A 230,686-nucleotide genomic window follows, 5' to 3' on the forward strand; every position below is an offset into this window, starting at 1 on the left:
AGGAGGTGCCGGCGTGCGGCGGCGTGGTGGGTGCTCATCGCTTCCGTCCCGCCCCCTGGTCCGGGTCTGCCACCAGGCCGAGCCGTGCTCCCGGTTGGGCGGCCAGGCCTGCGGAGACCGCGGCCGCGGCGGAGCGCACCATCGGCCCGTACAGGCGCGCGGCCGCCTCGTCGAGGGTGAAGGCGAGTCCGGTGAGGACGAGCACGCCCACCGGACGCCCCGCGGCATCGCGGACCGGGGCGGCGAGCGCGCGGCGGTCCCGCCAGGCGTCGGCGCTGTCGAAGGCGTAGCCGTCGCGGGCGGCAACGGTCAGCGCGGTGCGCGTCGCCTCATCGGCGGGGGCCCCGTCCGAGCCGGTCAGCAGGGTCTCGGCGTCCTCTGCGGGCAGGGCCGCCAGCAGGGCGAGTCCGGCGGCGCCCGCGGTGACGGACTCGCGCGTTCCGGGCCGCAGGTCGAGGGCGGGCCCCTGGGCGGGTGCGTGCACGCGCAGGTGGACCAGGGCCCTGTCGTCGCGCACCGCGTAGGAGGCGAACAGGCCGGTGCGGATGCGGAGTTCCTCCAGGACCGGGCCTGCCCGGCGGGTGGCCGCGTCGTCGGCGAGGACGCCCGCCGCGAGTCCGAGGAGACGCGGCCCGGGGCGGTAGCTGCCGCCCTCGGCCGGTTCGGCGTAGCCACTGGCCGCGAGAGCGCGCAGCAGGCGGTGCACGGTGGGTTTGGCGAGGCCCGTATGGCGGGCGAGGTCCGCGAGGCGGTGTGGCGCTCCTGTTTCCGCGAGGGCGGAGAGCACTTCCATGGCCTTGTCCACCGGGCCTGGCGCGGGTGGAAGGGCTGTCACGGCCGCCTCGTCGAGAGCGGTGGCGGACGTCTGCTGCTGCGAACGACTGTTGACCGGTTTCCCCATGGGGATTACCTTACCCGCACTGCATTCCATTCACCGGAACGGGTGTGTTGTTCAATGGAACGAATACGTGGAGGGCAAAGCGGCCCCCGCACCGGCTGCTCCCGCCGCTCGGTGCTGCGGGCCGGCGCTCTGGCCGCGCCCGCCCTGGCCGCCCCCGCCCTGCTGACCGGGTGCGGGTCGCCGCCCGCGGACGCCGCCGGCAACGTCCTGCGGGTGTCCCAGACCGGGGACCCCAAGACGATGGACCCGCACAAGCAGGGCGACATGACGTCGATGAACGCCCTGATCAACATCTTCGACACGCTCACCTCCCTGGGCCGCGACAACACCCTGCGGCCGCGGCTGGCGCTCTCCTGGAAAGCCGTCGGGGCCAAGGTCTGGCGGTTCGAGCTGCGGCGCGGCGTCACGTTCCACAACGGCGAGCCCTGCGACGCGCAAGCGGTCCGGTTCAGCATCAAGCGGCTGCTCGACCCCGCGACCAAGTCACCGATCGTGGAACTGCGTTACGTCGAGGACGTCACCGTCGTCGACCGGTACACGGTGGACCTGCACACCTCGGTGCACGACCCGATCCTGCCCGCGAAGCTCTCCCTGTTCGGCGGTGTCGTGGTTCCCCCGCGCTACCTGGACAAGGTCGGGGACGAGGGCTTCGCCGCACATCCCGTGGGCACCGGTCCCTTCGCGTTCCGCCGCTGGCAGCGCGACCACGAACTGCGGCTGCGCGCCTACGCGGGCCACTGGCAGGGCCGCCCGCACCTCGACGAGCTGGTCTTCGTCCCCGCCCCCAACTCCTCTTCCGCGCTGGCCGCCCTGCAGAGCGGCGGCGTGGACATCGTGGCGGGCATGACCCCGGACGCCGCCCAGCAGCTGGCCGGATATCCGGGGGTGCGGATCGACCACCACACCGGCGTCCGCACCTCCTACCTGTCACTCGACACCCTGTCGGACGGGCCGCTGCGCGACCGCCGGGTCCGGCAGGCGATCAACCACGCCGTCGACGTACCGCTGCTCATCAAGGCGGTGCTCGGCGGCAACGCCACCGAGGTCCCCGCGATGATCCCGCGCGGGGCGTTCGGCTTCGACGAGACCGTGAAGCCCTACCTCCGCTCGGCCGCCAAGGCCCGCGCACTGCTCGCCGAGGCCGGGCACCCCGACGGGATCAGCACCTCGCTCACCGCCTCCAACCTCGACGCGAACGTCGCAGAGGCGATCTCCGGGCTGCTCGCCCACGCCGGGGTGCGCGCCAAGGTGGATCTGCTCGACCCGGGCACCTACGCCCAGCGGCTGACCTCGGACAACCACGGCGCACTCGGCCCCATGTACCTGGCCGCGTCGACCGTATGGACCCTGGACGGCGAGAGCATGCTCCAGTCCAACGTACGCAGCGACCGGCGCCAGAGCCGCTGGCACGACAAGCGCGCCGACAAGCTCGTGGACACCGAGGAACTGTCCGTGGATCCCGCCGTGCGGCGCCGCGCCTTCTCCGGTCTCCAGCAACTGATCAAGGACGAGGCGCCCTTCGTGCCCCTTTACCAGATCGACAACATCTACGTGCACAACACCCGGCCCAGCTGGACGCCCGGCGCCGCCGGGATCCTCGACATGGCGAGCGCGAAGGTGGCCGTGTGATGAGCGAGTCCCTGACCCTGCCCGCCAAGTCCGCCGGTCCGGCCGGGACTCCGGGCAGCCGCGTCGTGGCCGTGCTGCGCCCGGCCGCCGCCCGCCTGGGCACCGCGGTCCTGGTGCTGCTGTGCACCGCGACCGTCGTCTTCTTCCTGGTGCGGCTGTCCGGCGACCCGGTGAAGGTGATGCTGCCGCCGGACGCCAGCGCCCAGCAGGAGAGCGTGCTGCGGCACAGCCTGGGCCTGGACAAGTCGCTGTTCAGCCAGTACCTCGACTACCTGTGGGGGCTGCCGCGCTTCGACTTCGGCAACTCCCTCTTCTACAGCCAGCCGGTGCGCCAGGTACTGGCCGACCGCATCCCGGCCACCCTGCTGCTCGCGGCGGGCGCCTTCGTCGTGACGCTGCTGATCGCGCTGCCCGCCGGGACGATCGCGGCGATGCGCCGGGGCAAGCCGGCCGACCGGGGCGTCATCACGGCCGTGCTCGTCGGCCAGTCCACCCCGCCCTTCTGGATCGGCATCCTGCTGATCCTGGTGTTCGCCGTCGGCCTGCACGCGCTGCCCGCCTCCGGGTACGGCACGTTCGCCCACCTCGTCCTGCCGTCGGTCACGCTCTCCGTCTACTCGGTCGCCGTCGTCGCCCGGCTGCTGCGCTCGTCCCTGATCGACGTGCTGGGCTCCGACCACATCCGTACGGCCCGCGCCCGAGGCCTCGGGCCGGTGCGCACCGTGCTGCGGCACGGGATGCGCAACGCGTCGCTGCCGGTGGTGACCGTCGTCGGCCTGGAGGTCGGCAGCCTGCTCGGCGGCGCGATCCTCACCGAGCAGGTCTTCTCCTGGCCCGGTGTCGGCCAGCTGACCGTGCAGGCGATCGCCAACCGCGACTTCCCCCTGGTCCAGGGCACGGTGCTGCTCTTGGCCGCCACGTTCGTCGTGGTCAACCTGCTCGTGGACCTGTCCTACGGCCTCCTCGACCCGAGGGTGAGGAACTCCCGATGACCACCACCGCCCCCGCTCCCACCACCGACATCGCCCCGGCCGCCGCGAAGCAGCCGTCCGTATGGCGCTCGCTGCTGCGTAACCGGCTCGCCGCGGTCGCGCTCGTCCTGCTCGCGGTGATCATCGTGTGCGCGCTGTTCGCACCGCTGATCGCGCCCGCCGACCCGAACGCCCAGAACCTCCTCGGCCGCCTCCAGCCGCCCGCCTGGCAGTCCGGCGGCAGCGGTGCCCATCTGCTCGGCACCGACCAGCTCGGCCGCGACCTGCTCTCCCGCGTCGTGTACGGGACCCGTGTCTCGCTGCTCGTCGGCGCCGGCGCCGCCCTGCTCGCGGGCGTCATCGGCACGGCCGCGGGTCTCGCCACCGGCTACCTCGGCGGCTGGACGGACCGCGTCGTGATGCGCGTCGCCGATGTCCAGCTCGCCTTCCCGGCGATCCTGCTGGCGCTCGCCGTCGTCGGTTTCGTCGGCTCCGGCCTGGGTTACGTGATCCTCGTCCTCGGCATCACCGGCTGGGTCTCGTACGCCCGCGTGGTGCGCTCGGAGGTGCTGTCACTGCGCACCCGCGACTTCATCACCGAGGCCCGCGCCATCGGCGTCGACGACCTGACGATCATGCGGCGGCACCTGCTCCCCAACGTCATGGCGCCTCTCGCCACCATCGGGACCCTGCACATCGCGGCCGCGATCGTCGCGGAGGCCTCGCTCAGCTATCTGGGCCTCGGTGTGCCGAAGGAGACGGTGACCTGGGGCGGCATGCTCGCCGACGGACAGCTGTACCTCGGCACGTCCTGGTGGATCGCCGTGTTCCCCGGTGTGGCACTGATGCTCACCTCCCTGGCCATCAACATCCTGGGCGACGCGCTGCGCGACGTCGCGGACCCGAAGGCGTACCGCCGATGACCCACTCCCCCGATGTCCCGGACACCGCACCCGTCCTCGAATTCCAGGACCTGCGCGTCGACTTCGAACTCGCCTCCTCCACCGTGCACGCGGTGCGCGGGGTGAACCTGTCCGTCGCCGCCGGTGAGACCCTCGCCGTCGTCGGTGAGTCCGGCAGCGGAAAATCCGCCACCGCGCTGTCCGCGATGCGCCTCAACCCCGAACCTCCGTGCGTCTACGCGGGCGGCCGGGTGCTCCTCGACGGACGGGACGTACTGGCCCTGCCCGAGCGGGAGTTGCGCAAGGTGCGCGGCGCCGGGATCTCCATGGTGTTCCAGGACCCGATGACCAGCCTCGACCCGCTGCAACGGGTCGGCGCCCAGGTCGCGGAGGCGCTGCGGCTGCACGGCGACCACAGCCGCGCACAGGCGCGCCTGGCGGCGCTGACCGCCCTCGACGAGGTGGGCATCCCCGACCCGGAGCACCGCTACCGGCAGTATCCGCACGAACTCTCCGGCGGGCTGCGCCAGCGCGTCATGATCGCCTCCGCGCTCGTGGCCCGGCCGCGCGTCCTGATCGCGGACGAGCCGACGACGGCGCTCGACGTGACCGTGCAGCGGCAGATCCTCGAACTGCTCGTCACGCTGCAACGGCGGCACGGCATGGCCGTCCTGCTCATCACCCACGACCTGGGGGTGGTCGCGGAGACCGCCGACCGCGTGGCGGTCATGCGGCACGGGGAGGTCGTCGAGACCGGGGACGTGGACCAGGTCTTCGCCCGCCCCGCCGCGCAGTACACCCGCGACCTGCTGGCCGCCACCCCCCGACTGGAGCCCGCCCCATGACCACCAGCGACCTTCTGGAAATCAGCGGACTGCGCAAGGAGTTCCCCGGCCGGCCGCCGAGCGTCGCCGTCGACGACGTCTCCCTCACGGTCCGCGAGGGCGAGACGTTCGCCCTGGTCGGGGAGTCCGGCTGCGGCAAGACGACGCTGACCCGGCTGCTGCTGCGTCTGCTGGAGCCCACCGCGGGCAGCGTGCGGTTCGACGGTACGGAGCTGCTGTCGCTGACCGGCGCCGAACTGCGGCCGCTGCGACGGCAGATGCAGGTCGTCCTGCAGGATCCGTACTCCAGCATGAACCCGCGCATGCGCATCGCGGACATCGTCGGGGAACCGCTCGTCACCCACGAGGAGTGGGCGCGCGGGCGGCGCGGCAGGGCGGCGGTGCGCGAGCGGACCGGCGAACTCCTGGACTCCGTCGGCCTGGACGCGGGCATCCTGGACCGCTATCCGCACGAGTTCTCCGGCGGGCAGCGCCAGCGCATCTCCATCGCCCGCGCCCTCGCCCTGGAGCCGCGCCTGGTCGTCCTGGACGAGCCGACGAGCGCGCTCGACGTGTCCGTGCAGGCCCGCGTCCTGGACCTGCTCGCGGAGCTCCAGCAGCGCCTGGGTCTCACGTACTTCTTCATCTCGCACAACCTGGCCGTCGTCGGGCAGATCGCGGACCGGGTCGCCGTGATGCGCCGGGGCCGCATCGTGGAGAGCGGCGAGGCCCGGCAGGTCTTCACAGAGCCGCAGGACGCGTACACCCGACGGCTCCTGGACGCCGTACCGGTCCCCGACCCCTCGCGGGGCCGCCGAGTCCGGGCGGCGCAGGACGACGCTGCGCAGGACGACGCGGCATGACCCCGCGACCGCCCGGGGCGCTAGCTTCCGGACAGGACCAGACCCGCCGCACCGAGCAGCGCGCCGGTGTCGGCCGGCTCGCCGAGCACCACGGTGGGGGCCTCGCCGCCGCCGAGCTCATCGGCGCGCAGCAGGGTCTCGACCAGTTCACGGAACGGCTCACCGCCGTCGAGCGCCTCGCCGTGCAGCACGAACAGTCCGCAGGCGAAGAGCTGCTGGACGGTGGCGAGGCCGAGCACCAGGTTCTCCGCGTACCGCACGACGAGGTCGCGGGCCGCCGGGTCGGTCGAGGCGAGCAGCGTGCCCGGCGAGACGCCTCTGGGGTCCATGCCGAGCGCGGCGGCGCGCTCGCGCAGCCAGCGGGTCGTCGCCACGGTCTTCCAGCAGCCACGCCGGCCGCAGGTACAGACGTCGCCGCTGGCGGTGACCGTCATATGGGCGCCGCTGCGGCCGCCGACCGGGGCGAGCACCTGACCGTCGTAGAGGATGCCGACGCCGAGCACCTCACCGGTCGCGACGGAAGCGAAGGAGCGCCGGCCGCGTCCCGCGCCGAACCACCGGTCCCCCAGGACCTGGACGCGGGCCCGGTGCTCGACCCGGACGGGCGCACCGGCCAGCTCCGTCAGCCGCTCCGCGACCGGGTAGCCGCGCAGCGCGGGCGCGTCGTTGACCTCGACGATCCGGCCGGCCGCCGGGTCGACCACCCCGGCGGCGGCCACGCCGACGCCCAGCGGGGCGTGGCCGGCGAACACCGCGGCCGCCTCCCGCAGCGCCTCGTCGACCACGCGCGGGTCGTCGCTGCCCGCGTCGAAGCGGGCCTGCGCGCGTTCCCGTACGGCTCCGGTGCGCTCCAGCAGCGCGGACCGCACCAGACCGGGCAGCACCTCGACGGCGCCCAGCACACCGACGTCCCGCCCGGCCGGCTCGTCCGGCCGCGGATCGGGTACCAACCGCAAAGGAATACGTTCATGCGCCATGCGCCGACTCTGTCATGCCACCGATCCGGGGAGACAGCGGCATGACCCACCGGAATCTGACCGAGAGCACCTGGCGCGAGACCCGCGCCGCGGCGGCCGACTCGATCGCGATCCTGCCGATCGGCTCGCAGGAGCAGCACGCCGAGCACCTGCCGATGGGCACGGACACGATGCTCGCGGACGCGGTGGTCTCCCGCGCCCTGGCCGTCCTGGCGGAGCGGTCCGCCGCCGGCGTCGACGTGCCCGGCCTGGTCCGGCTGCCGACACTGCCGTACGGGCACAGCCCGCACCATCTGTTCGCCGCGGCACTGACCCTGTCGGCCCCGGTGCTCGGCACCGTCCTGGACGAACTGCTGGACTCGCTGGCCGCCTGCGGCTACCGCCGGGTCCTCGTCGTCAACGGCCACGGCGGCAACGACGAGATCATGCGCCTCGCGGTCAAGCGGTTCGCGCTGCGCGCCGAGGTGACCGCGGCGGCCTGCTCGTACTGGACGCTCACCGACACCGGGGAGCCCGGGGAGGGCCCCGAGGAGGACGGGGACAGCGGGCTGATCCCCGGGCACGCCGGCTGGTTCGAGACCTCGCTGATGCTGGCCGCCCGGCCCGAGCTGGTACGGACGGAGCGGGCCGGGCGCGAGCCCGTCGACCCGCCGCCGCTGTTCGACAAGCCGCCCTACCCCGGTCTGACCGTGGAGCGGCACGGCGAGTGGGAGCGGGTGGGCGGCTCCACCGACGACGCGTCCGGCGCCGACGCCGGGAGCGGGGCGCGCCTGCTGGAGCGCCGCGCCCTCGGTCTGGCGCGCGCGGTACTCGCCTTCGACGCCGCCACCCGCCCCACCGCGTGACCCGCCCACGAGCTGCCCCCACCGAGAGGAACCCGCACTCCATGAAGATCACCGAGGTCGACGTCCAGGTCGTCAACCTGCCCCTGGTCAACCCGTTCACCAGCTCGTTCGAGACCAAGACCGGGGAGACGCGCACCGTGGTGCGCATCAGGACCGACTCCGGCGTCGAGGGGTGGGGCGAGACGATGTGGGGCCGGCCGGTCGCCGCGATCGTCCGCGACCTCGCGGCGGACCTGATCGGGACGAGCCCGTTCGCCCTGGAGTCCTTCCACCGCCGCCACCACATGGTGCCGTTCTTCTACGGCTACCTCGGCTACGCGGCGCTCGCCGCGATCGACGTCGCCTGCTGGGACGCCATGGGCAAGGCCACCGGCCAGTCGGTGACCGACCTGCTGGGCGGCCGGGTCCGCGACGAGGTGCCGCTGACCGCGCTGATCACCCGCGCCGACGCGCCGGGCGCCCGCCCCGCGGACCTGCCGGGCGCGCTGGCCGACCACACCGTGCGGGTGGTCGCGGAGGGCGGCTTCACGGCCGTGAAGCTCAAGGGCACCAAGGACGTGGAGGGCGACGTCGCCATCCTGCGCGCGGTGCGCGAGGCGCTGCCGGGCGTGAACCTGCGCGTCGACCCGAACGCGGCCTGGTCGGTGCCGGACTCGATCCGGGCCGGCATCGCCCTGGAGGAGCTGGACCTGGAGTACCTGGAGGACCCGTGCGTCGGGATCGAGGGCATGAGCCAGGTCCGGCAGAAGGTCCGCATCCCGCTGTGCACCAACATGTGCGTGGTGCGCTTCGAGGACTTCGCACCGGCCATGCGGCTGAACGCCGTCGACGTGATCCACGGTGACGTGTACAAGTGGGGCGGCATAGCCCCGACGAAGGCGCTGGCCGCGCACTGCGAGACGTTCGGGCTCGGCATGAACCTGCACAGCGGTGGCGAGCTCGGCATCGCGACGGCCGCGCACCTCGCGGTGGTGGCCTCCACTCCGGTGCTGTCGCGCGCCATCGACTCCATGTACTACCTGCACGCGGACGACATCATCGAGCCGCTCACGCTGGAGAACGGCCGGCTGCGGGTGCCGGACGGCCCCGGCCTGGGCGTCACGGTCGACGAGGACAAGCTGCGCCACTACGCGGACGTCAACGCGCGCGAGGGGGACCTGACCCGATGAGCACCGCTCCCCGGCCCGCCGGGGCCCCCGTCAAGCGCGCCGTGCACAGCGACCGCACGCCGCCGCCGGCCGGCGGCTACAGCAAGGCGATCGCCGCCGGACCGTACCTGTTCACCTCGGGCCTGGGCCCGCAGGACCCGGACACCGGGGCGGTGGCCGACACCGTCCAGGAGCAGACCCACCAGGTCCTGGCGAACCTCCGCGCCCTGCTCCGGGCGGACGGCCTCGACCTGGACGACGTGGTGAAGTCGACGGTCCACCTCCAGCACCTGCACCGGGACTTCGCGGCGTACGACGCGGTCTACCGGGAGCACTTCAGCGATCCGCGCCCGGTGCGCACCACCGTCGGCTCCGACCTGATGAACATCCTCGTGGAGATCGACGTGGTGGCGCTGCGGCGCGACCCGGCCGCCTGACCGGCCGCGGAGGAGGCAAAGGAGGGAGCGGGGCCGTCCACGGCGGCGGCCCCGCTCCCTCCCTTTCCTTGAGTGGTTCATGACCATCTCGGCGCCGAACTCCCTTAGGCGGGCGGCCGACTCGCTAATCCCGATTCGACCAAGCCCTATTCACGTCCTCGGGAACCCCCCACTGGAAAACCCCCTCTGTTAACGAAGGCTTTAACAATGTTCTGGCAGGTCAGGAGGGCAGAATCCGCGTAAAACGGATAACCGCAAGATGGGGACTCCCCAATCGGCACATCGTGGGCTTAACTTAGGTGGCATGACCTCCCCTCGCTCCACCTACGGTGGTGGCTACTACGCCGCGCCGTCGTTCCCCGACACTCCGATCTACGACTCCCTGGTCGCGGAGCGGGGCACCCCTCAGATCGCCCCGATCCGAGTGCCTGCCGCCTATGACACCGGCAGCAGCTATCTGCCGGCACTCCCGTCGGCCCTGCCCGCCCTTCCGGCGGCGCCTTCCCAGCCGGCTCCGTCGTACGGCTACCCGCAGCCGGCCGCGCAGCAGGGCTACGCGCCGATGCAGCCGGCCCATCTGCAGCACGCCCCGGCGCCGTACATCCCGCAGCAGCCGGCCGCGAGCCGGGGCGGCTACCAGTCGCCGCCGCAACAGCAGCAGCCGCCGCGGCCCGCGCCGGGTACCGGCTACGAGTCGATGCGTCCGGCGTCACCGCGTCCGGTTCCCGCGCAGTCGCCGTACGAGGACCCGTACAACCGCCCGTACCAGGGCCGGGGGTACTAGGACCTGAGGTACCAGGACCTGGGGACGTCCAGGGCGTCCTGAAGGGGGTAACGCCGCACAGGCGGCGTGCTGTCGGCGGTGGCTGGCAGAATGGGCGCATGCGCCCTGCCGTACCCCGTGCCGTCCACAGCCGCCCGTTCGGAGTGCCGACGGCACCGGCGGCCGGCGAGAGTGCAGTCGAGCCATGGGGACTCGACGGCGGCTCTCGCCGGATGCCCGTGACGAACCGTCCCCCATTGACGGGAACTCCCGGAGCGGGCCGGTGCGTTGGGCGGGGTGAGGTTGCTCTCTCCTGGTCGCTCCGGCGCGCGGGCCGCACCGTATCGGGTTAAGACGGATACGGAAGGGGGTGCAGGACTGTGCGGGCACTTTCGGGAGTCTGGCGTTGGCGGCACAACCCTCTGCGCCGTGCCACGGACCGGCACGAGGCGTGGGTGGCCCTGGTCGCGTTCGTGCTGCTGGTGCTGGCGGCGCCGGCGTCCGGCTGGTTCTTCGGTTCGCGCGTCGACGCCGCGTTGCAGCAATCCGTACGGGCCCAGCAGGCGCGGACCCATCTCACCACCGCCGTCGTGGTGCGCCGCTCCACGGCTTCACGGCACTTCGTCGCCGACCCGGAGATCTCCACCGACCGCGCGGCCATGACCACGGTGCTGGCCCGCTGGCGCGCACCGGACGGCACGGCCCGCAGCGCCACGGTGACGACCTCCTCGCGCAACACCGCCCCGGGGGCCCGGGTCAGAGTCTGGACCGACCCCGAGGGGCATCCCGCGCTGCGCCCCATGGACGCGCCGACGGCGCACACCCATGCCGTGCTCGCCGGGCTCGGCGCCGCGATGCTCACCGCCCTGCTGACCGAGGCCGGACGCCGGCTGGTCGTCTGGCGCATGGTCCGGCAACGGTACGAGCGGCTCGACCGGGCCTGGGCCAAGGCCGGTCCCGACTGGGGCAGGACCGGTACCGGCAGCTGAGCCGGGTCCGTCCCGCCCGGGAGGCTTTGCCCGTCACCGCACCGCGAGGCTGCCCATCAGGTCAACTCCCGCCCTCCGCGCGCGCTACGGTGGACCGGCCCGCCTCTCACTTCGGCAGGGCGGACTCTGGGTGGTCACTGCCGCGAGGCCGGTGACCAGGTCATCACACACGCACGAGGCGGGGGCACGTCAGCGCCATGGCACAGGGCACGGTCCAGGTGACGCACACCGGCACATCGCGGTGGCGGCGCCGCACTGGCGAATACGCCTCCCTCACCGCGGCGCTGGAAGCCGCGGCGGACGGTGATGTGCTCACCGTCGCGCCGGGCACCTACCGGGAGAACCTCGTCATCGCCCGCGCGGTGACGCTGCGCGGGCCGGAGGGCTCCCTCGGGTCCGTCCGGATCGCCCCCGTGGACGGCGTACCGCTGACGCTGCGCGCCTCCGCCGTCGTCCAGGATCTCCATGTCGAGGGCCAGGACTCGGCGGCCCCCGCCCTGTTGATCGAGGAAGGCGCCCCGGAACTCGCGGACCTGCGGATCGTGACCCGATCCGCCGCCGGCCTGGAGGTGCGCGGCGCGGCCCGGCCCACCGTGCGCCGCTGCACCGTCGACAATCCGGCCGGCGTCGGCATCGCCGTACTCGACGGCGCGGGCGGCGTGTTCGAGGAGTGCGAGATCGTCTCGGCCGGTCAGTCCGGTGTCTCGGTGCGCGACGGCGCACATCCCCGGCTGGAGCGCTGCCGCATCCACCACTCCTCGGGGGCGGGGCTGTCCGTCACGGGTGAGGGCAGCGGTCTTGAGGCGGTCGGCTGCGAGATCTACGAGATCAAGGGCAGCGGAATCCAGGTGGCCGCCCGCGCCTCGGCCCACCTCACCGACTGCACCGTGCACCGCACCTCCGCGGACGGGGTCACCCTCGACACCGACGCGGTGCTCACGCTGGCCGACTGCGACATCCACGACATCCCGGAGAACGCGGTGGACCTGCGTTCGCGCTCGGTCCTCACCCTGACCCGCTCCACGGTGCGCCGGTTCGGCCGCAACGGGCTCTCCGTCTGGGACCCGGGCACCCGGGTCGACGCCAACCAGTGCGAGATCCACGACAGCACGGGCGACTACCCGGCGGTCTGGGTCAGCGACGGCGCGACGGTGATACTGGATTCCTGCCGCGTCCACGACGTGCCGGACGCCATCTTCGTGCTCGACCGGGGCTCGCGCGCCGACGTCGTGGACAGCGATCTCTCCCAGATCCGCAACACGGCGGTGTCGGTGAGCGACGGGGCGACGGCACAGCTCGACGACTGCCGGATCCGTGAGACGTCCACCGGCGCCTGGTTCCGCGACCACGGGAGCGGCGGCACCCTGAACAACTGCACCATCGATGCCGCCCAGACGGGCGTGATCGTCACCAAGGGCGCCGATCCGACGATCGAGCGCTGCACGGTCACCTCGCCCGCCGAGGCCGGCTTCTACGTGTCGGCCGAGGGCCGCGGCACCTTCCACGGCTGCCGGGTCACCGGCAGCGAGGGCTACGGCTTCCACGTGATGGACGGCTGCCGTACGACGCTGACCCGCTGCCGCACCGAGCGCTGCGCCCGTGGGGGTTACGAGTTCCCGGAGGGCGGCGCCCAGAGCGACGGGTCCGGCACCGGTCCGGTCGTGGAGGACTGCAGCAGCGACGAGAGCGCGCTGCGCACCGCCACTCCCCCGCCGCCGGCAGTCCTGACGGCGACCCAGACGACTCCCGGACTCCTCGGGGCGGTCCCCGCTCCGCGTGCGGCCGGGCCCGTCGCGGTGGAGCCGCCGGCCGAGCCGGTGCGCACCTCCGCAGCGGTCCTGGGCGAGCTGGACACGCTGGTCGGGCTCGACAGCGTCAAGCGCGAGGTGCGGGCCCTCACCGACATGATCGAGGTGGGGCGACGACGCCAGGAGGCCGGTCTGAAGGCCGCCTCGGTCCGCCGCCACCTGGTCTTCACCGGCTCCCCCGGCACCGGCAAGACGACGGTGGCCCGGCTGTACGGCGAGATCCTGGCCGCCCTCGGCGTGCTGGAGCGGGGCCATCTGGTCGAGGTGTCCCGGGTCGATCTGGTCGGCGAGCACATCGGCTCGACCGCCATCCGGACCCAGGAGGCGTTCGACCGGGCGCGCGGCGGGGTGCTGTTCGTCGACGAGGCCTATGCCCTGTCCCCCGAGGACTCCGGCCGGGACTTCGGCCGCGAGGCGATCGACACGCTCGTGAAGCTGATGGAGGACCACCGGGACGCGGTGGTCGTCATCGTCGCCGGGTACACCCACGAGATGGAGCGGTTCCTCACCGTCAACCCCGGTGTGGCGTCCCGTTTCTCACGGACGATCACCTTCAGCGACTACGAGCCGCGGGAGCTGCTGCGGATCGTCGAGCAGCAGACGCAGGAGCAGGAGTACAGCCTGGCCTCCGGGACCGACGAGGCGCTGCTGAAGTACTTCACCGAGCTCCCCAAGGGCCCCGCGTTCGGCAACGGCCGCACGGCCCGCCAGACCTTCGAATCGATGGTCGAGCGGCATGCGGGCCGGGTCGCCCAGCTCGCGGAGACGAGCACGGACGACCTCACCCTGCTGTACCCGGAGGACCTCCCGGAACTTCCCTGAGCTCCTGGCGGGGCTCGTCGGCCTGCTGGGGCAGGAGCGGGGTCAGCCGTTCCAGGAGCGCGGCCCGTTCCTGGGCGAAGACCGGGTCGGCCTGGTAGTCGGAGTGGCCCAGCACCGGCTCGGGCAGCGGGTGCTCCGGGGTGCGCCCGTAGACCAGCGGGTCCTTCAGCGGGCCCCGGTCCACCTCGGGCCCGGACTCCTGGCCGAGCCGGATCTCGCCGCCGATCGGGTCGGTGGCCCGCCACAGGTTGCGCCAGCAGTGCACGGAGCGGTGCAGCCCGTGCAGTTGGACGGGGCCGAAGTAGGCCGGGAACCAGCGTCCGTAGAGCCGCTCGATCGGTGAGCCGTAGGTCAGCAGGGCGACCCTGCGCCGGGTCCCGGCGGGCAGCTGCCAGACCGCGGACGCGGCCAGGACGCTGCCCTGGGAGTGGCCGGAGATGACGAGCCGGCCGCGGGTCCGTGCCGTCCAGCCGGACATGCGTGAGGCCAGGTCGGGGACGGCGCGCTCCGCGTAGCAGGGCGGTGCGAAGGGGTGGGCGGCGCGCGGCCAGAACGTACCGACGTCCCAGAGGATGCCGATGGTGCGCCGGGCGGAGGCGTCCCGGTAGGCGCGCCGGCCGCAGGCGACGAAGACCAGGAAGCCGAAGCCGATCATCCAGGAGCCGGTCGACTGGGCCGCCTCGGCCACCGATTCGACGAAGGGGCTGCTGCCGTCCATCGCGAGTCCTGGCACCTGCCCGCTCGCCCAGGCCCCGCCGACCGCCCCGGCGCCGAGCAGCAGGGTGGCGCCGGAGACCAGGCCGACGATGCCGGGCGCGGAGTCGGTGAGCGCGGCCGTGGCGCGGGTCCGGGCGATCTGCTTGGTACGGGCGGGGTCGGGCCGCCGCTCCTCGTACTCCGCATCGACCAGGGGCTCAAGGCGGCGGGCCGCGAGGTAGGTCCGTACGCCGAGGGCGACGCCGGGAAGCAGGAGCAGCACCAGCAGCACGGGGATGACGGAGGCCTGCCAGCTGAGCAGGACCGGCGGCCCCTCTATGACGGCGCTGCGGCCCATGCCGGGGCTGCCGGGCCCGTCGAGCCAGTCGGCCACCCGCTGGGCCACCCCGCCGGTCATCACGCCGCCGAGCGCGCAGGCGAGCATCGCGACCGAGGGGCCGCCGAGTCCGCGCATCACGGTGCGCGGCTCGGGACTGCGCCGGTACAGGCGCCACGCCACCGCGGCCAGGGCGACGACGAAGGCGCCCTGGGCGAGGGTGACGACGCGGAAGGTGATGTCGCCGGGGAGGGTGCCCGCGGAGGCCCAGCCGGGGCGGGACCAGGCGGCGTGCACAGAGGCGAGGACGAGCAGGGTCAGCGCGGCCCCCGGCAGGTAGGTGATGACGGCGCGGTCGAGCCGGTTGTCGAGGCGCCGCTCGCTGCGGCCTCGCCGGCAGACGACCCAGAGCACCACGAGCATCCCGAGGACGAGCAGCGCCTCGATGACCCGGCCGTACACGGCGGGGACCGAACTCCCGGCGGCCCGGTCGTGCCGGGCCGCGGCGCCCGCGACGGAGGCGGTGACGGTCAGGAACCCGGCGGCGGTGTGGGCGGCGCGCAGCCGGGCGACGAGCCGGCGCCCGAACCAGAATCCGGGGCGCCCGAGCGCGGGCCGCAGGGGCTCGGCGGGGGCGGTCCCGGCGCTGTCGTCGTCGTCGGGGACGGTGCCGGTCAGCGGGCGCTGGGACTCGTAGGCGCTCCAGGTGCGGTTGGACAGGTACCAGAGCAGTCCCACCAGCGCGGTGGGCACCAGGGCCGCGAGGGCGAGCCGGCGGCCGGGCTGGGACCACCAGCCGCCCTGGGCGGCGGACAGGAATCCGAGCCACGAGCGCTGGTCGGAGCAGGCGGCCACGCCGGCGCACTGCCAGGCGGTCAGGTCGAGCGCGACCTCGCAGGCCGCGGCGGTCAGCAGGACGGTGAGGCTCAGCGCCACCAGCCGGACCAGCGCCCCGTAGAGCCGGACGGTGCGGGGGCGGCCGGTGGCGGCCGGGCGCATCCAGTGGGCGAGGTTGATCACCATGAACGGGAGCAGCAGGAGCCACAGCGCACGGGAGCCGTTGCCGGAGGTGAGGTTGGACCAGCAGTAGGCCTCGGGGATGGGCCGGTCCCGGTACCGCTCGGGGTGCTGCTCCGCGTCGATGTCGCCGGAACGCCGGTAGATGGCGGCGGTCGCGTCGCCCGTGACGCGGACCGTGCGCGGGTCGACGAGCATCTCCTGGGGCGTGGTTCCGCCCACACCGTGGACCAGCAGTTCCAGCGCTGGCCCGGTGCTCTGGGTGGCCTGGGTGGGAGGTGGCACTGGGTGACTCGCTCTCGGAGGGGAAAGGCGGCTGATGGCGGGTCACCAGAGTCGCGGCCGGGCGGCGGTGTCCGTGCCGCTCTCACGAAATCTCCCCAGTGCGGCGGCCCGCGACACCGCGTGGCAGGATGAGCCCCGTCCGAACGGACTCCTGCACGACCACAGGGAAGGACCGGACCCGGCGTTGAGCGAGAATCAGAATCTGCTCGCGGAGCAGCGGCGCGCGCTGATCCTCGACGAGGTGCGCAGGCGCGGCGGGGTCAGGGTCAATGAGCTGACCCGCAAACTGAGCGTCTCCGACATGACCGTCCGCCGGGATCTGGACGCGCTGGCCCGCCAGGGTGTCATCGAGAAGGTGCACGGCGGCGCCGTACCGGTGGTCGAGGCGAGTACGCACGAGCCCGGCTTCGAGGCGAAGTCGACGCTGGAGCTGACCGCCAAGGAGGACATCGCGCGGGCTGCCGCCGCGATGGCCGTGCCCGGCAGTGCGATCGCGCTGTCCGGCGGCACCACGACCTACGCGCTCGCCCAGCACCTGCTGGACGTACCGGACCTGACGGTGGTGACCAACTCGGTGCGGGTCGCCGATGTGTTCCACGCGGCGCAGCGTCCCGGGTCGCCGGGTGCCCGGCCGGGTGCCGCGACCGTGGTGCTCACGGGCGGGGTGCGGACGCCGTCCGACTCGCTGGTCGGCCCGGTCGCCGATCAGGCGATCGTCTCGCTCCACTTCGATGTGCTCTTCCTCGGTGTGCACGGCATCTCGGTCGAGGCCGGCCTGTCCACGCCGAATCTGGCCGAGGCGGAGACGAACCGCCGTTTCGTCCAGTCGGCGCGGCGCGTGGTGGTGGTCGCGGACCACACCAAGTGGGGCACGGTGGGGCTGAGTTCGTTCGCCACGCTGGAGCAGGTGAACACGTTCGTGACGGACGCCGGCCTGGCGGACGAGGCCCGCGAGGAGATCGAGGAGCACCTGCCCGGTCTGGTGGTCGCGGGCCGGGACGCCGAGGGCGGCCCCGCCCGGGGCTGAGGCGGGTTTCGCCCCGGCCTGCGGTGCCCCCGGATTCCGCTCAGCTCGCGGCAGGGTCAGCACGGCCTAGGATCGTGTGGTGGCCGTCTTCCGGATCGAGCGCTTCACCCCGTTGCCCGCAGCCGAGTCCTGGCGCCGGGTGACGGACTGGGAACGGCACGCCGCGCAGGTCCCGCTGACCACGATCACGGTGCCCGCCGGGACGCCGACCCGGACCGGGACGGTCTTCGTGGCACGCACCGGGATCGGTCCGCTGGCGTTCGACGATCCGATGGAAGTGGTCCGGTGGTCACCGCCGTCCGGCAGCCGGGCGGGGATGTGCCGTCTGGAGAAGCGTGGCCGGGTGGTACTGGGCCGGGCGTCGATCGATGTGTACCCCACTCATGCCGGCTCCCACGTGGTGTGGGTGGAGGAGCTGAGTGTGCGGCTGCTGCCGAGGTGGGGTGATCCGCTGATCTCCGGGGCGGGGCGGCGGATCTTCGGCCGGGTGCTCGACTCGATGCTCGACCGGCCGGCGCGGGGCTATCAGTGACCGGTGGCCGGATCCGTACGGTGCTGACGGGTGCCCTGAGCAGGTGATGTGACCGTCACACGATCGAGTCGTTTGTCGGTGTGACGGTTTCCGCCTACGGCTCAGGAAGCATCGAATTCATGCCGATCCACCAACCGCAGCAGCGGTCCTCCGGCAGCAGCGAACGCCCCGGCGTCCCGCAGGCCGAGGCCGCGCTCGTGGAGCACTACCCGCGTCTCGTCCGGCTCGCCTATCTGGTGCTGCCGCCCGCCCTCGGCCGGCACCGCAGGGTGCTGGCCGCCCACGCCTCTGTGCAGCGTGCGCTGCCCGGGGCGGGTACGGCGCCGGAGGCTCCGGCGCCCGCCCGGGTTCCGGAGCAGACCCGAGGCGCCTCCCCCGGGCCCGCTCCGGACGACGGGGTGACCTCCGCCTACGCCTGGATGCGGTTACGTGTCCTGCGCACCGCGCTGGCCCACGAGCGGCGGCCCCGCTGGTGGCCGGGGCGGCTGCCGGCACCGACCGCGCTGCGCCCCTCGCTCCCGGCCGTCTGGGGCCTGCGGCTCTTCCCGCGGGCCGGCGGAGCGGCCGAACTGGCGCTTGACCAGGAGCTGTCGACGGTGTCGGCGGCCGTCAGGGCGGCGTTCGCGCTGCGGCTGCTGGAGGAGCTCGACGAGCCGGAGGCGCAGTCCCTGCTCGCCCGAGCGGACGCGCGGGACCCGGCGAGCGCGGTACGGGCGGCCAGGCGGCTCGGGGCCGGCGACCGTGCGGGGGCCGGGGCGCTGCTGCGTTCCGGGGAGTTCGATCCGTGCGTGCTCCAGACGCGGCCGAGCGATCTGCTGCGGCGCCGGCACCGGATGCGGGTGGTGGCGGGCGTCGCCGCGCTGTGCGTGGTGGCGGGCGGCGTGGTCGCGCTGGCGGAGGAGGGTTCGGCGGTCCGCCTCCCCGACGCCGGGAGCACGCTCGCCCCCGACCTCGATCCGGCGGCGCTGCTGCGCACCGCCGCGCAGGAGTGGGCGGACACCTCCCGCGTCGACTTCACGGCGTGGCCGGCCCGCGGTGACCGCACCGACGACCGGGCGCTGCTCGGCCGGGCGCTGCGGACCTGGGGCCGGACCCCGAAGGCCACCGCGGTCTCGACCACCCCGGGGGCGCTCGCGGTGCCCCCCACCCAGCCGCCTCGGCTGCTGTACGCAGGTGAGGTGGACGGCGCCGCCGTGGTGCTGTTCCACGACGGCGGGGTACGGGTGGTGCGCTACGCGGAGCCGCTGTCCGGGACCGGGGCCCCGGCCCTGGACTTCGCCCGGACCGATGACGCCGATGTGACGACGGGAGCGGCCGTGGTCGTCAGCCGCAGCGGGGACCGTGCCCGCTTTCTGCTGGCGCCCTGGATCTCGGAGTCCACGACGCGTGATCTGCTGCGGCCGGACACCCCGGCGCGCGCGCTGAAGGCGGGGGCGGACGGAGTGACGGCCGCCGTTGCGCGTCCGTCGGCGGACGGCGGCTGCGACTCCTGGCCGGTGATGCAGTTGCGGTCCTCGGAGCGCATCGTGGAGAAGCACGCCTTCCTCGTCACCGACCTGGGCGACCTGACCCCGGTTCACCTCACCTTCACGCCGAAACCCGGCGGCGGCGCACCCGCGCGGCAGCCGAGGGAGGCGACGGGCAGCCCCGCGCTGCTGAGCTGGGCGCGTACCGCGTGCTCGCTGCGGGCGCTGGGCGGCACCGGCGTGCGGGCGGTCAACAACTGGGACTTCGCCGAGCAGCGCCTCCCGGAGGGCGGCGCCCCGGCCCAGTGGGTCTGCACCCGGGCCGACACCTGGCAGGGGCCCGGCCGCGTGCTGGTGCAGTTCCTGGGACCCGCCCCGTCGACGGCCGCCCCGGCGACCGTGGTGGGCGACCAGCGCGACACGGCGCTGTGCAGCCGGTTCGGCCAGCACGTCCTGGGCGGCACGCACTGGAAGGCGCCCTCGGGGCGGTGGTACGTGCTGGCCGCGGGAAGCCGTGCGGTCGACCGGATCCAGGCCACCGGGGCGGTCCGCGCATCGGCCTCCGGCACGACGCTCGCGGTGCGGGCGCCACGTGACGCCTCGGTGGAGCTGAAGGCCCGTCTCCGGGAGGGCGGTTCGCTCACGGCGGTGCGCTGACCGGGCGCCGCGTACGACCGGCCGGAGTCGGCTCAGGTATCGCAGACGACAACTGACAGCATGTCAGATATGGTGACGGCGGCCCGTTCGCCGCCGACCGCACGGGAGGTGCGTTCCATGGCACGCCGACTCCGCTCCGTGGACCTCGACTTCGTCGAGGCCGCACCGCTGAGACTGGTCTTCGCCGCCGAGGTGGCCGCGCCACCCGAGGCCGTCTATCGCGCCCTGGCCGATGACGTCGAGGGCTGGCCCGGCTGGTTCACCCAGCTGACGTCGGCGCGGCCGATCGACGCGGGCGCGGGGCGCGAGGTACGGCTCCGGGGCGGGATCAGGTTCCGGGAGACGATCGTCGCCGCCGAGCCCGGCAGCCGGTACGCCTACCGCATCGACGACTCCAACGCCCCCGGTCTGCAGGCCCTGGTGGAGGAGTGGCTGCTGACCCCGGCCGGTACCGGCACCCGGGTGCAGTGGACCTTCGCCGCCGACGGCTCTGCGCTGTTCCGGTTCACGATGCGGCGGGCGCGGCCTGCGGTGGGCAGGTCGTTCCGGGACGCCGTGCGCAACCTCGGCCGGCGGCTCTCCGGACCGGCCGGGGGCTGAGGAGCGCGGCGGCCCGGAGCACGCACGCGGCGCGAACGGCCTCTCGTGGATCAGGCCTTGCTCCCCTGCGGGCCGGGCCAGCTGCCGGTGTTCAGGAAGTGGTCGATGGTCCGGGTGTACGGCGCGATGTCCAGGCCCTGCGCGGCCAGCCAGGAGTCGGAGTAGTACTTGTCGAGGTAGCGGTCGCCGGGGTCGCAGATCAGGGTGACGATGCTGCCGGTGGCGCCCTGTGCCAGCATCTCCGCAACCAGCTTGAACGCGCTCCACAGCCCCGTTCCGGTGGAACCGCCGGCCTTGCGCCCGATGGACCGCTCCAGCGCACGCACGGCCGCGACCGTGGCCGCGTCCGGGACCTTCATCATCCGGTCGATGGCTCCCGGGACGAAGCTCGGCTCCATCCGGGGCCGGCCGATGCCCTCGATGCGCGATCCGCAGTCGCTGGTGGCCAGCGGGTCGTGACGGGTCCAGCCGTCGAAGAAACAGGAGTTCTCCGGGTCGGGCACACAGATCCGGGTGTCGTGCTGCATGTAGTGCACGTACCGCGCGATGGTCGCGGACGTGCCGCCGGTACCCGCCGTGGCGACGATCCAGGCGGGCTCCGGGTACCGCTCCAGCCGCAGCTGCTGGTAGATCGACTCCGCGATGTTGTTGTTGCCGCGCCAGTCCGTGGCCCGCTCGGCATAGGTGAACTGGTCCATGTAGTGGCCGCCGGACTCCGCCGCGAGCGTGGCGGACTCCTCGTACAGCCTGCGCGAGTCGTCCACGAAGTGGCAGCGGCCACCGTGGAATTCGATGAGCCGGCACTTCTCGGGGCTGGTGGTGCGGGGCATCACGGCGATGAACGGCACCCCGATCAGCTTGGCGAAGTACGCCTCCGAGACGGCGGTCGAACCGCTCGACGCCTCGATCACCGGCTTTCCGGGGCGGATCCAGCCGTTGCAGAGCCCGTAGAGGAAGAGCGAGCGCGCCAGCCGGTGCTTGAGACTGCCGGTGGGGTGCGTCGACTCGTCCTTGAGATAGAGGTCGATGCCCCAGCTCTCGGGCAGCGGGAAGCGCAGCAGATGTGTGTCGGCCGAGCGGTTGGCATCGGCCTGGACCTTGCGTACGGCTTCCTTGAGCCAGGCCCGGTACGCGAGGTCGGTGCGGTCGATGTCGGCGGTCGCCACCGCTTCGCCGTCGTGTCCGTGCTCACTTCTGTTCTCACTCGTGTTCATCAGTGCGCTCCTCGTGCGACCGGTCTCGGCGCGCCCCACGATATGCCCCCTACCTGCACAAACATTGACTTTGATACTCCATAGCCCCGCCTTGGTGTTGCGGACGGGGCGCCTGCGGAAGCCGCCGCGGCGCGAATGCGTCATTGCGCCCCACCCCGGTCTGGTGCAGCCGGTCCGGGTTGTGCACACTTTCATTCGGGGGCGTGACGAAGGGGGCGAAGGGGCCATGTCCGAAACGGAGTTCAGTGAGACAGGCGTACGGATCGACCGGTGGGCGCGCTCGCTCTCACGGGCTGGGCAGGTGACCGTCAAGGACGGCCGGCTGGCGCTGCTGACCAGCTACGGCCGGGAGATCGACAGCGCACCGGTGGGGACGGTGAGCACGGGCAGAGCGTGGTTCTCCGGCGCGGACGCGACGGTGGCACGGGTCAACGGGACGCGGTACCGGCTGACGATGCCGCGCCGCCCGGGAAAGCCCGACGAGGCCGGTCCCGCGCGCCGGTTCCTCGAAGCGCTGCGCGGGGCGGCCGCCGCGCGCGGCTGACGGAGCGGCGCGACGGGGACACCGCGAGTTGCGGAGCCGGAACCCCTGAGCGACATTGGAGTCACGTCACTCATGGTTTACCGGCGGTCACACTGTGATCCAGGCCGCCGGCCCGGAATCAGCGGTCAGCCATCCGCTGAATCCGTCCCTTCGTCTTCTTCCGGACCTATTTCGGGGAGTCGCAGCCGTGATCAGCGAGCCAAGCAGGCACTGCACGGTGGAGCTCCAGGCCCTGCCGTCGCGGATCGGTCAGGTCCGCAGAATCATCTCGGCGCAATTGCGCTACTGGCATCTCGATCCCTTGATCGACCAGGCAGCGCTGGGCGTCACGGAACTCCTGACCAATGTCCACCGGCATGCACAGCCGGACAAATCCTGCACCGTCGAGGTCGAGTTGCTGCTCGAACGGCTGACGGTGTCCGTCCACGACCACGACCCACGGCTGCCGACCGTGCGCGAGGCCGACGACTCCGCCACGTCGGGGCGCGGACTCGCACTGATCGCCGCGGTCAGCGAGAGCTGGGGTGTCCGCCCCCGGGGCGGAGCCGGAAAGATCGTCTGGTTCACCCTTCCGGCCCCTTCCCTGTTCGCCGTCCAGCCACCGCATTCGGTGTACGGGGCGACGACCGACGGACCGTTCGACCTGAGCGGGATCATGGCGCCGGAGGGTGTGCAGCCCTCGGTGGCACGGTCCGTGTCGGTCGGCTGACACGGCAGGAGCGGGACGCCTCCCGTGGCGTCCCGCTCCTGCCGTGGTGAGAGCGGATTCGACCCTCCCCCCACGTCAGGCCCAAGACTGTCCGGCAGTCGACCGGGGCAACAAGGTCCGCCCCCTCAGACGCTGCGGGCGGCAGCCCGCCGGTGGCGGTCATACCGCACTACCCCTGCCGCGGGTGCCGAACTGCTCGTCGAGGACGGAGAGGCGGCGCCAGTAGTCGTCCTCGTCGATCTCTCCGGCGGCGAAGCGGCGCCCGAGCATGTCGATCGGGGAGGGGCCGGAGGGGCCGGCCTGTCCGGCTCCGAACTGCCAGGGTCCGCGCCTGCCGCGCCGGACGGTGCGTCGTACGACCGTGACGACGCCGATGACGACGGCCGCCCAGATGAGCGGGAAGAGGAGGATCCACGGTCCGGGTCCCCCGTTGAAGGCCAGGGTGTTCATCTCGGTCAGCTCCTCGGTTCGGGGTTCGCGTTCTGCTGTCACCTCCGATCCTGGCTCCGGGGAGGGGCACGCGTCGTCGTACGGCCAGCGGCAGTACGCGTACCCCCTCGGGAGTAGACGGCGGGCGGGCGGCTGCTCCCGCCCGCTGCCGCGGCTTCCCGATCATCGGCCATGAATTCTGTACCTACTAGTATGTACAGTGTCTTCATGAGCACTCCGGACCGACTGATCGAAGCCACCCAGGAGCTCCTGTGGGAGCGCGGATATGTGGGCACGAGCCCCAAGGCCATCCAGCAGCGGGCGGACGCCGGCCAGGGCAGCATGTACCACCACTTCAGCGGAAAGCCCGAGCTGGCTCTCGCCGCCATCCGGCGTACGTCCGCCGAGATGCGCGAGACGGCCGGCCGCACCTTCGACTCGCCCGGCTCCGCGTACGAGCGCATCTCGCGCTACCTGCTGCGTGAGCGCGATGTGCTGCGGGGCTGCCCGGTGGGGCGGCTGACGATGGACCCGGACGTCATCGTGAGCGACGAACTGCGCTCCCCCGTCGACGAGACGATCGGGTGGCTGCGCGGCAGGCTGGCCGAGATCGTCCAGGAGGGCCTGGACCGGGGCGAGTTCACCCACGCCCTGGTGCCCGACGACATCGCGGCGACGATCGTCGCGACCGTGCAGGGCGGCTACGTACTGGCCCGCGCCTCCGGCTCGACGGACGCCTTCGACGCCGCCGTCCGGGGACTGCTCACACTGCTCGCCCCCGCTACGGCTGCCGGCTGACCTACCGTCACACGCGACCGACCGTACAAGGAGCACCCCGCACATGCGCATCACCAGAAACCGCCCGGACACGCAGGCCGGACCGCCCGGACACTTCACCGGCAGCGTCTGGCTCGACGAGCTCGCGGCGCCCGAACAGCCTTCCCGACTCAGGGCGTTCAGCGTGCACTTCGCCCCGGGCGGGCACACCGCCTGGCACACCCACCCGCACGGCCAGGTCCTCCATGTCACCGAGGGCGAGGGCCTGGTGCAGCGCCGGGGCGGTCCGGTGGAGCCGATCCGGGCGGGCGACACCGTGTGGATCGAGCCGGACGAATGGCACTGGCACGGCGCCGCACCCCGCACCTTCATGACCCATCTGGCCCTCGTCGAGGCGGCCGAGGACGGCTCAACCATCCACTGGCACCCCGACGCCGGCGTCGCCGAATACCCGGCGGCCTGAGGAGCAGACGATGCACGCCATGCAGTACGAGATCACGCTTCCCGCCGACTACGACATGGGCATCATCCGGGACCGGGTGGCGACCAAGGGCCACCTCCTGGACGACTTCCCCGGACTCGGCATCAAGGCCTACCTGATCCGGGAGCGTGGCGAGGACTCGCCGGTCAACCAGTACGCGCCGTTCTACCTGTGGTCGACGCCCGAGGGCATGAACTCCTTCCTCTGGGGCTCCGGATTCCAGGGCGTCGTGCGGGACTTCGGGCGTCCCGAGGTGCGGCACTGGACAGGGCTGTCGTTCGCGCAGGGCCCCTCGTCGGCCGCGCTCCCCCGCTCAGCCACCCGCCGCCGCGCTCCCGTTCCGGCGTCGGCCGCCCCGGCGGACGCCGTCGAAGCCGCGCTGGAGGAGAGCCGCCGGCTCGCGAAGGCGCCCGGCGCCGTCGTCACGGCGCTCGCCGTGGACCCCCGCCACTGGGAGCTGGTCCACTTCACCCTCTGGGACGGTCCCGCGCCCGAGGAGCCCGGCGAGCGCTTCGAGGTGCTCCACGTCAGCCGGCCGGAACGCGAGGAGCTCAGGGAGGGGCGCCAGTGGTAGCCACGGTCCGCACTGTTCTCGGGGACGTCCCCGCCGGGGAACTGGGCGTGTGCGACGCCCACGACCACCTCTTCCTGCGCAGCCCCCTGCTGCCGGGCCAGGAGCTGACGGACCAACGGGACGCCGCCCGACGACTGGGTTCCTTCGGGGAGTTGGGCGGACGCACGGTGGTGCAGTGGACGCCGCACGGGATGGGCCGCGGCGCCGGATCGCTGGCCGCGCTGTCCCGTTCGACGGGCGTGCACGTGGTGGCGGCCACCGGGCTGCACCAGGCGGCGCACTATCCGCCCGCGCGGCTCGACCGCATCCGGGACCGGCTCGCCCCGCTCTTCGTCGCGGAGCTCACGGAGGGCATCGGCTCCACCGGGGTACGGGCGGGGCTCATCAAGGTCGCCGGGGCGTTCCACGCGGTCGACGCGCACGCCCGGCTCACCATGACGGCGGCGGCCGAGGCGCATCACCGCACCGGCGCGCCGATCGCCGTCCATCTGGAGCTGGGCACCGCCGCGCTCGATGTGCTGGATCTGTTCTGCGGGGAGCTGGGCGTCGCGCCGCAGCGGGTGATCCTCGGCCATCCGGGCCGCTCACCGGACGGTGCCGTGCAGCGGGACGCGGCGCGGGCGGGGGCGTTCCTCGCGTTCGACGGTCCGTCCCGGGCGCACCACGCGACGGACTGGCGGCTGCCCTCGGAACTGGCGGCGCTGGCCGAGGCGGGGTTCGGCGGGCAGTTGCTGCTGGGCGGCGACACCACCGTGCCGGAGACGCCGGGCATGCCGTACCTGCTGCGCCGGCTGCGTCCGCGCCTGGAGGAGGCCCTGGGGGCGGAGCTCATGGAGGCGGCGCTGGTCGGCAACCCGGCACGGGCGTTCGCGTTCGGACCGGTCCGGGAGGCCTGAGGGTCGGCGGGGCGCGGCCTCTCAGTCCCGTCCGCTCAAGCGAGTGCGATCAGGGGGTCTTCTCCGCTCAGGCGAGTGCGACCAGAGGGTCGTCCAGCACCGGCTGCCAGGCCAGCTCCGCCGCGCCGACCAGGCTGTTGTGGTCAAGGGTGCAGGGCAGGATCGGGACACTGCCGCTGCGCCCCCACAGGCTGCGGTCGGCGACCACGGCCCGAAGCCGTTCCGGGTCGGCGTCGAGCAGCGCGCGGTGCAGTCCGCCGAGGATGATCCGGTCCGGGTTGAGGATGTTGACCAGACCGGCGAGACCGAGTCCCAGACGGTCGATCAGCTCCTCGGCGGCGACGCGCACCGCCACGTCGTCGTACTCGTTGCGCAGCAGGTCCCCGGACTGCTTGAGGAGCGACTCCTCGGGGCCGGGCCGCCGCCCGGCCGCGGTGAGGAAGGCGAGCGGGTCGGTCTCGACGTCGAGGCAGCCCCGGCCTCCGCAGTGGCAGGGCCTGCCCTCCGGGTTGACCGTGAGGTGGCCGACCTCCAGGGCCAGCCCGGAACTCCCGCTGTGCAGACGGCCGTCCAGGACGAGCGCGCCGCCGACGCCGCGGTGGCCGGTGGCCACGCAGAGCAGATGCTGGGCGCCTCGCCCGGCTCCGTGCCGGTGCTCGGCGAGCGCGGCGAGGTTGACGTCGTTGCCGGTGAACGCCGGTCCCGCGATGCCCGCCTCACGGACGCATGTGGCGAAGATCTCGCGGACCGGGGCGCCCGCCGGCCAGGCGATGTGGAGGGGGTTGAGGGCGGTGCCCTCCGGCTCGGCCACCGCGGACGGCACGGCGAGTCCGGCCCCCACGCACCGCAGCCCGCTGTCCCGCAGCAACCGGGCGCAGTCGTCGACGACTTCACCGATGACCTGCGCCGGGTCCGCGGTGATGGTGACGCAGCCGGGGGCGGTCGCGACGAGGCGGCCGCCCAGTCCGACCAGTGCGGCCCGGAAGCCGTCCGCGTGGACCTGGGCCGCGACGGCCACCGGCCCGGACTCCCGCACCGCCAGCCGGTGCGAGGGGCGCCCCTGCGAGCCCGCCGCGGAACCGGGGCTGGAGTCCACCCTGATCAGGCCGAGCGCCTCCAGCTCGGCGGCGACCGCGCCCGCCGTGGCGCGGGTGACACCGAGCTCCGAGGTGAGGACCGCACGGGTGGGCGCGCGTCCGGTATGGACCAGTTCCAGCGCGGGGCCGAGCGCGCTGCGGCCCCTCTCCAACTTCGTCCGGGTGTGGGTCACCTTGCCGTTCATGGGGGCGAGTCTCCCATGATCCGGAGGTGTTGCCGACGCCGCGGTGGCCGGGTTCACCCCTTGCGCGACGCCCGTCGGCAGCCACCTTGCGCCCGTTGTCCGCAGGCCTCTATGCTGACTTTGTGCCGCAACTAAACAAACTGCGGACGGCCCTGCCGGGGGGACCGGGCGGCAACCCCGCCCCACCCTCGTCCTCCCGTCTCCGTACCGCACTGACCGTGTTCTTCGCCCTCGACGGGTTCATCTTCGCCGGCTGGGTGGTCCGTATCCCGGCCATCAAGCACCAGACCGGCGCCTCGGCCGCCACCCTCGGCCTCGCGCTCCTCGGCGTGTCCGCCGGCGCCGTGATCACCATGATGCTCACCGGCAGGCTCTGCCACCGCTTCGGCAGCCATACGGTGACCGTGGTCTGCGGAGTCCTGCTCCCGCTCAGCATCGCGCTGCCCGCACAGACCCACTCGGCACTCTCACTCGGCCTGGTACTGCTGGTGTTCGGCGCCGCGTACGGCGGGATGAACGTGGCGATGAACAGCGCGGCGGTGGATCTCGTCAACGCGCTGCGGCGACCCGTGATGCCCAGCTTCCACGCCGCGTTCAGCCTCGGCGGCATGATCGGCGCCGGGCTCGGCGGACTGGTCGCGGGCGGCCTCTCCCCCTCCGCGCATCTCCTGATCCTGACCGGTTTCGGACTGCTCGTGACCGCCTTCGCGGGCCCCGTACTGCTCCGGCACACCGTCGCGAAGCCTCCGGCGGAGTCGGCCGCGAGCAGCGAGCGCCCCAAGCGCCTGGGCGGGCGGGCCCGCCGTGTGGTGCTCCTCTTCGGCATGATCGCGCTCTGCACGGCCTACGGCGAGGGCGCCCTGGCCGACTGGGGCGCGCTCCACCTGGAGCAGGACCTGCACGCCCATCCCGGGATCGCGGCGGCGGGCTACTCGCTGTTCGCCCTGGCCATGACGGCGGGCCGGCTCACCGGTACGGCGCTGCTCGAACGGCTCGGCCAGACCCGGACCCTGGTCGCGGGCGGCGGCACCGCCGCGGCGGGCATGCTGCTCGGCGCGCTCGCTCCGACCACCTGGCTCGCGCTGCTCGGGTTCGCGATCACCGGGCTCGGGCTGGCCAACATCTTCCCCGTCGCGGTCAGCAGGGCCGGTGAGCTGGCGGGTCCCGGCGGGGTGGCCGCGGCCTCGACGCTCGGTTACGGCGGAATGCTGCTCGGCCCGCCCGCGATCGGGTTCCTCACCGACTGGTTCTCGCTGCCCGCGGCCCTCACCACCGTGACCCTGCTGGCGGCCGCGGCGGCGGCGCTGGGGTACGCCGCCCGCAATGTGTCGCATACCGTCACGAGTGAGTAGCCGTACTCAGGCAGGAACGGTTCCCCGGACGCACGATGGAGAGGTCAGCCACCAAAGGGGAGCAACGATGAACAAGACGGTTACGACCACGCAGCACCTCCGCACAGTCGCGCGCCTGACCTTCGGCAACGCCGCGTCACTGATCTATCTGGGGGTGGTCGCGGCCACCGCCGTGTTCGTCACGGTGGACACGCTGTTCGTCGCCCACGAGGACGCCTCGTTCTCCGGAGTCTGGCTCTTCTTCCTGGCCGCCCCCACCGTGTTCCTCTTCCTCATCCTCGACAGCACGTTGTGGGGAGCGGATTCGGCCGGACCCGACTGGTACATGTACCTGGCCCTGATCGTGTCCGTGCTCGTGCAGTCGTTCGTCCTCGGCTGGTTCGTACGTCTGCTGCGCGGGGGCGCGGGGCGGACGCGCTCGCGCTCGGCCCACCCGCAGGGCGCCTGACCACTGGCACAATCCCTGCCATGGACATCGCGGACCACATCAACACCCTGGCCGAAGAAGGCCGGTTGCTGGCCGAGGCCGCCACGGAGGCCGGGACCGGGGCGCCCGTGCCGACCTGCCCGGACTGGCAGGTTCGGGATCTGCTGCGGCACACCGCGATGGTGCACGCCTGGGCGACCGCCTTCGTGACCGAGGGGCACACCACGTACGTCCGCGGCCCCGCCGAACCGGACCTGGACGGCCCCGAGCTGCTCGACCGGTTCCGCGAGGGGCACCGCCGACTGCTGGACGCCCTGGAGGGCGCGTCGCCGGACCTGCGGTGCTGGACCTTCTTCGCCGCGCCTTCGCCGCTCACCTTCTGGGCGCGGCGGCAGGCGCACGAGACGGCCATCCACCGGGTCGACGCGGAGTCCGCACGGGGCGGCAAGCTGTCCCCGGTGGCAGCCGCGCACGCCGCGGACGGCGTCGATGAACTGCTCCGCGGCTTCCACGCCCGCCCGAAGACCCGGCTGCGCACCGAGTTGCCCCGCACACTGCGGGTCCGGTCCACCGACACCGGCGCGGTGTGGACCGTGGCGCTCTCGGCGGATCCGCCGCGAACCGTACGCGGGACCGGGGCACCGACGGACCACGCCGTGGACGGCGCTGCGGACTGCGAACTGAGCGGCACGGCCCGGGATCTGTATCTCTCGCTCTGGAACCGGCTGCCGCTCACCACCCTCACCGTGACCGGTGACCCCGCTCTCGCCCGGCTGTGGCAGGAGAATTCCGCGGTCAACTAGATCCCGGCGCCCGCCCCCGCCGCAGGAGCCCCGCTTCGCGCCGGAGGCGGGGTTGCCCGCCTGTCATCTCGGCTGTGAAACTCCGGACATGGGACACCGAAGCCAGGCCGACCGGGACGCCATGACCGTCGAGATCGGTTTCGCCGTACTGACCGGGGCCGTGCTGGCCGCCGTGGCGTTCGTCATGGTCTGCGTCCCCACCGCCTTCCTCGCACCGCACGACGGCCTGCGGTCCGTGCTGCTGATGGTCGCGGCAAGCGTGGCGGCACTCGTCTTCATGGGGCGGGTCATCGACGTGCTGTGGCGGTTCGGCCGCCGGGACTCCGCCGTGGAGCTGGGCTCCGCCCGACCGGCGAGTGGTGCGGCAGGTGGTACCGCACGCGGTCCGGCACATGGTCCCGCGGCGCCGGATCAGCCCAGCCAGCCGGGGCGTACGAGGCCCGACTCGTAGGCGAGCACCACCAGTTGGGCCCGGTCGCGGGCGCCGAGCTTCACCATGGTCCGGCTCACGTGGGTCTTGGCCGTGAGCGGGCTGACGACGAGCCTGCGGGCGATCTCCTCGTTGGAGAGCCCTATGCCGACCAGAGCCATCACCTCCCGTTCCCGTTCGGTCAGTTCGCTCAGGCCCGTAGCCGCCACGGGTTCCTTGGAACGGGCCGCGAACTCCGCGATCAGCCGGCGGGTGACGCCCGGGGACAGCAGCGCGTCACCGGCGACGACCGCCCGGACGGCCCGCAGCAGCTCTTCCGGCTCGGTGTCCTTCACCAGGAAACCGGATGCTCCGGAGCGGATCGCCTCGAAGACGTACTCGTCGAGCTCGAAGGTGGTGAGCATGACCACCTTCACCTCGTTCAGCGCGGGGTCCCCGGTGATGGCGCGGGTCGCGGCGAGGCCGTCGAGACGCGGCATCCGGATGTCCATCAGTACGGTGTCCGGCCGCAGTTCGCGCACCAGCAGGACGGCCTCCTCGCCGTCGGCCGCCTCGCCCGCCACCTCGATGTCCGGCTGGGCGTCCAGGAGGGCCCGGAATCCCGCCCGGACCAGCAGCTGGTCATCGGCGAGCAGTACGCGGATCACGGTGTCTCCTTTTCGTGCGGGGGTGCCCCGCCGGTCGTGCCGGGCGGCAGCGGAAGTTCGGCTCGCACCCGCCAGCCGCCGTCGGGCCGGGTCCCCGCCTCGATCGTGCCACCCAGCGCCGCGGCCCGCTCCCGCATGCCCGCCAGTCCGTTGCCGCTGCCCCCGGCGTCGCTGCCGGTGGCGGGTCCCCGGTCGTCGATCCGGAGCCGGATGCGGCCGTGCTCGTACCGGACCGCGACCTGTGCGGTACGCGAACCGGAGTGCCGCACCACATTCGTCAGCGCCTCCTGCACGATCCGGAACGCGGCCAGGTCCGCACCGGGCGGCACGGCGCCGCGTGCGCCGTCCGTCGTGACGGTGACGGTCAGGCCGGTGCTCGCGGCCTGCTCCACCAGCTCGGGCAGTCCGTCGAGTCCGGGGGCCGGTGCCCTCGGCGCGTCCCCAGGGGTGCGAAGCGTGTCGAGGACCTGTCTGACCTCACCGAGCGCCTCCTTGCTGGCGGCCTTGATGGTGGTGAGCGCCGTGCGGGCCTGCTCGGGGTCGGAGTCGAGCAGGGCGAGGCCGACCCCGGCCTGGACGTTGATGACGGAGATGCTGTGGGCGAGGACGTCGTGCAGTTCCCGGGCCATCCGCAGGCGCTCCTCGTCGGCCCGCCGCCTCTCCGCGGCGGCCCGTTCCATCCGCTGCGCCGCCCACTGCTCGCGGCGGACCCGGACGAACTCCGCGGCGGCGACGATCGCCACCACCCAGGCGGCGACCCCCACTTCCTGCCCCCAGGGCGGGGCCGAGTCGCCCGAGGGAGGCAGCCACCGGTAGAGCCAGTGGGCGACCAGCAGATGCCCCAGCCACACCATGCCGACGGCCGACCACGCGGCCCGGCGGTGCCCGGCGACGACGGCGCTGAAGCAGCCCACGGCGACGGCCAGGAAGACCGGCCCGTACGGATATCCGGCACCGAGATAGACCATCGCCGCGGCCGAACTCACGAAGACGGCCACGACGGGGTGACGGTGGCGCACCAGCAGCACGGCCACCGAGACGAGGAGCAGAAGCCGGGCGAAGAGGTCCAGCGGGGCCTTCTCGCCGAGCTGGCCGTGGGCCGCGATGTTCGACCCGACCATGACGACGACGCCGAGCAGCAGGGTCGACACCCACGGCAGACGAGCGGCGGACATTCCCGGTGCTCCGGTCAGCCAGCGCGGCGGCCCGCCATGGCTCCAGGGCGTGCCGGGCCCGTGGGGACCCCCCGTCCCGCCGCCCGTCCCGCCGTGCGCCCACGGCCGTCGCCGCGGCGGTCCGCCCCGGTCGCCCGGGGGACCGCCGCTTTCCTGTGAGCGCTGCTCTTCCATGCCGGTCACGCTAGACCGCGGACCACCCCACGGGCGTCCGCCAGGCGTGGCGATCACCCGTACTCCCTGTGGAGTACGGAGAACGGGGACGGCGGGGCGGGGCGGGACAGCTTAGCGGGGCCGGGACAGCCTCGCCGGGCGGCCGGGCGGGCGGGCGGCCGGGCGGGGCGAGGGCTCAGCGCTCAGCGCCGCGCCCGGCCGTTCCGCCGCACTGGGCCCGCCGTGTCCGCCGTGCCGCGCGCCGCCGTGCCCAGCAGGCCGACCGTGCGGCCCAGCTCCTCGACGGCCTGGCGGAAGAAGGCCGCCCTGGCCTCGACCACCCGGTCGAACTGGCCGAAGATCTCGAACGACACCAGTCCGAACAGCTGCGCCCAGGCGGCGACGATCGATGGGGCGACGGCGGGGGGCAGGACGGGGGCCAGGTCTGCGGCGAGCCGCTCGGCCTCGGGGCGCAGTTCCTCGGTGAGCGGCGGCAGCGCGAGCCCCACCTCTCGGTGGGCGTCCTCGACAACGGCGATGAGGACGAGGCCGACGCGCGACGCGGGCGCGATGGTGGCCTGCGGCGCCGTGTAGCCGGGCACCGGCGAACCGTAGATCAGGGCGTACTCGTGGGGGTGCGCCAGCGCCCAGTCGCGAACGGCACAGGCGACCGCGACCCAGCGGGCCAGATGCGCGGCGGGCGCGGAGCCGTCCGGGGCGGCGGCCCGGTGGGCGTTCTCCGCGACCTCGCCCACGGAGTCGTACGCATCGACGATCAGGGCCGTGAGCAGTTCGTCGCGGCTGGGGAAATAGCGGTAGAGGGCGGAGGAGACCATGCCGAGCTCCCGCGCCACCGCGCGCAGCGAGAGCTTGGCCGCTCCTTCGGCGGCGAGTTGCCTGCGCGCTTCGTCCTTGATGGCGGCGGTGACCTCGATACGGGCCCGTTCCCTGGCTCCCCTGATGGCGCTCATGGGCCGCATTCTGTCACGCGATCAGAGCGTCGACCAATAACGAGAGCGGCGCTCTTGCTTCGGAGCGCCACTCTCGTGCACACTGATCTCAAGCGAGAGCACCGCTCTCCGAACAGTGGGGGTCACCATGTCGCAGGCTTACTACCTTCAGGGAAGCCCGCTCACCGTCCGCCTGAACAGCTTCGTCGGCCGGCTCGCCCGGCACGGCGTCAGTCTGCTCGGTACCCAGGAGTTGTCGGTCCGCGGACGCAAGAGCGGCCGGATGCAGCGCATCCCCGTGAACCCTCACCACCACGAGGGCGCTCAGTACCTGGTCTCGGCACGCGGCCACTCGCAGTGGGTGCGCAACATGCGGGCCGCGGGCGGCGGCGAACTGCGCAAGGGCCGCGGCAGTCACGCCTTCACCGCCGTGGAGATCGCGGACGACGAGCAGAAGGTGATCGTCGTCCGCGCCTACCTGAAGCGCTGGGGCTGGGAGGTCAATCAGTACTTCCAGGGCATCACGGCGAAGTCGACGGATGCCGAGCTCCTCGCGGCCTGCCCCGACCACCCCGTCTTCCGGATCACCGTCGAGGACTGACCGGACGGCCAACCCCGACGGCGCTCCGCCCCCCGCACCGCGACGGCTACGTGCGGTCCATCGTCGACAGCGCCCGCTGCGCCAGCGGATGCGAACGGACCAGTTCGGCCAGCGAAGTCGTTCCCCGGGTGATCCCCGCGAACGCGTTCCACGCCGGACGGAATCCCGTCAGCACCGCGTGCAGCAGACCCGGGCGGCGCTCGAAGAGCTTCAGCATCCGCCGCCCCACGCTCATCTCGACACCCAGCCCGGCCTTGATGGCGAAGGCGTAGTTGAGCGCCTGGCGGCGGGCGTCCACCGCGTCGTGCGACTCCGCGACCCGGACCGCCCACTCCCCGGCGAGCCGTCCGGAACGCAGCGCGAACGAGATGCCCTCGCGGGTCCACGGCTCCAGCAGACCGGCCGCGTCACCGCATACGAGCACACGGCCGCGCGACAGCGGCGAGTCGTCGCTGCGGCAGCGCGTCAGATGGCCGGAGGAGATCTTCGGCTCGAAGCCGGCCAGGCCGAGCCGCGCGACGAAGTCCTCCAGGTACCGCTTCGTTCCGCCACCGTCGCCGCGCGCCGAGATCACACCGACCGTCAGGGTGTCGCCCTTGGGGAAGACCCAGCCGTAACTGCCGGGCATCGGGCCCCAGTCGATCAGGACCCGGCCGGCCCAGTCATCCGCGACCGTCTGCGGAACGGGGATCTCCGCCTCCAGGCCGAGGTCCACCTGATCCAGCTTCACCCCGACATGGGCCCCTATCCGCCCGGCACTGCCGTCCGCGCCCACCACCGCACGGGCCAGGACGGTCTCACCGCCGGACAGCACGACCGCGACCGTGCGCCGGTCGGGCACCGCGGCACCGTGCTGCTCCACCCGGGACACCGTCGCCCCGGTGCGTAGTTCGGCTCCGGCCTTCTGCGCCTCCTCGACCAGCCCCGCGTCGAACTCGGGGCGGTTGATCAGCCCGAAGAGCATGCGCTTGGAGCGGCGGGTCCGCGAGAGCCTGCCGTTCAGCGAGAACGTGACCGCGTGGATCCGGTCCCGCAACGGCAGTTCGAATCCGGGCGGCAGCGAATCACGCGAGTACCCGATGATTCCGCCGCCGCATGTTTTGTAACGGGGCAGTTCCGCCTTCTCCAGCAGCAGCACCCGACGGCCGGCTACCGCCGCCGCGTATGCCGCGGAGGCGCCCGCCGGTCCGGCGCCGACTACGACGACATCCCACACGGACGACTCTTCGTGCTCATGTCCGGCGTCTGCGTTCTCGCTGCTCACGATGTGCTTCTGCTCCCGATCCGACCAGTGGCCCAAGCTGCTCACGGCATCCTACGGCGCGTTCGGGCCAACCCCTGCTGTGGGAGGATCGACCGTGCCTCCGTCGTCACCACAACGCCGCGTTCGCGGCGTTCAAGTACACGGATTCGTACCTATAACGTCGCACCTGCTAGGAGCGTGCCCATGACCGCCCATCCGATTTCCGAAACCATCGCCTCACTGATGCCCCGCGCCAAGGCGGAGCTCACCGAGCTGGTGGCCTTCCAGTCGGTGGCGGATCCCGCTGTGTACCCCAGGAGTGAGTGCGACGCCGCGGCCGAGTGGGTCGCCGGGGCGCTGCGCGACGAGGATTTCCAGGACGTCGCCCTGCTCGACACCCCGGACGGCAGCAAGGCCGTCTACGGCTTCCTGCCCGGTCCGGCCGGAGCGCCCACGGTGCTGCTCTACGCGCACTACGACGTGCAGCCGCCGCTCGACGAGTCCGCCTGGCTCTCCCCGCCGTTCGAGCTGACCGAACGCGACGGCCGCTGGTTCGGCCGGGGCTCCGCCGACTGCAAGGGCGGCTTCGTCATGCACCTCCTCGCGCTGCGCGCCCTCAAGGCGAACGGCGGGGTGCCGGTCTCTGTGAAGGTGATAGCCGAGGGCTCCGAGGAGCAGGGCACCGGCGGCCTCGAGCAGTACGCGCAGGCCCATCCGGAACTGCTCGCCGCGGACACCGTGGTGATCGGCGACACCGGCAACTTCCGCGCCGGTCTGCCGACGGTCACCTCGACCCTGCGCGGGATGACGATGCTGCGGGTGAGTCTCGACACCCTCGAAGGGAACCTCCACTCCGGGCAGTTCGGCGGCGCCGCGCCCGACGCGCTGGCCGCGATGATCCAGCTGCTCGCGTCGCTGCGCGCAGCGGACGGCACGACGACCGTCGACGGCCTCACCACCGACACGAAGTGGGACGGCCTCCAGTACCCCGAGGCGGACTTCCGCAAGGACGCGAAGGTGCTGGACGGGGTGGAACTGATCAGCACGGGTACGGTCGCTGACCGGATCTGGGCACGGCCGGCCGTCACGGTGATCGGGATCGACTGCCCGCCCGTCGTCGGCGCGACGCCGTCGGTGCAGGCGAGCGCGCGGGCCCAGATCAGCCTCCGGGTGCCGCCGGGCGGCGACGCCGACGAGGCGACGAAGCTGCTCACCGCGCATCTCCTGTCGCGCGCCCCGTGGGGTGCCAGGGTGTCGGTCGAGCAGGTCGGCCAGGGGCAGCCCTTCCGCGCCGACGTCTCCAGCCCGGCGTACACGGCGATGGCGGACGCCATGCGGGTGGCGTATCCCGGCGAGGAGATGCAGTCCTCCGGCATGGGTGGCTCGATCCCGCTCTGCAACGCGCTCGCCGAGCTGTACCCGGAGGCGGAGATCCTGCTGATCGGGCTGAGCGAGCCCGAGGCGCAGATCCACGCGGTGAACGAGAGCGTGTCGCCCAAGGAGCTGGAACGGATGTCAGTGGCCGAGGCGCTGTTCCTGCGCAACTACGCCGCCTCCAAGAAGGCCTGAGCGCCCGGTCAGCGACCCGCCGGACTGCCGGACCGTGGCCCGCTCACCGCGTACCGGCCCCGCCGCCACGCGGTGGGCGATGCGCGCCCAGCTCGTGGATCCGTGCGGTGGACGTCCGCCGCACGGATCGCGTCGGGGCTCAGCCCACCGGGACTCCGGCCTCCAGGTTGAACACAGCCGACTTCTCGCGGGCACGCAGCGCCCAGCGCAGCCGTTCGTAGCGTGCGGGCGGCAGCATCGTGGCCGCCTCCGCCTCGGTGACGAACCGCCAGCCGCGCAGTTCGGAACCGGGCAGCACCAGCCGCTCGACGTCCCGGCCCGGCAGCAGGCCACCGTCGAAGAGCAGCCGCAGTCCGCCGTATCCGGGCGGCTCTGGCGCCTCCCAGTCGATGATCAGCAGTCTCGGTATTCGTTCGAGCTGTATCCCTATCTCCTCCGCGACCTCCCTGATCCCGGCACGGGCCGGTGCCTCGCCCGACTCGACGACGCCACCGGGGAACTCCCAGCCGGGCTTGTAGGTGGGGTCGACGAGCAGCACCCGGCCCTCCTCGTCGAAGAGCAGCACACCGGCCGCGACGGTCTCCGCGGTCGGATCGGGTGTCTGCACGATCCCGCAGGCCGGGGCCGCCCCGGTGTGCACGGCCTCGGCTATCCGTGCGGCCGTCTCCCGAGGGGTGAGGGCGCTGTTGTCGATGGTGTGGGCGTCCCCGGCGATCCAGTCGAGCGCCGACAGGTAGGGCCCGATGTGCTCGTACGCCCACTGCCGGACCTGGTCGCTGTGTTCGGGATCGTCGGCGGCTTCCACGCGGTCGGCGATCCGCTGTCGCAGGATCGTTTCCTCAGGTGAGAGCAGCACATGGCGCACCGCAATGCGCCGGGAGGCGAGCCCTCCGAAGATCTCGTCGCGATACTCCTGTCGCAGCAGCGTCATCGGCACCACCAGCACCCCACCGACCTCGGCGAGCAGGGCCGCCGCGGTGTCCACCACCAGACGCCGCCAGATCGGCAGGTCCTGGAAGTCGGTCACCTCGGCGAGCTTCTTCTGGGGCAGCAGACTGCGCAGCCCCGCACCGGTCAGTTCCGGGTCGTAGAAGGTGCTGTTCGGGATCAGATCGATCAGTTCGCGCGCGGCGCTGGTCTTCCCCGCGCTGAACGCACCGTTGATCCAGACGATCATTCGTACTCCAATACGGGAAGGCCGCCGAACAGGGACGGAGCAGCATCGTGCAAGTCACCTGGGAGCGGCATGGGAAAATTAGGCGTCCACAACCCCGCACCCACTACTTCTTTCTCCCATTCGCGCTGAAGATACTCCACGATCCGCTCCTCCATCGCGACCGTCACCTCGCTGTACACACCCTCCACACCCGGAAGCTCATGCCCCATTCGAGCCTCTACCGCCACGCGCGGACCACCGACGCCTCCCCGCTGCCGGACGGCACCGCGAGCACCTGCCGTCCGCGCGGCCGAGGCCGCTGCCGCAGGCCAATTCGCCGAGGTGGCCCGGCGGCAGGGCCGCAAAGGCACGATGACCTCACTCCTCCACCCCGCAACCGAACCAGACGCAGAAGACCTGACGAGGCACTACGAGTCTTCTGCCGGCGCCGGAAGACCGAGCGCACGGTCTCCCACGGAACGCCCCGCTCGGGAACGTCCAGCCAGGGTGAGCCGGTTCTCGCCAGCCACCAGATGGCGCCGCCTGCGGCGACGGTTCGGCCGCTAGCGGCCAATGCGCCGACGTGCTGCCGCCCCAACTGTGTAGCCGGCGCGCTCGGTGATTACTTCTCAGGGCAGCAGAGCAACCGGTGCACCGGAACGCCCCGCCCGTGGTGAGGACCTGCCGGCGGTGCTCGATACGCAGCGGGTCCTCAGCGATCAGGTAGTCGGCGAGCTCTTGGCCGGCGGCGCGGACGGTGTCGGCGTGGGGCGACGGGAGGGGCCTCCAGGGATGTGGTCTGCGGCCGAGGAGGTCCTGGGGTACGGGAAGCGGCGCCCACGGAGGCCGTGACGGGGACCGCCCGGACGTCGTTGGAGCGGGCAGCAGAACGAACGACAGGGGATGGACCGTGCTTCGCACCGTGCTTGAGCAGTTCCCCGCAGGGGGCCCGCGGGGCAGTTGGCCGGCTGAGGAGTTCGCGGCGGCGCGCCGCGGCGAGGGTGTCGCGGCGGAGGTCGTGATGGATCTGGAGCAGGACGCGTTCCTGGTGGTCGTGCCTCAGCAGCATCCGGACCGGGGCCGCTGAGCACCGGGACACCGCCCAGCCGTTATCCGGGCACCCGAAGCCTTCCGGTTGCCGGAGCGGCGGGACAGCGCGGCCGGGAACGCGCGGAACACGCCCCGCCCCTCAGGGCGTGTCGCCCCGCCAGTCCCACTTGTACGGCTCGTTCGGCCTCGGTCCGTACTCGGCTCTGCCGCCGGCCCCGTAGGAGCCGATCTCGGTGATCAGGGCGGAGCCGTCCGCGAGGGCGACCTCCGTCCAGCCGGTCACGTCCAGCAGTAGCCCGTCGAGCGGGCCGCCCACCAGCTCCCGGTAGACCCGCCCCGGCCGGGGCCCCGGGTCGGGGTCGTCGTGATCGGCGCCGTACACGCGCCGCCGCATGATCTCGTCCATACCAGCAGGATCGCACCGACCACTGACAACTTCCTCGGTCGGCGGGCCCGGATGACTCGATCGGGGGCTTGTCCGCCCGCCGGACAGTCCCCAGGGGGCAGCACCCACGGTGCCGGTCAAGGGCTTTGACGAGATACCAAACAAACGACATCGCCCCTCTTCCAACATAGTTCAACACGCTCTAACGTAATCGCTCGTATTGGCGTGCACATGCCGTCAGTGATTTGGCACGAGTCCGGAGGAACGTAACGATGCGTCATCTTCCAGCCCGTACAACCCGCACAGGCCCCCGCAGAGTCATCGGAGCGCTGACCGCAGGCCTCCTGTGCGCGGCGGGGATCGCCTTCCCCGCCGCCGCGGACTCCCCGGGACCCGCGCCCGCCCCGCCCTCCGCGGCGGGCGCGAAGGCGGACAACGGTCTTGCCCTCACACCGCCCATGGGGTTCAACAACTGGAACTCGACCCATTGCCGGGCCGAGTTCAACGAGTCGATGGTCAAGGGCATCGCGGACATCTTCGTCGAGAAGGGCCTCAAGGACGCCGGCTACCAGTACATCAATCTGGATGACTGCTGGGCCGTACCGCAGCGCAACGCGGACGGCAAACTGGAGGCCGATCCGGCGCGGTTCCCGAACGGCATCAAAGCCGTCGCGGACTACGTCCACTCAAAGGGCCTGAAGCTCGGCATCTACACCAGCGCGGGCACGAAGACCTGCGACAGTGTCGGACTTCCCGGCGCGCTCGGCCATGAGTACAGCGATGCGCAGCAGTTCGCGGACTGGGGCGTCGACTACCTCAAGTACGACAACTGCAACAACCAGGGCGTCGACGCGAAAGAACGCTATACGACGATGCGGGACGCGCTTGCCGCAACCGGCCGGCCCATCGTCTACAGCATCTGCGAATGGGGGGAGAACAAGCCCTGGGAATGGGCGGCGGATCTCGGCAACCTCTGGCGCACGACGGGCGACATCAACGACAGCTGGAGCAGCATGCTGTCGATCATGAAGCAGAACCTGCCGCTGGCCTCCGCAGCGGGACCGGGACACTGGAACGACCCCGACATGCTGGAGGTCGGGAACGGCGGGATGACGGACACCGAGTACCGCACCCACTTCTCCATGTGGTCGGTGATGGCCGCGCCGCTGCTCATCGGCTCCGATCTGCGCAAGGCGACGCCCGAGACGTTCGACATCCTCTCCAACCACGAGGTCATCGCGGTCGACCAGGACCCGCTGGGCAAGCAGGGGACCGTGCTCTCCTCCGACGAGGGGCGCTGGGTCGTCGCCAAGGAACTGCAGGACGGCAGCCGGGCGGTGGCGCTGTTCAACGAGACCGGGAGCGCACAGCGGATCTCGACGACGGCAGCGGCGGCGGGCTTGCCGCGAGCGGCCGCCTACACGATGCGCGACCTGTGGGAGCACACGGACTACAACACCGCGGGCGACATCTCGGCGACCGTCCCGGCGCACGGCACCGTACTGCTGCGCGTGACCGCCGGCAACGCGTGGGCCTCGCATCCCCCGGCCACCGAACTGGGTCTGAAGGGCAGCCCGCTGGTCGAGGCCGGACGTACGTCCGCGCTGACGACGACGGTCACCGACCTGGGCCGCACACCCGCGCTGAACGTCTCGGCGGCCCTCACCGGACCGTCGGGCTGGCAGGTCAGCGCGGGCTCGGCGACGACCGCCGCCGCGCTGCCCACCGGACGGGCGCTGACCACGCGCTGGCGGGTGACGCCCCCGGCCGGCACCGCGACCGGCAGCTACGACCTGACACTCACCGCGCAGTACCGCTCCCCCACCGGCAAACGGGTCCGGTCCTCGATGCCCTTCCAGGCCCATGTGGTGGTGCCGCCACCGGCCGGCGACGGCTACCTGAGCGATCTGCCGCAGCTGTCCGCCTCCAACGGCTACGGGCCGGTCGAGAAGGACACCAGCAACGGTGAGAGCGCTGCGGGCGACGGGAACCCGCTCACCATCGGCGGCGAGGTGTACGCGAAGGGACTGGGCGTGCACGCGGACAGCACCGTCGAGTTCTACGCGGGCGGCGCGTGCAGCGCCGTGACGGCCCGGGTCGGCGTGGACGACGAGAAGGGCGCCAAGGGGAGCGTGGCCTTCGCGATCTATGCGGACGGTACGAAGGCGGCCTCCACCGGGGTGCTGACCAACGCGATGCCGGCGCAGCCCGTCTCGGCGGACGTGGCCGGCGCGCAGGTCGTCCGTCTCGTCGTCACCGACGGCGGGGACGGCGACGACTCCGACCACGCGGACTGGGGGGATCTCCGGATCACCTGCTGACCGGGAAGCCGGGTGCCCTCCGCACGGAGGGCACCCGGCCCGTGAGGCCGTGCCGCGTGGTCCCGACCGGTCGGGACCACGCGGCACGGCCTCACGGGTCAGTACACCTGGACCGGAACCACGCCGTCCGTGCCCGTGCGGACCGCGTACGCCGCGGCGGCCGCGCCCACCAGTCCGGCGTCGTTGCCCATGACCGCGGGCGCCACGGCCAGCTGCTGGACGAACGAGAGCGTGGCGTAGCGGCGCAGGGCGCTGCGCAGCGGGGCGAACAGGATGTCGCCCGCACCGGCCACTCCCCCGCCGATCACCGCGATGTCGATCTCGACGAGGGTCGCCGTCGCGGCGATGCCCGCGGCCAGGGCCTGCGCGGCCCGCTCGAAGGAGGCCACCGCCAGCGGGTCCCCCGCCCTCGCCGCCACCGCGACCGCCGCGGCGGAGGTGTCGCCGTCCGGGCCGGGCAGCCAGCCGCTCTCCAGGGCCCTGCGGGCGATGTTGGGGCCGCTGGCGATGCGCTCGACGCAGCCGCGCGAACCGCACGGGCAGGGATCGCCGTCCAGGTCGACGCTGATGTGGCCGATGTGACCCGCGTTGCCGCTCGGGCCGGGGCGGAGGGTGCCGCCGAGGACGAGCCCGCCGCCGACGCCGGTAGAGACCACCATGCACAGCGCGTTGTCGTAGCCGCGGGCCGCGCCCAGCCAGTGCTCGGCCGCGGTCATCGCGACCCCGTCACCGACCAGCTCGACCGGCAGCCCGCCGGTCGCCCGGCTCACCCGCTCCACCAGCGGGAAGTCGCGCCAGCCTGGCACGTTGACCGGGCTGACCGTCCCGGCGGAGGCGTCCACGGGGCCCGCGCTGCCGATCCCGACGGCCGATGCCCGTCCCCACAGCGGGGAGCGGGTCAGCTCGGCGAGCACGTCGGCGACCGCGTCCATCACCTTGTCCCCGCTCTCGCGGGCGGGCGTCGCGCGCTGCGCGCGTACGAGGAGCTTGCCGTTGCCGTCGACCAACGCTCCGGCGATCTTGGTGCCGCCGATGTCCAGCGCGGCTACGAGGTCGGTATGCATCGGTGTGGGCTCCGGATGGTGAGGCAGTGGGACCTGCGGCTTCAGTGAATAGTCTGCATAGTCTCCATTCAGCTGACAACGTTGTCCAGGGCCTATGCTCAAGGCCACAGCCTCCGGCACCCCCACGCGGTACCCTCCGTGGCCCCGCCGGACCGCCCGCACCCGACGACAGGACAGCGCACCGTGGCCGAGACCACCCGTCACCCCGAGCCCCGCTACGGCAACCGGCCGACCATGAAGGACGTGGCCGCGCGCGCCGGAGTGGGACTCAAGACGGTCTCCCGGGTGGTCAACAGCGAGCCGGGCGTCACACCCGACACCGAGCGCCGGGTGCAGGAGGCCATCGACGCGCTGGGCTTCCGCCGCAACGACAGCGCGCGGGTGCTGCGCAAGGGCCGCACCGCTTCCATCGGCCTCGTCCTGGAGGACCTCGCGGACCCCTTCTACGGGCCGCTGAGCCGCGCCGTGGAGGAAGTGGCACGCGCGCACGGCGCCCTGCTCATCAACGGTTCGAGCGCCGAGGACCCGGAGCGTGAGCAGGAGCTCGTCCTCGCGCTGTGCGCGCGCCGGGTCGACGGGCTCATCGTGATTCCGGCCGGCGACGACCACCGCTACCTGGAGCAGGAGATAAAGGCAGGCATCGCGACCGTCTTCGTGGACCGTCCTGCCGGCCGGATCGATGCCGACATGGTGCTCTCCGACAGCTTCGGCGGCGCCCGCCAGGGCGTCGCCCACCTGATCGCGCACGGCCACCGCCGGATCGGCTTCATCGGCGACCAGCCCCGCATCCACACCGCCACCGAGCGGCTGCGCGGGTACCACACCGCCATGACGGACGCCGGGATAACCGTGCGGGACTCCTGGGTCTCCCTGGGCTCGACGGAACCCGAGCGGGTCCGCCTGGCGACCGAGACGATGCTGTCGGGGCCGGAGCCGGTCACCGCGCTCTTCTCGGGCAACAACCGCGTGACGGTGACCGTGGTGCGGGTCCTGGCCGACCGGGAGCACCCGGTCGCCCTGGTCGGTTTCGACGACATCGAGCTCGCGGACCTGCTCGGCATCACCGTCATCTCCCAGGACGCCGCGGCCGTCGGCCGTACCGCGGCCGAACACCTCTTCCGCCGCCTCGACGGCGCCGACCACGCCCCGGTGCGGGTGGAGCTGCCCACCAGGCTCGTCGCACGCGGTTCCGGCGAACTGCGGCCGTCCTGAGCGGCGGCCGCAGTTCGGCAGGCGGTAGCGGCTACGGCGCGGTGACCGTCAGCCCGCCGCGCCGCGGTGAGGCGAAGGCGTCCAGGTCCGCGCGGGTCAGCCCGGTCAGCCGGGCCACCTCTGCGGTGTCCAGCGCTCCGCAGTCGATGCCGCGCAGCAGGTAGCCGCTGAGCGCCTTGGCGGTGGCGGGTTCGTCCATCACGTCGCCGCCCGCCTTCGCCACGTACGCGGCGAGCCGGGCCGCGGCCTGCTCCAGTCCCTCGCGGTAGAAGGTGTAGACGGCCGCGTACCGGGTCGGCAGGTGGGCCGGGTGCATGTCCCAGCCCTGGTAGTAGGCGCGCGCCAGCGCGCGCCGGGTGAGCCCGTAGTGCAGCCGCCAGGCTTCGTGGACCTGCTCGCTCCGGCCGACGGGGAGGACGTTGGTCGAGCCGTCGGAGACCCGTACGCCGGTGCCGGCGGCGGCCACCTGCATGACGGCCTTCGCGTGGTCGGCCGCCGGGTGGTCGCTCGCCTGGTAGGCGGCGCTGACGCCGACGCAGGCGCTGTAGTCGAACGTGCCGTAGTGCAGACCGGTCGCGCGGCCCTGCGCCGCGTCGATCATCCGGGCGACCGCGGCGGTGCCGTCGGCGGCCAGGATCGACTGACTGGTCTCGATCTGGATCTCGAAGCCGATCCGTCCGGCGGGCAGGCCGTGCGCCTTCTCGAAGGCTTCGAGGAGGCGCACGAAGGCGGTGACCTGTTCCGGGTAGGTCACCTTCGGCAGGGTGAGCACCAGGCCGTCGGGAAGCCCGCCCGCCTGCATCAGGCCGGTGAGGAAGACGTCCGTGGTGCGGATGGCCCGGTCCCGTACGGCGGCTTCCATGCACTTCATCCGGATGCCCATGTACGGGGCGGCCGTGCCGTTCCCGTACGCGTCGGCCACCAGCCGGGCCGCGCGGGCCACGGCCTCGTCCTCCTCCGCGTCGGAGCGGGGCCCGTAGCCGTCCTCGAAGTCGATCCGCAGGTCCTCGACGGGCTCCCGCTCCAGCTTGGCGCGCACCCGGTCGTGGACGGCCCCGGCGAGCTCGTCCGGGATGCCGAGAACCGCGGCGAGGGAGGCCGCGTCGGGGGCGTGCTCGTCGAGCGCCTGCAGCGCCTGGTCGCCCCAGGAACGGATGGTGCCGGCGGTGAAGGTGTCCCCCGGTACGTAGACCGTGTGGACGGGCTGACGGGTCCCGGGGTCGCCGGGGTAGCGGCGGGCGAGTTCGGCGTCCACCTCCGTGAGGGAGGCGCTGATCCCGTCGCTGACCGCTCCGGCGAGACTCGTCGCCACCTTCTCCTGCTGACCCATTTCCGCACCCTCCACACTCTCGCTGTTTCCGCTTCCCGGAATCAACAATCCGTATAGTGAAGTTATAAGGCCGCCGTACCTGCGTCAATGGTGATCGGAAACGGTGCGGGGCCGCGCGGTGTGTTCACCGTGCGGCCCCGGGCCGTTGGACTGTGGTGCGGGTGAGGGGTCAGCCCTTGCGGGCGGTGACCTCGTCGGTCAGCTGCGGCACGACGTTGAAGAGGTCACCCACCACGCCGTAGTCGACGAGGTCGAAGATCGGCGCCTCCGCGTCCTTGTTGATCGCGACGATCGTCTTCGACGTCTGCATCCCGGCCCGGTGCTGGATCGCACCCGAGATACCCGACGCGATGTACAGCTGCGGCGAGACGGACTTACCGGTCTGGCCGACCTGGTTGGTGTGCGGGTACCAGCCCGCGTCCACCGCCGCCCGTGAGGCACCGACCGCCGCACCCAGCGAGTCCGCGAGCGCCTCGATCACCGCGAAGTTCTCCGCACCGTTGACACCCCGGCCACCCGAGACCACGATCGCGGCCTCCGTCAGCTCCGGACGCCCCGTCGACTCACGCGGGGTCCGGGAGACGACCTTCGTACCCGTGGCCTGCGCCGAGAACGACACCGTCAGGGCCTCGACGGCACCGGCCGCCGCAGCCGCCTCGACCGGGGCCGAGTTCGGCTTGACCGTGACAACCGGGACACCCCTGGAAACACGGGACCTGGTGGTGTACGAGGCGGCGAACGCGGCCTGCGTGGCAACCGGGCCCTGATCCCCGGCCTCCAGATCGACGGCGTCGGTGATGACGCCCGACCCGATCCGGACCGCGAGACGGGCCGCGATCTCCTTGGCCTCCGCCGAGGACGGCAGCAGCACCGCGGCCGGCGACACCGCGTCGAAGGCGGCCTGCAGCGCGTCCACCTTCGGCACGACCAGGTAGTCGGCGAACTCCGAGGCATCCGCCGTCAGCACCTTGACCGCACCGTGCTCGGCGAGCGTGGCGGCGGTGTCCGCGGCACCCCGGCCCAGGGCGACAGCGACGGGCTCACCGATACGCCGGGCGAGCGTCAGCAGCTCCAGCGTGGGCTTGCGGACGGCACCGTCCACATGGTCGACATAGACAAGAACTTCAGTCATGGGTCTTCAATCTCCTGCGTGTACGAGAGAGGCGGGGGAGGCGAGGGGGACAGCCGGAACTCAGATGAACTTCTGACCGGCCAGGAACTCCGCCAGCGCCTTGCCGCCCTCGCCCTCGTCCTTCACGATCGTGCCCGCGGTACGGGCCGGACGCGCATCCGCGGAATCGACCACGGTCCAGGAACCGCCCAGACCCACCTCACCGGCCTCGATCCCCAGATCATCCAGATCCAGCGACTCCACCGGCTTCTTCTTCGCCGCCATGATCCCCTTGAACGACGGATACCGGGCCTCGCCCGACTGGTCGGTCACCGACACCACCGCCGGCAACGACGCCTCCAACTGCTCAGAGGCCGTGTCACCGTCCCGACGACCCCGCACGACACCGCCCTCCACCGAAACCTCCGACAGCAGCGTCACCTGCGGCACCCCCAGCCGCTCCGCGAGCAGCGCCGGAACCACACCCATCGTGCCGTCCGTCGACGCCATCCCCGAGATCACCAGGTCGTAACCGGTCTTCTCGACCGCCTTCGCCAGCACCAACGACGTACCGATCACATCCGTGCCGTGCAGATCGTCGTCCTCGACGTGAACAGCCTTGTCCGCACCCATCGACAACGCCTTGCGCAACGCGTCCTTGGCATCCTCCGGACCCACCGTCAACACGGTGACCTCCGCGTCATCGGCCCCGGCCGCGATCTGCAACGCCTGCTCGACCGCGTACTCGTCCAGCTCCGACAACAGCCCGTCGACATCCTCACGATCCAACGTCAGGTCATCGGCGAAATGCCGGTCACCGGTCGCGTCGGGCACGTACTTCACACAGACAACGATCCTCAAGCTCACGCCGGCTCTCCTACTGCATCGTCATTTCCGGGCTGCCTTGTTGCACGCAGCATAGGCGCCTGATGGGGCGATTTCCGGTCGGTGCGACCGACGCTCCGACCGTAATATTACTCGCCAGTACACCCAGTACCTGCCCCATAGGCAAGCGCTCTGAACTGTGATCTGTCCAACGCCGCCCCGCCCCGTGCCACCAAGGCGTTCTCAGTCTCGCAGAGCGGTGAACCGGCCCTGGTGATAGACCAGCGGGCGCCCGGACCCGGCCGGGTCCCCGACCACCGCCTGGGCGATCACGATCCGGTGGTCCCCCGCAGGAATCCGCGCCACGACCCGGCAGACCAGCCATGCCAGCACGCCGTCCAGCAGCGGGACGCCTTCCGGGCCACTGCGCCAATAGGTGGCGGGGCCGAACCGGTCGGCACCGCTGCGCGCGAAGGTGGCGGCCAGTTCCTGCTGATGCTCGCCGAGTATGTGGACCCCTATGTGCTCCGCCTCCGCGACGACCGGCCAGCTGGAGGAGGACGTGCCCACGCCGAAGGAGATGAGCGGCGGCTCGGCGGCCACGGAGTTGAGGGAGGTCGCCGTGAAGCCGACCGGCCGGTCACCGGCGGCGGTGATCACGGCGACCCCGGCGGCGTGCTGCCGGAAGACGGAGCGCAGGAGGTCCGGGGATGCCGTCCGGGCGTTGCCGAGTCCGGGTGATGCCGTCATGGAGGTGTCGTCCTTCTGCGCGTCGGAGGTACGGGGCCGTGGATGCTCAGGCATCCGGACAGCGCGCGCTCGCGCAGCGGGCGAGATCGACGTGGACCCGGCCGTGGAGAAGGAGTACTGGCGGCATAGCGTCAGACTGACGATGACCGGTGGGTGCGGTCAAGACCGTCCCGCAAGGTGGGAGATGCGTCACGGTCCGTCATATCGCCCGCCCCAGCGCGGCCACGACATCGACGGTGCGCGGCTGTCCGGCGGCCCGTTCGACGATCCGGCCGGAGGCGTCGAGCACCAGAACGGTCGGGGTCGCACTGATGCCGAGCTCGCGCACCAGAGTGAGATGCGCCTCGGCGTCGATCTCCACGTGGGTGACGCCTTCGACCATGGCGGCCACCTCGGCGAGCGTGCGACGGGTGGCCCGGCAGGGCTGGCAGAAGGCGCTGGAGAACTGCACGAGGGTCGCCCGCTCCCCCAGTTCCACGCCGAGTTGGGCGATATCCAGTCTGTTCACCCGTACCTGCCCGTCCATCTTCGGCCTCCTGCCAGAGCTCTGCCCAAAGAGTCAGCACCCCCGGCCGCCTGGACATTCCCGGCCGTTCCACGTGACGAGAATCTCGCGCCCCGCGCCCGCCGAGACTGGCCACCGCGACGCGCATGGGGCACGATCGGCCCAATGCCGAAAACCTACGGCTGCGTAACTTCCGCCGGGAGAACCCTCCCCAGGCGCTGAAGAAGGGTTTCCCCCAGATGGCAGAACTCGTCTATCGGCCGGTCATCGGCGCCGCTCGTACGTTTTTCAAGGCGCTCGACCTGAAGATCGACACCCAGGGTTCGGAGCACATCCCGAAGACTGGTGGCGCGGTTCTGGTCAGCAACCACATCAGCTATCTGGACTTCATCTTCACGGGGCTCACGACGCTGCCGCAGAAGCGGCTCGTCCGCTTCATGGCGAAGGAATCGGTGTTCCGGCACAAGATCTCCGGACCACTGATGCGCGGCATGAAGCACATTCCCGTCGACCGCAAGCAGGGCGAGGACGCCTACGCGCACGCCCTCGCCTCACTGCGCTCCGGCGAGATCGTCGGTGTGTTCCCCGAGGCGACGATCTCGGAGTCCTTCACGCTGAAGAACTTCAAGTCGGGTGCCGCGAGGCTGGCCCAGGAAGCCGGGGTGCCGCTGATCCCGATGGCGCTGTGGGGAACGCAGCGGCTGTGGACCAAGGGCCGCCCGCGCAACTTCAGGCGCAGCCACATCCCCGTGACGCTCCGCGTCGGCGAGCCGATGGAGGCCCCCACCGACCAGTACGCGGGCGCGATCACCCGCCGGCTGCGGGAGCGCGTGCAGGAGCTGCTCGAAGCCGCCCAGCGCGCCTACCCGGTGCGCCCGAGGGACGCGAACGACACCTGGTGGGTGCCCGCGCATCTGGGCGGCACGGCCCCGACACCCGCCGAGGTCCGCGAGCGGGGCTGACGCGGGCCGGAGTGACGTTTCACCGGAGTGACGTTTCAGCTGTGGCCCTGAACCGGTATGCGCCCGACCGGGAATCAATAGATCTCCGGTCGGGCGCATAGTTATGCAGTGATTGCTAGGCCGCCATCTCTTCCTTCAGCGCGAGGACGAAGGCGTCGACATCGTCCTCCGTGGTGTCGAAGGCGCACATCCAGCGCACGTCCCCGGCCTTCTCGTCCCAGAAATAGAAGCGGAACCGCTTCTGCAGCCGCTCGCTCACCGCGTGCGGCAGCCGGGCGAAGACGGCGTTGGCCTGGACCGGGTAGAGGATCTCCACACCGCCCACCGCACGGACCCCCTCGGCCAGCCGCTGGGCCATCGCGTTGGCGTGCCGGGCATTGCGCAGCCAGAGGTCACCGGCGAGCAGCGCCTCCAGCTGCACCGAGACGAAGCGCATCTTGGAGGCGAGCTGCATCGAGAGCTTGCGCAGGTGCTTCATGGCGCGGACGGCGTCGGGGTTGAGGACCACGACCGCCTCACCGAAGATGGCGCCGTTCTTCGTGCCGCCAAAGGAGAGCACATCGACGCCGACGGCGTTGGTGAAGGTGCGCATCGGCACGTCCAGGGAGGCCGCGGCATTGGCTATCCGCGCCCCGTCGAGGTGGACCTTCATGCCGTGCTCGTGGGCGTGCTCGCAGATGGCGCGGATCTCACCGGGCGTGTAGACGGTGCCGAGCTCGGTGTTCTGGGTGATCGAGACGGCCTGCGGCATGGCGCGGTGCTCGTCGTCCCAGCCGTACGCCTGGCGGTCGATGAGCTCGGGCGTGAGCTTGCCGTCCTCGGTGGGCACCGTGAGCAGCTTGAGGCCGCCGACCCGTTCGGGCGCGCCGCCCTCGTCCACGTTGATGTGCGCGGACTCGGCGCAGATGACCGCACCCCAGCGGTCGGTCATCGCCTGGAGCGAGACCACGTTGGCGCCGGTGCCGTTGAACACCGGAAAGGCTTCGGCGGTGGGGCCGAAGTGGCTGTGCATGACGCGCTGGAGGTGACCGGTGTAGTCGTCCTCGCCGTAGGCGATCTGGTGGCCGCCGTTGGCGAGGGCGAGGGCCGCGAGGATCTCCGGATGGGTCCCCGCGTAGTTGTCACTGGCGAAGCCGCGTACCTGCGGGTCGTGATGACGACGCGCGTCGGTCCTTAGGGTTGCGGGGTCAGCCACAGGCGCTTTCCGTTCACTTCCGGGGCGGGCCGGTCCCAGACGCCGGCGATGGCATCGGCCAGGTCCTTGACGTCGGTGAAGCCCGCAAACTTCGCATTCGGGCGCTCGGCGCGCATGGCGTCGTGCACCAGTGCCTTCACGACCAGGATCGCAGCCGCGCTGTGCGTCCCGTCCTCGCCCCCCGCCTTGCGGAAGGCGTCCGCGAGCGCGAGGGTCCAGGCCTCGGCCGCGGCCTTCGACGCGGCGTACGCGGCGTTGCCCGCGGTGGGGTTGCTCGCGCCGGCCGCGCTGATCAGCAGGTAGCGGCCGCGGTCGCTGCGCTGGAGGCCCTCCTGGAACGCGAGCGAAGTGCTCTGGACGGTGCGGATCAGCAGTTTCTCCAGCAGCGTCCAGTCGGCCAGGTCGGTGTCGGCGAACGTCGAGCTGCCGCGCCAGCCGCCCACCAGGTGGACCAGGCCGTCGATCCTGCCGAACTCCTTCTCCGTCCGGTCCGCCCACTCCCGGGCCGCTCCCAGGTCGAGCAGATCCACGGTGTCGCCGGTGACTGTCGCGCCGCCGTGGGCGTAGCGGGCCGCGTCCACGGCCTCCGCGAGGCGGGTGGCGTTCGCGTCGGAGGCGACGACGACCGCTCCCGCCTCGGCGAGCCGGAGCAGCGTGGCCCGGCCGGCCGGACCCGCCGCTCCCGCCACGGCGACCACAGCCCCTTCGAGCGCACCGCTCCCGCTGCCCTTGCCGTTTCCGTTCATGGCCACCGCCTCCTCGCTCCGTGTGCTCACGCGGCCGCCTGCCCGGCGTCCGCGGCGGTGATGCCCTTGGTCGAGGCGATCACGTTCTTCAGCTTCTTGGAGAGCGCCTCATAGAACATGCTCAGGGGAAACTCGTCCGGAAGCACGTCGTCGACGAGTTTGCGGGGCGGCTGGGAGAGGTCCAGGGCGTCCGGACCCTTGGCCCAGCGGGAGCCGGGGTGCGGCGCCAGATAGCTCGCGACCAGGTCGTACGCGGCGAACCAGTGGACGAGCTTCGGGCGGTCGATGCCGTCTCGGTAGAGCTTCTCGATCTCGCCGCAGAGCTGGTTGGTGATCTGCGGAGCCAGCTCCCAGTCGATCTTCAGGGTGTTGTCGGTCCAGCGCACGACATCGTGCTTGTGGAGGTACGCGAAGAGGAGCTGGCCGCCGAGACCGTCGTAGTTGCGTACGCGCTCGCCGGTGACCGGGAAGCGGAACATCCGGTCGAACAGCACGGCGTACTGCACGTCGCGGCCCTGACCGAAGCCGTCGGCCTCCAGCTTCACGGCCTCCCGGAAGGCGGTGAGGTCGCAGCGCAGCTCTTCGAGGCCGTACATCCAGAACGGCTGGCGCTGCTTGATCATGAACGGGTCGAACGGCAGGTCACCGTGGCTGTGGGTGCGGTCGTGGACCATGTCCCAGAGGACGAAGGCCTGCTCGCAGCGCCGCTGGTCGCCCACCATCTCGCGGATGTCGTCGGGCAGCTCGACGCCGAGGAGCTCGACGGACGCCTCGGTGACCCGGCGGAAACGGGCGGCCTCACGGTCGCAGAAGATGCCGCCCCAGCTGAAGCGCTCGGGGGCCTCACGCACCGCGATCGTCTCCGGGAAGAGCACCGCGGAGTTGGTGTCGTAGCCGGAGGTGAAGTCCTCGAAGGTGATCCCGCAGAACAGCGGGTTGTCGTAGCGGGTCGCCTCCAGGTCCGCGAGCCACTCGGGCCAGACCATCCGGAGCACGACCGCTTCGAGGTTGCGGTCGGGGTTGCCGTTCTGCGTGTACATCGCGAAGACGACCAGGTGCTGCAGGCCGTCGGCGCGCTCCTTGGCAGGCTGGAAGGCGAGCAGCGAGTCGAGGAAGTCGGGGATGCCGAAGCCGTCGGACGCCCAGCGGCGCAGGTCCGCGACGAGGGCCCGTTGGTACGCGGCGTCGTGGGGAAGCAGCGGGGAGAGCTGTTCGACAGCGGCGGTCACCCGCTCCAGGGCCGCCCCGGCGGCGGCGGGGGAAGGCGCGTCCTCGGCCCCGAAGTCGATGGATCCGTCCTTCGACTGCCAGGGGCGGATCTCCTCCACGGCATTCTTGAGCGCAGGCCAGGCCGGGTGATCGATCACCCGCTGGGCAGCAGTTATGCCGTCGGCCGCTACGTCGTGCACAAGAATTTCCGTCATAACACTTCCTCCACGGGAGAACCTCGCGTCAAGTAACCGTATCCGTGTGCGGTTCCCCGAGACAAGTGGAACTCTGGAAATTATCCTGTCCGACCCCATGGTCACCGCGTTTTTTCCTGCCACATGGCAGTGCGGCGACCTCTTCGTTGCGCCGGTGGCCATGAGGGGCGGCCCGGCGGAGCCGGGGCTCCGTCGCCGTCGTGCGACTGCCCGGGCAACCCCGTGCGGGACACGCCCACGCATGAGTGACGCAGTTCGCGAAGCACGCGCCGCGGCCGATAGGACGGACGGCGTCAGCTCTTCCCGTGCCACTCCGGAGAACCACCGCGTGAGCATCCGTGCCGTCCTGATCGCCGCAGTCATCACCGGATTCCTGCTCGGTGCAGCCGAGGTCCAGGGGCACGGCGCCCCGCTCCCCCGCCCGGCCGCCCCGCTCGCCGCGACGGGGTACTGAGAGCCGGATCGGGGTCATGCCGCAGCACAGTGTGGGTAGTGGGTAGGAGCAGAACACGGGGAGACGCCGTCGAAATCGGAAGCGAGAGTGCCTTGTCTTTTCTCACCATCGGTCACCGCGGTGTGATGGGTGTCGAACCGGAGAACACCCTGCGTTCGTTCGTCCACGCCGAGCAGGCCGGGATGGACCTCATCGAACTGGATCTTCACCTGAGCAAGGACGGCGCTCTCGCCGTCATGCACGACGCCGACGTGGACCGTACGACCGACGGCAAGGGCCCGATCGCGGAGAAGACCCTGGCGGAGCTGCGCGAACTCGACGCCGGCCTGGGCGAACGGGTCCCGGTCTTCGAGGAGGTCCTCGACGCGGTGGGGTCCGCGATGCAGGCGGAGATCAAGGACGTGGCCGCCGCCCGCACCCTGGCCGAGGTGATGCGGCGGCGCGAACTCGTCGACCGGGTCGAGGTGATCTCGTTCCACGACGAGGCGATCGCCGAGATCGCGCAGTTGGTGCCGGGCGTGCGGACGGCACTCGTCGCCAGCCGCTGGGGCAAGGACCTGGTGGACCGCGCGAAGGCGGTGGGCGCCACCCGGCTGGTGCTCAACGTCCGGCGCATCACCCTGGAGCTGGTCGAGAAGGCGCACGCCGAGGGGCTGACCGTGGTCGGCTGGGTGGTCAACACCCAGGACCATCTGCGGCTCGCGCGCGGGCTCGGGCTCGACGGCGTAACGACCGACTTCCCGGAGATCCGCCGCGCGGGACGCTTCACCGCATAGCCGGTGGTCAGCCGGCCGGCAGCTCCTTCACCAGCAGTTCGAAGGCGAGATCGTCGCGCTGCGGGATGCCGAAGCGCTCATCGCCGTACGGGAAGGGGCTCATCTTTCCCGTACGGCGGTAGCCGCGGCGCTCGTACCAGGCGATCAGGTCCTCCCGGACCGATATCACGGTCATCTGCATCTCCCGCACCCCCCAGCTCTCCCGGACGGTGCGCTCGGCCTCGGCGATGATCACCTTGCCCAGGCCGCCGCCCTGGAGCGAGGGGCGGACCGCGAACATCCCGAAGTAGGCGGCCTCTCCCCGGTGCTCCAGCTGGCAGCAGGCGACCGGCGCGCCGTCGCGCTCCACCACGAGCAGCCTGCTGCGGGGGTCCTCCACCACCGCGCGGACCCCCTCCGGGTCGGTCCGCTGCCCCTTCAGGATGTCCGCCTCCGTGGTCCAGCCCGCACGGCTGGAGTCACCGCGGTAGGCGGCCTGTATGAGCTCCACGAGTGCGGGCACATCCGCGTCGGTCGCGTCGCGGAAGGTCAGCTCTCCCGAGTCCCGGGGCGGTGCGGTGTCCATGAGGGGTCTCTCCGATTCTCTGTGTGGCCGTGCCGCAGCAGCGTAGCTCTCCGGTACCGGCCTACGCTGCGGAGCATGGTTCATGTGCTGAGCAGCCGGATCCTGTTGCGTCCCACGGATCCCGAACGGTCACGTGTCTTCTACGGGGAGGCCCTCGGTCTGCCCGTCTACCGGGAGTTCGGTACCGGTCCCGAGCGGGGGACGGTCTACTTCCTGGGCGGCGGCTTCCTGGAGGTGTCCGGCCGAGGCGACACGCCACCGGCCCCCGGGCTGCTGCTGTGGCTCCAGGTGGCCGATGTGCGAGCGGCGTACGAGGAGCTGTCGGGCCGGGGTGTGGAGGTGTTGCGGGCGCCGAGGCGTGAGCCCTGGGGGCTCGACGAGATGTGGATCTCCGATCCGGACGGGGTCCGGATCGCCGTCGTCGAGGTGCCGGGGGACCATCCGCTGCGGTTCAGGCCCTGACGCCCGGGACCGCTCGCACCAGGCGCATCCGCAACACACCACCGCCGTGCGCTCCCCCAGTACCCCCGTGCGCCGCGTACAGGCGTCCGCCCCGGGGCATCGACTAGGCGACGGCGATGTCGTTCGCCCGGGGGAGGTCTGCTGTGCATGGACCGGCGATGTCCGGCTGGCTGCTGATGGCGTTGTGCGCGCTGACGGGCGGGTACTGCCTGCTGCGTACCCGCGCCGGTACCGGCGAGGAGCGCAGAACTGCGCGCGCGGAGGCGCTGATGGGCTTCGGCATGGCCGCGATGGCGGTGCCCGCCGCCGTCGTCGCCCCGCCCGCGTGGGCATGGGCCGTATACGCGGCTCTGTTCGGTGTCGCCGCCTTGCGCGCACTCTGGTTCTCCCGCCGCAGCGGTCACCATCTGCATCATCTGGTCGGTTCGTCGGCGATGGTCTACATGGCCGTCGCCATGGCGGGTCCGGGGGCGGCGGCCCATGGCGGTCACGGATCGCACACCATGGCCGCGGCCGGAGGCGTCCCGCTGATGACCGGGCTGCTTCTCGTCTACTACGCGGCCTACGTGCTGCGTGCGGGCGCCCGGCTGATCCCGGTGGCCGCGACGGCGACCGGTGGCGGGGTCGTGGCCGGTGGGACGGTGGCCGCAGGACCGGCACCGGGGGGCTGGGCGGGCGGGCCTGAGCTGGCCCTGGCCTGCCGTCTGACCATGGGGATATCCATGTTCGCGATGCTTCTCACCCTGTGAGACAGCGAGCCCGGCAAACCGTGGCGTACGTCACTTGCCGAGCGCAGCCATACCCGTGTGCGCCGTGCCCCTCATAGGGTGACGCCCATGTTGGTCTCCCTCGCGCTGCTGCTGCTCGGTGCACTGGCCGCCGTCGTGACCCCGCGGCTGATGGCGCGGGCCGAATGGCCGGAGCGCGAGCCCGTCGTGGCGCTGTGGGTGTGGCAGTGCGTGGTGGCCGGCGTGCTGCTCTCCTTCGCCCTGTCCATGACGTTCAGCGCCGCCGCGGCCTGGCAGGCGGTACGCGGCCATGTCTTCGCGCCCGCGCCGCACGCCGTGGTCGAGGCCTACGCCCTCGCGGCGTACGGGCCCTGGTCGGCCGTGATGGCCGTGCTGCTGGCACTGGGCGGGGTGTGGACGGCCGCGATGCTGACCCGCGAGATCCGCCGGGCGCGGCTGCGGCGCAGGCAGCGGCGCGCCGAACTCCTGGTGCGTTCCCCGCTGATGCCCGGCGAGGAGCCCGGCGCCGAACGGCTGGTGGTGCTGGAGGGGGAGCGCCCCGACGCCTGGTGGCTGCCCGGTGCGGCGCCCCAACTGGTCATCACCACCGCGGCACTGGGAAGGCTGAAGGGCCGTCAGCTCGATGCGGTGCTCGCCCATGAGCAGGGCCACGCGAAGGCGCGCCACGACTGGCTGCTGAACTGCTCCGGCGCGCTGGCGTCCGGTTTCCCGCAGGTGCCGGTGTTCGCGGCGTTCCGCGGTGAGATGCACCGGCTCGTCGAACTGGCCGCCGACGATGTGGCGTCCCGCCGCTTCGGCCGGCTGACGACCGCTCTGGCGCTGGTCGAACTCAACGAGGACCGGGGCGTGTTCGGACCGACCCCGACACCGGACGCGCAGGTGCCGCTCCGGGTCGACCGGCTGCTGGCACCCGCAGGGCGGCTCACCGCGGGCCGTCGGCTGCGGCTCACCGCGGCGGCCGCGCTCGTCCCGGCGATTCCCCTGTTGGTCGCACTCGTGCCGGCGATCAGCGCGCTGGGCTAGCGCACCACCCCGGCCCACGGGACACGCTCAAAGCCGGATCACGCCCTCCGGGCCAGGACACGCTCGGGCCGGGGTAACGCGAATGGCCCGGTACGCCTCACGTCGGAGAGGATCCCTCCATGCTCTCCTCCCCGCCGCTCTCCCGTCCGGACCGCATCCGCACCTCCCGGCAGGCCCTGCGGACCGGGACGGTCTGTGCGGCCCTCTCCCTGGCACTGCTGGTCCTGGTGGCCGCGCGGTGGTCCCCGCTGATGAGCCTGGACCGCACGGTCGTCGACGCTCTCCACCGGCGGGCGGTGACGGAGCCCGGCCTCGTCCACGTCAACCGGGTGTTGACGGACTGGCTGTGGGATCCCTGGACGATGCGCGCGCTGATCGCCGTCGCCGTGGTGGCCCTGTGGTGGCGCGGCGCCCGGTTGCTCGCGATCTGGGTTGCCGCGAGCAGCGTGCTCTCCAGCCTGGTCCAGCAGGGGATCAAGGCGGCTGTGGACCGGGAGCGGCCTCAGTGGCCCGACCCTGTGGACTCCGCCCACTACGCGGCGTTCCCCTCCGGACACGCGATGACCGCCATGGTGAGCTGCGGGCTGCTGCTGTGGCTGCTGCGCCGGCACGGCACCGGCCCACGGATGTGGCGGGCGGCCCTGGTGGCGGCGGGGGTCTCGGTGCTCGGGGTCGGTGTCACCCGGCTCTACCTGGGGGTGCACTGGCCCTCCGATGTGCTGGGCGGGTGGCTGCTGGGGGCCGCGCTGGTCGCGTTCGCGGTGGCCGGGTTCGAACGGTACGAGGCCCGTGAACAGTCTTCGGACGACGTCTGAACAGGCATCCTTGCGGCGTCGTCGGCGTATCGGCAAGGATCGGAGGCATGCCGATCAAGGGTGTGCTCTTCGATTTCTCCGGGACGCTGTTCCGGATCGAGTCCGTCCGGTCCTGGCTCGCCGCCGCGCTCGCCGAGCGGGAGGTGAGCGTGGACGAGGCCGCCTTCGAGCGGTACGTCCGGGAGCTGGAGGCCGCCGGCGCGCTGCCGGGCGGGCCCGCTCCGCAGCGGGTACCGGAAGACCTGGCGCAGCTCTGGGCCACCCGTGACGAGAGCGTGGACCGGCACCGGGCCGCCTACACCGGGCTGGCCCGCCAGGTCGCGCTGCCGGATCCCGGGCTGTACGACGCGCTGTACGAACGGCACCGGAGCCCGGAGGCCTGGTGCCCGTATCCGGACGCGGCCGAGGTGCTGGGCGCGCTGGCCGCGGGTGGCGTCCGGATCGGCGTGGTGAGCAACATCGGCTGGGACCTGCGGCCGGTCTTCCGGGCACACGGCCTGGACGCCTTCGTGGACGCGTATGTGCTGTCCTTCGAGCACGGCGTCCAGAAGCCGGACGCACAGCTCTTCCACACGGCCTGCACACTTCTCGGACAGCATCCGACGGATGTGGTGATGGTCGGTGACGACCGGCACGCGGACGCCGGGGCCGCCGCGGTGGGCTGCGAGGTGCGGTTCGTGGAGCACGCACCGCTGGCCGAGCGGCCGCACGGACTGCTGGAGCTGGGATTGGCGCCCGGGGTTGCCTGAGGAACATGTGAGAGATGTCCCTTGCGCCCAATGGGTCTGATAGTCACATCGGGGCCTTAGCCTGGTAGGTATGTCCCCGACTCCGTGCCCGTCCGGCTCAGTGCGTTCCGCCGCAGTGGTGAATGAAGACATTCGCCGGCTGTGGCAGCGCTCGGGCGGACGTCTGTCGCCGGAGGACGAGGAGGAGTACCAGCGGCTGCTGGTCGAGTGGGCCGCGGCCACGGGCGGCGGCAACCGGTCCGCGGCCTGAGCGCCGCCCGCCCGGCATCCCCGTCCATCCTCCGCGCGCCTCCCTGGTACGCCCCCTGCGCCGGGTTTCCGGTTCACGGTGCGGCGGCCTCCGGCGCGTCGCACCCTGGAGGCATGACACCTCCCCCGATCGTGATCTTCCGCCCGTCGCCCTCAGGCGGGCGACGCGTCACCGTGCAGCGCGACGGGCGGGTCCAGATACTCGGCCTCGCGCACTCCGACCACGATGTGATCGTGTTCCTGGAGGGCGCGGGGCTCGACGACCCCGAGCGGATTCTGGACAGCCCCGAGTGGGTCGAGTGGCGGGGCGGCCGGGCGCACCGGTACGAGGCGGCCTGAGAGAGCCGGTTCCGGCGGCCCCCCGCGTCGCGGGAACCGCCGGGTCCCGCCGGGTGAGGCACCCGGCGGGACCCTATGGCGGTGACGCGCGGGCCTGCCCGCCCCGACAGCGGACCGGCCACCGGCTCAGCGGTCGAAGTAGTCCGGCTGCGTCTGGACGTTGAGCTCGTCCGTCCGCACCCGCTTCGCCGGATCGGTACGCCGGTCGTCGATCCTCAGGACGTCGAAGCCCTTGTCGATGTCGTTGGAGTAGATGTAGCCGTTGTAGTAGTACGCCGACCACGGGCCGGCCGTGGTGACCTCGTCCAAGGTGACCGGACCGCGCTCGAAGTAGCCGATCTCCTTCGGCTTCGACGAGTCGGTGAAGTCCCAGATGGAGACTCCGCCCTGGTACCACGCCTGGACCATCAGGTCGCGGCCCTTGACCGGAATGATCGACCCGTTGTGTGCGACACAGACCTCGGTGTCTGCCTGCGGGCGGTCGATCTTGAAGTAGCTGCGGAAGACCAGCTTGCGGTGGTCGCCCTTGCCGACGATGTCGTAGATGCCGTCGGCGCCGCGCTTGGGGCCGATCTCCTTGTTGCAGGTGGCGGCGCCGCCGCCGCCGAGCTCATCGGTGAAGACGACCTTGTCCGCGCGCTGGTTGAACGTCGCCGAGTGCCAGAAGGCGAAGTTCACGTTGTCCTGCACCCGGTCGATGATCCGCGGGTTCTCCGGGTCCTTGATGGAGAACAGCAGTCCGTCGCCCATGCACGCGCCGGCGGCCAGGTCCTTGGAGGGCAGCACGGTGATGTCGTGACAGCCGGTGGTCTTGGACACACCCGGGTTGGCGGGCGCGCCCGGGTTCCCGCCGTCCGGGAAGAGCACCGGGAAGTTCACGATGCGGGACTTCTCCGGTGCCTGGCGCGGCACCTTGATGACGGAGATACCGTCGTGCGGCGGCTGGCAGTCGGGGAACGTCTCGCTCGGCGAGTACGAGGAGACGTACACGTATACGTTCTTGCGCTCGGGGACGATGGTGTGGGTGTGCGATCCGCAGGCGGTCTCGACGGCGGCGACGTACTTCGGATTGCGCTTGTCGCTGATGTCGAAGACCTTCATGCCCTCCCAGGAGGACTTCTCCGTGGCGGGCTGGGTCGTGCTCGCACACGAGTTGTCGCTGCGCGAGGAGTCCGTCGACAGGAACAGCAGGTTCCCGGAGACGGAGATGTCGTTCTGCGATCCTGGGCACAGGACCTGGGCGACCGTCCTCGGCGACTTCGGATTGCTGATGTCGAAGATCCTGAAGCCGTCGTAGTTCCCGGCGAAGGCGTACTTGCCCTGGAAGGCCAGGTCCGTGTTCAGCCCCTGGAGCGCGTCCTTCGGGACGTTGGCGAGATGGGTGATGTTGCGGCTGTGGATGATCTCGTCCACGCCGGGTATCTCACCGCTTCTGATCGCGGCGGTCGCCTCCGCCTCCTGACTCGTGGAGACCTCGGCCGGGGTCGCGGCCGAGTCTCCGGGGTCGGGGGTGGCGGCCGCGGGTCCGGCCATCAGCAGAGTGGCGAAGAGCCCGGCGGCGGCAGCCGCCACGCCCAGACGTCTGCGCCGCACCGGGGTGGTGTGCAACGGGGTCACTGCGTCCTCCCATGGATCCGAATGTGGTTGACCGGTTCACGGACTCCGGCAGTATCGTCCTTGCCATGGACATCCCAACAGATGGCAACAGGAACGTAATGAAAGTTTCTGAGCGCACCTGTGCGTTGACGTGCTAGTACAGAGCGCAACCAGCCATATATCAACGGAGGTCGCTTTGTTGATTCGTCGTCAGGTCCGGCGGCTCCGCGGACTCGCACTCGCCGTCACCGTGACCGCTGTCGCGCTCACCTCGGCCGGCTGCGACGGAGGAGGCGACAACGGCCCCAAGGACCGTGCGGCCGGAGGCGGTTCGGTTGTCGCACCCGGAAAGCCGGGTGAGCCCGCGCGTACGCTCTCCGCCTCCCAGGCCGCGAAGGCCGCCGCAGGCGTGGACACCCCCAACTCGGCGGACGTCCGCTACGTACGCATGATGATCGAGCACCATGCCCAGGCGCTGGTGCTGACCCGGCTGGCGCCCGCCCGCTCCGGCTCGGACGCCGTCAAGCGGGTCGCCGAACGCATCACCGCCGCCCAGCAGCCGGAGATCGGTGCGATGAAGGGCTGGCTCAGCCGCCACGGCCGGACGGAGGAGGCCGACGGCCACGACCACGGCGCCATGCCCGGCATGGCCACCGACGCCCAGCTGGATCAGCTCCGGGCCGCGAAGGGCAAGGCCTTCGACCAGCTGTTCCTCAAGCTCATGATCACCCACCACCAGGGTGCGGTCACCATGGCGACAGAGGCGCTCTCGGAGGGAAACAACATCCAGGTCGAGGAGATGGCCGACGACGTCGTCGCCCAGCAGACCACCGAGATCAGCCGGATGCGGGCCCTGTCCTCCTGACGGAACACGGAACACCCCGCGCGCCTCTCCCCCGCCGGGTCCGCCGGTGCGATGCTGGAGGCACCCTCCGGGAAGAGGTGCGCCGTGCAACGCGTCGCCGTCGTCGGCTCCGGCCCCAGCGGGATCTACGCCGCCCAGGCCCTGGTGACCCACCCGCTGCTGCCCGATGTGCGGGTGCACGTCCTGGATCGGCTGCCCTGCCCGTACGGCCTGGTGCGGTACGGCGTCGCCCCGGACCACGAGAAGATCAAGTCGCTCCAGCAGAGCCTGCGGGCCGTCCTGGAACACGACCGGGTCACGTTCGTCGGCAATGTCCCGGTGGGCGGGGACGGGGTGCCGCCCGGACGGCTCGGACAGCTGTACCAGGCGGTGGTCTACTGCGTCGGGGCGGCCACGGACCGCTCGCTGGGCATCCCCGGGGAGGAGCTGCCCGGCAGCCACTCCGCGACCGACTTCGTCTCCTGGTACAGCGCACACCCCGATGCCGCCGCCCGCCGTTTCGCGCTCCGGGCCCGTTCGGCCGTGGTGATCGGGGTCGGCAATGTCGCCGTCGACGTGGCGCGGATTCTCGCGCGGGGCGCGGAGGAGCTCCGGCCGACCGATGTGCCGGAGCACGCGCTCGGCGCCCTGGCCGGCAGCCGGGTCCGCGCGATCCACCTGACCGGCAGACGGGGCCCCTCCCAGGCCCGGTTCACCACCAAGGAGCTCCGGGAACTGGGCGGGCTCCCCGGGGCGCGGATCGCCGTGGACCCGGCGGAGCTCGTCCGGGACCCGGCGTACGCCGGTACGGCACCGGGCTCGCCGCCGCTCCCCGCGATGGTGCGCCGGAACCTCGACGTGCTGCGCGGCTGGGCCACGGACGCCCCGGCCGCCGGGCCGCCACCGCCCCGGACCATCGGGCTGCGGTTCTACCTCCGCCCCGTCGAGCTGCTCGAGCGCCGGGGGCGGGTGTCGGGCGTGCGGTTCGCCCGAACGGAACCGGACGGCGGCGGCGGTGTGCGCGACACCGGTACGTTCGAGGAGATCGAGGCCCAACTCGTACTGCGGGCGGTCGGCTACCGGGGGCTGCCGCTGCCCGGCCTGCCCTTCGACCCGGTGCGCGGGACGGTGCCCCACCTGGCCGGACGGGTGCTGCGGGACGGGGTCCCCTCGCCCGGGGAGTACGTCGCGGGGTGGATCAAGCGGGGCCCGACCGGGGTGATCGGGTCGAACCGTTCGTGCGCCAAGGAAACGGTCGCCTCGCTGGCCGAGGACGCCCCGCTGCTCGCCGGCCGCCGATGGGCCCCGGATCCGGTGGCCGCGTTGCGGGCGTACGGGCTGCGGCCGGTGGAGTGGGACGGCTGGCTGTCGATCGAGCGGGCAGAGGCGGCCCTGGGGCGGTCGCTCGGCCGGGGGCCGGTGAAGATCCCGGACTGGCCGGGACTGCTGGACGCAGCGCGGGGAGACGGCCCCGCGTAGGGGCGCGCACGGCGGTGGTGCGGGTCCTCAGCCCTCGCCGAGCCGCTCCGCCTGCCGGTGCGCCGCTTCCAGCACCCGGTCCAGCAGTCCGGGGAACAGCGCCTCCAGGTCCGCTCGGCGCAGCCCGTTCATCTTGGCGGTGCCCCGGTAGATCTGCTGGACGACGCCGCTCTCGCGCAGCACCCGGAAGTGGTGGGTAGTGGTCGACTTGGTCACCGGAAGGTCGAACCGGGAACAGGTGAGTTCCTCTTCGGCGGCGGCCAGTTCGCGCACCACGCACAGCCGCACCGGGTCCGAGAGCGCGTGCAGCACCGCCTCGATCCTGATGTCCTCACGCGCCGGGTGGGCCAGCGTGCGCGCGCCGACGGCCGGCCTTGTGGCACTGGCAGGGGTCACGGTGGCTCCACATCGTCGCTTCGTCCGGGGCTCCCATAATACGAGATCTGTCGTAGCTTGAGGCCGATCTCGCAAGGACGCGGGCAATGTGCCTTGCCGACGAGGGCGATGTGCCTTGACCTGGAGTGCGGTCCAGGTCCTAGCGTCGGGGGATGATCACGAAGCAGCTCAGGATCGGCACCGGATTCGGTGCCGACAGCACGGCCGACGACGTTCTCGCCGGGATCGATCTGACCGGCACGACTGCCCTGGTCACCGGCGGGTACTCCGGCCTCGGGCTGGAGACCACCCGCGCTCTCGCCCGCGCGGGAGCGCACGTCGTCGTCCCCGCCCGCCGGCTCGCGACCGCCGAACGCGCTCTGCGCGCCATCCCCGGCACGGAGGTGCACGCACTCGATCTGGCGGATCCGGAGAGTATCGGGGCCTTCGGTGAACGCTTCCTGGACACCGGCCGCTCCCTGGACATCCTCATCAACGGCGCGGGCGTGATGGCCTGCCCGGAAACACGTACCGGCCCCGGCTGGGAGGCGCACTTCGCGGTCAACCACCTCGGCCACTTCGCGCTCGTCCACCACCTCCGGCCGGCCCTGGCCGCGGCCTCCGGAGGGTCACGGGTGGTGTCCGTGGCCTCGTCCGGTCACTTCCTGTCCGGCATCCGCTGGGACGACATCCACTTCCGCACCGGGTACGACCGCTGGCTGGCCTACGCCCAGTCCAAGACGGCCAACGCCCTCTTCGCCCGGCACCTCGACAGCCTCGGCTCCGACCTGGGCCTGCGGGCCTTCTCCGTACACCCCGGCAGCATCCTCACCCCGTTGCAGCGTCACATCCCTCGCGAGGAGTGGCTCGCGCAGGGCTGGGTGACCCCGGACGGGAGGCCGGCCGCGGGCTTCAAGTCCCCGGAGCAGGGCGCGGCGACGGCTGTATGGGCGGCGACGTCACCGCTGCTGGAGGGCCACGGGGGCGTCTACTGCCAGGACTGCGACATCGCGGAACCGGCTGCCACAAATGACATGCTCGTCGGCGGGGTCAAGCCCTGGGCCACAGACCCCGAGGCGGCGTCCCGGCTCTGGGAACTCTCCGCCGGACTCACCGGGCTTGACGCGTTCTGACCGCGAGCGCGGGTGAGCCGTGGTCCGGTGACGGCGGGTCAGGGCAGGTAAGGCCAGACGCTGACGCGGTCCCGGCCGACGTGCACCTCGATCCATGACCCGTCGGCGCCGTCCGGGGGCCGCGGCCCCGCGAGGTCGAACAGGATGAGCGCGCCGCCCATGTCCAGGACGGCCACGCTGTCCTCGGTGAGGCTGAGCCGGCCACGGAAGACGACGCTGCCGGCGTCCTGCGACAGCTTGGGCGTGGGAGAGGCCGCAGGCCGCGTGTTGGCGGCCCAGGTGATGTCCTCTTCGACGGTCCACTCGACATGGTGTTCGGCGCCCGGCCCGTCCGGAGGGCCCTGCCAGTGCACCACGGCGGTTCCCACCGCGCAGTGGACCCGGACCACCGCGGGCGTCGAAGGGGACTGCCGCACCGTCTCTGTTCTGACCAACACGCGGCCATCCTCCCGGACGGCCTTCGCCTTGGGACGGCTCTGCCGATAAAGCCCTCGTTCGGGTCCGCGATGTGCGTGTGTGTCAGCCGCTCAGCAGCTCCGGGTCCTTGGCGAGCGAGGCGAGGCGACCTCCCGGGTCGGGGACCAGCCTGCGGGTCGACAGGTCGAGGATCCCCGCGACGCCGGTGATCTCCGCCGCCACCGAGCCGTCCTCCTTGAGGATCTGCTGCGCCATCGTGAAGGTCTTGCCCTTCCCGTAGTCGAACCGGCAGGACACCCGTACCCGCTCACCGCCGCGCAGTTCCTTGCGGAACTTCACCGTGACCTCCAGCGCCACCGGCCCCACGCCGTCGGCCAGCAGTTTCTCCTGGGGCAGCCCGGCGGCGCGCAGCAGCTCCCAGCGCGCGTGCTCGGCGTACTGGAGATAGACGGCCTGGTTCAGATGGCCCTGGGTGTCGAGTTCGTAGCCCCGCACCGTGACGTCAACAAAGAAGGTCATGGACGCCACAACGGCCCGGCGCATTCCGGCATTCCCGGGAGGGGCACCGTGGGGCCCCGCACAACGGGCGGTGCCGCAGCCCTTTACGCGCCTGTCATGCCCAGGTAACTTCCTGACCGCAAAAGATTGCAGCAAAATTCAGACAGCTCTTGCTGTCGGGATGCACTGCTCGCCAGGACCCCGAGGCGCGTCCGGGTTCTCCGGCGGGACCCGCAGGTGCTCGACGAGCACCCCGCTGTCGGCCGTGGCGGCCCCGGTGGCCGTCGCACTCCCCTGGAGAGACGAATGAAACGCTCCCCCCATCCACGGTTCAGACGCCTCCTGGCAGCGGCGGCGGCCGCGGCCGGGCTGCTGAGTCTGCTCACCGCCGTACCGGACCCGGCGGACACCTCGTCAGCCCTGCCCGTGGCGGCCGCCGAGAACACGGCGACGGTCTTCTACTACACCAAGACCCGTGACTGGTCCGCGTACAACCTTCACTACGCGCCCGACGGCGGCTCCTGGACGGCCGTGCCCGGCGTGCGCATGGAGGCCGCGTGCACGGACTGGGTCAAGAAGACCGTTCCGCTGGGCAGTTCGGCAGGGCTGGCCGCCACCTTCACCGACGGGTCGGGGGTCTGGGACAACAACTCCGGGAAGAACTACGCGCTGGGGACCGGCGCCATCACCGTCAAGGACGGAGTGGTGGCGCACAGCGACCCGTGTGCCGGAACCGGGACCGGCCCGGACCCTTCGCCTGGTACCGGGAACAACTCGACGGTGTACTACTCGACCACGACCGTCGGCTGGAGCACCACCAACCTGCACTACCGGCCCACCGGCGGCTCCTGGACCCCCGTGCCGGGTGTCGGCATGGAGCCGGCCTGTACCGGCTGGGTGAAGCGGTCGGTCGACCTCGGCACCGCGACGGAGATGCAGGCCGCGTTCAACAACGGCAACGGGGTCTGGGACAACAACAACGGCGGCGACTACCGCCTCCCCTCGGGCGTTTCCACGGTCAAGGACCGGAAGGTCACCAAGGACGCCCCGGACCCGTGCGCCGCCGAACCGGCGGACACCGAGGCACCCACCGTCCCGACCGCCGTGAAGGCCGACGCCGACGGGGTGTCGGTCGTCCTCACCTGGGAACCGTCCAGCGACAACCGGGGAGTGACGAAGTACCAGGTCACCCGCACGGGCGGCAGCAAGGGCACGAGGGTGAGCGACGTCGGCTCGACCGTCTTCTCCGACGCAGGCCTGGAGGAGAAGACGGCGTACAGCTACACCGTCAGGGCGGTCGACGCCGCGGGCAACACCTCGGCGGCCTCGACCGCCGCCAAGGCGACCACAGGGACCAGACCGGCGGCTCCGGCCCCCGGCAAGCCGCTGGGCACCGATCCGCGCAAGGACCCGATCTACTTCGTCCTCACCGCCCGCTTCGACGACGGGGACACGAGCAACAACAGAGGCGGCAGCCAGGACGTGAAGTCCGGCAACGCGGCCAACAACGACCCCATGTTCCGGGGTGACTTCAAGGGTCTGGTCAACAAGCTCGACTACGTCAAGGGGCTCGGGTTCTCCGCGATCTGGATCACTCCGGTGGTGCTGAACCGGTCCGACTACGACTACCACGGCTATCACGGCTACGACTTCTACAAGGTCGACGGCCGCCTCGAATCTGCGGGCGCCTCGTACCAGGACCTGATCAACGCCGCGCACGCCAAGGGCATGAAGATCTACCAGGACGTCGTCTACAACCACTCCTCGCGCTGGGGCGCCAAGGGCCTGTACACCCCGACCGTCTACGGCGTCCGCGACGACGAGTGGAGCTGGTACTACGACGAGAAGAGCGAGGGCTTCGAGTACGACGGAGTGAGCGTAGAGACGAAGTCCGGGAAGTCGTACTACAACGGCGATCTGTGGTCCACCGCGGAACCCTCGGGCAACACCTGCCTCAACTGGGGCAAGCCCACCGGATCCACCTCGGTCGAGGGCTACCGGATCTACAACTGCCAGTGGCCCAACCCGACTTCCGGCATGTTCCCGAAGACCTACTACCACAACTGCTGGCTGGGGAACTGGGAGGGCGAGGACTCGCGCTCCTGCTGGCTGCACGAGGACCTGGCCGACTTCAACACCGAGTCGGCCCCCGTCCAGAACTACCTGATCGGGGCGTACGACAAGTACATCGACATGGGCGTCGACGGATTCCGCATCGACACCGCCGTGCACATCCCGCGCACCACCTGGAACCGCCGTTTCCTGCCGGCGATCCAGGAGCGCGTCACCCAGCAGTTCGGCGCGGAGGCGGCGAAGAACTTCTTCGTGTTCGGTGAGGTGGGCGCGTTCGTCAACGACAAGTGGAACCGGGGCTCGGTCAACCACTCCGCACAGTTCTACACCTGGAAGGAGCGCAAGGAGTACGACGCCGACGACACCAAGGCCGCGCTGGAGATGTACGACTACGAGGAGAAGCTCGGCACCGGAGCGCAGCCGACGTCCAGCAACGCCTTCCTGGACGGGAACGCCTATCACGCGCCCGACCACAGCGAGTTCTCCGGCATGAACGTCATCGACATGCGGATGCACATGAACTTCGGTGACGCCAACAACGCGTACAACAACGGCAAGGACTCGGACGACAGTTACAACGACGCCACGTACAACGTCGTCTACGTGGACAGTCACGACTACGGCCCGAACAAGAGCAGTGAGCGCTATGCGGGCGGCACGGATGCCTGGGCCGAGAACATGGCTCTGATGTGGACGTTCCGCGGCATCCCGACCCTGTACTACGGGTCGGAGATCGAGTTCCAGGCCGGCAAGAAGATCGACTGCGGGCCCAGCTGTCCGCTGGCGACCACCGGCCGCGCCTATTACGGCGACCACCTCGCGGGCACGGTCGAGGCGTCGGACTTCGGCCAGGTGTCTTCTGCCACCGGCGAGGTCGCGAACACCCTGAGCAAGCCGCTGGTCAAGCACGTGCAGCGGCTCAACGAGATCCGCCGCGCGGTCCCTGCCCTGCAGATGGGCCAGTACTCCACCGAGGGCATCACCGGCGCGATGGCGTACAAGCGGCGCTACACGGATGCCGCGAGCGGAGTGGACAGCTTCGCGCTGGTGACGGTCACCGGCGCGGCCACGTACCGCGGGATCCCCAACGGCAGCTACAAGGACGCCGTCACCGGTGACACCCAGGTGGTGGCGGACGGCAGGCTGAGCGTGGCGGCCCCCGGCAAGGGCAACCTGCGGGTCTACGTCCTGGACCTCGGCGGCAGCAACGCCGCACCGGGGAAGGTCGGTTCGGCGGGTCCGTACCTGAAGTAGCGCGGCACGCCAGGAGGCCCGGCCCGCGGAGGGTGCGACATCCGCGGGCCGGGCCGATTCACGGGACCTAACCAGCGGCGAGGTGCGGGAACCTGAGCTCGGTCCAGCTGTGGAAGACCTCGTCCGGGCGCAGCACGGTGCCGGGGTGGTCCGGTCGGTTGGGTGAGTCGGGCAGGTGCTGGGTCTCCAGGCAGACGGCACTGTGGCGGTCGTGGCGGCCGCCGCCGAGGGCGTCGAGGGTGCCGTCGAGCTGGTTGGCGGTGTAGACCTGGATGCCGGGTTCGGTGGTCCACACCTCCATGATCCGTCCGCCCCCGGGGGCGGTGAGGCGGGCGGCGCGGTTAAGACCGGTGTTGCGGTCCCGGATGATCCAGCAGTGGTCGAAGCCGCCCGCTCTGCGCAGCTGTTCGTCGGGGAGCGCGATCCGGTCGCCGACGGTGCGCGGGGTGGTGAGGTCGAACGGGGTGGCGCGCACCGGCGCGGCCGGGCCCTCGGGGATGCCGTCCTCGTCGACGGGGAGGTAGCTGTCGGCGAACACCTGGAGGGTGTGGCCGAGGATGTCTCCCTTCGCGGCGAGGTCGAAGTAGGCGTGGTTGGTGAGGTTGACGACGGTGGGGCGGTCCGTTGTCGCGGTGTAGCCGAGGGTGAGGGTGCCCGCCCTGTTGAGGATGTAGGTGACGGTGACGTCCAGCGCGCCGGGAAATCCCATGTCGCCGTCGGGGCTGTGCAGGGTGAGCCGGAGCCTCGCGGCCACGTCGGTGGCCTCCCCGTCTGCCTGCCAGACGCGGGTGTGGAAGCCCTCTGGCCCGCCGTGCAGGGCGTGTCCCCGGTCGGTGGCGGGAATCTGGTGGGCCACCCCGTCGAGGGTGAAGCGGCCGTGCGCGATGCGGTTGGCGAAGCGGCCGATGAGGGCGCCGAAGAACGGGTTGCCGCCCGTGTAGTCGGCCAGGCCCGGCAGCGACCGGACGACCGACGCAGGGGCTCCCCCGGTGTCCGGCACGGTGAGACGGTGCAGGATGCCGCCGTAGGTGAGGATCTCGGCGCGGACTCCGCCGCCGGAGTCGAGCGTCCAGACATCGACGTCCGTGTTGCCATGGGCGCCGAACGGTTTGCGGTTCACGGTGGGGCGAGGCATCAGAGGTCCTTGCGAGGAGCGGACGGCCGGGACGGGTCCTACGATCCGGCCGGCCGGGGGACGGTGGACTCCCGGACGATGAGCCGGTAGCCGGGCCGGGGGCGCCGGGGGGCGGGCGAGGCGTCGCCGGCGAGCCGTTCCACGAGGCTGTCGACGGCGAGCCGGGCGATGGCCTCCTTGTCCGGGGCGACCGTGGTCAGCGTGGTGGCTCCGTAGAGGCTCTCCTCGATGTCGTCGAATCCGACGACGGCGACGTCCTCCGGGATGCGCAGACCGCGTTCGGAGAGGGTGCGCATCGCGCCGATGGCGATGAGGTCGTTGTACGCGAACACGGCGTCGGGCTGTTCCCCCCGGTCCAGGAGCGCGGCCATCCCGGTGGCGCCGTCCTCGCGGCCGTAGCCGTCGGTGACCACGACGAGTGACTCGTCGGGGGTGATGCCCGCCGCGGCGAGCTCCTCCCGCCAGCCGCGCAGCCGGAGGTGGGCCGGCTGCCGTTCGCGGCCGGTGCGTGAGCCGAGGAAGGCGATCCGCCGGTTGCCCTGGTCGATGAGGTGGCGTACGGCCTCGCGGGAGGCGGCCACGTTGTCGATGGCGATGTGGTCGTAGGGCGCCTCGTACTCGCGCTCGCCCAGCAGCACCAGCGGGGCGGTCTCGGCCCGCGCCATCAGGTCCTCGGTCTCCAGGTGGATGGGGCTGAGGATGAGGCCGTCGATCACATGGGACCGGAAGCCCTGGCTGACCAGGAGTTCCTTCTCCCTCAGCCCGCCGGTGTGGTCGACCAGCACGGTGTAGTCGTGCCGGGCGGCGGCGTCGACGACCTCTCCGGCCAGCTCCCCGAAGTAGGGGTTGCCGAACTCGGGGACGGCGAGCGCGATGATGCCCGTGCGGCCCTTGCGCAGGTGCCGTGCGGTGAGGTTCGGCCGGTAGCCGAGCTCGTCGATGGCCTGCTGCACCTTGGCGCGCATCTTCGGTGTGACGTGCTGGTAGTTGTTCACCACGTTCGACACGGTCTTGATGGATACGCCCGCCCGTTGCGCAACGTCCTTGAGGCTGACGCCCACGGCACTCCCTGGATCGACTTGACGCGCGTTGAAGCGCGGTGGCCCGGCTCCGCCGGTTCGGCTCGGCCTGTGCCGGGGCCCCGGGCCCCGGCACAGGTTCAAGTGGTTCTGCGGCTGCGCGCCAGATAGCGCTGGGCCACGACGACAACGATAAGGAACCCTCCGCTGACCACCGACTGGTACGAGGAGTTCAGCGAGCCGATCTGGTTGATCAGGTTCTGGATGACGGCGAGCAGCAGTACGCCCCAGAGCGTTCCGCTGATCGATCCGGCGCCGCCGATCAGGAGCGTGCCGCCGATGACGACGGCGGAGATCGCGTCGAGCTCCATGCCCACGCCGACGATGGTGACCCCGGACGACAGCCTGGCCGCGTTGAGCGCGCCGGCGAGTCCGGCGAGCAGTCCGCTGAGTGTGTAGACCAGCATCTTGGTACGGGCCACGGGCAGGCCCATCAGGGTGGCCGCGTCACTGCTGCCGCCGACGGCGAAGAGCGTCTGCCCGAACGAGGTGCGCTGGAGGAGGAGACCGCCGACGCCGAAGAGCACCAGGGCGATCAGGATCGGGTAGCCGAAGCCCCGGACGCTCCCCTGCCCGAGCTCGGCGAAGGCGGAGCCCTTGGGGATCAGGTAGGTGGTGGCGCCCTCGTCGGTGATGGCGAGGAGGATGCCCCGGGCCCCCAGCAGAGTGGCGAGGGTGACGATGAAGGGGGCCATTCCGGCGCGGGCGACCAGGAAGCCGTTGAGCAGCCCGACGGCGCCGCACGCCACGAGTGGCACGAGCAGTGCGGCCAGGAAGCCCCACTGGGAGGCCCAGGCGGCGAGGACGCCGCCCAGCGCGAAGACCGATCCGACGGACAGGTCGATGCCGCCGGTGATGATGACCATGGTCATGCCGAGGGCGACCACCGCCAGGAACGACGCCTGGACGGTCACGCCGCGGGCGTTGTCCAGGGTGGCGAACGTCGGGTAGATGAACGACGCGACGATCACGACCGTGAGCAGGACCGCGAGCACGCCCTGGCGCTGGAGGAGCTCGGCGAGCCGCTGTCCGAGCGGGGGCGGTGCGCCGGTCACGGGGCGGGGCGCCCCGCCGCCTGCCGCTGCGGGGGTCTTGCGCGGTGCGGGGGCCTGGGCCACCGGTGCGGGTGAGGTTTCGTTCATCGGGACCGACGCTCCCGGGCGACGTAGACGGCGGCGATGATGATGGCCGCCTGGGCGATCTGTGCGGTGGAGTCGGGCAGGTCGTGCTTGACGAGCGTGGCGCGCAGCAGCTGCATCAGCAGGGCGCCCGCGACCGTGCCGAGCACCCGGACGGAGCCGCCGTTGAGCGGGGTGCCGCCGACCACGACGGCCGTGATGGCGGAGAGCTCCATGAGGGAGCCGAGCGAGGAGGGGTCGCTGGCGGTGAGCCTGGCGGTGGCGAGGATGCCGGCCAGTGCCGCCAGCACCCCGCAGAGCACGTACACGCCGATCAGTACGCGGCGCACGGGCAGTCCGGCGAGCGAGGCCGCGGACCGGTTGCCGCCGATGGCGACGATCTGGCGGCCGAAGGTGGTGCGCTGGACGAGGAAGGCTACGGCGGCCGCGAGGACCGCGGCGATGAGGACGACCAGCGGGATACCCAGGAAGGATCCGGTGCCGAGCGAGAGCAGGTCGGGGTTGACGATCTGCTTGAGCTGGCCGTCCGCGATGACCAGGGCCAGTCCCCGGCCGCCGACGAACAGGGCGAGGGTGGCGACGATCGGCTGGAGCCCGACGAGGGAGACCAGCGTGCCGTTGACCGCTCCCACGAGCGCACCGGCCAGCAGCGCCATCACCAGCGCGGGCACCAGCCCGTAGCCGAGGTAGAGCGGCAGGAGGGCCGCGGCCACCGCCATGGTCGAGCCGACGGAGAGGTCGACGCCCTCGGTGCCGATCACCAGGGCCATGCCCAGGGCGACGATGACGATGGGTGCGACCTGGACGAGCTGGGTGCGGAGGTTGTCCGCGGTCATGAAGTGCTCGGTGAACAGGGCGTTGAAGAGGAGCACCACCGCGACGGCGAGGTACACCCCGTATTCCTGGTACCAGGCGGGGTCGCGCAGCCGCGCCCACGGGCGGGCGGCTGGGGTGGAGAGTGTGGCCTGGGTCATCGGGGGTCCTCCTGAGCGGCCGGGGCCTTCCCTGCGGGCGCCGGTGAGTGGTCGGCGAGCACTTCGAGCAGATGGCTCTCGGCCACCTCGTCGCCCGCCAGTTCGCCCGCGACCGCGCCGCCGCGCAGGACGACGATGCGGTCGGCGCCCTCGATGAGTTCCTCGATGTCGGAGGAGATGAGCAGGACGGCGAGGCCCTCGCGGGCGAGGTCGTCGATGAGGCTCTGGACCTCGGCCTTGGCGCCGACGTCGATGCCCCGGGTGGGCTCGTCGAGCAGCAGCACCTTGGGTTCCAGGCAGAGCCAGCGGGCGAGCAGTACCTTCTGCTGGTTGCCGCCGGAGAGCTCGCCGACCTTCTGTTCGGGGCTCGCCGCCTTGATCCGCAGCCGCTTCATGAAGATCTCGACGATGCGGTCCTGCTTGGCGCGCGAGACGACGCCTGCGCGGGAGAGGCGCGGCATCGCGGCCAGCACGATGTTCTCGCGCACCGAGAGTCCGGGGACGATGCCCTCTGCCTTGCGGTCCTCGGGGAGCAGGCTGATGCCGGCGCGGATGGCGCCGGCGGAGGTGAGCCGGCGCAGGGTGCGTCCGCCGATCCCGATCTCACCGGAGTCCAGGTTCAGCGCACCGGCCAGGGCCTTGGCGGTCTCGCTGCGGCCGGAGCCGAGGAGTCCGCCGAGGCCGAGCACCTCACCGGCGTACAACGACAGTGATATGTCGTGGAGTTGGTGGTTGCGGGAGAGGCCGGAGGCGGTGAGTACCGGGGTGCGCGAGGCGTCGTGGCCCTCGGAGCCGAAGCTGGTGACGCCGGAGCGGCGGACCTCTGCCATGTCGCGGCCGAGCATCATCGAGACGAGCTGCATGCGGTCGAGGTCCGCCAGGTCGCCGGTGTGGATGTGGCGGCCGTCGCGGAGCACCGTGACGCGGTCGCAGATCCGGTAGAGCTCGTCCATCCGGTGGCTGACGTAGAGCACCGCGATCCCGCGTGCGCGCAGGTCCTCGATGACCCGGAAGAGGGTCTCGACCTCGCGCGGCTCCAGCGAGGAGGTGGGTTCGTCCATGATGACGACCTGGGCGTTGACCGAGACGGCGCGGGCCAGCGCGACCATCTGCTGGGTGCCGATGCCCAGGGTGTGCAAGGGCCGCTTGGGGTCGACGCGGACGCCGAAGCCGTCGAGCAGTTCGCTGGTCTCGCGGTTCATCCGGGAGAAGTCGATCAGGCCGAAACGGTTCTTCGGCTCTCGCCCGAGGAAGATGTTGCGCGCCACGCTCATCAGCGGGACGAGGTTCACCTCCTGGTAGATCGTGGAGATGCCCGCCTGCTGAGCCTCGAACGGGCGGCCGAAGGCGACCTGTTCTCCGGTCAGCCGCAGCTCGCCCTCGTCCGGCTGGTACACCCCGGTCAACACCTTGATCAGGGTGGACTTTCCGGCTCCGTTCTCCCCCACCAGTGCGTGGGTCTCCCCGGGGCGCAGGGAGAAGGAGACGCCGTCCAGGGCTACGACGCCCGGGAATCGCTTGCTCACCGAGCGCGCTTCGAGAACGGCCGGGGCGGAGCCGTCCTGCGCGCCCGCGCCGTTGGCGCTCTCCGGGCCGGTGGCGGCCTTCGTGCCGGTCGCCTCCTTCACGAGGGCGTCGGGCCCGGTCGCCTCCTTCACGGGGGCGCCGGATGTGGTCGGCTCCTCCGCGTCGGCGGCCGGCTCCGGCGGCTGCGGTACTGCTTCGGGTGGTGCCATGGCTGGTCTTGGCCTTCCGCTCTTCCAAGGGTGTGGGCCCGGTGGCCGCCGTGACGGGTGGGAGCGTCACGGCGGCGGTGCGACGTCGAGGGGCGGTGCGGGCCGGGCGGGACGCGTACGGATCGGTACGCGTCCGGCCCCGGCCCGGCGGACTCCCCCGCGGGTACTACGGGCAGGTGGGGCGGGTGACGGTCAGAACGCGCCGCCGAGCGAGGCCTTGGCGTTGGACTCGTCGTAGGCACGGTCGGAGATGATGACGTTCTCCGGGATCGACTCGCCGCCGTAGAACTTCTGGGCGGTCGAGAAGGCCAGCGGGCCGAAGCGCGGGTTCGACTCGATGACGGCGTTGTACTCGCCGTTGACCAGGGCCTGGACGGCGTTGCGGGTGCCGTCGACGGAGACGATCTTGACGTCCTTGCCGGGCTTCTTGCCGGCGGCCTTCAGCGCGGTGAGTGCGCCCAGTCCCATCTCGTCGTTCTCCGCGTAGACGGCGGTGATGTCGGGCTTGGACTGGATGAGCTGCTCCATGACCTGCTGGCCCTTGTCGCGGGCGAAGTCACCGGTCTGCTGGGCGACGATCTTCAGGCCGGGCGCCTTGGCCTTGAGCTGGTCGACGAAGCCCTTGGTGCGGTCGGTGGTCGTGTTGTTGCCAGAGGTGCCGAGCAGGATGGCGACCTTGCCCTTGCCGCCGGTCGTCTTGATCATCGCGTCGGCCGCGCGCTTGCCCTGCTCGACGAAGTCGGAGCCGAGGAAGGACACGTAGTCCTTGCACGCGGTGGAGTTGAGCTTGCGGTCGATGGTGAGGACCGGGACCTTCTTGGCGGCGGCGGCCTTCAGGGCCGGCTCCAGGCCGTCGGAGTTCAGCGGGGCGACGATGAGGAACTGGGCGCCCTGCGACAGCATGTCCTGGATGTCGCTGATCTGCTTGGACAGCTGCGACTGGGCGTTGGTGGTGAGCAGCTTCTTGACGCCGACCTTCGCCGCCTCGTCCTTGATGGACTTGGTCTCGGCGATCCGGAACGGGTTGGCCTCCTTCTCCGACTGCGAGAAGCCGACCACCGCGTTCTTCAGGTCCAGCTTGGGCGCCCCGTAGGTCTGCAGCGAGCAGCCGGAACCGGAGGAGGACTCAGGGGACTTGGCCTCCTGGGCGCCCTGGCTGCTGTCAGCGCTCGCGTTGTCCGAGCCCTCCGACTTGGAGCAGCCGGAGGCGGCCAGCGTGGCGGTGGCGGCGAGGAGGCAGGCCACGGCGAGGGTACGGGTTCGGCGCTGGATCATCATGCGCGGGAGCTCCTTGGCGGGTTGACGGCACACCGGCGGGTGTGCGGTCGGGCATGGCTGGACGATGCATCGGCCGCGCGGCGGCTGATGTCACTGCATTCCTCACGACCCCCGCCAGTGCTTCGCGGGGGTGGGCCCCAGCTGCACGAACTGCGGTCGTGAGAGCCTGCGCGGCCTCTCGGCGGCTCGGTTTACAACGTTATATAGGCGGCGCGGCACGGGCGGCAAGAGCGTTGTCGATGCGTTTCCAAAATGTGTCGGAGTCGACCGGGGCGAAATGGCGGCCACCGGGCCCCGGTTACTGCCGCAACCCTGGACAGCCGCACGAGGCCCGTGCTGTCATACCGCCGGTAGCCAAATTTCCAACGTTGCAAGCACCGGGCCGCGCAGCCCTTCCGGCCGCGACGGCGCTTCTCGCCATGCACGCGCTCCGGCTCCCCCCGGTCCGCCGCGTCATGACGGCTCCACCCGTGTCATGTGCCTTCCCCGAGCCGGAGCCCCGCACGGCCGGCAGAGAGCAGGAGACCCCTCCATGCCCCTGAACCGCAGACAACTCATGGCAGGCGCGCTGGCCACGGCCGCCGCCGCCACGGCGGCGAACGGCCGCTGGGCCACCACCGCGACCGCGGCCGAGCACCGGGTGAAACCGGCCCATGGTGGTCACTACTCCCCCAACGCCGCGCCACTGCACCCGACGGCGTTCCTGAAACTCCCGCCGGGCCGGGTCACCGCACGCGGCTGGCTGGCCGGACAGCTGAGACTCCAGCTGGACGGTCTCTGCGGCCGGTACGAGGAGCTCTCCCACTTCCTCGACTTCGCCGCCACCGGCTGGGTGCGCCCCGAACTGGGCGGCTGGGAGGAGGTCCCGTACTGGCTGCGCGGTTACACCGACCTCGCGATCGTCACGGGCGACGCCACGGCGCTGGCGGCGGTGCGCCGCTGGTTCGACGCGATCCTCACCACCCAGCAGTCCGACGGCTTCTTCGGCCCGAAGTCGCTGCGTACGTCGTTGAACGGCGGCCCGGACTTCTGGCCCTTCCTGCCGCTGGTCCAGGCACTGCGCTCCTGGCAGGAGTACACCGGCGACACCCGGATCATCCCGTTCCTCAGCAAATTCTTCCGCTACATGAACGCCCAGGGGCCGGGCGCCTTCAACACCAGCTGGATCGCGCTGCGCTGGGGCGACGGGCTGGACAGCGTGTTCTGGCTCTACAACCGCACCGGCGACACCTTCCTCCTCGACCTCGCCGACAAGATCCACGCGAACGGCGCCGACTGGGGCGACAACCTGGTCAACCCGCACAACGTGAACATCGCGCAGGGCTTCCGCGAGCCCGCCCAGTACGCGCTGCGCAGCGGCTCTGCCCAGGACACCCGGAACACGTACGGGACGTACGGCAAGGCCATGGACCAGTACGGGCAGTTCCCCGGTGGCGGTTTCGCCGGGGACGAGAACGCCCGCCCCGGGCACGGCGACCCCCGGCAGGGCTTCGAGACCTGCGGGATCGTCGAGTTCATGGCCAGCCACCAGCTGCTCACCCGGATCACCGGCGATCCGCTGTGGGCCGACCGCTGCGAGGAACTGGCCTTCAACTCGCTGCCCGCCTCGCTCGATCCCTCGGGCAAGGCGATCCACTACGTCACCGGCGCCAACAGCGTGGATCTGGACAACGTCCCCAAGAAGGACCGGCAGTTCCAGAACGGCTTCGCCATGCAGGCGTTCCTGCCGGGCGTCGACCAGTACCGCTGCTGCCCGCACAACTACGGAATGGGCTGGCCGTACTTCACCGAGGAGCTCTGGCTCGCCACCCCCGACGGGGGTCTCGCCGCCGCGATGTACGCCGCCTGCGAGGTCACCGCGAAGGTCGCCGGCGGCACCGAGGTCACGTTCACCGAGGAGACCGGCTACCCGTTCACGGACTCGGTCACCCTCACCCTGAAGGCGCCGGGGCAGCTGCGCTTCCCGCTGGTGCTGCGGGTGCCCGCCTGGTGCGACGCCCCGGAGATCAAGGTGAACGGGCGCCGGGTGGACGCCCCGGCCGGTCCCGCCTTCACCCGCGTCGACCGCACCTGGGCCGACGGTGACAGGGTGACCCTGCGTTTCCCGCAGACGACCACCGTCCGCACCTGGGAGCGCAACCACCGCTCCGTCAGCGTCGACCGGGGCCCGCTCACGTACTCGCTGCGGATCGGTGAGGAGTACCGGCGCATCGGCGGCACCGATCAGTTCCCGGAGTACGAGGTGCACGCCACCGGCCCGTGGAACTACGGGCTCGTCCTGGACGGGCGGAAACCGGCTGCCTCGCTGCACCACCACACCGTGCGCCACGTCAGGGACGACAACCCGTTCACGCTGGACGGCACCCCGGTGACCATGACCGCGCGGGCCCGCCGGATCCCGGAGTGGACGGCGGACGGCGAACATGTCGTCACCCCGCTCCAGGACAGTCCCGCCCGCAGCGCGGAGCCGGTGGAGGAGGTCACGCTCGTCCCCATGGGCGCGGCACGACTGCGCATCACCTCGTTCCCGACCGCCGGTCCGGACGGGGCGCCCTGGCTCGCCAACGGCTGGTACCGCATCCGCAACCGGCACTCCGGGAAGGTGCTGGGCGTCGACAACATGTCCACCGCCGACAGCGCCCACGTCGTCCAGTTCGACGACAACGGCACCGACGACCACGACTGGCAGCTGGTTCCCGAGGGCGACGGCTGGTACCGCGTCCGCAACCGGCACTCCGGGAAGGTGCTCGGCGTCGACAACATGTCCACCGCCGACAGCGCCCACGTCGTCCAGTTCGACGACAACGGCACCGACGACCACCTCTGGCAGCTGGTACCGGACGGCGACGGCTGGTACCGCGTCCGCAACCGCAACTCCGGCAAGGTGCTCGGCGTCGACAACATGTCCACCGCCGACAGCGCCCACGTCGTCCAGTTCGGTGACACAGGCACCGACGACCACCTCTGGCAGCTCGTCTGACCCGCAGCGCTTCCACGCAACCCCCCGTACCGCTCCCCGCGCCGCCCGGCTCGGGGAGCGCCCCCATGACGGAGCTGGACCCGACGAAGGAGACGGAACCCATGAGCCGCTTACGTGTTCCCGGCCGCAGGCCGTGGTGGAGACGGACGATCGCCACCACCGGGCTGCTGGCGCTGGTGGCCACCGCCCTGGTGGGAATCGGCACGGCACCGGCCGGCGCGGCGTCCTGGACGCCCAAGCCCGCCCCCATGACCACCCCCTGGACGAACCAGGTCCCGGTGGACAAGCCACTGCCCGAGTACCCGCGCCCGCAGCTCACCCGGCCCGACTGGGCCAACCTCAACGGCATCTGGGACTTCGCGGTGACCGGCCGCGACGCCGGGCAGCCCGCGTCGTTCACCGATCAGATCCGGGTGCCGTTCGTCGCGGAGTCCGCGCTGTCCGGCATCCAGCGGAAGATCACCGAGAACGACAAGCTCTGGTACAAGCGCACCTTCACCGTGCCGTCCGACTGGAACGGCCGCCGGGTCGAGCTGAACTTCGGCGCGTCCGACTGGCAGACCACGGTCTGGGTCAACGGCACCCAGGTCGGCGCCCACAAGGGCGGCTACGACTCGTTCGGGTACGACATCACGCCGCAGCTCAACGGCGGTACGAACACCGTCGTGGTCTCCGTGTACGACCCGACGCAGACCGGTGGGCAGGCCGTCGGCAAGCAGCGCATCAACGGCGTGCAGCCGCACGACGGCGGCGGCATCTTCTACACCGCGGCCTCCGGCATCTGGCAGACCGTCTGGCTGGAACCCGTCGCCGCCGCGCACATCACCCGCCTGGACATGACCCCGAACCTGGGCGACAGCACCCTGCGGGTGAAGGTGCAGGGCGCCTCCGCGTCCGGACGCAGCGCCCGGGTCACCGTCTCCAGCGGCGGGACCGTGGTGGGTACGGCCACCGGGACCGTCGGTTCCGAGATCTCCGTCCCGGTGCCGAACGCGCATCTGTGGACCCCGGAGGACCCGTTCCTGTACGACGTGAAGGCAGAGCTGCTCGACGGCTCGGCCGTCACAGACTCGGCCGGCAGCTACACGGGCATGCGGTCCATCGCCGTGGCGAAGGTCGACGGCGTGCTGCGCCCGGTCCTCAACGGGAAGTTCGTCTTCCAGACCGGCACCCTGGACCAGGGCTACTGGCCGGACGGCATCTACACGGCGCCGACCGACGCCGCCCTGAAGTCGGACCTCCAGGCCCACAAGGACCTCGGATTCAACATGGTCCGCAAGCACATCAAGGTGGAACCGCAGCGCTGGTTCTACTGGGCGGACAAGCTGGGGCTGCTGGTCTGGCAGGACATGCCCGCCATGGACACCGGAAGGAGCCCCGACTCCGCGGCCCGCACCCAGTGGGAGTCCGAGTTCCACGCGATCATCGACCAGCACCGCAGCTCGCCCTCGCTGGTCATGTGGGTGGACCAGAACGAGGGCTGGGGACAGTACGACCAGGCCAGGATCGCCAACGAGGTGAAGGCGTACGACCCGTCCCGGCTGGTGAACAACATGAGCGGCGTCAACTGCTGCGGCTCTGTGGACGGCGGCAACGGGGACGTGGTCGACAACCACATCTACGTCGGCCCCGGCAACACCGCACCGACCGCGACGAGAGCCGCGGTCCTCGGTGAGTTCGGCGGCCTCGGCTACAAGGTCCCCGGGCACGAGTGGTTCCCCGGCGGCGGCTTCAGCTACGAGGACCAGCCGAGCGTCTCCGCGCTGAACAACCGGTTCACCGGACTGCTCGACAGCATCCGCGTCGGCCAGCTTCCCGCGGGCCTCTCCGCCTCGGTCTACACCGAGATCACCGATGTGGAGAACGAGGCCAACGGACTGCTCACCTACGACCGCCAGGTCGTCAAGGTGGACACCGCACGGGTGAAGGCCGCCAACCAGGCCCTCATCAACGCCTCACGGAACCCCGCTCCCCCGGTGACGCTGCCCACCGGGCAGTACAAGTCGCTGCGCGTCACCACGCCCGGCTACACCGACAAGTACCTGCGCCACCAGGACGCGCTCGCCTTCACCGCGGTCGTCGGCGCGGGAAGCGACGCCGTGCTCAGATACGACGCCACCTGGAAGATCGTCACCGGCCTCGGCAACGGCAACTGCTACTCGCTGGAGTCCCGCAACTATCCCGGCGAGTACCTCCGGCACCAGAACTTCCGGGTCCGGCGGGACGCCGACGACGGATCGGCGCTGTTTAAGGCCGACGCCACCTGGTGCGCGGTCGCCGGCAGCGGCGGGGTCCGGCTGTCCAGCGCCAATCTGCCGGGCAGCTACCTGCGGCACATCGACTCGGAGGTGTGGCTGGCCACACCGGGCGGCACCCACGCCTGGGACAACCCCGCCACGTTCACCGAGGACACCACCTGGGCGGTCGAGGCGCCCTGGGCTCCCTGACCAGCCCCTGGGTCGTGTCATCCGCACGCCGACGGCCCGGCCGTGACGCACTCGCGTCGCGTCCGGGCCGTCGGTCCGTCCTCGGCGGGTGCGCTACCGCGCCCCGCCGGCCGGAGCGAGGTAGGTGTGCAGCAGCGCCGTCCGGCCGTCGGCCGTCGTCCAGTCGCCCTCCCGGCTGGAGACGAGCCGCCAGCCGGCCCGCTCGTAGAGCCGGACGGCGGCGACGCCGCCGTCCTCCACCTCCAGCACCGGCCGCAGATCGTCGGCGGTCGCGGCGGCCACCGCGACCGCGAGCAGCGCGGTCGCCACCCCGCTCCGCCGGGCCGATGCCGTCGCGAACAGCCTTGACACCGAGGTCAGTTCGTCCGGCGGCAGCCCGACCTGCTCCGCCATGGCGGAGCCGGTCCTGGTCAGCGCGACATGCCCCAGGACGTGGGCTCCATCCCAGGCCGCCCAGGCGCCGAGCAGCCCTTCGGGGGTCAGCCAGCCCGCCGGGTCGTCCGGCCACCGGGCCGGGTAGCGATCCGCCTCGTACACCGTGGCCAGTGCCTCGACGCAGGCCTTCAGGTCGTCGTCGCGGCGGCGGCGGATCTCCGGATCATCCATCCCCCGATCCTCACACGACGCCGGTTCCGGACCGGCGGCCGGGGCATGCCGCTGCCTGCCGTCGCACGGTGCGACGGCAGGCAGCGGGTCAGCCGGGCGCTACGGCTGATCGGTGTCGTGCAGCGCGCTCACCTCGTCGGCGGTCAGCGCCTTGTCGTACACCTTGACGTTGTCGATGGAGCCGTTCCAGAAGTCGGTGTTGCCGCCCGACCACTTGGCGCGGCCCACGGACAGGGCACCGCTGCTGACGTCGGCCGATCCGGCCGGCGCGGTCGCGGCGAGCTTGCCGTCGACATAGAGCTTGATCTCGTCACCGCTGCGCACGCCCACCACGTGGTACCACTGGCCGAGCTCGGGCTTCAACTCCAGCCGGGCGCGGTGGGCGCCCGGGGTGGAGAAGGCGAACCCGCCCTGACCGTACTGCAGGTAGAACGGGTTCTCCTGACGTCGGCCGTCCTGGCTGACGATGGTGGCGTAGTTGCCGGGCAGGGCGTCCAGGGACGCCCAGGCGGAGACGGTGTAGTCGCCGGTGGTGTCGACGACCGGACCGTCGGTCTCGGCGTACTGGCCCTCACCGTCGAACTTCAGCGCCGAGCCGTGCACGCCGGCGGTCCAGGACGTGCCCTCGGACAGGGTGAGGTCCTTGCGGTTCGGACCGCCGTCGGCGGCCTTGGTGCCCTTGTTCTCGTCGAGGGACCAGGAGCCGCCGCCCTTGATCTCGTCCCGCTCACCGGCGGCCGCGCCGGCCGCGATGACCTCACGGTTGATCTTGCGGACCTGGGCCGGGTCGACCTTGATCTCACGGCGGTCGTACGTCCAGAGGCCGTTGAGCTCGTTCTCCAGGTCGGTCACCTGGGTGTAGATGGAGCCGGAGAGTTCGGCGCCGGCCGCCTCCAGGTAGTACTTACGGGTGTTCTCGACGTACTTGGCGGTCAGCGCGGCCTTGTCGGCGACACCACTGTAGATCGCGGTCGGGGCGCCGGGCCACATGTGCCCGGGCATCCGCAGGGTGAAGCCGCCGTGCTCACCGTCCATCGCCGCACGATTGTCGTCCGGGAAGGCCGGGTCGGTGTTGTTGTAGTCGTGGTGGTCGATGATGTCACCCTTGCCCGAGTCACCCTTGGAGTTGCAGCAGTTGACACCGCTGTGGGCGTTGACGACACGGGAGGGGTCTGCGGCCTGGACCTGTTCGGTGATCTTGCCGGTCTCGGTGCGGTCCCACTCGCCCCAGCCCTCGTTGAAGACGATCCAGGCACCGATCGAGGGGTAGTTGTGCAGCTGCTTCATCATCTCGGCGCCCTGGTCGAGGAAGGCCTTGTGGCCCTTCTCGCCGGTGAGGTTGCCGGAGACGAAGTCCTGCCACACCAGAAGACCCAGCTGGTCGGCGTGGTAGTACCAGCGTGCGGGCTCGACCTTGATGTGCTTGCGCACGGAGTTGAAGCCGAGGTCCTTCTGCGCCTTCAGGTCAAAGACCAGCGCGTTGTCACTGGGCGCGGTGTTCAGGCCGTCCGGGTAGAAACCCTGGTCGAGCTGGGCGAGCGAGAAGAACGGCTTCCCGTTGAGCACCAGCTTCTGGTAGCCGCCGACCTTGGCGACGCCGAAGGAACGCATGCCGAAGTAGCTGTCGACGGTGTCCTTGGACCGGCCGTCGGTCAGGGTGACCTCAAGGTCGTACAGGTACGGGTCGTCCGGAGTCCACAGGTGCTGCTTCTGCACGGGCAGGCTCAGCGGGCTGTTGGCGCGGCCGGTGACCGTGCCGACGACCTTGCCCCTCTTGTCCCTGGCGACGGCCTTGACCTGAGCTCCGGCCGAGGCGTCCTCGGAGTTGACTGTCAGGGCGAGCCGGCCCTTGTCGATGTCCGGGGTGGTGGTCAGGGAGTCGACGGCCGCCGGGGCGACGGGCTCCATCCAGACGGTCTGCCAGATGCCGGACGAGGCGGTGTAGAAGATGCCGCCGGGGTTGGCGGACTGCTTGCCGGTGGGCTGGTCGTCGCCGGTGGTGTCGGTGACCGCGACGACGATCTCCTGCTCACCGCTGCCCTTGACCGCGTCGGTGATGTCCGCGGTGAAGGAGGTGTAGCCGCCGGTGTGCTCGGCGACCTGCTTGCCGTTGACCCAGACGGTGGCCTGGTAGTCGACGGCGCCGAAGTTCAGCTTCAGGCGGTTGCTGCCGCCCTTGCCGTGCTTGTCGCCCTTCACGGACCAGTTCTTCGGAACGGTGACGAGCTTGCGGTAAAACATGTGGTCTTCGTGGCGCTCGAGACCGGAGAGCTGCGATTCGACGGGGAACGGCACGGTGATGCGCTCGCCGAGCTTCTTGCCGAAGACGGGCTTCTCGCCGGCCTTGGCCCCGGCGAACTCCCACGGGCCGTTGAGGTTCTTCCAGTCGTCACGGACCTGCTGCGGCCTGGGGTACTCGGGCAGCGGGTGGTTACGGTCGAGCTTGTCGCCCCAGGTCGTGGTCAGCCGGTGCGTGGACTGGTTCTTCGCGGTGCGGCTGATCTGGGGGACGGTCTTGCCGCCTGCCGTGAGCCCACCCTTGCCGTCGTACGCGACGCGGACCTGCTGGCCCTTCTGGACGGGGGCGGTCAGGGTGACGAGCAGGGCCTTGGCGTTGCCGGGCACGCGGGCGACGGACTTCACCGGGATCGGCGAGGTGTCCGCCTCCAGCGTGAGGTGGTCCTTCACCCGGGAGAAGCTGCCGACCTTGTCGTCGAACGTCGCCCGGAGCTTCTGCCCGTCGCTCCCGACGCTCAGCCCGACCGGGTAGACCTCGAAGTCGGCCGGCGGGGTGAAGGCGGACTCCGGGACGACCTGCTTGGCGAGCTTCGCGCTGGACCAGCGCAGGAACATGTTGGCGCCGCCGGTGTCCTGGAACATCTCCAGCTTGAACTCGTGCGTCTCGCCCGCCTTGAGCGCGACCGGCTCGCTGGACTGCTCGTTGTCCCAGTCCGGCTCCCAGTGGTCGATGACCACCTTGCCGTCGATGTAGAGCCGGAAGCCGTTGTCGCCGCTCGCGGCGAAGGTGTAGTCACCGTCCTCGGGGGCCGTGATGCCGCCGGTCCAGCGGGCGGTGGTGTTCTCGGTCTGCCCGGTGGTGGACTCGAACGTGCCGGTGAGACCGGGGAAGTTGATCTGCGGGTCGAGGGCGACCCCGCCGAGCTTGGCGAAGTCCCGCGCGCCGGGCGCGGACATGCTGAAGTACTCGCCCTTCAGCCCGTGGACCTCGGTGGCCGGGTCACCGGCCTTGAACGTGGTCGCGGAGGCGGCGCCGGCGGCTGCGGCGGGGGTGGCTGCGGCGGCCGGGACCAGGGTGGCCCCGACGGGGATCAGCAGCGCGGCGGCACAGACCGCCGTTCGGAACAGAGCGCGGGGGCGGGGCATTTGTCGTCTCAAGGCGTCGTCCTGTCGAGAGAGCTAGAAGTGCCTCGAACCTGTGAGGCACAGCACACAATCGAACATTCAGCCACAGCAACAAACGTAAAACAACAGTCATGCGCAGGAAATTTTCAACGATAGAAAGACCGGCTCCCGCACCCCGCAACGGATCGCCGCGCCCCCGTTCACGGCGATCCGTTGCGGGGCTACCGCCCTGCTAGGCCGTGTCTTCAAAGCTGTTTTAGGTGTTGAGGGATCATGTCGGTTGTGGTGCGTCGTCATGAGCTGTCGGATGCTGAGTGGGCTGTCCTGTCGCGGTTGTTGCCGAGTTCGGGGACGGCGGGGCGGCCGCGGTCGGATGACCGCGTGGTGCTGAACGGGATTGTGTGGAAGTTGCGTACGGGGTCGGCCTGGCGGGATGTGCCGGAACGCTACGGCTCCTGGCAGACGCTCTACACGCGTTTCCGCAGGTGGGCGCTGGATGGCACGTTCTCTCGCATGCTGCGGGCTCTGCAGGCGGAGAAAGATGCGGCCGGGGACATCGACTGGCTGGTGTCGGTCGATTCCACGATCGTGCGGGCCCATCAGCACGCCGCCGGCGGCAAAAGGGGTCACCGAGGGGGACGAAGCGGGTGATCACGCCCTCGGCAGATCCCGAGGCGGACTGAGCACCAAGCTCCACCTGGTCTGCGACGGACACGGCCGCCCACTCGCCTTCGTTCTGACCGGCGGGAACGTCAACGACTGCACTCGCTTCGAGGAGGTCCTGGACGCCATCTGCGTTCCCCGCATCGGTCCAGGCCGGCCACGCACCCGGCCCGACCACGTCATCGCGGACAAGGGCTACAGCTCCCGTAAGATCCGCGCCTACCTGCGAAAGCGCGGCATCCGCCACACGATTCCCGAACGCATCGACCAGGCCAGCGGCCGCCTACGCCGAGGCTCACGTGGCGGCCGACCACCGCGTTTCAACAGGGAGGTCTACCGACTCCGCAACGTCGTCGAGCGCTGCTTCAACCGGCTCAAACAATGGCGCGGCCTGGCCACCCGCTACGACAAGACCCACGAGTCGTTCCAGGCCACCGTCACCATCGCCTCAATCCTGTTATGGATCTGACCTTTGAAGACACACTCTAGCGCGGCAGCTCCGAAATGGCCGTCGCCCAGGTGGCGTTGGGCTTCTCGCTGAGCCTGAAGGCCAGCGTGCCGCCCCTGGCGAGCAGGCTCGCGTCCGTCCAGGAGCGGTCGGTGCGCCTGCCGTTGACCGTCACCGCGTCGATGTACGCGTGCGCCGCGTCGGCGGCCGGGGCGGTGAGGCTGATGTCCCTGCCGTGCGGCCGGTCGATCACCGCCTTCGGGAACAGCGGGGCGCCCAGCAGCATCGAGCCGCTGCCCGGCGACTGCGGGTACAGCCCCAGCGCGGAGAAGACGTACCAGGCGGACATGGTCCCCAGGTCGTCATTGCCGGGCAGGCCGCGCGGGCCCGTCCCGTACACCGTGTTCAGGATCTCGCGGACGGTCGCCTGGGTCTTCCACGGCTGACCGAGCGCGTTGTAGAGCCAGGGGGCGTGGATGCCGGGCTCGTTGGTCGGGTCGTAGCGCACGGAGTCGCCGCCCTTGACCGACCAGGAGCCGTCCGCCTTGTGGAAGAAGCCGTCGAGGCGCTGCGCCGCGACGTTCCGGCCGCCCATCGCCGCCGCCAGCCCCTGGACGTCCTGCGGCACCATCCAGGTGTACGTGGCGCTGGTGCCCTGTGCGAAGCCGAGGTCGCTTCCCGGGCTGAACGGGGAGACCCAGGAGCCGTCGAGGTTGCGGGCCTGGATGTAGCCGACGGTGCCGGCCCCGTCGGTGGCCCCGGCGTTGAACACGTTGCGCCACCAGCCGCCGCGCTCCTTGAACGACTTGGCCTCCGCGTCCCGGCCGAGCAGCGCGGCCCAGCGGCCGAGCGCGTCGTCGGCGACCGCGTCCTCCAGGGTCTCGGCGGCTCCGCCCCAGCAGTGGCAGACGTCCTGCGGCGCGTAGTGGGACTCCAGGTACTGCGCCAGGTTGGGCCGCTGGCCGGTGCACTGCCCCGGGCAGCCGGCGTCCGAGAGGCCGTCGTCGGAAGGGACGGTCGCCTGGCGGGCCAGCGACTCGTAGGCGCCCTCGTAGTCGAAGTTCCGCACCCCCATGGCGTAGAACGTGGCGAGGGTGGCCGCCGTGGGGTCACCGGTCATGACATGGGTTGCGCCGTTGATGTGCACCCAGCGGTCCCACACGCCGCCGTTCTGCCGGGCGAAGTTGTACAGCGACTGGGCGAAGTCCCCGGCGATCTCCGGTTTCAGCAGGGCCAGCAGCTGTATCTGCGCCCGGTACTGGTCCCAGCCGGAGAAGTTGCTGTACTGCGCCCCCTGCCCGCGCTCGATCCGGTGCGCCTTCCCGTCCATGCCCGGGTAGCGGCCGTCGGTGTCGCTGACGATGTTGGGCTGCATCAGGGAGTGGTACAGCGCGGTGTAGAAGGTGGTGCGCTGCGCCTCGGTTCCGCCGCCGGTCCGTACGGAGTTCAGCTCCTTGTCCCAGCTCCGGCTCGCGGCGGCCGCCACGTCGTCCACGCCCGCGTGCGGGGCGATCTCGTCGCGGAGGTTGGCCTCGGCGCCCGCCTGACTCACGTAGGAGATGCCGATCCGCATGTGGACATCGTTGTCGGAGGCGGTGTCGAAGCCGACCCAGCCGCCCGATCCGCGCCCGGCCCGGTCCGCCCCGGTGGCGTAGCCCTCGCCGCCGCTGCCGGAGGTCGAGCCCGGGGCGAGCGTGCCGTCCTTCCAGGTGCCGGTGGTGGAGAAGGCGCGGTCGAAGGAGGCGCTGAAGTAGAGCCGGTAGTAGCTCTTGCGGTTGTTGGTACCGCCGTTGGCCCGTCGCCCGCAGAACGCGCCGGTGAGGACCGAGCCGGTGACCTTGCGGTGCGCGGTGTCGATGTCGACCTGGGCGTCCTCGCTGCCGTTGAGCGAGTTGGAGACCCGGAAGAGGAGGCTGGCGGGCTTCCCCGCGGGGAAGGAGAAGTCGGCCACGCCGGCCCGTCGGCTCACGGCGAGGTCGGCCTCGGCACCGGAGTCCAGGCCGACGGTGTAGCGGCCGGGGACGGCGCGCTCGTCGTCGTGCGAGAAGTCCGCGGCGTAGACGGCGTCCTTGGTGTCGGCCGACGGCGAGGAGGTGACGTCCCCGACGAACGGCATGATCGGGATGTCACCGGCAGCGCCCGGGTCGCACCCGGCGCCGTTGACGTGGGTGAGGCTCAGCCCGCGCAGCCGGGTGGTGTCGTACTGGTACCCGTTCGCGGCGCCGGTGCTCGTCTGGTCGCCCCTGGTGCTCGTGGGCGACCAGGCGATCATGCCGTTCGGGAGGGTGGCGCCGGGAAAGGTGTTGCCGCCGTTCGCGCTGCCGATGAGCGGGTCGACGTAGGCGGTGGGGCGGGCGGCGGGGGCCGCGGCTTCGGCTGCCGGGGGCAGTACTGCGGCGGCGAGTGCGCCGGTGACGAGCACGGCGGCTGTTCGCGCGGCGAGGCGCCGGGCCGCGGGCAACGGTCTGGTGGGCATGTCGCGGTACCTTCCAGGGAGTTCGGACAACGTTGTCTACGTCCGGGGTCCGGCCGTGGACAACGGTGATCGATTCGCGGCCGAGCGTAGATCCCTCCGGCGCGGGAGGGAATGCCCCAGCCGTCATCCCTGATGAATGCGCGGTGAACGGTTGCCGTGCCACGCCACGCACACGTCCGCCCCCCGCGCACGTCCCGGGCGGGCCGGAACGGGGTGCGCGAGGAGGGCGGACGGCGGTCGAACGGTGGTCGGACGGTGGTCAGATCGCGTACTCGTACTGCTCGGGAACGCGTACCGTGCCGCACAGTTCACGCGCCGCGTGCTGCGCCCACGACGGGTTGCGCAGGAGTTCGCGGCCCAGGAGCACGGCGTCCGCCCGCTCCTCGGTGAGGATCTTCTCGGCCTGCTGCGGGTCGGTGATCAGGCCCACGGCCGCGACGGGCAGGCCGGTCTCCCGCTTCACGCGCTCGGCGAAGGGGACCTGGTAGCCGGGCCCGGCGGCGATGCGGGCGCGGGGGGCGTTGCCGCCGGTGGAGACGTCCAGCAGGTCGACGCCGTGGTCGCGCAGTTCGGCGGCGAGCCGCACGGTCTCGTCCGCGGTCCAGCCCTCGCGCTCGTCGTCGGCGTTCTCGGTGAGCCAGTCCGTCGCGGAGACGCGGAAGAAGACGGGCAGGTCCTCGGGCCACACCTCCCGCACGGCGTCGACGACCTGGAGGGCGAGCCGGACCCGGTTCTCGTAGCTGCCGCCGTACTCGTCGGTGCGCCGGTTGCTGTGCGGGGAGAGGAACTGTCCGATGAGGTAGCCGTGCGCGCCGTGCACCTCGACGACCTGGAAGCCCGCGTCGAGCGAGCGGCGCGCGGCCTCGCGGAAGTCCGCGACGACGCCCCGGATCTCCTCTGCGGTCAGCTCGTGGGGCACGGGGTGGCCGGTGTCGAACGGAAGCGGGCTGGGCGCGACGGGCGTCCAGCCGTACGCCTCCGGCCCGACGGGGCCGCCGCCGGTCCACGGGGCGGCGGTCGACGCCTTGCGCCCGGCGTGCGCCAGCTGGATCCCCACCACGGAGCCCTGCGCCTTGACGAAGTCGGTGATCCGGCGGAAGGCCGCTGCCTGGGTGTCGTTCCAGATGCCGAGGTCGGCCGGGCTGATCCGGCCCTCGGGGCTGACGGCCGTCGCCTCGGTGAGGATGAGCCCGGTGCCGCCGGCGGCGCGGGCCGCGAGATGGGCGAAGTGCCAGTCGGTCGGTACGCCTGTCCCGGGCCCCGCCGGTTCGGCGCAGTACTGGCACATCGGGGCCATCCACACCCGGTTGGGCACGACAAGCGACCTCAGGGTGACGGGCTCGAAAAGGGCACTCACGACGGACTCCGTTTCGCCGGGTACGGAAGGATCGCTAGTACGATACATCCCGTACTACGACGTCCGTCAAATTACGACACCTCTCGTACATGGCTACGGGTCCGCGGCGCCGAACCGCTCACGCCCCTCAGGCCCCTCAGGTCAGCGGATAGGACGTACGGCCGGACTCCTCGTCGATCTCGTCGTGGGCCTTGGTCAGCAGCTTCATCGCCAGCTCGTTGAGCGCACGCGCACCCGCGATCTCCTCGCCAACCCGGGGCTGCTCGGAGTCCGAGGGATGCCGGCTGGCGTAGCCGTGGGCGCGTACCTCGCTCCCGTCGGAGAGCCGCACCAGAGCGGCGGCGCGGGTGCGGTGGGTGTCCTCCTCGAATTCCAGCTCGATGTGCCATCCGACAGCGGTCTGCGTCATGGGTGCTCACCTCCGAAGGTTCTTCCTCCAGGGTGCGCCCCTTGCCCCGGCCGTGCGCGGCGGGGGGGAAGGGCGACCGGGGCGCCTACCGCCCGCGGCGGCGCAGGGTGATGCGGGCGTCCGCGTCGTACAGCTGGTTCCAGCTGCGTCCGGCGCCCGACTTCCAGGTGACGTGGACGGTGGCCCCGTCGGCCCTGACCCCGTCCGCCGTCATCGCGCGGTCGCCGTCCCGCACGTCTCCGCGGCGCAGTTCGTCCGCCCTGACCGTGACGGGGTCGGCGGTGCGCACGCTGTCGGCCTCGTCCGCCGCGAGGCCGAGGGCGGTGGCCAGTTCGCGGGCCCGGTCGGGGGTGCAGATCAGCGAGAGCTCTCCGGCCGGTGTGGCGAGCCTGATCTCGACGCCCGCACCTACGGGGGTCACCTCAAGGTGTTCGGCCGGCACACCGTTGTCCTCGTTCACGCTCTTCATCCGCTCCGCTACTCCCTTGCCCGGAATCCCGGGCCCATCGGTCCCGCCGAAGGCGCTCCGGCGGGCCCAGGCAGCTGGGCCCGGGGTCCCCGGTGTCGATCGCCAGGCTCTGGAGCACCACCGTCGGGTCGGCCATCCAGCATTTGAGCACATGCGCACCGGCGGCGGCGATGTGGTGCGCGGTACTGGTGATGCTGACGTCCACCCGGCCGATGGAGCCGCCCCGCGCGGCCCGGCCGCGATGAGATGTCGAAAGTTTCGGGAGCCTCCCCGCACGTCCTGCGGGGAGGCTCCCGGGCCGGTCAGCGCGCGGCCGGCCCCGTCACGGGCTCGACCGAGGTCCCGCAGACGAGCCGCCGTCGGTGGTCGACCGTCCGCTCGGGCCCGGTCAGCCGCAGCCGTACCGTCCGGCGGACGGCGGTGGCGGCGCTGGAGGCGGCGAGCCGCAGTTCGAGCTCGCCGGGTTCGACGATCCGACGGCCGCCGATGCCGGTGAAGGACACCAGGTCCGCGTGGAAGCGGAACCGGACCCTGGCCGCCGCACCGGCGGCGAGCGGCACCCGCGCGTAACCGATCAGCCGCGCATCGGGGCGGGTCGTCTGGGCGACCGGGTCGTGGACGTACAACTGCACCACTTCGGCGCCCGCGCGGTCACCGGTGTTGCGGACCGTGACTTCGATGTCGGCCGAGCCGTCGGTGGGGATCTCGGCCGGGACCGGACCGGCCTCTTCCCAGTCGAAGGAGGTGTACGACATGCCGTGCCCGAAGGGGTGGAGCGGCGTCGGGTCCAGATTGCTGACCCCGCTCGCCAGCCCCAGCGGCGGCTGCAGATACGTCCACGGCTGACCGCCCGGCCCCCTCGGTACGCCCACCGGGAGCCGGCCGGAGGGGTTGACCCGGCCGGAGAGCACCCCGGCCAGCGCCGGACCGCCCTCCTCGCCGGGGAAGAAGGACTGCACGACGGCGGCCGTCCGCTCCGCCCACCGCCCCAGCGCGTACGGGCGGCCGGTCAGCAGCACCAGGATCACCGGGGTGCCGGTGGTCAGCAGGGCGTCCAGCAGTTCGCCCTGCACCCCGGGGAGCGAGAGGTCCGCCGCGTCGCAGCCCTCGCCGGAGGTGCCCCGGCCGAAGAGGCCCGCCCGGTCGCCGAGCACGGCGACACAGACGTCGGCGTCCCCGGCCAGCCGGACGGCCTCGGTGATCGCGGACGTGTCGGTACCTTCCACCTCGCAGCCGGCCGCGAATCCGACGTCCGCGCCCGGGAGTTCGCCGCGCAGTGACTCCAGCACGGTCGGCACGTCGATCCCCATCTCGGTCCCGGGGTGTGAGACGCCGACGTGGCTGGGGAACGAGTAGCAGCCGAGCATGGCCAGCGGGTCGTCGGCGCGCGGTCCGACGACCGCGATCCGGCCCGTGCCGGGCACCGGCAGTACGCCGTCGGGGTTGGCGAGCAGCACACAGGCCTGCTCGGCGAGTTCGCGGGCCAGCGCCCGGTTCTCCGGCGGGTCGAGGTCGACGGTGCCCCGGGCCCGCTCGGGGTCGGTGTCCCGCAGGGCGACGGGGAGCGGCGACCAGCCGGGGTCGAGCAGGCCGAGTTCGCACTTCTGCAGCAGTACGCGGTACAGGGCCCGGTCGACGAGTTCCTCGGCCACGGACCCCTCGCGCACGGCGGCGACGAGGGCGTCCCCGTAGCTGCGGACGGTGGGCAGTTCCACGTCGACGCCGGCGCCCAGGGCGAGCCGGGCGGCGTCCGCGCGGTCGGCGGCGACCTTGTGCAGGGTCTCTAGGAAGCCGATGCCGAAGTAGTCCGCGACGACGGTACCGGTGAAACCCCAGGTGTTCCGGAGCAGTTCGGTGAGCAGGGCCGGGTCGGCCGCGGAGGGCACGCCGTCGATCTCTGCGTAGGAGGACATCACCGAGCGGGCGCCGCCCTCGCGCAGCGCCATCTCGAAGGGCGGCAGGGTCACGTCGGCCATCTCGCGGGCCCCGGCCCTGACCGGCGCGAGGTTGCGGGCGCCCGCCGATGCCGCGTACCCGGCGAAGTGCTTGAGGGTGGCGACGATGCCGGCGGACTCCAGGCCGCGTACGTACGCCGTGCCGATGGTCCCGACGAGGTAGGGGTCCTCGCCGATGGTCTCCTCGACGCGGCCCCAGCGCAGGTCGCGCGCCACGTCCAGGACGGGGGCCAGGCCCTGGTGGACGCCGACCGAGCGCATGTCCCGGCCGATCCGGTGGGCCATCTCGGTGACCAGCTCGGGGTTCCAGGCCGCACCCCAGGACAGCGGCACGGGGTAGGCGGTGGCGCCCCAGGCGGTGAAGCCGGCCAGGCACTCCTCGTGGGCGAGGGCCGGGATGGAGAACCGTCCGGCCCCGGCGATCCGGTGCTGGGCGCGGGCCAGGGCGAGCGCGCCGAGCCCGGGGTCGACGGGGGCGGTGCCGAAGGGGCGGGTGAGCTGGCCCAGGCCGCGGGTGGTGAGGTCGTCCCAGTCGACCGGGTCGACCATGTCGTTCTGGTGCGGTGCGACCCCGTCGCCGTCGGCGTCGGCGCCCACCCAGACTCCGTACAGCTGGGCGGCCTTCTCCTCCAGGGTCATCCGGGGGACCAGGTCGGCCACCCGTTCCCCCGGGGTGAGCGAGGGGTCGCGCCAGGGTCCGTCGGTCTCGGGGGCCGTCTCGGTGCGGCGGGCGTGCGGGACAGCGGGGATTGCCATGGGGGCAGGGGTTCCTCTCATGAGTGCGGTGGTGCGGGGCGGCGTGGGTGCGTTATTTGCCGCCCACCCCCATCAGTCCGTTGACCAGCGCCCTGCGCGCCACGAGGTACACGGCGAAGATCGGCACCACGGAGAGCACGATCGCCGCGAGTACGGCGGGGATGTTCACGCCGAACTGGGACATGAAGTTGAAGAGACCGAGCGTCAGGACGCGCTTCTCCTCCGACTGGGTGAGGATCAGCGGGAAGAGGAATCCGTTCCAGGCCTGCAGGGCCGAGAAGATCGCCACGGTGCTGATGCCGGCCCTGGACATCGGGATGGCGAGCTGCCACAGCATCCGCAGCGGGGTGGCGCCGTCGAGCGCCATCGCCTCGTACATCTCCTCGGAGACGTCCCGCATGGTGCCGCTCAGGACGAGGACGGCCACCGGCATCGCGAAGGCCGCGGTCGGCAGGATGATCGCGGGCAGCGTGTCGTACAGGCCCATCTTGCCGATCAGCAGGTAGAGCGGCACGATCACGGCCTGCGCCGGGATGGCCACGCCGAGCAGGAACGTCCGGAAGGCCAGCGAGGAGAGCCGGCTGCGGGTGCGGACCGCGACATAGGCGACGGGCACCGAGAGGACCAGCACGATGGCCACGGTGGCGGCGGCCACGATCGCGGTGTTGGCCAGCAGGGTGAGGAAGCCGCTGTGCAGCACGCTGTTGTAGTTGTCCAGCGTGGGGTGGGACGGGAACGCCAGCGGATCGCCGCTGAGCGCCTCGTCCTGGTGCATCAGCGAGGAGGAGACCAGCGTGTACAGCGGTACGACGACGATGACGAGCCAGACCAGCGAGCCGAGGCCGGCCAGCGGGTTCCCCCATCTCCTGCGCCGGCGGGCGGTGGTGCTCCGGCCCCGGAGCGCGGGTGTCGTGGGCGGCGCCGCACGACGGGTGTCGACTGACATGACGTCACATACCTTCCCGCGTCGAGCGCATGGAGCCGAAGCCGCTGAAGCGCACCAGGATCAGTGACAGGCCGGTGGCGACGATCACCAGGGCCGTGGCGATGGCCGCGGCGTAGCCGAGGTCGTAGGTCTGGAAGCCGGTGCGGTACATCAGGTAGGGCAGGATCGTGGTGTCCGTGCCCGGACCGCCCTTGGTCATGATCAGCACGGTGTCGAAGTACGTCAGCGAGCCGACGATCATCAGGACCGACGAGGTCGTGATGGTGTTGCGCAGCTGCGGCAGGGTGATGTGGAAGAACTGCCGCAGCATTCCGGCGCCGTCGATGGCGGCCGCCTGGTAGAGGACCTCGGGGATCTGCCGGGCGCCGCCCTGGTAGATCAGGGTGTGGAACGGCATGAACTGCCAGCCGCCGACGAAGGCCACGGTGAGCAGGGCTCCGGTGGACGAGCCCATGATGTTGGGGTCGATGCCGAACCAGGGGCCGATCTGCTTGATGACACCGAAGTTGGGGTCGAGCAGTGCGTGGAAGAGCATCGCGATGGCGGTGGTGGAGAGCAGCAGCGGGATGAAGAAGACGGCGGAGAGGAAGGTCCGGCTGCGCTGCCTGCCTGCCGCCCAGACGCCCAGGAGCAGCGCCACCGGTGTCTGGAAGGCCCAGCTGACGGTGGTGAGCAGCAGGCTCAGCCAGGCGGCCTGGCGGAATTCGGGGTCCTTGAACAGCCGGGTCCAGTTGTCCGTGCCGACCGGCGTCGGGGAGTTCAGCCCGTCCCAGTGGCAGAAGGAGAGATAGACGGCGATCGCCAGCGGGACGATCGCGAAGAGGGCGAAGAAGACGATCCCGGGAAGGGCCCAGGCGACCGAGGGGCGGCCGACGTTGCCGACGGCCGCCTTCCTTCCTCCACGCACCTTGGTGTACGGAGAGAGCTGGGACATCGTTACTTGACGGCCTTCATCGCGGCGACGAACTGCTCGGGCGTGGACTTGCCGGCGAACAGCTTGCTGATCTCGGTGAGCAGCGGGGTGGCGATCTGCGACTCCAGCGCCTGGTCCCAGGAGAGCGTGAAGCTCGGTGCCTTCTGGACCATCGAGTACTGGTCGTGCGCGAACTGCGGGTTGGGCGAGGAGTCCAGTGTCGAGGCGGCGTCCGACGTGGTGGGGATGTCGCCGTTGTCGACCAGGGCCTTGCTGTAGGACTTGGCGGCCATGGTCTTCAGGAACGCGATGGCCGCGTCCTTGTGCTTGGTCCTGGTGTTGACCGACCAGTAGTTGGTGGGGTTGCCGACCACGTCGGCCGGGTCACCGACACCGCCGGCCACCGTCGGGAAGGCGGTCCAGCCGAGGTCCTTCCTGGCGAACGCGGGCGCCTTGCCGAGCTGTGTCGAGTACTCCCACGAGCCCATCAGGTGCATGGCGGCCTTGCCCTTGTTGAGCAGGGTGGGGGCGCCTCCGTTGCCGTAGTCGACGGAGTTGAAGTTCTTGCCGAACGCGCCGCCGTCGACGAGTTCCTTCACGGTCCGGGCCGACTTGAGGACCGCGGGGTCGCCCCAGCCGGAACTGTCGCCGCCCTGGATCTTCCGGAAGACCTCGGGTCCGCCGATCCGGTCGAGGAGGTACTCCATCCACATCAGCTCGGGCCATTTGTCGGAGCCGCCGAGGGCGAACGGCGTGATGCCCTTGCCCTTGAAGACGGTGATGGCCTTCTGCATGTCCTCCCAGGTCCTGGGGGGCCGGAGCTTGTTCTGCGCGAAGAGGGTCTTGTTGTAGAAGAGCATCACGGGCTGCATGCCGCGCATCGGGACGCCGTACATCTTCCCGTCGAGGCTGCCCGCCTCGACGATCGACGGAAGGAATCCGTCCTTGAGGGTGGGGTCGTTTTTGATCGTCGAGGTGAGGTCGACGACCTGCTCGGCGTCCACGTACGGCTTGATGGAGCCACCGCCCCAGTTGTAGAAGATGTCGGGGGCGCTCGGGGAGCCCATGGCGCTGCGGAGCTTGTTGACGTAGTCGGTGCCGGGTACGGGGACGAGCTTGACCTTGACGTCGGAGGTCTTGTTGAACTCCTTCACGGCCGCTTCCTGGATCTTCACGGCGTCGTCCCCGTAGACGTAGGCGGTGAGGGTTCCGCCCCCGCCACCCCCGCTGCCGCTGTCGGAGCCGCATCCGGCCAGCAGGCCGGCCATGACCATGGCGGCACCGGCCGCGGTCCATCTCGCCGTACGTGTGCCCTGAGTGAAAATACCCGACCGCATGACCGCACCTCTGTCGAATGTTTCGGTGTGACTTACGAATGTTGCCGGAACCGTACGGTCGGGTTTCGGGTGCGTCAAGGGGTCGGGAAGCGGGATTTACTCCCGCCCGACCCAGGCATCGGCTGGTGCGGCGGGAAGCTACGATCCCCTTATGAGCCCCGCAAACGTCCAGTCACATCAGGAGAATGCGCCGGCCGGCGAACCGTCGGAAGGCACCGCCACGTTGGCGGAAATCGCCCGAGCGGCCGGAGTCTCGGCTCCGACAGTTTCGAAGGTGCTGAACGGGCGCGCCGATGTCGCCCCGGGTACCCGCACCAAGGTGGAGGAGCTGCTGCTGGTGCACGGCTACCGCCGCAGACGCGGCTCCACGACCCAGTCCCAGCTGATCGACCTGGTCTTCCACGAGCTGGACAGCGCCTGGGCCATGGAGGTCGTGCGCGGGGTGGAGAACGTCGCCAGGGAGGAGGGGCTGAGCCTGGTCCTCTCCGAGAGCGCCGGCCGGCTCACCCCGGGACAGACCTGGGTGGACGGGGTGCTGGCCAGGCGGCCGGTCGGGGTGATCCTGGTGCTCTCGGACCTCACCGCCGCCCAGCGCGCCCAGCTGACCAGCCGCAGCATCCCCTACGCGGTCGTCGACCCGGCGGGCGATCCCGGCGACGACGTCCCCTCGGTCGGGACGACGAACTGGCAGGGCGGCCTGGCCGCCACCCGCCACCTCACCGCGCTCGGGCACCGGCGGATCGGGGTCATCAGCGGCCCGTCCCGGATGATGTGCAGCCGGGCCCGGGTGGACGGCTACCGCGCCGCCCTGGAGACCGCGGGCCTGCCGATCGATCCCGCCCTGGTCCGCGAGGGCGAGTTCCAGCACGAGGCGGGCTACACCGCGGGCCTCGAGCTGCTCCGCCAGGCCGACCGGCCGACCGCGGTCTTCGCCGGCAACGACCTCCAGGCGCTCGGCGTGTACGAGGCGGCGCGGGAGCTTGGCCTGCGCATCCCCGAGGACCTCAGCGTCGTCGGCTTCGACGACCTGCCGCTCACCCGGTGGATCGGCCCGCCGCTGACCACGGTGCGCCAGCCGCTCATAGAGATGGCCGAGACCGCCGCCCGGCTGGTCATCGACCTGGGCCGGGGCCGGCAGCCCGCGACCACCCGGGTCGACCTGGCCACCAATCTGGTGGTGCGCAGCAGCACGGCGGCGCCCCGCCGCTGACCCGGCGGACGTCGCGGGTCGGGTGCCTCGCCGGACCTCGCGCACCCCGCCGGACCTGGCACGACCGCAGAAGCGACAGTGTCCCGGGCTGTCCTGCGCGCCGGTGTCGGTGGCCGGGTGCAGACTGGCCGGTATCCGGCACAACGGCGTTTCGGGAGGTTCGGGTCATGACCGATGTTCTGCTCACCGTGGGTACCCGCAAAGGACTCTTCATCGGCCGCCGGCACGACGGTGCGTGGAAGTTCGACGGTCCGCATTTCAACGCGCAGGCGATCTACTCGGTCGCCATCGACACCCGTGGAAAGTCCCCCCGGCTGCTGGTCGGCGGCGACAGCGCGCACTGGGGCCCGTCCGTCTTCCACTCCGACGACCTGGGCGCCAGCTGGGTCGAGCCCAAGCGCCCGGCCGTGAAGTTCCCGGAGTTCACCGGGACGTCGCTGGAGCGGGTCTGGCAGTTGCAGCCGGCGGGGCCCGAGGCGCCCGACGTCGTGTACGCGGGCACCGAGCCGGCCGCGCTGTTCCGGTCCCGGGACGGCGGCGAGTCGTTCGAGCTGATCCGCCCGCTCTGGGAGCATCCGACGCGTTCGAAATGGGTGCCGGGCGGGGGCGGCGAGGGGCTGCACACGGTCCTGACCGACGAGCGGGACGCACGGGCGGTGACGGTCGCGGTCTCCACCGCCGGGGTGTTCAGGACCGCGGACGGCGGCGAGAGCTGGGCCCCGGCCAACAAGGGCGTGTCGGCCGTCTTCCTGCCGGACCCGCACCCGGAGTTCGGCCAGTGCGTGCACAAGGTCAGCCGGGACGCGGTCGATCCCGACCGGCTCTACCTCCAGAACCACTGGGGCGTCTTCCGCAGCGACGACGCCGGGAGCAACTGGACCGACATCGGCGGGGGGCTGCCGTCCGACTTCGGCTTCGCCGTGGCCGCGCACCCGCACCGGGCGGACACGGCGTACGTCTTCCCGATCAACGCCGACGCCGACCGGGTACCGGCGGAGCACCGCTGCCGGGTCTTCCGGACCCGCGACGCGGGTGACAGCTGGGAAGCGCTGTCAGCGGGGCTCCCGGAGGGGGCCCACTACGGCACGGTGCTGCGTGACGCGCTCTGTACGGACGACGCCGATCCGGCGGGGGTCTACTTCGGCAACCGCAACGGCGAGGTGTACGCGAGCGCGGACGACGGCGACAGCTGGCAGCAGCTCATCTCGCACCTGCCCGATGTCCTGTGCGTGCGGGCGGCGGCCACCGGCGGTTGATCCATACCGTCGTATCAGCAGTAGAGTGCCGCCCGTGGCAGCACGACCTCTGAACGAAATCATCGAGCCCGGCTGGGCGCGGGCCCTTGAGCCCGTGGCCGGACGCGTCGCGGCGATGGGCGAGTTCCTGCGCGGCGAGATCGCCGCGGGGCGCACCTATCTGCCCTCGGGCGCGAACGTCCTGCGGGCGTTCCAGCAACCCTTCGAGCAGGTAAGGGTCCTGATCGTCGGTCAGGACCCCTACCCGACACCGGGGCACGCGGTGGGGCTGAGCTTCTCCGTCGCACCCGACGTCCAACCGGTGCCCGGCAGCCTGGAGAACATCTTCCGGGAGCTCCACTCGGACCTGGGGCTTCCGCGTCCCTCCAACGGCGACCTGACGCCGTGGGCCGAGCAGGGCGTCCTGCTGCTCAACAGGGCGCTGACCACGGCGCCCCGCCGGCCCGCCGCGCATCGCGGCAAGGGCTGGGAGGAGGTGACCCAGCAGGCGATCTCGGCGCTCGTCGCGCGCGGCACCCCGCTGGTGTCGGTCCTGTGGGGGCGCGACGCCCGCAATCTGCGCCCCTCGCTGGGTGATTTCCCGGCGATCGAGTCCTCGCACCCCTCCCCGATGTCGGCGGACCGCGGGTTCTTCGGTTCGCGCCCGTTCAGCCGGACCAACGAGCTGCTGGAGCGCCAGGGCGCCGCACCGGTGGACTGGCGACTGCCGTGACAACCGCCTCGCCCGACGGCCCCGGACGACCTGGTCCCGCCGGGGAGTACGTCCTCGGCGTGGACTCGGGTGGCTCCGGGCTGCGGGTGGCTCTGGGCACCGTGGGCTCGGACGTCCCCCTGGGCACAACGGCAGGTGCCGAACCGGTGCGGACCGGTCCCTCCGGCATCGACGCCGCCCACCTGCTGGAACAACTGCTGCCCGCCGTCCGGGAACTGCTCGCGCGGCACGGCGGCGGCAGCCGCGTCGCGGCCGCGGCGATCGGTGCGGCCGGCATGGGCACCCTCGGGGACCGGTTGCGGGCCGAACTGCCCGCCGCCCTGACGGACGCGCTCGGGGTGCGCCGGCTGGCGCTCGCCGCCGACGCCGTGACCGCGTACGCCGGCGCGGTCGGACAGCGCCCCGGCGCCGTGGTCGCGGCCGGCACCGGCCTGATCGCCCTGGGCACGGATCTGACGCGGTGGCGGCGGGCCGACGGCTGGGGCCATCTGCTGGGCGACAGCGGCGGCGGTGCCTGGATCGGCCGGGCCGGTCTCGACGCGGCGATGCGCGCCCACGACGGGCGGCGCGGCGGATCCCGGGCGCTGCTCGGCCGGCTGGAGGCGGTGTTCGGCCCGGCGCCCGGACTCCCCGGCCTGCTCTATCCGCGTACCGACCGGCCCGCGGTGCTGGCTTCGTTCGCTCCCGAGGTGGCCGGCTGCGCCGCGCACGATCCGGTGGCCGAGGGCATTCTCCGCGACGCCGCCGGACATATCGCGGAGGCCGCTGCCGCCGTGTGCCCGACGGCTGGTGCGGACGACGGGGGATGCGAAGTGGCGCTGACGGGTGGCCTGTTCCGGATGGGCGAACCGTTGCTCGTACCTCTGCGCGAGGAGCTGGCCCGGCTGCTGCCGCACGCGCGGGCGGTCCCCGGTTCGGGTGATCCCCTGATCGGCTCCCTGCGCATCGCGCGGGCCCTGGCCACCGGCGGTCTGCTCCTGCCGCGTCATCCGACACTGCTCAGCATTCCGTTGTCCGGATTGAACCAACAGGCCTCCGCGGGGGTGACAGAGCAGGGCAGTTGACCGGTAAGCCGCCCAACGGATAAATGCGGACAGACAACGCTCGACCGGACCCTCCCCGCGCAGTGGGGTACCCAAAACCAGTAGCATGCGGCGCCATGAGCACCCCCACTGGGCCCGCTTCCGGCCTGCCTGTACGAATGCCGCGACCTCGCCAGTCCGGACGGCACCGCCGCCCGGAGCCCGTGGTCGCACCTGAGGGCGCTGCCGCGCTCGTTCTCGCCGTTCCCGGTACCCCCTCCTCGGCCAGCCGCGGTCTGGCCGAAGAGGTGATCAGCATTGCCCGCTCCGAGCTGCCCGGTCTGAACGCCGTGATCGGTTACCTCGACGGCGACGATGCCGAGTACCCGTCCCTCGTCTCCGCCCTGGCCCACTGCGCCGCCGAGCGCACCGCACGCTTCGAGCAGGCCACGGCCGCCGGCCGCGAGGTCGCTCCGCCCGAGGGACCGGCCGCCGTCGTGGTGCCGCTGCTCGCGGGACCGGACAGCGCCCTCGTGCAGCGGATACGCCAAGCGATCACGGACAGTCAGGCACCGGCCGAGCTGACCGATGTGCTCGGCCCGCACCCGCTGCTCGCCGAGGCGCTGCACGTACGCCTGTCCGAGGCCGGTCTCGCCCGCGCCGACCGGGCGAGGCTGTTCACGGTGGCCACGGCCGCCGACGGGATCGTGCTGGCCACGGTCGGCGGCGAGGAGGCCGTGCAGGCGGCCGGGATCACCGGAATGCTGCTGGCCGCGCGGCTCGCGGTGCCCGTGATGGCCGCCGCGCTCGATGTCGAGGGTTCCGTCGCGTCGATCGCCGCGCAGCTGAGGGACTCCGGCTCGCTCCAGCTGGCGGTCGCGCCGTATCTGGTGGGGCCCGAGGTGGCCGAGGGGCTGCTGGACTCCGCCGTCAAGGACGCGGGCTGCGCGGCGGCAGAGCCGCTCGGCGCCTACCCCGCGATCGGCAAGCTGGTGATGTCGATGTACACCACGACGCTCGGCATCGCCGCTCCGGTGGCACAGGGGGCACAGGCCCTCTGATCCGTTCCGGGGTGCGTTCCGTTTCCTGACGGGCGCGTGGTGATGGGCCGGCCGGCCCATCACCACGCGCCCGTACCCGTCAGGCGAAGATCACACAGGAGGCCGCAGGAGCCTCCAGGGAGCCCTCCTGGACCGGGATACCGGTCTCCGGGTCCACGGCGAACCAGGCGACGTTCCCGGACCGCTCGTTGGCCGCGTACAGCCGTCGCCCGGTGGGGTCGAGCGCGAGGTCGCGCGGCCAGTGGCCGCCGCAGCTCACCGTGGTGACCAGGGAAGCCTTCTCCCCCGTGGCGTCGAGGCCGAGCACCGAGATGCTGTCGTGCCCCCGGTTGGCCGCCCAGAGGAACCGGCCGTCGTGCGAGACGACGACCTCGGACGCGTAGCTCGCCCCGGCGGCGTCCCCGGTCGCCTCCGCGGGCAGTACGGGCGTCTCGTCGACCGCTTCGAGGACTCCGGAGACGGCGTCCCACCGGCACACGGTGACCGTGGGTTCGAGCTCGTTCAGCACATAGGCGTGAGCGCCGTCGGGGTGGAAGGCGAGATGGCGTGGTCCGGTACCCGGCCGCAGCACCGTCTCCCCGTGCGGGCGCAGCGCTCCGGTGCCCGGGTCGAGCGCGCAGACCCGTACCGAATCGGTTCCGAGGTCGACGCTGAGCACCCAGTTCCCCGAGGGGTCGGGGAGCACCTGGTGGGCGTGCGGGCCCTCCTGGCGGGCGGCGTCCGGCCCGCTGCCCTCGTGCTGGAGCACGCTGTCGGCGGCGCCGAGCGAGCCGTCCGCGCCCACCGGCAGCACGGTGACGCTGCCGGAGCCGTAGTTGGCGGTCAGCAGTCGGCCGCCGGCAAGCGCGAGGTGGGTGGGGCTGTCCCCGTCCACCGGCCGGAGGGCGCCGATCACCCGGGGTATGTCCTGGGTGACGTCAAGAGCCGCGGCCGCTCCCGGCTCGCTCTCGCTGACCGCGTACAGGACCGCGCCATCGGGGCCCCCGCCCCGGCCCAGTACCAGGTAGGAGGGGTTGGGCACGGAATCCGTAGCGCCCAGGACGGTGAGCGCCCCGGTCTCCTGGTCCACGGCGGCGACGGTGATGCCCCGCCCGCCCGCCGAGGTGAAGGACCCGATGAATGCCCGTCCGGCACCGTTGCTGCTGTCCACCGCACTGCCTTTCTCCGCCGACTGATCGCGACAGTGGGGACCGTCGCGATCTTCCGCGGCGACGGTAGCAGTGCGGTGGGTGGTCTGGACCAAAGGGTGCGGTATCAGGCCGCGGCCAGCGGGGCCCTAGGCGGGCTGTGCAGCGGCGCGGCCAGTTCGGCCAGCGCGCGCTCCAGGCCGTGCAGATGGGCGAGGGCGGGTTCCGTCTCCGCGGCGTGCGCCGGATGTCCTGCGGCCAGCGGAGTGCGGGCCGGCCGCTCGGGGGCCGTCAGCGCTTCCACCGCGCTCTCGACGCGCCAGCAGGCGGCGGCGAGCCGGGCGTCGTGCGAGGCTTCCGGGTCGGCGGCGACGGAGGCCAGTCCGCGCACCTCGCGCGCGCAGTCGTCGAGCAGCGCGAGCACCTGCCGGGCCCGTGCCTTGCGGGCCCTCATCGGGTTGAGCGGATGCACCAGCGGCGCCAGCGACAGCCGTACCCGGCCGAGGATGGCCTCCAGTTCGGCGACGTGCCGGGGCGGGTCGGCGTCCTCGCTTCCCGCGAGCCGGGCAGCGGCCTGAGCCGTGCAGGTGTGCACGCACCGCAGCGCCCGCTCCACCCAGGCCTCGGTCACCGAGTGCGTGGTCACCGGCAGCACGAACAGCACCGCGAGTACGGCGCCGAGCGCACCGGCCCCCGTCTCGGTGACCCGGAGCACCAGCAGTCCCGCGTCGAGCACGCCGAGCAGCCCGTACAGCATGCTCGCCATCACGGTGACGGCCAGCATCATCCAGGTGTAGGAGACGGCGGCGGTGTAGAAGATCCCGAACACGCCCACCGCCACGACGGCGGCCGCCACCACCGGCTCGTGGTGCAGCGGTACCGCCACGGCGAAGCCCAGCCCGATACCGAGCACGGTCCCCAGGAACCGCCTGAATCCGCGCACGACGGTCTCGCCGCGCGAGGTCGTGGCCACGAACACCCACCAGGTGGCGCCGACCGCCCAGTACCAGCGCTGGTCCGAGAGCAGTTGCCCCACCGCGAGGGCGAATCCCGCGCCCAGGGTCGCCTGTACGGCCTGCCGCGTCGTGATCCGCCGCAGCCCCGCCGCTCCCGTGGGAAGGCCGGCCGCCACGGGGGCCGCGATCCGGCGCTCGTAGCACCACACCCCGAACCGCACCAGCGATGACGCGACGAGCGACAGCAGCACGGCCGCGTACAACTCGGGCAGCCGGCCGGGCACGGTGTGCAGGAACTGGGCGGAGAAGTAGGCCATGAAGGCGAATACGCCCAGCGAGTGCCCGCGCGGCCCCCACCGCCGCGCGTACACCCCCGCCCCCACGACGGCGAGGAACGCCAGGTCGCGGGCGACGGGCACATCGTGCAGCACGGCGGCGAGCGTGAGCACCGGGAGGCCGACGACGGGGAGCAGCGCGGTCGTCGTCGCCTGCCCGCGCACGGTCGGGTCGGTCACCGTGAACAGGGCGAGCAGCGCGGCCAGGCCTCCCGTGATGGCCGCCACCAGAGAGTGTCCGACCGCCCCGCACAGCGCGACGGCGAGCCCGATGCCGAGCACGGCCCGGGACGCGAACCGCAGCCGGATCCGTCCGGGATCGTGTGCGACGAACGCCCTCTTCAGCAAGTCGCCTCGCCCCTTTCGCGCATGGCACCAGCGCAGACATGAGAAAGGCGCCACAGAGATCCCCGAGGGACCCGCAGCGCCATTGACAGCCACATCTCAACACCTGGGGGGCTAATGGTTCAACTTGGACCCATCCCTATGGGCCAATGGCCCAGCTATCTCGCATTCCGTGCGACCACAGCAGAGCCAACGGACCAGCCTGAGGACCGGCAGGCCCCGGAGGCGAAACACGCCACCTCGCAGCAAGGTCTTCGCCCCCTTCCACATCCCGGATGGTGAACAGCGGTGCCGCAGGGGCGGTCCACCCTCTAGGCTGGCCGGTGCAGCTGGTTCGCCCTGTCCGCCAGACAGACGCGTCGCAAGAGGGAACCCGGTGTGAATCCGGGACTGCCCCGCAGCGGTAAGTGGGAACGACCGCCGTCATACGCACTGGATCCGTTCGGATCCGGGAAGCGACGGCCAGTAGGAGTCTGCCCCCGGCAGACGAGCCCACGAGTCCGAAGACCTGCCCGTTGCCCGCACCCGAACCCTCGGACGCGGATATCCCGGTGACCTCGTGGGCGGGTCGGCGTACGTATCCAGACGGAGAATCCGCGCCGAGGCGTGTGCGATATCCGTCCGGTTCGTCATCCCTTCGCGTCCGTGTCCCGTCTCCGGGATGTTCAGGAGTCATCTCGCGAAGGAGATTTCCGTGACACCCAAGCCCGCAGCCGCGGCAGCACGAGCCACCGTCTACGGCTACCCCCGCCAGGGCCCGAACCGGGAACTGAAGAAGGCCGTCGAGGGGTACTGGAAGGGCCGCGTCACCGCCGGCGCCCTGCGGGAGACGGCGGCAGAACTGCGCCGGTCCAGCTGGAAGCAGTTGGCGGACGCCGGCGTCCATGAGGTCCCGACCGGTGACTTCTCGTACTACGACCACGTCCTGGACACCAGCGTCATGGTCGGCGCGGTCCCGCAGCGGCACCGTGCGGCCGTCGCCGCCGACGCGCTCGACGGGTACTTCGCGATGGCTCGCGGCACCCAGGACGTGGCGCCGCTGGAGATGACCAAGTGGTTCGACACCAACTACCACTACCTCGTCCCCGAACTCGGTCCGGACACCGTCTTCAGCGCCGACTCCACCAAGCAGGTCACCGAGCTCAGGGAGGCCGTCGCGCTCGGGCACAGCGCCCGGCCGGTGCTCGTCGGCCCGGTCACCTACCTTCTGCTGGCCAAGCCCGCCCCCGGGGTGGCGGCCGGCTTCGAGCCGCTCACCCTGCTGGACCGGCTGCTGCCGGTGTACGCGGAGGTGCTCGCCGATCTGCGCGCCGCCGGCGCGGAGTGGGTGCAGATCGACGAACCCGCCCTGGTCCAGGACCGCACCCCGGCCGAGCTGAACGCCGCCGCCCGCGCCTACCGCGACCTCGGCGGCCTCACCGACCGGCCCAGGCTCCTCGTCGCCTCCTACTTCGGGCGGCTCGGCGAGGCACTCCCCGTCCTGGCGAAGGCCCCGGTCGAGGGTCTGGCACTGGACTTCACCGATGCCGCCGCCGCCAACCTCGAAGACCTCGCCGCCGTCGGCGGGCTTCCCGGCAAGCGCCTCGTCGCGGGTGTCGTCAACGGCCGCAACATCTGGATCAACGACTACGAGAGGTCCCTCTCGACCCTCGCCACCCTCCTCGGCCTCGCCGACCGGGTCGACGTGGCCGCGTCCTGCTCCCTTCTGCACGTCCCGCTCGACACCGCGCCGGAGCGGGACATCGACCCGCAGATCCTTCGCTGGCTCGCCTTCGCCGAGCAGAAGACCGCCGAGATCGTCACGCTCGCGAAGGGACTGGCCCGGGGCACCGGCGCGATCACCGCCGAGATCGCCGCCAACCGCGCCGACCTCGCGTCCCGCGCCAACTCCCCGATCACCCGCGACCCCGCCGTCCGGGCCAGGACGGCGGCCATCACTGACGCCGACGGCCGCCGCTCCCAGCCGTACACCGCACGCGCCGCCGCCCAGCGGGCCCACCTCGGGCTGCCGCTGCTGCCGACCACCACCATCGGCTCGTTCCCGCAGACGAACGAGCTGCGCACCGCCCGCGCCGATCTCCGCGCGGGACGGATCGACACGGCCGGCTACGAGGAGCGGATCAGGGCCGAGATCGGGGAGGTCATCGCCTTCCAGGAGAAGACCGGCATCGACGTCCTGGTGCACGGCGAGCCCGAACGCAACGACATGGTGCAGTACTTCGCCGAGCAGCTCACGGGCTACCTCGCCACCCAGCACGGCTGGGTCCAGTCGTACGGCACGCGTTACGTCCGCCCGCCGATCCTCGCGGGCGACATCTCCCGCCCCGAGCCGATGACGGTGCGCTGGACCTCGTACGCCCAGTCGCTCACCGGGCGCCCGGTCAAGGGCATGCTGACCGGACCGGTGACCATGCTGGCCTGGTCCTTCGTCCGCGACGACCAGCCGCTCGGCGACACCGCACGCCAGGTCGCGCTCGCGCTGCGCGACGAGGTCGACGACCTGGAGGCGGGGGGTACTTCGGTCATCCAGGTCGACGAGCCCGCCCTGCGCGAGACGCTCCCGCTGCGCGCGGCGGACCACGCCGGGTACCTGGACTGGGCGACGGAGTCGTTCCGCCTCACCACCAGCGGGGTACGGCCGGACACCCAGGTCCACACCCACATGTGCTACGCGGAGTTCGGTGACATCGTCCAGGCCATCGACGACCTGGACGCCGACGTCATCAGCCTGGAGGCCGCCCGCTCGCACATGCAGGTAGCCCGCGAACTCGCCGCACACGGCTACCCGCGCGAGGCCGGTCCCGGCGTGTACGACATCCACTCACCGCGCGTGCCCGACGCGGACGAGGCCGCGGCCCTGCTCCGCGAGGGGCTGAAGGCCATCCCCGCAGAGCGCCTATGGGTCAACCCCGACTGCGGTCTGAAGACCCGCGGCTGGCCCGAGACCAAGGCGTCGCTGGAGAACCTGGTCGCCGCGGCCCGCACCGTCCGCGGCGAGCTGCCCGTCTCCTGATCGCGAAGGACTCGGGGCAGCGGCCGGAGGTTACGGGCGGGCGTTTGGGTCGGCCGGTCCGGCGGGCGTGAAGCGGACCGGCGCCTGGAAACGGGCGCGCCGGGCGGCCCGGCGGAACGTGGCGAGTACCGCCGGGCCGCCCGGCGTGATGCAGACGAAGTCGGTGAGGGCGCGAAGGTGGTCCACGCCGGTGACACCGTCGCCCTGCGCCGGGGCGCCCGACCGACCCGGGTGGGCTTCGACGTATCCTTATTGCACATGACTTGCAATTAGTAATCTGTGCGGAAAGGTACGCCATGGAGTCCCGGGTGGTGCTCGGCATCGAGTCCTCGTGCGACGAGACCGGCGCGGGTCTCGTGCGGAACGGGCGCCTGCTCGGGCACGCGGTGGCGTCGAGCATGGACGAGCACGCGCGGTTCGGCGGAGTGGTGCCGGAGATCGCGGCGCGGGCACACCTGCACGCGTTCACGCCTGTCGTGCGGGAGGCGCTGGACCGGGCGGGGCTGCGGATGGCGGACATCGGTGCCGTGGCGGTCACCACCGGCCCCGGACTGTCGGGTGCGCTCCAGGTGGGGCTCGCCGGGGCGAAGACCCTGGCGTTCTCGCTCGGGGTGCCGCTGTACGGGGTGCACCACCTGGCCGGGCACGTGGCTGCCGACACCCTGGAGCACGGGCCGCTGCCCGACCCCTGCATGGTGCTGATCGTCTCCGGTGGCCACACCTCCCTGCTGCTCGTACGGGATCTGGCCCGGGACCCGATCACGCACCTGGGCGACACCGTCGACGACGCGGCCGGCGAGTGCTTCGACAAGGTGGCCCGGGTGTTCGGGCTGCGCTATCCGGGCGGCCCTGCCATCGACCGGGCCGCCCGGGACGGCGATCCGCGCGCCGTCGCGTTCCCGCGCCCGCTCTCCGGCCCGCGGGACTCACGTCACGACTTCTCGTTCTCGGGGCTGAAAACCTCCGCCGCACGCTGGGCCGAGCAGCACCGGCTGCGCGGCGAGGAACTGCCCCTGGCGGACGGGGCCGCCTCGCTCCAGGAGGCCGTGGCCGACGTACTGACGCGCAAGGCGGTCGCCGCCTGCCGTGAGCACGGCGTGGACACCCTGGTCGTGGTGGGCGGAGTGGCGGCCAACTCCCGCGTCCGGGCACTGGCCGAGGAACGCTGCCTCGCCGCCGGCATCACGCTGCGGGTCCCGCCGCTGAAGCTGTGCACCGACAACGGGGCGATGATCGCCGCGGTCGGAGACCTGCTGGTCCGGGCGGGAGCCGAACCCGCACCCCTGGACGTCTCCATCGACCCGTCCGCACCCCTGGAGTACGCCGCGCTGCATCCCGTCGCCCGTGCGGCCGGGGCAGCCAGGGCCGCCTGACGGTCCGACCGGTCAGGCCGCTTCCCGGCCGGCCCCTACCCGCGTCCACCAACTCCCGGCACCACGAGCGCGGATACGCCGGAGGGGCCGCCGGGTTCGGGCTCCCTCACGGGCACAGCGACGGCGTGGCCGAAAAACACCCGTCCACCCCCTTGACGGTGGCAGGAATGCGACTGACTATCTAAAGCATCTTAAGTAAAGCCACTTTAGGAAGCAGCTTCACTCCATGGGCGAATCCGCCGTTCCCCCCACCGGGCCCCTCCGTCCGCAGCGCAGCCTGCTTCAGGTTCCCGCGCTGCCGCGCCGGCCTCCGGAGCGGCAGAAGGCGAGCACCCTGGACAGCCGGGTGCACAACCGGTCGCTGGTGCTGGCGACGCTGTACCACGAGGGACCCATGAGCCGTTCGGAGATCGCGCGGGCGTCCGGGCTGACCGCGCCGACGATCTCCGCGCTCGTCGCGGACCTGGAGGAGGACGGGCTCGTCGCCGACATCGGCCCCCGCCAGGGCGGCGCCCGGCTCGGCAAACCCGCGAGCCTCGTGCGCATCGAGGACGACGCGGTGAACCTCGTGGTCCTGGACCTGTCGCACAGCAACCGGTTCAGTGGCGCGGTACTCAACCTGCGGGGCGAGGCCGTCGAGCGCCGGGACGTACCGCTCGGCGATGCCCTGGGCACGGCCGCCCACGAGCTGGTGCTCCGGCTCACCGCCGATCTCATCGAGGCGGCGCCCCGGCGGGTGCTCGGGATCGGCGTCGGCTCGCCGGGCATCATCGACGACACCGGGGTCATCCGGCTCGCCGCCCATCTCGGCTGGACGGATCTTCCGCTGGCGGCTGAACTGGCCGAACGCTTCGGCATCCCGGCGTACGTCGGCAACGACGTGAACCTGGCGGCGCTCGGGGTGCTGCACTTCCGGGATGCCCGGACCCAGAACCTCATGGTGATCTCGATCGAGCACGGCGTCGGCGCGGGGCTGATCGTCGGCGGCGAGCGGGTCGAGGGGGAGCAGTTCGCGGCGGGCGAGATCGGTCACGTCACAGTCGACGAGCGCGGCGAGCTGTGCATGTGCGGGCGGCGCGGCTGCCTCGATCTGTCCATCGACGCGGGGCACTTGAGGCGGCGACTGGAGCTGGCGCCCGAGGAGCGGTGGCCGGTCCTGCGGGCGGAGGCGGGCCGGGCGCTGGGCACCGTACTCGCGCCGATCATCAGTGTCCTGAACCTGAACGAGATCGTGTTGACCGGCCCTCCCGAGCTGGTCGACGGGGAGTTCCTCGACGCCGCGCTGGAGGTCGTGCGGGCCCGCACGCTCGGCCCGGTCAACGCCGCTCTCGACATCCGTTCCCTCGCCGGGGACAACGACCTGATCCTGCTCGGCGGCGCGTGCCTGGTACTCGCCGGTGAGCTCGGGGTGCTCTGACCCGGACTCACACCCCTGTCCGCACCCTTCGCCTCGCTTGAAACTTCCTCTTACTCACAGGAGTTGCGATGAAACACTCAAGGTTCGCCGCGGTCGGCGCCCTCGGCCTGGCTTCCGCTCTCACCCTGACGGCCTGCAACGGCTCCGGGACGGGCGGCGCGGGCGGCGGTGAGCAGAAGGTCTCCGACGCGAAGGGGAAGGGCAAGACCCTCACCGTGTGGATCATGCAGGACGACTACTCCCCCGAGTCGCTCAAGGCGATGAAGCAGGAGTTCTCCGCGAAGACCGGCGCCGGGGTCACGATCGAGACCCAGAGCTGGGACGGCATCGCCACCAAGCTCACGACGGCGCTGGCCACCGACAGCCCACCGGACGTCCTGGACCTCGGCAACACCCAGGTCGCGAGCTACGCCTCCAGCGGTGGCCTGATGGATCTGACCCCGTACGCCAAGGACCTCAGGCAGGGTCAGAAATGGCTTCCCGGCCTGGAGGAGCCCTCGACGGTCGACGGCAGGCTGTACGCCGTGCCGGGCTTCGCCGCCGCCCGCGCGGTGATCTACAACAAGACGATGTGGTCGAAGGCCGGCGTCAAGAAGGCACCGAAGACCTACGCCGAGCTCACCGCGGCGCTCGGGAAGGTCCGGGCGGCCAACAAGGCGTCCGACTTCTCACCGTTCTACCTGCCCGGCCAGCACTGGGCCACCGGGCTGCAGTTCATCTGGGACGCGGGTGGCGAGATAGCCACGGAGAAGGGCGGCAAGTGGTCGGCCGGCATCGGTTCCGCCAAGGCTCAGGCCGGTCTCGCCGCGTTCGGGAAGTTCCAGAACGCGTACTCGGCCCCCGCCTCCCGTACCGCCGATCCGCAGAACCCGGACCAGCTCCAGGTGTTCGCCGACGGCAAGGCGGGCGCCATCACCGCGACCAGCGGACAGATCGCCCAGATCGAGAAGGCCAACCCCGAGCTCACCGACGCGGATCTCGGGTCGTTCCCGCTGCCCGGCACCTCGGGCAAGGCCCAGCCGGTGATGCTGGGCGGCGCCGTATGGGGCGTGGCGGCCAAGAGCAAGCAGCAGGACCTGGCGCTCCAGTGGATGAAGACCGCCGCGAGCCCCGGCATCCAGGACACCTGGATCGGCGGGCACGACGGCTGGAATCCGAACAGCGCCGAAGCGAACGAGAAGGCCTTGGCCAAGGCCGCCCCGCTCAAGAAGGGCTTCTTCGAGGCCGCGTTGAACTCCCGGGCCACTCCGGCGAGCCCGAAGTGGGCGTCGCTGGAGGCCGACAAGTCCGTCAACCAGCTGTTCTCCGGCGTCGCTTCCGGCAAGAAGTCCCCGGCGGACGCGGCCCGCAGCTTCGACGCCGCGGTGGACAAGGCACTCAATGCGGCCGGCTGACGAAGCGGGCCGCCCCCGCACGTCCGGCGCCCATGACCTGCTCACCGAGGATCCGGAACCCGCGACAGCGCCGCCCGCCGGCAGACCGCTCGACTCCGTTCGTACGGCGGAGCCGGGGAAGCGGCCGGTGAGACGCCGACGGCAGTGGGCGGTGGTGTGGCTGCTGTCACCGGCCGGGCTGGTGATGGCCGCCTTCAGCGTGGCGCCCGTCCTGTTCCTGGTCTTCACCTCGTTCACGGACTACAACCAACGCACGCTTTTCACCGGCGAGTTCAGCATGGTCGGCACTCAACAGTACGCCGACATGTTCGACGATCCGGAGTTCTGGAAGTCGCTGGTGCGCAGCGTGCTGTTCACCGTGGCGATGGTCGCGGGCAGCATCACGATGGGCATGGGCGTGGCCCAGCTGCTCACCCGGCTGCGCACCGCGATGCGCATGACGGTGACGGTCGTGCTGATCTTCGCTTGGGCCATGCCGAACGTCGCTTCCTCCCTGGTGTGGAAGTGGCTGTTCCAGCCGGGCTACGGAGTCGTCAACTGGCTGCTGACCCAGGTGCACGTGTTCGGCGACATGACCAACACCGACTGGGGACAGAACGCCTCTCTCGCGTATCTCTCGATCTGGTCGCTGGTGGTCTGGCAGGCGGTGCCGTTCATCGCGCTGACCCTGTACGCGGCGCTCACGCAGCTGCCCGTGGAGCTGCCGGAGGCCGCGCGGCTGGACGGGGCGGGCGAGTGGCGGGTGTGGTGGTCGGTCACGCTGCCCTTCCTGCGGCCGACCCTGCTGCTCGTCACGATCATGTCGGTGATCTGGGACTTCAACGTCTTCAACCAGATCTGGCTGGTCTCCGCAGGCGGTCCCGACAACGCGACGAGCACGCTCGGGATCTTCGCGTACAAGACGGCGTTCGTGTCCTTCCGGATCGGCCAGGGCGCGGCCCTGTCGGTCATCACCACCGCGATCCTGCTGGGGATCACCGCCGTGTACATCCGCAGTCTGCTTCGCTCGGGGGAGGACCTGTGAGCAGTCGTACGGGAAACCGGGTGAAGAACCGTCCGTACCGGGCGGGGAGCCCACGCGGCGGATGGCTGAACAACACGCTCGCCATCGTCTTCTGCCTCGTGTGGATCTTCCCTGTCTACTGGATGGTCAACACCGCCTTCAAGGCACGCTCCGAGGCGATGACGCCGACGCCGCACTTCTGGCCGTCCTCCCCCACGCTGCGCAACTTCGACGCGGCGATCAACCAGACCGGCTTCCTGACCGACCTGCGCAACAGCCTGATCGTGGTGGGCGGCGCCGTGCTGCTCGCGGTGGTCCTGGGGGCGTTCGCCGCGGCGGCACTGTCCCGGTTCCGCTTCCGGGGCCGGCGCACCATCATGGTGTCGATCCTGGTCGTGCAGATGCTGCCGATCACGGCACTGCTCATCCCGACCTTCCTGATCTTCAACGAGATCGGGCTGCTCGGCACGTACATCGGGCTGGTCTTCGCTTACGTGGCCACCGTGCTGCCCTTCTCGATCTGGGTGATGCGCGGGTTCTTCATCACGGTCCCGGCGGAGATCGAGGAGGCCGCGCGGCTCGACGGCGCGACCACCTGGCAGACCCTGACCCGGATCCTCTTCCCCCTGGTCGCGCCGGGCCTGATCGCGTCCAGCATCTTCGCTTTCATCACGGCGTGGAACGACTACCTGGTCGCCTACACCTTCATGAAGGACCAGGACCACTACACGCTGCCCGTCTGGCTGGCCTCGTTCACCACTCCTGTCACCGGTACCGACTTCGGCGGCCAGATGGCCGGCTCGGTGCTCTTCTCGCTGCCGGTGGTCGTCTTCTTCCTGATCATCCAACGCAAGCTGGTGTCCGGCATGTCCGCCGGAGCCGTGAAGGGATGACCCTCATCATGCTTCTCCTTCCCCGCCCCCGCTCGGCCGCGTCCGGCGACGGCGCGTTCCCGCTGGACACGTCCACCTGGATCACCGCGCCCGGCGAACTAGCTCCTACGGCCCACTGGTTGCAGTCGGTACTGCGTCCGGCGACCGGACTGCCGCTGCCGGTGACCGCCGGCGCCGAACCCGTCCCGGCCGGCTCCGCGCTGGCGCTGACCCTGGATCCGCGCCTCCCCGCAGAGGGCTATCGGCTGGTCTGCGGTCCAAACGGCGTCACCATCACGGGAGGTGACCCCGCGGGCGTTTTCTACGGCTGCCAGACACTGCGTCAGCTCCTGCCGCCGCAGATCTACCGCGCCGCCGAGACGGCCGGGATGAGCTGGGCGGTGCCGTACGGGACCGTCGAGGACTCGCCCCGGTTCCGCTGGCGCGGCACGATGCTGGACGTGGCCAGGCACTTCATGCCCAAGCACGACGTGCTCCGCTTCCTCGACCTGCTGGCGATGCACCGCATCAACACGCTCCATCTGCACCTGACCGACGACCAGGGCTGGCGGGTGGAGATCCTGCGGTACCCCCGGCTGACCGAGGTCGGCTCCTGGCGCCGCGAGTCCCAGCTCGGCGCGGCCGAGGACGCCCCCAACGACGGCCGTCCGCACGGTGGTTACTACACCCAGGACGACCTGCGCGAGATAGTCGCGTACGCCGCCCGGCGGCACATCACCGTCATGCCGGAGATCGACGTACCGGGCCACTCGCAGGCCGCCATCGCCGCCTACCCCGAACTCGGGGTACAGGGAAAGCGGTTGGAGACCAGCCCCCGGTGGGGCATCAACACGAACATCCTCAACGCAGAGGAGTCGACGCTCGGATTCTTCCTCGACGTGTTCGACGAGGTGATGGACCTCTTCCCCGGGCCCTTCATCGGCATCGGCGGCGACGAGTGCCCCAAGGACCAGTGGGACGCCGATCCGCGCAGCCGGGAACTGATGGCGGAGCGGGGGCTGGCCGGCTCGAAGGAGCTCCAGGCGTGGTTCCTGGGCCGGATCGGCGCGCACGTCGCGGCGCGCGGGCGCCGGGTCTTCGGGTGGGACGAGATTCTGGAGGGCGCTGTGCCGGAAGGTGTCGCGGTCGCCTCGTGGCGCGGCATGACCGGGGCCCGCACGGCGGCGCGCCGGGGGTACGACGTGATCTCCTGCCCCGACGACCTGGCGTACCTGGACTACCGGCAGTCGGAGCTGGAGAGCGAACCGATCCCGTTCGCGGTGCCGCTGACGCTCGCGGACGCGTACGGCTTCGACCCGGTGCCCGACGGGCTCACCGAGCAGGAGACGGTCCGGATCCTCGGCGGACAGGCCAACATCTGGACCGAGCACATGGATTCGCCCCGGACGGTCGACTACTACGCCTTCCCACGCCTGTGCGCCATCGCGGAGGCTCTCTGGAGCGACGGCGCGCGCGATTTCGACGACTTCCTCGTACGGCTGCGTGCCCACCTGGTCCGGCTCGACGCCATCGGTGTCGAGTACCGCCGGGAGGACGGCCCGCTGCCGTGGCAGAGCCGGCCCGGCGTCCCGGGCAAACCGGCGACACGCGCCGACTGGGCCGAGTTCATCGACGGACTCGTGGCCCCCATCAGGACCTGAGCACACTCGCCCCAGCGCTCCGGACAGCTCCCCGCACGACCTGCGATTCAGCATGTCCGGATGTCTGCATGTCTCCGATTCCGCATATCTCCGAAGGAGAAACAGTGAAGCAGAGAACAGGACGACGGGCCGGCCTCGCGGCCGCGTCCGCGCTCACCATGGCGGTGGCGACCGGAGTGGTGGGTCTGCCCGCCGCGAACGCCGCCGCGGCATCCGGGACGGTGACCATCGGCGGGAAGTGTCTGGACGTCACCGACGGCAGCTCGGCCAACGGCACCGCCATCCAGCTGTTCGACTGCAACGGCGGCACCGCCCAGAAGTTCAGCTGGGCGGACGACGGCACGGTCAAGGTGCTCGGCAAATGCCTTGATGTGACCGGTGGTTCGGATGCCAACGGCGCGCGCGTCCAGCTCTACGACTGCGCACCGGTGAACCAGCAGAAGTTCAAGTACCTGCCCGACGGCACGATCTACAGCGCCAAGTCCGGCAAGTGCGTTGCCGTACTGGGAGAGGTCGCGAACAACGCGCGGACCGGCCTCGCTCCGTGCGACCCGAAGCAGGCGGTGCAGAACTGGACCGCCGCGTCGGCGCCAGGACCGAAGTACAGCCTCTCGGCCGACGCCCCCGTCGAGTACGCCAACCCCGACGACACCCCGGCCGGAGTGTTCACGGCGAAGGACGGCCGGTTCTACTACCAGCAGGCGCACGCGCTGTACAGCGCGGACGATCCGCGCGAGTGGAACTTCTTCAGCGGCGACGACTTCGACTCCGCGCGGCTCGACCCGATATCCGGTGCGGTGAACCCTGCCAACGAGCAGGACCGCAACGACGACACGACGTGGCGCTGCAACAACAGCCCCACCGGCAAGGAAGCCACGCCGGCCCCGGACACGTCGGGCTACGCCCATCCCAACTACTGCGATCTGGCGGGCGTGTGGGTCGACCCGGACAGTGGCGACTGGTACGGACTGGTGCACAACGAGTTCACACCGCAGCCGTTCGGCGACGGCATGCACTACGACGGGATCGACTACGCCGTCTCCCGGGACCAGGGCAGGACCTGGTCGATCGAGGACCACGTCATCACCTCGCCGTACAGCACGAAGCGCGATGACGCCGGCCAGTTCCCGAAGGACACCTACGACTACGGCGACGGCGACCCGCGCCTGTTCGTGGACAACGCCTCGGGCTACTTCTACGTCTTCTACGCCGACCGGGTGCTGAACAAGTCCGGCGGCGGCAGCGTCTGGCACCAGCACGTGGCGCGCGCTCCCATCGCCCGGAAGATGGCGCCCTCCTCGTGGAAGAAGTGGCATGACGGCGCCTGGCAGTCGCCGGGCACCGGCGGCGAGGAATCCAACATCATCCCGGCGGACGGCAACGGCACCGGCTACACCGCGCCCGCCGACGAGTACAAGCCGTCCACCGCCGGCAAGGCGGCGGACCAGGTCGCGCAGGGCACCATGCCGGACAACTCCCAGCTGACCGTCATGAACATCACCTGGAGCGCCTACCTGGGCAAGTACATCGGCACCCCGCAGAACAACATCGCCCAGGCGACGGAGACCGACTCCCCGCTGCACTTCTACGCGACGGACGACCTGGCGACCCAGAAGTGGGAGGACATCGGCAGCGTCGCGGAGAACCAGAACGCCTCGTGGTACCGGTGGTTCCTCGACTCGGGGAGCAGGACCACGTCCAGCGTGGTGGGCAGGACGTTCCGCTCGTACTGCTCCTTCTACTGCGACACGTACACGGGTGAGTACGCCGACATCACCATCGAGCCCACCTCGAAGACCGCACTGCCCGTCTCCCCGGCCGGCGGCAGGGCCAGGGAGATCAGGGCCGCGAACGGCAGGTCGCTCGCGCTGTCCGGCGGCACGGCGCAGAAGTGGAAGGTCACGAGCACCGGCGACGGCTTCTACGCCGTCACCGGTCCTGAGGGTCGGCCGCTGCGCGTCGCGGACGGTGCGAGCGGGCGGGCCTGGGGCGCGCGGGTCTCGCTCGGCGCGAAGGACGACAAGGTGCCGGCCACCTCCCAGTGGTATCTCCAGAAGGCCGTGAAGTCCCCCGCCGCGGGCGGCGCTTCACGGGCCACGGGCGAGTACCGCCTGGTCAACCGGCACAGCGGGCTGGCCCTGAGCATCGACGGCCACGGCTCGGTCTCGACCGCACCGCAGCACGCGGACGCGGCCCAGATGGTGTCGTTCCGCCCCTGACAGCCGGCGGCCGGGCGGGTTGCGGGCCGGGGCACCGGTCCGCAACCCGCCCGGCGGGGCGCGCTCCGGGAGCGCCGTGTACGCCCGCGGGCGGGGCCCGGCAGAGGCCTCACGGACGGTATGGACAGGGTGGGTTGACATGACTACGCTCACCCTTGGTCTAGACCGCAGAACTCTCCGGACATCACCCCACATCTCCAGGAGCTACGTATGCGCAGAAAGATCACCTCCTTACTGGCCGGGCTCGGCCTGGCCGGTGCGGCACTCTTCGCCACCTCCGGCAGCGCCCAGAGCCACGGCTACACCGACTCCCCCATCAGCCGTCAGCAGCTCTGCGGCATCGGCACCGTCAAGCACTGCGGGCAGATCCAGTGGGAGCCCCCGAGCGTCGAGGGTCCCAAGGGCTTCCCCACCCGTGGACCGGCCGACGGCCACATCTGCTCGGGCGGCATCGGCCGGTTCTCCGAGCTCGACGACCCGCGGGGCGGCGCCTGGCCCGCCACCAAGGTCACCGCTGGGCAGAGCTACACGTTCAACTGGCGGATCGAGGCCCGGCACGCCACGACCGACTTCCGGTACTACATCACCAAGGACGGCTACGACCCGTCCCAGCCGCTCACCCGGGCCGACCTGGAACCGCAGCCGTTCCTCACCGTCCCCTTCGGCGGCAAGCTGCCCGGCTCGACCGTGACCCACTCGGGCGTCCTGCCGCAGAAGTCCGGCAAGCACCTGATCCTCGGCGTCTGGACGATCTCGGACACCGGGAACGCCTTCTACGCCTGCTCCGACGTGCAGTTCTGACACCGCCCCGGCCGCCGCTCCGAGCCGTCCGGCCGCTGGCCGGACGCACGGGGCGGCGGCCCACCGCACCGGTCGGCCGGTGCGCCATTGGTACAGTCGCCGCCCCAGCAGACGTACCAGCGAGAGGCCGGCGGACCATGGCGGTGGACGCGCTCGACACCCGCATCCTGCGGCTGCTCATCGAGCAGCCGCACACCAGCGTGCGGGAGTACGCCCGGATCCTCTCCATCGCCCGGGGCACCCTCCAGGCCCGCATCGACCGGCTGGAACGCGACGGGGTGATCACCGGCAGCGGACCGGTCCTCTCGCCCGCCGCGCTCGGCCACCCGGTACTCGCCTTCGTCCACCTGGAGGTGACGCAGGGACACCTCGACGATGTGGGCGAGGCGCTCGCCGCCGTGCCGGAGATCGTCGAGGCCTTCTCCACCACGGGCGGTGGCGACCTGCTGACCCGGGTGGTGGCCCGGGACAACGGACATCTGGAGGATGTCATCCAGCAGCTGATCCAGCTGCCGGGCGTGGTCAGGACCCGCACCGAGGTGGCCCTGCGGGAGCGGGTGCCGCACCGGCTGCTGCCCCTGGTGGAATCGGTGGGCCGGGCGGCCGCGGGAGACCCGGGATGATCAGCGAATGAGAGCGCCGCCGCCACGGACTCGGAAAGCCTGCGCCCCGCACGGTGCCGGAGGATGTCCCAGCGGCCAGGGCGAGTTCAGCGCGCAGGCCGCCTGCGCGTGGTTGTCCGCCCGATCCGTGCCGATGCCGCCCGGCGGTCGTCCGGCAGCCGTCCGCCGGATATCCTGATCATGCTGCGTACCCCCCACCCCGTCGGATACAGATGAGGTCGCAGCCGCGGCAGTCGAAGCGGTCCTCGGCCCAAACTCTGGATAGGTGTGCGCAGGTGCTGGTTGCTGGTCGGTACCGATTGATATCCGCCATCGGTCGTGGCGGGATGGGTGAGGTCTGGCGGGCCACGGACGAGGTCCTCGGCAGGTCCGTCGCCGTGAAGCTGCTGCTCGGGGAGCACGCCGACGAGTCGGCCACCGCGCGTTTCCGGCTGGAGGCCCAGACCGCTGCCCGGCTGAGCCATCCGCATCTGGTGGCGGTGTTCGACTTCGGGTCCTGGGAGGACCGGCTCTTCCTCGTGATGGAGCTGGTCGAGGGCAGGAGCCTCGCCGATCTGCTGCTGGCCCAGGAACGGCTGGACCCGGAACAGGTCGCCCGCATCGCGGGCCAGGCCGCCGCCGGACTGGCCGCGGCCCACCGGCAGGGCATCGTCCACCGGGACATCAAGCCCGGAAACCTGATGCTGGACGCGGAGGGCTCCGTCAAGATCGGCGACTTCGGCATCGCCCAGTTCGTCGACGATCCGTCCGCCGCGCTCACCACCACCGGCCACATCGTCGGCACGAGCCTCTACCTCGCGCCGGAGCGGGCGCTGGGCCGCACGGCCGACGCCGCCTCCGACATGTACTCCCTCGGCTGCGTGATCTACCAACTGCTTCTCGGTCAGCCGCCGTTCCGTTCCGATACCCCGACCGCCACCCTCTACCAGCACGTGGACACGCCTCCCGTGCCGCTGCGGCAGCGCGGGGTCGAGATGTCCGCCGCCTTCGACTCGTACCTGCTGGGACTGCTCGCGAAGCAGCCGGAGGACCGGCCGACGGCCCAGCAGGTGGCCGACTGGTTCAGCGGCGAGGCCTGGCGGGGGCAGGCGGAGCCGCTGCCGATGTACCGGCCCGCTCCACCGGCCGCGCCCTACCCGCCGGTGTCCGCTCCGTCCTCCCCCGCGCCGCACCGTTCCACGGCGAAGGCCGGGCCCGCCGGCGCGCCCGGTGAGGACTCCGGTGCTCCGACGACCTACCGGCTGCCGCAGGCGGCCGGCGGCCACGGGCGGCGGGCGGCGAGCCGGTCGAGGAACGCCCCTCGGCGCAGCACCCGTGAGGCGATAAGACGGCGCCCGAGGGTGGCCAGTGCCATCGCGGGCACCGTCGCCTTTCTCGCCGCCGTGTATCTGGGGATGAGTCTCTTCTCCCCCGATTCCAGTTCCGCCACCACGCCGGACGAGGTCACCTCGACGAGCGGTGCGCAGTCACCGGCCCCCGATGACGAGGGCCGGTAGCCCGCCCCGCTACCAGCGGCTGTGCACCGCCGCGCGGATCCTGCGGCCGTAGAGGTCACGTACCGCGTCGAGCGTCCTGTCCGCCAGCGGCTCCAGCGCAGCCGCCGACGCGTTGGCGCGGGCCTGTTCCACCGAACGCGCGCCGGGGATCACGCTGGTGACGCCCGGCTGCTGGATGATCCAGCGCAGTGCGGTCCGGGCCGGCGTCGCCCCCTGGGGAGCGAGCCCGGCGAACTCGGCCGCGGCGGCGATCCCGGTCGCGTAGTCGACTCCGGAGAAGGTCTCGCCCTGGTCGAACGCCTCCCCGTGCCGGTTGTACGTGCGGTGGTCGTCCGGACCGAAGACGGTGTCCTCGGTGTACTTGCCGGAGAGCAGCCCCGAGGCGAGCGGCACGCGCGCGATGATGCCGACACCTGCGGCGCGCGCGGCCGGCAGCACCTCGTCCAGCGGCTTGAGGCGGAACGGGTTGAGGATGATCTGGACGCTCGCGACCCCGGGGCGGGCAATGGCCGTCAGCGCCTCGGCGCACGTCTCCACACTCACCCCGTAGGCGGCGATGCGCTCCTTTGCGACCAGGGTGTCGAGGGCGTCGTAGACCGCGTCCGAGGAGTAGACGGCGGTCGGCGGGCAGTGCAACTGCACCAGGTCCAGGGTGTCGACGCCCAGGTTGGACCGTGAGCGGTCGTTCCAGGCGCGGAAGTTGTCCAGGACGTAGTTCTCCGGCAGCTGCTCGACGCGCCGGCCCATCTTCGTCGCGACGAAGACCCGCGCGTCCGGACGCTCCTTCAGATAGCGGCCGATGAGCTGTTCGCTGCGGCCGTCCCCGTACACGTCCGCGGTGTCGAAGAAGGTGACTCCCGACTCGACGGCCGCGTCGAGCACACCGAAGGCATCCTTCTCCCGCACCTCGCCCCAGTCCCCGCCGAGCTGCCATGTGCCCTGCCCGACGACCGATACGTCCCGTCCGGTCCTGCCCAGTTCGCGCTGCTCCATGAGGATCATGCTACGTCGCTACGGGGCCGGTCCCGGGTCTCCGGCCGGTCCCGGGTCACCCGGACCGGCCGACGCTGTGGGCTCAGCCGGAGTGCTGACCGAGTTCCGTGAGGAGCCGCAGTTCGTCCCCGCCGAGCCGCAGGGCCGCCGCCGCGACGTTCTCGGTGAGGTGGTCCGGGTTGCCGGTGCCCGGGATGGCCAGTACGTGCGGTCCGCGCTGGAGGGTCCAGGCCAGCCGGACCTGGGCGGGCGAGGCGTCGTGGGCCCTGGCGACGGCCGACACCGCCTCGCTCTCCGCGGCGGCGGCAGCACCGGACTCCCGGCCCTCGCCCGCGATGGCGTAGAACGGCACGAACGCGATGCCCCGCTCCTCGCAGATCCGCAGCACGTCGTCGGCGTCCGCGCGGCGGGTGGCTATGCCGTAAGGGTTCTGCACGCAGACGACCGGTGCGATGGGCAGGGCCTCGGCGATCTGGTCCGCCCCGACGTTGGAGAGTCCCAGGTGGCGGATCAGCCCCTCCTCCCGCAGTTCGGCGAGCGCGCCGAAGCGGTCCGCGATGGAGGCGGGCCCGTTCATCCGGAGGTTGACCACGTCGAGGTGGTCGCGGCCGAGCTGGCGGAGGTTCTCCTCGACCTGGCCGCGCAGGTCCTGCGGCCGGGCCCAGTCCAGCCAGTCGCCGGACGGGCCCCGGCCGGGGCCGACCTTGGTGGTGATGACCAGGTCGTCCGGGTAGGGCCCGAGCGCCCGGTTGATCAGCTCGTTGGCCGAGCTCATCGGCGAGAAGTAGAAGGCCGCCGTGTCGATGTGGTTCACACCGAGGTCAACGGCGCGGCGGAGCACGGCGATGGCCCGGTCCCGGTCGTGCGGGGTGCGGGCGGTGGTGAGCGCGGCGCCGTTCTGGGTCAGGCGCATCGAGCCGAAACCCATCCGGTTGACGGTCAGATCGCCCAGTTGCCAGGTGCCGGCGTCCGCTGCGGTGATGGTTCCCGAAGTCATGTCTGTCGTCTTCCTCTTTGACGGCGGGCCGGAGCCGGCCAAGTGACGGTACGTCAGGAGAGCTTGCGTAATTGACCGAGAGGTGATACAGTTACGGTGGATAATTTCGCGGAAAGATCATTGAGTGCGGGTGCATACTAAACCCCGCCCCGCGCACCTGTCCACTCCCCCTCGCGCTCCTCCGGCGCCCGGATTCCGCCACGCCGTCGATCTCCCCCGCGAGCCACCCGGCGAACACGCCACCCTCACCACCGACCTGTGCGAACGCTGTGCGATCCCACCTGGCCGACTTGACCAGACTTGCCAACTCCCTTCACCGCGCCCCGAGTTCGTTGACCAGCCGATGGGCACATGTGAGTGTTCGGTCGCTCGATCACGGACACCACCCGGGCGGACGGCCGACGGCAGCCGCACGGGAGGGGCGTCTCCCCACGCCGCCGTCCGTGACCGAGGTCCCCACGAACCGAGGAGCCTCGATGAAACGCAGACCGATGACGGCCGGGACAACCCTGGCCGTCCTCGCCGCGATGCTGGTCGCCACGAATGGCCAGTCAGCTTCCGCGGAACCGACCCCGCCCGCTCCCACCCCTCTCGCGGCCGCCGTGTCGGCCGCCGACCGGGCGGCCGCCAGTGGCCTCGACGCCCTGGCGAAGGGGCCGGAGGAACGCTACGAGCGACAGAACGTGACCCCCTGGGTCAACGGGCTCTACTCGATCGCCTACCAGCGCACCTACCGCGGACTCCCGGTGGTCGGCGGGGACGCCGTCGTGGTGGCCGACTCCAAGGGGCGGGTCCGCGGCGCCCAGTCGGCGGTCTCCCGGCGGATCAACGTACCGACCACCGCGACCGTCTCCGCCGCGAGGGCCGAGACCGCCGCGCGCAAGAAGCTGAAGTCCGTGGAGCGGGTGGACAGCCACCGGCTGGTCGTACGGGCCACCGGCAGGAAATCCCGACTGGCCTGGGAGACGGTGCTGACCGGCCGGACCGCGAAGGCGCCCAGCCATCTGCACGTCTTCGTCGACGCGGGCACCGGCGCGGTGCTCGACAGCTACGACGACGTCAAGGCCGGCACCGGCAACAGCCAGTGGAACGGGCCCTCCCCGCTGTCCATCAACACCACCTCCTCCGGCGGCAGTTACTCGCTCCGTGACCCCGGCAGACCCGGGCTCAGCTGCGCCGACTACAGCACGGGCGGCGTCTTCACCAAGTCCTCCGACTCCTGGGGCACCGGCAACGCCGCCAGCAAGGAGACCGGCTGCGTCGACGTCATGTGGGCGGCCCAGCACGAGTGGGACATGCTGCGCGACTGGCTGGGGCGCAACGGCCACGACGGCAACGGCCGCAGCTGGCCCGTCAAGGTCGGGCTGAACGACGTGAACGCCTACTGGGACGGCTCGACCGTCTCCATCGGCCACAACAACGCCAACCAGTGGATCGGCGCGATGGACGTCGTGGGCCACGAGTTCGGCCACGGCATCGACCAGTACACGCCCGGCGGCGCCAACAACGAGTCCGGCCTCGGCGAGGCGACCGGCGACATCATGGGGGCGCTCACCGAGGCGTACACCAACGAACCGGCCCCGTACGACGACCCGGACTACACCGTCGGCGAGAAGATCAACCTCGTGGGCAACGGGCCGATCCGGATCATGTACAACCCGGGGCAGATCGGTGACCCGAACTGCTACAGCTCCTCCATACCCAGCACGGAGGAGCACGCGGCGGCCGGTCCGCTCAACCACTGGTTCTACCTGCTGGCCGAGGGTTCCAGCCCCGGCGGCGGCAAGCCGTCCAGCCCGACGTGCAACAGCTCCTCGGTCACCGGCGTGGGCATCCAGAGCGCCGGCAAGGTCTTCTACGGCGGCATGCTGCTCAAGACCAGCGGCATGACGTACAAGCGCTACCGCACGGCCACGCTCACCTCGGCCAAGACCCTCGACCCCACCTGCGTGCTGTTCAACCGGACGAAGGCCGCCTGGGACGCCGTCAGCGTGCCCGCCCAGAGCGGTGACCCGGCCTGCACCCCGAGCGGCAACAACGACTTCTCGATGTCACTGGACCCGGCCACCGGCTCGGTGAAGCCCGGCAGCTCCGTGACGGCAACAGTCAGGACGACCGTCAGCTCCGGCAGCGCGCAGACGGTGAACCTGTCCGCGACCGGCCAGCCGAGCGGGGTCTCCGTCTCGTTCAGCCCGTCCGCCGTGCAGTCGGGCGCGACCTCGGCCATGACCGTCTCGACGACGTCGGCCGCGGCCCCGGGGACCTACACGCTCACCGTGAAGGGCGCCGGCACCCAGAGCCACACCGCGCAGTACACGCTGACCGTCAATGACGGCGGGGGCACGCCTGGTGGCACACCCCCCGACATCAGCGTCGCCAATGTGCAGTCGCACCTGTCGCAGCTCAGCACCATCGCCTCGCAGAACGGCGGCAACCGCCGGGCCGGCAGCGCCGGTTACACCGCTTCGCTGGCCTATGTGAAGGGCAAGCTCCAGGCGGCCGGATACACGGTCAGCGAGCAGACCTGCGGCAGCTGCACCTACGCGGGCAAGAACCTCATCGCGGACTGGCCGGGCGGTCCGGCGGACCGGACCGTGATGTTCGGCGCCCACCTGGACAGCGTCAGTGCCGGCCCCGGCATCAACGACAACGGCTCCGGTTCGGCCACCCTGCTGGAGAACGCCCTCACGCTGGCCCAGCAGAACCCGACGATGACCAAGCACGTCCGCTTCGCCTGGTGGAACGGCGAGGAACAGGGTCTGCAGGGCTCGCAGTATTACGTCGGGCAGCTGACATCCGCCCAGCGCGCCGCCATCAGCGCTTACTACAACTTCGACATGATCGCCTCCACCAACGGCGGCTACTTCATCAACAACCTCAACTCGGCGGCCTCTGCCCCGATGAAGGAGTACTGGACCTCGCTCGGCCTGGCTCCGGAGGAGAACGTCGAGGGCCAGGGACGCTCCGACGACTACTCCTTCCAGCAGGGCGGTATCGCCACCTCGGGGTACGCGACCGGCGCGAGTGACACCAAGACCTCGGCCCAGGCCGCCAAGTGGGGCGGAACGGCCGGGCGTTCGTACGATCCCTGCTACCACCAGTCGTGCGACACGACCGCCAACATCAACGCGACCGCGCTCGACCGCAGCGCCGACGGTGTCGCCTACACGGTGTGGAAGACGGCGGTCGGCACCACCGCACCGGCCGACGACTTCTCCGTCTCGGTGAACCCGGTGTCCGGCAACGTCCAGCCGGGCGCCTCTGCGACCGCGACCGTGTCCACGGCCACCACCAGTGGCTCCGGACAGAGCGTCCGCCTGACGGCCTCCGGCGCACCGAGCGGGGTCACCGTCTCCTTCGCCCCGGCGACCGTGCAGTCGGGATCGTCCTCGACGATGACCGTCTCCGCGGGGGCCCAGGCCACCGCCGGCACCTACACCCTCACGGTGACCGCGACGGGCACCGCCACCCACACCACCACCTACTCGCTGGTCGTCGGTGGCGGCGGCAACTGCCAGGCCCGTCAGGTCGTCGCCAACGGCGGCTTCGAGAACGGCACGGCGCCGTGGACCCAGACGGACGGGGTCATCAACAACCGGACGTCGGAGAAGCCGGCGCACACCGGTTCCTACCAGGCCTGGTTCGGCGGCTGGGGCAGCACCCACAGTGACAGCGCCTCGCAGTCACTGACCGTTCCGGCGGGCTGCTCGACGTACAGGCTGTCGTTCTTCGTGCGCACCGACACCGCCGAGTCGGCGGGCGACGCGACGGCCTACGACACGTTCACCGTCAAGCTGGGGAGCCGGACGCTGGCCACGTACTCGAACCTCGACGCGGGCAGTGGGTACGTCCAGCAGAGCTTCGACGTCGGCTCCGCCGCGGGGCAGACGGTCACGCTGGGGTTCACCAGTAAGGAGGACGCCTACCTCCAGACCAGCTTCGTCGTGGACGATGTCGCGCTCGACGTGAGCTGATCCGGGATCAGAGTGACGGGGGCGGGGGCGGGGCGTGGCGACACGCCCCGCCCCCGGCGTTTCGGCGGATCACCGCAGCCTTGACGCCCCGGTGTTCGGCCGACGACTCCGGGCTTGACGCCCCGCTGGGTTCAGCGGATCACCGCGGCCAGTCTGCGGACGAAGTCCTCCGTCTCGGGCCGGCCGGCGCCACGGGCCGCCAGTCTGCCGTGCAGCCCGCGCAGTTCCTGGCCGAGGAGGGTCGACGGGGTCACCTCCGTGGTGTCGAGCACCGGGCCGGCCACGGCCTGCGCCGCCGACAGGTCGCCCGCGCAGGCATGGGCGTCCGCCATCCGGGCCAGGAACAGCATCCGGGCCGAGAGCATCCCGGCCGGCAGCAGTCCGAGCGCGGTGCCGGCCGCCCCGATCGCGCGCAGCGCGAACCGGCGGTCCCCGGTGGCCACCGCGAGATCCCGCAGCGCTCCGGCGGCGCCCGACTCCACCCGCAGCCGCACCGAGGCCACCGAGAGCCAGGGCGCCTCCGTCTCGTCCCGCTCCCCGACCCGGTCCAGCTGGGACCAGGCCCGGTCGAGGTGCCCCAGGGTCTGCGCGACGTCCCCCCGGACCGCGTGCCCGCGCGCCTGGTACAGATCGCTCATCGCCCCCGCCCAGGCCCGGCCCGCCGCGGCCTGCCGGATGGCCCCGCCGTACGCCAGGGCCGACGGGCCGTCACCCTCCAGCCGGGCCAGGGTGCTCATATCGCTCAGGGCGGCGACCTCGGTCCCCACATGACCGGCCATCGCCGACCAGAGCAGCGAGCGGTCGAGCCAGGCCATCGCGGTGCCGTTGCGGCCCCACAGCAGCCGCAGGCAGCCGGCCGACTGTGCGTACTCGGCTGCCAGCGGGGCGAGTTGGCGCTGGTAGGGGGCGGCGGGCAGCGCCATCCACCGGAGCATGGCGTGCAGGGTGCGCTCGACGACGGCAGTCGCTCCCGGCCAGCCGCGTTCCTCGTCGGCACGCAGGCAGACGGCCAGCAGGGCGGTCAGCGCGTGGATGGTCTCGTCGTCCAGCGCGGGGTGGGACGAGGACTCCGGGCCCAGGGCGCAGAAGACGGCGTGCAGTTCGACGGCATCGGCCAGCGCGGGTACCGCGCAGCCGTCCCGGCCGTGCACCGGGCAGGCGAGTCCGTACGCCGGAAGGCGGGCGGGCAGCGCGGTGCCCGGCGGCAGCATCGCGAGGAGCGCCCCGCCCGCGGGCTCTCCGGGCAGCGGACCCCGGCGCGCCGGGGCGCCGGGCGGCCCGCCGGACGCCCCGCCGGAGGACCGCGCGGCCTCCAGCGCCTCGGCCGCCTCGCAGGCGGCCAGCAGGTCACCGCCCGCCATCAGCAGGTCGTCCAGTTTGCGGGCCAGCGGCGGCGGTGTCCGGCGGCTGCCGTGTTCGAGTTTGCTGATGGCGGTGTGGTCGTAGCCGACCCGGACGCCCACCTGAACCTGTGTCAGCCCGGCGTGCCGGCGCCACTGGCGCAGCCGGACCCCGAAGGATCTCCACGCCTGCGCACCACCGGGCCCCGACGGCGCGGGGCCCATGTCACCGGTCACCGGAAACACCATCGCGCCTGGTCAAGGGCGCCGCGCGTGCCATGCTCACGGCTCATGTCCCGGAGGATAGCGAGCACGCGCGCCCGCTGTCCCGGGCGCGGCGGCAAGATGTCCGGTAACAGGCGCGGTGGCCTCGGGTGCGCAGATCCTCCGGCCTGCGGCGGGCGCCCGCGAGCAGCGTCCCGTTGCGGTGGCAACGGCGCGCATCACCTCGGTCACTCCATGTGTACGCACCATCATCCCCTGAATCGACGCCGTGTCAGATCCATGGCCGGGTGGCCACGAAGGCGTGTGGAACCGGGTCAACCGTGAGATTTCAGTCGTCAACTCTTGTTCTCAACGACCGCCGAACAACCGGGTGTTGCACACCTATTGACGCGTAGGGAACGGAGGGAGAAGTATCCCCATCGGTCGGAGAGAGCGCTCTCCGGCTTCGTGTCGTGCACCCGTACCGCGACTCAGGAGACTCACCCATGTACGCACCCCCCGTGTTCCACAGACCCGTGGCCTCGACCAGAAGAAGACGTACCGGCGTACTGACCGCCGTCGCCGGTCTCGTCGTCTCCCTCCTGGCCTTCGTCCCCTCGACCCCCGCGAGCGCGGCACCCGCGCTGCTCTCGCAGGGCAAGACGGTGACCGCCTCCAGCCAGGAGAACTACGGCACGCCCGCCGCCTCCGCAGTGGACGGCGACAACGGCACCCGCTGGTCGAGCGCCGCCTCCGACCCCCAGTGGATCGAGGTCGACCTGGGCTCGTCCGCCTCGGTCAGCCAGATCGCGCTGAAGTGGGAAACCGCCTACGCCAAGAGCTACAAGATCGAGTTCTCCACGAACAACAGCACCTGGAGCACCGCCTACTCGACCACCACCGGCCCCGGCGGGAACGAGACGCTGAACGTCTCCGGCACCGCGCGCTACGTCAGGCTGACGGGCACCACGCGAGCCACCCAGTACGGCTACTCGCTCTGGGAGTTCCAGGTCTTCGGCACCACCGGCGGCGGGGGCGGCCCGCAGATTCCCGGCGGCGGCGACCTCGGCCCCAACGTGCTGGTCTTCGACCCCTCGATGCCCAACATCCAGGCCAAGGTCGACGAGATCTTCAAGAAGCAGGAGTCGGCGCAGTTCGGTGACGGCCGCTACGCGCTGATGTTCAAGCCGGGCACGTACAACAACCTCAACGCGCAGATCGGGTTCTACACCTCGATCGCCGGTCTCGGCCTCAAGCCCGACGACACCACCTTCAACGGTGACGTGACCGTGGACGCGGGCTGGTTCAACGGCAACGCCACCCAGAACTTCTGGCGTTCGGCGGAGAACCTGGCGCTCAACCCGGTCAGCGGCACCGACCGCTGGGCCGTCTCGCAGGCCGCCCCGTTCCGCCGGATGCACGTCAAGGGCGGACTCAACCTCGCTCCGAACGGCTACGGCTGGGCGAGCGGCGGGTACATCGCCGACAGCAAGATCGACGGCCAGGTCGGCCCGTACTCGCAGCAGCAGTGGTACACCCGCGACAGCTCGATCGGCAGCTGGGGCAACGGCGTCTGGAACATGACGTTCTCCGGCGTCGAGGGCGCCCCCGCCCAGAGCTTCCCCAACCCCCCGTACACCACGCTCGACACCACCCCCGTCTCGCGTGAGAAGCCGTTCCTCTACCTGGACGGCAACGACTACAAGGTCTTCGTCCCGGCCAAGCGCACCAACGCGCGCGGTGTCTCGTGGAACGGCACGCCGCAGGGCGAGTCCATCCCGCTGAGCCAGTTCTACGTGGTCAAGCCCGGGGCCTCCGCCGCCACCATCAACGCGGCCGTGCAGCAGGGCCTGCACCTGCTGTTCACGCCCGGCATCTACCACGTGAACCAGACGATCAACATCGACCGCGCCAACACGGTCGTCCTGGGCCTCGGCCTCGCCACGATCATCCCGGACAACGGGGTCACCGCGATCAAGGTCGGTGACGTGGACGGCGTGAAGCTCGCCGGTCTGCTCGTCGACGCCGGTCCGCAGAACTCCCAGGTCCTGGTCCAGGTCGGCCCCGACGGCGCGTCCGCCGACCACTCGGCGAACCCGACCACCGTCCAGGACGTGTTCGTCCGGGTCGGCGGCGCGGGAGCAGGCAAGGCCACCACCGCCATGGTGATCAACAACGACGACACCATCGTCGACCACACCTGGCTGTGGCGCGCCGACCACGGAGACGGAGTCGGCTGGGAGACCAACCGGTCCGACTACGGCCTCCAGGTCAACGGCGACGACGTGCTGGCCACCGGACTGTTCGTCGAGCACTTCAACAAGTACGACGTGCGCTGGTCCGGCGAGCGGGGCAAGACGATCTTCTTCCAGAACGAGAAGTCGTACGACGCCCCCAACCAGGCGGCCGTCCAGAACGGCAACACCAAGGGATACGCGGCCTACAAGGTCGACGACTCCGTCACCACCCACGAAGGGTGGGGCCTGGGCAGCTACTGCTACTACAACGTGGACCCGACGATCATCCAGGGCCACGGCTTCGAGGCCCCGGTGAAGCCCGGAGTGAAGTTCCACGACCTGCTCGTCGTCTCGCTCGGCGGCCAGGGCCAGTACGACCACGTCATCAACAACACCGGAGCGCCCACGTCGGGGACGTCGACCGTCCCGTCCAACGTGGTGTCCTTCCCGTGACACCGCTCATGAGGTGAACGAGGGGTGCGGGGTCCGGCAGTCGCTGCCGGACCCCGCACCGCCGTCGTTACGGTCCCCTATTCGGGTGGCGGCTCCGGCTCACCGAGCGACTGCTCGGACCAGATCACCTTGCCGCGCGCGGTGTACCGGGTACCCCAGCGCTCCGCGAACTGGGCGACCAGGAAAAGGCCTCGCCCGCCCTCGTCGGTGGTCGCGGCGTAGCGCAGATGCGGCGAGGTGCTGCTGCAGTCCGCCACCTCGCAGATCAGCGCCCGGTCGTACAGCAGCCGTACGGTGATGGGCTCGGAGCCGTAGCGGATGGCGTTGGTCACCAGCTCGCTGAGGATCAGCTCGGTGACGAAACCCTCCTCGTCGAGCCCCTGGTCGGTGAGCCACCGGGTGGCCTCCTTGCGGACACCCGAGACGGCCGAGGCGTCCGGGGCCACTTCCCACTGCACGCGCCGGGCCGGGTCGAGGGTGCGGGTACGGGCCACCAGCAGGGCGACGTCGTCGCCGGGCCGGGTGGGCAGCAGGGCCTCCAGCACGTCGTCACAGGTCTCCTCCGGGGTCCGGTCGCGGTCGGCCAGGGTCTGGCGCAGTTCCTCGAGGCCTTCGTCGATGTCCCGGTCCCTGCGCTCGATCAGGCCGTCCGTGTACATGACCAGCCGGCTTCCCTCCGGCACCTCCAGTTCGACCGTCTCGAAGGGCATCCCGCCGATCCCGAGGGGCAGGCCGGCCGGGATCTCGGGGAACTCGACGGTGCCGTCGGGCAGCACGAGAGCGGGCCCCGGGTGGCCGGCCCGGGCCACCGAGCAGCGCCCGGTCACGGCGTCGTAGATCGCGTAGAGACAGGTGGCCCCGGTGACGGCGACGCTGTCGTCGGTCTGCTCGTCCTGGTCGATCCGGACGACGAGTTCGTCGAGGTGGCCGAGGAGTTCGTCGGGCGGCAGGTCCAGCGTGGAGAAGTTGTGCACCGTGGTGCGCAGCCGGCCCATGGTCGCCGCGGCGTGCAGACCGTGCCCGACGACGTCGCCCACGACCAGAGCGACCCGTGCGCCGGACAGCGGGATCACATCGAACCAGTCCCCGCCCACCCCGGCCTGCGCCGGCAGGTAGCGGAAGGCGACGTCCAGGGCGTTCTGTTCCGGCACGCCGCGTGGGAGCAGGCTGCGCTGCAGGGTCACGGCCATCTCGTGCTCGCGGGTGTAGCGACGGGCGTTGTCGACGCTGACGGCCGCGCGGGCCACCAGTTCCTCCGCGAAGGACAGGTCCTCGGCGTCGAAGGGCTCCTCGGTCTCCGCGCGCCAGAAGTTCGCCATGCCGAGGATGACCCCGCGCGCGTGCAGCGGTACGGAGAGCAGTGAGTGGAATCCGTACTCCAGGATCCTCGCGGACTGTTCCGGGTCGGCCCGCCGCCACTGCTCGGACGCGGTGAGGTCGGGCACCATCCAGGTGTGGCCGCTGCTGCTGCCGATGCCTTCGGGGCCGGTGGGTACGAAGCCGATGACTCGGCCGAGCGGGTAGAGGGGGTGGCCGCTCACGGCGCCGGAGACGGCGGTGCGGCGTACGTTTATCACCTCTCCGGAGGGTGGCTCCGGTTCCTCTCCGCGCAGCACCGCGTCCGCGAGGTCGACCGTCGCGCAGTCGGCGAATCCGGGGGCGGAGACCTCGGCGAGTTCCCGTGCGGTCGTGGTGACGTCGAGGGTGGTGCCGATCCGGGCGCCCGCGCGGTACAGCAGCCTGAGACGCTCCCGCACGGTCTCGGCCCTGCCGGTGACGACCCGCAGCTCTGTGGTGTCCCGCAGGGTCGCCACGACACCCGGGGGCCCGCCGCGTTCGGCCGTGGGACGGAGGTTGATGGCGAGCAGCCGGTTCCCGGCCGGCCGCACCTCGTCCGTGGCGACCTTGCCGGAGGCCAGAAGTTCGGCGGTACGCGGTTCCAGACCCAGCTCGGTCACGGCGCGTCCCTCGGCGTCGGCGGGCAGCCCGAGGAGTCTTCGCGCCTCGTCGTTGGCGAGCAGCAGCCGGTGTTCGGCGCCGACGATGAGGACGCCCTCGCGGACCGAGTGCAACACCGCGTCGTGGTGCTCGTACATCCGGGTCATCTCGGTCGGGCCGAGGCCGTGTGTCTGGCGGCGCAGCCGGCGGCTCACCAGGGCGGCGGCGCCCGCCGTGAGGACCAGTGCGCCCAGCGCCGTACCGATGGCCAACGGGATGCTCGGTTCGGCCACGGCGTTCACGGTCTCGACCGTGATACCCACGGACACCAGCCCGGCGACGGTTCCGTCGGTCCGCAGGACGGGGGCCACCGAGACGACGGCGGGGCCGCGGCTCGTCGTGAAGGTCCGGGTGAAGGCGCGGCCGTCCAGGGCTTCCTTGTACGGGCCGACGATGTGCTTGCCGATCCGTTCGCGGTCGGGGTGGGTGTAGCGGATTCCGTTGGTCCCGGCCACCACGACGTACTCCACGCCGGTTCGCTCCCGGACCCTCTCCGCGAGCGGTTGCAGTACGGCGGTGGGGTCCTTGCTGTCCAGCGCCGCGGCGGTGCCGGGTGCGTTGGCGAAGGACTGCGCCACGCTCATCGAACGGGCCCCGGCCTCGTGCGCGCTGTCGCGTCTGCCCTGGAGCACCAGTGAGAGGACCGCGGCCGCCACGAGCAGCAGCACGATCCCCAGTGTCATGAAGAAGACCTGCCCGGCAACGGTGCGGGAGCTGAAGCGGGCGCGCAGCTTGCGGCCGGCCGAGAGCCCTTTCACGTCCGGTTCGAGGGACGCACGCCGCTCACCGCCCGCGCGTCCGCCATCGTGCCGATGCGGCCGCCGGGCGGGGTGGTGAAACCACGCCCGGAACCGACCTGTACCACCCACATCTTCAGGTTTAACACGAAATGCCAGGTCCGGAATGCGGAGCGGAGCCACTGTGCGGGCCCGGCGTCCCCGGCCGGGACCCGGCAGGGCGTTCCGAACGGGTGACGCGGACTCCCGCCGGTGCGCGCCCGTCGGTGGGCGCGGGCAGCGGCCGGGCATGATCCCGAAATGGTGCCTGTGTTCCTGACCAAGGCGGTCGAGCTGCTGCTCGGCCGGGAAGGCCGTTCGCTCCATCTGAAGGCGGTGGGCTGGGCGACGGTGCTCCTCGCGCTGACCTTGCTCGCCGGCTCCTGGGCGGTGCTCGCGGCGGAACAGCACGCCGGGCACGCCGCGACCATCACCAGCTATCCCCGGGCGCTGTGGTGGTCGGCGGAGACCGCGACGACCGTGGGGTACGGCGACTTCTACCCGGTCACCCTGTGGGGCCGGATCGTCGCTGTCGTGGTGATGGGCGTGGGCATCACCACCTACGGGATGGTCACAGCGGCTCTCGCCACCTGGTTCGTGGGGCACGAGCAGAGGCGTCGCCACCGGCTCGCCGCGGCGGCGGAACAGGGCGCGCGTCACGTCCGGGAGGAGACCGCCCAGCTGCTGCACGAACGCTTCGACCGGATCGAGCGGCTGCTCGCCGACGCGGGCCGCGGACCGCGGGAGTAGGCCGGGCCCGGTCACGGAAAGCGATCACCGGCCCCGCGGGGTGTGAACGGCACACCGCAGGGCATAGGTCGGGTGACCGGTAGGAGGTGGTGGCAATGGGCCGCATCAGGGTTGTCAGACGTCCCCAGCTTCCGTCGCGGCCGCCGCCGCTCGATCTGCGCACGCCGTCCGGGCGTCCGCTGCCGTACTGAACCGTCAGCGTCCACCTCTCGTCCCTTCACCACTTGTTCGTCCGTCTGTCCGCCCCGGGGCCGCACACCGTGCGGCCCCGGGGCGCGTCGCGGCGGCCGTACCGGACGAACCGGAATCCCGCACACCTCGCACGCATGATCACCCTGCCGCCCAGCGGTGCGAACCGGCAGGATGTCGGTGTACAGGGCTGCCCTGCCGGGCGGCTCCGGCCGCCCCAGGAAAGGGTTCCCGATGCGGGAAGCGCGCGCAGACCAGTCCCCGCCCGACGAACAGTCCCCCGGCGGCCCGGAGGAGGCGCAGGTGATCGTGGTGGGGGCGGGGCCGGCCGGCTCGTCCGCCGCCTTCCACCTCGCCCGCGCGGGCGTGGACGTGCTGCTCCTGGAGAAGTCCGGCTTCCCCCGGGAGAAGGTGTGCGGGGACGGCCTCACGCCGCGCGCGGTGCACCAGCTCATCCGGATGGGCGTCGACATCGACGCGCCGGGCTGGACGCGGTCGCGCGGGATGCGCTGGGTGACCGGGGACCGGCAGGTGCGGATCGACTGGCCCGCGCTGGGCGGCTACCCGGATTTCGGCCTCACCCGCAGCCGCCACGACTTCGACGACATCCTGGCCCGCCACGCCGTCGCCGCCGGGGCCCGGCTGCGTACCGGGGTGAAGGTGACGGAACCGGTGACCGACCGGGCCGGGCGGATCACCGGCGTGAGCGCGGTGTCCGGTAAGGCGGACCCGGTGGTGCACCGGGCGCCGGTCGTCATCGCCGCTGACGGAGCCTCCGCCCGGCTGGCCCTCGCGATGGGACTGCAACGGGACACCAGGCGCCAGATCGCCACGGCGGCCCGCCGCTACTACCGCAGCCCCGAACGCTCCCGGGAGGAGTATCTGGAGCTCTGGGCCGACCTCCGCTTTCCCAGGAGCGACCGCTTCCTGCCGGGGTACGGCTGGATCTTCCCGATGGGTGACGGGCGCGTCAACGTGGGACTCGGCGCGATCCCCCACCGCCGCCACGGCAAGCCCGATCTGCGGGCGACCCTGGACCAGTGGCTGGCCCGTACACCGCCCGAGTGGGGGCTCCGCGAGGAGAACGCCGAGGGGCCGGTGCGCAGCGCGGCGCTGCCGCTGGGCCTCAACCGCCATCCGCTGTACACCCGGGGCCTCCTCCTGGTCGGCGACTCCGGGGGCATGATCAGCCCGTGGAACGGTGAGGGCATCGGCCAGGCCCTGGAGGCCGGGGAGGTCGCCGCCGAGAGCGCCGCACTGGCCCTGGCGATGCCCGCGGGTCCCCGCCGGGAGCGGGCGCTGCACCACTACCCTGCGGAGATGAACCGGCGTTGGGGGCGCTACTACCGGCTGGGCAACACGGCCGCCGATCTCGTCTTCAGCCGGTCGGGGTTCCAGCCCGTCCTGAACCGGTACGTGATGGGCTCGCCGTTCCTGCTCAACACGCTGGCCAGGCTGCTCAGCAATCTGACGGACAACCCCTCGCGCGATGTGATCGACCATGTCCTCAACACCGCCGTACGTCTCGTTCCCGCCCCGAAGACGCGCCGGCGCTGAGGGCGCGTCAGGGGGACCAGACGTACGGGGTCGTCGTGGTGACCGCGTGCAGGCCCAGCCGGGTGAGGATCGGTGCGCTGTCGGCGGAGGCGTCCACGTAGAGGTAGGGGACCTCGCGGGCGGCGGCGAGTTGCGCGCGTCGGGCGACCAGCGCGCGGTAGATACCGCGCCCGCGCCACTCCTTGAGCGTGGAACCGCCCCAGAGGCCACCGAAGTCGGCTCCGTCCTTGAACACCAGCCAGGCGGCGCAGACGATTTCGGTACCCGCCTCTGCGGCGAGGACGACGGTGTTCTCCGGGGCGTTCTCGATGCGGGCGGCCAGGTCGTCCGCGAGCCAGCTCCAGTCCTCGCCCCAGACTGCGCTCTCCATGGCGGCGATCCGTTCGAGGTCGGCCTTGGCTGTGACGCGCCGGAGGACGACGCCGTCGGGCAGCACGGGATCGGCGGCGAGGGCGGCGGACTGCCCGATGAGCACGGTCTCGCTCTCCTCGGCGGTGAAGCCGGCCGCCGCGAGACGGTCGGTCAGGTCGGCGGGGAGATCGTGGGCGCGGGTCTTCCACTCGACCGCCTCACCGCGGGCGGCGTAGAAGTCACGCTGCCGCGCTATGAGTTCGTCGAGGGCCGCCCCGTCCACACCGAGGTCGCGCGGGCCCGTGACGAAGCCGCGGTGCCAGCCGACGACGCGGGTCAAGGGGCCGTCCGTCTCGATCCGGGCCGAGCCGCCGGGCGGGGTGACCCCACGCAACTGGGCGTCGTACGCGGTGCGGAGTTCATCGATCAGAGCGCCGGTCGGGCCGGCTGGAGGATTGTTCACCGGCCCCATCCTGCCTGGTGAAAGACTTCGGGACTACGCGTTTCGGCATTCGGTCGGTACGTGCGCAAGCCGCGTCGGCAGCGGGGCGGGTACCCCGGATACGCGCCTGAGCCGCGCTCACGGGGTCCGGGCCGTCCTGTCCGCGCCGCCGTCCGCGCTGTTCGTGTCGTCCGTCTCCTCCCAGCGGCCGGCGAGCAGCAGGGCGATGTCGTCAGGCCGGTCCGGGGCCTGTCTGGCCCGTGCGATCACGTGGTCCGCCGTGTCGGTCAGCGGGGCCGGACCGAAATCGGCGAGGATGCGGCGCAGCCGTTCGATGCCGACGTCGATGTCCGTTCCGGACTGCTCGACCATCCCGTCGGTGTACAGGGCGAGCATCGCGCCCGTGGCCAGGTGCAGTTCGCTGACGGGGTAGGCGGCGTCGGGCGCGACACCGAGCACGATTCCGCCCGACAGGTCCAGCACCTCGGCCGTGCCGTCCGGGTGGCGCAGCACGGGCTGCGGATGCCCGGCGCGCACGGCCTGCGCGATCCCGGTGGCCGGGTCCAGGACGATGTAGCAGCAGCTGGCGAACTGGCCGGGATCGAGGTCGATGAGGAGCCGGTTGGTGCCGCTCATCACCTCCTGCGGATCGTGTCCGCTGAGCGCGAAGGCCCTTACCGCGCTGCGTAGTTGGCCCATGGTGGCGGCCGCAGCGACGCCGTGTCCCTGGACGTCCCCGATGACCAGGGCCACCCGCTCGCCCGTCTCGATGACGTCGTACCAGTCGCCGCCGACGTCCATGCCCTGGGTGCCCGCGAGGTAGCGGCCGGCGGTGGCGACGTGATCGACGACGGGCAGCCGGTGCGGCAGCAGGACGTCCTGCAGTCCGCGGGCGAGGGCGGCCTCCGTGTCGTACCGCTGGGCCCGTTGCAGTGCCTGGGCGATGAGACCCGCCAGCGCGGTCAGGACGGTGCGATCCTCCGGGCTGAAACCGCGCGGCTGGTCGAAGCCGAGGATGCAGGAGCCGACATGCTGTCCGGAGGCGATCAGCGGCAGGAACGCGCGGGCGCCGACATCCGCGTCCATGGGGATGCCGGGGTAGGCGGCGCCCAGGTGCTGCATGGACTCGAAGAAGATCGGGCGGCCGGAGGTCAGCGTTTCCACACCGGGGATGCGGGCGTCCAGTCCGACGCCGTCGAATCCGTCGAGGAAGCCCTTGGGGAAGCCGGTCTCCCACTCCAGGTAGAGGCGGCCCTCCTTGAGCAGGTAGATCGCGAGCTGCCTGCCGCCGAACGCGGGCAGCAGCTCCTCCGTCACCACGGCGGAGACCTGCCGGGCGGTGACGGCCTCGGTCAGCGCGATGGCCAGCGCGACCGGCCGGTAGAGCGCGGCGGAGCGGTCGGCGGGGGAACCGAGGCCCAGCCCCGGCGAGGACACGGAGCCCGGCGCGTAGGAGGGTTCCTCGGTGGGGGTGAGTACGGCCGTCAGCCCTTCGTGGCCGGGGTACAGGGAGATCGCGAGCCAGGGGGGCGGGTTGCGCCGGGCGAGGAAGTGGACCGGCTCGTCGGAGATCATGGCGGACCGGTAGTGGTCCTCGTACGCGGGGTTGGCGAACCACGGAAGGACTTCCCAGAGCACCCGCCCGACCAGCTCGGACCTGGCGTGGCCGAGGAGCTGCTCGGCCAGGTCGTTGAGGTAGGTGATCCGGCCGAAGCGGTCCAGCGAGAAGATGCCCCGCGGCAGCCGGTCGGCCGCCTCCGGAACGACCGGGCCGATGCCGAGGTCCACCAGGAATCCGGTCAGATGGCTCGCCGCGCCGGGCCCGGCCGCGCCGTCCCGGCGGCCCGAGACCTCCAGCAGGTGCGAGCGGCCGTCGGGGCCGCGCAGCCGCATCCTGCGTACGACGGGGCCGCCCGAACCCGCCGCCTGGCGGGCCAGGGCCCACAGTCCGTAGACGTCCTCCGGAGCCAGTCGCGCGGCCAGCGCGTCGATCGTGCCCGGGAACTCGGCGGGCTCGGTGCCGAGGATCGCGCACAGTTCGGCGTCGGCGCCGACGGCGCCGCTGGCCAGGTCCCAGTCGAAGCGGCCGATCCGTACGGGCGGCGAGCTGCCCGCGGGCAGCTGGACGGGGAGCGGCTCCTCGTCCCAGCGCGGTTCCGTACCGGCGGACGCCAGCTCCGTCAGTGCGGTCCCCAGCTCTTCGGCGACCGTGCCGAGCCTGCGCCGTTCCGCGGTTCCCACCGGCTTCCCGGGCGTCGCCGGACGCAGGATCGTCAGGACCCCGACCGGTTCGCCGCCGCACCTGACCGGCACGTACAGGGAGCCGAACGGGAACGGCAGGCCCGCCATCAGCTGCGGGTAGCGGCGCATGGCCTCCTCGGGGTCGGCGAGGTGGACGGCCTGGCCCCTGCGGAAGGCGTCGGCCACCGGGAACGGGCGGTTCACATGCATCCGCCACCAGGGGCGGAACAGCGGTCCGGGCAGTCCCGCCAGCACCGCCAGCCGCAGCAGTCCCGGTGTGCGGGAGCGGAGGAAGGCCCCGCCCGCCTGTCCGCCCGCGGCCTCGACCCCGTTCACGACGGCCTGGGCGAGCACCAGGGACAGTTCGTCCGGCGCCCGGCCGTCCTTCAGTCTCCCGGGCACACCGGCGCCCTCGCTGAGCGGAGCACCCCGGGCCGCGCCGTACCAGGTCACCTACCCAGCATGCTCCCGGGCGGCCGTGCTCCGCACTTCAGACAGGGGCACCACGGAACAGCGAGCACCCTATGCACATAAATGCACCCTTTACACTTGTATGCGAGTGTGAAAGGCGGCCCATCGTCCGACATCCGCACAGGAGGCACGATCATGGGCAAGAAGCAGAGCCGGCACAACCGTGGCGCCCGCAGCGGCGGCCATGAGCACTCCGCGACCGCGGAGCCCAAGGAACAGACGAGCACCGCGCCCGCGCCCGAAGGGGTGAAGGCGATCTCGGAACAGGTCTCGCACAGGCGTGAGCGCAAGTTCGGCCACAACTGACCTGCGCCACGACCGGAGTCACGTCCGAACGAAGTCGCCCCGAACGAAGCGCAAATCGAAGAAGTCTCCTACGAACGAACGGAGCGGCGGTCGCCATCGATGGCGACCGCCGCTCCGTTGCGACCGTGCGAGGGTTGTCGGGACGTCCGGGCCGCTCTACCGGTCATCGGCGGGCGGCCGCTTGTCGCCGAGCTGGTCATTGAGCTTCTGCTGGGCGGAGTCGACCTGGCCGCCGTACTTGCCACCCGTCTTCTTGTCGACGATGTCGCCGCCCTTCTCGACTCCCTGGCGGGCCTGGTCCGGGTGCCCCTTCATCAGGTCCTTGATCTTGTCGAGCATGCTCATGACTGTCCTCCTCATGGAACGCTGACCCTCCCAGCATCCACGCGGGGCCCGGGTGCCGCACCTGGAGGCGGCGGGCGGGCGACATCCGGCGGGCGGTCCGACCTCAGAGAAATTACTCGCAGGTATGTAGTGACTTCTTGCGCGAGCGACAGTAGAACTCGTTCCCATTCGATCGAGAGTGAGGAACGTCACATGACGGACTCAAGCTTACCCGACAAGGGATCGAGCGGTGTCTCGCGTCGCAGATTCATCGCTAGAACAAGTTTCATAGTGGGGGCTGCGGCCCTCTCCGGACACGCCACCGTCGCCCAGGCGGCGAGTCGCGCCCGAGCCACGGTGATCGGCAGCGGTGAGCACGTTCCGGTCCTGGTGATCGGCACCGGGTACGGCGGCTCCGTGGCCGCCCTGCGGCTCGCCCGCGCGGGCATCAAGGTGCACATGGTCGAGATGGGCATGTCCTGGGACAGCCCCGGCTCCGACGGCAAGATCTTCGCCAACACGACGAGCCCCGACGGCCGCTCGTACTGGCTGCGCACCAAGACCAAGCAGCCCCTCAGCAACTTCTTCGGCATCCCCATCGACCGCTCGATCCCCCGCTACACCGGAATCCTGGACGCCGAGGACTTCAGCGGCATCACGGTCTACCAGGGGCGCGGCGTCGGCGGCGGCTCACTGGTCAACGGCGGCATGGCCGTCACCCCGAAGCGGGAGAACTTCGGCGCCGTCCTCCCCACGGTCAACGCCGACGAGATGTACTCCACCTACTACCCGCGCGCCAACTCCGGCCTCGGCGTCGGCACCGTGGACCCGGCCTGGTTCGACAGCGTCGACTGCTACAAGTACGCCCGGGTCGGCCGCAAGCAGGCCCAGCGCTCAGGCTTCCCGTTCGTCTTCGTGCCCGACGTGTACGACTGGGACTACATGGAGCAGGAGGCGGCCGGCACCGTACCCAAGTCGGCACTGGCGGGTGAGATCCTCTACGGCAACAACTACGGCAAGAAGTCGCTGCAGAAGACCTACCTCGCCCAGGTCATGGCGACCGGAAACGTCACCATCTCGCCCCTGCACAAGGTGACCTCGGTCTCTCCGGCGTCGGCCGGCGGCTACACCGTCGTCATTGACCAGCTGCGCACCGACGGGAGCACAGAGGCCACCAAGACGGTGACCGCGGACAAGGTGTTCTTCGCGGCCGGCAGCGTCGGCACGAGCAAACTGCTGACCGAGCTGAAGGCGACCGGCAAGCTGCCCGCCCTCAACGACGAGATCGGCAAGGGCTGGGGCGACAACGGCAACGTCATGTGCGGCCGCGCCAACCACCTGTGGGACCCGACCGGCGCGGTCCAGTCGAGCATCCCCTGCGGCGGCATCGACAACTGGGCCGCCGGCGGCGCGTTCGCCGAGGTCGCGCCGCTGCCGACCGGGATCGAGACGTTCGCCTCGTTCTACCTGTCGATCACGAAGAACCCGAACCGGGCCCAGTTCTCATGGAACCCCGCGACGGGCAAGGTCGACCTGGACTGGCAGACGGCGTGGAAGCAGCCGTCCATCGACATGGCCAAGACGATCTTCGACAAGATCAACGCGAAGGAGGGGACGATCTACCGGACGGACCTCTTCGGTGTGTACAAGATCTGGGGCGACCACCTCACCTACCACCCCCTCGGAGGCGCGGTGCTGGACAGGGCCACCGACAACTACGGTCGCCTGCACGGGTATACGGGCCTGTACGTGATCGACGGCGCGCTGATCCCCGGCAACACCAGCGTCAACCCGTTCGTCACCATCACGGCACTCGCCGAACGGAACATCGAGAAGATCATCGCCACCGATCTGTGACACCGGCCCGACGCGGCAGACCGGCCAGGAGGAGATGAAGGGACGGGTCTCCTCCTGGGTACGCCCCGGGCCCGGGGGCACAACGGACGGGCCCGGGGCGTCCTGCTCACGGTTCAGTGGCCGGGCAGCACGCACACGGCGTCGAGACCCAGTACGTGGTTGAGGCGGCCGAACGCCAGCCAGGAGCCGATGCTCATGCTCAGCTCGACGATCTCGCGCTGGCTGTAGTGCGCGGTCATCCGGGTCCAGAACTCCTCGTCCAGACCGTGGTGGTCCAGCGCGTACCGTTCCGCGTACTCGGCGGCCAGCCGGGTCCGGTCGTCGAAGGCCTCGGCGGTGCGCCACTCGTCCACCGCGTCGGCGAACTCCTCCTCGACCTTCTCGCCGTCCCGTTCCGTGCGCCAGTCCAGGCAGAACAGGCACCCGTTGATCTGGGCGATCCGCAGCCGGGCGGCCTCGAACTCCCGCAGGCCCAGTGAGGTGTGCTCGTACACCGACAGGGAGAAGTTCGCGGCGGCCATCCCGATTCCGGGGACCATGTCGCCCCACACGTATCCGATCGGCTCCTGGCCCTCGGGGATGTCGATGATCATGACTGCTTCCTTCCGAGCCGGCCGGCTGCGGGGCGCAGGGGGACGTCGAGTGCGTCGTAGAGTCCGGGTTCCGCGTCCACCAGCCAGTCGATGGCGTTCACCAGCCGGCCGACCGCGGTGGCGTTGCCGCCCGCCGAGCGGTTCTCGTCCTCGTCGGTGGCCTCGACGGTGACCTCGATGCGCGGACGGCCCTCGATGATCACGCGGTGCGCACCTGCGCCGTCGGGCGGCGACGGCCAGTCCGGGGCGCAGGACGGGTGGATGCGGGTGACGTGCTCGATGACGATGCGGGGCTCGCCCTCGACGATGCCCTGCACCTCGAACCGCACCGCGCCCTGGGTGCCCGCCTCGAACACGCCCATGGTCCGGGTGGTGACCGTCGTCTCCAGCGGCCGCCGGGCCATGGTCTCGCGGATGTCGTCGAGCTCCACGCCCAGCGCCCTGGCCATCAGCCGCAGCTGCCCGCCCCACACCATCGTCGGGACGGAGGCCGCGAGCATCAGCGGCTCGTACTCCATGGGGTGTCCCATGCCGATCAGGTCACGGACCGCGTCGGGCTGGTCATAGGTGGAGTAGTCGAAGATCTCCTGGCAGCGGATCGCGTCGACCGTGCTGCCGAGTCCGCTGATCATCAGGGGCAGCACGTCGTTGCCCCAGCCGGGGTCGACGCCGGAGACGAACAGTGAGCCGCCGCCGTCCGCGACAGCGGCCAGGACCGGTTCGCGCAGCTCGGGCGGGGCGCTCCGCTGGTCGTAGAGGGCGTACAGGGCGGGGGTGACGACCACCGCCCCGGTCCGGACGGCCCTGGTGATGTCGGCGAGGGCCTCGTCGGGGCGGATGTCCCCCGAGGCCGCGTACACCACCGCGCCGGGAGCGGTGGCCAGCACCGCGTCGATGTCGTCGGTCGCCGCGACGCCCAGATCGCGGCCGGTCCCGGCGAGGTCGCCCGCGTCGCGGCCCACCTTGCCCGGGTCGTGAACAAGCACATGCGCCAGATTCAGGGCCGGATGGGCCTCGACGGCGCGGATGGCCGCGCGGCCGACATTGCCGGTTCCCCAGACCACCGTGGAAATCATGCGGCGGAGGGTAGCGCGCGGGATGAAAGGTTCATAGTGCCATCGCGCACCCGGTTGCGAGGCGGCCGGAGCAGGCCGGGAGCCCGCTGCGGGCCGCAGGGGCTGTAAGGCACGCGAAAGGGGTGGGAGGGAGCCGTGTGACTCCTTCCCACCCCTGCGCCCGGCTCCTCCCGAAGGCGGAGCGGGGGTATGTCAGTAGGCGCCGAAGACGTTGTCGATCGAGCCGTAGGTGGCCGCGGCGTAGTTGCACGCGGCGGTGATGTTGGCGACCGGGTCGAGGATGTCCGTCGACGTACCGGCCACGTGGTAGGCCTCGAAGGTGGGCTGGATCACCTGGAGGAGACCCTTGGAGGGCGTGCCGGCGACGGCGTTCGAGTCCCAGTTGTTCACGATCTGCGGGTTGCCGGAGGACTCGCGGATCACGTTGCGGTAGATGCTGTCGTAGCTGCCCGGGATGCCGTTCTGGGCCATCACGGCGAGCGACTCCTTGATCCAGCCGTCGAGGTCGTCGGTGTACGCCGTCGCGGCCTGCGCGGGAGCGGTGGCCGCGGTCTCGGTGGCGGTGGTCCCGGTGGTCTTCTCCGCGACGGGCACGACCGTCCGCTGGGAGCGGTCGGCGCGGTCGGTCCCCTCGGACCGGTCGGACGACTGGGCGGCGTCGGTCGCGGGCTTCGCCTCGGTCGCGGGCTTTGCCTTCGATTCGGCGGTGGGAGCCGCCTTCGGCGCTACGGCAACGGACTTGGCACCGATGGTCAGCTTGAGGCCCGGGTGAATCAGGTCGGGGTTTCCACCGACCGTACTCCGGTTGTCCTGGTAGAGCCGCTCCCAGCCACCGCTGAGGGAATGCCCCCGGGCGATCTTGGAAAGCGAATCGCCGGAGACCACGGAATAGACGGTGGACTCCGCCTTGTGGGCCGCAATTCCCTTGGCAGCAAAGGGGGTCGAGGACGCCGACTTTTCCGCGACGGTGGGGTGTGCCGGTGCGGCAGAAGCCGATCCGGCCCCGATCAGGGGGAGCGCGAGAACGACTCCGCCCGTGCTCACGGCGATGAAACCGCGGGTCAGGGTGGTGGACTTGAAACGACGGTACTTACCCGTGATGGGCATGGCGCATTTCCTCTCCGCCGCCTGCGAGGTGAGCTGTCGGGTTCGGACTGGAGATGTCCGGCCGCACGTGATGGCGACTTAACCCCTAGCCGCTCCGGATTCCGGACCGGCAGTAAACCTGGGTCCCCCGCTCCTGCCGTACGTGAGTGGGTCGGGTTCCCGGACGGCGGCAGGATTCGGCGTTCCGTCCGGATTGACGGTGACCGTAAGCGAAAAACGCCGGAGGAAACAAGCCCGGAATTCTTGATCCCAATTGATTCGCAAGATCAATTAAAGGAAATGCTCAGCATCAGACCCTTCAGGGGAAGTCAACTTTCTTGGCGCGACAGGGAACCGAGGCCGGACGCATCGCATCACGGGCCGGAAAGGTGACGCTGGCCACTGAGCCCGAAAAGGGTGATTTGCTCAATATTCATAGTCTTTGGGCTATGAAAAGGGAGACCTTAATATCCTATTCATAGACTATTGATGATCTTTACGACTAGCCACCCAATCGGGACATTTCGCCAAGCCCGACAGTTGCGGCACCCGCGACTCCGCACCTCCGCCGACACGGCGTCGCACAACTGCATCTCTATTGATGCATCGAAATAGATGTACTAGGGTGTGGTGCATCGACCGGCGCCCGTGGCGCCGCCCACCCCCGCGACAGGGAGAACCTGATGTTCCTCGACACCGATGGCGCCACGCTCTACTACGAAGTCCGCGGCTCCGGCCCCCTGCTGCTCGTCTCCCAGAGCGGTGAGGGCGATGCCGATCGCAGCACCGACCTGGTCGACCGGCTCGTGGACAGCTGGACCGTGGTCACCTACGACCGCCGGGGCCTCTCCCGCAGCACGCTCGACGATCCCGGACAGCGCATCACCATGGCGCAGCACGCCGACGACGTGCACCGGCTGCTGGCCGAACTGGCCGATGAGCCCGCCCTGATGCTCGGGTGCAGCATGGGCGCCGCCATCGGGCTGCATCTGGCGATCACCCACCCCGAACAGCTCGGGCTGCTCGTGGCGCACGACCCGGTCGCACCGCCCCTGCTGCCCACCGGAGAGCGCGAGCGACACCGCGCCGAGCTGGCGCATCTTCAGGATGTCTACCGCGACGGCGGTCTGGCAGCGGCCTTCCCCGAGATCGCCCGGGTCCTCGGCATCGATCCGGCGCGCCAGGAGACCGAGCCGGAGCTCACACCGATGCCGCTCACCCCGCGCCGTGTCGCCAACTTCGGCTTCTTCATCGAGCGCGACTTCACCGCGGTCATCGAATCCGAGCTCGACCGGGAAGCGCTGCGGGCGACTCCCGTACGTATCGTGCCCGCGAGCGGCAGCACCACGGCGTCATCCGTCTTCGTCGGACAGTGCGCACAGAGCCTCGCCGAGCTGGTCGGCCGGGAGGTCGTCCCGTTCCCCGGCGGGCACAACGGCAACACCACGCATCCGCGGGCGTTCGCGGCGCGGCTGCGGAACGTGCTGTCCGGGGTATGAGCGGGGGCGCCGCCGGACGGGACGACGGCAGGCGCCCCGTCCCGGCGAGCGGATCAGTGCGGCCGGCTGCCGCCCTCGCGCCGGAGCCGCGCCGAAAGGTGGTGCTGGAGCGGCCGGCCGACCGCCGCGAGGTCGTGGACGAATTCGAGCGTGCCGTCGTCCGTCAGCGTGTAGCGGCGGCGGGTGGCGCTGACCTCCTTGGCGGTGGGCGCGAGAGCGACCTGATGGGTGGCGAGGTCGGCCGCGCCGTCGGCCGCACGGCCCGTCAGGATCTCCGCGACACCGGTGGGCTGAGTGATCAGCGCCTCCACCCGCCCGTCCTCCTGCATCCGCCACCAGCCGCTCTCCCGTGCGGACGGCCGCAGCGGGGCGCCGTCCGCGTCGAGCAGCCAGGCGCGCGCCTCGTAATGGAGGAAGGGCCGCCCGTCGTGGCTGAAGGTCACCTGCTGCGCGTACCGGAACTCCTCGGCGAGCGTCGGGTACTCACCGCTGCCCCGTCCGGCCCAGGTACCCAGGAACCCGCTCAACGGTGCGAGCAGAGCGTGCGGGGCAGGCGCTGCGTCCGGCCGGAACGCGTCGGGATACGGGTGCTGCTGGGCGGGGTCGAACATCTTGCGCGCTCCTGGGTCGGGGACGGTGCCGGTTGGCAGCCTAGGGCCTGTCGTCAAACTGCCGTCGTCGCCCGAAGGGCGGCCGCGCGCCGCATGGTGCGTGCGATCGCAAGGCGCCGGAATGGTCTCGTAGCGGAGCTACTTGGCCATTTCGGCAACGCCGCGAGCGTGCGTGCCATGCGCCGCGCGGCAGACGTCAGTTTGACGACAGGCCCTCAGCTTGTCTTCTATCCAGTTCGCCGCGGCTTGGTGCCAACCTTGTGGTGGGCGGGCCGCTGGTAGATCTGACCGGTGGCGAGGACTCGTCCCACGTCATGCCGGGTGGCGGGTCGCCCGTTCTTCGTCCCTGGTGGCCGGCCGGGGCGGGGGCGGGAGGGTTTCGGCGCACCGGCTGGGGTGGCGGCCGTTGGACGGATGTTCCGGAACCCCCGCCGGACACGGGCCGGGGTGAGACGTTCGGGCGGGGCTGGCTTCTCCCGGGGATGCCGGAGGTCCCGAGCCAGCGGACGAGCGAGGCGGAGGTGGGTGTGGGCAGCGACGATCACCCAGGTCCACCGGTCGGCGGCTTCCGGGTTCCGAAGACGGGGAGCGGTCCAGCCCAGGGTTTGCCTCATCATCCTGAAGGTGTGCTCGACGTCGAACCGTCGCAGGAACGCCTGCCAGCATCGGTCGACCTCGCTGGCGGTGGCGCCGGCCCTGGACCACCACAGCCACACCGGCTTCGGCTCGGCGCCGGACGGCAGGCGGGAGACCTCCAGCCGGATCACAGTGCCCTCGATGAGCGGCAGTTCGTCGGCGTGGTCCAGCCAGGCGGCTCGGCGCGTAAGCCGCGGGTGCAGCCGGTCCCAGGCCCGTGCGGTCGCCTTCCCGTACCGGTGGGTGTCCGAGACGGTCACCACGTGCTCCTCGCCCCAGGTGTCCGGTCGACCGAAGACGAACTCGCCGCCGTGCTTCGGAGGGCTGCCGCCCTTGGGGTCGTAGACCCGTGGTGGAGTCGGGCGGCGCATCACCCGGTCCGACCGAGTCCGGCCCAGGATCTCGACGGGCAAGTCGGACAGCAGGTGAGCCAACCGTGGGGCGTCGTAGCCGGCATCGAGCACGACCAGGACGTGTGGATCGCCGTCCGCGTCGTTCATCTGGGCATGCGTGGCGAACCGGAGTGGGCGTGGGCTCGCGTCAGCCAGCATCCCCCGGCCGACAGGCGGCCGTCCTCTCCATCCTCGCCGCCTACCTCAACTACCACTTCGCGGGCCTGGACCCGCTCACCCTCGCGGCTACGGAGTAGTCCACGACGGAGCAGACCGCAAAAGACAAGTGCCTGTGTCTGAACCTCGGTCGGGACTGTAAAACGTACGTTTTACAGTCCCGACGGTGGGTGTCGTTCACGAGGCGGGCCGCAAGACGCGGCCCCGCCGTCACGCCGGAGCGTGGGCGAATGCCACACGGGTCTCCGCGCAGAAGGCTTCGGGCACTTCGAGCATCGGGAAGTGGCCCCCGCGCTCGGCCACGCTCCAGTAGCGCAGGTCGCGGTAGCGTTCCTCGACCCATGAGCGGGGCAGCTTCTGAAGGTCGCGCGGGAAGACCGTCACGGCAGCCGGCACCGTCACGGGAATGTTCTGGTCCGGCATGCCGAGACCGCGGAAGCTCTCCCAGTACAGCCGGGCCGCGGACGCACCGGTGCGGGTGAACCAGTACAGCGAGACGTCGTCGAGGATGCGGTCCCGGGACACCGCCTCCTCGGGGTTGGTCTCCGAGTCGGAGAACTCGAAGAACTTCTCCGCGATCCAGGCGAGCTGGGCGGTCGGCGAGTCGACCAGCGCGTATCCGATCGTCTGCGGGCTTGTGGACTGCTGGAGCGCGTAGGCGCGCCCCGAGCGCCCGAACTCGGCGTACTCCTCGAGCCAGCGCCGCTCGGTCGGCGTGAGGGTGGTGTCGTCGAATCCGTCGGGGCGCGGAGCCCACGGCACAAGGGTGTGCATCATAGAAACCCGCTCGGGGTGGCGCACGGCGATCGTGATCGTGACCATGGCGCCCCAGTCGCCGCCCTGAACGAGGAAACGGTCGTGGCCGAGCCGGGCCATCAGCGAGACCCAGGCGTCGGCGATGCGCTCGATGCCCCACCCCGCATCGGCCGGCTTCTCGGAGTACCCGAATCCGGGCAGGGACGGGATGACGAGGTGGAAGGCGGGCTCGCCCTCGCCCGGCTCGGTGAGCGCGTCGATCACGTCGAGGGTCTCGACGACCGAGCCCGGCCAACCGTGCGTGATCAGCAGCGGACGAGCATCCGGTCGTGAGGACCGGACATGGAGGAAGTGGATGCCGAGGCCGTCGACGACCGTGTGCGACTGTCCGCGCGAGGCCAGCTCGCCCTCCAGGCGCCGCCAGTCGTACTCGTCGCGCCAGTAGCGGATGAGCTCGGTGAGGTAGTCGAGGGGGATGCCCTGTGCCCAGCCGGGCGCCGTCTCCTGTTCAGGGAGCCGGGCTCGGCTGAGGCGTTCTCTCAGGTCGTTGATCTCGTGATCCGGTACCACGGGTCGGAATGGGGTGATCTCCGTATTCCGTCGGTCGGTCATGGGGTTCTCCTTCCACGCGCACGTTTGCAGGACGGAAATGACATCCCATCGGGCTCGCATCATTGCGCGACAGGTTCTGGGCAAGGTGGAGGATGACTTCCGGTGCGGAGGCCGCTGCGTTCTTGATCCAGCTGCTGTCCCGGGTCAGCCGATCGGCAAGTCCGCGGAGCGCGAGGGGACGGCGTCGAGCGCGGCCAGTGTCGCGTCGTCGAAGGTGATCGCGCCCAGCGCGACGTTCGCCTCGAGGTGGCCGGCGTCCGCGGTGCCGGGAATGAGGAGGGTGTTCGGGGCGTGGTGGAGCAGCCAGGCGAGGCCGATCTGTGACGGTGTGCTGTCGAGGGCCTGTGCCGCGGTGTGGACGGCTGGCTCCTCGGTCACCTTCGGGATGCCGGGGAACGTACCGCCGAGCGGGAAGTACGGCACCCAGGCGATCCCCTCGGCGACGCAGAGCGTGAGCAGGTCCTCGTCGGCGCGCGAGACAAGGTTGTAGGCGTTCTGCACGCAGACGATGCCCGCAGGGAGCGCATGGCGCAGTGTCTGTCGAGGGTCACGCTGCTCAGCCCGATGGCGCCGATCTTGCCCTCGTCGCGCATCGAGGTCATCACCGCGAGCTGGTCGTCGATGTCGGTCCCCTGGTCACCCTCGGCCCGGAGTCCGGGCCCCGTGTCGGCGCGGCGCAGAGCAGGACCGCGCCTCCCGGACGGGGGACGCCGGTGGCCGTGACCTCGGGGAGGGTGTGCTGCTGGATGTCATATGAAAATGCCGTCCTCGTACGATGATGAGGAAAGCGGAGGCTCCTCCGCCTAGTCGACTGTAGCACTACCGGAGGGTCCTCCGTTTTGATTTCGCCCGAACCGACACCCGCTGGCGCTCCCGCCGACCCGTCCGGCGGAGCGGCGCGCCCGGTCCGCGCCGACGCGCGGCGTAACCGGGAGAAGCTGATCACTGTCGCCCGGGCCGCCTTCGCGGCCGCTGACGGCGCTGTCGCGCTCGAGAACATCGCCCGCGAGGCCGGGTTCGGGATCGGCACGCTGTACCGCCACTTCCCGACCCGCGAGGCACTGGTCGAGGCGGTGTACGGCGCGGAACTCGATGACGTCACCGCGAGCGCCCCCGTCGTGCTCGCCGAGTTCCCGCCCGAGGTCGCGCTCCGTGCGTGGCTTGACCGCTACGCGGCGTTCGTCGCGACGAAGCGTGGGATGCTCGACACGCTGCATGCGGGCTGGGCGTCGGGGCGGATCGCGACACCGACCACCCGGGAGCGCATCACCGCCGCGATCGGGGCGATCCTCGCGGAGGGGGTGCGAGCGGGTTCGCTCCGTGCGGATGTCGACCCCGACGACGTCACGATGATGCTTCTCGGCATCTTCTCCACGGCGGCCAGTAACACTCCGGAGCAGACCGGCCGGCTGCTCGACCTCGTCGTCGACGCACTGCGCCCGAGAAGTGCGGCAGGGGACCTCCCCGACCTGAAGGGCTGACAACCCTCGTTGCACCGGTCCCGCTCCGGATCGCCACCTCCCTGGGCCCCAGGGAGGTGGCGATCACAACCTCCTGGTCCGCTACCTCACCCAGGGACGAACCGAGGGCAACCGGGCGGGTGACCACCCCACGCCACGCGACCCGGCTCCTGCTCACTCACCCCGAACACCTGTGGACCAAGGACACCGCGCTCTTGTCGCCCCTCACTGCCGCCTGTCCCGAAATGGCCGAACTTTCCAGACTGGTTGTCGAGTTGCCCAGCTACTGACCCGGCGAAGGGCAACGACACCCGACCTCACCGAGAGAATCACCGCCGCCCGTGCGGCTGACCTGCCCCACCTGCACAGCTTCTGCAACGGCCTGGAACTTACAGACCTGCCGACGAGTTGGTCACCGTCACGGGCGACAAGGAGGGCCTTGTCGAGCTCGGGACGCCGAGCGAGCTTGCCGACGCCGCCCTGGCGCTGGTCGCGAGCTTTTGCGACATCAGCGCCGCCGGATCGGGCACGGACTCGCATGCCGCCACTTCGCCATGACCGGCGACGAACGCCGGATGGGTGTAGCTCTCGCTACACCCAATTCAGCTTGACGCTTTCCCCCCCCGGCTGACTGCCCCGACAATTCATGGACCAGAGCAGGCACCCTGTCACCGAGGTTGAACGGCAAGCTAAGGGCCGTCCCGGGTCCTTGCCCTGACGCTCAGCCCGTCGCTCGCGGATCACGCCTCTTTACGGAAGTTCAGCAAGCCGCCGGTCGACACCCTCGGCCACGTCCGGCGGTGATCGAGCGCCGGCCCCCGGCCGCGTTCAGCGATGTGCGGCCAGGACTGCGGCGAGACCCTTTCGCAGATCCTTGACGAAATATCCGGGAACCTCCAGCGACGGGAAATGTCCCCCGCTTTCCGGCTCCGTCCATCGGACGATCTGCCGGTACCGTTCCTGCGCCCAGGGGCGCGGGCATTTCTCGACGTCTCGGGGATACATGGTGAGTGCTGACGGGACGTCGACCCGAAGTCCGGGGTCCAGCGAGTTGTGGCTCTCGTAATAGATACGGGCCGCCGAGGCACCGGTCCGCGTCAGCCAATACAGGGTGACGTCGTCAAGGACGCGGTCGACGGAAATCTTCTCGAACGGGCTGTCCTCGGTATCCGACCATTCCGCGAACTTGTCGAGAATCCAGGCGAGAAGACCGACCGGTGAATCGACGAGCGAGTAGCCGATGGTCTGCGGCCGGGTCGCCTGCTGCTTCGCGTATGCCGCGCGGTGCCGCCAGAAGTCGGCGGATTCCTCGGTCCATTCGCGCTCGGTCGTCGTCAGTCCGTCCGTGGTCAATCCGGGCGGCGCCTCGGCGAACGTGGTGTGGATGCCGAGAACGTGCGCCGGGTACCTGCCGCCGAGGACCGTGGTGATATTGCCTCCCCAGTCGCCGCCGTGGGCTGTGAACCTGCTGTAGCCGAGCCTTCCCATCAGCTCGACCCATGCGGCCGCGATCTTCTCGGTTCCCCACCCGGTGGTGGCCGGCCTGTCGCTGTAACCAAAGCCCGGCAGCGACGGGACGACGACGTGGAACGCCGGCGCGGCCGCGTCTTCCGGATCTGCCAGCTCGTCCACCACATCGATGAACCGGGCGATGCTGTCCGGCCAGCCGTGCGTCAGGAGCAGAGGAGTGGCATCCGCTCGCGCGGACCGGCGGTGCAGGAAATGGATTCCCAGATCATCGATGGTCGTGCGGAACTGGCCGATCCGGTCAAGGCGCTCCTCGAACGACCGCCAGTTGTACCCGGTGCGCCAGTAGTTCACGACTTCGACGAGGTCGGCGAGCGGAACACCCTGTTCCCATCGGCGCGGGCCGGGCGCGGCCCCGCAGACGGTCTCGGCCTCCGGCATACGCGCCGCGGCCAGTCTCGCGCGCAGATCGTCGAGGTCGGCGTCTGTCGCGTGGGCTTCAAAGGCTCGCACGTCGTTGGTCGGACGGGGCATGAGACCTCCAGGCCATCGCGGAACCGGCCGCATACCATCGCGAACCGTCTTAGGCGGTTCTACTATGCCTGTGCACCGACACGCAACCGGCTAAGGTGGTTCCATGCAAGCTGGCTTCCCTGACTTCCGCCTCGGCAGCGTGCTGGCGACCAGCTTCACGGGGACCCTGTCTGAACGTCACGGCAACCCTGTGGAGCGCGTTCCCACGCCGCACCGCCTCATCGACTGGCTGTCGGTGAACGGTCTCGCCGCGGACTCCTGCACCACCGCCCAGCTCGACCTCGCCCGGGAGCTGAGGGAGTCGGTCCACGCCGCCGCGACAGCGGCGGCGACCGGGGACGCCCTCCCCGCGTCCGCCGTCGACGTCATCAATGACCGCAGCGCTCGGGGCCGGGCCGCGGCCGTCCTGACACCCGAGGGCAACCGGCGGTGGCAGCTCGGCCCGGATTCCCGCGTGGAAGACGCCCTCGGCGTGATCGCCGCCGACGCGATCAGCATCATCTCGGGCGAACGGGACGGAAGACTGGCACTTTGCGCATCGCCCACCTGCCGGGCCGCCTTCTTCGACACCAGCCAGAGCCGCAGCCGCAAATGGTGCGACATGAACACGTGCGGCAACCGTCAGAAGAAAGCACGCTTCAACGCCAACCGGCGCAAGAGCCCCAGTTCGGCGGAGTGATCGTCGCCTCGCCCACATGCGCACCTCGGCCCGGCCCACGTGGGCATCGCGGGTTCGTGCCGTCGATGGGCACAGTCGAAAAATCCCCGGTCCGCAATTGCGGACCGGGGATTTTCCCAGGTATATTGAGTCTTTCTGTGTGCCCACAGAAAAGGCCCCTCACCGGGGGCCACTAAGCAAGACCATATCCGGCAGGGAGCCATTTTGTCAACTCGGGAAAGCTCCGAATTGCAGGGGGAGCAGGAATTCGTCGACCGGCTCTACGACCGTGTCGACGCACTGCGCGGAGTCGCCGCCCAGCACGTCCAGGACGCACTGACCCCGGTCGGTACCGGACTGCAGGCACGTCACGAGCGCGACGTGCTCGTCGCCGAACGCTCGGGTCTGCTGGCTGCCCTGAACTCCGTGGACGGGTCGCTGTGTTTCGGCCGCATCGACCTCGCCACCGGCGCGGCCCACCACATCGGGCGTATCGGGATCCGCGAGGACGACACCGCGCACACGCCCCTGCTGATCGACTGGCGCGCCCCGGTGGCCCGCCCCTTCTATCTCGCCACCGGTCACACCACCATGGGGCTGCGTCGGCGCCGGCACATCACCACGGAGGGCCGCGCCGTCACCGAGCTGCACGACGAGATCCTCGACGTCGGGGACCGGGAGCGCACCGGCTTCGAGGATCCGAGCGGCGACGCCGTGCTGCTCGCGGCCGTGAACTCCGCCCGCACCGGCCGCATGGGCGACATCGTGCGGACCATCCAGGCCGAGCAGGACCGCATCATCCGTGCCCCGCACCGCGGTGTCCTCGTCGTCGAGGGCGGCCCCGGCACCGGCAAGACAGCGGTGGCGCTGCACCGCGCGGCCTATCTGCTGTACGAGCACCGCGAGCTGCTCGCCAAGCGCGCCGTCCTGATCGTGGGCCCGAACCCGGCCTTCCTGCGCTACATCGGCGAGGTGCTGCCCGCGCTCGGCGAGACCGGCGTCCTGCTCGCCACCCAGGCCGAGCTCTTCCCCGGGGTCCACGCCGACGGCACAGAGACCCGCCGCGCCGCCGCCGTCAAGGGCGGTGCGGCGATGGCGGAGGCACTCGCCCTCGCCGTCCGCGACCGGCAGCAGCTGCCCGAGCCCGGTGCCCCGATGGTCATCCGGCACGACGACGGCGAGCTCGTCCTGGACTGGGAGATCGCCTACGAGGCCCGGCAGGCGGCCCGCGACACCCGGCTGCCCCACAACCTGGCCCGCCCGCACTTCGCCTTCCGGGTCATCGACGCCCTCACCTCGCAGCTCACCGAACTCATCGGCGCCGACCCGCACGGCGGCCCCAACTTCCTGGGCCCCGACGACGTCGCCCAGCTCGGCAGGAACGTCGCCCTCAGCAAGGAGGTGCACGCCGCGGTCGAGGAGCTGTGGCCGCCCCTCACCCCGGAAGGGTTCCTCACCGGCTATCTGGCCGAGCCCCGGTACGTACCGGACGAGGACGCCGAAGCCATCCGGCGTGCGCCGGGCGAAGGCACCTGGACCCCCGCCGACGTCCCGCTGCTGGACGAGGTGGCGGAACTCCTGGGGGTAGACGACAGCGCCGAGCGGGCCGCCGCCGAGGCCGAGCGCCAGGAGCGGATCTCCTACGCGCAGGGCGTCCTGGAGCTGTCGAGAGGCTCGGAGTCGTACGAGTTCGAGGACGAGGAGTCCGAGACGCTCGCCGCGCACGACATCATCGACGCCGAACGGATGGCGGAGCGGCAGGAGGAGGCCGATCACCGCAGCGCGGCGGAGCGCGCCGCCGCCGACCGGACCTGGGCGTTCGGTCACATCATCGTCGACGAGGCACAGGAGCTGTCGCCCATGGCCTGGCGGCTGCTGATGCGCCGGTCACCGACCCGCGCGATGACGCTGGTCGGCGACCCCGCGCAGACCTCCGAGGAAGCGGGCGTCGGCTCGTGGGAGAAAATCCTGGAGCCGTACGTGGGTGACCGCTTCGAGCACACCGTGCTCAAGGTCAACTACCGTACGCCCGCCGAGATCATGGAGCTGGCCGCCCGGGTGGTACGGGCGGAGGACCCTTCCTTCGAGCCGCCGGGCTCTGTGCGGTCCACCGGCGAGGCGCCGTGGATCCGGGACGCCGGGGACGATCTGGCGGGCGCGGTGGCGCGGGCGGTCCCGGAGCTGACGCCCGGGGAGGGACGCCTCGCGGTGATCGCCCCGGCGGCGCTCCACGCGGAGATCGCGGCCCCGCTCGACGGGGTCACGGCCGGCGCGGAGCCCGATCTGACCCGCCCGGTCGTGCTGCTCGAACCCAGGCAGGCCAAGGGGTTGGAATTCGACCATGTACTGGTCGTGGAGCCCGCCCGGTACGGAACCAGCGATCTGTACGTGGCGCTGACCCGTGCCACGCAGCGCCTGGGCATCATCCACCGGGAGAAGCTGCCCGAGTCGCTGCGCTGACGGCGTCCGGGAGGTACGCCGAGCCCCGGGGACCCGGCGCGCTCAGTCCTCGGCATACCGGCTCGGTTAGCCTCCGGGCATGGACAACGTGGCTCATGAGGACCTGACGGGACGGGCGCGGCTGCGGCGGTGTGCGCTGGAACTGTTCGCCGAACGGGGCTTCGAGGCCACCTCGACACGGGCGGTCGCGGCCGCGGCCGGGCTGTCGCCCGCGCTCGTCACCCGGCACTTCGGCTCGAAGCAGGGGCTGCGGGCCGCGGTGGACGAGGAGGTGCTGGGCCGGATCGGGGAGGCTCTCGCCGGGTCCGGGGCCGGGGCCGGGGCCGGGGCCGGGGCCGGGGCCGGAACCGGAACCGGGGCCGGAACCGGGACCGGGGCCGGGGCCGGAACCGGAACCGGGGCCGGAACCGGGACCGGGGCCGGGGCCGGAACCGGGACCGGGGCAGGGTCCGGGTCCGGCGATCTGATGGCCTCGCTCGGGGATGTCTCGGCGCAGCTGTTCGGCGCCGATCCGGTGCTGCGGGGGTATCTCCGGCAGGTCCTGCTGGAGGACAGCGAGGCGAGCGCCGACCTCTTCGCCCGCCTGCTGCGGGGCGCACGGGGCGAACTGGAGCGGCTCGCGGCGGCGGGGGGCGTCAGGACGGGCTCCGGCGCGCAGACCTGGGCACCGTTCCAGATCCTCTGCCTCGTACTCGGACCGCTGCTCCTGGAGCGGGTGATGCAGCCGGGCCTCGACCGGCCGATGTTCGCGCCCGAGGTACTGGACCAACGCAGCGCCGCCAACCAGCGGTTGCCGGCACGTTCTCCATGAGCCTCTTCTTCTTCGTCTCGGCCTACTTCGTGCCGGCTTCGTACTCCCGGCGCGGCGGCCGGCCGTTCGTCCGCGGCCGGCTGCTCCGGCTCGGCGTGCCGGTGCCGGCCGGCGCGCTGACCCTCGTCCCCGGGCTGATGTATGCCTACTACGTGCATTACCGCGGCTATCCGGAGATTTCCTTCCCCCGGTACTTCGCCGATGTGTACCTGGGGCTGGGCGAGCGGCCCGGGGACTGGAGCGGACCGTCCTGGCCCGACCTGCAGTTCGGGCACCTCTGGTTCTTCCAGAACCTGCTGGCCTACAGCCTGTTGTACGCGCTCTGCCCCTGGTGGCCCGCTCCGTCCGCCGCTCCCCCGCCACCGCCCCGGGCGTCCTTCCACCGCGCCGGGTGCCCGGACACCTCGCGCTCGCGGCCCTCACCGTGGTGCTCAGAGAGAGGGCGCGGTGGAACACCCGGTTCAGCCGGTCCCTGGCGGCCGGCTCCTTCGCGGTGTACGTCATCCACCTACCGATCGTGGTGGCCCTCCAGTTCGCCGTGGCGGGCCATGGACTCCCGGCGCTCGGCGCGTTCGCACTCGTCACGGCCTGCGCGGTGCCGATCAGCTTCGCGGCCGCCCATGTGCTGCGCCGGTTACCGGGGTTCCGCCGGGTTCTGTGAACCGGTCCGCCCGGCCGGGACCTACAGCGGCGTCGCCGCTTCCAGCGCGACGAAGAGCGCGAAGGCCGCGTTCAACGAGGACAGCGTCGACAGGGCCGTGCCCACGGCGGCGACGAACGCGGCGATCCCGGTCGGGGTGTGAACCGGCGGCCAGCCCTGCTCCGGCGGCACGGGCCCCAGCAGCGCGGCGACCCGCCGGGGGACGGGGCCGGCCGAGGCGAAGGCCGCGACGGTCTCGGTGGCGGCCCGGTGCGAGATGATCGCCGCCTTGCCGACCGTACGGGCGGTGAGCCGCCGGTCCCCGGTGGTGACGGCCGCCTCCTCGTCGGCCCAGCGCTCCGTGCTGTACGTGATGGCCGCGCGCAGCGGCCGCAGCAGCGGGTTCGCGCAGCCGGCCAGCTGAACGGCCAGCAGAAGCCGGTGGTGCCGGCCGGCCAGATGGGCCCGTTCATGGGCGAGGAGCGCCCGCTGCTCGGCCTCCGTCAGGCAGTCGAGCATCGCGGAGGAGACCATGATCCGGCCGGGCGAGCCGGGCAGCGCGTAGGCGTACGGCACACCGTCGGGCAGTACGGCGACCTCGGCCGTCGTCGACAGTCCGGCCAGCGTGCGGTGCGCGCGGGAACGGAAACGGTAGTGGCGCCATACGACGGACGCGCAGCCCGCCGCCACCGCCATGAGCGCGGCGATCGCCGTCTTGCCGACGAACCTGTTGTGCGGAACGGCCTTCCTGACCTCGTCGTCGGACCAGCCGTCAGGGAGCGGATTGCCGGGCAGTTGAGCCGTGCCGACCACCGCCAGCAGACCGAGGCAGACAGTGCTGCACGACGCCAGGATCACGGCGATGGTCGCGAGCAGACGGGCGGCGCTTCGCGGGTGCAGGTGCTGCTCGGCCAGGCGCGCGATGGGCAGCGCCGTGAGAGGCAGGACCAGGGGCAGACAGACGAAGACACCCATCGGTCAACTCTCCGACTCGTCCGCGGCCGGGCCGGAGCCGCTCTCGCCGAGCAGCGACCGCAGCAGTTCCTCGTCGTCGGGCGACAGCGCGGAGACGAAGCTGGACAGCACCGCGTCCCGGTCGTCCCGCTGGTCGAGGAGCCGGCGCATGCGGAACGCGGTGAGACCGGCCCCGTTCGCGGTCGACTGCCACAGCACGGGACGCCCCGAACCCGTACGGGTGACGGCCTGCTTGTCGAGCAGCCGGGTCAGGATGGTGATGACCGTGCTGTACGACAGTCCGCCGTCGAGGCGCTCCTGCACCCAGGCCGCGGTGACGGGTTCACTCGCTCCGCCCAGCACGGTCAGTACCTGGGTCTCCAGCTCGCCCTGGCCGCGCCTGCGGGCCCGCGGCTCCTGCGGCCGGCCGTCCTTCTCTCCGCCCACGACGCGGCCCCTTTCGCACGACTGCCCGGCCGCTCGTTCAACTGCCGGACGCCGGGGCATCCTACCGAGCCGCCCGGACGTCCCGTGAGCCCGGCGGAGCAGCGCGCCGCGCTCCGTACACAAACTCTACAGTGCTGTAGATTTCAGGTGCTGCCACACGGCGTCCGCGCGATCACGTGCGGTCGCCGCGACGCGCAACCCGCAACCCGCAACCCGCAACCCGCAGAGCACAGAACGCGCAACCCGGAACGCTGAACTACGTACAGAGGGAGAAAACCATGGGAGTGAGCCTCTCCAAGGGCGGAAACGTCTCGCTGACCAAGGAGGCCCCCGGACTGACCGCGGTCCTCGTCGGTCTCGGCTGGGACGTCCGTACGACCACCGGCACGGACTACGACCTGGACGCCAGCGCCCTGCTGTGCGACGAGTCCGGGAAGGTCCCTTCGAACGAGCAGTTCATCTTCTACAACAACCTGAAGAGCCCCGACGGTTCGGTCGAGCACACCGGCGACAACCTCACCGGCGAGGGCGAGGGCGACGACGAGATCGTCAAGGTCGACCTGGCGGGCGTACCGGCCGAGGTCGCCAAGATCGTGTTCCCCGTCTCGATCCACGACGCGGAGGGACGCGGCCAGAGCTTCGGCCAGGTCCGCAACGCCTACATCCGCGTGGTCAACCAGGCGGGTGGGGCCGAGATCGCCCGCTACGACCTGAGCGAGGACGCCTCCACGGAGACGGCCATGGTCTTCGGCGAGCTGTACCGCAACGGCGACGAGTGGAAGTTCCGCGCCGTCGGACAGGGCTATGCCGCCGGGCTCAGCGGGATCGTCGCCGACTTCGGCGTCAGCCTCTGACCCGCTCAGGGTCACCGTCGAACCGCCGCCCCCTGCCGAGAGTGGAGCCATGACCGTCAACCTGACCAAGGGCCAGCAGATCAGCCTCACCAAGACGGGCGGCGGTGAACTCACCGTCGTACGCATGGGCCTGGGCTGGAAGTCCGCGCCGCGCAGGGGGTTCCTCGCCCGGCTTGCCGCCCGTGAGATCGACCTCGACGCCTCTGCCGTCCTCTTCGCGGGCACGACGCCCCAGGACGTCGTCTTCTTCCAGCACCTGACCAGCGACGACGGCTCGGTCCGGCACAACGGGGACAACCGGGTCGGCGGCGCGGGCGAGGGCGGCGACGACGAGTCGATCATCGTCGACCTGCAACGCGTCCCGGCCCAGGTCGACCAGATCGTCTTCACCGTGAACTCGTTCACCGGCCAGACCTTCGAGGAGGTCGACAACGCCTTCTGCCGGCTGGTCGACGAGACCACCGGACAGGAACTGGCGCGCTACACGCTGACCGGCGGCGGGCGCCACACCGCGCAGATCATGGCCAAGGTCCAGCGGTCCGGCGCGGGATGGCAGATGACCGCCATCGGCACCGCGGCGCAGGGACGCACCTTCCAGGATCTGATGCCGGCCGTCGCCGCGCACCTGTAGCACCCTCCCGCCGGAAGGCGCACCCTCGCGCACCTGCCGGCACTCACCGCTTCGACCGACCCTGGAGTATTTCGAATGGCACTGTGGGACCGCGTCAAGGAATCGGCGTCGACGATGCAGACGCAGCTCAACGCCAAGAAGAACGACCTGAAGAGCGGGGCCTTCCGCGACGCGAGCATGGCCGTGTGCGCCCTCGTGGCCGCGGCCGACGGCTCGATCGACCCCGCGGAGCGGCAGCGGGTGGCCTCCCTGATCGCGGGGAACGAAGTACTGCGGAACTTCCCCGCAGAGGATCTGCAGCGCCGGTTCAACGACTACTGCCAGCAGCTGATCACCGACTTCGACTTCGGGAAGGTCACCCTCCTCCAGACCGTCGGCAAGGTCGGCAAGAAGCCCACCGAGGCCCGCGCGGTCATCCAGATCGGCATCGTCATCGGCGGCGCCGACGGCAACTTCGACGCCACCGAGCGCGCCGTGGTCCGCGAGGCCTGCTTCGCGGCCGGCGTCGCGCCGACCGAGTTCGACCTGTAGTCGACCGGACCCCCGGGGCGTGCCGCTGTTCGCAAGCGGCACGCCCTCCGTCATTCCCCACGCCTTTCCTTGACACCCCGGAGCGGCAGGAGGAGCATCCTCACGTCGTTGACAACGTTGTCGGGAGCGACGCCGTCGTGGAGTGGTCACGGCGTACCCGCTCCCGCCGCGTTGACCGTTCGTCATACACGAAGGGCAGGAACGGTGTCAGACACGCACAACCACCGGACCCACGCCGGGCTCAGAGTCATCAGTTCCGTCGCCGTCGCCGCCATGGCCGCGCTGGGACTGGCCACCACGGCCTCCCCCGCCTCTGCGGCCTCCCCCCACAGCACCGTCAAGAACCCCGTCTCGTACGTCGATCCGCTGATCGGCACGTCGAACGCGGGCAACACCTATCCGGGCGCGGTGCAGCCGTTCGGCATGCTGGCCTGGAGCCCGCAGAACTCGAAGGGCAAGCAGGTCTCGACCCCCGCTCCCGGCGGCTACCAGTACGACGCGACGAAGATCCGCGGCTTCAGCCTCACCCATCTCAACGGGGTCGGCTGCTCGGGCGCCAACGGCGACATCCCGATCATGCCGTACGTGGGTGACGTCGACTCCTCGCCCAGTGCGGACACCACCGACGCGAAGTACGCCAGCGCCTTCTCGCACGCCGACGAGACCGCCACTCCCGGCTACTACCGGGTCGGCCTGGCGAGCGGCGCGTCCGCGGCGCTCACGACGACCGCCCGGACCGGCTCCGGGAAGTTCGGCTTCCCGGCGGACAAGCCCGCGAGCATGCTCTTCAGGACCTCGAACTCGGAGAGCGGCAGCACCGGCGCCACCGTGAAGATCGACAAGGCGGCCCGGACCGTGACGGGTTCCGTCACCGCGGGCAACTTCTGCGGTCCGCAGAGCGCGAACAACCGCAAGGACCTCTACACGCTCTACTTCACCGCCCACTTCGACAAGGCGTTCGCGAAGACCGGCACCTGGACCGACGACACGGTCGAGCCCGGCTCCACCGCGGCGTCCGGCGGTACGGGGTACAGCTCGTCCGGCAACGCCGTGGAGGGCAAGGGCTCCGGCGCGTACGTCACCTTCGCCGACGGGACGACGCAGGCCGGGGCCAAGGTCGCCGTCTCCTACGTCAGCCCGCAGAACGCCGAGGCCAACCTCCGCGCGGAGAACGGCCCCCACGAGAGCTTCGACTCCGTCCGGCACCGGGCGGCCGACGTCTGGAACCGGACGCTGAAGTCGGTCGAGGTGGGCGGCGGCACCGACGCCCAGCGCTCCACCTTCTACACCGCGCTCTACCACTCCATGCTGGAGCCCACCCTCACCAGCGACGTGGACGGCCGCTACCTGGGCGCCGACCGCAAGCCGCACCGGCTCGCCAAGGGACAGAAGGCCCAGTACGGCACCTTCTCCGGCTGGGACCAGTACCGCGCACAGGTACAGCTCATGACGCTGCTCAACCCGAGGGCGGGCAGTGACTACGCGCAGTCCCTCTACAACTACGCCGGCCAGCGCGGCGGCGAGTGGGACCGCTGGCTGCTGGAGAACGGCAAGACGAGTGTGATGTCGGGCGACCCCTCGGATGCGGCACTCGCCGGGATCTACGCCTTCGGCGGCCATGACTTCGACGTCAAGGGCGCACTGAAATCGCTGGTCAAGGCCGCCACGGTGCCCACAGCGAACGACTCGGACAGCTCCGGCTGCAACGTCGAGTGCGTGGGCCAGCGCCCGGCGCTCGACAAGTACCTGGAGCTCGGGTACGTACCGGCGGACAACTGCCACTGCTGGGGCGGCGCGGCCGAGACGCTGGAGGACGCGGCGGCCGACTACGGACTCTCCGAGCTGTCCCGCCGGACCGGCCGGACCGCCGACGCGAAGAGGTTCCTGGACCGCTCGGGGAACTGGACGAACGTCTTCGACGCCAACGCCACCCCGCAGGGCGGCTACATCCGCGACCGGAAGGCCGACGGCACCTGGGCGGGCACCTTCACGCCGGGCACCGGCAGCGGTTTCGTCGAGGGGACCAGCGCGCGCTACACCTGGATGGTGTACTCGGACGTGGCGGGCCTCGCCGGCGCGATGGGCGGTGACGACCAGGCGGTGAAGCGGCTGGACGCCTTCTTCCGCACACCGGACGGGAAGTTCGACTTCTCGGCGAAGGACGACACGCGCTACGACGCGACCAACGAGCCGGACATCAACGCCCCTTACCTGTACGACTACCTGGGCGCCCCGTACAAGACGCAGGAGACGGTCCGCGCGGAGCTGGACCAGCTCTGGACCGACACCCCGGGCGGCATCCCCGGCAACGACGACGCGGGGACGATGTCGTCCTGGTACGTCTTCTCCGCGCTCGGCATGTACCCGCAGAACCCCAGCCGGGCCGATCTGACCCTGACCGCACCGCTGTTCCCGCACGCCGTGGTGCACACCGGGCGCGGAAAGACGATCACGGTCGACGCACCCGCCGCCTCCGCGGACCACACCTACATCCACGGTCTGAAGGTCAACGGCCGCACCTCCACGAAGCCGTGGGTGCCCGCCTCGCTCGTCACGCACGGCGGCAGGCTGGACTACACCCTCGGCTCCACGGCGGACACGTCCTGGGGCGCGGGGAAGGCCGACGCCCCGCCGTCCTTCCCCGGCGGCGGTCTGAAGTACTTCACCGGCGCCACTCCCGAGCAGCTGAAGATCGAGCCGGGCTCCGGCAGCGCGGAGACCACCGTCAAGGTGCGGAGCATAGAGACGGAGGCCACCACGGTCCACTGGACGGCGAAGGCGCCGGCCGGTGTCACGGTGACCCCGGCGGAGGGCGATTTCACCGTCCCGGCACGCGGTTCGGTGAGCGCCGCGCTCAAGGTGTCGGCCGCCGCGGACACGGCAGAGGGCCACTACACGGTCCCGGTGACGCTGAAGTCGTCCACGGGTGAGGAGCTCCCGAAGACCTCGGCCTCCGTGACCGTGGCCGAGAAGAACAGCATGCTGTGGAACCGCAACAGCACGGCCATCTCGACGGACGACGACAACCCGCAGGCCAACTTCGACGGTGAGGGCTGGAGCTACTCGGCCGAGGCGCTCGCCGCGGCGGGCGCGGCGCCGGGCGGAACGGTCTCGTCCGGCGGGTTCGACTTCGGCTGGCCCGAGGTGGCGGCGGGCGACCCGGACAACATCGAGGTGGCCGGCACCGAGCCGCAGGTACTGAACGTTCCCTCCGCCTCCGGTGACACGAAGCTCAGCCTGCTGGGCAGCGCGGCCGAGGGTTCGGCCTCCGGGCAGGCGACGCTGACGTACACCGACGGCACCACGCAGCAGGCGGAGATCGGCTTCAGCGACTGGACGCTGGGCGGCGGGGCGGAAAAGCCGTCGTTCGGCAACACCGTCGCGGTGCACACCGCGTACCGCGACGTCCAGGGCGGCGGCACTGACCCGGTGGGCACCGAGATCTTCGCCACCGCGCCGATCGCGCTCCAGTCGGGCAAGCAGCTCGCGAGCGTGACCCTGCCGTCGGCCACGGAGGGCGGAGTGATCCACGTCTTCGCGGTGGCCACGGCCTGACGCACTCCGACCGGAACGGGCCGTCGCGGCAAGGGAACTCCCTTGCCGCGACGGCCCGTTTGCGGTGATCAGACCAGGTCGAACCGGTCCAGGTTCATGACCTTGTCCCACGCGGCGACGAAGTCCTTCACGAACTTCTCCTTCGCGTCATCGCTCGCGTAGACCTCCGCGACCGCGCGCAGCTCCGAGTTCGAGCCGAAGACGAGGTCGGCGCGGCTGCCGGTCCACCTCACCTTGCCGGAGGCGTCGCGGCCCTCGAAGGTGGTGGCGTCCTGCGACGTCGCCTTCCACGTCGTCCCCAGGTCGAGCAGGTTGACGAAGAAGTCGTTGGTCAGCGCGCCGGGGGTCTCGGTGAGGACACCGAGCGAGGACTGCTGGTGGTTCGCGCCGAGCACCCGAAGCCCGCCGACGAGGACCGTCAGCTCGGGGGCGGTCAGGGTGAGCAGGTTCGCCCGGTCGATCAGCAGGTACTCGGCCGGCAGCCGGCTGGACTTGCCGGCGTAGTTGCGGAACCCGTCGGCGGCCGGCTCCAGCTCGACGAACGACTCCACGTCGGTCTGCTCCTGCGACGCGTCGACGCGGCCCGCCGCGAAGGGGACCTCGACATCGAAGCCGGCGTCCTTGGCCGCCTTCTCCACGGCCGCGCCACCGGCGAGCACGATGAGGTCGGCGAGCGAGACCTGCTTGCCGCCGGACTGCGCGGAGTTGAAGGACTCCTGGATCCCCTGGAGGGTGCGCAGCACCGCGGCCAGCCGGTCCGGGCCGTTGACCTCCCACCCGTTCTGCGGCTCCAGGCGGATGCGTGCGCCGTTGGCGCCGCCGCGCTTGTCGCTGCCGCGGAAGGAGGAGGCCGAGGCCCAGGCGGTGGAGACGAGCTCGGAGACCGGGAGGCCCGAGTCGAGGATCGTGGCCTTGAGGGCGGCGACGTCCGAGGCGTCGACGGTCTCGTACGTCCGCTCGGGGAGCGGGTCCTGCCACACCAGCGTCTCCGCCGGGACCTCGGGGCCGAGGTAGCGCACGATCGGGCCCATGTCGCGGTGGGTCAGCTTGAACCAGGCGCGGGCGAAGGCGTCGGCGAACTGGTCGGGGTTCTGGTGGAAGCGCCGCGAGATCTCCTCGTACGCCGGGTCGAAGCGGAGGGAGAGGTCGGTCGTCAGCATGGTCGGTGCGTGGGTCTTCGAGGCGTCGAACGCGTCGGGGACGGTGCCCGCACCGCCGCCCTCCTTCGGCCGCCACTGGTGGGCGCCCGCGGGGCTCTTGAACAGCTCCCACTCGTACCCGAACAGGATGTTGAAGAAGCTGTTGTCCCAGGCGGTCGGGGTGTCCGTCCAGATGCCCTCGAGCCCGCTGGTGATCGCGTCGGCGCCCTTGCCGGTGCCGTACGTGCTCTGCCAGCCGAGGCCCTGCTGCTCGAGCGGGGCGGCCTCGGGGTCGGGGCCGACGTTGTCCGCCGGGCCCGCGCCGTGGGTCTTTCCGAAGGTGTGGCCGCCCGCGATCAGGGCGACCGTCTCCTCGTCGTTCATCGCCATCCGGCGGAACGTCTCGCGGATGTCGCGGGCCGCGGCGATCGGGTCCGGGGTGCCGTTCGGGCCTTCGGGGTTGACGTAGATGAGGCCCATCTGGACCGCGCCGAGCGGGTTCTCCAGCTCCCGGTCGCCGGTGTAGCGCTCGTCGCCGAGCCAGGTGGTCTCGGGGCCCCAGTAGACGTCCTCGTCGGGCTCCCACACGTCCGCGCGGCCGCCGCCGAAGCCGAAGGTCTCGAAGCCCATCGACTCCAGGGCGACGTTCCCGGTGAGCACGATGAGGTCGGCCCAGGAGAGGTTCTTGCCGTACTTCTTCTTGACCGGCCACAGCAGCCTGCGGGCCTTGTCGAGGCTGGCGTTGTCCGGCCAGCTGTTGAGCGGGGCGAACCGCTGCTGGCCGGCTCCGGCGCCGCCTCGGCCGTCGCTGATCCGGTAGGTGCCGGCACTGTGCCAGGCCATCCGGATCATGAAGGGGCCGTAGTTGCCGAAGTCGGCGGGCCACCAGTCCTGCGAGGTGGTGAGTACCTCGGCGATGTCCCGCTTCACGGCCGGGAGGTCGACGCTCTTGAAGGCCTCGGCGTAGTCGAAGTCCTCCCCGAGCGGGTTCGCCACGGCGGGGTTCTTGGCGAGGATCTTCAGGTTGAGCCGCTCCGGCCACCACTGGCGGTTTCCGCCGCCCTGGGTCGGGTGCGGCGCGCGACCGTGCGCGACCGGGCAGCCGGAAACCTCCTCGGTCTTCGGGTCGGTGACGATCGCGTCGTGGTTCTCAGTCATGGAAATCCTTCCGGACGGGGCGGATCACATTGCTTTGGAACTGAGGGTGGCGGAACTCAAGGCGGTGGAACGGAGGGTGATGGAACCGAGCGTGATGGAACCGAGGGTGGCGATGGACTCGGGTGTGACGGCACCGAGCGTGGTGGCACCGACGGTGACGGGCTCGCGGGGCGGCCGCGGCGGCGCGCGCGTACCGGCGCCCCGAAGGCGATCGCCTCTCGATGGAGGCGGTCACGGTCCGGATGCCGGCGTGAGCGCACCCGTCTCCTGAAGCCACGCACTTTCCCCTGCTGTTGACCTGACCCTTGGCTGGTAGCCGGAACCGATCCTACGATGGACCTAGTCCAAGTCAATACGACAGACGGGTCTGCGCGAATCATTCGCCGGACGACGCACAGTTAGGCTGGTGGGCATGAGTGACCTGCTGGAACGACTCCGTGAACGCGGCTGGCGCATGACCGCTCAGCGCCGGGTGGTCGCAGAGGTCCTCGCGGGCGAGCACGTCCACTTCACGGCCGACGAGGTGCTCGTGCGGGCCGTGGCCCGGCTGCCGGAGATCTCCCGCGCCACCGTCTACAACACCCTCGGCGAGCTGGTGGCGCTCGGCGAGGTGGTCGAGGTGGGCACCGACGGCCGGGCCAGGCGCTACGACCCGAACGCGCACCACCCGCATCAGCACCTGGTGTGCTCCGCGTGCGGCACCATCCGGGACGTCCACCCCGACGCCGACCCGCTGGCCGGGCTGCCGGCCTCCGAACGGTTCGGCTTCACCGTCTCCGAGGTCGAGGTGACCTACCGGGGACTGTGCCCCGACTGCATCGGCGGATGACTCACACCTGCAAGCGCGCCCATAGCACACGCATTGAGGTTTCGTCAACCAATCAGCCGCGCCGTCCTGAGTCACCGAAAGGACGACCGCCGCGTTCGTTTTTCTAAGCTGCTTTCACTTTTGATCGTATTCAATCGACGAGGCGAAGATGTCGCCTCGTCGATGACCTCGATACGACAAACACCAAGCAGTTTGGCTCTTCATGCGGTCATCGCGCGCACCCTCACTCCCGACGATGGCACGGTAGGCAATCCAAGCCGCCGCTCGAAGGGTTCATCTCGATGTCCGTCCACTCGACCCCGGACCCTTCACCGGACCCCTCGCCGGAGCCTGACCGCAGTTCCGAACCGGATCTCAATGACGAACGCTCTCGCCAACTGGAGGCGATCGAAAGCGAATTGGTCAAGCTGCGGAAGCAGCGTCGCTTCGGCCGGGCAGCACGAGCGGTGAGTCTCCTCCTCGCCGCGCGAGAAGCACTCAACGGATCCGACAGTGAGGCCTGGGCCGTGGCGGCAAGGTCGGCCAGGCAGTTCGCCAAATTGTTCGACGTGTTCGATGCATTCGACAAGTAAAGAGGTGCGCGATGAGCGACCATCAGGCTGACGGCCCATTCCGGCCTCCGGTTTCCATAGAGCGTCAAAATACCTGGGTGGATGCCGCCCTGGCGACCCCGCACGTGAAGTCACCCCGTGCCGCCCTGCAGAACGCGGCCGCATTTCTCGTCGACCCGGAGCACACCCTGAGCGAACCGGACGCCCGTGGTGTCCGAACCCTCAGAGAGGGGGCCCTGCGGACCGTACGTACCGACGCGGGCGAAATGCTGGTGGTCGAAGTACAGATGCACGGAGTGGCCGGTGTCGTATGGGAGCACAATGAACGGATCAGCTCCCTCTGGCACTCAACTGCGGATCCCGCGGTCGGCGGAAGGACCAAACGCTCCCTCACCAGGGTGCACCCCTGGCCCCGCGAGAGTTCCGACGACGGCGAGCAGCCGTACGCGGCGCTGCTCAGCCATCCCCCCAACCGACAGTGGCTGGCCTCGAACACGGAAGAGGCCTCTGACGAACTGGACCGTCGGGACGGGCTGCGTTCGTACGACCTCAAGGAAGATCTGGTCCTCAACGGCCAGCAGGAACCAGGCATGTACATCCCTCAACGATTCTGTCTCGTTGAACAGCCTCAGCCGAATTCCGACGGCGTGCCGGTTCATCCCGCTGAATACGTCGGCTGGATGGCCGTTCGAGGTAATAATCGAACGAAACGACGTCAGGACATCTTTGGGCTGACGTCGGCCGAGGTTCTCACGGGTGTTCCGGCAAGCAAGCTCGGTCTGCCCGGTGACGAAGTCTTCTTCGACCCGCAGTTCTGGCTGGAGAAACTCTCCGACCGGCTCAACCAGGAGTGGGCCGAAGCCCGGCTCGCGGGTGACGACGAGGCCACGGCGATCCGTGCGACCAATGTGGCGGTGGTGACCGCTCACCTGGTCGTCGGCACACCGACCCCTGAACGCCTCTATCGCATTGTGCAGATGAGTAATCGCCGCGATCACGTACATCCCCCGCTGGAGTTCGTACCGAATGACCGGGGACGGGCCCTGGGGCGCAGCGTGCTCGGCATGTACGTGGCGCGGGGGGTTCTCGACGAAAAGGAATCACAGGTTCTGTCGGGCTTGGCGCCCGTCAGCGAACTGAGCATCGCCGCGGAGGACGCCACTGTCTCGGAGCTGCGCGATCTCCGCTCCATGATGATCCTGCGGGAACTCTTTCCTACCGATCCCCACAAGAAGCTGCTGATCCGTCGTGCGCTCAGCGAGTCGCCTCCCTCGCAGCTGAGCAGCCCCGAGATCAACCGGCGTGCCCGTGCCTGGTCCGCGCTGACGTCGGAGAGCTACCCGGCCCCGTGGAATCCCCGTATCGCGGAGGTGTTCAACGCCGGTTCCGTCCGGGCCGGGCTGCAATTCTCCGGACGCCCGCTCCGAGAACTGCTGAACGCCGCGGACAAGGACGACGACGCCTTCGAGGAGCTGGTGGCCTACCGGGCGGCCCACTGGCTGGCCGCTTTCGACATCATCGACGCCGACCGGGGCTCGCTCGCCGGCCAGAAGACGGACGACGACGACGGCGCCAAGGCCGCACGGGTCCGGCGCACGGTGAAGAACCACCTCAACGCCCTGCGGAGCAACCGGATCATGGCCGTGGCCGTGCTGCGCGAGCTGGCGAGGGCCATGGACGAGGGAGACCGCAGGCCCTTCCGGGTCAGCCGTTCCGGGGCGTTGTTGATCGAGGAGATGAGCACGGCCTGGTTCGACAGGGAGTTCCCGAAGGATTCCGGCAAGCGCCGGCCCAAGGTGCCAGCCCCCCGGCCGAGCGGCAGCGCTTCGGACGCGGCGCGGAACGACACCGGCGGCACCGAGCCGTCCACCCAGCTGTTCGCTCAGCACGCGTGGCGGGAGCAGCCTGCGGCCGGGGCCGCCCTGTCCCCCCTCCCCGTCCTGTCCCCGTCGGCCGGAGAGGGTGCCTCACCGGCCGTGGGGGTGTCGGCCGGGACCGGAGCGACGGTGTCCGGGGCAGCCGGTCCCTGGCCCGCCGCTCCCACCTTCGAGGAGCAGGTGGGAGCGGCGGCGGACCTGACCCGACAGCTGCTGGAGCTGGCGGAGCGGGTGGAGGCGTCGCTCACCGCGGTGTCGGCCGCGGCGGCGAAGGCCGGGATCGATCGGCCCCTGGCCGGGGAGGCAGGGGCCGGAGCCGCCCGGAATCTGGCACGGACGCTGCCTTCGGTCCGCACGATGCGGGACACCGTGGAGGACTTGGGCGGGCGCACCGTGCCGTACGGGTCGTAGGGGCGGGGACGGGCTCGAATCCCCCGGCGCGAACAGAAGCGTGAGCGGAAGAGGCTCTCAGGAGGGAGGCTCTCAGGAGAGCGAGATGTCCGGCTTGTAGAGGTCGAACCAGAGTGCCAGGTCCAGAGTGCGTTCCAGACCGCGCCGGGACGCCTGGGTGATCTGCGGTGCGTCGTGCCGTGCCGCGCGCGTGACCCGGTCGCGGTCGACGAGGTCGAAGACCGGATGCGAGGGCCGCGCCAGCAGGTCCTTGGCGTGTTCCTGCAGTGCGAGTGCGTACTTGGGGTCCTGGGTGGAGGGATAGGGGCTCTTGACCCGGTCGTAGACCGACTTCGGGAGTACGTCCGCCGTGGCTTCGCGGAGCAGGGACTTCTCCCTGCCGTCGAAGGACTTCAGCGACCAGGGCGTGTTGTAGACGTACTCGACGAGGCGGTGGTCGCAGAAGGGCACGCGCACTTCGAGCCCGACCGCCATGCTCGCCCTGTCCTTCCGGTCGAGCAGGACGCGCACGAAGCGGGTCAGGTGCAGGTGGCAGATCTTGCGCATCCTGAACTCGAAGTCGCTCTCGCCCTCCAGCCGCTGGATTCCCGCGACCGCCGTGTCGTAGCTGTCCTGGATGTACGACGGAATGTCGAGGGCCGCCGTCAGATCGGACCTCAGCACATCGGAGTCGTCCCCGAAGTGCTGGGCGAAGCGCACCAGCCACGGAAAGGTGTTGGCGCGCCGCGCCTCTTCGTCGAAGAACTGCAGATACCCGCCGAAGACCTCGTCGGCCGACTCCCCCGAGAGCGCGACGGTCGAGTGCTCCCGGATGGACCGGAACAGGAGGTACAGCGAGGCGTCCATGTCGCCGAAGCCCATCGGGATGTCCCGGGCCCTGATCACCTGGGCCCGTACCTCGGGGTCGGCCAGTGCGTGCGAGTCCAGCACGATGTCGCGGTGGTCGGTGCCCGAGGCCCGTGCGACGTCGTGCACGTACGGCGTGTCCGGCGTGGCGCGCAGCTCGTCGGCGACGAAGTTGTCCGCCTGCCCGACGAAGTCGACCGCGAAGCTGCGCACCGTCTCGCCGCTCTCGGCCAGTTGGCGGGCGGCGATCGCCGTCATGGCGGAGGAGTCGAGGCCGCCGGAGAGGAGGGTGCAGCGCGGCACGTCCGAGACCATCTGGCGTCGCACGATGTCGTCGAGGAGCGAGCGGACATGGGCGATGGACTCGTCCTTGCCGTCGGTGTGCGGGCGGGTCTCCAGCTGCCAGTAGACATGCCTGCGAAGTCCGTTGCGGTCGACGGTGACGACGGTGCCGGGCTCGACCTCGTGCATCCCCTCCCACACGGCGTGGCCGGGTGTCTTGACGAACGCGAAGAGCTCGCGCAGCCCGTCGAGACCGACGCGGGCGCGGGCCAGCGGATTGGCCAGGATCGCCTTGGGTTCGGAGCCGAACAGGACGCCGTCCGCGGTCTCGTAGTAGTAGAAGGGCTTGATGCCCATCCGGTCTCGGATCATGACGAGCTTGTCGTGGCGGCCGTCCCACACGGCGAACGCGTACATGCCGTTGAGGCGTTCGGCGACCGCCTCGCCCCACTCCAGATACCCGCGCAGCACGACCTCGGTATCGGAGTTCGTGGTGAACCGGTGTCCTCGGCCCGCCAGTTCGCGGCGCAACTCGGTGAAGTTGTACGTCTCCCCCGAGTAGACGAGGGCGACGGTGCCCCGCGGAGTGTCGGCCGTCATCGGCTGGCGCCCGCCGGGCAGGTCGATGATGGCCAGCCGGCGATGCCCGAGGGCGGCCGGACCGTTGATCCAGCTGCCGCGGTCGTCGGGGCCGCGGCAGGACATCGTCTCCGTCATCGCGTCCAGGGTCGCGGACTCACTGTGCAGGTCGCGTTCGAAGGAGACCCAGCCGGTGATGCCACACATGCGCTACCTCCTGCGTGCTGTCGTCGACCGGGGCCCGGGAACCACAGCTGAACAGCGGATTCGAGGCCTGCGCCACTCCCGGCCGAACTAGATGTACTGCGCAGTTACGTAACGAGAATGCGTCTCGCCATTGCATACGGTCAACGTGGCCGTAACACGGCCGGGCCCGCCACCCGCACGCTTTCGGCCGTCTGCCGTACGGCCCGGCATGGCGCCGTCCGGGACAGGCCGCACCGCAGCGGCCCGGACCGGCAGCGTGGGCGAGGCGGAGCAGCACATTCCGGCCATGGGCAAAGACTTACCCATGGTCGCGAAGCATTCCCGCCGGGCCGGACGGCTCAGCCGGGCATCCACTTAGTCCCGCCAGTAGAACAACAGGGTGTCGACGCTGACGGGTTCACGCTCACCGAAGCAGTGATCCGGACGCACGGGCGGATCGGTACGCAGCGCCTCGACGCGCCGGCGGGGATCGCCCTGCCGTTCGCAGCGGTTCGCGTACTCGTGCACGATCGCACCGCGGAGTTCCTCGTCCAGTCCGTCCACCTCGACCCGGGGGCGCCCCAGGGCCTCGTACGCGGCCCGGGTCTCCTCCGCGTCGCCGGTGATGCGGTGCAAGGCGTGCGCGGCCCCGAGCGCGGCATCCGTCGTCGGCGCTTCGCCCAAGTAGCCCCGGAGCCGCACCGGATCGGACAGAAGCGACTGGGCCAGGTACGCGACGCCGTGATCGGGGTCCGCCAGCGCGTCGGTCACGTCCACTCCCGCACGATGCCGCATCCGGACGTGAAAGGCTCGGTCCTCGGGCCGCGCGACACCGGTGCGGCCACGGAGAGGCCGCGGAGAGGCCGCGAGCGTCACCAGACCGGGTGCGGCCGACCGGTCGCCGAACAGGCCAAGCGCTTCGCATGTGCGGACGCTACTGGCGGCTGCCGGGACGGGGCTGCGGGCGGGATTCACTCCTGACCCCGGTCCTCGGCAGTCTCGTCGCGCCCGCCGCTGCGCACAGGCAGAGGCCGAGGACCCACCAGAAGGTGTCGCCGAACGCGGCGGGGATGTCGGGGGCGCGGGCCGACAGCCGGTTCTGCAGGACCACCGCGAGGGCGGCGGTGCCGATCGAGCCGCCGACCGTGTTGAGCAGGTTGAGCGCGCCGGAGGCACGGGGCAGGTGTTCGGGCTCGATGCGGCTGTAGACGATGTTCATCACGGGTGCGCCGACCATGGCCATGCCGAAGCCGCGGACCGCCAGGGCCGAGGCGATCACGGTGTCCGGGAGGCCGTGGTGGAGCTGGGTGAAGGGGGCGGTGCCGGCGAGGATCAGCACGATGCCGGTGATCACCAGGGTCCTCGGCGCGGCTTTGCCGATCTCTCTGGTGACCAGCACGGAGCCGGCCGCCGCGCCGAGCCCCTGGGGGGCGAGGAGCAGACCCGCCTCCCAGGCCGACATACCGCGGCCGGTCTGGAAGTAGAGCGGCAGCAGGAACATCGTGCCGAACACCGAAGCGCCCAGGACGAGCAGGGAGAGGGCGGCGGCGCCGAAGGGGGGCCGGGTGAACAGGCGGGGGTCGACCAGTGGGGCGCCGCGGGTCCGCAGGCCGTGCACGGTGAAGCCGGCCAGCATCGCCAGGCCCGCGGCGACGCCGGCGGTGGCCGGGGCGGTGCGGCCGTGGGCGACCTCGGTCAGGCCGAACACCAGCACGGCCAGACCGGGCGAGAGCAGCAGGGCGCCTCGCAGGTCGAACGGCGTCCGCCGGTTCGCCGGGGGTACCGCCGGCACATAGCGGCGGGCCAGCAGGGCGGCGGCCAGGCCGATCGGCAGGTTGACCAGGAACAGCCACGGCCAGGGCGCCACCGAGAGGATGGAGCCGCCGGCCAGCGGGCCGAAGACCGGTGACAGCAGCGGGACGACCGCGACGACGCTGATCACCCGTCCGGTGCGGCCGGGCCCCGCGACGCGGGCCAGCAGCGCCTGCCCGGTCGCGGGCAGCAGGCCGCCGCCGAGGCCCTGGATCACCCGGAACACGATCAGACTGGTCACCGACCAGGCCGACGCGCAGAGCACAGAGCCGAGCAGGAAGACGCCCACGGCGGCGAGCCATGTCCGCCGGCCGCCGTACCGGTCGGCCAGCCAGCCGGAAGCGGGCACGGCGGCGACCACGGCCAGCAGGTAGCCGGTGGTGACCCACTGGATCTCGGCGACCGACACGTCGAACTCGTCGGTGAGGCGGTCGATTCCGACGCTGACGATCGTGGCGTCCAGCGTGGCCATGAAGGTGCCGAGCACCAGGATGAACGCGATCCGCAGCAGTTCCCGGTCGACCCGCTCCTGCGGCGGTGCGGCGTTCGCGCTCATCGGGGCTCCAGGAGGCCGAGGACGTCGTCGTCGAGGTGCTCGTCCAGGTCGCGGAGCAGGTCGAGCAGTTCCTCCGCGAGTCCGGGGGCGGCGATCCGGTGGGCGAGCACGCCGGTCCAGCCGTCGCCGTCCGGCATGACGGTCAGGGTCACCGGGTGATGGGTGGCCTCGCGGAAGCGGGTTCCGACGACGGTGAGCCCGGGGGCGGGTTCGCGGAGGCGGTCCGGGTCTACGGGGTAGTTCTCGAACACCACCATGCTGTCGAACAGCCTGCGCCGTCCGGTCAGCCGTTCCAGCTCCGACAGGGGCACGTGGTGGTGCTCGATCAGCGCCCGCTGCCGGGACTGCAGTCGAGCGAGCGTCTCCGCGAGGGTCCCGTCGAGCCGGGCCCGTACCGGCACCGTGTTGGCCAGCAGTCCGATGATCTCCTCGATGCCCTCCAGTTCCGGCGGGCGGCAGGACACCATGGCGCCGAAGCAGACGTCCTGGCGGCCGGACCGGCGGGCGAGCAGCAGCGCCCACGCGCCCTGCACCAGCGTGTTCGGGGTGAGTCCGCGCCGGGCCGCGAGGCGGGTGAGGCGGGCCACCAGATCCGCGTCGAACTCGATGACCTCGGGTTCCTGCCAGGCCGGGCCGGGCCGGCCGCCGCCCAGGTAGTCGCCCTCGGGCAGGCCGTCCAGTTCGCCCGCCCAGGCCGTGAGGTCGGGCTCGTGCTCGGCGCTCCAGCGCAGGTAGCCGGCGAACGGGACGGGGGCGGGCAGATCCGGGGCCCCGCCGCGCACCCGCGCCGTGTACAGGGCGAACAGCTCGGTGAGGATACGCGGGGCCGACCAGCCGTCGGAGAGTACGTGATGGCTGGTCAGGACCAGCTCCGCGCGTTCGGGGCCGCGCCGGATCACGGTCAGCCGCAGGAGCGGGCCGTGGGCGAGGTCGAACGGCTCGGCCAGGTCGGCCGCCAGCACCTCGTCGACGGGCCCGTCCGCCACCCGGAAGTCCGGCCGGGGCGATCGCGGGATCACCGCCAGATCGGCGGGGAACACGGCGGCCAGGTTCGGGTGGCGGCCCAGCAGGTCGGTGCCCGCGGCGCGCAGGGCGTCGACGTCGAGCGGGCCGGCGAGCGAGAACGCCGACTGCACGGTGTACGGGTCGGGGCGCTCGGTGCGCGAGTGCCGCAGCATCACCTCCTGCAGCGGAGTCAGCGGCTGCACGTCGGCGGCCGGGCGGTCGTGGTCGAGTGCGCTGAGCTCGGGGGCGGCGGCGATGCGCAGGAGCGCGTCCCGGATGTGCTCGGCCAGTGCTTCGGTCTCGGCGGGGGTGAACAGCGCGGACGGCCAGGTGATCCGGATCCCCAGCGCGTCGTCGCGTACCAGGGCGTTGACCATCAGGCTGTACGGCAGGGGCATCGCGTCGGAGCCGTTCGAGCCGAGCGGGTCGGCGTCCGGGGGCGACTGCCACGGCGTCTCGCTGTCCGGGGCTCCCGGGTAGCGGCCGAGGTAGTTCCAGGCGATCTCCGGTGCCACGGGGTCCAGCAGGCCCGCGGCGGTGAGGATGCCGTGTCCGAGGCCGTCGCCCTGGGCGCGCAGCCGCTCCCTGACCGCCTTCACGTCGTCGCCGGCTTCGAGCCTGACGGGGTGGACGGCGGTGAACCAGCCGACGGTCTGGGAGAGGTCGACGTGCCGGGGGCGGCCGTGGCTCTCCAGCGCGACCAGTACCTCCGGTGTGCCGCGCCAGTCCCGTACTGCCTGCGCGAGTGCCGTCAGCAGGACAGCGTCCGGCGTGGTGCGGTATGCGGCCGGCAGGGTGGTGATCAGGGCGCGGGTCGGTTCGGGGTCGAGCCGGATCTCGTGGTGCTCGGCGGTGGCGACGGTGTCGCGGGCCGGGTCGAGGGGGCGGGTGAGCGCCGGGGTGGCGGTCATCCGCCGCCAGTGCGGGAGTTCGGAGCTCCGGTCGGCGTCGCGCAGTGAGCGCGCCCAGCCGAGGAAGGACTGGCCGTGCCGGGTCAGTGTTCCGCCGGAGTGGGCGTGCTCCAGGTCGTCCAGCAGGACGCGCCAGGACACCCCGTCGACGATCAGGTGGTGGGCGATCAGGAGGAGCCGGCCCGGCCGGTCCGCTCCGGCGTCCACCCACACCGCGCGCAGCAGCGGTCCGGTGCGCGGGTCCATCGACGCGCGGGCCGCGGCGATCGCGGCGTCGGCCGGGGCCCGCAGGTCCCCGGTTGCCGTTGTGCGGGTGAGTACGTCGGCTGCGGTCACCGCACCGGCCGGCGGGATGTGCAGGGTGTCACCGGCCAGGCGGGCCCGCAGTACGTCGTGGCGGGCCAGGAGCGCGTCGAGCACGGACCGCCAGCCCGTCTCGTCGCCGCCCGGCGGGACACAGACCTCCACCCACTGGCAGAACCCGTCCGCGGCCGCTCCCGCCCGGCGCAGCAGGTCGCGCATGAGCGGGGTCAGCGGGGCGTCTCCGGTCGTCGGGGCCTGTCCGGCGTCGAGGGCGGCGGCCCGTTCCGCGATCCCGGCGACCGTCTCCCCCTCGAACACGTCCTTGGCGGTCAGGCCGAGTCCCTGGCGACGGGCGCGCGAGACCACTTGAAGCGAGACGATGCTGTCCCCGCCGATGGCGAAGAAGCTGTCGTCGGGGCCGATGTCATCGGTGCCGAGGACGTCGCGGAACACGCCGAGCAGGACGGCTTCGGCCCGGTTCGCGGGTTCGCGGCGGGCCGCCGCCCCGGTCTCGGGGGCCGGCAGCGCGGCGGAGTCGAGCTTGCCGCTGGGGCTCAGCGGCAGCCGGTCGATCGGCACGAGCGCCGTCGGCACCATGTGGTCGGGCAGCCCCTCGGCCAGGTACGCGCGGACCTGTGCGGTGTCGAGGACGGCGCCGTCGACGGGGATGACGTAGCCGATGAGCCTGCCCTCGCGGACGATGACGGCGCAGGCGCGTACGTCGGGGTGGCCGGTCAGGGTCGACTCGATCTCGCCCAGTTCGACGCGGAAGCCGCGGATCTTGATCTGGTGGTCGGCGCGGCCGAGGAACACCAGTTGTCCGTCCGGCCGCCACCGCACCAGGTCTCCGGTGCGGTACATCCGTTCGCCGGGCGGGCCGAACGGGTCGGCCACGAACGCGGCGGCGGTCAGCCCCGGGCGGCCCAGGTAGCCGCGGGCCAGGCTCGGCCCGGCGAGGTACAGCTCGCCCGTCACGCCGGTGCCGGCCGGCTGGAGCCCGCCGTCCAGGACGTAGGCGCGGACGTTGGGGTCGGGGCGGCCGATCGGCAGCGGTCCGGTGTCGTCCGGGTCGTACTGCCAGGTGACGGAGTTGATGGTGACCTCGGTCGGGCCGTAGGCGTTGAACAGCGCCCGGCGGCCCTCGCCCCAGCGTCGCGCCAGCTCGGGGTCGAGGCGCTCGGCACCGACCACGAAGAACACGTCGGGGCCGACGGTGCGGTCGTCGGGCATCGCGGCCAGGAACGACGGCAGCAGGTTCACCCCGGTGACCCGGTGCTCGGTGATGTAGTCGAGCAGTTCGTCGCCGGGGACGCGCACCTCCTCCGGCGCGATCACGGAGGTGCCGCCGGAGAGCAGCGGCACCATGGTCTGCCAGAACGCGACGTCGAAACCGGTCGAGGCGAAGTGCAGGTACCGGTCGTGCTCGGTGACGCCGACGACCTCCTCCTGGAGGGCGATCAGGTCGGGAACGCCTCGGTGGGTCACGCCGACGCCCTTGGGGCGCCCGGTGGTTCCGGAGGTGTAGATGACGTAGGCGAGCGCGTCCTCTGTGAGCCTGGCGCGTGCCCCGGCCGGGTCGGTGTCGGGGGCGGACGCGAGGGTGGCCGGTTCGTCGAGCCGCAGGATGGGGATGTCGCGGTCGACGGGCAGTTCGGCGCCGGTCGTCACGGCGGCGGCCGGGTCGATGTCGTCGAACATGTAGGCCAGCCGCTCGCGCGGATAGCTTGTGTCCATCGGTACGTACACCGCACCTGCCTTGGCGACGCCGAAGAGCGCCACGGTCATCTCGATGTCGCGTCCGAGCAGTACCGCGACCGGGTCCTGGGGCCGTACCCCGTGTGCGATCAGCGCCTGGGCCAGGCGGTTGGCCCGCCGGTCCAGTTCGTCGTAGCTGAGGCTGCGGTCGCGGCAGACCAGGGCCTCTGCGCCCGGCTTGCGGCGGACCCAGGCGGCGAATTCGTCCAGCCAGTGCCCGCGCGCCTTGGCGGGTACGGCGTCGGTGCCGGTACGCAGCATCAGGGCTCGCTCCTCCGCGTCGAGTGCGGGGAGGCGGAGCGCGGGCCGGGCCGGGTCGTCGACGATCTCCCGCAGGAGGTTGCGCAGCCAGCGGCCGTAGTCGCGCACGGTCTGCGCGCTGAAGGCGCGCGGCTGGTAGCCGAGGCCGATGGTGATCTCGTCGTCCGGGATGACGATGACGGTGAGCGCGTAGTGCGTGGCGTCGGTGATGTCCACCCCGGCCAGGTCCAGTCCGGGGGTGAGCGGGGTGCGCTTCCGGCTGGAGAGCGGGAAGTTCTCCATGACCAGCATCGTGTCGAAGAGTTCGCCGACGCCGACGGCCCGCTGGATCTCGGGCAGGCCGGTGTGGTGGTGTTCGGCCAGTACGACGCTCTCGGCGTGCACCTGTGCCATCAGGCCGGCCGCGGTCTGGTCCTGGGTGTGCCGGACGCGTACCGGGATGGTGGTTCCGAGCTGGCCGATCATCGATTCGACGCCGTCGACCTCGGCGGGCCGCCCGGAGACCGGGCAGCCGAACACGACGTCGCGCCGGCCGGTGAGCCGGCCCAGCAGCAGGCCCCACGCCGTCTGGAGCACGGTGGTCAGGGTGACGCCCTGCTCGCGGGCGAACGCGCGCAGCCGGTCGCTGAACTCGTGGCCCAGTGCGATGGTCTCGCGGCCGGGCCGCTCGACGCCGGTCCCGGCGCTCGCGGGTGCCAGCCGTGTGGCGTCGTCCACGCCGTCCAGCGCGTTGCGCCAGGCGGCGAGTGACGCCTCCCGGTCCCGGCCGGCCAGCCAGCGGAAGTACTCCGACAGGGGCGGGGCTGCCGGTGTGGCGGGGCCGCCGCTCAGTTCGGCGTAGAGGGCGAGCAGGGTGCGGCCGACCAGCGGCATCGACCAGCCGTCCAGCAGGGCGTGGTGGTTGGTGATGACCAGCTTGTGTTCCGCGGGCCCGACGCGGGACAGCAGGAAGCGGATCAGCGGCGGCCGGGCCGGGTCGAAGGGGCGTTCCAGATCGGCGCGGGCCGCTTCGGGGAACCGGTCGTCCTGGCGCCATTCCAGGGCGACTTCGGCGGGGATGACCTGGACGACGTCGTCCCCGGCGGTGCCCAGGTACACCCGCAGGGCGGGGTTGCGGCGCAGCAGCTCGCGGGCGGCCTCTGCCATCCGGTCCGGCTCCAGCTCGCCGGCCAGGGTGGTCACGGCCTGGACGACGTAGACGTCGGTGTCCTGCTCTTCGCGGACCAGGGTGTGGAAGGAGAGCCCGACCTGGAGCGGGGTGGCGGGCAGGACGTCGGTGATCGGGCCGGAGCGTTCGAGGGCGTCGATGGCGGGCTGGTCGAGGCCGACCAGCGGGAGGTCGGACGGCGTGAGCCCGCCCCCGGAGTGGAGCGCGTGCGCGGCCAGCGCGTCCAGGGCGGCGGCCCAGGCCTGCTGGAGGGCCGTCACGGCCTCGGCGCCGAGCACTCCGGTGGCGGCGGTCCACTCGACGGCGAGCCGGGGCGCGCCCTCCTCGTGGACGAAGCAGTTGAGGGCCAGGATCTGCTCCAGGGCCTTGGCTCCTGGCTCGATCACCGAGAAGGCGTCGCGTTCCGGCAGGCGCCAGCCGGTCGCGGACAACGGGGCGAACCGGCCGAGGTAGTTCAGCAGCACGTCCGGCGGCGGGGTGGCGGCCAGCTCGGGGCCGGTCTCCGGGTCGAGGTGGCGCAGGACGCCGTATCCGACCCCGCCGTCGGGGACGCCGCGCCGGGCCTCCTTGGCGGCGCGCAGCACCTGGCCCACGTCGTCGGACGCGGGTACACGTACCGGGTACTCGCTGGTGAACCAGCCGATGGTGCGGGCCAGGTCGAGGTGTTCGCGGCCGTGGCCCTCCATCGAGACGGTCAGCGCGTCGCCGGGCAGGCCCCAGCCGCGCAGGGCGAGGACGAGTGCGGCGAGCAGCACCTCGTCGACACCGGCTCGGTACGCGGCGGGCAGCGTGGTCAGGAGCGCCTCCGTGGCCTCGGCGGAGGCCACGGTGACGGACCGGTGGGCGGTGGAGACGGTGTCCCGCGTCTGGTCCAGTGGCCGGGCGCCGAGCCGGGGGGCGGCGGCGAGCGCGGTCCGCCAGTGGTCGAGTTCGCCGCGCCGCGCGCCGGATTCCCCCTGTCCGGCGAGGAGCAGCGCGTGCTGTCGCCAGGACGTTCCGACCGGTTCGAGCGTGCCGCCGTTGCAGGCGGTGTGCAGGTCGGGGAGCAGGACGCGCCAGGACACGCCGTCCATGGCGAGGTGGTGCACGACGACGACCAGCCGGTCCGGTGTGTCCTGTCCGGTACGGAGCAGGGCGGCCCGCAGCAGGTCGCCGGAGCTCGGGTCGAGTTCGGCCGCCAGCCGCTCCGCGAGGGCGGTCACGTCCTGGCCGCGGATCTCGTCGACGACGGGCCGTACCGTGCCGCGCGGCAGGGCCTCCAGCCCGTCGGCCACCCGCAGCCGCAGTGCGTCGTGGTGGTCGAGCACGGCCTGTACGCCGTTGACCAGGTCGTGGTGGGCGAGTTCATCCACGCGCAGCGCGGTCCACTGGGCGTATCCCGCGACGACCCCGGTGTCCGGATGCGGGTCGAGGAGGCCGCGTACGATCGGCGGCGCGGGTACCGGTCCGACCGGCTCGTCCGCCGGCTCGGGCGTCTGTGTCAGCGGTTCGGCGGAGGCTGCCAGCGCGGCGAAGGTGCGGCGGGCCAGCAGGTCCCGGGGGCGCAGGGCGAGGCCCGCCGCCCGCAGCCGGCTGCTGACGGTGATCGCGGTGATGCTGTCGCCGCCGAGGGCGAAGAAGTCGTCGTCGACGCCGACCCGTTCGACGTCCAGCACCTCGGCCAGGATGGCGCACAGCAGCCGCTCCCGCTCGGTGCGGGGCTCCCGGCCGGCGCCGCCGGGGAGCACGGGCGCGGGCAGGGCGGCGCGGTCGAGCTTGCCGTTGGGGGTGACCGGCAGCCGGTCCAGCACCACGACCGTCGCGGGCACCATGTGCTCGGGGAGCCGTTCGGCCAGGTGGGCACGGGCCGCGTCGCCGGTGAGCGAGGTGGACACGAGGTAGCCGACCAGCCGGGACGACCGTACGCCGGCGGCAGCCGCGGTGACTCCGGGCAGTGCGGCGAGCGCCGCCTCGACCTCGCCGGTCTCCACCCGGTGGCCGCGGATCTTGACCTGTCCGTCGCCCCGGCCCCGGTACTCCAGGCCCTGGCCGGGCAGCCACCTGGCCAGGTCTCCGGTGCGGTACATGCGGTCGCCCGGTGCGCCGAACGGGTCGGCCACGAAGCGCTCTGCGGTCGCCCCCGGCATGCCGAGGTAGCCGCGGGCGAGGTGCGGTCCGGCCAGGTAGAGCTCGCCGGCCGTGCCGTGCGGGACCGGTTGCAGCGCGCTGTCCAGGACGTAGGTCCGGGTGCCGGCGAGGGGGTGGCCGATGGTCGGCCCCTCGCCCTCGATCCGTGCGGTGGTGCTGTCCACGGTGGCCTCGGTCGGCCCGTAGATGTTGCGTGCGGTGACGCCCGATTCGGTGACCCGTCGCCACAGCGCGGGCGGGGTGGCCTCGCCGCCGAGGACCAGGAGCGTCGGGCGCTGGTCCAGCAGCCCGCCCTCGATCAGCGGTGCGGCCATCGACGGGGTGGTGTCCACGATGTCGATGCCGTCGCGGGCGTACGCGGCGAGCAGGGCGTCGGCGTCGCGGGCGGTCTCGGTGTCGTAGACGTGCAGTTCGTGCCCGCACAGCAGCCACACCAGATGGTCGAACGCGGAGTCGAAGGCGAAGGAGTAGGTGTGTGCGACGCGCAGTTGCCTGCCGGCCGCCTGCTCGGCCTCGGCCACGACGGTGGCCCGCTGGTGGTGCAGCAGCGAGGCCAGCCCGCCGGCCCGGCCGAGGACGCCCTTGGGGCGTCCGGTCGATCCGGAGGTGTGGATGACGTAGGCGAGGTGCTCGGGGTGCCTGGGCGCGGCGAGTTCACCGGCTGTCAGGGACGCGCCGGACAGCCGGGCCGCCTCGTCGAGCAGGGTCTCCCACGGCAGCCCTTCGGTCGCGCCGGCGGTCAGTACCAGCGCGGGGCGGGTGTCCTCGATCAGTTCACGCAGCCGCTCCTGCGGGTGTGCGGCGTCCAGGGGCAGGAACGCGGCGCCGGCGTCCAGCACGGCCAGCAGCGCGACCACCGAGTCCGCGGAGCGGGGCAGCGCCAGCGCCACGACGTCGTCGGGGCCGATCCCCCGGGCCCGCAGCGCGCGGGCCAGCCGGTGCACCCGGTCCGCCAGGTCCGCTGCGGTCAGCCGGTCTTCGCCGCAGACCAGGGCGGTACGACCGGGGCCGGCGGCGGCCATCGCGGCGAACGCGGCCGGTATGTCCAGCGGTGTGCCGGGCAGGGCGGGCGGGCACCACTGGGCCGGCGGTTCCGCGTCGCCGGTCAGGGCGATCCGGCCGACGGGCAGTCCGTCGGTCAGCCCCGACAGCAGGGCCAGAAGCCCGGACAGCAGGGCGTCGACCGCGGACTGGTCCTTGGACCGGGCGTCGACCTCGAAGCCGAGCAGCAGCCCGCCGTCCCGGGTCGGCAGGACGCTGAGGCCCATGTCCTCCGGCGGCCCTCCCGCGACGTTGCGCATCACACCGCCGGCCCCGGCGAAGTCGATCGCCAGGTCGAACGCCTTGAGGTTGATCCCGCTTCCGTGCAGCAGGGCCCCCGCGCCGGGTGCTCCGAGGTCCCTGGGCAGGTCCTCGCCCCGGTAGCGCTGGTGCTCCCGCATCTCGCGCATGGCGGAGGCGACCCGCCGGCTCAGCTCCCCCAGTCCGTCTCCGCCGCGCACGGTGACCCGCAGCGGCAGCACGTTGACGGCCATGGCGGGGGTACGCAGCTCGGCCGAGCCCGCCCGGCACATCAGCGGCAGCGCGAACACCAGGTCGGTGCGGCCGAGCATGCGGTGCAGGAACGCGGCGTAGCAGGCGATCAGTGCCTCTCCCCAGGCGACGCCCTCCCGGCCGGCGAAGGCGCGCAGCCCGGCCGTCTCCTCGGGGGTGACGACGGCGCGGGCGGTCAGGGTGTGGTCGGGCGAACCGCCGGTGGTGTCGGGCCCGGTCGCGTCGTCGAGTTCGGGCAGTGGTGTGAACCGCTCGACCCAGTACGCGCGGTCCTCGGTGAACCGGTCGCTCTCCCGGTAGGCCCGGTCGGCGGCGACGAGGTCCGCGAAGCCGCCGAAGGTGGAGACGGGCGGCTCCGTCCCGCGCACCAGGGCGGTGTAGCGGGCGGCGGTGCGCCGGGCGAGCATCGCGGCCGTGTAGCCGTCGAAGACCAGGTGGTGGCCGAGCTGGGTGTACCAGACCTCGCGGTCGGACAGCCTGATGACGGTACGTGCGTACAGCACCCGGTCCGTCATCCCCCGGCATGCCTCACCCGTCCGGGCCCGCTCGGCGTCGACGAGGGCCTGGGCCGCGGCGGCGGGGTCGGCCGCGCCACTGACGTCGACCACCTCCGGCAGCCCGACCGGTTCCCCGCTCACCGTCTGGCGTGGCCCGTCCGGGGTGTCGTACACCCGCAGCCGCAGGGTCTCGGCCTCCTCGGTGGTCGCCCGGACCGCCTCGGCCAGCGCGTCCGCGTCGACCGGTTCCGTGCCGGAAATCTCCACCACGTCGCCGACCACGTAGTACGGCGATTCGGGCTCCAGGCGCTGCGCGTTCCAGATTCCCAACTGGGCGCCGGTCAGGGCGAGAAGGCTGTCCGAGGGCGCGCTTGCGGTGCTCAACTTACTCTCCTTGAAGTGTGGGTACGACCATCGGCGTGCCGGTCACCGGGTCGGGGACGATGACGCTCGGCAGGTCGAACACGTCCTTTATCAGCGCGGCGTCCACGATGTCCCCGGGGACGCCCTCCGCGACCACCCGGCCGTCCTTCATGGCGATCAGGTGGTCCGCGAAGCGGCAGGCCTGGTTGATGTCGTGCAGGACGGCGACCACCGTGCGGCCCTCGTTGCGCAGCCTGGCCAGCAGCCCGAGCAGCTGGTACTGGTGGGTGATGTCGAGGAAGGATGTCGGTTCGTCGAGCAGCAGGTAGGACGTCTGCTGGGCGAGCACCATCGCCATCCAGACCCGTTGGCGCTGTCCGCCGGACAGCTCCTGCACCGGCCGGCCGTGCAGGTCCTCGACACCGGCGGCGGCCATGGCCTCCGTCACGGCCTCCTCGTCCTGCGCGGACCACAGCGCCAGCATCGACTGGTGCGGGAACCTGCCCCGGCCCACGAGCTGGCGGACCTTGATGTCGTCGGGCGCCAGGGGGTCCTGCGGCAGGAAGCCGAGCTGTCTGGCCAGTGCCTTGGTCGCGTAGCCGCCGAGGTCGCGGCCGTCGAGTTCCACCTGGCCCGAGTCGGGCCGCAGCAGTCGCACCAGTGCACTCAACAGGGTTGATTTCCCGCAGGCGTTGGGGCCCACGACGGCGGTGAACGCACCGTCGGGGATGTCGAGGCTCAGCCGTGTGGACACGACGCGGTCTCCGTAGCGCAGGGTGATCTCCCGCGCCGTCAGGCGTGCGGTCACGCGCGCCTCACCTCCTTGGTCAGCAGCCAGATCAGATAGCAGCCGCCGATCGCGGTGCTCACCACGCCGACGGGCAGCGCGACGGGCGCCAGCAGCATCTGGGCGATCAGGTCGGCGCCCTGGAGCAGCACCGCCCCGGTCAGTGCGGCCGGGAGCAGCGGCACTCCGGCGGCGCCCGCGAGCCTGCGGCCGATCTGCGGGGCGGCCAGGGCGATGAACGCGATCGGCCCGGCCACGGCGGTCACCGTGGCCGTGCAGCCGACGCCGACCAGCACCATCAGCAACCGCAGCCGGCCGAGACCGACCCCGGTGGTCACGGCGATCGCGTCACCGAGCGAGGCCTGGTGCATGGCGTGCGACCGTGCGGTCATCAGGGCCAGCAGCACCGCGATCACCGTGAACGGAATCCCCAGGTCGGACCAGCCCACACCGTTGAGCGAGCCGGCGCTCCAGCCGACGGCGGCGATCGCCACCTCGAGTTCGGCGCGCAGCACGATCCACGAGTTGATCGCGGTCACCATCGCGTTGAAGGCGATTCCGATGACCACCAGCCGCAGCCCGGAGAAGCCGCTGCGCAGCGAGAGCAGGTAGATGGCAGCCGCGACGAGCAGCCCGCCGAGCACCGAGCCGGTGGCCAGTTGCGCGGACGTGCCGGACAGTACGGTCATGGCGACCAGGGCGCCGGTGTAGGCGCCGGCGTCGAGGCCGATGACGTCAGGGCTGCCCATCGGGTTGCGGGTGAGGTTCTGGAAGATCGCCCCCGCGACCCCGAGGGCGGCGCCGAACACCAGCCCGGCCAGCACCCGTGGCAGCCGCCAGTCCCGGATCACCACGGAATGGTCCGCTCCGCTCAGTACGGCGAACACCCTGCCGGGGGAGGACCATGACGCCCCGTAGCAGAGTCCGAGCAGGCCCAGGGCGAGCATCAGGGCCACCATCACGGCGACGAGCAGCACCGTGCGGCGTTCGGCCCTCAGTCCGAGCGCGTTCACAGTGACCCCGCCCCGTAGCGGCGAACGGCCCAGATCAGCATGGGGCCGCCGAGGAAGGCGGTCACGATGGCCACCGGTACCTCGCCGGTGGGCAGCAGGACCCGTGCGCAGATGTCGGCGACGAGCAGCAGGATCGGGCCCAGCACCATCGTGTAGAGGATCAGCCAGGGCACCGAGCCCCCCGCCGGCCTGCGGACCAGGTGCGGCACGATCAGTCCGACGAAGAGGATGGGACCGGCCACCGCGGTGGCCGCCCCGCTGAGCACGGTGATCAGCACCAGGGCCACGGCCCGTACCCGGCCGACGCCGGCGCCGAGGGTGTGCGCCACGCTCTCGCCGAGCGTCAGGGCGTTGAGCGCCCGGCTGAGCAGCAGCGCACCGAGCAGGGACACGCCCATCGCGGTCAACGGCAGTGCCAGGGGCACCTGTTCGCGCCCGGCGAGCGAGCCGACCGACCAGAACCGGTAGCTGTCGAAGGTGTTCGGGAGCATCAGCCGCATGCCCAGCGCGACACCGCCCAGCACCGCGGTCAGGGCGACGCCGGTGAGCACCAGGCGCAGCGGTGAGCGCTGCCCGACCGCGGCGACCAGCAGCGCCGCGAGTACGGATCCGGCGATCGCGAAGCCGAGTTCGCCCGCCTGACCGGTGGCCAGGCCGAGCGCGGAGCCGACGGTGACGGCGAACCCGGCGCCCGCGGTGACCCCGAGGATGCCGGGCTCGGCCAGCGGGTTGCGGGCCAGCGTCTGGATCAGCGCGCCGGACACCGCGAGCGCGGCGCCCACCGCGACGGCCAGCAGTGCGCGCGGCGCCCGGATGTCCCGCACGATCACGTGGTCGTCGTCGGTGCCCCGGAAGTCCAGCAGGGCCCGCACGACTTCGGCGGGCGGAACGTGGCGGGCCCCGATGCCCATGCTGAGTACGGCGACCGCGGCCAGCAGCGCCAGTCCGCCGGCGAGCAGGCCGATCTGCGGCACGGCCCGCCCGGATCTCGCCGCCCGGTACGCGCGGCCCGCGACGGTCACCGGTTCAGCAGCGGAGCGAGCGACTTGTCGATCGCGTCCAGGGTCTTCATGGCTTCCCCGTAGGTCGCGGCCTCGGTGTAGCGGAACGGGAAGGCCTTCCCGGCCTTGACCGCGGGGAGGTTCTTCCAGAGCTTGGAGTCCAGGACGTACTGGACGGGCTTGGGGACGCTGCCGTCGGCGTTGACCGAGTACGTCATGACGTCGGCCTCACGGAACGCGGCCGGGAGTTCCTCGATGGATGGGTACTCGCTGACCGACTGGGAGCCCGGCCCCGACTTCTTGACCTTGCCGTAGTACTTCGCGCCGATGTCGTCCGCGATGTTGGTGCCCCACGAGCCGTCGAACTCGCGCTGGAAGGTGCCCTTGGCGGTGTCACCGTACGCGCCGACGTGGCCCAGCTTGAGCTGGGGCAGTACGTCCTTGTACCTGGCGGCCAGCGCGGCGGCCTTCTTCTCGTACGCGTTCTTCGCCACGTCGAACTGCTTGAGCGCGTCCGCGGCGTCGGACTGCTTGCGGGACAGTTCGCGCCATGCGGAGGGAACGGTCGGGCCGATCGCCACGACCGGGGCGATCGACTCCAGGCGCTTGATGTCGATGTCGCCCAGCACTGGGGCGGGGACCCCGATGATGATCAGGTCGGGCTCGGCCTCGGCCACGGCCTCGTAGTTGGTCTCGGCCGCCTGCTCGCCCGCCACCTTGGGGAGCTTCTTGTACGTGGCGAGGTCCTCCTTGGTCATCATCGGCTCGCCGCGCTGCCACGAGGAGATCCCGACCAGGGGGGCGTCCGCCTCGATCATGGCGGGCACGGCGTAGCCGGTGGCGACGACCCGCTTCGGGTGGGCCGGGATGGTGATCTTGCCGTTGTCCGCGGCGAACACCCGGGTCCCGCTCCCCTTCGAGGTATCGGAGCCCCCGTCCGATGAGGACCCGCACGCGGTCAGGAGGAGGGCCAGCGACACCGCGCCGACGAGGCCGGACGATCTGCGTATGGACATGCGAGACTCCTTGCTACTTAGGTAAGGCTTACCTTAGTTGATGATCTTTGGGCAGAGCAACCGGGCGACAGGCGTCACGCCCGCGCGGCCGGTCGGTCAGTCAGTCAGTGCTCGTCCTCGTCGAAGTCGGCCACGCCGCGCTTCCAGTAACCGGTGATGTCGTGGTCGGCCTTCGCCAGCCGCAACTCGTCTCGGACCCAGCGGCGCAGCGGCTTGATCTGGCCCGCCTCGCCCGCGACCCACACGTACGCCCGCTCCCCCTCCGGCACGGACACCCCGGTCACGGCCCGCACCAGCGCGTCGCCCGTTCCGGCCGGCAGGCCGCCGCGGTGCAGCCAGCGCACCTCGAAGCCCTCGGGCGCCGACAGTTCGATCTCCTGTGCCGCATCGGCGACTTCGATGAACGCCCAGCCCTTCGCGCTCCTCGGGAACTCCTCCAGCCGGCGCGCGATCGCGGGCAGGGCCGTGATGTCACCGGCCAGCAGATACCGGTCGTATGAGTCCGGGACGATCAGCCCGCCGGGCGGCCCCGCGAGATGCATGACGTCGCCCGGCCGGGCCGCGTGCGCCCAGTCCGAGGCGAGTCCGCCGTCGTGCGGAGCGATGTCGATGTCGATCTCCCGTGCGACCGGGTCGTAGCGGCGCACGGTGTACTCGCGCGAGACGAGTGCCGGCCGGGGCCAGCGCAGCATCGCCCCGTTCCGCTCGGGCAGTCGCAGCGTGCCGTCCGGATCCGGGAAGATCAGCTTCACATGCTCGTCGGGCGCGTGGGCCTCGAACCCCGCGGCGCCCGCCCCGCCCAGGGTCACCCGCAGCAGGCCGGTGCCGACCATGGCGGTGCGAACGACCTCGGTCGCCCGGATACCGATCGGGTAGCCCACCTTCTCCGCGTGCCGGCCCGTCCGGACCTCCTCGATCCGGTCCAGGTGACGGTGCCGGTGGTCTGTCGCGGCGCTCATGCCGTACGGCCCGTCAGCAGAGCTGTCCAGTGGGCGAGTTCGGGCTGCTCCGCGAGATCGGGGAACTCCAGGGAGGACGCCCCCGCGGCACGCCAGCGCTCGACCAGGGCCATGATCCGCATCGAGTCCAGGCCCAGGTCGACCAGATTTCCCTCGGGTGCGATCTCGGCGGGGTCGCAGTCGAGCAGTTCCGCGACATCCGCGCGGACGCGTTCGGGTGACAAGGGCTGGTTCATCGGGCGGCTCCTGCGGGACGGGCGCCGACCGCGCGGTGCGCGTCGGCGGCGATGATCGTGCGGGGCCACGTCACGGAGCGGCACGTAGGCGCGCACCCGGTCGTGGCGTTCACGGGAGAACTCGGCTGCACCGTCGGCCGTTCGGCCGGATTCACGGGCAAGCCCACCGGCCCGCGCGGCCGCTCGGGCCACTCACGCCGATGCCGGCGGAGAAGGCCCTCGCACGTCACCCTCGACGGTTCCGCGCACATGACCGCCCCCTCTCCCGCTCAAGGCCAGGCAAGGCTAACCTAACCCATTGACGCCGAACACCCGAACGCGATTCCGGCACCGAGTCCCCTTGGGTACGGCGCGCTTTTATGACTGACCGTCACTTCCGCACGCACCGGCACGCATCGACCTCCTCGCGCCGATCGGCAGAATAAGTTAGGTTACCCTTACCTAACTACCCCGTAGGAGGTTGCTCATGTTTGAGCGCATACCGGGCAGAAACGGCGAGTTCGATGGCCGTACTGTCCTGGTGACCGGTGCCGCACAAGGCATCGGGGCAGCCGTCGCGGAGCTGCTCGCCACCCTCGGCGCCCGGGTGGCCGCTACCGACCGTGCACAGGACGGCATCGACGCCCTGGCCGTGCGGTGGAATCGGCTCCAGGCCAAGAGCCCGGGGAACGAACGCTCGGCGGGCCGGCTGGAGCCTTACGCCATGGACGTCACCGACCGGCCTTCCGTGGAGCGCACCGTGGCTCGTGTCGAGCGTGAACTCGGCCCCGTGGACGTACTCGTGAACGTCGCGGGCATCCTGCGCACCGGCCCCGCCACCGAACTCCGCGCCGAGGACTGGTCGGAGACGTTCGCGGTGAACACGACCGGCGTCTTCCACGTCTCCCAGACCGTCGCAGTGCTGATGGCCGGCCGGGGCAACGGCTGTGTCATCACGGTCGGTTCCAACGCCGCCGGAATTCCTCGCACCGGCATGGCGGCCTACGCCGCGTCGAAAGCGGCGGCCGCCATGTTCACCCGATGTCTGGGCCTCGAACTCGCCCGCAGCGGCGTCCGCTGCAACGTCGTCGCACCCGGGTCCACCGACACCGCCATGCAACGCGCCCTGTGGACCGACTCCGGCGCGGAGCAGCGGGTCATCGACGGGGACCCGGCCACCTACCGGACCGGCATACCACTCGGCCGGATCGCCGCCCCCGAGGACATCGCCGACGCCGTCGCGTTCCTCGCCTCGGACCGCGCCCGCCACATCACCCTGCAGGAGCTGTACGTGGACGGCGGCGCGACCCTGCGCTGAACCGCGCCAAGCCCGTACGAACCCCCCACCACTGACGGAACATCGAGAATGGAGTCCCTGTGCCGACGGCATCCCAGGTCGCCACGCACGTACCCCCGGCCGATCCGGCCCACCCGGCCGTAGGCGCGGCCACCTCGCTGCTGGACGGCTACCGGCACGGTGACCGTTTCCTCGCCACCCCCGGCCGCACCCTGCTCGCATCCGGTGCGACGCGCCCCGTGCCGCACGACAGACGGCCGCTCGACGAGCGGGTGACCGCGACCCTCGCCGAGGCCCGTGCGGCCGGGCAGGAATCACCGGTGGTCATCGGCGCCGTCCCCTTCGACCACGAGTCACCGGCCGCCCTCGGCGTGCCGGCGGAGCTGCGGATCGCGCCGCCGCTCGCCTCCGACCCGCTGATCGCCCTGCCCGTCGGCGTCTCCGGCTCCGCGGACTGGCGGATACGCCCGGTGCCGGCACCCGAGGTCTACGGGGCGGGCGTCGCCGCCGCGGTGGAGCGCATGTGGCGCGGGGAATTCAGCAAGGTGGTGCTCGCCCGCACCCTCGAACTCACCTCCTCCGCACCGCTGGACCTGCCCGCGATGCTCCAGCGGCTGGCCCGCCGCGACCCGGTCGGCTACACCTTCGCGCTGCCCACCGGCAAGGACCGCACCCTCATCGGCGCCAGTCCCGAACTGCTGGTCTCCCGGCACGGACAGCAGGTCGTCGCCAACCCGCTCGCCGGGTCCACCCCCCGCAGCAGCGACCTGGCCGAGGACGTCCGCCGCGCCGCCACCCTGCTGGAGTCCGTGAAGGACCTGCACGAACACGCCGTCGTCGTGGACGCCGTCCACCAGGCCCTCGCCCCGCACTGCGCCGAGCTGACCGTCCCGGCCCGGCCGACCCTGATCCGCACCGCCACCATGTGGCACCTGTCCACCACTGTGACCGGCACGCTCTCCTCCCCCGACACCTCGGCCCTCTCCCTCGCCTGCGCCCTGCACCCGACACCCGCGGTGTGCGGCACACCCACCGCGACGGCCCGTCAGGTCATTGCGGAGACGGAGCCGTTCGACCGCGGATTCTTCACCGGGGTGGTGGGCTGGGGCGACACCGGCGGCGATGGCGAGTGGGTCGTCACGATCCGGTGCGCCGAGGCCGAGGAGCGCACGCTGCGCCTCTACGCGGGCGCCGGCATCGTGGCCGCGTCCGAGCCGGAGGCGGAGACCGCCGAGACGGCGGCCAAGTTCCGTACCTTCCTCAGCGCTGTGGGGGCCGAGCTGTGAGCCCGCACGACGCACCCACCTGGCCGGCCGATTTCGCCGAGCGGTACCGGCGGGCCGGCTGGTGGCGCGGAGAGACGTTCGGCTCCATGCTCCGGGAGCGCGCGGACGCGCACCCGGACCGGATCGCCGTGGTCGATCCGGTCGCCGGAAAGCGCTGGAGCTACGGGGAACTGGACCGGCGCGCCGACCGGCTGGCCGCGGGACTCCTCGCCCGCGACATCACCAAGGGCGACCGGGTGGTGGTGCAACTGCCCAATATCGCGGAGTTCTTCGAGGTCGTCTTCGCTCTGTTCCGGATCGGCGCACTGCCCGTCTTCGCCCTGCCGGCCCACCGCGAGACGGAGATCTCGTACTTCTGTGAGTTCACCGAGGCGGTCGCGTACGTCATCCCGGCCGAGCACGAGGGCTACGACTACCGCCGGCTGGCGGCGAAGGCCCGTGCCGGAGCCGGGACGCTGCGGCACGTGTTCGTCGCGGCCGGCGACCCCGGCGAGTTCGAGGCGCTGGCCGACGTCGCGGAGAATCCGGTCGGCTACGGCGCCCCGCGCCCGGACGACCTGGCCTTCCTCCAGCTCTCCGGCGGCAGCACCGGCGTACCGAAGCTGATTCCGCGCACCCACGACGACTACATCTACTCGCTGCGCGGCTCCAACGAGATCTGCGGCGTCGATGAGACGAGCGTCTACCTCTGCGCGCTGCCCGCGGCCCACAACTTCCCGCTGTCCTCGCCCGGTTCGCTCGGCACTCTCTACGCCGGCGGGTGCGTGGTGCTGTGCCCCCGGCCCTCCCCCGAGGCCGCCTTCCCACTGATCGAACGGGAGAAGGTCACCATCACCGGTCTGGTCCCTCCGCTCGCCCTGCTGTGGACCCGGGCGGCCACCAACACCCCGCACGACCTCAGCAGCCTGGCCGTCCTGCTGGTGGGTGGCGCCAAGTTCAGCGAGGAGGCGGCACGGCGGGTCCGCCCGGCGCTCGGCTGCACCCTGCAGCAGGTCTTCGGGATGGCCGAGGGCCTGGTCAACTACACCCGGCTGGACGACCCGGTCGAGACGATCGTCACCACACAGGGGCGGCCCATCTCGCCGGACGACGAGATCCTGGTCGTGGACGACGAGGACCGCGAGGTCGCCCCGGGCGAGACCGGTCACCTGCTGACGCGGGGGCCCTACACGATCCGCGGCTACTGGCGGGCGCCCGGGCACAACGCCCGCTCGTTCACCGAGGACGGCTTCTACCGCACGGGCGACGTGGTCCGCGTCACCGGGAGCGGGCACCTCGTCGTCGAGGGACGCGCCAAGGACCAGATCAACCGGGGCGGTGAGAAGATCGCCGCCGAGGAGGTGGAGAACCACCTCCTCGCCCACCCGTCGGTGCACGACGCCAATGTGGTGGCCGAGCCCGACCCGTATCTGGGCGAACGCGTCTGCGCGTACGTGATCCTCCACCCCGGCGAGGGCCCGGTGAAGCCGGTGGACATCAAACGGTTCGTACGGGAACGGGGCCTGGCCGCGTACAAGGTGCCGGACCGCGTCGAGTTCGTGGAGACGTTCCCGCAGACCGGCGTCGGGAAGATCTCCAAGAAGGACCTGCGGACCGCCGCGGCCGCCGCCCCGGCCGTCTGACCCCCTGCCCGACGCCCGGCTGCCCTCCCCCGACACCTGAACGGAACCCAGCACCATGGCCCTGCCCGCCATCGCCCCCTACCCCATGCCGCGCGCAGAGGAGCTGCCCGCCAACCGGGTCGAGTGGACCGTCGATCCCGCGCGTGCGGTACTCCTCGTCCACGATCTGCAGAACTACTTCCTGTCGGCCTACGACCGCCGGTCCGCACCGGTTCCCGAACTGCTCTCGCATGTGGCCCAGTTGAGGAAGCAGGCGAAGCGGATCGGCGTACCGGTGCTGTACACCGCGCAGCCCGGCGGGCAGAGCCCCGACGAGCGCGGCCTTCAGCAGGACTTCTGGGGTCCTGGCCTGCCCGGCGACCCGCACGCCGCCGCCATCGCGGACGACATCGCACCCGACGAGGACGACGCGGTGCTCACCAAGTGGAAGTACAGCGGCTTCGTGCGCACCGACCTGCTGGAGCGGCTGCGCGAACAGGGCCGGGACCAGATCGTCATCACCGGCGTCTACGCCCACATCGGCGTCCTGATGACCGCGTGCGACGCCTGGATGCAGGACGTCCAGGCCTTCGTGGTGGCCGACGCGGTGGCCGACTTCTCCGCCGAGGACCACGCGATGGCACTGCGCTGGGCGGCCGGGAAGTGTGCCGTCGTCACCCGCACCCGAGCCGTGTTCGAAGGGGCCTGACCGCGCGGCCGCGAGTTCCCGGGCGGCCGCGTGCCGGCGTCGTCGGGCTGCCCGGCGACGCCGGCCGGTCAGGGGTGCGTCACTCGGCCCCGGGCGCCGGGCCGTCGACCAGCAGCACGAGCTTTCCGCGCGCGTGGCCGCGCTCCCCGGCCCGGTGCGCCTCCGCGACCTCGGTGAGCGGGAAGGTCTCCGCGACCGGGAGTGCGAAGCGCCCGGACTCGATCAGCTCGCCGATCCCGCCGAGCGCGTGCAGCGCGCGTCCGGCGTCCCCGCTGCTGAAGCGCACCCCGTGCTCCCGCGCGCCCACGAAGTCCGCGAGCGTCACCACGTTCCCGGCGCCGCCCGCCAGCTCGATCAGCTCGGGCAGGACACCGCTGCCGGCCACGTCGAGCGCGAGATCGACGCCGTCCGGCGCGAGCGCCCGGACCCGCTCTGCAAGGCCCTCGCCGTAGGCGACCGGCTCGGCCCCCAGCGAGCGGAGGTACGCGTGGTTGGCCGGACTGGCGGTGCCGATCACGCGTGCGCCGCGCACCACGGCGAGCTGTACCGCGGCGCTGCCGACGCTTCCGGACGCGCCGCTGATGAGCAGCGTGCCGCCGTCCCCGGGTTCGCGGCCTCGTCCTGCACCCGCGGTCCCCTCCCCCACACCGAGCTGGTCGAGCGCACGCGTGGCCGTCTCGACCGCGGCCGGCAGCGCGGCGGCAGCGGCGAAGCCGAGCGACGGCGGGACCGGCGCGCAGGAGGACAGCACCGCCAGCTCCGCCTGGGCCACCCCGTCGGTGGAGAAGCCGAACACGCGGTCACCGACGGCCACGTCCGCGACGCCCGCACCGAGCTCGTCGACGATGCCCGCCGCCTCGTAGCCCATGGTCTGCGGGAGCTCCTGATCCATCAGCCCCTGGCGCTTCTTCCAGTCGCTGGCGTTGATCCCGGCCGCGCGCACGGCGATCCGGACCTGTCCGGGACCCGGATGCGGATCGGGGAGATCCACGATCTCCAGGACCTCCGGGCCTCCGAACCGGCTGAAACGGACTGCCTTCATCGTGCGCTCCGATCTCGACTCAGGTCTCGCGGCTGCCGCCCGTACGGCGGCATCCAGGTCTCGTCCACCGCATCGGGCTGTCAGAACCGCCCTGGTCAGGACTGCCCCGGTCGGTGACGGCCGGACTCCGCGAGAACAACCGCCAAGGTACGCGACCGGTCGAGGCGGACCGGCACGCGCCCAGATGACTCTCCCGGGCGCCCGGGAGAGCGGCGCACCCGCTCCTCCGAACAGCGGCGCCGCGTGTGCGGCCCGGGGGATGTCCCACCAGAATCGTGGACGCGGCGCATCGCCCGCGTCCGCGGGCTGTGCGGGACGCGGGCCGTCCCGGATCGCGGCGAAGGGAGCTGACGTGTGGACCTCCGAGGCCGCTGACGGTCTGCTGGGCGAGTTCCTCGCCGATCCGGCCAACTCGACGCTGGACCTGGCCACCGCCGCGGTGCGCTGCTCGGAGGCGCTGGGGCTGCGGCAGTCCGTGATCTATCTCGCCGACCTCCAGCAGCGCCTGCTGGTCCCGTTGACCCTCAGCACCTCGCAGCTCCCCATCGACGATTCCCTGGCGGGCTGGGCCTACCGGACGCAATCCCTGCGGGTCGAGGACTCAGGCGACGGGGAACTGATCGCCTGGCTGCCGCTGCTGGACGGGGCGGAACGGCTCGGGGTCGTCGCCGTGCACTCTCCCGGCCTGGACCCGGTCACCCTGCGCCGCGCCCACACGCTGGCCTCGCTGCTCGCCATGATGATCACTTCGAAGCGCTCCTACAAGGACAGCTTCGTGCGGCGCACCCGGACCGAACCGATGCAGCTGCCGGCCGAGATGCTGCGGGCGTTCCTGCCGCCCCGGACCATCGGCACGGCATCGGTCGTCTCGACCGCGGTGCTGGAGCCCGCCTACGAGATCGGCGGGGACGCGTTCGACCACGCGCTGACCGAGACGACCCTGCACGCCGCGATCCTCGATTCCATGGGGCACAATCTCGCCTCCGGTCTCACCACGGCCGTCTCCCTCGCCACCTGCCGCAACGCGCGCCGTACCGGTGCCGACCTGCCGCAACTCGTCGAGAGCGTCGATACGGCACTGGCCACCTGGCTGCCCGACCAGTTCTGTACCGGCGTGCTGCTCCAGCTGGACCTGGCCGGCGGGGTGCTGCGGTGGAGCAACTGCGGACACCCCGCCCCGCTGCTGATCCGGGGGCAGACACTGGTGCCGGGCGCGATGGAACGCGAACCGGAACCACCGATGGGCCTGCTGTCCACGTTGAGCCCTGCCGCTCCCCAGGTGCACCGCATCTCGCTGGAGCCCGGGGACCGCGTACTGATGTACACCGACGGGGCGACGGAGTCCCGCATGCGCAACGGCACCGAGTTCGGCCTGGAGCGCTTCGTCGACTACGTCGTGCGGGCCACGGCGGCCGGTGAGCTGGCACCGGAGACACTGCGCCGGCTCATCCACGCGATCCTGGACTCCGGCAGCACGGGGCTGCGGGACGATGCGACGATCCTCATGTTCGAGTGGCGGCCGCCCCTCTCCTGACCGGCCGGCCCGCCGAGGACACACCGGATGTTTGGCACCGTTTCTGTGGGTAGGGGCACAGCGATCGCAGCGGACCGCATTCCGTTGGATACTGAGGCAGAACGGCAGATCAAGGAGATATCCATGTCCTCGAAGCGACGCCGCAAGAAGAAGGCCCGCCGCAAGAACAGCGCGAACCACGGCAGACGTCCGCAGACCTGAGAGCGGGCCGACGCTCCGGGGGTGGCACGAGCCACCCCCGGAGGCGTATCCCGGCCCGCGCGGACCCGCCGCCCCGGGCACAGCGCTCAGCCACTGACCGTGGCGGCCGGCGGCGTCCAGCGGCGGGTGCGGGGCACCGTGCTGGAGACGCCGTACTCCTTCTTGAGCTGTTCCGGGATGGCGTAGTGCATGACGCGTCCGCGGGTGAGGGAGGACAGCTCGAAGACCGAGGTGAGGTGGCCGAGCCGGTCCAGCGCCCAGGCACCCAGCGGGGAGCGGTCCTCGATGGTCTCCAGTACGCCGAGCAGGTGGGGCAGGGTCCTGACGACGGCGCTCCACCGCGTGCGCGGAACCGCGAGCCAGTCGGCGCAGGTGTCTCCGACGAGGTAGCGGATGAGAGCGGAGACGACCGGATCGAGAAGGGTTCCGGGCACCACCTCCTCGTAGAGGTCGATGAGCTGCCCGGTCAGCAGCACACCCTCCGGCGAGGGCCCCATGTGCCGGACCATGTACAGGTCGAGGTACGCGCGGGCCTCGTCGAGCGTCTTGGGGACGGCCTCCTGGTCGACGCCGAGCATGGCGCCGACGACCCGCCAGGCGTAGTAGTAGGCCTCCGCGCCCTCCACCGACATGTGGATCCCCAGGCGGTGCAGGCTGTCCAGCACGAGCAGCGAGAAGAACAGCTGCCCGCCGATCATGTCCTCCTGGCAGATCGGCGTTCCGAGCGCGTCGGTGTCCCACCGGCCCTCGCGTGCGAGGTGGTGGCGGACGGACGCGTGCAGGAGGCGGACCTTCTGGGCCGCCGGGATGAACCGGCTGCCGGCCTCGAAGGCGTCGGGCCGCATCAGGTAGACGGTGAACTGCCCGGTCTCCGCCATCCGTTTGGAGGGGTACTTCAGCCCGTGCGCGGCCGACAACAGCTTCGCCACGTGCGGGACGACGTAGCAGGCGGGCATGGAGGCGAAGGACAGCGCGGTGGAGATGTGCACGTTGTTGTCGATGAAGAACAGCCGGGCCCGCTCCATCTCCTCCCAGTCCACCCAGGCCGGCGGGGTCCGGGTCGCCTCCAGGTACTCGCGTGCGACGTCCGGCAGCCCCTCCGGCAGGGGAGCACCCGCGGTGGAGACGTACCGCATCAAGGTGTTGAACGTGCCCACCTCCCCGCGTGCGAAGAGGGTGGCGACGGTGGCGTCGGCCAGTTCGTCGCCGCCCCGGCGCAGGGCGTCCATCGAGGCCTCGGTGTAGGTCATCACAGGGTTCCTGCTTTCCACGGAATCGTCCGGGCGGCACAGCCTTGGGAGCCGCCCCGGTTACCGGCGTCAGGCCGTGCGGAGCGCCGCGGAGTGCGTCAGTTCGGTCAGGGCCGCGACGGCGTGCGCCGGCGCGTCCAGGTCGCTCAGCGCGTCGAGCGCCTCCTCGACCCGCGCCTCGATCATGTCCTCGATGCGGGCGGGCGCTCCGAGCCGGCGCATCACCTCGCGGACCGCCTCCAGCTCCTCGCCGCTCAGTCCGCGTCGGCCCATGAGGGCGCGCAGCCGCTTCCGCTCGTCGGCGGCGGCGAGGCGCCAGGTCTCCGCCAGCAGGGCCGTGGGGCGGTGTCCCCGCACATCGTCGGCGCCCGCCTTGCCGGTCAGCGCCGGGTCGCCGAACAGGCCGAGCAGGTCGTCCCGCAGCTGGAACGCCTCGCCCAGCGGCAGCCCGTACGCGCGGTAGCCCTCGCACAGCCTCGTCCCGGCCCCGGCCAGGGCCCCGCCGATGAGCAGGGGCTGCTCGACGGTGTACTTGGCGGTCTTGTAGCGGATGACCTTCAGCGACGCGGCGGTGTCCGGACCGGTTCCGGTGCGCAGGATCTCCAGGCACTCCCCCGCGATCAGTTCGCGGGCCATCACCGACCACAACGGGCGGGCCCGGGACAGGTAGGCCGCCGGCAGACCGCTCGTGGTGAAGAGCTCCCCGGCCAGCGCCATCAGCAGGTCCCCGACCAGCATCGCCAGTGACCTGGCCGAGGCGTCGGCGCGCGGACGACGGCCCATGGCACCGCGCAGGGCGATGTGCGCGGTGGGCCGCCCGTGTCTCAGCGGGCTGTCGTCGATGAGGTCGTCGTGCACGACGGCGGCGGCGTGCACCAGTTCCATGGAGGCCGCCGCCCGCACCAGTGCGTCACTGTCCGGCTGCCCCGCCGCACGCCAGCCCCAGTAGCAGAACGCCGCCCGCAGCCGCTTGCCGTCCGCGACCGCCGCCTCCAGTTGCCCGGCGACCGGGCCCAGCAGCGGGTCGATCGCCGCGAACCGGTCGGCCTCCTCGGCGACGAAGCGGTGCAGTGTCCCGTCGACGCGGGCCTTGAACGCGGCGGGATCCCACCGGCCGGACGTCATCGCCCGGCCTGCCGGTCCAGAGCGCGCCGGGCCAGGATCTCCAGGTGGGCCGGCGGGGCGGCCCCGTACCGGTCAAGGACCAGACGCCCGCGCGCCGTGAGCTCGCGCTCGGCGTCCGCGGCCAGCTCCGCGCCGTCGGAGCGGCGCAGCAGCCCCCGTACCGCCCCCAGGGCCGTACCCAGCGTGCTCACGGCCAGATCGGCCAGCCCCGCCGCCAGCAGCACCGCCTGTCCGTCCGGGCCGCCCCACCTGTCCTCTTGCCGCGTCATCCCGTGTTCCCCCACCCAGCGCGCATCCAGGCGGCACCGGTCGCGCGCCGTCCCTGCGAGCATCGCTCCCTGACCGGCCGGGAAGCGGAACAACTCACGATCGAGTGATCGCATCGTTCGGCCGTGCGGATCCGTCCGGACGGGATGTCTCCGAACAGGTGGCCGACAGACCCCAGGGGTCAGCCCGACTTCGGCGGGTGCTGCGCGTCGAAGGCGAAGAGGGTGTTCTTGTCCGCGGCAACGACCAGCGCCCGCCCCACGACGGTCACCCGCGGGTCTGCGCCCGACTCGCCCGTGAGGCCGTCGGCCTGCGGGTCCGTCGACCACAGGGCTCTGCCGTCGGACGGTGACAGCGCGACCACCCGGCCGGTCGCCGAGCTGAAGTACAGCGCACCGGCTCCCGCGACGGGACCCGACGCGCCCTCCACGTTCGTCTGCCGCGACCACTTCTTCCGGCCGGTGGCGGGGTCGAACGCGGTGACGAGCCCGGTCTGGCCGCTCACGTAGAGGGCGCCGCCGGCCATGCCGGGCGTTCCCTCGTACGTCCTGGCCAGTGGGGAGTAGGTGACCTTCCGCGAACGCGGGTCGACCCGCGCCACGCCCCGGTAGCCGACCATCGCCGGGCCCTCCCTGCGCTCCTGGAGGAGTACGAGCCTGCCGTCGGCGACACCCATCGGAACGGCCGGGCCGTCGACCTCGATGGGCCTGCCCAGCGTCCCCGAGGCGCGGTCGACCGTGTAGAGGGTGGGGTGGCGCACCTCCAGGGCGTCCACCTCCGTGTTCGTCGCGCACATCGCCATCAGCCGCGGGCCGGCCTGGACGGGAGCGCACTGCGTACCCGTGGGGAACGGCGTCGTCCAGACGGTCTTCCCGCTGTGCGCGTCCCTGGCCTCGAAGCGGGAGCGGGAGGAGTCGACCGTCACGACGGCGGAGCCGGCCACGACGGCGTCCTGAGTGCGGCCGGTGACGGCCGTCGACTGGGCGCCGGAGGGCACCGACCACAGCTCGCGGCCGGTGTCCGCGTCGAGGGCCACCACCTCGCGGGGCGGGCCCTGCGGGGCGTCCTGGTCCGCGAAGCGGTAGCCGAGCACCGTGTCGTCGGTGGCGCCGACCAGGTGCATGCCCTGGACGGGCACACCCGGGCTCTTCGCCGTCCACACCCGCGAGCCGTCCTCGGCCCGGATGCGGGTCGCGACCACGCCGCCGCCACCGCAGAACAGCGCCTCGCCGCGCGCGACGCACCGCAGTTCGTCGGGGATGTCCGCGTCGCCGCCCGGCACGGTCCTGCGCCACGGCCGGAAGGCGGCCGGAAGGGCGGCACCCGGCGCCGCGACGGTGGTGCCCCTGCCGTCATCGCTGCCCGCGCCGAAGCCGCCCGCGTTCAGTGCGGCGGCTCCCCCGCCGATCGCCGCGACCGCGACCGCGGCCGCGAGCACGGGGCGCCAGCGACGGCGCAGCCGGCGGACGACGAGGCTGCCGGTGCTTCCGGGACCGTTCGGGCCGGACGGCGCCGGGGTGTCACGCGTCGCGAGGTGGTGCTGGGTGAGCATGTCGCGGGTGCGGCCCGCCCCGGCCCCGTTCGCCTCTGTGGCACCGAGGTCGGCCGGCAGGTCCCGCAGCAGCACGAGGAGTTCGTCCGCCGAGGGGCGCCCCTCGGGCTCCTTGCCCAGGCACGATTCGACGACCGCGCGCAGGGCCGCCGGCACGGCGCCCAGCGACGGTTCCTCGTGCACCACCTGATATGCCGTCATGTACGGGCTGTCCGCGTCGAAGGGCCCGTGTCCCGTAGCCGAGTACACCAGCAGCGTGCCCAGCGAGAAGACATCGGAGCGCGGCCCGACCCCGCGCGGGGCCTGGAGCTGTTCCGGCGACATGAAGGGCGGCGTCCCGATGACCCGCCCCGTCATCGTCAGCGTCTGCTGGTCCACGGCGCGCGAGATGCCGAAGTCGATGACGCGCGGGCCCTCGGGCGAGAGCACGACGTTGGAGGGCTTCAGGTCACGGTGGACGACGCCCACCCGGTGGATGTCGCGCAGCGCCTCGGCCAGCCCGATGGCGAGCCGCCTCAGCTCCGCCCCGTTCAGCGGGCCCTTCTCCGCGATGTGCTGGGCGAGCGTGTGCCCCTCGATGTAGGTCGTCGCCATCCACGGCTGCTCGGCCTCGGGGGCGGCGTCGACCACGGCGGCGGTGAATGCGCCGCTCACCCGCCTGGCCGCCGCCACCTCCTGCCGGAAGCGGATGCGGAACTCGTCGTCCCCGGCGTACTGCTGGTGGATCAGCTTGATCGCGACGGGCCGCCCCGAACTGGTTCGGCCCAGGAAGACCGTGCCCATGCCACCCGAGCCGAGCCGCGCCTCCAGCGGATAGCCGCCGATCTCGGCTGGATCACCTCCGCGAAGTGACACTCTCCCCGACCTCCCGTCCCCCGTGCACCTCTTCCACCACGGGCCCGCGTACCTGTGCTGCACACAAACTAGTCGCAAGGCGGTCCGTCGGAGCAAAGAGGGGGACGAAAGGGGAGCTCAGAGCGGTTTCGCAGCCGGGTCCTGGGTGTGACAAGCGAGCCCCTGAGCAGGCCGCAGGCCCTTCGCGCTCAGCCGCCCGGCTCAGCTGTAGTAGGCGATCTTCCCGTCGCGGACCTCCATGGCCCGGCGCAGCGCCGTCACCCGCCGCTCCAGCTCGGCACGGTGCTCGCGCAGGAACGCGACCCGGTCCTGCGCGGGGTGCTCGGCGCGCAGGATGGCGACGAACCCCCGCAGGTCCGCGATGCCGAGCGGAAGCAGGTGACCAGGCCGATCCAGAAGACGTCGTCGTCCGTGTACTCGCGACGCCCGCCGGCCGAGCGCCGGATCGGGCCGATGAGCCCCTCGCGTTCGTAGTAGCGCAGGGTGTCGAGGGAGACACCGGTGCCCTCTGCGGCTGTCGCGGGGGTGAGCATGTCGGCGTGGTCGACTCCGAGACGCCCGAGGCTCTCCTGCGCTCCGACGCGGACGGCGTCGGCGGAGAGCCCTTCGGCGCTCTTGGGCCAGGAGTGCGCGACGAGCGGGTTCTGCCGGACCTTCGTGGCGATGCGCACCGCGTCGCGGGCGCAGGGGCGGGCCCGGAGCCATGCGCCGATGACGCGTTCGCCGGCGCCGCCGACGCCGCTGGGATCGGCCCAGAAGGAGTAGCAGTTCGCGGTGTCGAGCCAGCCACCGCCGCCTGCGACGAAGGCGTCGAGGATCGCGAAGGCTTGTTCCGGGGCGACGCGGGTGCCGAAGTCCATGGTCCCGAGAATGATCTGAGGAGCTGTGGTGTTCATGTCCTCCACTCTCGGATCTGAAGCGCGCTCCAGATCAAGTTCCTCTGTGGGAGAGGTTCTGTACCTCGCCCCCGAGAGCCCATGCCTCGATGTCGCGGTAGCGGATCGGTGCTGCGCCCCGGCCGGCGTTGCTGCCGACGAGGTGCAGGCGTCTCGCCGGCCACGGGCTGCCGGTGAATCCGGTGAGCCGGGCGGCGATCTCCGCCGTCGAGGACCGGTCGTCCCGTCGCGCGCGGGCCAGCGTCAGATGCGGGCGCAGCGGCCGGTCCTCGAACGCGACACCGCAGTCCCTGACCAGGGTGCGTACGTCGGTGGCGAGCGTCCGCAGGCCGTCCAGGTCCCCGTCGATGCCGCTCCACAGCACCCGGTCGTCGAACGTCCCGCTGCCGCGCAGTGCCAGCGAGAGGGGCCGGCGGGCCGCCGCGAGCCGGGCCAGTGGCGGGCGCAGGAGCGGGACCGTGGAGACGGGGAGCTCACCGAGGAACGCCAGGGTGATGTGCCAGTCCTCGATGCGGTTCCACCGCATGTGGGGGTGCGTCCCGTAGGCGGGGCGGAGTTCCCGGGCGAGTTCGTCTTTCGCGCGGTCGGGCGGGGCCAGGGCGATGAACACGCGAACGGTCGCGGGCTGAGTCTGTTCGTTCACACCGGACTTCGTACCGCATTGCGCCCGGTTGTGGCGAAGCCGGGAGCGGCGAAGGTGCCGGGCGGGCGCCGCCCGGCCCTCGGATCGCCCCGCCCCGGGAAGCCGGAGGCGTCACTCGGCGTGCAGCCGGAACCTGTCGATCACCCAGAAGAAGTCGTTGTCGCCGGTGTAGTGGAAGCGGACGTGCGCCGAGGTGGCGCCCGGTGGGATCGGGACCGCGATGGACTGCTCCTGCGAGGTGACGTCCGTGGTGTAGCTCTTGACCTCCTTGGGTGTGCCGGAGTCGAAGGAGACGAGGACCCTGGCCGTCTGCTGTTGCACCTGGCGGTAGTGCGTGACGAACTCGACCCTCAGGGTGCTCCTGCCCGAGAGGCTGCCGGACGCCGGCGACACGAGCGTCGAGTCGAACCGGCCGGAGAACGTCCTGTCGGACCATTCGTCCGAGTCGGCGACCGCGAACACGCCGCGCGAACGGACGTTGAGCTCCCGCCACTGGTCGCGCTGGGTGCGCGACCAGAACTCGTCCGTGGTGAAGGTCCAGCCGCGCCATTCGGCCACGCCGCCCGTGCCCATGGCGTTGTTGACGACGGACCAGCCGCTCGGCGCGGCATGGGTGAAGCCCCGCACGTCGGCGGGGATCCCCGTCTCGTCCACGCGGGCGGCCAGCTTCGGCTCAAGGGTGTCGAAGGCGTCGTCCGTCCGCTCCTGTACCGGCTTGCCGTCCAGGCCCCAGGAGGGATCGACGGACAGACCGAGCTGCCGGAACACCGTGGGCACGATGTCCACGAGCCGGGTATCGATCGGCCGCCCCCCGGCCTCGATCCCGGGTCCCTGAGCGAGGATGAAGGTCCGCCGTTCCTCGATCGAGCTGCCGCCGTGACCGCCCGCGTCCACATGGCCGTGGTCCGTGGCCACGATGACGGTCCAGCGTTCGGAGGCGTACGTCGGCCGCGCCTTGATCGCGTCCCACAGCTTCCCCAGATGGACGTCCTGCCCGGCGATCGCGTCGAGGTACCGGTCGCCGGTTCCGCTCTCGTGGCCGACCTGGTCGGTGTAGCCGAAGTAGACGAAGAGGACGTCCGGGTTCTGGTCGCGGATGAGGGACGCGGCCTCGTCGGCGATCTTCTGGTCGTTGGGTATGTCGTGCTGGGGCAGGACGAGTGTGGCATCGGCGCCCGCGGTGATGGCGCCGTAGGTGTCCAGCGGGGGCCAGTCGACAGCCGCGTAGGTGGACAGCGCGGGCTTCACCTGGGCGAGGCGGGCCAGGAGGCCGGGGTACTCGTCGAATCGTCTGCCGGTGAAGTTGTTGTCCTTGACGCCGTGCTTGTCGGGCCAGACCCCGGTCGAGATCGTCGACCATCCCGCTCCGGACACGGTGGGGGCCATGGGGTTCGCGTAGAGCAGGGACCTCGCGTACGTACCGGCCGCCATCATGGCCTTGAGGTGCGGGGCGTTCGCCGCGTCGATCCGGTCGTGCCGCAGACCGTCCATGCCGACGATGAGCACCTTGTCCTTGCTGATTCCGTCCGGCAGGGCCGGGGCGGCGTGGGCCGCGGGCGCGTGGGCGAGCGTCGTGGCGGCGGCCGCGACCGTGGCAGCGCCTGCCGCGAGCACCGTGCGGCGGGCTATTCCGTCGTTGGGCATGGGTTTTCCTCCGCTGATGGATGAAGATCGGTGAGTGGGACAGTCGGTCCGCAACGTGTGTGATAGCCATGCGCATGCCATGGCTCGTCCGTCGGGAGATCCGCAGCATGGTGACGCTGAACCAGTTGGAAGTCCTGCTGAGAGTGCTGGAGCACCAGGGGTTCTCGGGAGCGGCGAAATCGCTCTTCATGAGCCAGCCCTCGGTGTCCAACCACATCCGCAATCTGGAGCACTCCTGCGGCATCCAGCTCGTCCACCGCACGAGCGCCGGTGCGCGCCCCACACCTGCCGGGGAGGTCGTCGCCGAGCACGCACGCCAGGTGTTCGCGGTCATGGACTCCCTCGAACGGACGGTCGCCGACTTCCGCGGACTCGGCGGTGGCCGGCTGGTCCTGGCGGGTACCACCACTCTGGGCACGTACCTCCTGCCGCGTCTGGTCGCGGACTTCTCCACGCAGGCACCCAAGGTGAGTTGTGAGATCCGCGTGGGCAACGAGGACGCGGTGGAGTCGTGGCTGCTGCGCGGGGAGGTCGCACTGGGCCTGTGCGCCGGCACACCGCACGATGAACAACTCGTCTCCCAGGGCATGTTCGAGGAGGCCATGGTGCTGGTGGCCGAGCCGCAGACGCCGCTGGCCGGCCGGGCGCTGACTCCCCCGGATCTCAGGAACCAGCGCTTCGTCATGCGGGAGTCGGGCTCGGCCACCCGGCACCTCCAGGAGGAGACGCTGCGCGCCTGGGGGCTCGAGGACGCCGAGCAATGGGACATGTGGGGCCCCGGCACCCTCAAACAGGCGGTGTGCGAGGGGCTCGGGGTCGCGCTGCTCTCCGAGCACGTGGCCCGCTACGAGATCGCCGCCGGGATGCTCGCCGCCCTGACGGTCACCCCCGCACCGCCGAAGCGCACCGTGTCCCTGGTCCGCCGGAGCGACCGCGTGCTCACCCCGCCGGAACAGGCGTTCGTCGACCTGGTCAAGGCCGTTGCCGAGTGGCCTTCCTGACATGTGATCAGTACCTGATGCAGGCGGACCGGAGGTCGGTGTAGAAGTCCCACACGTCGGGCGAACATTCGGGCGCGCCGAGCTGTGAGGCCTTCGCCCCCATGTGCGGAAGGTGGGAGTACGCGCCCACTCCCGGGCGGTTCACATGGAGCATGCCCGCCTGGAAGTCCTGGAGCGACTGGAAGATGTACCCCGGATCCTGCGTGAAGATGGTGCCGGACATCCCGTACCTGACGGAGTTCGAGATGCTCATGGCGTCCTCGTAGCCCTCGCAGTCGATGACCGACAGCACGGGCCCGAAGACCTCCTCCTGCGCGATCGCGCTGTCCTGGTCCACCCCGGTCAGCACGGTCGGCTCGACAAAGTATCCCGGGCTGTCCGCCTTGGCCTCGCGGCCCCCGCAGACCGCGGTGGCGCCCTCGGCCGTCGCGCCCTCCACCGCGGACAGACAGGCCCGCAGCCGTTCCTCGTTGACCACCGGGCCGATGTCCGCCCGGTCCTGGTCGCCCCGTCCGACGCGCATGGCCGCGACCCGGGGGATCAGCCGCTCCAGCAACGCGTCCCGCACGGAACGGTCCACCACGACCCGGCTGGTGGCGCTGCACCGCTGTCCGCTCTGCCCGAAGGCGCCGTGGACGATCGCGTCGACGGCCGCGTCCAGATCGGCGTCCGCGAGCACGATGAGGGCGTTCTTCCCGCCCAGTTCCAGTTGCGTCCGCATCAGCCGGGCGGCGCCGGCCCTGTTGATCGCCTGCCCCACCGGGAGCGATCCGGTGAACGAGATCCCCGCCACCCGCTCGTCCGCCACCAGCGCCTCCCCCGGCGCCCGGTCCCCCTGGACCAGGTTGAGGACCCCCCTGGGAACACCGGCGTCGGCGAACGCCTGCACCAGCAGTGCCGATGTCCACGGAGTCAGCGGCGATGGCTTGAGCACCGCCGTGCAGCCGGCCAGCAGCGCCGGAGCGACCTTCCACATGGGTATGGCCACGGGAAAGTTCCAGGGAGTGATCAGCCCTACGACACCCAACGGGCGCCGGAAGGTCATCGCGATCGTGCGCGGCTCCTCCGCGGGGGTGGTCACCCCGTTCATGCGGCGGGCCTCCCCGATGGTGAACTCCAGGATCGCCAGGGCACGGGCCACCTCTCCCCCGCCCTCGGAGAGCCGCTTGCCCTGCTCGCGGGTGATGGCCGCGGCGAACTCGCCGCCGCGCTCGCCGATCAGCCGGGCCGCTGCCGACAGGACCTTGGCCCGCTCGATCGGGCCGGTCGCGTCCCACTCCCGCTGCGCGGCGGACGCGGCGTCGACGGCGGCCGTGACGTCCTGAGCGCCGGACTCGGCGAACTGTCCCACGATGTCGTCGGTGTCCGCCGGGTTGACGTTCGCGCGTACCTCCCCGGTCAGGGGCGGTACCCAGCGACCGTCGATGTGGTTGAGCAGGTGGTCGGGGCTCGGCTGTGCCATGGGGGGACTCCTCGGTGGTCGCCAAGAGTGATCGCAGGAATTGATCGCGAAGAGTGGTCGCGAAGAGTGGTCGCGACGGGCGGACGTCAGTTCATGTGCACGGCGATGCGCGGCGCCGCCCCGGATCGCGCGGCCGCGACGGCGGCGTCGATGTCCCGCAGGGCGTACGGCTGTGGCACCAGGTCCGCGAACAGGCTCCGGTGCGGCGTGCGTACGAGAAAGGCGACGGCCTCCGCCAGGTCCTCGACGGTGTAGTTGTGGCTGCCGACGACGCGCGTGAGGTTACGGACGACGGCGTCGGGTGCGAACGTCACCTCGGGGCCGGGTGACACCGAGCCGACCAGTGCCACGCACCCGTCGAGCCCGACGATGCGCAGGGCCGACCTCACCGCGCTGCTGCTGCCGGAGAGCTCCAGGACCACATCGGCGCCGAGATCCTTCGCGGTCTGCTCCAGCGCGTCGGGCGGGCAGGCCACCGTGGCGCCGAACCTCAGCGCGAGATCACGGCGGGCGGGATCCACGTCGCAGGCGATGACGTGCTCGGCGCCGAGGTCACGGGCGTAGGCGACGGCGGTGAGCCCGAGCATCCCGCAGCCGGTCACGACCACGGTGTCCCCCGGCGCGAGACCCGCACGCCGTGCGGCGCACGCGACCGTGGCGGTCGCGCAGTTGGCCGGGGCCGCCACCGACGGGGGGATCGAGTCGGGGACCCTCACGAATTCCGTGCCCGCGACCAGGTGGCAGTGGGTGGCGAGGCCGCCGTTGAGCCGCCAGTGGTCCGTCATGGCCTCGTGGCCGTACTTGCGTACGCTCTCGCACTTCTGCGGAACTCCGCGCCGGCAGCGCCGGCAGCGTCCGCACGATGTGCCGATGGTCCAGGTGATGCGCTGTCCGGGAACCACGGGCCGCCCGTCGTCGGCGACCGGGGTGCCGCCGACGGCCTCCACCACGCCGACCGCCTCGTGGCCCAGCACGGTGGGCAAGGGGGTGGGCCGGTCACCCGCGATGGTGTGCAGATCGCTGCCGCAGATCGTGGCGAGTTCCACCCGCACCAGCACCTCGCCGGCCGCCGGCCTCGGTATCGGCTGGGCCTCCACGGTGAATCCGCCGGCGGGCCCCCTCCACACGGCCGCCGTCGCGCCGGTGGTCTCCCGGACGCCGGTCGGGCCGCTGCTGAGTTCGGTCATGTTCCTGTCCGCCTAACGTCGGATCGTGAGGGCGACCAGGGCGCTGCACCCGCACGCCGCCGCCACGATGGGGAAGATGAGGCTGGTGTTGCCGGTACTGTCCATCAAGGCACCGACCATCGGCTCGGCGGCCCCCGCGAAGATGTACGCGAAGCAATTGACCACCCCGGTCGCCGTCCCGGCCATCCGCCGCCCCGCGATATCGGGGCACAGGGCCCAGAAGGACGACTGGGGGCCGTAGACGAAGAATCCGGTGAGGAACAGGACGATGATTCCCGTCGTCACGTTCAGCGGGGCCACGTACATCGTGAGTGCCATCAGCGCACCCAGAACCATGAACAGGATGATGGGGCGGTCCCGCCGGGATCCGAACAGCCGGTCCGATATCTGGCCGTTGACGAGGGCGCCCGCCGCCATGCCCACCGGAAGGGCGACCGAGATCCACAGGGGGCTGACGCTGCTGCCGCCGTCCTCCCAGTTGTCGCCGAGGAAGTAGACGGGGACCCAGATCAGCAGGCCGTAACGGGCCATGTTCTGAAAGCCGATGGCGATGCCGGTCGACCAGATCTTCGGATTGCGCAGGACCGCCCGGTACCGCTGGAAGGACGTCTCACCGGCCGACGCGTCGGCCTCTTCCGCGGCCTCCTTCGCTTCGGCGGCGTCGGCCGATCCGGCGGGCGGCGTGACACCTGCCTGGGCGGGACTGTCCCTGGCGACCAGATAGAAGGTGACGCCGCCCACGAGCATCAGGAGGACCGGCACCCGGAAGATCCACTGCCAGTCGAGGTCGAGCGTGTCCACGACGATCGTCGAGGTGACGAAGGCCAGGACGGACGCCATGCCGGCGGCGAAGGTGTAGAAGCCGAAGCTCTTGCCCCGCTCGTGCGGGGCCCACCAGTTGGAGATGACCCGCCCGCCGGAGGGCCAGCCGAGCGACTGCGCGAATCCGTTCGCGCCCCAGAGGATGCCCAGGGACTTCACACCGATGGAGAAGCTGGTGCCCCAGTTGAGGACGGTGGACAGGATCGCCCCGGCCGTCATCATGCGCCGGCCGCCCCACTTGTCGGCCAGATTCCCGTTGATCATCTGTCCCGCGGCGTAGGACCAGAGCAGGATGCCGCTGATGGCACCCAGTGTGGCCTTGCTCAGGCCGAGGTCCTCCTGGATGCCTGGGATGGCGAAGCCGAACGTCTGCCTGCCGGTGTAGAAGAAGAAGTAGCAGAACATGGCGGACAGCAGCATGCGCCACTTGAGCCGGGTGTACTCGTGCTTCTGCAGGGGTTCGGGAGTGCGGCTCCCGGCCATCACGTTCTCGGCTTTTGACATGGTCTCTCAACCCATCCGGGGAAAGTGCCGTGTACCCGGGCCCGGGGAAGGTCCGGTGTGTGAGGCGGTGGTGGCCGCCGGGTGCGGCCGCTCGCCCGGGGCAGGTCCGGGGGCACCGGAACCTCCTGGCGATGGCCGCGTCGCGTCGTGTCAGTCGGTCCGGGCTGAGCTGCTCTCCTGCTCGGCGACCAGCGTGGTGGCGACCCAGAGCGCGTCGTAGTTGTGGACGCGGGCGGGGTCGCCGAACGGCTTGTCCAACAGCGCGGGCCGCGCCGGACGCCGGTTGATCAGGAACGGGATCTGCAGTTCGCCCAGGGCACCGTGGGACCGCAGGGGCGCGTCGAGCCCGCTGAGGTCGTGCCAGGAGGGGTACCGGCCGAGCGCGGTACCGGCCTCCGCGAGGACCACGATGTCGCCGATGCGGTCGGCGGGCAGGGCGTAGCGCTCGGCGGCCTCCTCACGCCCGTACACCTCCTGCACCCCCTCGATGGCCCGCAGCGACTCGATGGTGGCGGCGCGCGCGGCCCCGGCCGGCAGGTACACGCTCGCGAAGGAGCCGAGTGCGCCGTGGTGCACGGTGTACGGGTCGGTGATCGGCAGGATGACCCGCAGGCCCTCCGGCTGGGCGTCCTCGGCGATCCGGAGAATCGCGCGGACCTCCTCCTCGACGTAGACGACCCGCGCCACGCCCGCGTCGTCCGTCTTGGCGCTCATTCCGTGATCAGCCGTCAGGACGACGGTCGCGCCGAGTCCGGCCAGCCGGCCGGCGTAGTGGTCGATCTTCTCGTACAGGTCGTTGGCCGCCTCGGTGCCGGGCGCGTTCTTGTGCTGGATGTAGTCCGTCAGCGACAGGTACATCAGATCGGCGCCGCGAGTCTCCATGATCCGTACGCCCGCCGCGAGGACGAATTCGCTGAGCTCCGCGGAGTAGACGCTCGGCAGCGGCTTGCCGACGAGTTCGAGCACCTGGTCGATGCCGTTGTCCTCGACGGTGGCCAGGTCGGCCTTCTCCGCCGAGAAGCAGATGCCGCGGCGGGACGGCGCGACGAACTCGCCGGAGCCGTCGAGCGAGGGCCCGTCCTCGACGAGCCCGGCGCCGAGCAGCCTGCGCAGCTTGTCCTTGGCGGTCACGACGACCACGTCGAGGCCGGCCTCGTTCGCCGCCCCGAAGACGGTGGGGACCCGCAGGAACCGCTTGTCGTTCATCAGCACCTCCTCACCGAGCTCGGTGTCGAAGATGTAGTTGCCGCTGATCCCGTGCACGGCCGGCGGGCAGCCGGTGGCGATGGACACGTTGTTCGGATTGGTCAGGGCGGGCATCGCGCAGTGGGCGGGCCACGAAGTGCCCTCTCCTTCGAGGACCTTGGTGAGCCAGGGCATGCGTCCGGCCGCCATCGCCTCGATGTGGTAGTCGGGCTCGCTGCCGTCGATGCAGATCACCACCACCGGCCGGCGAGGTTTCGCGTAGGTCCTGCCGTTGACGCTGAACGTCCCTGAAGTCACGAAGAGCTCCCTGCTGCGTGTGGCGTGGCCGGAATCCTGCTGCCCCATGAGCGTGCTGGCAGGAGCGGCCACGAGGAACCCGTCTTTCGGCTATCGCCCCCATAGCCCAGGTCCACGGCCCGTCCGGCGTCGTTCCCGCAATCCGCCGGCCGGCCCCGCGTCGACGGCGGTGGGCGGCGTGATCCGGCCACTGCAGGGCAGCCCGACGGCCCGGCTGCCGGAGCCGGGCCGTCGGGCTGCCGCGTGGTGGGCGGACGTCAGTTCACTTGCCGACGCGCCGCCACTGCTGGCCCGTACCGCCGTCGGCCTCCTGCTGCTCGACCGTCGCACCGTTGGCGGTCGAGCCGCCGGCTATGCCGAGGACCTTGCCGCTGCGGACGCAGGTGAGTGTGACGTAGCCGTCGCCCGCGTCGGCGATCGTCCACCGCTGGCTGGTGCTGTGCTCGGGAGTCCACTGGGTGATCTTCGCGCCGGCCTCGGAGACGCCGCCCCAGACCGCCCAGACCAGGGGTGTACTGCCGTGCGTGGTGTAGATCTCGTACTGCTCCGAACCCACCGGGATGAACCGGAACTGCTGGTTCACGGCCGAACTGGGGGTGTACTGGATCAGTCCGGCGCCGTTCTCCGTGGAGGCACCGGCAACGTCGGCCGCCTTGCCCGACCGGCGGTTGACCAGCTGGAAGACGGACGTCTGGGCGGGCGGCGCGACCTTCACGGACCCGGCGGCGGGGATCGTGATGTGGCTGCTCCACTCCCCGAACACCACGTCGGTGGACCTGCCCGCCGCACCCCGCAGTGTCGCCTCTGTGACCTGGCCGTCCTTCCACCGCATGTCGAGTGTGAAGCCCCCGCGCACCCCGACTCCGGTGATGGAGCCGGCAGCCGCCCACGCTCGCGGGAGGGCCGGCAGCAGCTCCACCCGTCCGGGGCGGGACTGCACCAGCATCTGGATCATCGCCACGGGCGTGCCGAAGTTGGCGTCGATCTGGAACACGGAGCTGCTGCCGAAGCTGTACATGTCGAACATGTTGATCGCGCTGCCGTTGCTGAAGTTCACCGACGGCCGCAGCACATCGAGGACGAGCTCGTACGCCAGGTCCGCGTGCTTCAGCTTCGCCCAGCAGATGGCCCGCCAGGCGCTGGCCCAGCCGAAGCTCGCCATGCCGCGCGCCTCGAGCAGCTTCGTCGCCGCCGTGACGAGCTCGGCCGGTGAGTCCTCGACGGTGATGCGGTCGCCGGGGAAGAGCCCGATGAGCGGCGACAGGTGACGGTGCGTCGTCTCACCGAGGTTGTCGTCGCTCATCCACTCCTCGAGCCAGCCGCTGGTGGCGCTCACCTCCGGCAGGTACAGCCTGTCCTGGAGCGCGGAGACGGTGGAGGCGTAGCCGGCGTCCTTGCCGAGCGCTGCGGCCGCGGACCGGTAGTTCCCGAAGAGCTGCCAGACCAGCTCCTGCGCGTAGGTGATCCCCCGGGCGTCCTCCGGCCCGTGCTCCGGTGACCAGTCGTGGTCGTCGACGAGGACCTCCCTCGTCCCGCCGTTCGCGTGGTCGGGCACGGTCGTGGTGATCAGGCGCGACTCCCAGAACTCGCAGGCGCCCTTGAGCAGCGGGTAGATCCTGGCGAGGTGGGCGTCGTCCTGGCTGTACTCGTAGTGCTCGTAAAGGGAGTTGCACATCCACGCGTTGCCGGCCGGATGCCACCACCAGCCGTTGCCGCCCCAGATGTTGGTGGAGATGCCCAGGGTCCAGCCCGCCACCTTGCCCGAGGTGTTGCGGAAGCGGTTGCGGGAGTCCTGGAAGAGGTTCTTGGTGGCCGCCTGCCATCCGGGCAGCTGGGCGACGCAGTAGTCGGTGAACGCGTCGAAGCACTCGGCCAGTCCCGCACGGTCGGGCAGCCAGTAGTTCATCTGGACGTTGATGTCGCTGTGGTAATCGCTCATCCAGGAAGGGGCGTTGGTGTCGATCCACAGACCCTGGAGGTTGGTGGGGAGGCTGCCGCGGGACCCGCACACCGCCAGGTAGCGGCCGAACTGCAGGTAGGAGGCCTCCAGTTCCGGGTCGGGCGCGGATCCGGCGGCGGCCCGTGCCGCGAGCCGCTCCGGCGTGTCCATCGCCCGCTGCGCGGCGGACGAGGTGCCCAGTTCCACGGCCATCCGCTGCTGAAGACGCTGGAAGTCGGCTACGTGGGTGGCGAGCAGTGCCGTGCCGGTGGCCGCCGCCGCCCGCGCCGCTTTCGCGCGGGCGACATCCAGGGGTACAAGGGACGCGTCCTTGTACTCGATGGACGGGTCGGCCTTGTAGCTGGTGCCGCCCGAGACGACCAGGACCACCTCGGAGCAGCCGCTGAACGTCACCTTCGCGCCCGACGCCGACACGGTGCCGCCGGTCCCGGCACCCTTCACCACGGTGGCGTACTTCAGGGTGTTCGGCAGCGCGGCCGAGAACGACGCCTCCGCGGCCCCGGCGTTCGCCGCCACGGTTTCGCCCCGGGTCCCGGACAGGGTCAGGGAACCCGTGTACGAGCCGCCGCCGCTCTGCGTCAGCCGGATCATCACCGCGTCGTCGGGGTGGCTCGAGAAGACCTCGCGCCGGTAGGTGACACCACCGGTCCGGTACGAGACGGTCACCAGGCCGTTGCTCATGTCCAGCGTGCGGCGGTACTCACTGACCGCGCCGAGGCCGTGGGCCGGAATCTCCAGCACCGCCTTGGCCAGCATTCCGAAGGTGCCGAAGTCGCCTGTTCCGTAAGGGAACTGACCGTCCGACTGGAGCACGGCATTGGCATGACCGGTCCACAGTGTGGCGTCCGCCAGAACCATCGTGTCGCGCGAGGGGTCGCCGGTGACGAGAGCCCCCAGCCGGCCGTTCCCGATGGGCAGGCCCTCCTGCGTCATCCGGTTCTCGGCGCCGGGCCGGGAGTATCGGAGCGTCAGCGCCTCCTCCTCCGGCACGAGCGACAGCGCGTCGGGGCGCGATACGGCAGCGGCGCCGCTGGTGAACTCGGGCAGTGACGACAGTGCGACCAGCGCGGTCATCGACGCGGCGGCGCGCAGCAGGCCGCGACGCGACATCCCGCCCTCGTCCTGGGCGGGGTGCTGTGCGGGTGTTCTAGGGGACATGGACTGCGGCTCCTTCTGGGGGCAGCGGTGCTCGAATCGTGGGGGGTACGGCGGCTGCGAGGCGGGCGCCTCGGCGGAAGTGCAGCGGCAGTAACGCGGCCTGTCAATACCTTCAACCGGGGTTTCCTATATGATTCACCGCCGATGTCACATCCCTGCGAGTCCCGGACCGCGCCCCGGAATCACCGAGTACAGGAGCTACGAGATGGGAACATCCAGGGATGTGACGTCAGGAAAGTCTTGACGGCGCGCGGCCCCTGGTCAACCATCACGCCATCATTTTCCTATCTGATTCGAGAAGACGTCGTCTCCGACTGCCGCCTGCCGTGACCGGCGGTCAGGCCAGGCGCTGCCGCACCCATGCCGACAGCCGATCGACGGCGACGATCAGGACCAGCACGACCAGGATGTGGGTCAGCATCTCGTCGAACTGGAACAGCTTGATGGACTGGTTGATCAGGAAGCCGATCCCGCCCGCGCCGACGAGTCCCAGCACCAGCGACGCCCGCACATTGACGTCGAGCCGGTACAGCAGCAGTCCGGTCAGCTGGGGAGTGACGGACGGCAGCAGGGCGTGCGCCGCGATCTGGATCCTGCCCGCCCCCGCCGAGCGCAGGGCCTGCACGGGGCCGGGATCGGCGTCCTCCAGCGCCTCCGCCCACAGTTTGCCCATCACACCGATGTTGTGGAGGAGCAACGCCAGGACGCCGGGGAAGGGCCCGAGTCCGACAGCGGTGACGAAGATCAGGGCGAAGACCACGTCGGGTACGGCGCGAAGGAACGACAGCAGGGAACGCGCGGCCTGGTAGACCGCCGCGGAGGGGGCGGTCCCACGTGCCGCGAGCAGCGCCAGGAGCAGCGAGAACGGCACGGACAGCGTCGTGCCGAGCAAGCCGATCCACAGCGTGACCAGAGCACCGTTGAGACTGGGTTGCAGGACGCCCCAGCTCAGATCGGGCGGAATCGCGTCACCGAGGAAGTCCGCGATGCCGCCCCAGCCCTCGGCCAGTGCGCCGAAGGACATCTCGGTGGTGTTCCACGCGATGACGTGAGCGGTGACCACCACGGCGGCGACCACGGCTCCCACGGCGGTGGCCCGTGGCCGGGCGGGCTTCGCCGGGACGGGAAGCGTCCGTATCTCGTCGAGCTGGGTCATCCGTGTCTCGCCGGGCTCGGTCATCCGCATCTCGTTGGGCTCGGTCATCCGTATCTCGTTGAGTTCGGTCATGAGACAGCCTCCACGGTCGCGGACCGGTACAGGGCGTCGACGTTCTGGCCGGGCGGCCCGTCCAGGATCACCCGGCCGCTTCGCAGGCCGACCACGCGGTCGGCGTAGCGGGCGGCGAGCGAGGGCTGGTGCAGGACGGCGAGGACGGCCAGGCCCGCGTCGTGGGCGAGCTCGGCCAGCAGCGCGAGTACCTGTTCCGAGGCGGCCGGGTCGAGCGCGGACACCGGTTCGTCGGCGAGCAGCACGCGGGGGCGCTGGCACAGGGCACGGGCCACCGCGACGCGCTGCTGCTGGCCGCCGGAGAGGCTGCCCGCGCGGTCGTGCGCCCGGTCGGCGAGACCCACCCGGTCCAGGCAGGCCATCGCCTCCTCGCGCAGTGCGCGCGGGAACAGGGCGGGAACGAGCGAGTGCCGCAGCCGGAGCCGGCCGAGGGCGCCGGCGCACACGTTCTCCAGGACGGTGCGCCGGCATACCAGGTGGATGTGCTGGAAGACCACGGCGGTGTCCATCGGCGCGCACGGCTTCCCGTCGATGCTCACGCTGCCCGCCGCCATCGGTTCCAGCCCGGCGGCGGCTCGCAGCAGGGTCGACTTGCCGGAGCCGTTGGCCCCGAGTACGGCGAGCAGCTCACCCCGGGCGACGTCGACGTCGACACCGTGCAGCACCTGCCGCTCGCCGTACCGCACGGTGATCCCGGACAGGGCGAGCATCAGACGTCCTTCTCGGTCAGGTTCAGGGCGGCTGCCAGGTCGAACAGCGGCTGGTACGTGGACTTGTCCACGGCGATCAGCGGAGCCGGCGGGTCGACGTCGAGGAGCGCGCCGATCTTGCCGACCTTGTCCGGCGACAGCTTCAGCAGGGCGTCGGTGACGGCCTTCTTGAACTCTGCGTCGAGGTTGCCGCGCACGGTGATCGGGTCGTTCGGGATCGGGTCCGATCCCCATACCTTGCGGAACCCGGACGGCTCGAAGGTGCCGGCGGCGGTGGCGCTGGCCAGCTGCTGGGAGTTGATCTCGGCGGCGTCGACCGTGCCCTTGGCGAGGGCCAGCAGCGCCTCCGGGTGGCCTCCGGCGTAGTTGACCTTGACGTCGTCCTTCTTGAGGCCCGCGTCGAGCATCGCCTGGCGCGGCAGCGCGTCGCCCGACGTCGATCCCACGGACGCCAGCGCGAGGGAGTGGCCCTTGAGCTCCGCGACCGACTTGACGGCGGAGTCCTTCGGCACCCAGATGCCGGCCGTGTAGCTGGACACCTTCCCCTTGCCGTCACCGAAGGAGGCGATGGCCTCTGCCTTGGCGCGCCCACTGGCGAAGACATAGCCGAGGGGCCCGAACATGGCGATGTCGAGTTTGCCGTTCTCCATGGCGAGGACCTCGGCGGAGTAGTCCTCCGTGATGGTCAGCTCCACCTCGCAGTCCAGGCTTTCGCTCAGGGCGTCGGCGAGGACCTTGGCGGCCGGGGTGAGCTTGGCGGGGTCCTCGAAGGGCTCCACACCGAAGCGGATCTTGCCGCCGGGGCAGTCGGCGGACTCGGCCGCGTCCGAACTGCCGCCGCAGGCGGTCAGGGACAGCGCGGCGACAACGGCGAGCGAAGTGGCGAGGGTGAAAGGGCGGACGAGCACGGTGGACTCCGGGTTCGAGGGCAGCGCGAGGGAAGGAAGCGGGGGTGCAAGCAGTGGGGGGGTAGTGCGCCGTGACGGCTGTCGCCAACGTCTCAGGCACAGCCACCTCGGTCAACACTTGTATCGACAGGTTGCCAACTGTTCATCCGTGAGTCGGCAAGCAGTTGTCCGGTCCTCCCGGCCGAGGGGCCGGGAGGACCGGGAGGGACGGGAAAGTGGGCTCAGTGGTGACTGCGACCGGAGGTGTGACCGAGTTCGGCCGCGGTGCGGGTCACCTCGAAGAGCCGCTCACCCTCGCGGTTGATCCAGGTCGCCGTGAGGGTCGGCATGTCGAGCGTCGTGTCCGCGACCAGCTTGAGGAAGACGTGCGGCTCGACGGCGCTGTGCACCAGGTAGGGGCTGGGCACGTTGAGGCTCGGGATGGTGCTGTCGTGCATGGGGCTGACGATGAACTGCCACAGGTCGTAGCCGACGCGGGGGCCGTAGCTCAGGGCACGGGAGACGTGGATGTCCCCGCCGATCAGGAAGCAGCCCGGGATCTTCTCCGCGGCGATGAAGTCGTAGATCGCGTCACGCTCGTAGGAGTAGGTGGCCCAGTCGTCCTTCTCGGCGTTCTCCTTGTCGTCCCAGATCATCCCGGTGGCGATGGCCTTGAACGGGGCCGTGCTCCGGCTCAGCTGCTTACGGAGCCAGTCCCACTGCACCTTACCCAGACAGGTCACCTGGGTGCTGTCGGCCCAGCTCGGTGCGGTACGGCTGAACCAGCGCGGGTCCAGCAGGAAGACCTCGATCGGACCCCGGCGGAAAGATGTATAGACACCCTCGCCGTCCGTTCTCTCCTTGAGGATCTTCCCGTCCGCGGTCTGCCCGAAGGTGGGGTTGGCACGGTAGTTGACGAAGGCCGTGCGGTTCTGTCGTTTGCTCTTGTAGTCGCCGTGGAAGTCGTTGCCACCGAAGTCGTGGTCGTCCCATGTGGCCCAGATCGGCATGGAGGAGACCAGCCGGGAGATCTCCGGCTGCACCAGGAACGTACGGTGCTTCCGGCGGGCCACCTCCAGGTCGGCGCTGTCGACGTACGGGGTGTCACCGAGCATGACGAAGCTGTCGCAGCCCTCGTCCATGATCGCCGTCCAGACGTGGTCGGGGACCGACGGGCCGCACGAGCCCATCCCCATGGTGACCACACAGGGCCTGTCCGGGTCGGGCGAGGTGGTGAAGGACCCGGTCATCGGCGTGAAGCCGGCCGCTTCCCTGACCGGGGTGAGGGAGAACTCGTACGCCGTGTCGGGTGCCAGGCGCCGCAGTTGGGCGATCAGTGTGTTGTCGTTGCCGGGCTCGACGGCGGTGGTGACGGTGCGCCAGGGCCTGTTCCGCTTCCCGCCCAGCTCCCGGTAGGCGCAGTTCCAGCGGGAGTAGAGCGAGGGGTCGAGGCCGGGACGGGCCCAGATCCGGGCGCTGCCCGGCTCCGTGTGGCCGACCATCGGTCCGACCGGCTGCTCGGGCGGCATCGGCGTCGGCACCACGGTGGGAGCCGTGCCGGTGCGCACCGACGCGACGTAGCCGGCCAGCGCGGTGAAGAACGCCTCGCTGTCCGCCACCGCGTCGGCCGGCTGCACCACCGCGCCCGCGCTGTCGCGGATCTTGTCCACGGTCAGGCTGGTGACGAGGAACCGGCCCGCCCCGAACTGGCCCTCCAGCAGCGCCGGCGGGAATCCGGAGGCGGAACAGGCCATCAGGACCCGCATCCCGCTCCACCGCTGAACCGTCTCGTAGCTCACCCGCGGACTGGCGTTCCGGCCGGTGAACAGCCGGCCGTTGCTGACGCGCAGTCCCTTGACGAGCGGGTGGGCGGCGTCGACCGGGTGGATCGTGTCGTAGTCGGCGTCGGTGCGCACGGCGGACACACCACTGGGCAGGTAGGCCACCGCGGCGCCGTACTGGTCGGACTGTGCCAAATCCAGCACGACCCGGTGGCCGGCGACGAACCGGCGCAGCGAGTCGGTCTGGCCGGCGACGTAGTCGAGGTAGTCGTCGCTGTTGTTGGTGAAGGTGCCGAACGCGATCAGGTCGACCTGCTGCGGCTGTTCGTCGGCCGGCAGCGTCAGGTCGAGCGGTACCACCTCGAAGCCCGCGGTACGCAGCAGTTCGGCCAGGCCCAGGGCCTTGGTCCAGGGGTCCTCGTACTCCAGGACGGCGGCGCGCAGCGGGGCGGGGTCGTCCGCGGAGCGCGGCGCGGCGACGGCGGCCGGAGCCGGTCCGGCGACACCGGCCGTGAGAGCTGCGGCGACGCCGCCCGTCAGTATCTTCCGTCTGTCCAGGCCGTTGTCCGGCATGTGTGTCTCCTTCGGAAGGTGATCTCGGGTCCGCCCGGTGCGGGTACGGGGACCGGGCGGTGGGTGCCCGTTTCCGGGCCCGTGCCGCAGACGCTGACAGAGCGAGCGGCGGGCGGCAATAGCTTGTATCGACAAGTCATTCGGAGTTCATGCGGACCATTGACATGCTGTGCGATGTTCACCCGTGCCGGGGTGCACGCGTTCCGTGCGGGGAGGTCACGCGTTCCACGCCGGGCCGTCGCGGGTTCGAGCCGGCTCGGCCCAGTCCCGGCAGAACGGCCTGGCGCGGGGCGTCCGCTCCCCGGGCGGCCCGTACGGCGGCGTCGAGTTCCCCCAGCGAGTGAGCCCCTTCCACCAGCTCCGCGAAGGGGTGGGCGGCGTGACGGGCGGCGAGGAACGCGACGGCCGCATCGAGGTCTACGGGCCGGTAGTTGTGCACGCCGGTGACCGTGCGCAGCCCCCGCACCAGCCACTCGGGGTCGACGGGGACGGCGGCCGCGGGGGAGACCGAGCCGGCCAGCACGGCGGTCCCGCCGATGTCCAGGACGGACAGGCACAGCCGGACCGCGTCCGTGCTGCCCGACAGCTCCAGGGCGATGTCGGCCCGGCCCGGCGGTTCGCCGACGTCCAGCACCCGGGTGGCCCCGAACTCCCCGGCGCGCGCCCGCCGGGCCGGGGACGGATCGACGGCGGTCACGCGGGCGCCCCCGAGGGCGGCCATCGACACCGCGGTCAGACCGAGCATGCCCGCGCCGGTGACCAGCACCTCGCGGCCCTCCAGCGGGCCTGCGGCCGCGATGGCGGCGGCCACGGTGGCGGTCGCACAGGACGCCGGGGCGGCGACCGCGTCCGGCAGCCCCTCGGGTACGGCGACGATGGCGGTCCCCGGCAGCAGTACACAGTGGGTGGCGAACCCGCCCAGGAGGGGGGCCTGTTCGTCCAGCGGCTCGTGCCCGTACTTGCGCAGCTCCCGGCACTTCTGCGGATGACCGCGCAGGCAGCGCGGGCAGGTCCCGCAGGAGGCGGTGACCGACCACACCACCCGCCGCCCCGGCACAACCGGAGTGCCGTCGACGCACGACGGCGCCCCCGGGCCCACCGCCAGTACGGTGCCCACCTGTTCGTGCCCCAGCAGCGCCGGAACCGGGGACGCCCGCCTGCCGTTCACGGTGTGCAGATCGCTGCCGCACACCGTGGCAAGGTCGATGCGTACCAGCACCTCGCCTTCGCCCGGCGACGCGGGAGTGGTGGTGGTCACCAGCGTGAACGGCCGGTCGACCCCGTCCCAGCGGGCGTAGCGGACGTCGAGAAGTTCGTCGGACATGGTCCCAGGCATCGCGTCAACCCAATCCGTCACGGTTATTGCCAGTGCGTAGACAACCTGTATAGACAGCTTTCTGGGGCGGGAGCGAAACTCTGGATGAACAGAGGGTGCAATGCCTGTTCACCGACGACGCCCAGCTGGTCGCGACCGGTCCGCGTCCAGCCGTACGATCGGCCGAACCTCGCCTGACGGGCGGGCATTTCATTTCGAATCACCCGGAGTCGCACGAGGCGGCAGCGCCGGGCGGACCCGCACCGCCGGACGGCCGGGGCCGGGAGGATCGGCAGGACGACCTGTAGGGTCAAGTCCATGGCCGCAACCCCTCCTCTGCACCGGACCATCGCAGCCGAGCTCCGTCATCGAATTCGTTCCGGGAGCCTCGCGGTCGGCAGGTCGTTGCCGTCCGAGTCCCGGCTGTGCGAGGAGTTCTCGGCGTCGCGGGGACCGGTCCGCCAAGCTCTCGCGACCTTGCGGGACGAGGGGCTCATCGGTGGTGGGCAGGGCAGGCGTGCCGTGGTGCTGGACACTGTTCCCACCCAACCCTTCGAGTCGTTCCTGTCCTTCACCCGCCGTGCGGAACTGACCGGCTACTCCCCCGGTCAGAGACTGCAGGAGATCGCGTTGCGCCGCCCCGAACCGGAGATCGCCGCGGCCCTGCAGATCGGCCCGGACGATCTCGCGGTCCAGCTCGTCAGACTCCGGCTGCTCGACGGACGCCCCGCGATGCTGGAACGCATGACGTACGTCGAATCGCTGGGCCGCCCGCTGATCTCCGCGGACCTGGACGCCGGTTCCATCTACGCGCTGCTCACCGAGCAGGGAGTGGATCTGCACTCGGCCCGGCACACCTTCGACGCCGTACCGGCCAACGCCCTGGACGCGAAGCTGCTGGACGTCCCCGAGGGCTTCCCGCTGCTCAGGGAGCGGCGCCTGACGACGGACTCCCAGGGCGTCCCCGTCGAATGGTCGGAGGACCGCTACCGCTCGGACACCGCGACCGTGACGGTCACCAACACCCGCAGTTCCCGGACCGCCATGCTGTGAGCGCGGCGTCGGGCCCGGAGCGGTCAGCGCCAGGGGACCTCGTGCTGAGGTTTCCACGTCCATGAGGGCAGGCCGGGAACAGTGCCGGAGGGGCGTGGGACGCCTTGGATCGCGTCGTCCCAGTCGGAGACCTCCAGGATCAGGTCGGCGCGGGCGGCTTCGTCGAGGTCCTTGAGATCGATCGTCCAGGACTCACCGTGGTACAGGTCGTTGGTGATCCTGCTTCCCGCACCGGTCAGCGTCGCTTCGCCGCCCCGGTAGTCGAGCACCAGATGGGCCTCGGCCAGTCCGGCGAGAGCCGCCTCATCGCTGGTGATGCGCCACCGGCCACCGCCCAGGGAGGTGAGCTGCGGAGCGGCCGGAGCCGCGGGGAGCTGGTGGGCGCGGCCCGTGAAGGGCTTCCCGGCCCCAGCAGGTTTCCATCCGGCGGCCGGGGCCAGTCCCTCTGCGGGGAAGACCTCGGCGGTGATCATGCTGCCGGCCGGGCCGCTGAACCGCACGGCCGGCCGCATGCCGGTCACGTTCGCCCGGCCGGTGAGCACGAGGCGGTCGCGGCCGTCGAGCGGGGCGACCACCGCGCTCAGCGACTCGGCCTCGGTGAGCACGATGATCCTGGCGGACGGGTCCGTGGCACCGGCCTTGCGCACCAGCAGCGAGGTGCGCTGCCCGGCCGGTACGGTCGCGATGCGCTCGTTCCCGGTCACGGTCTGGCCGACCGTCCCCAGTTCCTCGGTGATGACGGTGGCGCTGTCGAAGGCGAGTGCGCGGTCCGTCCAGTCCGGGGCCCAGTAGACCCAGGTGGGGACGGAGTCACCGGCGAGCTTCGCCAGTGGTTCGAGCGTGGCCCAGCGCAGGTCGACGCCGTTCAGGTCGGTCATGACGGGGAAGAAGTTGTAGCGGCCCTCCGGCATCGTCAGCGCGGTGGCGGGCAACGTGACCGTGCCACCGGCTGTGTTCACGCGGATCTGCACGTCGGACCTGGCAGGCAGCGTGACGTTGCGCTGGGTGTTGTTGACGAAGGCGAAGCCGCGGCCCTCCGCGTCGAAGCGGCCGATGTAGCGCAGCCTGCGGGTCTGCGCCGGGTCCATGATCTGTCCGGGGTCGCGGGTGATCCGCGTGCCGATGAGTTCCTCGGCGCAGGTGGTGACGAAGGTGTGGAGGCGTCGGTAGTGCCGGTAGGAGTCCCGGATCCGGCCGAACTCGCCCAGCGGGGCCTGGAAGTCGTAGGTGAGCGGCCAGTCCCCGCTCAGGCCCGGCATCTGGGTGCCCCCGTGGAACATGTAGTAGCCCAGGTAGTTCGCACCCCGCCCCACGCTGTCGTAGGCGTGCGCCACTACGTACGCGCGCTCGACGAGGAAGCGGTCGTTGCCCCGCATCGGGCTGCCGGTGCCCAGCTCGCAGAATCCGCGGGGGTAGTCGAGCGTGTCATAGGTCGACCCGCCGATGTCGGTGTTGGCGGTCCACTCGTCGGTGCCGTAGATGAACCCGGACGTGGCCGAGGTGCCGGCGCCCCGCTCCCATCCCCGGTAGGTGTAGGCGCCCTGGAGGGGAATCGCGGTGTCCTTGTCGAACCGGGAGTTGGCGGTGACGGTGTAATAGGGCGCCACCATCCCGTGGGCGGTGCACATCCGGCGCAGGGTGGTGATGTGTGCCGGGTCGCCGTCGGCGAACTCGTTCTCCAGCTGGATGCCGACGATGGGCCCGCCGTCCTTCGCCCACATTCCGTCGAGCTCAGCGGCGATCCGGGCGAAGTACGCGTCGACCCTGGCCAGGTAACGCGCGTCATCGGTGCGTGAACCGGGCAGGGCGAAGGAGGGGATCCCGCCGTCCGTGGTCTCGGCGTTGATGAACGGGCCCACCCGGAGCCAGACCAGCATGCCCTGCCGCTGAGCGGCGGCCACGAACGCCCGCAGGTTCCTGCGTCCCGTCCAGTCGAAGGTGCCTTCGGTCTGCTCGTGGTGGTTCCAGAACACGTAGGTGGCCACGATGCCCACTCCGGCGGCCCGCATCTTGCCCAGCTCCCGCTCCCAGAGCCCGGCGGGATGGCGGACGTAGTGGAACTCACCGCTCACCGGGTACCAGGGCACACCGTCGCGGGACCAGCCGTTGCGCGTCACGCCGTAGGTGATCCCGCCCGCGACGCCACCGGCGTTGGCGAGTGGCGTGTCGGGGCGCGACTCGGTGGCGGTGGCGTCCAGCCGGTAGGGCGCGGGCGTGGCCGTCCACCACTGGGACGGGTGGCCGGTGTCGGAGCGGATCTCGATCGCGGCGCCGGCCGTGGCCGCGGACTCCGCGACCGAGAGGAGCTTCCCGCCGGCTCTGCCGACGATCTTCACCCGGCCCTGCCCGGCGTCGGTCAGCTTCCACCGCTGGTTGGCGCCGCCGTTGGCGCTCCACTGGATGACCCGTGCGCCGTCGTCGGTCCGGCCGCCCGACACATCGAGCACCTTGCCCGAGTTCATCGAGGCGATCGTCACCCAGCCGTCACCCTCGTCGACCGCGGTCCATTGCTGGTTGGAGGCTCCGGTGGCCGTCCACTGGATGACCGCCGCGCCGTCGTCCGGTGTGCTGCCGTAGACATCGAGCACGCAGCCGCTGTGCACGTTGGTGAAGGTCAGCGGGGCTCCGGCCACCCGGTCCGCCGCGTACGCCCGTGCGGGCGGGATCAGGCCGCTGAGCACCGGACCGGCGGCGAGGGCCACCGCCCCGGCCCCGAGCATCCGTAGCACGCTGCGGCGGGTCGGTCCGGCGCCCGCGTCGCTCCTCGGGTTGTCCATGTCGGCTCCTGTTGTCATTGCTTCGTCGACGCGTGTGCGCGGGTGGAGTCGGTGCCGTCTAGGGGGTGCGCGGCGGTGCCACCGGTGTCCGGGCCGAGCGCCTTGGCGCAGGCGGGCGAGGCGGTGGTGACCGTACGCACGGAGGTCGTGGTTCCCGGTGCCGGGCAGACGTTCTCCGCCTCTGCGGCGAAGGCCGTGTTGCGGTCGAGACGGGCGGCGTCCCAGCCGCTGGTGCGCGCATCAGTTGAGAACGTAAACATTCCCGAGTACGACGCGACGTGCAGGTTGGGTGTGCGTGTGGGATTCAGTCCAGCACGCCGCCCAACTGGCGTCAATATCTGTGCAGTTATGTTGCACCCTGTGGGAATCAACCCCCGCCGACAGGCATGACGGACCGACCCGGCCGGCCCTTCGCGGTGGGGGAGGGAAGCCCGCACCCTCCCCCACCCACCGACCCCTCGGTCGTTCGAGCCCCGGAAGCTTGCCAACTTCGAGTGTTCACGTAAACATAGCTGTCGACGGGCTCGCCCGGCCACGCGACAGCGCACCTCACCTCAGCACAGGAGCACTCGTACATGCCCCTTCTTCAGATCGACGACGGCGGCTTCACCCTCGACGGCGAACCGTTCCGGCTCCTGTCCGGCGGGCTGCACTACTTCCGTGTGCACCCCGGCCAGTGGGCCGACCGGCTGCGCAAGGCCCGGCTCATGGGTCTCAACACCGTCGAGACCTACGTGCCCTGGAACCTCCACCAGCCGCGGCCCGGCGAGTTCAGGACGGACGACGGACTGGACATAGCCCGCTTCCTCGACCTCGCCGCGGCCGAAGGACTGCACGTACTGCTGCGGCCCGGACCGTACATCTGCGCCGAATGGGAGGGGGGCGGCCTGCCGTCCTGGCTGCTGGCGGACCCCGGCATCCGGCTGCGGACCCGCGACCCGCGCTTCCTCGCCGCCGTCGACGACTACTTCGACCGGCTCCTGACCCCGTTGACGCCCTACCTGGCCACCCGGGGAGGCCCGGTGCTCGCCGTCCAGGTGGAGAACGAGTACGGGGCGTTCGGCGACGACAGCGCCTACCTGGAGCACATCGCGGACTCGCTGCGCCGCTGCGGCGTGGACGTACCGCTGTTCACGTGCGACCAGCCCGACGACCTGGCGCGTGGCAGCCTGCCCGGAGTCCTCGCCACGGCGAACTTCGGCAGCCGCTCGGCGCAGGGCATGGCCGAACTGCGCGCCCAGCAGCCGACAGGGCCACTGATGTGCACCGAGTTCTGGATCGGCTGGTTCGACCGCTGGGGAAGCCGCCACGTGATCCGGAACCCCGGCGACGCGGCCCGCGAACTGGACGAACTGCTGGCCACCGGCGCTTCCGTCAACTTCTACATGTTCCACGGCGGCACGAACTTCGGTTTCACCAACGGCGCCAACGACAAACACACCTACCGCCCCACCGTCACGTCGTACGACTACGACGCCCCGCTCGACGAGGCCGGCGACCCGACCGAGAAGTTCACCGCCTTCCGCGACGTGATCGCCAAGTACGCGCCGGTCCCGGCCGAGCCCGTCCCGCCGCGCGGTCCCAGGCTGGCGCCGAGGACCGTCGCACTCACCGGCAGCGCCGGACTGCTGGAGTGCGCCGAGGCGCTCGGCACAGCCGTCGCCGCACCGCGGCCGCTGACCATGGAGCAGCTGGGCCAGGACTTCGGCTTCGTCCTGTACGAGACGGCCCTGGTGTCCGCGGGGCCCGCCCTGCTGGAGGTGGAGCAGGTCCGGGACCGCGCCCAGTTCTTCGTCGACGGGGTCCCGGCCGGCGTGCTGGAACGGGAGAGTCACGAGCACGCCCTGACGGTCACCGCTCCCCGCGCGGGCGCCGTCCTCAGCGTGCTGGTGGAGAACCAGGGACGGGTCAACTACGGGCCGGGCATCCACGACCGCAAGGGCCTGCTGGGCAAGGTCCTGCTGGACGGCGACGACGTCACCGGGTGGACCAGCCGGCCGCTCCCCCTCACCGATCAAGGCGCACTGCCGTTCACGGCGGGACCGGTGCCGGCCGGCCCCGCGTTCCACCGGGGCACCTTCGAGCTCGACGCACCCGCGGACACCTTCCTGCACCTCGACGGCTGGACGAAGGGCAGCGTGTGGATCAACGGATTCGCGCTGGGGCGGTACTGGTCGCGCGGCCCGCAGAACTCCCTCTACGTCCCGGCGCCGGTCCTGCGCACCGGCGCCAACGAGATCGTCGTGCTGGAGCTGCACGCCGGTCACCGCGCCCGCACCGTCGAACTCCGGGAGAGCGCCGACCTCGGCCCCACCGACGAGTAGCTCCGGCAGCGGGCGTGGACGAGCCGGGCTCCGGACCTCGGAGCCCGGCTCATCGCGTGTCAGCCGTGCCGCGACTGCCGGCTCGCTCCCCGGCCGTGGGCCCGCTGGACGGCCGCCGCGCCGGGCAGCGACCAGGACTGGTTGCTGCCGGTCGTGGGCCGGTAGACGCCGACGGGCGCCCCGTCATCCGTCGAGGCGTTCGTGACGTCGAGCAGTTCTCCGGTGGCGCGGTTGACCAGGGTGCTGTGGCCGTCACCCGTGGTGGAGCGGATCCACTGCTGCGCCGTGGACGGTCCGGGCGGCGCGACGGTCAGGGCGCCGTCCGACGCGGAAAGCGCCTTGCCCGTCCCGGTGTTGGTGATCCGGTAGGCGGCGGTGTTGCCCCAGTCGTCGGCGGACAGCTTCGTGAAGGTCCACTGCTGTGCGCTGTCGGCCGGTGCGGAGGTGCGCTGCACGACGGTGCCGGCGCCGTCCGCGGTGGCGAGGGCCTTGCCGCTGTTGTCGTTGACCAGCAGGCGCGGCGCTCCGGTGGGGGCGGTGGTCGCCGCCGTGTTCACACCGCTGACCGTGGGGAGGACGAACGTGGTGACGGAGCCGGGGCCCACGACCGCCTTGAGCGCGCGACCCGCCACGGCCGCGTCCTCGTCGCGCCGCAGGTCCTTCGTGGCGTCGGTCGTCCAGCGTTCGACGGGTCCGTCGGCGGCGGTCGCGAAGCCGTCCAGGTCCAGGGTGACTTCGCGTTCCTCATCGGTGGTGTTGGTGTGGACGACGACCACACCGCCGTCGGGCCTGACCGCGGCCAGGGTCTGCGGGTCGTCGGTGTTCATGATCCGTGCGCCGGGGCGGACGAAGCGGCTGTAGTTCGCCATGGCCCAGTACTTCTTGTTCTTGCGCAGCGGCTCGGTCGCCGCGTCGTCGGGGGTGAAGTCCGTCTGGATCAGGCCCCAGTTGGAGTTCTCGTGGGCCGGCGTCATGTTCTCGTAGTCCTCGACCGCCTGCCACAGGACCCAGGCGCGCGGCTCCAGTTCGCGCACGTCGTCGTTGATACGCCGGGCGAGGTCGAGCGCGGGACTCATGGACGTGAAGCTCTGCGGGACACTGCCGCCGACGTCCACCTCCGACATCCACAGCGGTGTGGCCGCGCCCTTGGCGATGTCCCGCGCCCCGGTGCGGCCGTTCGTCCCGTACGTGTGCGTGTTGAGCCGGTCCACCGTGTCGCGGACGTCGGGGCCGTACGCCTCCCAGTCCGACCGGAACCTGTCCGGGTCGGTCTCGTCCATGGCGGCGATCGGGGTCGTGACGCCCTTGGCGTCGAGTGCGGCGCGCAGGGTGGTGATCATGCGGGCCTGGGAGGCCGGGTCCCAGTGCGAGCCCTCCTGGCGGCCGCCGCTGTGCCAGTAGTCGGTGTCGGGTTCGTTGACCGGTGAGAGGGAGTCGAAGGTGACGCCGGTGGCGGACTGGGCCCGCTGGAGCGAGCCGGTGAGGTAACCGGCGAACCGGTCGTACTGGTCGGAGCGGAGGTTGTCCTCCCAGCCGTTGGCCGCGCCGGAGGTGAGTCCGCTGTTGGTCATGAAGTACGGGGCGGAGTTGGAGAACGCCTCGAAGGTGGTGGCGCCGCGCTCCTTGGCGGCCGAGAGCCACCACTGCTGGTTCGCGTCGGCGGAGGCGTTCCAGTGATCGGCCCGGTCCGGGTCCCACCAGTCGGGGGCCTCGGGTCCGGGCCGGTTCCAGTAGCCGGGGACGTCGGCACCGGGCCGCATGTAGGGGGTGGTCTCGGGGCTGTCGCCGCCGCCGATGTTGTAGCGGGCGATGGTGAAGCCGAGGCCGTCCGCGCCGTAGAGGTCGTCGGCCAGCCGGTTGCGCTGGGCGTCGGGCCATCCGCCGGTGACATGGGCGAACCAGGCCAGCGCGGTGCCCCAGCCCTGGAAGGACGGCTGCTGGTAGCTGGGGTCGAGGCGGATCGTGAGCGCCGCGGCCGACGGCTCCGCGGCGCTCGCCGGCGCGGGGGCCGGCCCGGCGGCCGTGAGCGCGGTCACCGCGAGGGCCGTGGCGACGCCCAGAGCGGTGGTGGTCCTTCCGGGCGTGCGGGAGGAACCGGACCGGGGCCCTGAGGGCGCCGGCCGGGTGCGGGTGGGAAACACGAAGTGCTCCTTGGGGGCTCGGAGGCTGAGCTGTGGGGAGGGGCGGGGGGCACCGCCGGTCCCGCGGCGCGCGGCACTGCGGGACCGGCGGTACTGCGCCCGGTGGCGCTGCGGGACCGGTCGGTCAGGCCGCCGCGCGCTCCCACTTCTGGTTGTCGCCCGAGTTGCAGGTCCACTGGTCGAGAGCGGTGCCGTCGGACCGGGACTGGTTCACGACGTCGAGGCACTTTCCGCTGTGCCGGGCGACGAGTTCGACGGAGCCGGCCACGTCCGTCGTCCGCGCCTTCCACTGCTGGGAGGCGGATCCGTCGCAGGTGTTCTGCACCGCGTAGGCCCC

At 71.3% G+C, this 230,686-nt stretch carries 185 protein-coding genes, 6 pseudogenes and 2 riboswitches (2 of these 193 cut by a window edge); of the genes and pseudogenes, 93 read left to right on the top strand and 98 right to left on the bottom strand.

All coding sequences use genetic code 11. The features are described 5' to 3' along the window. Both OG892_RS02595 and OG892_RS02600 read right to left on the bottom strand, forming a co-directional pair. On the bottom strand, positions 1–38 hold the 5' end (the start) of the coding sequence (locus OG892_RS02595; protein ID WP_371628348.1) for a serine hydrolase domain-containing protein. 1,003 nt of this gene lie to the left of the window's left edge; only the first 38 of its 1,041 coding nucleotides appear in the window; its start codon is at positions 36–38; its stop codon lies beyond the left edge, outside the window. Beyond that, entirely contained in the window at positions 35–901 is an 867-nt protein-coding gene (locus OG892_RS02600) for a helix-turn-helix domain-containing protein (protein ID WP_328868045.1), read from the bottom strand. Before OG892_RS02600 ends, OG892_RS02595 begins: the two co-directional genes overlap by 4 nt. A 54-nt stretch (positions 902–955) precedes the next feature. Here OG892_RS02600 and OG892_RS02605 point away from each other — a divergent pair, with 54 nt between their 5' ends. From OG892_RS02605 to OG892_RS02625, 5 genes are read left to right on the top strand one after another with little or no spacing between them, the layout of a single operon-like run. Beyond that, positions 956–2,530 (top strand): ABC transporter substrate-binding protein, encoded by a 1,575-nt coding sequence (locus OG892_RS02605; RefSeq protein WP_371628349.1) that lies wholly within the window; start codon positions 956–958, stop codon positions 2,528–2,530. Beyond that, entirely contained in the window at positions 2,530–3,522 is a 993-nt protein-coding gene (locus OG892_RS02610) for an ABC transporter permease (RefSeq protein WP_371628350.1), read from the top strand. Before OG892_RS02605 ends, OG892_RS02610 begins: the two co-directional genes overlap by 1 nt. Continuing rightward, positions 3,519–4,424: an ABC transporter permease gene (locus OG892_RS02615; RefSeq protein WP_073738080.1), complete on the top strand. Its 906-nt coding sequence runs from the start codon at positions 3,519–3,521 to the stop codon at positions 4,422–4,424. Before OG892_RS02610 ends, OG892_RS02615 begins: the two co-directional genes overlap by 4 nt. Continuing rightward, complete coding sequence (locus OG892_RS02620) at positions 4,421–5,248, top strand: ATP-binding cassette domain-containing protein (RefSeq protein ID WP_371628351.1); 828 nt, start codon at positions 4,421–4,423, stop codon at positions 5,246–5,248. The genes OG892_RS02615 and OG892_RS02620 overlap by 4 nt, the downstream gene beginning before the upstream one ends. Further along, positions 5,245–6,090: an ATP-binding cassette domain-containing protein gene (locus tag OG892_RS02625; RefSeq protein WP_328868041.1), complete on the top strand. Its 846-nt coding sequence runs from the start codon at positions 5,245–5,247 to the stop codon at positions 6,088–6,090. Before OG892_RS02620 ends, OG892_RS02625 begins: the two co-directional genes overlap by 4 nt. A gap of 20 nt (positions 6,091–6,110) precedes the next feature. On the opposite strand, the gene OG892_RS02630 is transcribed toward OG892_RS02625, so the two are convergent. Continuing rightward, positions 6,111–7,067, bottom strand: coding sequence for an ROK family protein (locus OG892_RS02630; RefSeq protein ID WP_328868040.1), 957 nt, complete (start codon positions 7,065–7,067; stop codon positions 6,111–6,113). 41 nt (positions 7,068–7,108) lie between these two features. On the opposite strand from OG892_RS02630, the gene OG892_RS02635 reads away from it, so the two are divergent. From OG892_RS02635 to OG892_RS02660, 6 genes are all read left to right on the top strand, one after another. Further along, entirely contained in the window at positions 7,109–7,912 is an 804-nt protein-coding gene (locus tag OG892_RS02635) for a creatininase family protein (RefSeq protein ID WP_371628352.1), read from the top strand. 41 nt (positions 7,913–7,953) lie between these two features. Further along, positions 7,954–9,081: a mandelate racemase/muconate lactonizing enzyme family protein gene (locus tag OG892_RS02640; RefSeq protein WP_073738084.1), complete on the top strand. Its 1,128-nt coding sequence runs from the start codon at positions 7,954–7,956 to the stop codon at positions 9,079–9,081. Beyond that, positions 9,078–9,497 (top strand): RidA family protein, encoded by a 420-nt coding sequence (locus OG892_RS02645; protein ID WP_371628353.1) that lies wholly within the window; start codon positions 9,078–9,080, stop codon positions 9,495–9,497. The genes OG892_RS02640 and OG892_RS02645 overlap by 4 nt, the downstream gene beginning before the upstream one ends. Positions 9,498–9,801: 304 nt before the next feature. After that, positions 9,802–10,281, top strand: a complete 480-nt coding sequence (locus OG892_RS02650; protein WP_073738086.1) for a DUF6643 family protein — start codon at positions 9,802–9,804, stop codon at positions 10,279–10,281. 359 nt (positions 10,282–10,640) lie between these two features. Then, positions 10,641–11,249: a hypothetical protein gene (locus tag OG892_RS02655; RefSeq protein ID WP_073738087.1), complete on the top strand. Its 609-nt coding sequence runs from the start codon at positions 10,641–10,643 to the stop codon at positions 11,247–11,249. A 197-nt stretch (positions 11,250–11,446) separates the two neighbouring features. Beyond that, entirely contained in the window at positions 11,447–13,879 is a 2,433-nt protein-coding gene (locus OG892_RS02660; RefSeq protein ID WP_073738088.1) for a right-handed parallel beta-helix repeat-containing protein, read from the top strand. On the opposite strand, the gene OG892_RS02665 is transcribed toward OG892_RS02660, so the two are convergent. Continuing rightward, entirely contained in the window at positions 13,839–16,214 is a 2,376-nt protein-coding gene (locus OG892_RS02665; protein ID WP_107421852.1) for a hypothetical protein, read from the bottom strand. The two genes, OG892_RS02660 and OG892_RS02665, sit on opposite strands and share 41 nt — an antisense overlap. Positions 16,215–16,398: 184 nt before the next feature. Here OG892_RS02665 and OG892_RS02670 point away from each other — a divergent pair, with 184 nt between their 5' ends. The 4 genes from OG892_RS02670 (at position 16,399) to OG892_RS02685 (ending at position 20,496) form a co-directional block, all read left to right on the top strand. After that, positions 16,399–17,241: a DeoR/GlpR family DNA-binding transcription regulator gene (locus OG892_RS02670; protein WP_073738089.1), complete on the top strand. Its 843-nt coding sequence runs from the start codon at positions 16,399–16,401 to the stop codon at positions 17,239–17,241. 79 nt (positions 17,242–17,320) lie between these two features. Further along, positions 17,321–17,773: an Immediate-early protein 2 gene (locus OG892_RS02675; RefSeq protein WP_073738090.1), complete on the top strand. Its 453-nt coding sequence runs from the start codon at positions 17,321–17,323 to the stop codon at positions 17,771–17,773. A gap of 119 nt (positions 17,774–17,892) precedes the next feature. Next, a complete protein-coding gene (locus tag OG892_RS02680; protein WP_371628354.1) occupies positions 17,893–19,896 on the top strand; it encodes a hypothetical protein in 2,004 nt (667 codons plus the stop codon). Between the two features lie 117 nt (positions 19,897–20,013). Continuing rightward, a complete protein-coding gene (locus tag OG892_RS02685; protein WP_371628355.1) occupies positions 20,014–20,496 on the top strand; it encodes an SRPBCC family protein in 483 nt (160 codons plus the stop codon). A gap of 50 nt (positions 20,497–20,546) precedes the next feature. On the opposite strand, the gene OG892_RS02690 is transcribed toward OG892_RS02685, so the two are convergent. Beyond that, the gene (locus OG892_RS02690) at positions 20,547–21,710 is read right to left on the bottom strand and encodes a PLP-dependent cysteine synthase family protein (protein WP_371628356.1); all 1,164 of its coding nucleotides are present in this window, start codon (positions 21,708–21,710) and stop codon (positions 20,547–20,549) included. A gap of 226 nt (positions 21,711–21,936) precedes the next feature. On the opposite strand from OG892_RS02690, the gene OG892_RS02695 reads away from it, so the two are divergent. Then, on the top strand, positions 21,937–22,254 hold the full coding sequence (locus OG892_RS02695) for a hypothetical protein (protein ID WP_073738094.1): 318 nt from the start codon (positions 21,937–21,939) through the stop codon (positions 22,252–22,254). A gap of 187 nt (positions 22,255–22,441) precedes the next feature. Next, positions 22,442–22,963, top strand: coding sequence for an ATP-binding protein (locus OG892_RS02700; RefSeq protein WP_199884505.1), 522 nt, complete (start codon positions 22,442–22,444; stop codon positions 22,961–22,963). Between the two features lie 159 nt (positions 22,964–23,122). On the opposite strand, the gene OG892_RS02705 is transcribed toward OG892_RS02700, so the two are convergent. Continuing rightward, entirely contained in the window at positions 23,123–23,413 is a 291-nt protein-coding gene (locus OG892_RS02705) for an SHOCT domain-containing protein (RefSeq protein ID WP_073738095.1), read from the bottom strand. A gap of 207 nt (positions 23,414–23,620) precedes the next feature. Here OG892_RS02705 and OG892_RS02710 point away from each other — a divergent pair, with 207 nt between their 5' ends. Genes OG892_RS02710 through OG892_RS02725 form a run of 4 tightly spaced genes read left to right on the top strand, consistent with a single transcriptional unit; the run spans position 23,621 to position 26,120 of the window. Continuing rightward, entirely contained in the window at positions 23,621–24,190 is a 570-nt protein-coding gene (locus OG892_RS02710) for a TetR/AcrR family transcriptional regulator (protein WP_371628357.1), read from the top strand. Between the two features lie 43 nt (positions 24,191–24,233). After that, entirely contained in the window at positions 24,234–24,632 is a 399-nt protein-coding gene (locus tag OG892_RS02715; protein ID WP_328868033.1) for a cupin domain-containing protein, read from the top strand. Positions 24,633–24,642: 10 nt separating this feature from the next. Beyond that, on the top strand, positions 24,643–25,224 hold the full coding sequence (locus OG892_RS02720) for a DUF4865 family protein (protein ID WP_328868032.1): 582 nt from the start codon (positions 24,643–24,645) through the stop codon (positions 25,222–25,224). Then, positions 25,218–26,120, top strand: a complete 903-nt coding sequence (locus OG892_RS02725; protein WP_371628358.1) for a phosphotriesterase — start codon at positions 25,218–25,220, stop codon at positions 26,118–26,120. The genes OG892_RS02720 and OG892_RS02725 overlap by 7 nt, the downstream gene beginning before the upstream one ends. A gap of 67 nt (positions 26,121–26,187) precedes the next feature. Here OG892_RS02725 and OG892_RS02730 read toward each other — a convergent pair whose 3' ends face one another. Continuing rightward, positions 26,188–27,402: an ROK family protein gene (locus tag OG892_RS02730; protein ID WP_073738100.1), complete on the bottom strand. Its 1,215-nt coding sequence runs from the start codon at positions 27,400–27,402 to the stop codon at positions 26,188–26,190. Between the two features lie 122 nt (positions 27,403–27,524). Here OG892_RS02730 and OG892_RS02735 point away from each other — a divergent pair, with 122 nt between their 5' ends. The 4 genes from OG892_RS02735 (at position 27,525) to OG892_RS02750 (ending at position 30,435) form a co-directional block, all read left to right on the top strand. Beyond that, positions 27,525–28,754: an MFS transporter gene (locus tag OG892_RS02735; protein ID WP_073738101.1), complete on the top strand. Its 1,230-nt coding sequence runs from the start codon at positions 27,525–27,527 to the stop codon at positions 28,752–28,754. A gap of 67 nt (positions 28,755–28,821) precedes the next feature. Next, positions 28,822–29,202: an SCO4225 family membrane protein gene (locus OG892_RS02740; RefSeq protein ID WP_073738102.1), complete on the top strand. Its 381-nt coding sequence runs from the start codon at positions 28,822–28,824 to the stop codon at positions 29,200–29,202. 20 nt (positions 29,203–29,222) lie between these two features. Next, positions 29,223–29,984, top strand: coding sequence for a maleylpyruvate isomerase family mycothiol-dependent enzyme (locus OG892_RS02745; RefSeq protein WP_371628359.1), 762 nt, complete (start codon positions 29,223–29,225; stop codon positions 29,982–29,984). Between the two features lie 88 nt (positions 29,985–30,072). Next, positions 30,073–30,435, top strand: coding sequence for a DUF6332 family protein (locus tag OG892_RS02750; RefSeq protein WP_371628360.1), 363 nt, complete (start codon positions 30,073–30,075; stop codon positions 30,433–30,435). Here the strand turns inward: OG892_RS02750 and OG892_RS02755 are convergent. The 3 genes from OG892_RS02755 to OG892_RS02765 form a co-directional block, all read right to left on the bottom strand. Then, on the bottom strand, positions 30,396–31,061 hold the full coding sequence (locus tag OG892_RS02755; RefSeq protein ID WP_371628361.1) for a response regulator: 666 nt from the start codon (positions 31,059–31,061) through the stop codon (positions 30,396–30,398). The two genes, OG892_RS02750 and OG892_RS02755, sit on opposite strands and share 40 nt — an antisense overlap. Further along, a complete protein-coding gene (locus tag OG892_RS02760) occupies positions 31,058–32,410 on the bottom strand; it encodes a sensor histidine kinase (protein WP_371628362.1) in 1,353 nt (450 codons plus the stop codon). Before OG892_RS02760 ends, OG892_RS02755 begins: the two co-directional genes overlap by 4 nt. A 182-nt stretch (positions 32,411–32,592) precedes the next feature. Continuing rightward, positions 32,593–33,360 (bottom strand): TetR/AcrR family transcriptional regulator, encoded by a 768-nt coding sequence (locus OG892_RS02765; protein ID WP_371628363.1) that lies wholly within the window; start codon positions 33,358–33,360, stop codon positions 32,593–32,595. Positions 33,361–33,487: 127 nt separating this feature from the next. On the opposite strand from OG892_RS02765, the gene OG892_RS02770 reads away from it, so the two are divergent. After that, on the top strand, positions 33,488–33,940 hold the full coding sequence (locus OG892_RS02770; RefSeq protein ID WP_073738132.1) for a nitroreductase family deazaflavin-dependent oxidoreductase: 453 nt from the start codon (positions 33,488–33,490) through the stop codon (positions 33,938–33,940). 46 nt (positions 33,941–33,986) lie between these two features. Here the strand turns inward: OG892_RS02770 and OG892_RS02775 are convergent, their stop codons facing one another. Next, the gene (locus OG892_RS02775) at positions 33,987–35,204 is read right to left on the bottom strand and encodes a geranylgeranyl reductase family protein (RefSeq protein WP_079193607.1); all 1,218 of its coding nucleotides are present in this window, start codon (positions 35,202–35,204) and stop codon (positions 33,987–33,989) included. Between the two features lie 183 nt (positions 35,205–35,387). Here OG892_RS02775 and OG892_RS02780 point away from each other — a divergent pair, with 183 nt between their 5' ends. Further along, positions 35,388–36,752 (top strand): dipeptidase, encoded by a 1,365-nt coding sequence (locus OG892_RS02780; protein ID WP_371628364.1) that lies wholly within the window; start codon positions 35,388–35,390, stop codon positions 36,750–36,752. Between the two features lie 139 nt (positions 36,753–36,891). On the opposite strand, the gene OG892_RS02785 is transcribed toward OG892_RS02780, so the two are convergent. Then, positions 36,892–37,929 carry an NUDIX hydrolase gene (locus tag OG892_RS02785; protein ID WP_073738109.1) on the bottom strand — a complete coding sequence of 346 codons (1,038 nt, stop codon included), beginning with the start codon at positions 37,927–37,929 and terminating at the stop codon, positions 36,892–36,894. 889 nt (positions 37,930–38,818) lie between these two features. Here OG892_RS02785 and OG892_RS02790 point away from each other — a divergent pair. Continuing rightward, entirely contained in the window at positions 38,819–38,995 is a 177-nt protein-coding gene (locus tag OG892_RS02790) for a hypothetical protein (RefSeq protein ID WP_199884506.1), read from the top strand. 102 nt (positions 38,996–39,097) lie between these two features. Here OG892_RS02790 and OG892_RS02795 read toward each other — a convergent pair whose 3' ends face one another. Then, a complete protein-coding gene (locus OG892_RS02795) occupies positions 39,098–39,364 on the bottom strand; it encodes a hypothetical protein (protein ID WP_024490055.1) in 267 nt (88 codons plus the stop codon). A 251-nt stretch (positions 39,365–39,615) separates the two neighbouring features. Here OG892_RS02795 and OG892_RS02800 point away from each other — a divergent pair, with 251 nt between their 5' ends. Continuing rightward, a complete protein-coding gene (locus OG892_RS02800) occupies positions 39,616–41,664 on the top strand; it encodes an NPCBM/NEW2 domain-containing protein (RefSeq protein ID WP_371628365.1) in 2,049 nt (682 codons plus the stop codon). 98 nt (positions 41,665–41,762) lie between these two features. On the opposite strand, the gene OG892_RS02805 is transcribed toward OG892_RS02800, so the two are convergent. After that, the gene (locus OG892_RS02805) at positions 41,763–42,728 is read right to left on the bottom strand and encodes an ROK family protein (protein ID WP_371628366.1); all 966 of its coding nucleotides are present in this window, start codon (positions 42,726–42,728) and stop codon (positions 41,763–41,765) included. 183 nt (positions 42,729–42,911) lie between these two features. Here OG892_RS02805 and OG892_RS02810 point away from each other — a divergent pair, with 183 nt between their 5' ends. Beyond that, positions 42,912–43,940, top strand: coding sequence for a LacI family DNA-binding transcriptional regulator (locus OG892_RS02810; RefSeq protein WP_328868023.1), 1,029 nt, complete (start codon positions 42,912–42,914; stop codon positions 43,938–43,940). Between the two features lie 31 nt (positions 43,941–43,971). Here OG892_RS02810 and OG892_RS02815 read toward each other — a convergent pair whose 3' ends face one another. The 5 genes from OG892_RS02815 to OG892_RS02835 all read right to left on the bottom strand — a co-directional run bounded on the left by OG892_RS02815 (position 43,972) and on the right by OG892_RS02835 (position 48,482). Continuing rightward, positions 43,972–45,270 carry an aldolase/citrate lyase family protein gene (locus tag OG892_RS02815; protein WP_073738114.1) on the bottom strand — a complete coding sequence of 433 codons (1,299 nt, stop codon included), beginning with the start codon at positions 45,268–45,270 and terminating at the stop codon, positions 43,972–43,974. Positions 45,271–45,439: 169 nt separating this feature from the next. Then, complete coding sequence (locus tag OG892_RS02820) at positions 45,440–46,402, bottom strand: electron transfer flavoprotein subunit alpha/FixB family protein (RefSeq protein ID WP_327335428.1); 963 nt, start codon at positions 46,400–46,402, stop codon at positions 45,440–45,442. Between the two features lie 60 nt (positions 46,403–46,462). Continuing rightward, entirely contained in the window at positions 46,463–47,248 is a 786-nt protein-coding gene (locus tag OG892_RS02825; protein WP_328865008.1) for an electron transfer flavoprotein subunit beta/FixA family protein, read from the bottom strand. 201 nt (positions 47,249–47,449) lie between these two features. Beyond that, positions 47,450–47,956 carry a flavin reductase family protein gene (locus OG892_RS02830; RefSeq protein ID WP_073736021.1) on the bottom strand — a complete coding sequence of 169 codons (507 nt, stop codon included), beginning with the start codon at positions 47,954–47,956 and terminating at the stop codon, positions 47,450–47,452. Between the two features lie 199 nt (positions 47,957–48,155). Beyond that, positions 48,156–48,482, bottom strand: a complete 327-nt coding sequence (locus OG892_RS02835) for a thioredoxin family protein (RefSeq protein ID WP_073736022.1) — start codon at positions 48,480–48,482, stop codon at positions 48,156–48,158. 218 nt (positions 48,483–48,700) lie between these two features. On the opposite strand from OG892_RS02835, the gene OG892_RS02840 reads away from it, so the two are divergent. Beyond that, positions 48,701–49,423, top strand: coding sequence for a 1-acyl-sn-glycerol-3-phosphate acyltransferase (locus OG892_RS02840; RefSeq protein ID WP_073736023.1), 723 nt, complete (start codon positions 48,701–48,703; stop codon positions 49,421–49,423). 115 nt (positions 49,424–49,538) lie between these two features. On the opposite strand, the gene OG892_RS02845 is transcribed toward OG892_RS02840, so the two are convergent. From OG892_RS02845 to OG892_RS02855, 3 genes are read right to left on the bottom strand one after another with little or no spacing between them, the layout of a single operon-like run. Beyond that, positions 49,539–50,618 (bottom strand): low specificity L-threonine aldolase, encoded by a 1,080-nt coding sequence (locus OG892_RS02845; protein ID WP_371628367.1) that lies wholly within the window; start codon positions 50,616–50,618, stop codon positions 49,539–49,541. After that, positions 50,597–51,364, bottom strand: a complete 768-nt coding sequence (locus OG892_RS02850) for an SDR family NAD(P)-dependent oxidoreductase (RefSeq protein WP_371631563.1) — start codon at positions 51,362–51,364, stop codon at positions 50,597–50,599. Before OG892_RS02850 ends, OG892_RS02845 begins: the two co-directional genes overlap by 22 nt. Before the next feature lie 26 nt (positions 51,365–51,390). After that, on the bottom strand, positions 51,391–52,788 hold the full coding sequence (locus OG892_RS02855) for a DUF6421 family protein (RefSeq protein WP_371628368.1): 1,398 nt from the start codon (positions 52,786–52,788) through the stop codon (positions 51,391–51,393). A gap of 241 nt (positions 52,789–53,029) precedes the next feature. On the opposite strand from OG892_RS02855, the gene OG892_RS02860 reads away from it, so the two are divergent. Together OG892_RS02860 and OG892_RS02865 are read left to right on the top strand one after the other, a co-directional pair. Then, complete coding sequence (locus tag OG892_RS02860; RefSeq protein WP_371628369.1) at positions 53,030–53,242, top strand: hypothetical protein; 213 nt, start codon at positions 53,030–53,032, stop codon at positions 53,240–53,242. Between the two features lie 92 nt (positions 53,243–53,334). Further along, positions 53,335–54,018: a glycerophosphodiester phosphodiesterase family protein gene (locus OG892_RS02865; protein ID WP_073736027.1), complete on the top strand. Its 684-nt coding sequence runs from the start codon at positions 53,335–53,337 to the stop codon at positions 54,016–54,018. 7 nt (positions 54,019–54,025) lie between these two features. On the opposite strand, the gene OG892_RS02870 is transcribed toward OG892_RS02865, so the two are convergent. Continuing rightward, the gene (locus OG892_RS02870) at positions 54,026–54,583 is read right to left on the bottom strand and encodes a GNAT family N-acetyltransferase (protein WP_073736028.1); all 558 of its coding nucleotides are present in this window, start codon (positions 54,581–54,583) and stop codon (positions 54,026–54,028) included. Between the two features lie 75 nt (positions 54,584–54,658). On the opposite strand from OG892_RS02870, the gene OG892_RS02875 reads away from it, so the two are divergent. The 7 genes from OG892_RS02875 to OG892_RS02905 all read left to right on the top strand — a co-directional run bounded on the left by OG892_RS02875 (position 54,659) and on the right by OG892_RS02905 (position 58,969). Then, on the top strand, positions 54,659–55,045 hold the full coding sequence (locus tag OG892_RS02875; protein ID WP_371628370.1) for a VOC family protein: 387 nt from the start codon (positions 54,659–54,661) through the stop codon (positions 55,043–55,045). Between the two features lie 143 nt (positions 55,046–55,188). Continuing rightward, complete coding sequence (locus tag OG892_RS02880) at positions 55,189–55,794, top strand: DUF5134 domain-containing protein (RefSeq protein WP_371628371.1); 606 nt, start codon at positions 55,189–55,191, stop codon at positions 55,792–55,794. An 87-nt stretch (positions 55,795–55,881) separates the two neighbouring features. Further along, positions 55,882–56,817 (top strand): M56 family metallopeptidase, encoded by a 936-nt coding sequence (locus tag OG892_RS02885; RefSeq protein ID WP_073736031.1) that lies wholly within the window; start codon positions 55,882–55,884, stop codon positions 56,815–56,817. Positions 56,818–56,936: 119 nt separating this feature from the next. Further along, positions 56,937–57,632 carry a phosphatase PAP2 family protein gene (locus OG892_RS02890; RefSeq protein ID WP_371628372.1) on the top strand — a complete coding sequence of 232 codons (696 nt, stop codon included), beginning with the start codon at positions 56,937–56,939 and terminating at the stop codon, positions 57,630–57,632. 47 nt (positions 57,633–57,679) lie between these two features. Beyond that, positions 57,680–58,381, top strand: coding sequence for an HAD family hydrolase (locus OG892_RS02895; protein WP_371628373.1), 702 nt, complete (start codon positions 57,680–57,682; stop codon positions 58,379–58,381). 70 nt (positions 58,382–58,451) lie between these two features. Continuing rightward, entirely contained in the window at positions 58,452–58,631 is a 180-nt protein-coding gene (locus tag OG892_RS02900) for a hypothetical protein (protein WP_073736034.1), read from the top strand. Between the two features lie 113 nt (positions 58,632–58,744). Next, positions 58,745–58,969 carry a hypothetical protein gene (locus OG892_RS02905; RefSeq protein ID WP_073736035.1) on the top strand — a complete coding sequence of 75 codons (225 nt, stop codon included), beginning with the start codon at positions 58,745–58,747 and terminating at the stop codon, positions 58,967–58,969. A gap of 126 nt (positions 58,970–59,095) precedes the next feature. On the opposite strand, the gene OG892_RS02910 is transcribed toward OG892_RS02905, so the two are convergent. Further along, the gene (locus OG892_RS02910) at positions 59,096–60,586 is read right to left on the bottom strand and encodes an LVIVD repeat-containing protein (RefSeq protein ID WP_073736036.1); all 1,491 of its coding nucleotides are present in this window, start codon (positions 60,584–60,586) and stop codon (positions 59,096–59,098) included. Positions 60,587–60,761: 175 nt separating this feature from the next. Here OG892_RS02910 and OG892_RS02915 point away from each other — a divergent pair, with 175 nt between their 5' ends. Both OG892_RS02915 and OG892_RS02920 read left to right on the top strand, forming a co-directional pair. Next, positions 60,762–61,430, top strand: a complete 669-nt coding sequence (locus OG892_RS02915) for a DUF305 domain-containing protein (RefSeq protein WP_371628374.1) — start codon at positions 60,762–60,764, stop codon at positions 61,428–61,430. A gap of 84 nt (positions 61,431–61,514) precedes the next feature. After that, positions 61,515–62,888 carry an FAD-dependent oxidoreductase gene (locus tag OG892_RS02920; protein WP_073736038.1) on the top strand — a complete coding sequence of 458 codons (1,374 nt, stop codon included), beginning with the start codon at positions 61,515–61,517 and terminating at the stop codon, positions 62,886–62,888. A gap of 27 nt (positions 62,889–62,915) precedes the next feature. Here the strand turns inward: OG892_RS02920 and OG892_RS02925 are convergent, their stop codons facing one another. Then, on the bottom strand, positions 62,916–63,284 hold the full coding sequence (locus tag OG892_RS02925; RefSeq protein WP_073736039.1) for a helix-turn-helix transcriptional regulator: 369 nt from the start codon (positions 63,282–63,284) through the stop codon (positions 62,916–62,918). A 152-nt stretch (positions 63,285–63,436) separates the two neighbouring features. Between OG892_RS02925 and OG892_RS02930 the strand changes: the two genes are divergently transcribed. Next, a complete protein-coding gene (locus OG892_RS02930) occupies positions 63,437–64,396 on the top strand; it encodes an SDR family NAD(P)-dependent oxidoreductase (RefSeq protein WP_371628375.1) in 960 nt (319 codons plus the stop codon). A gap of 38 nt (positions 64,397–64,434) precedes the next feature. On the opposite strand, the gene OG892_RS02935 is transcribed toward OG892_RS02930, so the two are convergent. Both OG892_RS02935 and OG892_RS02940 read right to left on the bottom strand, forming a co-directional pair. Next, on the bottom strand, positions 64,435–64,833 hold the full coding sequence (locus OG892_RS02935) for a hypothetical protein (protein ID WP_242436694.1): 399 nt from the start codon (positions 64,831–64,833) through the stop codon (positions 64,435–64,437). Positions 64,834–64,915: 82 nt separating this feature from the next. Then, positions 64,916–65,332: a thioesterase family protein gene (locus OG892_RS02940; protein ID WP_073736291.1), complete on the bottom strand. Its 417-nt coding sequence runs from the start codon at positions 65,330–65,332 to the stop codon at positions 64,916–64,918. Between the two features lie 285 nt (positions 65,333–65,617). On the opposite strand from OG892_RS02940, the gene OG892_RS02945 reads away from it, so the two are divergent. Continuing rightward, positions 65,618–68,638 (top strand): carbohydrate binding domain-containing protein, encoded by a 3,021-nt coding sequence (locus tag OG892_RS02945; RefSeq protein WP_371628376.1) that lies wholly within the window; start codon positions 65,618–65,620, stop codon positions 68,636–68,638. Positions 68,639–68,705: 67 nt separating this feature from the next. Here OG892_RS02945 and OG892_RS02950 read toward each other — a convergent pair whose 3' ends face one another. The 6 genes from OG892_RS02950 to OG892_RS02975 all read right to left on the bottom strand — a co-directional run bounded on the left by OG892_RS02950 (position 68,706) and on the right by OG892_RS02975 (position 75,979). Then, positions 68,706–69,773: an aldose epimerase family protein gene (locus tag OG892_RS02950; protein ID WP_371628377.1), complete on the bottom strand. Its 1,068-nt coding sequence runs from the start codon at positions 69,771–69,773 to the stop codon at positions 68,706–68,708. Positions 69,774–69,811: 38 nt separating this feature from the next. Next, positions 69,812–70,834, bottom strand: coding sequence for a LacI family DNA-binding transcriptional regulator (locus OG892_RS02955; protein ID WP_327335449.1), 1,023 nt, complete (start codon positions 70,832–70,834; stop codon positions 69,812–69,814). A gap of 98 nt (positions 70,835–70,932) precedes the next feature. After that, positions 70,933–71,994 carry an ABC transporter permease gene (locus OG892_RS02960; protein ID WP_328868008.1) on the bottom strand — a complete coding sequence of 354 codons (1,062 nt, stop codon included), beginning with the start codon at positions 71,992–71,994 and terminating at the stop codon, positions 70,933–70,935. Continuing rightward, the gene (locus tag OG892_RS02965) at positions 71,991–72,965 is read right to left on the bottom strand and encodes an ABC transporter permease (protein ID WP_311307244.1); all 975 of its coding nucleotides are present in this window, start codon (positions 72,963–72,965) and stop codon (positions 71,991–71,993) included. The genes OG892_RS02960 and OG892_RS02965 overlap by 4 nt, the downstream gene beginning before the upstream one ends. Beyond that, positions 72,962–74,701 (bottom strand): sugar ABC transporter ATP-binding protein, encoded by a 1,740-nt coding sequence (locus OG892_RS02970; protein WP_328868007.1) that lies wholly within the window; start codon positions 74,699–74,701, stop codon positions 72,962–72,964. The genes OG892_RS02965 and OG892_RS02970 overlap by 4 nt, the downstream gene beginning before the upstream one ends. 192 nt (positions 74,702–74,893) lie before the next feature. Beyond that, positions 74,894–75,979, bottom strand: a complete 1,086-nt coding sequence (locus OG892_RS02975) for an ABC transporter substrate-binding protein (protein ID WP_073736047.1) — start codon at positions 75,977–75,979, stop codon at positions 74,894–74,896. A gap of 532 nt (positions 75,980–76,511) precedes the next feature. On the opposite strand from OG892_RS02975, the gene OG892_RS02980 reads away from it, so the two are divergent. Beyond that, a complete protein-coding gene (locus OG892_RS02980) occupies positions 76,512–78,959 on the top strand; it encodes an RICIN domain-containing protein (RefSeq protein WP_371628378.1) in 2,448 nt (815 codons plus the stop codon). A 101-nt stretch (positions 78,960–79,060) separates the two neighbouring features. Then, positions 79,061–81,406, top strand: coding sequence for an AbfB domain-containing protein (locus OG892_RS02985; RefSeq protein ID WP_371628379.1), 2,346 nt, complete (start codon positions 79,061–79,063; stop codon positions 81,404–81,406). A gap of 93 nt (positions 81,407–81,499) precedes the next feature. On the opposite strand, the gene OG892_RS02990 is transcribed toward OG892_RS02985, so the two are convergent. Continuing rightward, a complete protein-coding gene (locus OG892_RS02990) occupies positions 81,500–82,012 on the bottom strand; it encodes a GNAT family N-acetyltransferase (protein ID WP_371628380.1) in 513 nt (170 codons plus the stop codon). Between the two features lie 99 nt (positions 82,013–82,111). Beyond that, the gene (locus tag OG892_RS02995; protein ID WP_371628381.1) at positions 82,112–85,396 is read right to left on the bottom strand and encodes a LamG-like jellyroll fold domain-containing protein; all 3,285 of its coding nucleotides are present in this window, start codon (positions 85,394–85,396) and stop codon (positions 82,112–82,114) included. A gap of 252 nt (positions 85,397–85,648) precedes the next feature. On the opposite strand from OG892_RS02995, the gene OG892_RS03000 reads away from it, so the two are divergent. After that, a protein-coding gene (locus tag OG892_RS03000) for an IS5 family transposase (protein ID WP_371628382.1) occupies positions 85,649–86,507 on the top strand; the annotation gives its coding sequence in 2 pieces (ribosomal slippage) (positions 85,649–86,004 and positions 86,003–86,507; 861 coding nt in all). Between the two features lie 16 nt (positions 86,508–86,523). Here OG892_RS03000 and OG892_RS03005 read toward each other — a convergent pair. From OG892_RS03005 to OG892_RS03045, 9 genes are all read right to left on the bottom strand, one after another. Beyond that, a complete protein-coding gene (locus OG892_RS03005; protein ID WP_371628383.1) occupies positions 86,524–88,962 on the bottom strand; it encodes a GH92 family glycosyl hydrolase in 2,439 nt (812 codons plus the stop codon). Between the two features lie 259 nt (positions 88,963–89,221). After that, on the bottom strand, positions 89,222–90,319 hold the full coding sequence (locus OG892_RS03010; protein WP_328868003.1) for an NADH:flavin oxidoreductase/NADH oxidase: 1,098 nt from the start codon (positions 90,317–90,319) through the stop codon (positions 89,222–89,224). Positions 90,320–90,455: 136 nt separating this feature from the next. Further along, positions 90,456–90,728 (bottom strand): DUF1876 domain-containing protein, encoded by a 273-nt coding sequence (locus OG892_RS03015; RefSeq protein WP_073736053.1) that lies wholly within the window; start codon positions 90,726–90,728, stop codon positions 90,456–90,458. Between the two features lie 85 nt (positions 90,729–90,813). Next, entirely contained in the window at positions 90,814–91,197 is a 384-nt protein-coding gene (locus OG892_RS03020; protein WP_371628384.1) for a hypothetical protein, read from the bottom strand. Next, on the bottom strand, positions 91,151–91,402 hold the full coding sequence (locus OG892_RS03025) for a hypothetical protein (RefSeq protein WP_371628385.1): 252 nt from the start codon (positions 91,400–91,402) through the stop codon (positions 91,151–91,153). The genes OG892_RS03020 and OG892_RS03025 overlap by 47 nt, the downstream gene beginning before the upstream one ends. Positions 91,403–91,499: 97 nt before the next feature. Further along, positions 91,500–93,908: a glycoside hydrolase family 3 N-terminal domain-containing protein gene (locus tag OG892_RS03030; RefSeq protein WP_371628386.1), complete on the bottom strand. Its 2,409-nt coding sequence runs from the start codon at positions 93,906–93,908 to the stop codon at positions 91,500–91,502. A gap of 52 nt (positions 93,909–93,960) precedes the next feature. After that, on the bottom strand, positions 93,961–94,854 hold the full coding sequence (locus OG892_RS03035; protein ID WP_371628387.1) for a carbohydrate ABC transporter permease: 894 nt from the start codon (positions 94,852–94,854) through the stop codon (positions 93,961–93,963). Positions 94,855–94,858: 4 nt separating this feature from the next. Next, a complete protein-coding gene (locus OG892_RS03040; protein WP_327335463.1) occupies positions 94,859–95,788 on the bottom strand; it encodes a sugar ABC transporter permease in 930 nt (309 codons plus the stop codon). Positions 95,789–95,790: 2 nt separating this feature from the next. Next, entirely contained in the window at positions 95,791–97,041 is a 1,251-nt protein-coding gene (locus tag OG892_RS03045; RefSeq protein ID WP_371631564.1) for an extracellular solute-binding protein, read from the bottom strand. 214 nt (positions 97,042–97,255) lie between these two features. On the opposite strand from OG892_RS03045, the gene OG892_RS03050 reads away from it, so the two are divergent. From OG892_RS03050 to OG892_RS03070, 5 genes are all read left to right on the top strand, one after another. After that, entirely contained in the window at positions 97,256–98,314 is a 1,059-nt protein-coding gene (locus tag OG892_RS03050) for a LacI family DNA-binding transcriptional regulator (RefSeq protein WP_371628388.1), read from the top strand. A 167-nt stretch (positions 98,315–98,481) separates the two neighbouring features. Further along, positions 98,482–99,570, top strand: a complete 1,089-nt coding sequence (locus OG892_RS03055; protein WP_371628389.1) for a WD40/YVTN/BNR-like repeat-containing protein — start codon at positions 98,482–98,484, stop codon at positions 99,568–99,570. Positions 99,571–99,604: 34 nt separating this feature from the next. Next, the gene (locus OG892_RS03060; protein ID WP_073736061.1) at positions 99,605–100,282 is read left to right on the top strand and encodes a uracil-DNA glycosylase; all 678 of its coding nucleotides are present in this window, start codon (positions 99,605–99,607) and stop codon (positions 100,280–100,282) included. After that, on the top strand, positions 100,279–101,346 hold the full coding sequence (locus OG892_RS03065; protein ID WP_328867995.1) for a BadF/BadG/BcrA/BcrD ATPase family protein: 1,068 nt from the start codon (positions 100,279–100,281) through the stop codon (positions 101,344–101,346). Before OG892_RS03060 ends, OG892_RS03065 begins: the two co-directional genes overlap by 4 nt. A gap of 95 nt (positions 101,347–101,441) precedes the next feature. Further along, positions 101,442–102,365: a sirohydrochlorin chelatase gene (locus tag OG892_RS03070; protein ID WP_107421789.1), complete on the top strand. Its 924-nt coding sequence runs from the start codon at positions 101,442–101,444 to the stop codon at positions 102,363–102,365. Positions 102,366–102,444: 79 nt separating this feature from the next. Here the strand turns inward: OG892_RS03070 and OG892_RS03075 are convergent, their stop codons facing one another. Together OG892_RS03075 and OG892_RS03080 are read right to left on the bottom strand one after the other, a co-directional pair. Then, on the bottom strand, positions 102,445–103,515 hold the full coding sequence (locus OG892_RS03075; protein ID WP_328867994.1) for a lactonase family protein: 1,071 nt from the start codon (positions 103,513–103,515) through the stop codon (positions 102,445–102,447). A 104-nt stretch (positions 103,516–103,619) separates the two neighbouring features. Next, positions 103,620–105,131, bottom strand: a complete 1,512-nt coding sequence (locus OG892_RS03080; RefSeq protein ID WP_073736065.1) for an FUSC family protein — start codon at positions 105,129–105,131, stop codon at positions 103,620–103,622. Positions 105,132–105,441: 310 nt separating this feature from the next. Further along, a riboswitch (cobalamin riboswitch) is annotated at positions 105,442–105,659 on the top strand. 163 nt (positions 105,660–105,822) lie between these two features. Here OG892_RS03080 and metE point away from each other — a divergent pair. Then, positions 105,823–108,141, top strand: coding sequence for a 5-methyltetrahydropteroyltriglutamate--homocysteine S-methyltransferase (gene metE, locus OG892_RS03085; RefSeq protein WP_371628390.1), 2,319 nt, complete (start codon positions 105,823–105,825; stop codon positions 108,139–108,141). Positions 108,142–108,171: 30 nt separating this feature from the next. On the opposite strand, the gene OG892_RS03090 is transcribed toward metE, so the two are convergent. Further along, positions 108,172–108,327 carry a hypothetical protein gene (locus OG892_RS03090; protein WP_371628391.1) on the bottom strand — a complete coding sequence of 52 codons (156 nt, stop codon included), beginning with the start codon at positions 108,325–108,327 and terminating at the stop codon, positions 108,172–108,174. A 110-nt stretch (positions 108,328–108,437) separates the two neighbouring features. Here OG892_RS03090 and tsaD point away from each other — a divergent pair, with 110 nt between their 5' ends. The 10 genes from tsaD to OG892_RS03140 all read left to right on the top strand — a co-directional run bounded on the left by tsaD (position 108,438) and on the right by OG892_RS03140 (position 121,000). Further along, the gene (tsaD, locus tag OG892_RS03095) at positions 108,438–109,514 is read left to right on the top strand and encodes a tRNA (adenosine(37)-N6)-threonylcarbamoyltransferase complex transferase subunit TsaD (RefSeq protein ID WP_371628392.1); all 1,077 of its coding nucleotides are present in this window, start codon (positions 108,438–108,440) and stop codon (positions 109,512–109,514) included. A gap of 226 nt (positions 109,515–109,740) precedes the next feature. Continuing rightward, on the top strand, positions 109,741–110,931 hold the full coding sequence (locus tag OG892_RS03100) for an ROK family protein (RefSeq protein WP_371628393.1): 1,191 nt from the start codon (positions 109,741–109,743) through the stop codon (positions 110,929–110,931). Positions 110,932–110,999: 68 nt separating this feature from the next. Continuing rightward, positions 111,000–112,325, top strand: coding sequence for an extracellular solute-binding protein (locus OG892_RS03105; protein ID WP_328867990.1), 1,326 nt, complete (start codon positions 111,000–111,002; stop codon positions 112,323–112,325). A gap of 127 nt (positions 112,326–112,452) precedes the next feature. Then, the gene (locus OG892_RS03110; RefSeq protein ID WP_199884420.1) at positions 112,453–113,349 is read left to right on the top strand and encodes a carbohydrate ABC transporter permease; all 897 of its coding nucleotides are present in this window, start codon (positions 112,453–112,455) and stop codon (positions 113,347–113,349) included. Next, positions 113,346–114,221, top strand: coding sequence for a carbohydrate ABC transporter permease (locus OG892_RS03115; RefSeq protein WP_371628394.1), 876 nt, complete (start codon positions 113,346–113,348; stop codon positions 114,219–114,221). The genes OG892_RS03110 and OG892_RS03115 overlap by 4 nt, the downstream gene beginning before the upstream one ends. An 8-nt stretch (positions 114,222–114,229) precedes the next feature. After that, a complete protein-coding gene (locus OG892_RS03120; RefSeq protein ID WP_371628395.1) occupies positions 114,230–115,861 on the top strand; it encodes a beta-N-acetylhexosaminidase in 1,632 nt (543 codons plus the stop codon). A gap of 104 nt (positions 115,862–115,965) precedes the next feature. Then, positions 115,966–118,080: a ricin-type beta-trefoil lectin domain protein gene (locus OG892_RS03125; RefSeq protein WP_371628396.1), complete on the top strand. Its 2,115-nt coding sequence runs from the start codon at positions 115,966–115,968 to the stop codon at positions 118,078–118,080. Between the two features lie 210 nt (positions 118,081–118,290). Next, on the top strand, positions 118,291–118,881 hold the full coding sequence (locus tag OG892_RS03130; protein WP_328867986.1) for a lytic polysaccharide monooxygenase auxiliary activity family 9 protein: 591 nt from the start codon (positions 118,291–118,293) through the stop codon (positions 118,879–118,881). A 137-nt stretch (positions 118,882–119,018) separates the two neighbouring features. Further along, complete coding sequence (locus OG892_RS03135; RefSeq protein WP_024489992.1) at positions 119,019–119,504, top strand: Lrp/AsnC family transcriptional regulator; 486 nt, start codon at positions 119,019–119,021, stop codon at positions 119,502–119,504. A gap of 326 nt (positions 119,505–119,830) precedes the next feature. After that, positions 119,831–121,000 carry a serine/threonine-protein kinase gene (locus OG892_RS03140; RefSeq protein WP_242436699.1) on the top strand — a complete coding sequence of 390 codons (1,170 nt, stop codon included), beginning with the start codon at positions 119,831–119,833 and terminating at the stop codon, positions 120,998–121,000. Positions 121,001–121,009: 9 nt separating this feature from the next. Here the strand turns inward: OG892_RS03140 and OG892_RS03145 are convergent, their stop codons facing one another. Both OG892_RS03145 and OG892_RS03150 read right to left on the bottom strand, forming a co-directional pair. Next, positions 121,010–122,002 carry an aldo/keto reductase gene (locus OG892_RS03145; protein WP_371628397.1) on the bottom strand — a complete coding sequence of 331 codons (993 nt, stop codon included), beginning with the start codon at positions 122,000–122,002 and terminating at the stop codon, positions 121,010–121,012. Positions 122,003–122,075: 73 nt separating this feature from the next. Continuing rightward, the gene (locus tag OG892_RS03150) at positions 122,076–122,990 is read right to left on the bottom strand and encodes an aldo/keto reductase (RefSeq protein WP_371628398.1); all 915 of its coding nucleotides are present in this window, start codon (positions 122,988–122,990) and stop codon (positions 122,076–122,078) included. Between the two features lie 491 nt (positions 122,991–123,481). Between OG892_RS03150 and OG892_RS03155 the strand changes: the two genes are divergently transcribed. After that, positions 123,482–126,964, top strand: coding sequence for a M28 family peptidase (locus tag OG892_RS03155; RefSeq protein ID WP_371631565.1), 3,483 nt, complete (start codon positions 123,482–123,484; stop codon positions 126,962–126,964). A 131-nt stretch (positions 126,965–127,095) separates the two neighbouring features. Here OG892_RS03155 and OG892_RS03160 read toward each other — a convergent pair whose 3' ends face one another. Then, positions 127,096–128,541 carry a helix-turn-helix transcriptional regulator gene (locus tag OG892_RS03160; RefSeq protein WP_073736298.1) on the bottom strand — a complete coding sequence of 482 codons (1,446 nt, stop codon included), beginning with the start codon at positions 128,539–128,541 and terminating at the stop codon, positions 127,096–127,098. 473 nt (positions 128,542–129,014) lie between these two features. On the opposite strand from OG892_RS03160, the gene OG892_RS03165 reads away from it, so the two are divergent. Beyond that, positions 129,015–131,198, top strand: coding sequence for a discoidin domain-containing protein (locus OG892_RS03165; RefSeq protein ID WP_371628399.1), 2,184 nt, complete (start codon positions 129,015–129,017; stop codon positions 131,196–131,198). Positions 131,199–131,275: 77 nt separating this feature from the next. On the opposite strand, the gene OG892_RS03170 is transcribed toward OG892_RS03165, so the two are convergent. Then, positions 131,276–133,879, bottom strand: a complete 2,604-nt coding sequence (locus tag OG892_RS03170; protein ID WP_371631566.1) for a SpoIIE family protein phosphatase — start codon at positions 133,877–133,879, stop codon at positions 131,276–131,278. Positions 133,880–134,233: 354 nt separating this feature from the next. Here OG892_RS03170 and OG892_RS03175 point away from each other — a divergent pair, with 354 nt between their 5' ends. After that, the gene (locus OG892_RS03175) at positions 134,234–134,722 is read left to right on the top strand and encodes a potassium channel family protein (RefSeq protein WP_073736077.1); all 489 of its coding nucleotides are present in this window, start codon (positions 134,234–134,236) and stop codon (positions 134,720–134,722) included. 423 nt (positions 134,723–135,145) lie between these two features. Then, the gene (locus OG892_RS03180; RefSeq protein WP_328867983.1) at positions 135,146–136,468 is read left to right on the top strand and encodes a geranylgeranyl reductase family protein; all 1,323 of its coding nucleotides are present in this window, start codon (positions 135,146–135,148) and stop codon (positions 136,466–136,468) included. A gap of 7 nt (positions 136,469–136,475) precedes the next feature. Here OG892_RS03180 and OG892_RS03185 read toward each other — a convergent pair whose 3' ends face one another. Next, complete coding sequence (locus OG892_RS03185) at positions 136,476–137,282, bottom strand: GNAT family N-acetyltransferase (protein WP_242436700.1); 807 nt, start codon at positions 137,280–137,282, stop codon at positions 136,476–136,478. Between the two features lie 117 nt (positions 137,283–137,399). After that, positions 137,400–139,955, bottom strand: a complete 2,556-nt coding sequence (locus tag OG892_RS03190; protein WP_371628400.1) for a SpoIIE family protein phosphatase — start codon at positions 139,953–139,955, stop codon at positions 137,400–137,402. A 153-nt stretch (positions 139,956–140,108) separates the two neighbouring features. On the opposite strand from OG892_RS03190, the gene OG892_RS03195 reads away from it, so the two are divergent. Further along, positions 140,109–140,279, top strand: coding sequence for a hypothetical protein (locus tag OG892_RS03195; RefSeq protein ID WP_199884421.1), 171 nt, complete (start codon positions 140,109–140,111; stop codon positions 140,277–140,279). A 156-nt stretch (positions 140,280–140,435) separates the two neighbouring features. On the opposite strand, the gene OG892_RS03200 is transcribed toward OG892_RS03195, so the two are convergent. After that, complete coding sequence (locus OG892_RS03200; RefSeq protein WP_073736080.1) at positions 140,436–140,624, bottom strand: antitoxin; 189 nt, start codon at positions 140,622–140,624, stop codon at positions 140,436–140,438. A gap of 192 nt (positions 140,625–140,816) precedes the next feature. Between OG892_RS03200 and OG892_RS03205 the strand changes: the two genes are divergently transcribed. Next, positions 140,817–142,460 carry a GMC oxidoreductase gene (locus OG892_RS03205; protein WP_371628401.1) on the top strand — a complete coding sequence of 548 codons (1,644 nt, stop codon included), beginning with the start codon at positions 140,817–140,819 and terminating at the stop codon, positions 142,458–142,460. 113 nt (positions 142,461–142,573) lie between these two features. On the opposite strand, the gene OG892_RS03210 is transcribed toward OG892_RS03205, so the two are convergent. The 3 genes from OG892_RS03210 to OG892_RS03220 all read right to left on the bottom strand — a co-directional run bounded on the left by OG892_RS03210 (position 142,574) and on the right by OG892_RS03220 (position 145,236). Beyond that, positions 142,574–143,053, bottom strand: coding sequence for a carboxymuconolactone decarboxylase family protein (locus OG892_RS03210; protein ID WP_073736082.1), 480 nt, complete (start codon positions 143,051–143,053; stop codon positions 142,574–142,576). Further along, positions 143,050–144,129 carry a dihydrodipicolinate reductase gene (locus OG892_RS03215; protein ID WP_073736083.1) on the bottom strand — a complete coding sequence of 360 codons (1,080 nt, stop codon included), beginning with the start codon at positions 144,127–144,129 and terminating at the stop codon, positions 143,050–143,052. The genes OG892_RS03210 and OG892_RS03215 overlap by 4 nt, the downstream gene beginning before the upstream one ends. 192 nt (positions 144,130–144,321) lie before the next feature. Further along, positions 144,322–145,236 (bottom strand): LysM peptidoglycan-binding domain-containing protein, encoded by a 915-nt coding sequence (locus OG892_RS03220; protein ID WP_073736084.1) that lies wholly within the window; start codon positions 145,234–145,236, stop codon positions 144,322–144,324. A gap of 5 nt (positions 145,237–145,241) precedes the next feature. Beyond that, positions 145,242–145,428: riboswitch (cyclic di-AMP (ydaO/yuaA leader) on the bottom strand. Between the two features lie 470 nt (positions 145,429–145,898). On the opposite strand from OG892_RS03220, the gene OG892_RS03225 reads away from it, so the two are divergent. Next, positions 145,899–146,714 carry an alpha/beta fold hydrolase gene (locus OG892_RS03225; protein WP_371628402.1) on the top strand — a complete coding sequence of 272 codons (816 nt, stop codon included), beginning with the start codon at positions 145,899–145,901 and terminating at the stop codon, positions 146,712–146,714. Between the two features lie 53 nt (positions 146,715–146,767). On the opposite strand, the gene OG892_RS03230 is transcribed toward OG892_RS03225, so the two are convergent. From OG892_RS03230 to OG892_RS03245, 4 genes and pseudogenes are all read right to left on the bottom strand, one after another. After that, entirely contained in the window at positions 146,768–147,325 is a 558-nt protein-coding gene (locus OG892_RS03230) for an FABP family protein (RefSeq protein ID WP_371628403.1), read from the bottom strand. Between the two features lie 227 nt (positions 147,326–147,552). After that, positions 147,553–148,446 (bottom strand): annotated as a pseudogene (locus OG892_RS03235) (transposase); the annotation flags it as partial. Between the two features lie 294 nt (positions 148,447–148,740). Beyond that, entirely contained in the window at positions 148,741–149,898 is a 1,158-nt protein-coding gene (locus OG892_RS03240; protein ID WP_328867978.1) for an epoxide hydrolase family protein, read from the bottom strand. 144 nt (positions 149,899–150,042) lie between these two features. After that, positions 150,043–150,578 (bottom strand): annotated as a pseudogene (locus OG892_RS03245) (aldo/keto reductase); the annotation flags it as partial. A gap of 162 nt (positions 150,579–150,740) precedes the next feature. Between OG892_RS03245 and OG892_RS03250 the strand changes: the two are divergent. Then, positions 150,741–151,379: a TetR/AcrR family transcriptional regulator gene (locus tag OG892_RS03250; RefSeq protein WP_371631567.1), complete on the top strand. Its 639-nt coding sequence runs from the start codon at positions 150,741–150,743 to the stop codon at positions 151,377–151,379. Between the two features lie 58 nt (positions 151,380–151,437). Next, a pseudogene (locus tag OG892_RS03255) lies at positions 151,438–151,870 on the top strand (ISL3 family transposase); the annotation flags it as partial. Positions 151,871–152,186: 316 nt separating this feature from the next. Here the strand turns inward: OG892_RS03255 and OG892_RS03260 are convergent. Then, positions 152,187–153,359, bottom strand: coding sequence for an epoxide hydrolase family protein (locus tag OG892_RS03260; RefSeq protein WP_328867976.1), 1,173 nt, complete (start codon positions 153,357–153,359; stop codon positions 152,187–152,189). Between the two features lie 103 nt (positions 153,360–153,462). On the opposite strand from OG892_RS03260, the gene OG892_RS03265 reads away from it, so the two are divergent. The 5 genes and pseudogenes from OG892_RS03265 to OG892_RS03285 all read left to right on the top strand — a co-directional run bounded on the left by OG892_RS03265 (position 153,463) and on the right by OG892_RS03285 (position 157,949). Continuing rightward, positions 153,463–154,038 carry a CGNR zinc finger domain-containing protein gene (locus tag OG892_RS03265; RefSeq protein ID WP_328867975.1) on the top strand — a complete coding sequence of 192 codons (576 nt, stop codon included), beginning with the start codon at positions 153,463–153,465 and terminating at the stop codon, positions 154,036–154,038. Between the two features lie 228 nt (positions 154,039–154,266). Continuing rightward, a complete protein-coding gene (locus OG892_RS03270) occupies positions 154,267–156,477 on the top strand; it encodes a UvrD-helicase domain-containing protein (protein WP_371631568.1) in 2,211 nt (736 codons plus the stop codon). 79 nt (positions 156,478–156,556) lie between these two features. Further along, entirely contained in the window at positions 156,557–157,288 is a 732-nt protein-coding gene (locus tag OG892_RS03275) for a helix-turn-helix domain-containing protein (RefSeq protein ID WP_371628404.1), read from the top strand. Beyond that, a pseudogene (locus OG892_RS03280) lies at positions 157,285–157,551 on the top strand (acyltransferase); the annotation flags it as partial. The gene OG892_RS03275 and the pseudogene OG892_RS03280, both read left to right, overlap by 4 nt. 68 nt (positions 157,552–157,619) lie before the next feature. Further along, a complete protein-coding gene (locus OG892_RS03285; RefSeq protein ID WP_371628405.1) occupies positions 157,620–157,949 on the top strand; it encodes an acyltransferase in 330 nt (109 codons plus the stop codon). Positions 157,950–157,970: 21 nt separating this feature from the next. Here the strand turns inward: OG892_RS03285 and OG892_RS03290 are convergent, their stop codons facing one another. Next, the gene (locus tag OG892_RS03290; RefSeq protein ID WP_328867973.1) at positions 157,971–158,903 is read right to left on the bottom strand and encodes a M56 family metallopeptidase; all 933 of its coding nucleotides are present in this window, start codon (positions 158,901–158,903) and stop codon (positions 157,971–157,973) included. A 3-nt stretch (positions 158,904–158,906) separates the two neighbouring features. Further along, positions 158,907–159,329 carry a BlaI/MecI/CopY family transcriptional regulator gene (locus OG892_RS03295; RefSeq protein ID WP_073736093.1) on the bottom strand — a complete coding sequence of 141 codons (423 nt, stop codon included), beginning with the start codon at positions 159,327–159,329 and terminating at the stop codon, positions 158,907–158,909. A gap of 278 nt (positions 159,330–159,607) precedes the next feature. Between OG892_RS03295 and OG892_RS03300 the strand changes: the two genes are divergently transcribed. The 4 genes from OG892_RS03300 (at position 159,608) to OG892_RS03315 (ending at position 164,900) form a co-directional block, all read left to right on the top strand. Continuing rightward, entirely contained in the window at positions 159,608–160,183 is a 576-nt protein-coding gene (locus tag OG892_RS03300; protein ID WP_073736094.1) for a TerD family protein, read from the top strand. A 49-nt stretch (positions 160,184–160,232) separates the two neighbouring features. After that, a complete protein-coding gene (locus OG892_RS03305) occupies positions 160,233–160,814 on the top strand; it encodes a TerD family protein (protein ID WP_328867972.1) in 582 nt (193 codons plus the stop codon). Between the two features lie 75 nt (positions 160,815–160,889). Next, positions 160,890–161,345, top strand: a complete 456-nt coding sequence (locus OG892_RS03310; protein ID WP_073736096.1) for a tellurite resistance TerB family protein — start codon at positions 160,890–160,892, stop codon at positions 161,343–161,345. Positions 161,346–161,618: 273 nt separating this feature from the next. Next, on the top strand, positions 161,619–164,900 hold the full coding sequence (locus OG892_RS03315) for a GH92 family glycosyl hydrolase (protein WP_371631569.1): 3,282 nt from the start codon (positions 161,619–161,621) through the stop codon (positions 164,898–164,900). A gap of 68 nt (positions 164,901–164,968) precedes the next feature. On the opposite strand, the gene katG is transcribed toward OG892_RS03315, so the two are convergent. After that, positions 164,969–167,197 carry a catalase/peroxidase HPI gene (gene katG / locus OG892_RS03320; RefSeq protein WP_371628406.1) on the bottom strand — a complete coding sequence of 743 codons (2,229 nt, stop codon included), beginning with the start codon at positions 167,195–167,197 and terminating at the stop codon, positions 164,969–164,971. A 412-nt stretch (positions 167,198–167,609) separates the two neighbouring features. On the opposite strand from katG, the gene OG892_RS03325 reads away from it, so the two are divergent. From OG892_RS03325 to OG892_RS03335, 3 genes are all read left to right on the top strand, one after another. Further along, on the top strand, positions 167,610–168,026 hold the full coding sequence (locus OG892_RS03325; protein ID WP_073736098.1) for a Fur family transcriptional regulator: 417 nt from the start codon (positions 167,610–167,612) through the stop codon (positions 168,024–168,026). 281 nt (positions 168,027–168,307) lie between these two features. Beyond that, positions 168,308–168,598, top strand: coding sequence for a hypothetical protein (locus OG892_RS03330; RefSeq protein ID WP_328867969.1), 291 nt, complete (start codon positions 168,308–168,310; stop codon positions 168,596–168,598). A gap of 77 nt (positions 168,599–168,675) precedes the next feature. Next, on the top strand, positions 168,676–170,865 hold the full coding sequence (locus OG892_RS03335) for a hypothetical protein (RefSeq protein WP_371628407.1): 2,190 nt from the start codon (positions 168,676–168,678) through the stop codon (positions 170,863–170,865). Between the two features lie 72 nt (positions 170,866–170,937). On the opposite strand, the gene asnB is transcribed toward OG892_RS03335, so the two are convergent. The 10 genes from asnB to OG892_RS03385 all read right to left on the bottom strand — a co-directional run bounded on the left by asnB (position 170,938) and on the right by OG892_RS03385 (position 190,082). Beyond that, on the bottom strand, positions 170,938–172,779 hold the full coding sequence (gene asnB / locus OG892_RS03340; protein WP_371628408.1) for an asparagine synthase (glutamine-hydrolyzing): 1,842 nt from the start codon (positions 172,777–172,779) through the stop codon (positions 170,938–170,940). 354 nt (positions 172,780–173,133) lie between these two features. Next, entirely contained in the window at positions 173,134–173,529 is a 396-nt protein-coding gene (locus tag OG892_RS03345) for a hypothetical protein (protein WP_371628409.1), read from the bottom strand. Between the two features lie 163 nt (positions 173,530–173,692). After that, on the bottom strand, positions 173,693–175,126 hold the full coding sequence (locus OG892_RS03350) for a DHA2 family efflux MFS transporter permease subunit (protein ID WP_328697749.1): 1,434 nt from the start codon (positions 175,124–175,126) through the stop codon (positions 173,693–173,695). Then, a complete protein-coding gene (locus OG892_RS03355; protein WP_371628410.1) occupies positions 175,123–185,091 on the bottom strand; it encodes an amino acid adenylation domain-containing protein in 9,969 nt (3,322 codons plus the stop codon). The genes OG892_RS03350 and OG892_RS03355 overlap by 4 nt, the downstream gene beginning before the upstream one ends. Position 185,092: 1 nt before the next feature. Beyond that, on the bottom strand, positions 185,093–185,878 hold the full coding sequence (locus OG892_RS03360) for an ABC transporter ATP-binding protein (RefSeq protein WP_328697747.1): 786 nt from the start codon (positions 185,876–185,878) through the stop codon (positions 185,093–185,095). After that, a complete protein-coding gene (locus OG892_RS03365; protein WP_371631570.1) occupies positions 185,875–186,816 on the bottom strand; it encodes a FecCD family ABC transporter permease in 942 nt (313 codons plus the stop codon). Before OG892_RS03365 ends, OG892_RS03360 begins: the two co-directional genes overlap by 4 nt. A 50-nt stretch (positions 186,817–186,866) precedes the next feature. Then, a complete protein-coding gene (locus OG892_RS03370) occupies positions 186,867–187,892 on the bottom strand; it encodes a FecCD family ABC transporter permease (RefSeq protein ID WP_371628411.1) in 1,026 nt (341 codons plus the stop codon). Further along, positions 187,889–188,887 carry an ABC transporter substrate-binding protein gene (locus OG892_RS03375; protein WP_328697745.1) on the bottom strand — a complete coding sequence of 333 codons (999 nt, stop codon included), beginning with the start codon at positions 188,885–188,887 and terminating at the stop codon, positions 187,889–187,891. Before OG892_RS03375 ends, OG892_RS03370 begins: the two co-directional genes overlap by 4 nt. 104 nt (positions 188,888–188,991) lie before the next feature. Continuing rightward, positions 188,992–189,846, bottom strand: coding sequence for a siderophore-interacting protein (locus OG892_RS03380; protein ID WP_371628412.1), 855 nt, complete (start codon positions 189,844–189,846; stop codon positions 188,992–188,994). After that, positions 189,843–190,082 (bottom strand): phosphopantetheine-binding protein, encoded by a 240-nt coding sequence (locus tag OG892_RS03385; protein ID WP_371628413.1) that lies wholly within the window; start codon positions 190,080–190,082, stop codon positions 189,843–189,845. The genes OG892_RS03380 and OG892_RS03385 overlap by 4 nt, the downstream gene beginning before the upstream one ends. A 466-nt stretch (positions 190,083–190,548) precedes the next feature. On the opposite strand from OG892_RS03385, the gene OG892_RS03390 reads away from it, so the two are divergent. From OG892_RS03390 to OG892_RS03405, 4 genes are read left to right on the top strand one after another with little or no spacing between them, the layout of a single operon-like run. Next, a complete protein-coding gene (locus OG892_RS03390; RefSeq protein WP_328697742.1) occupies positions 190,549–191,379 on the top strand; it encodes a 2,3-dihydro-2,3-dihydroxybenzoate dehydrogenase in 831 nt (276 codons plus the stop codon). Between the two features lie 59 nt (positions 191,380–191,438). After that, complete coding sequence (gene dhbC / locus OG892_RS03395) at positions 191,439–192,644, top strand: isochorismate synthase DhbC (protein WP_328697741.1); 1,206 nt, start codon at positions 191,439–191,441, stop codon at positions 192,642–192,644. Then, positions 192,641–194,266, top strand: a complete 1,626-nt coding sequence (locus OG892_RS03400) for a (2,3-dihydroxybenzoyl)adenylate synthase (protein WP_328697740.1) — start codon at positions 192,641–192,643, stop codon at positions 194,264–194,266. The genes dhbC and OG892_RS03400 overlap by 4 nt, the downstream gene beginning before the upstream one ends. Before the next feature lie 55 nt (positions 194,267–194,321). After that, positions 194,322–194,954 (top strand): isochorismatase family protein, encoded by a 633-nt coding sequence (locus OG892_RS03405; protein ID WP_328697739.1) that lies wholly within the window; start codon positions 194,322–194,324, stop codon positions 194,952–194,954. Between the two features lie 79 nt (positions 194,955–195,033). On the opposite strand, the gene OG892_RS03410 is transcribed toward OG892_RS03405, so the two are convergent. Continuing rightward, positions 195,034–195,996, bottom strand: a complete 963-nt coding sequence (locus OG892_RS03410; RefSeq protein WP_371628414.1) for an NADP-dependent oxidoreductase — start codon at positions 195,994–195,996, stop codon at positions 195,034–195,036. A gap of 352 nt (positions 195,997–196,348) precedes the next feature. On the opposite strand from OG892_RS03410, the gene OG892_RS03415 reads away from it, so the two are divergent. Continuing rightward, positions 196,349–197,530 carry a PP2C family protein-serine/threonine phosphatase gene (locus OG892_RS03415; protein ID WP_371628415.1) on the top strand — a complete coding sequence of 394 codons (1,182 nt, stop codon included), beginning with the start codon at positions 196,349–196,351 and terminating at the stop codon, positions 197,528–197,530. 84 nt (positions 197,531–197,614) lie between these two features. Then, positions 197,615–197,731, top strand: a complete 117-nt coding sequence (locus OG892_RS03420) for a 50S ribosomal protein bL37 (protein WP_371628416.1) — start codon at positions 197,615–197,617, stop codon at positions 197,729–197,731. 86 nt (positions 197,732–197,817) lie between these two features. Here the strand turns inward: OG892_RS03420 and OG892_RS03425 are convergent, their stop codons facing one another. The 8 genes and pseudogenes from OG892_RS03425 to OG892_RS03460 all read right to left on the bottom strand — a co-directional run bounded on the left by OG892_RS03425 (position 197,818) and on the right by OG892_RS03460 (position 205,963). After that, complete coding sequence (locus OG892_RS03425; RefSeq protein ID WP_371628417.1) at positions 197,818–198,981, bottom strand: oxygenase MpaB family protein; 1,164 nt, start codon at positions 198,979–198,981, stop codon at positions 197,818–197,820. A gap of 69 nt (positions 198,982–199,050) precedes the next feature. Next, complete coding sequence (locus OG892_RS03430; protein WP_371628418.1) at positions 199,051–200,106, bottom strand: polyprenyl synthetase family protein; 1,056 nt, start codon at positions 200,104–200,106, stop codon at positions 199,051–199,053. Beyond that, complete coding sequence (locus OG892_RS03435; protein ID WP_371628419.1) at positions 200,103–200,375, bottom strand: polyprenyl synthetase; 273 nt, start codon at positions 200,373–200,375, stop codon at positions 200,103–200,105. Before OG892_RS03435 ends, OG892_RS03430 begins: the two co-directional genes overlap by 4 nt. 179 nt (positions 200,376–200,554) lie before the next feature. Beyond that, a complete protein-coding gene (locus OG892_RS03440; protein ID WP_371628420.1) occupies positions 200,555–202,780 on the bottom strand; it encodes a protein kinase in 2,226 nt (741 codons plus the stop codon). Positions 202,781–202,981: 201 nt separating this feature from the next. Then, positions 202,982–203,313: pseudogene (locus tag OG892_RS03445) on the bottom strand (MerR family transcriptional regulator). Beyond that, positions 203,308–203,676 (bottom strand): annotated as a pseudogene (locus tag OG892_RS03450) (aldo/keto reductase); the annotation flags it as partial. The pseudogenes OG892_RS03445 and OG892_RS03450, both read right to left, overlap by 6 nt. A 34-nt stretch (positions 203,677–203,710) precedes the next feature. After that, positions 203,711–204,319, bottom strand: a complete 609-nt coding sequence (gene thpR, locus OG892_RS03455; protein WP_073736114.1) for an RNA 2',3'-cyclic phosphodiesterase — start codon at positions 204,317–204,319, stop codon at positions 203,711–203,713. Between the two features lie 111 nt (positions 204,320–204,430). Next, positions 204,431–205,963 carry an alkaline phosphatase family protein gene (locus tag OG892_RS03460; RefSeq protein ID WP_363223055.1) on the bottom strand — a complete coding sequence of 511 codons (1,533 nt, stop codon included), beginning with the start codon at positions 205,961–205,963 and terminating at the stop codon, positions 204,431–204,433. A gap of 107 nt (positions 205,964–206,070) precedes the next feature. On the opposite strand from OG892_RS03460, the gene OG892_RS03465 reads away from it, so the two are divergent. Next, positions 206,071–206,964 (top strand): LysR family transcriptional regulator, encoded by an 894-nt coding sequence (locus OG892_RS03465; RefSeq protein ID WP_073736116.1) that lies wholly within the window; start codon positions 206,071–206,073, stop codon positions 206,962–206,964. 7 nt (positions 206,965–206,971) lie between these two features. On the opposite strand, the gene OG892_RS03470 is transcribed toward OG892_RS03465, so the two are convergent. The 10 genes from OG892_RS03470 to OG892_RS03515 all read right to left on the bottom strand — a co-directional run bounded on the left by OG892_RS03470 (position 206,972) and on the right by OG892_RS03515 (position 222,063). Next, positions 206,972–208,426, bottom strand: a complete 1,455-nt coding sequence (locus OG892_RS03470) for an aldehyde dehydrogenase (RefSeq protein ID WP_371628421.1) — start codon at positions 208,424–208,426, stop codon at positions 206,972–206,974. Positions 208,427–208,512: 86 nt separating this feature from the next. Beyond that, the gene (locus tag OG892_RS03475) at positions 208,513–209,613 is read right to left on the bottom strand and encodes a zinc-binding dehydrogenase (RefSeq protein ID WP_073736118.1); all 1,101 of its coding nucleotides are present in this window, start codon (positions 209,611–209,613) and stop codon (positions 208,513–208,515) included. A 12-nt stretch (positions 209,614–209,625) separates the two neighbouring features. Next, complete coding sequence (locus tag OG892_RS03480; protein WP_073736119.1) at positions 209,626–210,939, bottom strand: MFS transporter; 1,314 nt, start codon at positions 210,937–210,939, stop codon at positions 209,626–209,628. Positions 210,940–211,089: 150 nt separating this feature from the next. Beyond that, positions 211,090–212,442, bottom strand: coding sequence for a phosphonoacetate hydrolase (gene phnA / locus OG892_RS03485; protein ID WP_371628422.1), 1,353 nt, complete (start codon positions 212,440–212,442; stop codon positions 211,090–211,092). A 262-nt stretch (positions 212,443–212,704) separates the two neighbouring features. Then, positions 212,705–215,560, bottom strand: a complete 2,856-nt coding sequence (locus OG892_RS03490) for a glycoside hydrolase N-terminal domain-containing protein (RefSeq protein ID WP_371628423.1) — start codon at positions 215,558–215,560, stop codon at positions 212,705–212,707. A 337-nt stretch (positions 215,561–215,897) separates the two neighbouring features. Then, positions 215,898–216,788 carry a phosphonate ABC transporter, permease protein PhnE gene (gene phnE, locus OG892_RS03495; RefSeq protein ID WP_371628424.1) on the bottom strand — a complete coding sequence of 297 codons (891 nt, stop codon included), beginning with the start codon at positions 216,786–216,788 and terminating at the stop codon, positions 215,898–215,900. Next, complete coding sequence (locus OG892_RS03500; protein ID WP_371628425.1) at positions 216,785–217,498, bottom strand: phosphonate ABC transporter ATP-binding protein; 714 nt, start codon at positions 217,496–217,498, stop codon at positions 216,785–216,787. Before OG892_RS03500 ends, phnE begins: the two co-directional genes overlap by 4 nt. Then, positions 217,498–218,406: a phosphate/phosphite/phosphonate ABC transporter substrate-binding protein gene (locus tag OG892_RS03505; protein WP_328867950.1), complete on the bottom strand. Its 909-nt coding sequence runs from the start codon at positions 218,404–218,406 to the stop codon at positions 217,498–217,500. Before OG892_RS03505 ends, OG892_RS03500 begins: the two co-directional genes overlap by 1 nt. Positions 218,407–218,627: 221 nt before the next feature. After that, positions 218,628–220,739, bottom strand: a complete 2,112-nt coding sequence (locus OG892_RS03510) for an alkaline phosphatase (RefSeq protein WP_371628426.1) — start codon at positions 220,737–220,739, stop codon at positions 218,628–218,630. A gap of 178 nt (positions 220,740–220,917) precedes the next feature. After that, positions 220,918–222,063, bottom strand: coding sequence for a zinc-binding dehydrogenase (locus tag OG892_RS03515; protein WP_371628427.1), 1,146 nt, complete (start codon positions 222,061–222,063; stop codon positions 220,918–220,920). A 309-nt stretch (positions 222,064–222,372) separates the two neighbouring features. Here OG892_RS03515 and OG892_RS03520 point away from each other — a divergent pair, with 309 nt between their 5' ends. Then, entirely contained in the window at positions 222,373–223,107 is a 735-nt protein-coding gene (locus OG892_RS03520; RefSeq protein ID WP_073736125.1) for a GntR family transcriptional regulator, read from the top strand. Positions 223,108–223,130: 23 nt separating this feature from the next. Here OG892_RS03520 and OG892_RS03525 read toward each other — a convergent pair whose 3' ends face one another. Further along, a complete protein-coding gene (locus tag OG892_RS03525; RefSeq protein WP_371628428.1) occupies positions 223,131–225,884 on the bottom strand; it encodes a beta-galactosidase in 2,754 nt (917 codons plus the stop codon). Positions 225,885–225,898: 14 nt separating this feature from the next. Next, positions 225,899–226,144, bottom strand: coding sequence for a hypothetical protein (locus tag OG892_RS03530; protein WP_371628429.1), 246 nt, complete (start codon positions 226,142–226,144; stop codon positions 225,899–225,901). A gap of 315 nt (positions 226,145–226,459) precedes the next feature. On the opposite strand from OG892_RS03530, the gene OG892_RS03535 reads away from it, so the two are divergent. Then, positions 226,460–228,208, top strand: coding sequence for a glycoside hydrolase family 35 protein (locus tag OG892_RS03535; protein ID WP_371628430.1), 1,749 nt, complete (start codon positions 226,460–226,462; stop codon positions 228,206–228,208). A gap of 59 nt (positions 228,209–228,267) precedes the next feature. Here the strand turns inward: OG892_RS03535 and OG892_RS03540 are convergent, their stop codons facing one another. Then, a complete protein-coding gene (locus OG892_RS03540; protein WP_371628431.1) occupies positions 228,268–230,349 on the bottom strand; it encodes a glycoside hydrolase in 2,082 nt (693 codons plus the stop codon). A 124-nt stretch (positions 230,350–230,473) separates the two neighbouring features. Beyond that, positions 230,474–230,686, bottom strand: partial view of an RICIN domain-containing protein gene (locus OG892_RS03545; RefSeq protein WP_328867944.1) — the final stretch only. Its footprint extends 1,233 nt past the window's final position; only the last 213 of its 1,446 coding nucleotides appear in the window; the start codon falls outside the window, past its right edge; its stop codon occupies positions 230,474–230,476.

Origin of the sequence: Streptomyces sp. NBC_00341 (assembly GCF_041435055.1) — a bacterium.
Classification (GTDB): domain Bacteria; phylum Actinomycetota; class Actinomycetes; order Streptomycetales; family Streptomycetaceae; genus Streptomyces.

Coding starts and splice junctions, on each gene's coding strand:
- OG892_RS02600 (WP_328868045.1), bottom strand. CDS start 901: ATGGGGAAACCGGTCAACAGTCGTTCGCAGCAGCAGACGTCCGCCACC.
- OG892_RS02605 (WP_371628349.1), top strand. CDS start 956: ATGGAACGAATACGTGGAGGGCAAAGCGGCCCCCGCACCGGCTGCTCC.
- OG892_RS02610 (WP_371628350.1), top strand. CDS start 2,530: ATGAGCGAGTCCCTGACCCTGCCCGCCAAGTCCGCCGGTCCGGCCGGG.
- OG892_RS02615 (WP_073738080.1), top strand. CDS start 3,519: ATGACCACCACCGCCCCCGCTCCCACCACCGACATCGCCCCGGCCGCC.
- OG892_RS02620 (WP_371628351.1), top strand. CDS start 4,421: ATGACCCACTCCCCCGATGTCCCGGACACCGCACCCGTCCTCGAATTC.
- OG892_RS02625 (WP_328868041.1), top strand. CDS start 5,245: ATGACCACCAGCGACCTTCTGGAAATCAGCGGACTGCGCAAGGAGTTC.
- OG892_RS02630 (WP_328868040.1), bottom strand. CDS start 7,067: ATGGCGCATGAACGTATTCCTTTGCGGTTGGTACCCGATCCGCGGCCG.
- OG892_RS02635 (WP_371628352.1), top strand. CDS start 7,109: ATGACCCACCGGAATCTGACCGAGAGCACCTGGCGCGAGACCCGCGCC.
- OG892_RS02640 (WP_073738084.1), top strand. CDS start 7,954: ATGAAGATCACCGAGGTCGACGTCCAGGTCGTCAACCTGCCCCTGGTC.
- OG892_RS02645 (WP_371628353.1), top strand. CDS start 9,078: ATGAGCACCGCTCCCCGGCCCGCCGGGGCCCCCGTCAAGCGCGCCGTG.
- OG892_RS02650 (WP_073738086.1), top strand. CDS start 9,802: ATGACCTCCCCTCGCTCCACCTACGGTGGTGGCTACTACGCCGCGCCG.
- OG892_RS02660 (WP_073738088.1), top strand. CDS start 11,447: ATGGCACAGGGCACGGTCCAGGTGACGCACACCGGCACATCGCGGTGG.
- OG892_RS02680 (WP_371628354.1), top strand. CDS start 17,893: ATGCCGATCCACCAACCGCAGCAGCGGTCCTCCGGCAGCAGCGAACGC.
- OG892_RS02685 (WP_371628355.1), top strand. CDS start 20,014: ATGGCACGCCGACTCCGCTCCGTGGACCTCGACTTCGTCGAGGCCGCA.
- OG892_RS02690 (WP_371628356.1), bottom strand. CDS start 21,710: ATGAACACGAGTGAGAACAGAAGTGAGCACGGACACGACGGCGAAGCG.
- OG892_RS02695 (WP_073738094.1), top strand. CDS start 21,937: ATGTCCGAAACGGAGTTCAGTGAGACAGGCGTACGGATCGACCGGTGG.
- OG892_RS02705 (WP_073738095.1), bottom strand. CDS start 23,413: ATGAACACCCTGGCCTTCAACGGGGGACCCGGACCGTGGATCCTCCTC.
- OG892_RS02710 (WP_371628357.1), top strand. CDS start 23,621: ATGAGCACTCCGGACCGACTGATCGAAGCCACCCAGGAGCTCCTGTGG.
- OG892_RS02715 (WP_328868033.1), top strand. CDS start 24,234: ATGCGCATCACCAGAAACCGCCCGGACACGCAGGCCGGACCGCCCGGA.
- OG892_RS02720 (WP_328868032.1), top strand. CDS start 24,643: ATGCACGCCATGCAGTACGAGATCACGCTTCCCGCCGACTACGACATG.
- OG892_RS02730 (WP_073738100.1), bottom strand. CDS start 27,402: ATGAACGGCAAGGTGACCCACACCCGGACGAAGTTGGAGAGGGGCCGC.
- OG892_RS02740 (WP_073738102.1), top strand. CDS start 28,822: ATGAACAAGACGGTTACGACCACGCAGCACCTCCGCACAGTCGCGCGC.
- OG892_RS02745 (WP_371628359.1), top strand. CDS start 29,223: ATGGACATCGCGGACCACATCAACACCCTGGCCGAAGAAGGCCGGTTG.
- OG892_RS02750 (WP_371628360.1), top strand. CDS start 30,073: ATGGGACACCGAAGCCAGGCCGACCGGGACGCCATGACCGTCGAGATC.
- OG892_RS02760 (WP_371628362.1), bottom strand. CDS start 32,410: ATGGAAGAGCAGCGCTCACAGGAAAGCGGCGGTCCCCCGGGCGACCGG.
- OG892_RS02765 (WP_371628363.1), bottom strand. CDS start 33,360: ATGAGCGCCATCAGGGGAGCCAGGGAACGGGCCCGTATCGAGGTCACC.
- OG892_RS02770 (WP_073738132.1), top strand. CDS start 33,488: ATGTCGCAGGCTTACTACCTTCAGGGAAGCCCGCTCACCGTCCGCCTG.
- OG892_RS02780 (WP_371628364.1), top strand. CDS start 35,388: ATGACCGCCCATCCGATTTCCGAAACCATCGCCTCACTGATGCCCCGC.
- OG892_RS02785 (WP_073738109.1), bottom strand. CDS start 37,929: ATGATCGTCTGGATCAACGGTGCGTTCAGCGCGGGGAAGACCAGCGCC.
- OG892_RS02795 (WP_024490055.1), bottom strand. CDS start 39,364: ATGGACGAGATCATGCGGCGGCGCGTGTACGGCGCCGATCACGACGAC.
- OG892_RS02800 (WP_371628365.1), top strand. CDS start 39,616: ATGCGTCATCTTCCAGCCCGTACAACCCGCACAGGCCCCCGCAGAGTC.
- OG892_RS02805 (WP_371628366.1), bottom strand. CDS start 42,728: ATGCATACCGACCTCGTAGCCGCGCTGGACATCGGCGGCACCAAGATC.
- OG892_RS02815 (WP_073738114.1), bottom strand. CDS start 45,270: ATGGGTCAGCAGGAGAAGGTGGCGACGAGTCTCGCCGGAGCGGTCAGC.
- OG892_RS02820 (WP_327335428.1), bottom strand. CDS start 46,402: ATGACTGAAGTTCTTGTCTATGTCGACCATGTGGACGGTGCCGTCCGC.
- OG892_RS02830 (WP_073736021.1), bottom strand. CDS start 47,956: ATGACGGCATCACCCGGACTCGGCAACGCCCGGACGGCATCCCCGGAC.
- OG892_RS02835 (WP_073736022.1), bottom strand. CDS start 48,482: ATGGACGGGCAGGTACGGGTGAACAGACTGGATATCGCCCAACTCGGC.
- OG892_RS02840 (WP_073736023.1), top strand. CDS start 48,701: ATGGCAGAACTCGTCTATCGGCCGGTCATCGGCGCCGCTCGTACGTTT.
- OG892_RS02850 (WP_371631563.1), bottom strand. CDS start 51,364: ATGAACGGAAACGGCAAGGGCAGCGGGAGCGGTGCGCTCGAAGGGGCT.
- OG892_RS02855 (WP_371628368.1), bottom strand. CDS start 52,788: ATGACGGAAATTCTTGTGCACGACGTAGCGGCCGACGGCATAACTGCT.
- OG892_RS02860 (WP_371628369.1), top strand. CDS start 53,030: ATGAGTGACGCAGTTCGCGAAGCACGCGCCGCGGCCGATAGGACGGAC.
- OG892_RS02870 (WP_073736028.1), bottom strand. CDS start 54,583: ATGGACACCGCACCGCCCCGGGACTCGGGAGAGCTGACCTTCCGCGAC.
- OG892_RS02875 (WP_371628370.1), top strand. CDS start 54,659: ATGGTTCATGTGCTGAGCAGCCGGATCCTGTTGCGTCCCACGGATCCC.
- OG892_RS02885 (WP_073736031.1), top strand. CDS start 55,882: ATGTTGGTCTCCCTCGCGCTGCTGCTGCTCGGTGCACTGGCCGCCGTC.
- OG892_RS02890 (WP_371628372.1), top strand. CDS start 56,937: ATGCTCTCCTCCCCGCCGCTCTCCCGTCCGGACCGCATCCGCACCTCC.
- OG892_RS02895 (WP_371628373.1), top strand. CDS start 57,680: ATGCCGATCAAGGGTGTGCTCTTCGATTTCTCCGGGACGCTGTTCCGG.
- OG892_RS02900 (WP_073736034.1), top strand. CDS start 58,452: ATGTCCCCGACTCCGTGCCCGTCCGGCTCAGTGCGTTCCGCCGCAGTG.
- OG892_RS02905 (WP_073736035.1), top strand. CDS start 58,745: ATGACACCTCCCCCGATCGTGATCTTCCGCCCGTCGCCCTCAGGCGGG.
- OG892_RS02930 (WP_371628375.1), top strand. CDS start 63,437: ATGATCACGAAGCAGCTCAGGATCGGCACCGGATTCGGTGCCGACAGC.
- OG892_RS02940 (WP_073736291.1), bottom strand. CDS start 65,332: ATGACCTTCTTTGTTGACGTCACGGTGCGGGGCTACGAACTCGACACC.
- OG892_RS02945 (WP_371628376.1), top strand. CDS start 65,618: ATGAAACGCTCCCCCCATCCACGGTTCAGACGCCTCCTGGCAGCGGCG.
- OG892_RS02950 (WP_371628377.1), bottom strand. CDS start 69,773: ATGCCTCGCCCCACCGTGAACCGCAAACCGTTCGGCGCCCATGGCAAC.
- OG892_RS02960 (WP_328868008.1), bottom strand. CDS start 71,994: ATGAACGAAACCTCACCCGCACCGGTGGCCCAGGCCCCCGCACCGCGC.
- OG892_RS02965 (WP_311307244.1), bottom strand. CDS start 72,965: ATGACCCAGGCCACACTCTCCACCCCAGCCGCCCGCCCGTGGGCGCGG.
- OG892_RS02970 (WP_328868007.1), bottom strand. CDS start 74,701: ATGGCACCACCCGAAGCAGTACCGCAGCCGCCGGAGCCGGCCGCCGAC.
- OG892_RS02975 (WP_073736047.1), bottom strand. CDS start 75,979: ATGATGATCCAGCGCCGAACCCGTACCCTCGCCGTGGCCTGCCTCCTC.
- OG892_RS02980 (WP_371628378.1), top strand. CDS start 76,512: ATGCCCCTGAACCGCAGACAACTCATGGCAGGCGCGCTGGCCACGGCC.
- OG892_RS02985 (WP_371628379.1), top strand. CDS start 79,061: ATGAGCCGCTTACGTGTTCCCGGCCGCAGGCCGTGGTGGAGACGGACG.
- OG892_RS02990 (WP_371628380.1), bottom strand. CDS start 82,012: ATGGATGATCCGGAGATCCGCCGCCGCCGCGACGACGACCTGAAGGCC.
- OG892_RS02995 (WP_371628381.1), bottom strand. CDS start 85,396: ATGCCCCGCCCCCGCGCTCTGTTCCGAACGGCGGTCTGTGCCGCCGCG.
- OG892_RS03005 (WP_371628383.1), bottom strand. CDS start 88,962: ATGCCCACCAGACCGTTGCCCGCGGCCCGGCGCCTCGCCGCGCGAACA.
- OG892_RS03015 (WP_073736053.1), bottom strand. CDS start 90,728: ATGACGCAGACCGCTGTCGGATGGCACATCGAGCTGGAATTCGAGGAG.
- OG892_RS03020 (WP_371628384.1), bottom strand. CDS start 91,197: ATGAAGAGCGTGAACGAGGACAACGGTGTGCCGGCCGAACACCTTGAG.
- OG892_RS03030 (WP_371628386.1), bottom strand. CDS start 93,908: ATGGCAATCCCCGCTGTCCCGCACGCCCGCCGCACCGAGACGGCCCCC.
- OG892_RS03035 (WP_371628387.1), bottom strand. CDS start 94,854: ATGTCAGTCGACACCCGTCGTGCGGCGCCGCCCACGACACCCGCGCTC.
- OG892_RS03040 (WP_327335463.1), bottom strand. CDS start 95,788: ATGTCCCAGCTCTCTCCGTACACCAAGGTGCGTGGAGGAAGGAAGGCG.
- OG892_RS03045 (WP_371631564.1), bottom strand. CDS start 97,041: ATGGTCATGGCCGGCCTGCTGGCCGGATGCGGCTCCGACAGCGGCAGC.
- OG892_RS03050 (WP_371628388.1), top strand. CDS start 97,256: ATGAGCCCCGCAAACGTCCAGTCACATCAGGAGAATGCGCCGGCCGGC.
- OG892_RS03055 (WP_371628389.1), top strand. CDS start 98,482: ATGACCGATGTTCTGCTCACCGTGGGTACCCGCAAAGGACTCTTCATC.
- OG892_RS03070 (WP_107421789.1), top strand. CDS start 101,442: ATGAGCACCCCCACTGGGCCCGCTTCCGGCCTGCCTGTACGAATGCCG.
- tsaD (WP_371628392.1), top strand. CDS start 108,438: ATGGAGTCCCGGGTGGTGCTCGGCATCGAGTCCTCGTGCGACGAGACC.
- OG892_RS03100 (WP_371628393.1), top strand. CDS start 109,741: ATGGGCGAATCCGCCGTTCCCCCCACCGGGCCCCTCCGTCCGCAGCGC.
- OG892_RS03105 (WP_328867990.1), top strand. CDS start 111,000: ATGAAACACTCAAGGTTCGCCGCGGTCGGCGCCCTCGGCCTGGCTTCC.
- OG892_RS03120 (WP_371628395.1), top strand. CDS start 114,230: ATGCTTCTCCTTCCCCGCCCCCGCTCGGCCGCGTCCGGCGACGGCGCG.
- OG892_RS03130 (WP_328867986.1), top strand. CDS start 118,291: ATGCGCAGAAAGATCACCTCCTTACTGGCCGGGCTCGGCCTGGCCGGT.
- OG892_RS03135 (WP_024489992.1), top strand. CDS start 119,019: ATGGCGGTGGACGCGCTCGACACCCGCATCCTGCGGCTGCTCATCGAG.
- OG892_RS03140 (WP_242436699.1), top strand. CDS start 119,831: ATGGGTGAGGTCTGGCGGGCCACGGACGAGGTCCTCGGCAGGTCCGTC.
- OG892_RS03145 (WP_371628397.1), bottom strand. CDS start 122,002: ATGATCCTCATGGAGCAGCGCGAACTGGGCAGGACCGGACGGGACGTA.
- OG892_RS03150 (WP_371628398.1), bottom strand. CDS start 122,990: ATGACTTCGGGAACCATCACCGCAGCGGACGCCGGCACCTGGCAACTG.
- OG892_RS03155 (WP_371631565.1), top strand. CDS start 123,482: ATGACGGCCGGGACAACCCTGGCCGTCCTCGCCGCGATGCTGGTCGCC.
- OG892_RS03165 (WP_371628399.1), top strand. CDS start 129,015: ATGTACGCACCCCCCGTGTTCCACAGACCCGTGGCCTCGACCAGAAGA.
- OG892_RS03170 (WP_371631566.1), bottom strand. CDS start 133,879: ATGACACTGGGGATCGTGCTGCTGCTCGTGGCGGCCGCGGTCCTCTCA.
- OG892_RS03175 (WP_073736077.1), top strand. CDS start 134,234: ATGGTGCCTGTGTTCCTGACCAAGGCGGTCGAGCTGCTGCTCGGCCGG.
- OG892_RS03180 (WP_328867983.1), top strand. CDS start 135,146: ATGCGGGAAGCGCGCGCAGACCAGTCCCCGCCCGACGAACAGTCCCCC.
- OG892_RS03195 (WP_199884421.1), top strand. CDS start 140,109: ATGGGCAAGAAGCAGAGCCGGCACAACCGTGGCGCCCGCAGCGGCGGC.
- OG892_RS03200 (WP_073736080.1), bottom strand. CDS start 140,624: ATGAGCATGCTCGACAAGATCAAGGACCTGATGAAGGGGCACCCGGAC.
- OG892_RS03205 (WP_371628401.1), top strand. CDS start 140,817: ATGACGGACTCAAGCTTACCCGACAAGGGATCGAGCGGTGTCTCGCGT.
- OG892_RS03210 (WP_073736082.1), bottom strand. CDS start 143,053: ATGATCATCGACATCCCCGAGGGCCAGGAGCCGATCGGATACGTGTGG.
- OG892_RS03215 (WP_073736083.1), bottom strand. CDS start 144,129: ATGATTTCCACGGTGGTCTGGGGAACCGGCAATGTCGGCCGCGCGGCC.
- OG892_RS03220 (WP_073736084.1), bottom strand. CDS start 145,236: ATGCCCATCACGGGTAAGTACCGTCGTTTCAAGTCCACCACCCTGACC.
- OG892_RS03225 (WP_371628402.1), top strand. CDS start 145,899: ATGTTCCTCGACACCGATGGCGCCACGCTCTACTACGAAGTCCGCGGC.
- OG892_RS03230 (WP_371628403.1), bottom strand. CDS start 147,325: ATGTTCGACCCCGCCCAGCAGCACCCGTATCCCGACGCGTTCCGGCCG.
- OG892_RS03240 (WP_328867978.1), bottom strand. CDS start 149,898: ATGACCGACCGACGGAATACGGAGATCACCCCATTCCGACCCGTGGTA.
- OG892_RS03260 (WP_328867976.1), bottom strand. CDS start 153,359: ATGCCCCGTCCGACCAACGACGTGCGAGCCTTTGAAGCCCACGCGACA.
- OG892_RS03265 (WP_328867975.1), top strand. CDS start 153,463: ATGCAAGCTGGCTTCCCTGACTTCCGCCTCGGCAGCGTGCTGGCGACC.
- OG892_RS03275 (WP_371628404.1), top strand. CDS start 156,557: ATGGACAACGTGGCTCATGAGGACCTGACGGGACGGGCGCGGCTGCGG.
- OG892_RS03290 (WP_328867973.1), bottom strand. CDS start 158,903: ATGGGTGTCTTCGTCTGTCTGCCCCTGGTCCTGCCTCTCACGGCGCTG.
- OG892_RS03300 (WP_073736094.1), top strand. CDS start 159,608: ATGGGAGTGAGCCTCTCCAAGGGCGGAAACGTCTCGCTGACCAAGGAG.
- OG892_RS03305 (WP_328867972.1), top strand. CDS start 160,233: ATGACCGTCAACCTGACCAAGGGCCAGCAGATCAGCCTCACCAAGACG.
- OG892_RS03310 (WP_073736096.1), top strand. CDS start 160,890: ATGGCACTGTGGGACCGCGTCAAGGAATCGGCGTCGACGATGCAGACG.
- OG892_RS03315 (WP_371631569.1), top strand. CDS start 161,619: ATGGCCGCGCTGGGACTGGCCACCACGGCCTCCCCCGCCTCTGCGGCC.
- katG (WP_371628406.1), bottom strand. CDS start 167,197: ATGACTGAGAACCACGACGCGATCGTCACCGACCCGAAGACCGAGGAG.
- OG892_RS03325 (WP_073736098.1), top strand. CDS start 167,610: ATGAGTGACCTGCTGGAACGACTCCGTGAACGCGGCTGGCGCATGACC.
- OG892_RS03330 (WP_328867969.1), top strand. CDS start 168,308: ATGTCCGTCCACTCGACCCCGGACCCTTCACCGGACCCCTCGCCGGAG.
- asnB (WP_371628408.1), bottom strand. CDS start 172,779: ATGTGTGGCATCACCGGCTGGGTCTCCTTCGAACGCGACCTGCACAGT.
- OG892_RS03350 (WP_328697749.1), bottom strand. CDS start 175,126: ATGAGCGCGAACGCCGCACCGCCGCAGGAGCGGGTCGACCGGGAACTG.
- OG892_RS03365 (WP_371631570.1), bottom strand. CDS start 186,816: ATGGTGGCCCTGATGCTCGCCCTGGGCCTGCTCGGACTCTGCTACGGG.
- OG892_RS03375 (WP_328697745.1), bottom strand. CDS start 188,887: ATGTCCATACGCAGATCGTCCGGCCTCGTCGGCGCGGTGTCGCTGGCC.
- OG892_RS03380 (WP_371628412.1), bottom strand. CDS start 189,846: ATGAGCGCCGCGACAGACCACCGGCACCGTCACCTGGACCGGATCGAG.
- OG892_RS03385 (WP_371628413.1), bottom strand. CDS start 190,082: ATGAACCAGCCCTTGTCACCCGAACGCGTCCGCGCGGATGTCGCGGAA.
- OG892_RS03390 (WP_328697742.1), top strand. CDS start 190,549: ATGTTTGAGCGCATACCGGGCAGAAACGGCGAGTTCGATGGCCGTACT.
- OG892_RS03405 (WP_328697739.1), top strand. CDS start 194,322: ATGGCCCTGCCCGCCATCGCCCCCTACCCCATGCCGCGCGCAGAGGAG.
- OG892_RS03410 (WP_371628414.1), bottom strand. CDS start 195,996: ATGAAGGCAGTCCGTTTCAGCCGGTTCGGAGGCCCGGAGGTCCTGGAG.
- OG892_RS03425 (WP_371628417.1), bottom strand. CDS start 198,981: ATGACCTACACCGAGGCCTCGATGGACGCCCTGCGCCGGGGCGGCGAC.
- OG892_RS03430 (WP_371628418.1), bottom strand. CDS start 200,106: ATGACGTCCGGCCGGTGGGATCCCGCCGCGTTCAAGGCCCGCGTCGAC.
- OG892_RS03435 (WP_371628419.1), bottom strand. CDS start 200,375: ATGACGCGGCAAGAGGACAGGTGGGGCGGCCCGGACGGACAGGCGGTG.
- OG892_RS03460 (WP_363223055.1), bottom strand. CDS start 205,963: ATGCCCAACGACGGAATAGCCCGCCGCACGGTGCTCGCGGCAGGCGCT.
- OG892_RS03465 (WP_073736116.1), top strand. CDS start 206,071: ATGGTGACGCTGAACCAGTTGGAAGTCCTGCTGAGAGTGCTGGAGCAC.
- OG892_RS03470 (WP_371628421.1), bottom strand. CDS start 208,426: ATGGCACAGCCGAGCCCCGACCACCTGCTCAACCACATCGACGGTCGC.
- OG892_RS03475 (WP_073736118.1), bottom strand. CDS start 209,613: ATGACCGAACTCAGCAGCGGCCCGACCGGCGTCCGGGAGACCACCGGC.
- OG892_RS03480 (WP_073736119.1), bottom strand. CDS start 210,939: ATGTCAAAAGCCGAGAACGTGATGGCCGGGAGCCGCACTCCCGAACCC.
- OG892_RS03490 (WP_371628423.1), bottom strand. CDS start 215,560: ATGTCCCCTAGAACACCCGCACAGCACCCCGCCCAGGACGAGGGCGGG.
- phnE (WP_371628424.1), bottom strand. CDS start 216,788: ATGACCGAACTCAACGAGATACGGATGACCGAGCCCAACGAGATGCGG.
- OG892_RS03500 (WP_371628425.1), bottom strand. CDS start 217,498: ATGCTCGCCCTGTCCGGGATCACCGTGCGGTACGGCGAGCGGCAGGTG.
- OG892_RS03510 (WP_371628426.1), bottom strand. CDS start 220,739: ATGCCGGACAACGGCCTGGACAGACGGAAGATACTGACGGGCGGCGTC.
- OG892_RS03515 (WP_371628427.1), bottom strand. CDS start 222,063: ATGTCCGACGAACTTCTCGACGTCCGCTACGCCCGCTGGGACGGGGTC.
- OG892_RS03520 (WP_073736125.1), top strand. CDS start 222,373: ATGGCCGCAACCCCTCCTCTGCACCGGACCATCGCAGCCGAGCTCCGT.
- OG892_RS03525 (WP_371628428.1), bottom strand. CDS start 225,884: ATGGACAACCCGAGGAGCGACGCGGGCGCCGGACCGACCCGCCGCAGC.
- OG892_RS03530 (WP_371628429.1), bottom strand. CDS start 226,144: ATGTTTACGTTCTCAACTGATGCGCGCACCAGCGGCTGGGACGCCGCC.
- OG892_RS03535 (WP_371628430.1), top strand. CDS start 226,460: ATGCCCCTTCTTCAGATCGACGACGGCGGCTTCACCCTCGACGGCGAA.